This window comes from Geodermatophilus sp. SYSU D00814 (assembly GCF_054050055.1).
In genome coordinates this window covers 1-207,578 of record NZ_JBJGYP010000006.1, presented here as the reverse complement: position 1 = coordinate 207,578, position 207,578 = coordinate 1, and the positions used below count along the sequence as shown (strand labels likewise).

Below are 207,578 nucleotides of genomic sequence, written 5' to 3'. Positions count from 1 at the left end.
CCGGCGGGCCCTCGACGCGGAGGAGGGCCCGCCGGACCCGGGGTGATCACGGTGGGCTGCTCGCGACTGCGGGGAAGTCGTCGTCCCGGGCTCGGCGCAGGCGGCGAGTTCCCCGCAGTCGCCGTCGGCAGGTCAGGAGCGGGGCGGGAAGCAGCAGAACTCGTTGCCCTCGGGGTCGGCGAGCACGTCCCAGCCGATCTCGCCGGCGTCCTCGTCGGCCTCGTGGCCCGGGCGCTCGTCGGAGGCCCGCACCACCGTGGCACCGGCGGCCTGCAGCGCCGCGGAGTCGCCGACGACGTCGAGGTGCACCCGGTTCTCGACCACCTTCTCCTCGGGCACCGGGTTGAGCCAGATCATCGGACCGGCGCCGGCCGGGTCCTCGATGAGCACCGGCCAGTCGGGCTCGCGCGGCGTCCCGTCGGGCAGGGTGTCGCGGCGGACGTAGCCGATCGCGGCGCACCACCAGTCGGCCAGCGCCTGGTGGTCGCGGGCGTCGATGCAGAGGTCCTTGAAGCGGGCGGGTGCGTCGGCCACGGGTGCGGAGGGTAGGCCGACGCCGTGGCCGTGGTGATCGGGACGTCGGGGTGGCAGTACCGCGACTGGCGCGGCCGCTTCTACCCGCAGCACCTGCCGCAGCGGCTGTGGCTGGAGCACCACGCGCGGCACTTCGCCACCGTCGAGAGCAACGCCGCGTTCTACCGGCTGCCCGAGCGCGACACCTTCGCCGCCTGGCGCGAACGGACCCCGCCGGACTACCGCTGGGCGGTCAAGGCCAGCCGCTACCTCACCCACGTCAAGCGGCTGCGCGACCCCGAGGAACCGGTGGCCCGGCTCGTGCGGCACGCCGATGGCCTCGGGGACCGCCTCGACGTCGTCCTGCTGCAGCTGCCGCCCACGCTCAAGGCCGACGTCGGCCTGCTGCGCGACTGCCTCGCCTGCTTCCCGCCCGGCCTGCGCGTCGCCGTGGAGCCGCGGCACGCGACGTGGGAGACCGACGAGGTGCGGGCGCTGCTGGAGCGCTACGGCGCCGCGCTGTGCTGGGCCGACCGGGCCGAGCGGCCGGTGACACCGCTGTGGCGGACGACGACCTGGGGCTACCTGCGGCTGCACACCGGCGCCGAGGGCTGGGGCTACCCGCCGGCGGTCCTCGAGGAGTGGGCGCGGCGCCTGGCGGACACCTGGGCCGACGACGAGGACGTGTTCGTCTACCTCAACAACGACCCCGGCGGCGCCGCCGTCGTCGACGCCGTCGCGCTGGCCGGCGCCGTGCGGCGGGCCGGCCGCACGCCCACCCGGGTGCCGACGCCGGAGGAGGCGACCGGCGCGGCCTGGGCGGCGGCCTGATCAGCCGAGGACGTGCGGGTCCTCGCGGTGGTGGACGCCCAGCTGGTGCGCCGCCTGCTCGAGCGCGTCCTGCACGGCGAGGGTGTCGGCCAGCGGCATGACCGCGCTCTCACGGGACCCCTCCTGCACGCACCGGGTGACCTCGGCGAGCTCGTGGGAGTACCCGACCCCGTCCGGCGGGAGGGTGATCTCCTCGGGCTCGGCGCCGGTGCGGTGCAGCACGATGGTGGCCGGGTGGTGGAAGCGGGGGAGGACGTCGACCCACCCCTGCGTCCCGAACACGCGGGCCTGCCCGGGCGTCGGGTACCGCAGCGAGGTGGTCAGCGTGGCCGAGCGGCCGTCCGCCCAGCCGAGCAGCAGCGCCGCCTCGGCGTCGACCCCGGTGGGGTAGGTGGAGCCGACGGCGGTGACGGTGTCGGGCGCGCCCAGCAGCATCTGGGCGAAGGAGACGACGTAGACGCCGAGGTCGAGCAGCGCGCCGCCGCCGAGCTCGAGGGCGAACAACCGGTCGGCGGGGTCGTAGGCGCGGTCGACGCCGAGGTCGGCCTGCACCGACCGGACCTCGCCGATCGCGCCGTCGGCGACCAGCTCCCGCAGCCGGACGACGGCGGGCTGGAACCGCGTCCACATCGCCTCCATGACGAAGACGCCGCCGGCGCGCGCGGCCTCGACCACCTCCTGCGCGCCGGCCAGCGTCGCGGTGAACGCCTTCTCCACCAGCAGCGCCTTGCCCGCCTCGATGGCGGCCAGCGCGACCGCGTGGTGCTGCGGGTGCGGGGTGGCCAGGTACAGGACGTCGACGTCGGGGTCGGCGACGATGTCGGCGTAGGAGCCGTGGGCGCGCTCGAGCCCGTGCTGCTCGGCGAACGCCCGCGCCCGGTCGATCGAGCGGGAGGCGACGGCCACCGGCCGGGCTCCGGGCAGATGCGCGAAGTCGCCCATCACGCTCTGCGCGATGCGGCCCGGCCCGACGACGCCCCAGCGGATCTCGTCCACGGCGTCGACCGTAGTGGGCGGGCAGACTGGGCCCGTGGTCGTGCTGATCGACAGCCCCGTCTGGCCGTGGCGGGGGCGCCGGTGGTCGCACCTGGTCAGCGACGTCTCCCACGACGAGCTGCACGCCTTCGTCGCCGCCGAGCTCGGCATCCCGCGCCGGGCGTTCCAGGGCGACCACTACGACGTCCCCGAGGACCTCTACGACATCGCCGTCGCCGCGGGCGCGCAGCCCGTGGGCGCCCGGGAGCTGCTGGCCCGGCTGACCGCCGCCGGGCTGCGGGTCAGGAAGACCGCGCGCGCAGCAGGGCGAGCTCCGCGGTGAGGTTGGCCCGCGCCCGACCCTCCCAGGCCGCCGTCGCCGGCAGCCGGTAGAGCGCCGGAAGCGCGAGCAGCGACTCCAGCACGGCGATCCGCCCGGCGGTGAACACCTCGTCGGTCAGGTGGCCGTACTCGGCGCGCACGGCGGAGGCGTAGGCGGCGTAGGCCTCCGGGGGCGCGGCGAGGACGGCGAGGTCGGCGTCGCAGAGCACCGCCCCGTCGGCGTCGTCCGGCGCGGCGTCGTGCCCGGCGGTGAGCAGCACCAGCCGCACCACCTCCTCGACCCGCGCCGCGGGCACCAGCCCGCGCAGCCCCGCCCGTGCCCGCTCGGCACTGACCTGCTCGTTGTCACCGCGGCGGGGGTCGTAGACGACGTCGTGGTACCAGGCGGCCAGCGCCACGGCGGCGGGGTCGTCGGCGGCGGCGCCCAGCTCGGCCACCAGCCCGAGGACGGCGGCCAGGTGGTGCAGGTCGTGGTAGCGGCGGTGCGGCTCGCTCCACGCGGCGACGACGGCCGCCCACTCGGTGCGCGCGGTGGGGGAGTCGCCGGTCAGCGCCGCGAAGTCCTCGTAGCCGATCACGCGACCCCGCACCGCCGGACGGTGAGCAGCGCCAGCGCGCGGGCGACGGCGGCCACCTCGGCCACGGGCACCCGCTCGGCCGGGCCGTGCGCGAGGTGCAGGTCGCCGGGGCCCAGGTGCAGCGCGGGGACCCCGGCCGCGGCGTAGAGCCGCAGGTCGGTGCCGGCGGTCACGGCCCGCTCGGGCGGCCGGGCCCCACCGGTGTCGACGACGGCGTCGCGGACCTCACCGAGCAGCTCGTGCCCGGCCGGCAGCGACCCGCTGGCGAAGGCCCCGCCGGTCCAGGCCACCCGCACCGGGTGGCCGGCCAGCCACGGGTGCCCGGCGCAGAACGCGGCGAGGCGCTCCTCGAACGCCGCGCGGGCGGCCTCGACCGGCTCGCCCAGTCGCACGCCGTACCGGCCCTCGGCGACCAGCCGGTCGGGCACCGTCGAGGCCCAGTCCCCGGCGTGCACCGTGCCGATCGACAGCCCGAACGGGTACCGCTCGCCGGTGAAGCGCGGGTCGGCGTCGCGCTGCCGCTCCTCCTCGAGGGCCCGCAGCTCGGCGTGCACGGCGGCGAACAGCTCCACCGCGCTGACCCCGCGGTCGCGCATCGCCGCGTGGGCGGCGTGCCCGGTCACCTCCAGCCGGAAGGTCAGCGCCCCGGCCGCGGCGGTGACCACGGCGCCGTCGGTGGGCTCGGGGATGACGCAGGCGTCGCCGCGGTGGCCGCGGGCCAGCGTCGCCCACGCGCCCAGGCCGCCGTCCTCCTCGCCGACCACGCTGTGCAGCGCCACCGGCCGGCGCAGCCGCACGCCCGCGGCGCGCACCGCGGCCAGGGCCGCCAGCGCCGCCGCGAGGCCGCCCTTCATGTCGCAGGCCCCGCGCCCGTGCACCGCGCCGCCGGCCAGCCGGGGGACGAACGGGTCGCCGTCCCACAGCGCGCGGTCGCCGGTCGGGACGACGTCGGAGTGGCCGCACAGCACGAGCGCGGGGTCCTCCTCGACCCGCCCGGGCAGCGCGCCCACGACGCCCCACGCCTCCTCCCGGTCGACCTCCTGGCCGGGCGCGTCCGGGGCGGTCGCGGCCGCCGCCAGGTCGATCGCCCAGCGGTCGACGTCGCACCCCAGCCCGTCGAGCTCGGCGGCGACCAGGGCCTGCACCTCCGACTCGGCCGCCGAGCCGCCGACCGAGGGGACGGCGACCAGCCGGCACAGCAGGTCGACCGCGGCGGTCTCGTCGACGGCGTCGAGCACGGCGGCCTCGGTCGATGTCAGGTCGGCCACGGCTCCGGAGTCTGGCAGGCCGGGTTCCCGGCGATCGGGTGTGTCATCCCCGGGGAGAGGGGTACCGTCGGTTCTGTCCGGACCGGGCGATTCTGTGTCCCCGGGTGCCAATTGGATACCGCCGTCGCGGAACACCGCCCCGACCCCGGTCGGGGGCTGGAGCCGCGTCGTGCTTCTCGCCGCGAGGCGACCAGAGCCCGGTCCGGACCCTCCTCAGCCGCCCAGCACCCACCCGCACGGGTCGGCCAGCGCGTCCGCCGCCTCCGGCCCCCACGAGCCCGGCGCGTAGGGCTGCACCTGCGGCCGGGCGTCGAGCAGCGGCGAGACCGCCCGCCAGGCCTGCGCCAGGCCGGCGCTGGTGGTGAACAGCGACCGGTCGCCCACCAGCACGTCGTGGATGAGCGAGGCGTAGGCCGGCAGCGGCTCCCCGCCGGGCACCTCCCCGAGGTCCAGCGACGCCCCCGCGACGGCGAGGTCGAGGTCGGGGCCGGGGCGCTTGGCCACCAGCCCGAGGTCGAGGGAGCCGGCCCCCTTGAGCGACAGCGAGACGGTGTTGCCGCCCCCGGGCGTCGGCCCCACCGGCCCGTCCGGGCGCCGCATGACGAGGGTGACCCGCTGGTGGCTCTCGGCCAGCCGCTTGCCGGTGCGCAGCAGGAACGGCACCCCGCGCCAGCGGTCGGTGTCCACCTCCAGCCGCGCCGCGACGAAGGTGTCGGTGCGGCTGTCGTCGGCGACGTGGTCGAGGTCGCGGTAGCCGTCGAACTGCCCGAGGACGACGTCCTCGGGCGCCAGCGAGCGGAACGCCGTCAGCACCGTCTCGCGCGCCTCCTGCAGGTCGTCCGGCGCGAGCGAGGCCGGGGGCTCCATGGCCACCTCGGCGGCCACCTGGAACAGGTGGGTGACCAGCATGTCCAGCGTGGCGCCGGTGGCGTCGTAGAACTCCGCCCGGTCGGCGACGTCGAGGGTCTCGGGGACGTCGATCTGCACCTGGGCGACGTGCTCGCGGCTCCACACCGAGGAGAACAGCCCGTTGGCGAAGCGCAGCACGTGCAGGTCCTGGGTGCCCTCCTTGCCGAGGAAGTGGTCGATGCGGAACACCTGCTCCTCGTCGAGGACGGAGTGCACCAGCTCGTCGAGCTCGCGGAACCCCTCCGGTGAGGTGCCGTAGGGCTTCTCGTAGACGACGCGGGCGCCCTCGGCCAGCCCGTGGGTGTCCAGCGCGCGGGTGATCCCCTCGAACGCCCCGGGCGGGACGGCGAGGTAGTGCACCAGCTGGGCGTCCGCGCCGATCTCCTCGCGGGCCCGCCGGACCTCGTCGAGCAGCTGCCCGGGGTCCTCGGGGGTGTGCCCGCCGCCGGCGAAGCGCAGCCGGTCGAGCAGCCCGTCGGCCGGGTCGCCGTCGCCGTGCTCGGCCAGCGCGTGGCGGACCAGGTCGCGGAACTCGTCGTCGGACCGCTCGCCGCGGCCGCTGCCGATCAGCCGCCAGTCCGCGGGCAGCAGGCCGCGCCGCTGGAGCTGGTCGAACGAGGGCAGCACGAGGCGCGCGGCGAGGTCGCCGGTGGCGCCGAACAGGACGAAGACGGTGGGGGGCAGGTCGGCCATGTGCCCAGCCTCGCCGCCCGGCTCCCCAGGCGCGCGCCAGGTGCGTCTGAGGGGGCCTCAGACCCCGGGGACGGGCGAGGACTGCCCGGTCGCCCGATGCCCGGGGTGCCGCCTCAGGCCGACCGTGGTCGCCGTCCCCACCGGACGACCACACGAGGAGACCGTCGTGAACACCTACCCCAACCCCGGACTCGAGGCGGAGCTGGCCTACCGGCGCGAGGTGCTGCAGTCGATCGGGCACGGCACCCGGCGCGGCTCGCGGCGCGGTTCGTGGCTGCGCCGGCCCCGCTAGACGTGGCGGCGCCCGTCCTGTCGCCGGCGCGTGCCACGATCGGCGCCGTGCCGCGCTGGGACGAGCGACCCCTCGTCGGCCGGGCCGGTGAGCTGGCCGCCCTGGAGGCGGCCGTCGAGCGCGCGGTGACCGGCCGCGGCTCGGCCGTGCTCGTCGCCGGCGACGCCGGCGTCGGCAAGTCCCGCCTGCTCGACGAGCTCACCGCCCGGGCCACCGCGCGCGGCCTGCGGGTGCTCGTCGGGCACTGCGTCGACCTCGGCGAGGTCGGCCTCCCCTACCTGCCCTTCGTCGACCTGCTGCGGCCGGTCGCCGCCGAGCTCGGCGAGGACGCCGCGGGCCTGTTCGCCGCCCGGGTCGGGAGCCGGGAGCCCGACGCCGCCGACCTGCCCAGCCCGGTGCGCACCCTGCGCCCGCCGGTCGACGACGGCCGGCTGCAGCTGTTCGAGTCCGTCGCCGGCGCGCTGGCCGGGCTGGCGTCCGACGCGCCGGTGCTCGTCGTGCTCGAGGACCTGCACTGGGCCGACCGCTCCAGCCGCGACCTGCTGCGCTACCTGCTCGCCCGGCTCGGCGACGAGCCGGTCGCCGTCGTCGCCTCCTACCGCTCCGACGACCTGCACCGCCGGCACCCGCTGCGCCCGCTGCTGGCCGAGCTGGTGCGGCTGCCCGGCGTCGAGCGGCTCGACCTCACCCCGCTGCCCGACGCCGCGGTCGAGGAGCTGGTGCGCGGCCTGGCCGCCGGGGTGCCCGACCGCACCGTCGACGACGTCGTGGCCCGCGCCGAGGGCAACGCCTTCTACGCCGAGGAGCTGCTGGCCGCGGGCCTGGCGGGGGAGACCCTGCCGCTGGGCCTCACCGACGTGCTGCTGACCCGGGTCGAGCAGCTGGCACCCGGCGCGCAGCAGGTGCTGCGGGTGGCCGCGGTGGCCGGCCGGCGGGTGCGGCACGAGCTCGTCGCCGCCGTCGGCGGGCTGTCGGACGCCGAGCTGGAGCGGGCGCTGGCCGAGGCGGTGCACTCCCACCTGCTCGTCGTCGGTCCCGACGGCGCCTACCGCTTCCGGCACGCGCTGCTGCGCGAGGCCGTCCTCGCCGACCTGCTGCCCGGCGAGCGGGTCCGGCTGCACGCCGCCGTCGCCGCGCACCTGGCCGCCGTCCCCACCGCGGGCACCGCCGCCGAGCGGGCCCACCACCTGCGGGAGAGCAACGACCTGGCCGGCGCCCTGGCCGCGTCGCTGGAGGCCGCCGACGAGGCGCGCCGCGTCGGCGCCCCGGCCGAGCAGCTGCAGCACCTGGAGGCCGCGCTCGCGCTGTGGCCGGCGGTGCCCGGTGCCGCCGACCGCGCCGGGCGGGGCCAGGCCGAGCTGCTGCTGGAGACCTCGACCGCCGCCCGCCGCGGCGGGGAGCTGCACCGGGCCGTGGCGCTGCTGCGGGCCGCGCAGGACGTCCTCGGTCCCGACGGCGACCGCGAGCTGCGCGCCCGGGTGCACTACACGCTGGCGCAGGCGCTGGCCCGCATCGAGGACCAGGCCTCCGCGGTGCGCGAGACCACCGCGGCGATGGCCCTGGTCCCGGCCGCGCCGCCCTCGCCGGTGCGCACCTGGGCCGCGGCCACGCACGCGCGGGCCTGCTACGAGGTCGGCCGCCGCGCCGACGGCGACGCCGCCGCCGAGGAGGCCCTCGCCGCCGCCGACGCCCTCGGCCTCGACAGCGCCTGGGCCGACGTCGCGGTGACGCTGGCCCGCTCCCGCGGCGGGGACGGCCTGACCGCGCGGCTGGAGGAGGCGCTGGCGCGGGCCCGCCGCTCCGGCGACGCCGACGTCGAGATCCGGGTGCTGTTCAACCTGGCGATCGTCGCCTACGAGGCCGGGGCGGTGCGCGAGACGCTGCGCTGGAGCGACGAGGGGCTCACCCGGGCGCAGGTCCTGGGCGTCGAGTGGTCGTTCTACGCGGCCGAGCTGCGCCACCTCGGCGTCGTCTCGCGGTACGTGCTCGGCGACTGGGACGGCAGCCTGGCGCTGGCCGACCGGCTGGCCCGCGTGCCGGAGATGGCGGCGCACGTGCGGGCCGCGGGCCTGCTGGTGCAGGTCGGCCGCGGCGACCCGGCGGCGGCCGCGCGGATCGCCTGGGCGCGCGGCCTGGCCGGGCGGCTGGACGCCCACGTGCTGCTGCTCGTGGCCACCGCGGGCGCCGAGATCGACCTCGCCGCCTGGACCGGCGACCCGGCCACCGCGCTGGGCACCGCGCGCGGTGCCGCGGCCACCCTGACGGAGCTGTGGGGCGACGAGCGGCTCGCCGTCGTGCGGCTGGTGGCCACCGCGCTGGCCCCGGTCGCCGACGCCGCCGTCACCGCCCGGCGCACCGGTGACGCCGCGGCGCTGGCCGAGTGGACCGCGGCGGGGGAGTCGCTGGTGGTCCTGGGCCGCTCGGCGGTCGCCGACCACGCCCGCGCCGTCGGGCCGCACGGGGTCGAGGCCGAGGCCTGGGTGGCGCGGCTGGACGCCGAGGCCGCCCGGCTGGCCGGCGACGCCGCACCGGAGCTGTGGGCGGCCGCGGTGGAGGCGTTCGGCTACGGGCACGTCTACGAGCAGGCGCGCTCCCGGTGGCGGCTGGCCGAGGCGCTGGTGGCGAGCGGCGACCGCGACGCCGCCCTCGGGCCGCTGACGTCGGCCGCCGACACCGCGCGCTCGCTGGGTGCGCGGCCGCTGGCCGACGCCGCCGCCGCGCTCGCCCGCCGCGCCCGGCTGGAGCTGCCCGGCGCCGGTCGCGCCGTGGCTCCGGCGGCGGTGTTCACGCCGCGCGAGACCGAGGTGCTGGCGCTGCTCGCCCGGGGCCGCACCAACCGCCAGATCGGCGGCGAGCTCTACATCAGCGAGAAGACCGCCAGCGTGCACGTGAGCAACATCCTGGCCAAGCTCGGCGCCGGCAGCCGCACGGAGGCGGTCGCCGTCGCCGCGTCGAGGGGCCTGCTCCCCACCGGCTGAGGAGCCCGGGCGGTCAGTAGGTCTCGTCGGTGGTCGTCCGCCGCGCCGGCGCGCCCGGGGCGTAGGCGTCGGTCCGGGTGACGCGGCGGCGGCGCGGGCCCCACAGGGCCACCTCGAGCACGATGCCCAGCGCACCGGCGGCCATGAGGATCCAGCCGACGACCTGCAGGTCGATGCCGCTGACGTCCACGCGCAGCGCGAAGGTGAGGACGGCGCCCAGCGCGAGCAGCACGATGGCGGTTCCGAGACGCATGGCGGTTCCCTCCCTGCGGCGGGGCCACACCGTCGGGGCTCCCCGGGGTCCTCCCGCCGCGGCGCCCGGGTGCCCCGGCGCACCGGCGGTGAACCGGTCACGGGCCCGGGATGACCCGAACGGGTGGCACCGGCCGGCAGGCCGGGCACTTCCGCGGAAGTGCCCGGCCCCGGGCGGCCTCAGAGCATCGTGCGGAGCCGCTCCCGGCGGGCGCGCAGCACCTCGACCGACGCCGACGCCGACGGCGGGCCGGGCACGGACTTGCGCAGCTCGGTGTGCACCACCCCGTGCGGCCGCGACGTCTTCGCCGCCACCCGCGCGACCAGGCGGTTGACCTCGCGGCGCAGCTCGGCGGCGTCGCGCCACGAGCGGCCGGCGGCGTCGTCGGAGAGGTCCTCGTCGGGGTGGTCCTCCACGACCGGCAGCTCGCCGGTGTCCTCGTCGTGCACCCGCTGGGCGATCCGCAGCCGCAGCTCGTCGTCTCGCCGGGCCAGCAGCGACGCCGTCTGCTCGGCGGTGAGCAGGCCCGGGATGCCGAGGAACTCCTCGTCCTCGGGCGCGACCGCCACGCCGTCGGAACCGGTGTGCGCCGTCCCGCCGTGCAGCACGTGCGCGAAGCGGGCGTCGGCCTCCAGCGCCTCCCACTGCTTCAAGCCCACCGCCTCGCGCTCCTTGGGCGGCAGCGGGTCGAGGTCGAGCGCCTCGGGGTCGGCCGCCTTGGGCGGCGGCATGACGTGGTTGCGCTCCTTCTCCAGCGACGCCGCGAGCCCCAGCAGCGGCCGGACGGCGGGGAGGAACACCGTGGCGGTCTCGTGCGACGCCCGCGAGCGGACGACGCGGCCGACGGCCTGGGCGAAGAACAGCGGCGTCCGGTAGGAGGTCATCCACGCCAGGACGGCGGCGCGCGGCACGTCGACGCCCTCGGAGATCATCCGCACGCAGACGGCGATCCGCGCCGAGCCGGCGGCGAAGCGCTCGATCTTCTTCGACGCCTTGGGGTCGTCGGAGAGGATCAGCTCGGGCGCCTTGCCGGTGATGCGCTTGACGATGCGGGCGTAGGCGCGGGCGTCGTCCTGGTCGCTGGCCAGCACCAGCCCGGCGGCATCGGGCATGCCCCCGTGCTCGCGCAGGTGGGTGATCCGCTCGTCCATCGCGGCGATGACGTGCGGCACCCACTGCCCCTTGGGGTCCAGCGCGGTGCGCCAGGCGGCCATCTCCACCGAGCGGGTGCCGGCCTCCGACAGCGACGCGGCCACGACCTCCCCGGCGGAGTTCCGCCAGCGGGAGGTACCGGTGTAGGCGGCGAAGACGACCGGCCGGACGACGTCGTCGGCCAGCGCCTCCTTGTAGCCGTAGGTGTAGTCGGCGCGGCTGACCAGCCCGGCGCCGGCCTCCCCGGCGTCGCCCTCGAACCCGTCCTCCTCGTAGCGCACGAAGGGGATCCGTTCGTCGGCCTTGGTGCGGAACGGCGTCCCGGTGAGGCACAGCCGGCGCGCCGCGAAGCCGTAGGCCTCCTCGATCGCCTCGCCCCAGGACAGCCCGTCCCCGGCGTGGTGGACCTCGTCCAGGACCACCAGCGTCTTGACGGCGGTGGCGCGCGCGGCGTGCAGCATCGGCTTGCCCGCCACCTGTGCGTACGTGGTCACGTAGCCCTGCGTGCCGGCGCGCACCGGGCCGACGGCGTTGGTCAGGCCGGGGTCGAGCACGATGCCCATCCGGTCGGCCGCGTCGGCCCACTGCAGCCGCAGGTGGTCGGTGGGGCAGACGACGATCACGCGGGCGACCTCGCGCCGCTGCAGCAGCCGCGCGGCCAGCGTCAGGGCGAAGGTCGTCTTGCCCGCGCCCGGGGTCGCGGTCACGAGGAAGTCCTTGGGGGCGGCCTCCTCGTAGCGCTCGAGGGCGGCCTGCTGCCACGCCCGGAGCGGTCGGCTGGTCGTCTGCGGGGCGACCGCCCCGGCCCGTGCTGCACTCGCCATCTCGCGGCCCATCCTGCCTGCGGCGGCGGAGACACGCCCAACCGGCCGCCTCCCGCGCGCCTCCCGCGCGACGACGTATACGCGCCGGTCCGCACGCCGCTGACCTGCACGGACGCCGTCGGCCGCGGTCGGTGGGTGGCGTGTCTCACGTGGCGGGCGGACCGGTCCGTCGCACGCGACCGCGGGGGCCGGCGGGGGGGGGGGGGGGGGGGGGGCCGCGGGGGGGGGGGGGGGGGGGGGGGGGGGTGGGGTGGGTGGCGGGGGGGGGCGCGCGCGGCGCGGGGGGGGGGCGCGGGGGGGGGGGGCCGGGCGCCCCGGCCCCCGCCCCCCCCCCCCCCCCCCCCCCCCCCCCCCCCCCCCCCCCCCCCCCCCCCCCCCCCCGCGCCGGGACCGGTGTCAGGAGCGGGAGCGCCGGGTGAGGTCGGGCCGGACGACGGCGACGGCGACCGCGGTGACCACGACCAGGGCGACGGCTGCGGCGAGGACGGGCTGCCCGCCGGAGAGCAGGTCGTCGACGAGCCCGTCCTCGCCGCTGCTGCCGTTCCAGGAACCGTGCAGCACGGCGACGGCCAGGACGCTGCCCGCGGCCCCCCGCAGGAACACGCCGACCAGCAGCCGGAACACGAGCGCGGCGCCGAACACGATCCCCAGCCCGGTCGCCACCGACTCCACCGTGATCTCACCCCACAGGAGCAGCGGCAGGTGGATGGCGGCGAAGGCGACGGCGGTCAGCGCCGAGCCCGCGAGCAGGCCGTGCCGGCGCTCCAGGCGGGTCTGCACGAAGCCGGCCCAGACGGTCTCCTCCCACAGGTTGACCAGCACGACCGGGAGGAGCATCAGCGGCACGGCCTCCACGAGGACCGACACGGGGTCGGCCGTCAGCGAGCGGCCGAGCAGCAGACCGACGGCGACGGTGGCCACCGGCAGGGCGGCCAGGGCCGCGAGCCACCAGCCTCCGCCGAACCGCCAGCGGAACGTGCGGGCGAACAGCGCCCGGACGCCCGCCCGGCCCTCGGTGACCGACACGACCCACACGGCGGTGGGCAGCAGGACCAGCACGGTGGCGGCCAGGGCGAAGAGCTCCCCGGGCAGCGCCCCGCCCGGGATCACGCCGTGCTCGGCCAGCGCGGGGATCCCGAGCACGACCCAGCCGAGGGGCAGGGCGATCGCCAGGAACGCGCCGATCGGGTGCCGGGCCGCCCAGCTGCGGAAGCCGCGCGCCGGGGTGCCGGGAGGGGCCGCCTGACGGCGGCCGGTGCGGGTGTCGTCGAGAGCGGACACGTCAGGACCTGCCTCTGCTTCGGGGGGACGGGGGATCGGGGAGCGGGCGCACCCGGTGGACGCTCGCGGTCGGCAGCGCGGCGGTGTCCCGGGCGAGGACGACGTCGTCGCGGCTGCCGGCCGCCACCAGGCACAGGACCCGGTGCTCGGCGGGGACCAGCAGCCCGCTGCACCAGCGGATCGCCGTCCCGGCGGCGGCCAGGCGCCGGACGGCGTACCGCAGGGCGGAGTGCACCTGCGCGGCGTCGTCGGCCGCGCAGGTGGCGCAGAACTCGACGAGGAAGAGGTCCGCGTCCCCGGGGGGCGCCGACCTCCCCGTGCGCCGGGTGCCGTCCACGGCGGCCACCCTGTCCGGCCCCGCTGCGGGGGACATCGGGAGAACCCCGGGTGGCGGTACGGGAACGCCCCCTCTCCGGTACGGGCGTCGCTACGGTCCTGCGGCATGGCGGGGCACCGGCTCGACCGCAGCCGCGGGCTGCCGGCCGAGCGCAGCTCGTTCGTGGGGCGACGTGCCGAGCTGGCCGAGGTGCGGCGGCTGCTGTCCGGCGCCCGCCTGGTGACCCTCGTGGGCCCCGGCGGGGTCGGGAAGACCCGGCTGGCGGTCCGCGCGGGCACCGACCTGCGCCGGTCGTTCCCCGACGGCGTGACCCTGGCCGACCTCACCGCCGTCGCGGACCCGGCCCGGGTGGGGGAACAGGTGGCACGCGCCCTCGACGTGCGGGACGTGTCCGGCCGCTGGCTGCCCGCGACCGTGGCCGAGGTCGTCGGCGACCGCCAGGTGCTGCTCGTGCTGGACAACTGCGAGCACCTGCGGGACGCGTGCGCCGTGCTGGTGGACACCCTCCTCGCCGCCTGCCCGGGCCTGCGGGTGCTCGCGACCAGCCGGGTGCCGCTCGACGTCGACGGGGAGGCGGTGCTGTGGATCCCCCCGCTCGGCGTCCCGCCCCGGGACCGGCCGGGGGCCGCGACGCCGTCGGAGGCCGTGGCGCTCCTGGTCCAGCGGGCGACGGCGGCGGTGCCGGGGCTGGTCCTGGGCCCGGCCGACGACGCCGCCCTCGCCACCGTGTGCCGGCGCCTGGACGGCCTGCCGCTGGCGATCGAGCTGGCCGCCGTCCGGCTGCGGACGCTGACCCCGGCCGAGCTCGCCGGCCGCCTCGACGACCGGTTCGGCCTGCTGCGCCGGTCGGGGACCGCCGTCCCGGAGCGGCACCGCACGCTGCAGGCCACGATGGAGTGGAGCGCCGAGCTGCTCACCGAGGCCGACCGGGTGCTGTGGCGCCGGGCGGCGGTGTTCGCCGGCGACGTCTCCCTGGCGGCCGCCGAGGCGGTGTGCGCGGACGACGTGCTGCCGGCCGCCGCGGTGCTCGACGCGCTCGACCGGCTGGTGGCGGCGTCGCTGCTGGAGGCCGTGCCGGGGCCGGGCGGCCGCCGGTTCCGGATGCTCGAGACGGTCCGCGCCTACGGCCGGGAGCTGCTCGACGCCGCGGGCGAGGCGCCCGCGGTGCGGCTGCGGCACGCCGGCTGGTGCGCCCGGCTGGTCGCGGCGGCGTCGGCGGAGTTCGTGGAGCCGGGTCAGGTGGCCGCCTTCGACCGGCTCGACGCCGTGCACGCGGAGCTGGGCGCCGCGCTGGACGTGTACCTGGCCGAGGACGCGGTGCGGGGACTGGCGATGGCGGCCGACCTGTGGCTGTACTGGGCGGCGCGCGGCCACCTGGGGGAGGGGCGCCGCCGGCTGCAGGACCTCCTCGCCGCGTGCCCGCAGCCGTCCGGCACCCGGGCCCGGGGCATGGTTGCCGCCGGTTTCCTCGCGCTCGCCGCGACCGACCCCGCGGCGGCGCTCCCGCTGCTCACCCGGGCGCGGGAGCTCGGGGAGGCCTGCGGCGCGCCGTCCGTCGTCGCCTCGGCCACCCAGTACCTGGGCCAGGCGGCGCTGTTCGACGGCGACCTGGCCGCGGCCGACCGGCTGCTGCGCGAGGCGGCGGCGCGGCACGCCGCGGCCGACGGGCGGTACGAGGCCTTCTGCTGGGCCGACGTCGGGGTCGCCGCGCTGCTCGCCGGGCGCGACGCGGACGCCGCGGAGGCGTTCGCCCGCAGCCTCGCGCTCGCCGAGCGCGGCGACCCCTGGACCCGGTCGCACGCGCTGTGGGGACTGGGCCTGGTGCGGCTGGGTGCCGGGGAGGCGGAGGAGGCCACCGCGCTCGAGCGGTCCGCGCTCGGGCTGATGCGCGAGGTGGACGACCGCAGCGGGACGGCGCTGTGCATCGAGGCGCTGAGCTGGGCCGCCGCCGCCCGGGGGGCGTGGGAGCGCGCGGCGCGGCTCGGCGGCGCGGCCGAGGCCGTGTGGCGGTCCATCCCCGCCGACCTGCCCGCCCCGCTGACCCGGCGGCGCGAGGAGTGCACGACGGCGGCCCGCCGCGCGCTGGGCGACCGCCGCTGGGGAGCCCTGCACCGGGAGGGCGCCGCTCTGGACCGGACAGGCGCGGTGGCCCTGGCGCTCGACGAGCGGCCGGCGCCGTCCGTGACGCCGGCCGGTGCCGGACCCAGCCCGCTCACCGCACGGCAGCAGGAGGTGGCCCGGCTCGTGGCCGAGGGCCTGACCGACCGGCAGATCGCGGCCCGGCTGGTGATCTCACCGCGCACCGCCGAGTCCCACGTCGAGCAGATCCTGGCGCGGCTGGGCGTGCGGTCGCGGGCGGAGATCGCCGCCTGGACGGCGGCGCGCGCCGCCGTCGGCTGATCAGCCCCGGTCCTCGCCGTTCCGCACGAGGCGCAGGTGCGGGCCGGTGGGCACGTCGGCCCGCGGGTCGGGGACCTCGGGCAGCCCGGCGGCGCGCCGCACCCGGTTCTCGGGGACGTCGAGGGCGCGGGCGAGGTGGCCGGCCATCCACGGGCTGATCAGCGCCCAGCCGCGGGTGTGCGCGAGCCGCTCGAGCACCTCGGGGCCGACCGCCCCCCGCGCGCGGCGGGAGGCCTCGTACACGGACCCGCCCAGCTCCCACAGCCGTCGCCGGACGAGTGCCTGCAGGTCCCTCGTGGACATGGACGAACTGTATTTCAGGGAAGCCCGGGGAGCAGTCGGTCGAGCGGTGTCGAGCGGGTGTCCACGGTGAACTCACGAGGCTGCTAGTCCCGGAATCGCCACCTTCCTCCGCTCTGACCTGCGGCTTCACCTTGTCATCGTCGTCCATCGAACGTATGATCGAAGACGTGACGGAGGTCCTGGCGGTCGACGAGCCCGTGGTGGGCCGGGCGTCGGGGCCGCTAGGCGCGGTGCAGGCCGCCGACCGGGAGGTCTCCTGGCAGACGGCGTTGCGGGCGCGGGCGATCGCGGCGTTCGCGGAGACCCGGCCCGCCTCGGCCGACCGGCAGCCCGGTGAGGCGGGGGCCATGTCGGCGGAGCGGTGGGCGGCGCGGGCCGAGGTGCTGCGGCCGGTCAGCGAGTGGGCCGCGCACGAGCTGGCGATCGCGTTGAACGTGACCGCGCAGCGGGCGGAGGAGGAGTTGGCACGGTCGCTGACCCTGGTGCAGCGGCTGCCGGGGGCGCTCGATGCGCTGCAGGCCGGGGTGCTGCACGCCGGGCACCTGTGGTGCCTGCTCGAGCACGTCGCCCCGGTCGGCGATGACGCGCTGCGCGCCCGGATCGAGGCCGAGCTGCTGGGCTGGCTGGGCGGCCGGTCGGTGACCACCCCGGCGCAGCTGGGCGACAAGGTGCGCGGGGTGGTGCTCAAGCACGCCGCCCGGGACGCCGCCCGCCACCTGGCCCGCGCGCTGCGCCGGCGCGGGGTATCCGCCCGCCCGGACCGCACCGCCGGGATGAGTGTGGTGTCGGCGTTGCTGACCACCCCGGAGGCCGCCGCGCTGCTCGCGGCGCTGGGCGCCTGCGCCGACGCGCTGCCCGCCGATGGCCGCAGCCGCGGGCAGAAGATGGCCGACTGCCTGCTGGACCTGGTGCTGCGCCCCGGCGAGACCGGCGTGCCGCCGGTGCAGGTGGCGTTGAGCGTGGTCGCCCCCGTGGGCGCGCTGCTCGGCGGGGACCAGCCCTGCGAGATCGATGGACAGGTGGTGCCGGCCGAGGTGGTGCGTGCCCTACTGGCCGCCCTCACCGGTCACGCAACCGTGACGGCGACCGAAACCGCAGACGCGACCGAGCGCCATCCCGAGCCCGAGCCGGACGGCATGGCGCCTGACGACGCGGCGACGAGCGCACCGGAGCGAAACGAGCCGCAGCCGACCGACACCGAGCCAGCCGACACCGAGCCGACCGAGTCTGAGTCGACCGAGCCCGAGCCCGAGCCGGCCGACAGGGTGGGCACGTTCGCGGTGGTGTCCGAGGCGGAGGACTTCGCGCGCTGGGCGGAGGAGCTGGAACAGCGGGTGCTGGCCGGGGAGTTCGACGCCGAGCCGGCCCCCTGCTATCTCGACGAGGACGGGCCACCGCCCGAAATCTGGCCCGACGGCCCACCACCACTGGCGCCCCCAGGGCACCGCCCCGGCCCGGCCGTGCCCGACGGGTGGTGGGCGCGCCGACCGCGCCGTCGACGACGCCGGCACCGCCCTGCTCACCCTCGAGCGCGCTCTGGGGCACGCCCGCCGGACGGTGGCCACCGCGCAGCGCGCCGACGCCGCCGATGAGGCCACCGGGGCGAGCAGTGCCGCCGGCCGGGTCTCGGCCGCACCCGACGCACTCACCGCCCTCGCCGCCGCCACCCAGCAGTCCCGGCACGACCTGGCCGACCTGCTCGCCCGCACCGCCGGCGGCGGGCTGGCCGACCGGCCCCGCCTCGCCCTCACCCACACCCTCGGCGGCGCGCTGCTCGCCCTCACCGACCTGTCCGCCCTGCAGCAGGCCGCCCGCACCGGCACCGGCCTCACCGCACCCGGCGAGAGCCCCGGCTACCGGCCCGCCGCCGCCCTGGACCGGTTCGTGCGCGCCCGCGACCGCCGCTGCCGCTTCCCCGGCTGCCGCCGCCCCGTCCCCCGCCACGGCGAACTCGACCACCACACCCCCTGGCCCGCCGGCCCCACCGCCGCCGCCAACCTGGCCGGCTACTGCACCGGCCACCACCGCTCGACGGCCCCGTCCAGGGTCCCGCCCTGAGCTTGCGAAGGGCGGGGAGGACGGGGTCCTTCCTCAGGCACCGGGATGGACGCACCACATGGCCCCCGACGGCACCCTCACCGTCACCACCCCGTCCGGCCTCACCGCCACCACCGAACCACCGCCCTACTAGGGACGGGTCAGTCCCTCGAGGACGGTGAGGGCGCGGTCGGCCTCGTCCGCGGGGACGAACAGGTGGTCGTGGTGGTAGCCGGCCAGCACGTTGCAGCTGATCCCGGCGTCGGCCAGGGCGGTGCTCACCGCGGCGGTGAGACCCACCGCGGCGAGGTCGGAGTGCACCAGCAGCGTGATGCGGGCCGCCACGTGGTCGTAGGACAGCCCCACCCGGTCGGCCTCCTCGCGGGGCAGGACCAGGGTGAGCCCCTCGTCCTCCCGCACCGTGGCGACGGGGGTCAGCCCGCCGGGCACCTCGGAGCCCGGCACGGTCGTGAAGACGTACGTCCCGGGCGCACGCCGTGGCGCCATGCCGGACAGCAGACGGTCGAGGTCCCGTTCACCGGCCACGGGAGCATCCTGCAGGCATGACCGGACCCGAGTACGCCGGATTCCGCGAGCGAGCGGCCAAGGGCGACCGCGACGCCGTCGACGAGCTGATCGAGCTGGCCGGCGAGCAGGGCGACCTCGCCGAGCTCCGCCGGCTGGCCGACCTCGGCTACCGCGACGCCGCCGACGAGCTCGTGCAGCGGGCCAGCGAGCGGGGCGACCTGGCCGAGTTGCGCCGGCTGGCCGAGGAGGGCAACGCCGACGCCGCCGACGTCCTGCACGAGCTCACCGAGGAGTGAGGGCACCGCAGCCCCCGGTCCGGAGGGACCGGGGGCTGCAGGAGAGCGGCGCTAATCGGCGGGCTCGTCCACCCAGTCGGGGCCGTTGACCTCGCCCGGGCCGGCGAGGTCGGCGGCGTCGACGATCGTGTACGCGTAGCCCTGCTCGGCGAGGAACCGCTGCCGGTGGGCGGCGTACTCGGCGTCGAGGGTGTCGCGGCTGACCACCGTGTAGAAGTGCGCCTGCCGGCCGTCGGCCTTGGGGCGCAGCACCCGCCCGAGCCGCTGGGCCTCCTCCTGCCGCGACCCGAACGTCCCCGACACCTGGACGGCGACCGCGGCCTCGGGCAGGTCGATGGAGAAGTTGGCGACCTTCGACACGACGAGCGTGCGGATCTCCCCGGCGCGGAACGCGTCGAAGAGCTTCTCCCGCTCGCGGTTGGTGGTCGACCCCTGGATCACCGGGGCGTCCAGCGCCCGCCCGAGCTCCTCGAGCTGGTCGAGGTAGGCCCCGATCACCAGGGAGGGCTCCTCGGGGTGCCGCTCGAGCACCCGCCGGATCACCGGCAGCTTCGACGTCGCCGTGGCCGCTATCCGGTACCGCTCCTCGGGCTCGGCGACGGCGTAGGTCATCCGCTCCTCGTCGTCGAGCCCGACCCGCACCTCGATGCACTCGGCCGGGGCGATGTAGCCCTGCTGCTCGATGTCCTTCCAGGGCGCGTCGTAGCGCTTGGGCCCGATGAGGGAGAAGACGTCGTCCTCGCGGCCGTCCTCGCGCACCAGCGTCGCCGTCAGCCCCAGCCGGCGGCGGGACTGCAGATCGGCGGTGAGCCGGAAGATCGGCGCGGGCAGCAGGTGCACCTCGTCGTAGACGATCAGGCCCCAGTCCTGCGCGTCGAAGAGGTCCAGGTGCCGGTACTCGCCCTTCCGGCGGGTGGTCATCACCTGGTACGTGGCGATGGTGACCGGGCGGATCTCCTTGCGCTCGCCCGAGTACTCGCCGATCTCCTCCTCGGTCAGCGAGGTGCGCGCGATCAGCTCGCGCTTCCACTGCCGGCCGGAGACGGTGTTGGTGACCAGGATCAGCGTGGTCGCCTTGGCCTCGGCCATCGCCGCGGCCCCGACCAGCGTCTTGCCCGCGCCGCACGGCAGGACGACGACGCCCGAGCCGCCGGCCCAGAAGCCCTCGACCGCCTCGCGCTGGTAGTCGCGCAGGTGCCAGCCGTCCTGGGCCAGCTCGATCGGGTGCGCCTGCCCGTCGACGTAGCCGGCGAGGTCCTCGGCCGGCCAGCCCACCTTGAGCAGCGCCTGCTTGAGCCGGCCGCGCTCGGAGGGGTGCACGACGACGGTGTCGGGGTCGATCCGCGCCCCGATCATCGGCGCCACCCGCTTGGAGCGGACGACCTCCTCCAGCACGGCGCGGTCGGTGGTGGTGAGCACCAGGCCGTGGACGGGGTTGTTGACCAGCGTCAGCCGGCCGAACCGGTCCATGGTGTCGGCGACGTCGACAAGCAGCGCGTGCGGCACCGGGTAGCGCGAGTAGCGCACCAGCGCGTCGACGACCTGCTCGGCGTCGTGCCCGGCGGCGCGCGCGTTCCACAGCGCCAGCGGGGTGACCCGGTAGGTGTGGACGTGCTCGGGAGAGCGCTCGAGCTCGGCGAACGGCGCGATGGCCGCGCGGCAGTCGCGGGCCTGCGGGTGGTCGACCTCGAGCAGCAGGGTCTTGTCCGACTGGACGATGAGCGGTCCGTCGTTCACGTGATGGGGAGCCTCTCCTCGGCGGGCGTCTGACTGGTCAACCGTTGCCGGCGGCCGGTGCTTCCTCGTCGACCAGCGCCACCGAGGTGATCCGGTGCACCGCGAAGGTGCGGTTCTCGTGGCGGCGCTCGTCCCACCCCTGGAGGAAACCACCGGCCAGTGACACCGGCTGCACCACGCGCTGGCTGCCGCTGCCCTGGGCGTCGACGTAGCCCAGCCACACCGGCACGCCGTCGCGGATCGCGCGGGAGAGCACCTCCAGCGTGCCGGCGGTGGTGACGCCCGGGACCTGCCGCACCGGCGCGGCCGGCCGGGCGGCCAGCGCGGCATCGCCGGCCCGGATCTCCCGCACGGTGGCCGCGGCCTCCGCCTCGGTGAGCGGCCGGGCCACCGCCGACGGCGCCGGCCCGGGCCGGCGGCCGGCCGCACGGGGCCGCGCCGGCGGGCGGGTGAGCACCGCGCCGCCCGGGGACTCCCCGGCCGGGGCGTACCCGGCGTCCCGCAGCACGGTGAGCACCTCGTCGGCGCCCAGCCCGCTGACCAGCACCCCCGGTGCCAGCCGGCGCAGCTGGGCGCCTGCCGTCCGCCGGTCGCCGAGCACCTGGGACAGCAGCCCGTGGTCGTCGGAGCGCACGTAGCACTCGATCGAGCCGACCCGCAGCCGGCCGTGCTGCCGGGCCACGTCGTCGACCAGGTAGTCCAGCGCCTGCGGCACCGGCGTGCGGGAGGAGCGGGCGAAGAGGTCGTGCAGGTCGGTGGCCGACCACCCGGCGTCCAGCGCCCGCCGCACGGAGGACTCCGACACCCGGAACACCGTCGCCCCGCCCGAGGACTCGACGTCGGCGACCACCGACAGCGTGTCGGCCAGCGCGGCCACCAGCGGCCCGGGCGCGACGAGGGTGAGGTCGGGCTGGGCGAGCACGTGGTCGACCGGCTCGGGCAGCAGGCCCTGCACCCCGTCGGCGGCGCCCTCCTCGCCGCGGGCCAGCAGCCCCCGCCCGCCGGTGGACAGCACCCCGCCGACCAGCACGCCGAGCCGCGCGGCCTCGGTGAGCACGTCGGGCACCGGCGCGAGCCGGTCGGCGCGCCGCGGCGTCCGCCAGCGCAGCAGGGCGACGAGGTCGTCGGGCGCCAGGCCCGAGCCCGGCGGGAAGGCGGCCAGCGCGGCGAGCGCCGACCGGCGGATCGCCGGCGCGGTGTGCCGCACCAGGTCGGGGGACAGCGCGTTGACCGCCTTGCCCGCCACGTCGCGCTGCCCGACCAGCGAGGGCAGCCGCGGGCTGTCCAGCCACCCGGCGGCCAGCGCCGCCCACCGGTCGGCCAGCGGCTGCTCGCGCCACAGGTCGTAGCCGCGGGTGGGCAGCCACTCGTCGCGGTGCGGGCCGCCGACGTCGAGCAGGCCGGCGGCGAAGGCGAGCTCGAGCAGCCAGCCGGCGTCGGCCTCGGACACCGACAGCGCCTTCGCCAGCCGCTTGCGGTCGCGGACGGCGACCCCGCCGCTGCGCAGCAGCCCGGCGGGCTCGTCCTCGAGGACGGCCAGCAGCTCGCCCACCCGCCCGACCGCCTCCAGCGCGGCACCGGCCGCCTGCCGGTCGACGGCGGCGGGGTCGCGCTCGACCGCGGCCGGCCGCGGCTCCGGGCGGGAGGGGCCGTAGGGCCGGTCGCCGCGCAGCAGCAGCCCGATCTCCCGCGGCAGCTCGACGTTGAGCGCGTCGACGCGCGCCAGCAGCCCCGCCTGCAGCAGCCGCCGCGCGGGGGAGGCCGCGCCGCCACCGGTCTCGGGCAGGTGCCCCACCGGGCGGTCGCCGGCCAGCCGCTCGAGCACCTGGCGCTCGGCGGGGTCCAGCGCGCCGACGGCGGCGGGCAGGTCGGCCGGCAGGGTCACCCGCAGCTCGGCGGCGCGGCGGCCCAGCCCGGCGGGGTAGCGCACCGCCCGGCGCACGTGGTCGGGGGCGTGCAGGACGTCGTCGCCCCACAGCAGCGCCCGGGTGGTCAGCCGCTCGACGGCCGCCGCGACGACGTCCTCGGGCAGCCCGGGCAGCGAGGCGGCGACCTCGGCGGCCTCCACGCCGTCGGTGGGGGCGAGCAGCACGACGTCGAGCACCTGCAGCGTGGCGGCGTCGAGGTCGTCGAGGGCCCGGTCCACCGACACCGGCACCGCCAGCCGGCTGGCCAGGGCGATGACGTCCGACGGTGCGGGGCGGGCCACGTCGGGGCGCGCGGCCAGCAGCGCCGCGAGCTGGGCGTCGCTGCGGGTGCGCAGCCACGCCGACAGCGTGGCGGGACGGTCGGCAGGCATCCGGACCACGTTACGTCCCCGCGCGCGGGTGCCGCCCCCGGCGCCGGGCCTGCGAGCATGGGCGACGTGCAGCCGGCCGCCGACGACCCGCACACCCGCGCGGCGCTCGAGGGGTACCGCGCCGGCGCGCTGCGGTGGCTGGCCGGCGGGGTGATCGCCGTCGTCCTCGCGGTGCTCCTGGGGGCGGTCGCGGTCAGCGTGGCCGAGGACCGTGGCCGCCCGCTGCCCCTGGCCGGGCTGGTGGTCGTGGGCCTGGTGCTCGGCGGGCTGGTGGCCGCCGCCGCGGGCCTGGGCGCGCTGGCGCGGGCGCTGCGCTGGCGCCGGGCGCTGGCCGCCGTCCCGTGGCAGCGCGGGCTGCTGCGCATCGCCGGCCCGGCGATCGTGGCCTTCGAGCCGGAGGGCTACGACGAGTGGGACCCCGACGACGAGCCGGTGCGGCTGACCCTGGTGAGCACCTCGGTGTGGCGGACCCGCCAGGTGCAGGGCCTCGACGGCGGGGAGGTGCGGGCGGCCCCCGTGGGCAGCGGGCAGTGGGTGCTCACCGCGGAGGGACTGCCGACGCTCTACGGCGCCCGGACCGCCCGCCGGTCCCGCTGAACCCGTGTCGCGGCCGGGCGTCGTGCGGGTAGGAGGAGCGGCGCGAGAGGATGGCGCCGAACGCGCACCCGTGGGTGCGCCCGAGCACGGAGGCGAGATGGCCAAGCGCAAGGAGAAGCACGCCCACCTGGTCGAGCCGACCTGGGGTCAGTCGGAGGACGCCGGCCCTCCGGTGACCGAGTTCCTGGGTGAGATGGCCGGCCCGCTGTCGCCGTTCGGCGAGGACCACAGCTTCCCGCTGCCGCCAGACCGCATCCGCTACGCCCACCCCACCGACAAGCCCAACCGCGCCGGGGTGCAGCTGCCGGAGAACCGGCGCCGCTGACCCCTCCCGCGCCGCCGGCCGCCCGGCCGGCGGCGCGGGACGGACGCCGGTCAGGTGGGCTCGACGTCGACGACGAGCGCGCGGTGGTCCGACAGCGGCAGCCGCACCGCCTCGGCCGGGCCGGTGGCGGCCAGCCGGCCGCGGGCCAGCACGTGGTCGAGCTGCCGGGCCGGCACCTCCGCCGGGAAGGTCAGCGCCCTGGCGAGGGGCCGCAGGCCGCTGACGAGGGTGGCCTTGCGCGGCTCCATGTTGAGGTCGCCCAGCACGACCAGCGGCTCCCGCGTCCCCCGCAGTGAGCGCACCAGCCGGCGCAGCTGCACGGAGTTCCAGTACGGCACGAACGACAGGTGCGTGCAGGCGACGGTGAACTGGCCGTGCGGGCCGTCGAGGACGGCGGCCACCGCCACCCGCGGCTCCTCGCTGACCAGCATCGGCCGCCGCGCGCCGCGGAACCACACCGGCACCCGGCCCGGCAGCGCCGGCAGCCGCACCACCCGCCAGGACACCACCGGGTGGCGGGACAGCAGCGCGATCCCGTAGCTCGCCGAACCGGGCTGCTCGTCGCCGGTGGCCGCCATCCAGGTGCCGCCGGGGGTGCCCGCCAGCGCGGCGACGAACTGCGAGTCGACGGCGCCCATCGCCTCGGCGGCCACGGCGGTGAGGTCGGCGTTCAGGGAGCGCGGCTGGTCGCGGTCGACCTCCTGCAGCGCCAGGACGTCGGCGTCGAGCGTCTTGACGGCGGTGGCCAGCCGGTCGACGTCGACCCGGTCGTCCTCGGGTGTGCGGCCGTGCAGGATGTTGAAGGTGGCGATGCGCACGAGGAGTGCCATGCCCGGAGGCGGGTAGCTGCACGCGCGTGCAGCCCTCCGACCGCGACGAGATCCGTGACCTCCTCAAGCGCGTCGCCGTGGCGCTGAAGGAGGGCGGGGTGCCCTTCGCCCTGTGCGGCGGCTACGCCGCGTGGGTGCGCGGCGCCCCCGAGCCCGACCACGACGCCGACTTCCTGGTCACCGCCGAGGAGGCCGAGCGGGCGACCAAGGTGCTCGCCGACGCGGGCCTGCAGGTGGAGGACCCGGCCGAGGACTGGCTGACCAAGGTGGTCCAGGGCAACTCGTTCGTCGACGTCCTGTGGCGCACCTGCGGCCGGCCGGTGGAGGCCGACCTCATCGAGCGCGCCGAGGACCGTCCCGTGCTCTCGGTGCACATGCCGGTGCTGGCGGCCACCGACATCCTGACCACCAAGCTCATGGCCCTCGACGAGCACTACTGCGACTTCGCGCGGCTGCTGCCGGTGGCGCGGGCGCTGCGCGAGCAGGTCGACTGGGCCGAGGTCCGGCGCGAGGTCGCCGACAACGACTTCGCCGTCGTGTTCCTCGAGCTGCTCGGCCGCCTGGGCGTCGTCGACCGGGAGGTCGTCAGCGGCTGAGCACGCTCACCGCGGCGGCCACCGCCGCCGCGGCCACCGCCGCGGTGGCGAGCGCGACCGGGACCGGCGCCGCCGCCGGCCGCCGGTCCAGCTCCCGGGCCCGCCACGGCGCGAGCCCGGTGAGCACGCCCAGCCCGAGCACGGCGACGGCGGCGCCGAGCAGCAGCGGGGCGGTGGCGCCGGCGCGCAGCCCGTGGTGGCCCAGCAGCGCCGCGATGCCGAGCAGGCCGAGCCCGGTGCGCTGCCAGGACAGCCGCGTGCGCTCCGGCTGGGTCTCCCGGCCGCTCACCGCGCGGCGACCTCGACCGCGAGCAGGACGGCGACCAGCAGCAGCACCAGGACGACCGCGGTGACGAGGGCGACGGTGCCGCGGGCCGCCGGCAGCGGCCGGTCCTCGGCGATGGCGCGCTCGTTGCCCCGCCAGCGCGCGTAGCCGGTCAGCGCCGCACCCAGCCCCGTGCCCACCAGCGCCAGGCCGGCCGCGCCGCCGCCCCAGGAGGTGCCCAGCGAGGGGACGTAGGACGCCACCGCCACGCCCGCGGCGACCAGGGCCAGGCCGGTCCGCAGCCAGGCCAGCAGCGTGCGCTCGTTGGCGAGGGTGAAGCGGTAGTCCGGGTGGCCGGGGAGCCCGTCGGCGGGTGGCACCGGGCCAGGCTAGGCGCCGCGTGCGGCTAACCTGGGCCCAGCGGCGACCGCGCCGCCGTCCGCCGGCCTCCGGGCCGGGCCACCCCGCGAGCGACCGAGGGATCTCACCGTGCCCACCGGCAGAGTCAAGTGGTTCAACCCCGAGAAGGGGTTCGGCTTCCTCTCGCGCGAGGACGGGCCCGACGTCTTCGTGCACAAGGACGCCCTGCCCGCGGGCACCGCCGAGCTCAAGCCCGGCCAGCGGGTGGAGTTCGGCATCGTGGCCGGCCGCCGAGGGGACCAGGCGCTGCAGGTCCGGGTGCTCGACCCGCTGCCGTCGGTGGCGGCGAAGGTGGCGGAGTCACGCCGCAAGAAGCCCGACGAGCTGGTCCCGATCATCGAGGACCTCATCAAGCTGCTCGACGACGTCTCGAACTCGCTGCGCCGCGGCCGGCACCCCGACCGCGCCGAGTCGCGCAAGGTGGCCGCGGTGCTGCGCGCGGTCGCCGGCGACCTGGAGGCCTGACTAGGGCGACCTCGGCGCCTGACCCGCCGGGGTCGTCGGCGCCGGCTCCCCGAGGTCGCCGCCGGCGCGCAGGAAGCCGACCGGCCACGAGCCGGTGAGCAGGCACTCGCCGTGCCGGTCCTCGACGACGACGAGGTAGAACGCCGGCGGGACGACGTCGGAGCTGTCGACGTCGAACGCGGTGGTCCCGGCCTCGACGTCGACCTCGCCCAGCCGCTCCTGCAGCTGCTCGTCGAACACCTGCACCGACCAGCCGTTGGCGGCGACCTCCTCGGGCACCGTGAGGGTGATCGGGGTGTCGGGGGAGACCTCGACCACCGGCGGCGTGACGTCGTAGCGCTGCCCCTGGCCGGACGCGCAGTACTGGCTGGGCCGCGCGGTGACCTCCTGCGGGCCGGCGCTGACCGTGACCTCCGGCGGGGTGGCGGCGGCGGACGAGCCGCACGCGGCCAGCACGGCGGGGAGCGCACCGGCGAGCAGGACGGCGGTGGCGCGGGGGAGCGTCCTCACGGGCGGGGTGCCTCCGGCACGGTGGGGGCCCCGGGCGCGACGACGGCGCCGGGGACGGTGGGGGCGTCCGGGTCGACCGCGGTCCACCGGCGCCGCCGCGGGTTCCACAGCACCAGGCCGACGGCGAGGACGAGCAGCGACGCCGCGACGGTGAAGCCGAGCCAGCCGATCGGGGGCAGCGCGATCCCGACGGCGCCGCCGGCCACCCACGCCAGCTGCAGCACCGTCTCGGACCGGGCGAACGCCGACGCGCGCAGGCTCTCGGGCACCTCGCGCTGGATGATCGCGTCGAGGGCCACCTTGCCCAGGGCGTTGGCGACGGCGGAGACCCCGGCGACGAGGGCCGCGGTCGCCAGGCCGAAGAAGACCGCGGCCAGCACGGTGACCGCGGCGGCCGCGCCGGCCGACCAGACGACCACCCGGTCGGGGTCGGCGGCGTGCAGCCGGGACCCGATGCCGGTGCCCAGCACGCTGCCGGCGCCCGCGGCCCCGGCGATCGCGCCGAGCGCGAGCGTGGACTCCCAGCCGCCCTCGACGGTGGCCTGCACGAGGAACGCCGAGAAGATCGTGAGGAACCCGCCGAGCCCGCGCAGCGCCGCGTTGGCCCGCAAGGCCAGCACCACGTGCGGGTTGACCGGGCGCCGTCGCCGGCCGGCGACCGGCAGCTCGTCGGTGCTGAGCACGTCGGCGGGCTGCTCGCCGGTGGGGACGTCGACGTGGCGCGGCAGCCGCACGGCCAGCACACCGGTCACGGTGAAGACAGCGGCGGTGACCCACAGCAGCGGCGGGAAGCCGAACGCCCACGCGATGCCCGCGCCGAGGCCGCCGGCCACCCCGGCGGTGACCAGGCCGAACACCGACAGCCGGGCGTTGGCCGAGGTCAGCGACATCGCAGAGGGCAGCACCCGGGGGACGACGGCGGCGCGCAGCACGTTGTGCGCCTTGGACAGCACCAGCACGCCGAGCGCCGCCGGGTAGAGCCACCAGTCGTCGTGGTGGGCGGCCATGACCAGCGCCAGCACCGCCCGGCCGAACGAGGCCGCGCCCAGGGCCCACCGGCGCCCGCGCTGCAGCCGGTCGAGCAGCGGGCCGATCACGGGCGCGACCACGGCGAACGGCGCCATCGTGACCAGCAGGTAGAGGGCGACGTTCCAGCGCTGGGCGTCGGCGGCCGCGGCGAAGAACAGCGTGCCGGCCAGCGAGACGGCGATCATCGCGTCGCCGGCCATGTGCAGCGCGTTGACCCACAGCAGCTGGGTCAGCCCGCTCTCGCCGGCGCCGTCGGCGCGGCTGGCCGCCCGCACCCGGGCGACCCCGGCGCGGGTCAGCTCGCGGCTGCGGGCCACGGCGACGCGGGTGACGGTGACCCGCGGCGCGGCGGCGGGCTCCGGCCCCGGTGCGTGAGGAGGCACCGGGGGCAGCTCGTACGGAGGCGGCGCGGTGTACGGGGGCGGCGCGGTGTACGGGGGCGGCGCGGTGTACGGAGGCGGCGCCGCGGCCTGCGGCTGGGTCCCCGACCGGGGCAGGTCGAGCGGGGTGGTGTCCATGCGGTCGGCCGGATCCGGCGCGGACCGCCCGCGGCGCAGCGGACCCCGGCGGGACCCAGGCGGGCGCGAGGACGGCACGCCCCCATCGTGCCGCACCTCCCTGGCAGTCCGGGCGGGTGTGATCACCCCGACCGGCCGCTCGGTCGCGCGCCCGCCGTCTGGGACGATGGGCGGGTGCACCCCGAGACCGCCCCCGCGGGCAGCGACGTGCTGACCGCCGCCGTCGACGTGGCCCGCGCCGCGGCCGAGGAGACCGCTGGGGACCCCGGCCTGGTCGGCGAGCACCTCGGCGTCACGGCCGAGCCGCTGGGGACACCGGCCGAGGGCGTCGCGCCCGAGGCGCTCGGCGCCGTCCTCACCCACTCCTTCGCCACCCGCCAGCCCGGCTACGTCGGCTGGCACTGGGCGGTCACCCTGGCCGCCGTGCCGGGCGAGGACCGGGTCACCGTCGACGAGGTCGTCCTGCTGCCCGGCGACGCCGCGCTGCTCGCCCCGGCGTGGGTGCCGTGGCACGAGCGGCTGCGCCCCGGTGACCTGTCGGTCGGCGACGTGCTGCCGGCCACGGAGGACGACCCCCGGCTGGTGCCCTCCTACACCGCCGACGACGACGCCGCGGCCGACCCCGAGGCGCAGGCGGTGGCCACCGAGATCGGGCTGGGCCGCGAGCGGGTGATGTCGGCCGAGGGCCGTGGTGGCGCCGCCGCCCGCTGGCTGGCCGGTGACTTCGGCCCCCGCGCGCCCATGGCCCGGCAGGCCCCCGGCCCCTGCGCCACCTGCGGCTTCTTCCTGCCGCTGGCCGGGTCGCTGCGCACGCTGCTCGGCGCCTGCGGCAACGAGTACTCCCCGGCCGACGGCCGGGTCGTCGCCGTCGACTACGGCTGCGGCGCGCACAGCCAGGCCACCCTGCCGGCCGGCGAGCCCACCGAGGTCGTCACCTCGGCCCGCTACGACACCGCGGACTTCGACGTCCTGTAGCCCGGCCTCCGGCGCGGACCTCAGGCGCGGGAGCGGTCGATGAGCCGGGAGAGGACCACCGCGCTCTCGGTCCGCGCGACGGTGGGCAGCGCCCGCAGCCGGCGGACGGCGCGCTCGAGCTCGGCGGTGTCGCGCGCCTGCAGCCGCAGCACGGCGTCGGCGGTGCCGGAGATCGTCGTCGCCTGCACCACCTCGGGCACGTCCTCGAACTGGCGGCGCACCTCCTCGGGGTCGGGCGCGCCCTCGCAGTACACCCACACGTAGGCCTCGACGTCCCAGTCGAGGACGGCGGGGTCGAGCACGGCGGAGAACCCGCGGATGGCCCCGGTGCGCACCAGGCGGTCGACCCGGCGCTTGACGGCCGGCGCGCTCAGCGACACCTCCGCCCCGATCCGGCCGTAGGTCGTGCGGGCGTCCCGGAGCAGCCGCTGCACGATCGCCCTGTCCAGCTCGTCCACCGTGCTCCTCCGTTGCGTCCACCCTGCTGCAGACGCAACGGATCGTAGGGAGGACGCACCGTTTCGGGCTCCCGCCGGACGCCGCGTGTCCCTAGCGTCTCCCGCGCCCGCCACGGTGGCGGGGCGCGGAGGAGGAGTCGTGACACTGACGGGGTCGTGGGCGCCCGAGACGAGGGCCCCGCGGGGGAGCACCAGCCGGGCCGAGGAGGCCGTCCTCGACGCGCTCGACGTCACGGCGCTGCACCGCACGCTGGCCGACCTCCTGCGCGTGCCCAGCGTCACCGGCAGCGACGCGGAGTCCGAGCTGCTCGCCGCGCTGGCCGAGCGCACCGCGCGCGCCGGCATGGACGTCGACCACTGGCGGCTCGACGTCGACGAGCTCGCCGGGCGCCCCGGCTTCCCGGGCACGGAGGTCCCGCGGCGGGAGTCCTGGGGGCTGGTGGCCACGACCGGCGACGACGCGGGGCCGACCGTGGTGCTGCAGGGCCACGTCGACGTCGTCCCACCCGGGGACCTGCGGCGGTGGGCCGGGGACCCCTGGACGCCGCGGGTGTCGGGCCCGCGGCTGCACGGGCGCGGCGCCTGCGACATGAAGGCCGGCGTGGCCGCCAACCTCGCCGTCGCCGAGGCGGTGCTGGCCAGCGGCGTGCGGCTGCCCGGCCGGCTGGCCCTGCACCTGGTCGGCGGGGAGGAGGACGGCGGCCTGGGCGCCTTCGCGACGCTCGCCCGCGGCCACCGGGGGGACGCCTGCGTCATCACCGAGCCGACCAGCGGCACCCTCACCACCGCGGCCGGCGGTGCGCTGACCTTCCAGCTCGTCGTCCCGGGGGAGCCGGCGCACGGCAGCGCCCGCTGGGCCGGGCGCAGCGCCGTCGAGCACTTCGTCTTCGTCGACGCCGTGCTGCGCGAGCTCGAGGCCGAGCGCAACGCCGTCGTCGACCCGCTCATGGCCGAGTACCCGATCGCGCACACGCTCTCGATCGGCACCGTCGTCGCCGGGGACTGGGCGAGCACCGTGCCCGACTCGCTCACCGCCACCGGGCGGCTGGGCGTCCGCCTCGACGAGGACCCCGCGCAGGCGCGCGCCGCCGTCGAGGAGCGGCTGGCCGCCGCGTGCGCCGAGCACCCCTTCCTGCGCTCCCACCCGGTGGAGGTGACCTGGCCCGGCGGGCAGTTCGCGCCGGGGCGCACCCCGGCCGGGGCCCCGCTGCGGCAGGTCGTGACCGCCGCGCAGGAGGACCTGACCGGCACCGCGCCGCGCGAGCGGGGCGTGCCCTACGGCAGCGACCTGCGGCTCTACGCGGCCGAGGGCGTCCCGACGCTGCACTACGGCCCCGGCGACGTGGTGCACGCGCACTCCTACGACGAGCACGTCGACCTCACCGAGCTGACGGCGGTCACCCGGGTGCTCGCCGTGGCGACGGTGCGCCTGCTGCAGGCCGGCTGAGCGGGGGCTACCGGTCGTCGCCGGGGTCGCGCCGGCCGAGCTGGCCCTGCCAGCGCATGATCGCCAGGCCGACGAACGGGAGCACGATCCCGGCGACGCACGTCCAGGTCCACACCCGCGCCACCCGGTCGCCGAGCAGCAGCACGACCACCAGGGCGACCCCCCACAGCGCCGTGCCCGCGAGGACGACGCGGGCGGTGTCGACGCGCAGCGGGGGAGGGGCCGGCTTCAGCGGGCGGCCGGAGGCAGGGCGGGACACGACGCCGACCCTAGGCGGCGCCGCCCGGCCGGGAGCGCGCCCGCCGTGTGGCACGCTGTCGCCGCTCACCGCCCGGCAGCAGCAGTCCGCAGGAGCCCGCATGCCCGAGAAGTCCCGACGGTCCCGGAGCGCCGGCGCCACCGCCGCGCCTGCTGCGCGGGCCACCCCCGCCGCGAGCGCCCAGGCCACCGGTGACACCCCGGCCGACGTCGCAGCGGCCGGGACGCGGCCCCGCCGCAGCGCCGGTCCGCAGCTGCGGCCGCGCAACGGGGTGGACCGCTACTTCGGGATCAGCGCGCGGCGCAGCACGGTCGGCCGCGAGGTGCGCGGCGGGCTGACCACCTTCTTCACGATGGCCTACATCGTGGTGCTCAACCCGATCATCCTGTCGGGGGCCGACGTCACCGGCGCCACGCTGCCCTTCGGGGCGGTCGCGGCGGTCACCGCGCTGGTCGCCGGGGTGCTCACCGTGCTCATGGGCGTCGTCGGCCGCTACCCGTTCGCGGTGGCCACCGGCCTCGGCATCAACGCGATCGTCGCCGTCTTCGCCGCCACCCAGCTGTCCTGGCCGGAGATCATGGGCCTGGTCGTGCTCGAGGGCCTGCTCATCACCGTGCTGGTGCTCACCGGGTTCCGCCGGGCGGTGTTCGAGGCGATCCCGCCGCAGCTGAAGACCGCGATCGCCGTCGGCATCGGCTTCTTCCTCACCATCATCGGCCTGGCCGACGCCGGCGTGATCCGGCCGGGCTCGCCGCTGATCAGCTTCGGCATCGGCGGGCAGCTCGCGGGGTGGCCGCTGCTGGTCTTCGTCGTCGGCCTGCTCCTGACCGCCGTCCTGGTCGTCCGCCGGGTCCGGGGCGCGCTGCTCATCGGGATCGTCGTCACGACCGTGCTGGCGATCGTGGTCGAGGAGATCGCCGACGTCGGCCAGCGCGTCGGGGAGGAGAACCCGCGCGGCTGGGCGCTGCAGCTGCCGAGGTGGCCCGACGAGGTCGTCAGCGCGCCCGACCTGTCGATCGTCGGGGACTTCTCGCTGTTCGGCGGGTTCGAGCGGATCGGCGTCGTCGCCGCGCTGCTCATCGTCTTCTCGATCATGATCGCCGACTTCTTCGACACCGTCGGCACGGTCACCGCCGTCGGCGCCGAGGGCGGCCTGCTCGACGAGGACCGCAACCTGCCCGGCTCGCAGCCGGTGCTGCTCGTCGACTCGCTGGCCGCCGCGGCCGGCGGCGCGGCGAGCGTCTCGTCGAACACCACCTACGTCGAGTCCGCCTCCGGGGTGGCCGACGGCGCCCGCACGGGCCTGGCCAGCGTGGTCACCGGCGTGCTGTTCCTCGTGGCGATGTTCTTCACCCCGCTGGTGCAGATCGTCCCCTCCGAGGCGGCCGCCCCGGCCCTGGTGATCGTCGGGGCGCTGATGATCAGCCAGATCCGCACCCTCGAGTGGGACGACATGACCCTGGTCATCCCGGCCTTCCTCACCATCGCGCTCATGCCGTTCACCTACTCGATCACCAACGGCATCGGCGCCGGCGTCGTCACCTACGTCCTGCTGCGGGCGGTGACCGGCCGGGCCCGCGGGATCCACCCGCTCATGTGGGTGATCGCCGGGCTGTTCCTCGTCTACTTCGCCCTGGAGCCGCTCCAGCAACTGTTCTGAGCAGTGCTAAGGACCCCGGGTAGGGTGAGGGCCGTGACGAGGTCGACGCTGGACACCGCGGCGCTGGCCCACGACCTGCGGCTGGCCGTCATGCGGTTCTCCCGGCGGCTGCGCAACCAGCGGGTCGACACCTCCGTCACGCTCACCCACCTCGCCGCGCTGTCCACGCTCAAGCGGCACGGTCCGATGAGCCCGGGTGAGCTGGCCGCGCACGAGCGGGTGCAGCCGCCGTCGATGACCCGCGTCGTCGTCGCCCTGGAGGGGCGGGGGCTGGTCACCCGCACCCCGCACCCCACCGACGGGCGGCAGGTGGTCATCGGCCTCACCGACGCCGCCGAGGAGCTGCTCGGCGAGGAGGCCCGGGCCCGCGAGGCCTGGCTGTCGGGCCGGCTGCACTCGCTGACGCCGGAGAAGCGGGCCACCCTGCGCGAGGCCGCCGCGATCATGGAGGAGCTCGCCGGTGGGTGACGTCCACGGCTGCTGACCTGACCCCCGCGGGGCACGGCTCGTTCCGGTCCCTGCGGGTGCACAACTTCCGGCTCTACGCGTCGGCGAACCTGGTCAGCCTGACCGGGACCTGGATGCAGCGCATCGGCCAGGACTGGCTGGTGCTGCAGCTCTCCGGCGACAGCGGCGTGGCCCTGGGCGTGGTGACGGCGCTGCAGTTCGGGCCGACGCTGCTGCTGAGCCTCTACGGCGGGGTCCTGGCCGACCGCTACGACAAGCGCCGCGTGCTGGTGGTCACCCAGGCGCTGATGGGCCTGCTCGCGCTGGTGCTCGCCGCGCTCGTGGCCGCCGACGCGATCGCGCTGTGGCACGTGCTCGTGCTGGCCGCGGGCCTGGGCTCGGTGTCGGCGGTCGACGCCCCGGTGCGCCAGGCGTTCGTCCCGGAGATGGTCGGCCGCGACCTGCTGCCCAACGCCGTCGGGCTGAACTCGACCATCTTCAACGGCGCCCGGCTGGTCGGGCCCGCGCTCGCCGGCCTGCTCATCGGCGCCTCCGGCGGGGACACCGCGCCGGCGTTCGCCCTCAACGCCGCCACCTTCGCGTTCACCATCGGCGCGCTGCTGGCGATGCGGCCGGGTGAGTTGCGGCCGAGCGAGCCGGTGGCGCGCGGCCGTGGCCAGCTGCGGGAGGGCCTGGCCTACACCTGGGGCCGGGCCGACCTGCGCCTGGCGATGGTCCTGGCCTTCGTCATCGGGACCTTCGGCTTCAACTTCCAGGTGACGATCGCGCTCATGGCCCGCGAGGTGCTCGACCTCGGCGCCGAGGGGTTCGGCCTGCTGTCGACGCTGTTCGCCGTCGGCTCGCTGACCGGCGCGCTGCTGTCCACCCGCCGCAGCGCCCGCCCGCGGCAGCGCTTCCTGCTCGTCTCCGCGGTGGTCTTCGGCCTGCTCACCGTGGCCTGCGGGCTGGTGCCCGGCTCCTGGCCCTTCGCCGTCCTGCTGGTGCCCACCGGCGCGGCCGCCCTGGTGTTCAGCGTGGCCAACAACAGCTTCGTGCAGCTCGGCGCCGACCCGCAGATGAGGGGGCGGGTGATGGCGCTGTACTTCACCTGCTTCCTCGGCGGCACCCCGCTCGGCGCGCCGCTCATCGGCTGGGTGTCCGAGCACCTCGGCGCGCGCTGGGGGCTGGTCCTCGGCGGCGCGGTGGTCGCGCTCGCCGGGGCGGCGGCGGCGCTGGCGGTGGCCCGCGGGCGGCGGGTGCACGCGGCCCCGGCCCGGCGGGTGCCGGCCGCGACCTGAGCCGCGCCCCTGAGCTGCGTGCCCGCCTGCGACGTGGCGGGCGGGGCGGCGCCGTCGTACCGTCGCGGCCACCCCACGCGGCCACCGTCTCACCGGAGTGACGATGACCTCCGCCCTGCTCCAGCTCGCCGGCATCACCGCGATGCTCGTCGGCGCCTTCGCCCTGATGGGACTCGCCTTCCGCCTGTTCTCCGGGCAGTTCCTGTCCGACCTGCGGGCCCGCCGCCGGGCTCGGGAGGGCCACCTGCCCGTGACGCCGGTGCACCGACCGGTCGAGGCGGTCGTCGCCGACCTGCGCCGGCTGGCCCGCCAGCTCGAGGTGGTCCCGGCCGGGTCCCCGCAGGCGCGCCGGCTCGGGTTCCAGGCCGCCTACGACGACGTGCTGTGCGAGGCGGCCCGGCAGTTCGACGTCCCGACGACGCTCACCGGGTTGCCGCCGGGCTTCCCCCGCGACGTCGAGCGGCTGCGGGTGCAGACGGTGCTGTCCGACGCCGGCATGGTCGTGCGCTGAGCGGGCCGGCCCCGCTGCGGCTGTTCGTGGCGGTGACCCCGCCGCCGGAGGCCCGCGACTCCCTCGCCGCCGCCCTGGCGCCGCTGCGCGAGGCCCCCGGTGCCCCGCGCTGGGGCGACCCGGCCCGCTGGCACCTGACGCTGCTGTTCCTCGGCGCGGTGCCGCCCGGGCTGCTGCCCTCCCTCAGCGCGCGGGTGAGCGAGGCGGTCGCCCCCACCCCGCCGGCGGTGCTGCGGCTGGCCGGCGCCGGGCACTTCGGCTCCCGGCGCCGGCCGCAGGTGTGCTGGGCCGGCGTCGACGGCGACGTCGCCGTGCTCACCGCGCTCGCCGGCCGGCTGGCCGCCGCGGCGCGCGGGCTGGGGCTGCCGGTCGAGGACCGGCCCTTCCGCCCGCACCTCACCCTCGGCCGGTGGCACTCCCGCCGGCCCGCCGACGGCGACCTGCCCGACCGGCTGGCCGGCTACCGCGGGCCGGAGTGGCCGGTGCGCGAGGTGACGCTGGTCCGCAGCACCGGCGGTCGGCACGAGGTGCTGGAGGTCTGGTCGCTCGCCACGCGTCCTCGACCGGGGCCGGCTTGAGCCCGGGGGAGATGCGGTCGGGCTTGCGTCACGGCTGCGTCACCGTGGCGTCACCGCAGGCGTACGGAGTGTTGCGTCCGGCCCGGGCAGGTCCTTAGCGTCGTCCCACTCACAACACGTCACGGCCCCGGCCGCGAGAAGCGCGGAGCCGAGGCCGAGGACCCGCACGCCCGAGACGTCGGCGACCAGGCCGGTGCCGGACGGGGTGCGGCCACGGCGGGGGTGATCTCGTGTCCGGCTTGCGCACCAGGGTGGGGTCCGGGATCGCGGCGGTGCTGCTGGTCCTCGCCGGCTGCGGCGGTGGAGGGGACGGGGACACCCGGGCCGCACCCGCGTCCACGACGCCGGTCGAGCCGGCTCCCCCGGGCAGTCCGACCGGACCGTCGTCCGCGCCACCGACCGGACCGTCGAGCGCGCCGGGCTCCCCGGCACCCCCGGGAAGTGCGTCGCCGGAGGGGCCGGGCTCCCCGGCACCCGAGGCTCCGGAGCACCCTCCGTCGGAAACAGGTCCTCCGGCACCGCCACCCTCCGCGGACCCGTCGAGTGCGCCGGTCCCGTCGGCCTCCCCGCCGACCACAGGGAGCTACCCGCCGCCACCTCCTCCGCCTCCTCCTCCACCGCCTCCTCCTCCACCGTCTCCTCCTCCACCGTCGCCTCCTCCTCCTCCACCACCACCACCTCCTCCTGAGCCCCCACCCGAGCCGGAGGCGCCGCCGCCTCCGCCCGAGCAGCCGGGGCCGGAGGCCCCAGAGCCGCCGGCGGAGGAGAAGCCAGCGCCCAAGACGGTCGGACTGCCGATCGGGGGTTCCCAGGACGTGTCACCGACGGGAGCGACCTGTGTCGACGTCGCCTACCTGGGGGACGAGGAGATCCCGGAAGGCGTCCGACTGACGGTCACGGACCTGTTCTTCGATCCCGATGTCCTCGACGTGGCGGACTCCGAGTGCGCCGAGCCCGACTGTCTCTCTGACGGATTCGACTTCGCTGTCGCCGATCAGTGCACCGTCGCGGTGAAGGTCGAGGATCCGTTGCCCGAAGGCTTCGACCCGCAGAGCGACGGGACTGTCTCCCTCGGCTTCGTGGGCCAGTTGCTCTGTCCGGCCGACGTCTCCTGCGATGACCTCATCGCCGAACTGGACCAACAGCCCGACACGGTCACGCTCACTGTGCAGCCCGCTGGTGCCGGCGAGGACTAGTGACGTCCCCGCCTCCCGACCCGGCCGCGTCCCTCAACCGGCTCGGCCAGGTCGCGGGATCGGTCGCGCAGGTCGTCGCACCGCTCAGCGTCCTGACCGCGCTGCTGTTCTACTTCGGCTACGCCTCCTCGCGGGCGCGGTACCTGTACTTCGGGGTCGACGTCGACACGATCGGCCTGAGCACGCAGGACTACGTCATGCGCAGCCCCGAGCCGCTGCTGACCCCGCTGCTGGTCCTGGCGCTCCTCGCCGTCGTCGTCGCGGTCGTCCACGAGCGGGTGCACCGCCGGGTGCAGGCCGCCCTGGCGGACGCGGCGAGCACCGACCCGAAGGTGGCCGCGGACGGGCGGGACCGCCTGGACCGGGGGAGCCGAGCAGCGCGGGCCGTCGTCGCCGCGGGAGACGCCCTCGTGGTCGCCGGCGTGCTGCTGCTCCTCGCCTACCCGTTCTGGGGCGACTGGGTGTACTACACGCTCGTGACCCCGCTGGTCATGGCGGCCGGCGCCGGACTCGCCCTCTACGGCAGGCGGATCGCGCGGTCGCTGGGGTCGGGGCCGCAGCGGTCGGGGCTGGTGACCGTCGTCCTCTCCGTGCTCCTGGTGATCAGCGTGTTCTGGGCGACGGCGACCTTCGCGGAGTGGTCCGGCCGGGGTGCGGCCCGCGAGGCGGCGCGGCACCTCGACCGTCTCCCGGCCGTCATCCTCGACACCACCGAGCGGCTGCACCTGACCTCCCCCGGCGTCCGCGAGACGACGCTGGAGGCGAACGAGGGGCAGACGTACCGCTACCGCTACCGCGACCTGCGGCTGCTGATCCAGGGCGAGGACCGGGTGTTCCTGGTGCCCGAGACGTGGGACGCCAGCGACTCCACCCTGCTCGTGCTCCTGGACGACTCGGTGCGGCTGCAGTTCCGCTTCCTCAACGACCCCCCGTGAGCGAGGTCGGGTCGCCGGGGCCCGTCACCAGGCGTACTCCACCGGAGCGGCCCGGAACCCGGGGAAGACCTCGTCGAGCCGGTCGAGCTGGGCCTGCTCGAGGGAGACCTCCAGCGCCGAGAGCGAGCCCTCGAACTGCGCCATCGTGCGCGGCCCGACGATCGGCGCGGTGACGCCGTCCTGGTGCAGCAGCCAGGCCAGCCCGACGTCGGCCGGCGCCAGCCCCCACTCGCGGCAGGCGTCCTCGTAGGCCTGCAGGGCCGGGCGGTGCCGCTCGACGCGGGCGCGGTTGCGCTCCTGGTGCCGGCGGTCGCCCTCCTGCTCGCCCAGCACACCCGCCAGCAGTCCCTGGGCCAGCGGGCTCCACGAGATGACGCCGATGCCGTAGTGCCGGGCGGCGGGCAGCACCTCGAGCTCCACGTGCCGGGTGAGCAGGTTGTAGTGCGACTGCTCGCTGACCAGGCCGAGGAAGTGCCGGCGGGCGGCGGCCTCGTTGGCCGCGGCGAGCTGCCAGGCGGCGTGGTTGGAGGAGCCGACGTAGAGCACCTTGCCCTGGGCGACGAGCGTCTCGCAGGCCTGCCAGATCTCCTCCCACGGCGTGGCCAGGTCGACGTGGTGGAACTGGTAGAGGTCGATCCAGTCGGTCTGCATGCGGCGCAGCGAGGCCTCGCACGCGCGCACGACGTTGCGGGCGGACAGGAAGGTGTCGTTGGGCCAGTCGCTCATCGAGCCGTAGACCTTGGTGGCCAGCACGGTCCGCTCGCGGCGACCGTCGCCCTGCGCGAACCAGGTGCCGAGCACCTCCTCGGTGCGGCCCTTGCCGGCCTCGAAGCCGTAGACGTTGGCGGTGTCGAAGAAGTTGACGCCGGCGTCGTGCGCCCGGTCCATGACGGCGTGCGAGTCGGCCTCCTCCGTCCGCCAGCCGAAGTTCATCGTGCCGAGGCAGAGGCGCGAGACGGACAGGCCGCTGCGTCCGAGGTGTGTGTACTCCACGTCTTGCGACCCTGGCACCCTGGCGCCCGTGCCGCAGACCGACACCGCCCAGTCCGCCTTCGACCGGGCCACCGCCGTCACCCGCACCGAGGGCGGCGGGTACCGCGCCGAGCTGGACCCGGGGTGGGACGTCGGCAACGGCGTCCTCAACGGCGGGTACCTGCTCGCCGTCGTCGCCCGGGCGGCGCTGCTGGACAGCCCGCACCCGCACCCGGTGGCGTTGTCGGCGAGCTACCTGCGCGCCACCCCCGGCGGCCCGGCCGACCTCACCGTCACCCCCGGGCCGGCCGGGCGGACGCTGGCGCACCGGACCGTGCTGCTCAGCGGCGCGGCCGGGCCCTCGCTCGCCGTCCAGGTGACAACGGCGGCCCTGTCGGCCGACCCGGCCGACTACTCGGTCAACCCGGCGCCGCGGCCGCCCGCCCCCGACGCGTGCGTGTCGACCCGGACCGGCGGGGGCGGGCCGGTCGTGGGCCTCGCCCGGCAGCTGGACACCCGGCTGGACCCGGCGACGGCGGGCTGGCTCGCCGGCCGGCCCTCGGACACGCGGCTGCTGCGGGCCTGGATCCGGCTCGCCGACGGCCGCGACCCCGACCCGCTCGCGCTGCTGCTGTTCGCCGACGCGCTGCCGCCGACCGCGTTCGCCGTCGGCCGGCCGGGCTGGGCGCCGACCGTGCAGCTGCAGGTGCTGGTGCGCGCGCTGCCCGCGCCGGGCTGGTGCCTGGTCGAGTCCCGCTCCACCGAGGTGACCGGCGGGTGGTCGGACGAGGAGTGCCGCATCTGGGACTCCACCGGCCGGCTGGTCGCCCAGGCCCGGCAGCTCGCCCGCGTGGCTCGCTAGGGACTGTCCTCACGAACCGCGGACGCCCTCCCGAAGGCGAAGAAGACGGGAGCGAAGTACGTCGGCCGCGGCGTCGCGGCGTCCATCCGCGTCAAGGCGGACTCCCAGCGCCGGACGTCGTCCGCGGTGGCGAGCCCCTCGGCGACCAGTGCGTCGCGGGCCGCCCACGCCGGCGGTCGCACGCCCGGGGGTGGCCGGGCGATCGTGTAGCGGCCCTCGTGCAGCACGACGGTGAGACCGGCCCGGTCCAGCAGCCGGGCGAGGCGCAGGCCGGTCTGAAGGTCGTTGCCGCGACGCCGGTGCAGCTCCAGGTACGCGTCGTCCAGGCCCTCGAGGTCCGGGTCGCCGTCGAGGACCCGGAAGGCGGTGCCGTCGACGTCCACGAGGTAGACGCTGCCGCCCGGCCGTACCAGCTGCGCCAGGTGGTCGACGATGCGCTGCTCGTCGGGGCCGTTGTGCGCCAGGACGTGGCGCACCATCACGACGTCGACCGACCGTGGCGGGATGCCGGTGTCGGTCGCGCTGCCCGCCAGCAGCTCGACGTTGGCGGCGTTCGAGGCCGCGATGAGCCGCCGCGCCTGCGCGCGAGCCCCGTCCTCGCGCTCGACGGCGACGACGCGTCCGGCCGGCCCGACGACCCCGGCGAGGACGACGGAGACGGCGGCCGGGCCGCTGCCGACGTCGGCGACGACGGCCCCGGGGACGACACCGGCGCGCTCCCAGAGCTCGGCCTCGTCGCTGCGGGCACGCTCGGCCATGAAGCGGTAGCGCTCGACCTCCTCGTCGCTCACGGCGAGTGTGTAGTCGGTCATGGCGCCCCCTCGACCCCGGCAGGATGGCACGCCGACGGGCGGTGCAGGGGACGCTGCGGTGTCGCCGCTCAGTCCCGCCGGCCGGGGAGGGGGAGGTCGCCCGTCAGGTAGCGCTGCACGGTCGGGCCGACCGCGGCGACGACCTCCTCGCGGGACGCCGAGGCCAGCGGCTCCAGCTGGATCACGTAGCGCATCAGGACCAGCCCGGCGACCTGCGAGGCCACCAGCGCGCCGCGGGCCTCGCGCTCCTCGCGGGGCATGTCCAGCGAGCCGACCACCCGGCGGATGATCTTCGCCAGCACGAACTCGCGCAGCAGCCGCGCCGACCACTCGTGGTTGACCGCCGAGCGGACCAGCGCCAGCACCGCCGACCGGCCCGGGCCGTCCCAGACCCGCAGCACCATGCCCACGACGGCGGCACCGCGCTCCTCCGGCGGCGCGGCGAGCACCTCGGGCAGGAACTCCTCGGGGTCCGCCGGTGCCTGCACCGCCGCCAGGAACAGCGCGTCCTTCGTGCCGAAGTAGTGGTGCACGAGCGCCGGGTCGACCCCCGCGGCGGTGGCGATCCCCCGGATGGAGGCGCCGTCGTAGCCGCGCGCGGCGAAGGCGGTGCGGGCCGCGGCCAGCACCGCCTCCCGGGTGTCCGGGTTGCCCGGCCGCCGGCCGGTCGGTCGCCGTGCGGCGCTCAGGTGGTCCTCCTCCGCAGGGTGGCCGCCGCCAGCGCGAGGGCGAGGACGGCGGCGCCGGCCACGATGCCGACGTCCCGCCACATCGTGCCCGTCTCCACGGCCGACCGCCCGACCTCCTGCAGGGCCTCCACCGCGTAGGTCAGCGGCAGCACGTCGCTGATCGCCTGCAGCCAGCCGGGCATCTGCGCGCGGGGCACGAGCAGGCCGCAGAGGAAGAACTGCGGCAGCACGACCACCGGCATGAACTGCACGGCCTGGAACTCGCTGCGGGCGAAGGCGCTGGCCAGCAGGCCGAGGGCGACGCCGAGGACGGCGTTGGCGACGGCGATGAGCACCACCAGCACCGGCGAGCCGGCGATGTCGAGGTCGTAGAGGGTGGTGGCCACGGTGACCGTCACGACCGCCTGCACCGCCGCGGCCAGGCCGAACGCGGCGCCGTAGCCCAGCAGCAGGTCCAGCCGGGACAGCGGGGTGGTCAGCAGCCGCTCCAGCGTGCCCGAGGTGCGCTCGCGCAGCATCGCGATGCTGGTGACCAGGAACATCACCACGAACGGGAAGACGCCGAGCATCGTCAGCCCGACCCCGTCGAAGGGGGACAGCGGCAGGTCGGCCCACAGCAGGTACAGCAGGCCCAGCAGCAGGCTCGGCAGCAGCACCATCAGCGCGATCGTGCGGCGGTCGTGCCGCAGCTGCCGCAGCACCCGGGCGGTGGTCGCCGCGGTCAGCCGCGGGCTCACGAAGGCGGTCGGCGCGCTCATGCCGCCACCTCCTGCTGCGCCCGCACCAGGCGGAGGAAGGACTCCTCGAGGTCGTCGGTGCCCGACTCGGCCCGCAGCCGCGCGGGGGTGGAGTCGGCCAGCAGCCGGCCCTCCCGGAGCAGCAGCAGCCGGTCGCAGCGGCCGGCCTCGTCCATCACGTGGCTGGACACGACCAGCGTGGTGCCGGCCGCGGCGAGGGCGTGGAAGCGCTCCCACAGCTCCACCCGCAGCAGCGGGTCCAGCCCCACGGTGGGCTCGTCGAGGACCAGCAGCTCGGGCTCGCCGACCAGCGCGCAGGCGAGCGAGGCCCGGCCGCGCTGGCCGCCGGAGAGATCGGCGACCAGCTGCCCGGCGGCGTCGGCCAGCCCGACGGCGGCCAGCGCGTCGTCGGCGGCGCGGGCGCCGCGGCCGTAGAGCGCCGCGAAGTGGCGGGCGTTCTCCCGCACGGTGAGGTCGGGGTAGACGCTCGGCGCCTGGGTGACGTAGCCGACCCGGTGGCGCAGGCCGGGGGAGCCGGCGGGCTCACCGAGCACGGTGACCGTGCCCGAGCGCACCCGCTGCACGCCGACCAGGGCGCGCATCAGCGTCGTCTTCCCGCTGCCGCTGGGGCCGAGCAGGCCGGTCACCCGGCCCGCCGGGACGGCGCAGGACAGGTCGTGGAGCACCCTGCGGCGCCCGCGCTCCACGACGAGGTCGGTCACGGTGACGGCGTCGGTCATGTCGGCCTCCCGAGTGGCGAGAACTCAACGCCTGATGAACTCAACGCTAGATGAGTTCTGCGCTCGGCGTCAACGGCCGGCCGAACGGGGGAGGGGATCAGCCGCGGCGGCGGGAGACCGCGTCGGCCAGCGCGATGAGCGCGAGCGGGACGACGCACCACAGGCCCAGCACCCACCCGGCCCGGGCCACGCCGTCGCCGTCGAGGTAGGCCAGGCCGCGCAGCGCCCGCACGGCCACGCCGGGGGGCAGCACCGACGCCAGCGGCTCGAGCCAGCCCGGCAGGTACTCCGCGGGGAGGCTGCCGGTGCTCGTGGCCGCGCCGACCGTCAGCAGCACCGCGGTGGCCACGAAGGTGCCCATCCCTCCGAGCAGCCGCAGGGCGAGCGCGGCCGCCGCGCCGGAGGCCAGCGCCAGCAGGGCGACGATCCCGGCCACCGGCCAGAACCCGGCGGGCAGGGCGTCGAACGCCCGGACCGACAGCCAGGCGCCCAGCAGGCCCGCCGCGGCGGCGAACAGGACGGCGCTCGCCAGCCGCAGCCGCAGCCGCTGCTTCGGGGCGACCTGGTAGCTGGTGATGCCGAACAGGAAGCCGCCGAGGACCACGCCGAACGCGGTGTGGTCGATCGCACGGCCCCGCTGGTCGCCCGCGGCCAGCGGCGCGACGTCGGTGACCGGAGGCGGGGTCCCGGTGCGCTCGGCGACCACCGGGCCGAGGACCGCGGTGAGGTCCTGCGTCACCGGCTGGCCGTGCGCCCCGGCGACGAGCAACTGCGGGCCGGGCGGCCCGAGCACCAGCGCCGCGTGGACGTCGCCGGAGGTGACCGCGCGCTCGGCGGCGGCCGCGTCGGGCAGCTCCACCAGCCGCAGCGCCCCCGGCCGCGCCTCCTCCACCGCCGACCGCACCGCCGCGACGTCGGCCGACGGGCCGGCCACCCCCACCGGCAGGTGGTGCGGGCCCGCGGCGGGGAAGGCGGCCAGGTAGACGACGACCAGCAGCGTGCCGATGCCGACGGCCACCGCCGCCGGCAGGACGATGCCGCGCAGCCCCGCCTTCGCCGGGGAGCCGTCGGAGCGCTCCTCCTCGGCCCGCTGGTCGGTGGGTCCCGGCGGCGGGGCCAGCCCGGCGGGCACTCAGCGCCCGCCCAGCTCGGCGCCGAGCAGGTGCCCGGAGGTCCAGGCGCTCTCGACCTTCGACGGCGCCCGCCAGCCGTCGCCGCACGCGCCGACCCCGTCGACCAGGCCGAAGGGCTCCTCCCGGGGCGCCGACGGCCGGGCGAAGGTCCAGCGGTGCACGTGCGTCCAGGCCGGTGCGGCGTCGATGCCGAGCGCCCGGCACACCGCGGTGGTCACCTCGGGGGCGGCGCGGCCGGGGTCGTCCAGGTGCGCGGCGGCGGTGCCGGGCGTGGTGTGGGCGACGAGGACGGGGGCGCCGTCGCCGCGCCGGTCGCCGTCGTCGGCGATCCACTCGACGACGGGGTCGTCGCGGACGAACGCGCCGTGCAGGTCGGCCGGCCAGTGCCGCCGGTCGAACCCCAGGGCGACGGCGAGGGCGGGCTGCCAGGCGTGCGCGTCCTCCGCCCCGAGCAGCCGCCCGGCGAGGTCGGCCGGCAGCAGCCGGCGGGCCTGCGGGTCGGGCAGCGCCAGGACGACGGCGGGCGCCGGCTCGCCGTCGACCTGTGGCCCGGACGCCACCCGCTCGACGGCGTGCTCCGGCACGACGTCGAGGCCGGCGGCGAGGTCGGCGACCAGCGAGCGCAGCCCGCCCGGGGCGGCGTAGCGGACCGGGCCGCTGCGGGTCTCGCGGACCCCGTCGGGCCCGGCGACGGCGAAGGTGTCGGTCCACGGCCGGGCCAGGCCGCGGCGGACCCAGTCGGCGACGACGTCGGCGAACGGCGACCCGTCGGCGGCGGTCAGGTAGCTGGCGCCGGTGTCGGTGACCCGCCCGGACAGCGTCCGGGTCGCCATGCGTCCGCCGGGACGGCGCCCGCGGTCGAGGACGCGCACCGGCACCCCGGCCTCCGCGAGCGCGCGGGCACAGGCCACACCGGCGATGCCGGCTCCGACGACGACGATCCCGTTGGGCACCACTGGATCCTGCGGGCAGCGCGGCCCCGCCGCTCGGGGAGCACCGGCTCGGGGAGGATCGCGGCGTGCCCGAGCCGATCGCCGACCCCGCCGACCCGCGGGTGGCCGACTTCCGCGACCTGCACGCCGGCGACCGGCCGGCCGGGCGGGCGCGCGGCACCGGCCCGGTGATCGTCGAGGGCGTGCCCGCGGTGCAGCGGCTGCTCGCCTCGCCGTACCGGGTGCGGGCGGTGCTCGGCGTCCCCGGCCGGCTGGCCGCGCTCGACCTGCCCGAGGGCGTGCCGGCCTACGAGATGGACAAGTGGGCGCTGTCGGACCTCATCGGCTTCCGGCTCACCCGCGGCGTGCTCGCCTCGGCCGACCGGCGCCCGCCGGCCGACGTCGGCGCGCTGCTGGCCGGCCCCGACCCGGCCGCACCCCGGCGGCTGGCGGTGCTCGAGGCGCTCAACGACGCCGAGAACCTCGGCTCGATCGCCCGCTCGGCCGTGGCCCTCGGCGTCGACGGGCTGCTGCTCGACCCGCGCTGCGCCGACCCGCTCTACCGCCGGGCGGTGCGGGTGTCGATGGGCCACGTGCTCGCGCTGCCCTTCGCCGTGCTGCCCGGCTGGCCCGGGGACCTCGACCGGCTGCACGAGGCCGGTTACCTCACCGTGGCGCTCACCCCGGCGCCGGACGCCGTGGACCTCGGCGACGTGGACCCGCGGGCGCACCCGCGCACCGCGGTGCTGCTCGGCGCCGAGGGGCCGGGCCTGACGCCGGAGGCGCAGGCCGCGGCGCGGGTGCGGGCTCGCATCCCCATGCGGGCCGGCGTCGACTCCCTCGGCGTCGCCGCCGCGGCGGCCGTCGCGTTCGCCACGCTGCGGTGAGGTGCTGGAACGGCCCCCCTGCAGGGACCCGTCCCGAGCGGAGCGAGGGGCGGGGGGCAGGAGGGTCCGTCACCCGTTGCGCAGCGACCAGCGGGCGAGGATCGCCCGTGCCTCCTCGGCGCGGGAGGGGTCGCACATGACGTCGTAGCGGCTGGCGGTGATCTGCGAGGTGCTGGTGAAGTCGCGCCGGCCGCCGGTGGCCCCGTAGCCGACCGCGCCGAACAGCGCGCCGAACGCCAGTCCGATGAGCAGACCGGTGAGCACCGCGCTGAGCCAGCTCGTCCCGCTGGGGGCGAAGATGCCGAGCAGCAGGCCGACGAACAGCCCCCACCACGCACCGCCCGCGGCCCCGGCGCCGATCGCGCGGCCCCAGGTCAGCCGGCCGGTGACCCGCTCGACCATCCGCAGGTCCGAGCCGATGATTGTGACGTTCTCCACCGGGAACTTCTCGTCGGACAGGTGGTCGACCGCGGCCTGCGCCTGCTGGTAGGTGTCGTAGGACCCCACCTGGACCCCGCCCAGGGGCATCGACACGGACATCGACATGTGTGGCTCCACTCCCGCACTCGTTCGGTTGTGGACGACGTACCCGTGGCCCCCCGGACGGACACGTCGGTCCGGTGGCGCGAGCGTACTGCTCGGTGGCCGGCGCTCAGTGGTTGCGGCGGACCCCGAAGACGATGTCCTCCCAGGCCGGGACGCGGGCCCGCGGGTCCTCGTCCTCGCCGTCGGTCTCGCCGGTCCGCAGCACGACCGTGTCGTGCTCGGCGATCTCGTCGTCGGTGAGCTCGGCGGCGTCGGTGCGCCGCTCGGCCGGCGAGACGGCGGGGGGGTGCTCGGCGGGCGCGGGGCCGCGGTCGGCGGGCGCGGGCCGCTCCGGGGCGGGGCGCTCGGGGACGGCGGCCGCGCGGTGCACCGGCAGCACCGGGCGCTCGGCGGGCACCGGGCGCTCGGCGGGCACCCCGGGGACGACGCGGACCAGCCGGGTGCCCTCGGCGAAGTCGCGGGTGGCGGCGTCCAGCGGGGCGACCGTGCGGGCCGGGACGTCGTAGACCCAGTGCGTGGTGCCCTCCTTGGCGCCGGCACGCCAGGCGGCGGTGACCACCCAGGTGCCGTCGTCGGAGCGGGCGGCGTCCCAGCGGACGGCGTCGAGGTCGGCGCCGAGCAGCCTCAGCCGCTCGGCCATGAACTGCTGCAGCGGGGCGCCGGGGACGCCCTCCGACAGCCGCACCCGCGCCTCGCGGGCCTGCTCGGCCAGGCGGGCGCGCTCCTGCAGCACCGTGTGCGCGAAGCGCATGATCCGCTCGACCCGGGTGCCCGAGGCCGCCGCGACCTGCTCGGGGGTCTCCCCGGCGCGGATGCGGGCCTGGATCACCCGCGGCGAGAGCCCGCCGTCGACCTCCATCTGGCCCAGCCGGCGGGTGTCCCCGCGGGCCGCGGCGCGCACCCGGTCGTCGATCGCCAGCTCGAAGCGCTCGCCGTCGTCGGTCCCGTCGCCGCCGTCGAGGGCCAGCACCAGGTTCCGGCCGTCCTCGGACAGGCCCACGAGGCGCAGCGTGCGCACGGGAGACCTCCTCGGGCGGGCGGTGGGCGGGGGCCCCGGGTACACCGGAGCCACGGGCGAGGCTATCCGCGGACGAGCCCGCGCGCTGGCAGGCCACCCGGCGTGGCGGACCCCGGCACCCCGCTCGCCCCGGGCCGGGCACCGCGGCCGGTCCCCGTCGCGGCCCTAGACTCGGCGCTCATGCTGACCGGTCCCCGCGACGACGCCGGCCTCGTCCGCGACGAGACCCGCGACGACGCCGAGCCCAACGAGCGCTTCCTGCCCTCGCCGGTCGACGCCGGCCAGAAGCGGCTGCCGATCGACATGGACTACGTCGAGCGGGTGATGATGGAGCTGCTCACCATCCCCAGCCCGTCCGGGCGCACCGACCACGTCATGCAGCTCATCGGCGGCGAGCTGCGCGACCTCGGCCTGCACTTCGAGGTCACCCGCCGCGGCGCGCTGGTCGCCGAGCTGCCCAGCCAGACGCCCGGCGCCGACCGCACGGTGGTCGTGCACGCCGACACGATCGGCTGCATGGTCAGCCAGCTCAAGGACAACGGCCGGCTGGCGATCGTGCCGGTGGGGACGCACAGCGCCCGCTTCGCCGAGGGCGCCCGGGTGACGATCTTCAGCGACGACGTCTCCGGCGACTACTGGCACACCGGCACGATCCTGCCGATCAAGGCCAGCGGGCACCGCTACGGCGACGAGGTCGACGAGCAGGGCGTGGGCTGGGACCACGTGGAGGTCCGCGTCGACGAGGTGGTGCACAGCCGGGCCGACCTCGAGCGCCGCGGCATCCAGGTCGGCGACTTCGTGGCCATCGACGCCCAGCCGGTGATCACCTCCAGCGGGTTCGTCAACTCCCGCCACCTCGACGACAAGGCCGGCATCGCCGCCGCGCTCGGCGCGTTCAAGGCGATCCTCGACCACGGCGTCGAGGTGCCGGTCACCGCGCACCTGCTCGTGACCATCGCCGAGGAGGTGGGCCTGGGCGCCAGCCACGGCCTCGACGCCGACGTCGCCGAGCTGGTCTCGATCGACACGTCGGTGGTCGCGCCCGGGCAGTCGTCGTCCGAGCACTGCGTGAACGTCGCGATGCAGGACTCGACCGGCCCGTTCGACTACCACCTGACCCGCCACCTGATCGACCTGTGCCGGGTCCACGACGTGCCGCACCGCCGCGACGTCTACAAGTACTACCGCTCCGACGCCGCCTCGGCGCTGGAGGCCGGGGCCAACACCCGCGCCGCGCTCATCGGGTTCGGCATCGACGGCAGCCACGGCAACGAGCGCACCCACCTCGACGGCATCCGCGCCACCGCCGAGCTGGTCGCGCTCTACCTGCAGACCGACCTCACGTTCCGCAGCTGGGACCGCACGCCCACCGGCGACCTGCGCGACTTCCCGAGCACCGCGGTCCAGCCCGCGGACGGCGAGCAGGCCCGTTAGACGAAGGACCTCCCTGCCCCCCACCGCTCGCACGCTCGCGGCGGGCCCCTGCAGGGAGGCCGGTACTACGACCTCTCCACGACGTAGTCGATGCAGGCGGTCAGCGCGCTGACGTCGTCGGGGTCGACGGCGGGGAACATCCCCACGCGCAGCTGGTTGCGGCCGAGCTTGCGGTAGGGCTCGACGTCGACGACGCCGTTGGCCCGCAGCGTCGCGGCCAGGTCGGCGGCGTCGACCGACCCGTCGAAGTCGACGGTGCCCACGACCAGGCTGCGCTGGCCGGGCTCGGCGACGAACGGCGTCGCGTAGGGCGACCGCTCCGCCCAGCCGTAGAGCCGGTCCGAGGACTCCCGGCTGCGGGCGACGGCGCCGTCGAGCCCGCCGAGGCCGAGCATCCAGCGGACCTGGTCGGCCAGCAGGAACAGCGTGGCGATGGCCGGGGTGTTGTAGGTCTGGTCCTTCGTGGAGTTGTCGACGGCGATCGACAGGTCGAGGAACGCGGGGATCCACCGGCCCGACGCCTTGACCTCGGCGACGCGCTGCAGGGCGGCCGGGCTCATCAGCGCGATCCACAGCCCGCCGTCGGCGGCGAAGGACTTCTGCGGGGCGAAGTAGTAGGCGTCGGTCTGCGAGACGTCGACCGGCAGGCCGCCGGCGCCGCTGGTGGCGTCGACGAGCACCAGCGCGCCGTCGTCGACCCCGGCGGGACGGACCACCGGCGCCATGACGCCGGTGGAGGTCTCGTTGTGCGCCCACGCGTAGGCGTCGACCCCCGGCCGGGCCTCGGGCAGCGCCAGCGAGCCCGGCGCCGCCGTCACCACCACCGGCTCCGCGAGGAACGGCGCCTCCGCCACGCCGGAGGCGAACTTGGCCGAGAACTCGCCGTAGGTGCCGTGCGCACTGCGCTCGCGGATCAGGCCGAAGGTGGCGGCGTCCCAGAACGCGGTGCTGCCGCCGTTGCCGAGCACCACCTCGTAGCCGTCGGGCAGGCCGAACAGCTCGGTGAGCCCCTCCCGCACCTGCCGGACCAGCCCCCTGACCGGCGCCTGCCGGTGGGAGGTCCCCATGAGCGCCGCGCCGTCGGAGGCCAGCGCCTGCAGCGCCTCGGGGCGGACCTTCGACGGGCCGCAGCCGAACCGGCCGTCGGCGGGGAGCAGGTCAGCGGGGATCTGGAGGGTCACCGGGTCATCTTCCCCGCGGCCGCCCGGCGCCCGGGGGCGGGGGCGCACCGACGACGACGGCCCGGGTCCGCGCGGTGGCGGGCCCGGGCCGTCGTCAGGGGGTCATGCGGGGGCGGCCTCGTTGACGGCCTTCACCGTGATGGTGTCGAAGCCGTCGACCTCCTCGGGCTTGCGCGCGGCGGGCCCGACGTAGCGGGCCGACGGGCGCACGAGGCGGCCGGTCTGCTTCTGCTCGAGGATGTGCGCGCACCAGCCGGCGGTGCGGGCGCAGGTGAACATCGAGGTGAACATGTGGCTGGGCACCTCGGCGAAGTCGAGGACGATCGCCGCCCAGAACTCGACGTTGGTCTCGATCGGCCGGTCGGGACGGCGCTCGCGCAGCTCCTTGAGCGCGGCGTTCTCCAGCGCCAGCGCGGCCTCGAAGCGCGGGGCGCCGAGCTCCTTGGCGGCCTTCCGCAGGGTGCGCGCGCGGGGGTCCTCGGCCCGGTAGACCCGGTGCCCGAAGCCCATCAACCGCTCCTTGCGGTCGAGCAGGTCCTTGACGTACTTCTCCGCGTCGCCGGCCTGCTCGACACCGTCGAGCATGTGCAGCACCCGGGAGGGGGCGCCGCCGTGCAGCGGGCCGGACATCGCGCCGATCGCGCCGGACATCGCCGCGGCGACGTCGGCGCCGGTCGAGGCGATGACGCGCGCGGTGAAGGTGGAGGCGTTCATGCCGTGCTCGGCGGCCGACGTCCAGTAGGCGTCGACGGCGGCCACGTGGCGGGGGTCGGGCTCGCCGCGCCAGCGGACCATGAACCGCTCGACGATGGTGGAGGCCTCGTCGATGCGGCTCTGCGGCACCGCCGGGACGCCGATGCCGCGCGCGGACTGGGCGACGTAGGACAGCGCCATGACCGCGGCGCGGGCCAGCTGGTCGCGCGCCTCGTCGTCGCTGATGTCCAGCAGCGGGCGGTACCCCCAGAACGGGGCCAGCATCGCCAGCGCCGCCTGCACGTCGACGCGGACGTCGCCGCTGTGCACCGGGATCGGGAAGGGCTCGGCCGGGGGCAGCCCGGGGCCGAACTTGCCGTCGACCAGCAGCGCCCACACGTTGCCGAAGGTGATCTTGCCGACCAGGTCCTCGATGTTGACCCCGCGGTAGCGCAGGGACCCGCCGTCCTTGTCGGGCTCGGCGATCGTGGTCTCGAAGGCGATGACGCCCTCCAGGCCGGGTACGAAGTCGTCGGCCATCTCGCACGCCTCTCTGCTGCGGACCTCGTGCGCACCGGTCATGCCGCACGACTGAACCGCGACACTAGGCCCCGTCCACCCCCGCCCTCCACGGGGGGCTGCCGCCCAGCGGGAGCCGTCCGGAGCCCGCCCGGCGGGGCGGTGTCAGCATGGCGGAGTGGCCGACCTCTCCCGCATGCGCAGGGACTACGACCGCCCCGGACTGCGCGAGGAGGACCTCGCGCCGACCTGGGTCGAGCAGTTCGACCGCTGGTTCCGCGACGTCGTCGCCGCCGACGTCCCCGACCCCAACGCGGTCGTCGTCGCCACCGCCGACGCCGACGGTGCACCCGACGCGCGCATCGTGCTGCTCAAGGGCTACGACGAGGCCGGCTTCGTGTTCGGCACCAGCTACGCCTCGACCAAGGGCGCACAGCTGGCGGCCAACCCCCGGGCGGCGCTGGTCTTCCCGTGGCACGCGCTGCAGCGGCAGGTGCGGGTGAGCGGCCGGGTCGAGCGGATCGGCGAGGCCGCCTCCGACGACCTGTGGGACCCCCGCCCGCGCGAGGCGCAGCTGGCCGCCGTCGCCTCCGTGCAGTCCACCGTCGTCGACTCCCGGGATGAGCTCGAGGCGCGGGTGCGGCTGCTCGACGAGGAGACGACGACGGAGAAGCTGCCGCGGCCGCCGGTGTGGGGCGGCTACCGGGTGGTCCCCGAGCGGGTCGAGTTCTGGCAGGGCGGCCCGGGCCGGCTGCACGACCGGCTGCGGTTCGTGCGCGACGACGAGGAGGGCGGCGGCTGGGTGCTCCAGCGCCTCGCCCCGTGAAGGACCCCGCTGCCCCCCACGCCTCGCAGGCTCGGCGCGGGCCCCTGCAGCGGGGCCGACAGCGCCGGTCGTGGGCGATCGACACCACGCCGCTGCGCCACCCCGGCTACCGGCGGCTGTTCTGGGGCGTGGCGGCCACCATGCTCGGCCAGCAGATGACGCTGGTCGCCGTCCCGTACCAGGTCTACGCGCTCACCGGCTCCTCGCTGCTGGTCGGCGTCACCTCCGTCGTCGCGCTCGTGCCGCTCGTCGTCTTCGGGCTGCTCGGTGGCGCCATCGCCGACGCCATGGACCGCCGGCGGCTGATGCTGGTCACCGGGGCCGGCTCGGCGCTGACCAGCGCGCTGCTCGCGGTGCAGGCGCTGCTGCCCGGCGGCGGGAACCTGTGGCTGCTGTGGGCGCTGGTCGCGGCCGTCTCCGGCTTCACCGCGGTCAACCAGCCCACCCGCAGCGCGGTGATCCCCGCGCTGGTCGGCCCCGAGGGGGTCCCCGCGGCCAACGCGCTGGCGATGACGGTGCGCCAGGTCGGCGTCATCGCCGGGCCGCTGCTGGCCGGGGTGCTCATCGGCCTCGGCGACCTCTTCCTCGCCTACGCGGTCGACGCGCTGGGCTTCGCGGTCGCGGTCCTGCTGCTGCGCGGCCTGCCGCCGCTGCCCCCCGCGGGCGTCACCGGGCCGCTGCGCCTGGGCGCGGCGCTGCGCGGGGTGGGGGAGGGGTTCGCGTTCCTGCGCACCCAGCCGGTGCTGCTCATGACCTTCGTCGTCGACGTCGTCGCGATGCTCTTCGCCTGGCCGCAGGCGGTGTTCCCGGAGCTGTCGGAGGGCCGGTACGCGGGGTCGCCCAACGCGCTGGGCTGGCTGTTCGCCGGCGTCTCGATCGGCGCGCTGCTCATGGGCCTGACGTCGGGGTGGGTGTCGCGGGTCGACCGGCAGGGCGCGGTGGTGCTCGCCGCCATCGTCGTGTGGGGCGTGGCGATCGTCGGGTTCGGGCTGGCGCCGACCCTGTGGCTGGCCGTGCTGTGCCTGGCCGTCGCCGGAGCCGGGGACATGGTCAGCGCGGTGCTGCGCTCTTCGATGCTGCAGACGGCGGCACCCGACGACATGCGGGGCCGGATGCAGGGCGTGTTCCTCGTCGTCGTCGCGGGCGGCCCGCGGCTGGGCGACCTGCGCGCCGGGGCGGTGGCCAGCGCGGCCGGCGTCGGCGTGGCGATGGTGTCCGGCGGCGTCGTCGTGGTGGTGGCGATGGCCGTCGTCGCGCTGGTGGTGCCCTCGTTCCTGCACTTCCGGGCCTCGCGGGCGCTCGCTCAGCCGCCCGGCTGACCCTGCGGCCGAGTCCGCCGAGTGAGCAGTGGCGTTCGCCGCACCTGGTGTGTCGTCGCGCGTCGCCGGCCACGACTGCCCACTCGACCGGCGGCGGGTCAGCGGAGGGCGCCGCGCCTCACGCCAGCGCGCCGGCGACGACGCGAAGGTCCGCGACGAGCGTGTCGTAGGCCTTGGGCCGGTCCGCGTCCGGGACGCGCAGCACCGCCGAGGGGTGCGCGGTCGCGAGCATCCAGGTCTGGGCGGGGGCCTCCTCGTCGGCCTCGTCGTCGCCCTGCTCGGCCCGCGCGACGCCCGGCGGCGTCCACGGCATGAGCACCCCGCGGTCCTTGGTGATCCGGAACGACGGCGAGATCAGCGCCTTGGCCGCCGTCGCCCCCAGGCAGACGACGACCTCGGGCTTGAGCACCTCGAACTCCGCCTCCAGCCACGGCCGGCAGGCGCGGATGTGCTCGGCGCCCGGGGACTGGTGGATCCGCCGCTTGGGCGTCGGCGTGAACCGGAAGTGCTTGACCGCGTTGGTGACGTAGGCGTCGCGCCGCTCGATGCCGGCGTCGGCCAGGGCGCGGTCGAGCAGCCGGCCGGCCGGGCCGACGAACGGCTCACCCCTGCGGTCCTCCTGGTCGCCGGGCTGCTCGCCGACGAAGACGATGCGCGCGGTCTCCGGGCCCTCGCCGAACACCGTCTGGGTGGCCGGCTCCCACAGCTCGCACGCGCGGCAGCCGGCCGCCGCCGCGCGCAGCCCCTCCAGCCCGACGCCCGACGGTGGGGAGGCGGGGTGGTTCTCCTGGCTCATGGACCGATGACACCGCAGGTCCAGCCGCTGCGCGACGTGGATCACGATCCGGTCCCGCGTCGGGCCGCAACCCGTCGCCGGGCACCGATAGCGTCGGGCGTGCACGGGGCCGACGACGGGATGAGGAGCGGTGCTCGAGTTCGACGGGCTCCACAAGAGCTACGGGGACCACCACGTGCTGGAGGGCGTCGGCTTCACCGTCGCCCCCGGCTCGATGTTCGGCTTCTGCGGGTCCAACGGGGCCGGGAAGACGACGACGATGCGGATCGCCATGGGCCTGGCCCGCGCCGACGCCGGCGAGGTCCGCTGGCGCGGCCGGCCGCTGGACGAGAAGTCGCGCCGCCGCATCGGCTACATGCCGGAGGAGCGTGGGCTCTACCCGAAGATGCGGGTCGGCGAGCAGCTGGCCTACTTCGCCCGCCTGCACGGCCTCGACCCCGCCGCGGCCGCCCGCGCCGCCGAGGAGTGGGCCGGCCGGCTGGGCCTGGGCGAGCGCCGCCGGTCCCGGGTGGAGGAGCTGTCGCTGGGCAACCAGCAGCGGGTGCAGCTGGCCGCGGCGCTGGTCAGCCGGCCGGAGGTGCTGATCCTCGACGAGCCCTTCAGCGGGCTGGACCCGGTCGGCGTCGACGCGCTCGCCGACGCGCTGCTGGAGCAGTGCCGCGCGGGCGTGCCGGTGGTCTTCTCCAGCCACCAGCTCGACCTCGTCGAGCGGCTGTGCGACGCCGTCGGCATCCTCGCGCGCGGCCGCATGGTCGCCACCGGCACCGTCGAGGAGCTGCGCCGCCGGGAGGCCGGGCGGGTGCTGAGGGTCGTCGTCCCCGACGCCGCGCCGGGCTGGGCCACCGCCGTCCCCGGCGTCCACGTCGTCTCCGAGCAGGCCGGCGACACCCTGCTGGAGCTCGCCGAGGGCGCCGACGACCAGGCCGTGCTGGCCGCCGCACTCCGCACCGGCCGGGTCACCCACTTCGCCTGGCGGCAGGCCACCCTCGTGGAGCTCTTCCGCGAGGCGGTCGCCGACCCCGCGCAGCAGGCCGCCCGCCAGGAGGTCGCGGCGTGAGCGCGCCCCTGTCGAGCGGGCAGCTGGTCCGGCTGGTCGCCGCCCGCGAGGTCTCCACCCGGCTGCGCGACAAGACGTTCCTGGTCAGCTCCGCGGTGATGCTGCTGATCATCCTCGGCATCCTGGTCTTCCAGGCGGTGGTGAACTCCGGCAGCGACGAGAACCGCATCGGCGTCGTCGGCGACCCCGGCGCGCTCGGCCCGGCGCTGGTGGCGCAGGGAGAGCTGCTCGGCCGCGACGTCACCGTCGTCGGCCTCGACGACGACGCCGCGGCGCGCACCGCCGTCGAGGACGAGGACGTCGACGCCGCGGTGCTCGGCGCCACCGGCGGCGCCCCGGAGCTGCTGGTGCGCGAGTCCGACCCCACGGTCGAGGGGCTGGTGTCCGGGGCGGTCGGCGCGGTGGCCCTGCAGCGGGTGCTCACCGAGGCCGGCGTCGACCCGGGCGGGCTGCCGCAGCTGACGGTCACCGCGCTGGAGGAGTCCTCCGCGGCTGCGGGCCAGCGCACCGCCGTCGCCCTCGTCGGCGTCGTGCTGCTCTACAGCCTGATCGTCCTGTTCGGCCAGTTCGTCGCGCAGGGCGTGGTGGAGGAGAAGGCCAGCCGGGTGGTGGAGCTGCTGCTGGCCACGATGCGGCCCTGGCACTTGCTCGCCGGCAAGATCCTCGGCCTCGGCGCGCTCGGGCCGGCGCAGATCGCGCTGATCGCCGTCATCGGCGTCGGCGGCGCGCTGGCGTTCGACGTCGTCGACGTGCCCGGCGACCTGATCGGCACGGTCGGGTGGGTGCTGTTCTGGTTCGTCCTCGGCTACGCCCTGTTCGCCTCGCTGTTCGCCGTGGCCGCCTCGCTGGTCAGCCGGCAGGAGGACCTCGGCAGCGTGCTCACCCCAGCGACCCTGGTGCTCTTCGTCGGCTTCGTCGTGGCGATCCAGGCCGCCGGCGACCCGGACGGCACCGCGGCGGTGGTGACCTCCTTCGTGCCGGGTCTGTCGCCCATGGTCATGCCGGTGCGCCAGGCCGCCGGTGACGTGGCGGCGTGGGAGGTCGCGGTGGCCGTCGTCCTCATGCTGGTGGCGATCGCGCTGGTGGTCCGCCTCGGCGGGCGGGTGTACTCCGGCGCGCTGCTGCGGACCAGCGGCAAGACCAAGCTGAAGGAGGCCCTCCGGGCCGGCCGCGCCTGAGTCCGCCGGGCCCCGTCCGGGCAGGGGACACCCGCCCGGACGAGGCCCGGACACGTTGGGGTGACCTCACCCTCTGGGAGGGCGTGCGCCCAGGTCAGGGCCGACATCATCGGCGTCATGACGGAGGACCTGGACGCGCGCCTCTGGCGGCTGCAGGCCTCCGAGGACGCCGACGAGCTCATCGAGCTGGGCTGCGACCTCGCCGAGGCCGGCCGGCAGACCGACGCCGAGTGGTGCTTCCGCCGCGCGGCGGCCCTGGGCGACGTCACCGGCTACTACGACCTGGGCAACAGCCTCGCCGCGCAGGAGCGCTGGACCGAGGCCGTGGACGCCTACGAGGTGGCGCTGGCCGGCGGGGAGATCGACGCCTGGCGCAACCTCGGCCTGGTGCTCGAGCAGCTCGGCGACCTCGCCGGCGCCATGGACGCCTACCGGGGCGCGGCGGAGGCCGGCGACACCGAGGGCGGCCTGCAGCTGGCGTTCCTGCTGCGCGAGCAGGGGGAGCGCGAGCACGCGCTGACCGTGGCCCAGGAGCTCGCCGCCGCCGGCAACGAGGAGGCCGACGCCGTCGCCGCCTGCTGGCAGTGGTGCGCCACCCTCGACCCGGCGCTGGAGGACCGGCTGCGCGCCGGCGCCACCTACTTCCCGGCCGCACGCGCCGACCTGGCCGCGCTGCTGCTGCAGACCGGCCGCGCCGTCGAGGCCCGCTCGGTGCTCGAGCGCGGCGCCAAGCTCGGCGAGCAGGTCGCCTGGCTGCCGCTGGGCAACCTCTACCGCGAGGAGCTCGCCGACGACGAGGCGGCCGAGGAGGCCTACCGCGCCGGCATCCAGGCCGGGGACACCTACTGCCACCACAACCTGGGCGTGCTGCTGGCCGACCGCGGCGACCTCGCCGGCGCCGCCGAGGAGTTCCGGCGCGGCGCCGACGCCGGCGACCAGCTGGCCGCCGCCGCGCTGGCGCTGCTGCAGGACAGCTGACCCCACCGCCCCTCCCCGGGCACTTCCGCGGAAGTGCCCGCTGGATCCGGGCACTTCCGCGGAAGTGCACGCTGGATCCGTGCACTTCCGCGGCACTGCCCGCCGGCTACACCACCTGGCGGAGGCCGGCGAGCGGGCCCCGGTAGGGCTCCGCGGCCGGGCCCGACACCCCCGGCCGCACGGTGAACAGCCGCCCGGCGTCGGGCTCGTCCTCCTCGCCCCGAGCGGTGCTGACGACTAGCAGGTCACCCACGAACGCGCAGCTCGACGTGTGCGCCACGCCCACCTCGACGACGGCGAGCAGCTCCCCCTCGGGCGACCAGCGGCGCACCTGACCGCCGCCCCACATCGCGGTCCACAGGCAGCCCTCGTCGTCGACGGTCAGCCCGTCGGCGACGCCGTCGGGGCCACCGGTCTCCAGCAGCACCCGGCCGTCGCCGAAGGCCCCGTCGGCGAGGTCGTAGGCGAAGGCGTGCACCAGGCCGGGGCCGGAGTCGGTCAGGTAGACGGTGCGGCCGTCGGGTGACCAGCCCAGGCCGTTGGACACGGTCATGCTCTCGCGCACGGTGGTGACGGTGCCGTCGGTGTCGAGCCGGTAGAGGGCGCCGACGCCGGGCCGCTGGTCGAAGGCCATCGTCCCCGCGTAGAAGCGCCCGGCGGGGTCGCACTTGCCGTCGTTCATCCGGGTGCCGCCGTCGTCCTCCCCGCCGCCCTCGCCGGCCAGGTCGACCAGCACGCGCGCGGTGCCGTCCTCGGCGACGTGGGTGAACCCGCCCCCGGCGCCGGCCAGCCAGCCACCGGCCGCGGCGGGGACGACGACGCCGACGGTGTCACCGGCGTGCAGCGACCCGGTGTCGCGCACGTCGTCGCCGTCGACGGCGCCGCGGCGGACCGTGCCCGCCGAGATGTCGACCCACAGCAGCTCGCGGCGGGTGTCGTCCCAGGTCGGGCCCTCGCCGTGGTCGGCGGGCGCGGCGGAGGCGGGGGTGGCGCGCAGGGTCTCCACCCCCGCGCAGGTGCCCGGGACACGTGCCCGTCACACGGGCGGTCGATACTGCGGGCCATGTCGGAAGCAACCGTCGACGTCGCCGACCTCCGCCTGCCCGGGCGCGACCCGGAGGGCGGCGGCCGGGCCGATGACGCCCCGCTGCGCGAGGACATCCGGTTGCTGGGCCGCATCCTCGGCGAGGTCATCCGCGAGCAGTCCGGCGACGACGTGCTGGACCTGGTCGAGTCCACCCGCGTGCAGGCCTTCGCGGTGCGCCGCTCGGAGACCGACCGGGCCGACCTGGCGCACCGCCTGGGCGACCTCGACGTCCGCGCGGCCAACCACGTCATCCGCGCGTTCAGTCACTTCTCGCTGCTGGCCAACCTCGCCGAGGACCTGCACCACGAGCGCCGCCGTCGGCACCACCGCCGTGCCGGCTCCCCGCCGCAGCCGGGCAGCCTGGCGGCCACCTTCGCCCTCCTCGACCGCGCCGGCCTCGACCCCGACGCCGTCGCCCGCGAGCTGGCCGGCGCGCTGGTGGTCCCCGTGGTCACCGCCCACCCCACCGAGGTGCGCCGCACGACCATCTCCCAGGTGCAGCAGCAGGTCACCGAGCTGATCCGCCGCCGCGACCGGATGGCGCCCGGCGAGGTCGACGAGGCCGCCTGGTCGGCGGAGCTGGAACGCGCGGTCCTCACGCTCTGGCAGACGGCGCTGCTGCGGCTGTCGCGGCTGCGGCTGACCGACGAGATCGACGAGGCGCTGCGCTACTACGACCTGTCGCTGTTCCGGGTGGTGCCCGAGATCAACGCCGGCCTGCGCCGGGAGCTCGGCGCGCGCTGGCCCGGCAGCGGGCTGCCCACCCAGCCGGTGCTGCAGCCGGGCTCGTGGATCGGCGGTGACCGCGACGGCAACCCGTTCGTCACCGCCGAGGCGGTCCGGCGGGCCAGCACCCGGCACGCCGAGACGGCGCTGACCCACCACCTCGGCGAGCTGGTGGGGCTCTACCGCGAGCTGTCGATGTCCGACCGGCTGGTCACCCCGACGCCGGAGCTGTCCCACCTGGCCGAGGCCTCCCGTGACGACTCGCCGTTCCGCGCCGACGAGCCCTACCGCCGGGCGGTCAACGGCATCCACGCCCGGCTGGCCGCCACCGCGCGGCGGGTCCTCGGGCGGGTGCCGGGTGTCCCGCCGGTGGCCGACCTGGAGCCCTACGACGAGCCGGGCGAGCTGCTCGCCGACCTCGCCGTCGTCGACGCCTCGCTGCGCAGCCACGGCGCGGGGGCCCTGGCCGACGACCGGCTGGCCCGGCTGCGCGACGCCGTCGAGGTGTTCGGTTTCCACCTCGCCGGGCTGGACATGCGGCAGAACTCCGCCGTCCACGAGGAGGTCGTCGGCGAGCTGCTGGCCTGGGCCGGGGTCTGCCCCGACTACGCCGTCCTCGACGAGGCCGCGCGGGTGGAGCTGCTGGCCGGCGAGCTGCGGATGCGCCGGCCGCTGGTGCGGCCCGACGCGCAGCTGTCCGAGCTGGCCCGCGGGGAGCTCGACCTGCTGGTCGCCGCCGCCGAGCAGGTGGCGCTGCTGGGCCCCCGGGCCATCCCGAACTACGTGATCAGCATGTGCGAGTCGGTCAGCGACGTGCTCGAGGTCGCCGTCCTGCTCAAGGAGGTCGGGCTGCTCGACCCGGACGGGCCCGCGGGGCCGTCGTGCCCGGTGGGCATCTCGCCGCTGTTCGAGACCATCGCCGACCTGCAGGCCGCCGGCGAGACCATGACCGCCGTCCTCGCCCAGCCGCTGTACCGGGCGCTGGTGCGCAGCCGCGGCGACGCGCAGGAGGTCATGCTCGGCTACTCCGACAGCAACAAGGACGGCGGCTACCTCGCCGCCAACTGGGCGCTGTACCGGGCGGAGCTCGCGCTGGTGGAGGTGGCGCGGCGGGAGGGCGTGCGCCTGCGGCTGTTCCACGGCCGCGGGGGCACGGTCGGCCGCGGCGGCGGGCCGAGCTACGAGGCGATCCGCGCCCAGCCGCCGGGCGCGGTGGCCGGCGCGCTGCGGATCACCGAGCAGGGCGAGGTGATCGCGGCCAAGTACGGCGAGCCCGACCTCGCCCGGCGCAACCTCGAGGCGCTGGTCGCGGCCACGCTGGAGGCCACCCTGCTCGACGTCGAGGGGCTCGGCGACGACGCCGAGGACGCCTACGCGCTGCTCGACGACCTCGCCGCCCGCGCGCAGGCCGCCTACCGGGCGCTGGTGCACGAGACCCCGGGCTTCGTGGAGTGGTTCCGCGCCGCGACGCCGATCCGGGAGCTCGCCGAGCTCAACATCGGCAGCCGCCCGCCCTCGCGCAAGGCCGGTGACCGCATCGCCGACCTGCGCGCCATCCCCTGGGTGTTCAGCTGGTCGCAGGCGCGGATCATGCTGCCGGGCTGGTACGGCACGGGGACGGCCCTGGAGTCGTGGATCGACGGCGACCCGGCGCGCCTGGCCCGGCTGCAGGAGCTGCACCGGCGCTGGCCGTTCCTGCGCACCGTGCTGTCGAACATGGGGATGGTGCTGGCCAAGACCGACCTCGACCTCGCCGCCCGCTACGCCGGGCTGGTGCCCGACGAGGAGCTGCGGGCGCGGGTGTTCGACCAGATCACCGCCGAGCACGAGCGCACCTGCCGGGTGCTGCTGGCCGTCACCGGCGACGACCACCTGCTCGCCGACAACCCGTCGCTGGTGCGCTCGATCCGCAACCGCTTCCCCTACCTGGAGCCGCTGCACCACCTGCAGGTGGAGATGCTGCGCCGCCGCCGCACCGGCGACGACGACGAGCTGGTGCGCCGCAACATCCAGCTGACCATCAACGGGATCGCCACGGCGCTGCGCAACTCCGGTTAGGCAACTCCGGTCAGGGGGCGGTCACCGGCAGCCGGTGCCGGTCGAGCCAGGCGGCCAGCCGGTCGCCGTCCCAGGGGCGGCGGCGCCGGGCGGCGGCCAGCGCCAGCGCGCGCGGCAGCTCCAGCAGGGCCAGCGCGATGCCGACGGCGCCGGCCGGGTCGCCGTCGCGCAGGTGCCGGGCCACGGCCGTCGGCCGGCGGGCGAGGAAGGCCGCCGTCTCCCGGACCGGGCGGCGGGCGTGCTGCGGGACGAGCACCTGCGCCGTGCGGGCGTAGTGCCACTCGCGCAGCAGCCCGGCGCGGGGGCCGTCCTTGCCGTGCCGGAAGCGGGTGCCGGGGACGCGCAGCAGCAGGTGCCCGGCGGCGCGCAGCCGCAGGGAGGCGTCGCGGTCCTCGTTGTAGAAGAAGTAGAGCGGGTCGAAGCCGCCGGCGGCGAGGAACTCCTCGCGGCGGAGGAGCAGCGCGGTGCCGGGCAGATCGTCGGCGGCGAACGGCGGGCCGGGCGGGTGGTCCTCCTCGCCCGGACCCTCGACGGCCGGCGCCGCCCAGACCGCGGCCGGCTCGGCGTCGAGGACCTCGGCCAGCCGGTGCAGCATCCCCGGCTCGGGCTCGCCGTCGGAGTTGACCAGTGCCACGTAGCGGCCGCGGCAGGCGTCGACGGCGAGGTCCATGGCGCGGGCGAAGCCGAGGTTGCGCGGCGCGCGCAGCACCCGCCGGTCGGCGTCCGGGTAGCGCTCGCGCAGCAGGGCCCGCGCCGCGGCGGAGGTGCGCGGCGCGGGGTCGTTCTCCACCAGCAGCGCCCGGCCGCGCCAGCCCGGGCCGGTGGCCGCCGCGAGCGCCGCGTGGTGGCGGGCGAGCAGTTCGGGGGGCTCGCGGTGCACGAGGAGGACGACGTCGACGTCGTCGAGGCCGGTGCGCGCGGAGACGGTCACCGTGGCGCCCTACCCGCCCGGTCCCGGTGGCCTACCGTGCCGTCAGGGCGGACGGCGGGGGGACCGTGACGGAGACGATGTGGGTGGCGGCGTCGGGGGCGGACCTGCGCGCCGTGGCCCGGCTGCTGGGCGTCGGCCCGCCGGCGCTCGCCGCCGAGCTGCTCGACCCGGGCGCCCGGCTGCTCGTCGCCGACGACGCCGCGGCCCACCTGCGCCGCCGCTGGACCGACGAGGGCACCACCGAGGCCGTCGTCCTGCACCGCTCCACGCACGTCACCGGGCGCGCCGCGCTGCTCGCCGTCGCCTCCGCCTGGGGCTGCTCGAGCGTCCGCGACACCGGCACCGGCCGGGTGCTCGACGTCGAGCCGCCGCCGGAGGACGCGCCGCTCACCGAGCGCTTCGCGCACCTGGCCGCGCTGGCCGCCACCCGGGTGGAGATGGCGGTCGCCCTCGCCCGCGACACCGGGCGGGACCACCGCAAGGACGACGGCAGCTGGTCGATCGCCGCCGACGAGGCGGCGCACGCCGCGGCGGTGGAGGTGCTGGCCCCGCTCGGGGTGCCGGTGCTCTCCGAGGAGCGGGCCGACCCGTCGGTGCCCGAGGACCGGCCGTGGGTGGTGCTCGACCCGCTCGACGGCACCGGCAACTTCCGCGCCGGGCTGCCGCCGTGGGCGTTCTCCGCCGCGCTGGTCGACCGCGGGCAGGCGGTGGCCGGGCTGGTGGTCGACCTGTCCTCGGGCCGGCGCTGGTCGGGGACGGCAGGGGTGGGCGCCTGGCGCGACGGGGTGCCGGCGCACGTGCGCGAGGGCAGCACCGTCGTCGCGCCGTCGGGGCGGGTGGTGCGGGTCCCGGCGACGGCGGCGCGGGTGCGGGTCACCGGCTGCACCGCCGTCGACCTGTGCCTGGTCGCCGACGGGTCGGCCGGCGCCTGGCACGACCTCGACCGCAGCGGGACGCACGTGCACGACGTCGCCGGGGGACTGGCGGTGCTGGCCGGGGCCGGCGGGGTGGCGCTGACCCCGGACGGCGCGCCGCTGCGGCTGCGGCCGGACACCGAGACGCTGATCCGCTTCGCCGCCGCGGCCACCGACCGGGCCGCGCGCGACCTGATCGCCGCGGTCGGTTAGCGGGCGGCGGCGCGCACGGCCGACAGCAGCGACTCCCGCTCGTGCAGGGTGGTGCGCGCCCGGCCGCGGGTGGCGCCGAGGGCGACCTCGGCGGCGTCGATGGCCCGCCAGTCCTCCAGCAGCACCGGCTCGGCGCCGCGGGCCCGCAGCGTGTGCACCAGGTCGTCGCGGTCGCCGTGCGGGCCGATCACCCCGGCCTCGGCGTCGGCCAGCAGCGACGCGACCGTCTCCCGGGCATCGTGCTTGTTGGTGCCGACGACGCCGGTGGGCCCGCGCTTGATCCAGCCCGCCACGTACTCCCCGGCCGACGGGGCGCCGTCGCGCAGCACCCGGCCGTCCTCGTTGGGCACGGTGCCGCTGCGCTGGTCGACCGGCAGCCCGGGCAGGCCCTGCCCGCGGTAGCCGACCGAGCGCACCACCAGGTCGGCGGGCAGCACCTCGTACTCGCCGGTGCCCACGGCGCGGCCCTCGTCGTCGACCGTGGTGCGCTCGACCTCCACGCCGGTGACCCGGTCGGCGCCGAGCAGCCGCACCGGCCGGCGGTGGAAACGCAGGTGCAGCCGCACCCGGCCGGGCTCGGGCCGGTGCCCGGCCCACTCCCGCAGCACGGCGAGGTTGCGGGTGGCGTTGCGGTCGCCGGCGATGCGCTCCTCGGCGGCTGGGCTCAGCTCCAGGTCGGCGGGGTCGACCAGCACGGTGGCCTGCTCGAGGCCGTCGAGCTCGCGCAGCTCCATCGTGGTGAAGGAGGCCTGCGCCGGGCCGCGGCGACCGAGCACGGTGACCTCCTCGACCGGCGCCGCGGCCAGCGCGTCGAGGACGTGCTGCGGCATGTCGGTGGGCTCGAGCTCCTGCGGCGCGCGGGACAGCACCCGGGCGACGTCGAGGGCGACGTTGCCGACGCCGACGACGACGGCGCGGCGCACCCCCGCCAGCGAGGCCTCCACCCGCGCCCGGTCGGCGTCGGGGTGGCCGCAGTACCAGGCGACGAGGTCGGTGGCGGCGAGGCTGCCGGGCAGGTCCTCGCCGTCGATGGACAGCGGGCGGTCCAGCGCCGCGCCGTAGGTGTAGACGACGGCGTCGACGTGCGCGCGCAGGTCCTCGAGGGTGATGTCGGTGCCCACCTCGACGTTGCCCACGAACCGCACGCCGGGGTCGTCGAGCGCCCGGTGCAGGGTGTCGCGGATCGCGCGCATCTTCGGGTGGTCGGGGGCGATGCCGTGCCGGACCAGGCCGAAGGGGGTCGGCAGCCGGTCGAGCAGGTCGACGGTCACCGGGACCGGCGCGCGGCGGGTGAGGGCCTCGGCGGTGTAGATGCCGGCCGGGCCGGCGCCGATGACGGCCACCCGCAGCGGCCGGCCGTCTCCCGGATCAGTCTCGTCCGACACGACTGGGATCCTGGCCCGCCCGGGTAGTGGTCCGCCAGATCACCGTCGCCGAACCCGATCCGCGAGAGCAGGGGGGACCGCCCGTGTCCGTCGTCGTCGTCGCCACCATCAGCCCGAAGGCCGAGCACGCGGAGGAGGTCCGCCAGGCGGTGCTCGAGACGGTGCCGAGGGTGCACGAGGAGCCCGGGTGCGAGCGCTACTCGCTGCACGAGGGCCGCGACGGTGCCCTGGTGATGGTGGAGAAGTGGGAGAGCCCGGAGGCGCTGGCCGCCCACGGCAAGGCCGGCCCGCTCAGCGAGCTGTCGGGGCGGCTGGAGGGCAAGCTGACCGCCCCGCCGTCGGTGACCGTGCTCGACGCGCTGCCGGCCGGCGACCCGGCCAAGGGCGCCCTCTGACGTCACCTCCCGACGAGATCGGCGCTCTCGTGGCCATCGACGCCCGATGGCCACGAGACCGCCGATCTCGCGCCGCGCTCAGGCGGCCTGGCAGACGGGGCACCAGTAGAGGTTGCGGCCGACCATCTCCTCGGTGCGCACCTCGGTGCCGCAGGTGCGGCAGGGCAGGCCGGTGCGCCGGTAGACGTAGTGCGCGTCCTCCCGGCGCACCGCCCCCGACCGGCGGGAGCGGTCGGCCGGGAGGGTGGTCACGATCCGGCCCATCCGGACGCCGGCGCGCATGAGCACCACCAGGTCGTCCCACAGCGCCTGCCACTCCGGCGCGCCGACGTCGCGGCCCGGGCGGAACGGCGAGATCCGGTGCCGGAAGAGGATCTCGGCGCGGTAGACGTTGCCGACGCCGGCCAGCACCGACTGGTCCATCAGCAGCGCGCCGACCGCCGTCCGGCTGCGCGCCACCCTCGCGTGGGACAGCGGCCCGCCGCGGCGGGTGCGCAGCGGGTCGGGGCCCAGCCGGTCGAGGATCGCGTCGACCTCGGGCTGGGTGAGGACGTCGCAGGCCGTCGCGCCGCGCAGGTCGGTCCACGCGCCCTCGCCCTTGGGCCCGTCGGCGGTCCACCGCATCCGCAGCGCGCCGCGCGGGGACGGCGGGTCGCCGAGGCCGGTGGTGTAGGTGCCGTAGAGGCCCAGGTGCACGTGCAGGACGGGGCCGCCGAAGTCGGCGAACAGGTGCTTGCCGTAGCTGGTGACCTCCTCCAGCACGCGGCCGTCGAGCAGCGCGGCACCGGCGGCGAAGCGGCCCTGCGGGCTGGTCACGTGCACCGGCCGGCCGGCGAACAGCTCCGACTGCTCCCTCGCCAACCGGAACAGGGTGTGGCCCTCAGGCATCCCGCACCGCCTGGTACCGGGCCAGCGCCACCTGGCGCTCCTCGGCGTGGTCGACGACCGGCGCGGGGTAGCCCTCCGGAGGACCGCCGGGCATCGCCCACGGCTCGTGCACGTACCGGTCGGGGACGTCGCGCAGCTCGGGCACCCAGCGCCGCACGTAGGTGCCGTCGGGGTCGAACTGCTGGCCCTGCCGGGTCGGGTTGAACACCCGGTGGTACGGCGAGGGGTCGGTGCCGGTGCCGGCCACCCACTGCCAGCCGTGCTGGTTGCTGGCCAGGTCGCCGTCGACCAGGTGGTCGAGGAAGTAGCGCGCCCCGCGCCGCCAGTCGATGTGCAGGTCCTTGCACAGGAACGAGGCGACGACCATCCGCACCCGGTTGTGCACGTAGGCCTCACCGTGCAGCTGCCGCATCCCGGCGTCGACGATCGGGTAGCCGGTGCGGCCCTCCGCCCAGGCGGCGAAGTGCTCGTCGGCGACCGGGCCGGTGTCGTACTGCATCCGCCGCATGGCGGGGGTGAACGGCTCGCGCGCGGTCTCCGGGCGGTGCCACAGGACGTCGGCGTAGAAGTCGCGCCAGATCAGCTCGCCGACGAACTTGTCCACCGCCTCGGCGGAGTCCCCGCCGAGGGCCCGCGCCTCGGCGAGCAGCGTCCGGGGGTGGACGGTGCCGTACTTCAGGTGCGCCGAGAGCCGGCTGGTGCCGTCGGCGCCCGGGGTGTTGCGGCCGGTGGCGTAGCCGAGGAGGCGCTGGTCGCGGAAGAGCGCCCACGCGTCGAGGCCGGCCCGCTCGCCGGCCGGGGGGAGCACCGTGCCGCCGAGGTCCTGGGCCGGCGGCAGGTCCTCGGTGGGGACGCCGTCGGCCCAGGCGACGGCGTCGGGGCGGGCGGCGGGGGAGTGCACGCCGCGGGCGCGCCAGGCGCGGGCGAAGGGCGAGTAGACCTTGAACGGCGTGCCGTCGTCCTTGGTGAGCCGCCCCGGGGTGACGCCGTAGGGCGACCCGGTGCGCACCAGCGGGACCTCGCCGAGTGCCTCCTCGACGGCGGCGTCGCGGGCCCGGCCGTAGACGCCCGCGTCGGCGGAGACGTGCACGCTCACCGCCCCGGTCTCGCGGACGAGGTCGGGGAGCACGCGCACCGGGTCGCCGGAGCGGACGACCAGCGCCCCGCCGGTCTGCTCGCGCAGGTCGGCCAGGCAGCCGCGCAGGAACTCCCGGCGCGGGCGCCCCGAGGGCTCCCACAGCCGCGGGTCGACGACGAAGACCGGCACGACCGTGCCGCCGGCGCCGGCGGCGTCGACCGCGGCCAGCAGTGCCGGGTGGTCGCTGAGCCGGAGGTCGCGGCGGAACCAGAGCAGGGCGGTCGGCACCCGCCCCAGAATAGGTGGCCCGGTGCGACGCCGCAGGTCAGCGGCCGGTCAGTGGTCGGCGGTGGCCAGCCCGAACCGGGGCTTGTCCTCGTCGGCGACCAGGTCCAGCGTCTCCGGGTGCTGCTGGATGTAGTGGCGGACGAAGGAGCAGTAGGGGAGGACGGTCAGCCCCCGCTCGCGGACGGCGTCGAGGACGCCGGCGACCAGGACGGTGCCGAGCCCGCGGCCACCCATGGACGGGTCCACCTCGGTGTGCGGCAGGGCCATCGTGCCGTTCTCGACGTGGTAGCTGGCCAGTCCGACGACGCGCTCGCCGACCCGCACCTCGAACCGTCCCCGTTCCGGGACGTCGACCACCGTGGTCTCCATCGTGCTGTGCCACCTCCGCATCGCCCCGGCGCCGTTGCCGGGGTTCCGTCGTGCATCTGGAACGGTAACGCCTCGGAGCCCCGGAGGTTTCCCTTCGACGGGTGTGCCGCGCTCATCCGGGTGTCCCGTCGGCCGAGGTCACGGCGCGGCGCAGCGCCCGGCCGCGGGCCAGCGCCCGGTCGACCTCGGCCACCACGATCTCCACGACCCACCGCACCGGCCCGGCCGCCGCCAGCAGCGCCTCCGTGGGCAGGGCGCGCTCGGTGGCGAGGATGCCGAGCGTGCTCGCCACCGCGGCGAGCGCGGCGTCGTCGGGGGGCCAGGCGTGGTCGGGGCCGGCGGTCATCGCGCGCTCGTCGTCGCGGGTGCGGGCCGCGCGGTGGTCGACGTACCGCCGCGGCCACCGCCCCCTGCGGGTCCAGCTGCCCCGGCGCAGGTGCTCGGCGGCCAGATCGCGCTGGTCGACGCGGCCGCGGCGCAGGAGGTCGGCCAGGGACCCGGGGGACCCGACCGCCCGGTGAGCAACCGGTCGGCGGGCGGGAAGCCGGTCGGCCGGCCGTCGAGCGCCACGGCGTCCTCGGTCTCGGCGAGGCGGCCCCGGAGCGCCAGGTCGACCAGCAGCGTCCCGCGGACGGCGAGGGCGGTGACGAGGTCGTCGGTCAGCCGGCCGCGGTCGTCGAGGGCCAGGCAGGCCAGGCGCATCGACGTCGCCCCGTCCCAGTCCTCGTCCGCCACGTCGGGAGGATCCCGGTCAGGGGCGCGGGTCGGTGCGGGTCCAGCCGCGGTCGTCCCGGCGGGCGCCGAGCCCGGCGCGGCAGCGGCGGCAGACCGCCGCCACCTCCTCCGCGTGTCGGCCGGACTCGGGCTGGACGTCGGACCAGGCGACGTGCGGGAAGCGGGCGAGCCGCGACCGCGACAGCGACAGGCCGCAGACGGTCTCGTTGCGCCCCTGCTCCCAGGCGTGCACCTCGCCGGAGGGGTAGCGGACGCCGTCGTCGGGGTCGGTCCACCGGCCGGTGGCCGCGACCGCCGCGTTGCGCAGTGCCATACCGGGTCGGTACCCGCCGTAGGACCGCCGCCACGCGCTGTGGAGAAGCGCTCCGGAATGCACCGGGAAAATGACGTGCCGTCACGGAAATGGTCCTCGAACGGGGACCTTGGTCTCTGTTGACACGCGTGGGAGAAAAGCGGGGCCGGTGTCTTTCGAGAACGACGGGGAGAAGACGATGCGACGCACTTCCACGGTCGGTGTCCTGGCGGCTGTCGTCGTCGGACTCGGTGCCACTCCGGCACTGGCGGACGGTGGTCCCGACGGACACGAGGACGACGGGTTCGTCCCGGTCGAGGAGGTCATCCCGGACTACTACGCCCCCGTCTCGTTCCAGGCGTGCGACAGCACCGTCACGCTGGAGAGCGGGGACGTGCGGGAGGTCGAGGTGCGGGTGACCGAGAACCCGGACGGCACGACGAGGACGGAGTTCCGTGGCGCATGGACCGTCGACCTCACCCGCGCCGACGGTGCGGTGATCGACGAGCTGGACATCTCGGGGCCGGGTGTCGAGGTCTCCGGCCCGACCGGGGCGACGATCACCCTGGCCGGCCCGTCGGTGCTGTTCCCGATCGACGAGGTCCAGCAGGCCGCGTGGGACGCCGCGGGCCTGCCGGAGGGGGACCTCGCCTACTTCAAGAAGGGTGAGGCCGAGGTGCGGGTGACCGTGGACGCCGAGGGCGTGCCGGTGTCCGAGGAATGGGTCCGGCTGGACGCCCGGATCATCGACCTGTGCCGCTGGTTCGACCGGGGGAATGCGCGCGACCACGGTCGGGGTCCCGCGCATTCGGCGCGCGGGTGGTGATTCCCGCCCTTTCCTGACGGGCACTCCCGGCCCCGTTCCCGGGGCCGGGAGTGCCCCTTTCCCACGCCATTCGCGGCCGCGTCGTCAGGAGGACGGCGCCCGGCCGAGCCGCAGGAACCACACCGGTACGGCGAGCGCACCCAGGGCGGCCGGTGTCGCGCCGACCGCCACGACGGCCCGCCGCAGGAGGGACCCCCGCGGCAGCAGCAGGCCGGCGCCGGCCACGGCCCCGCCGGCGAGCACCGCGCCACCGCACACCTCGCCGAGCCGGGTGACCTCGTCCGGCAGCTCCCCGCGCCGGCCCCGGCTGCTCAGCAGGAGCCAGCCGGCCAGGCCCCCGAACGCGCCGAGCGCGACCGGCGCCTGCACGCGGAACGGCACGAGCCCGAGCACCAGCGCCGGTCCGGCGAGGGTGAGCACCCCGGTCGAGGTCAGCCCCAGCCGGCGGGTCCACCGGCCCGGGCTGACCGCCAGCACCGCCGGCACCATCAGCGCCGTGCCGACCGACCCGACGACGTCGTTGGCCGACCCGAGCGACACGGGCAGGACCCGGCGGCGTCCCGCCTCGACGGCGTAGAAGGCGACCAGGAGGACGTTCGCGGCCGTGCCGGTGAGCCCGGCCGCGCGTGCCCACGGACGCGCGCGGCTGAGGTCCACCGGCCGACGGTGGCAGCGGGCGTCGTCGCCCGTCCAGGGACGGAGATCCCCGTGGTGGCGCCCGCGGGCCGGTCTCCGGTTGACCCGGGGTCGGGCCGGTGCTCGGCTCGCGGCAGCACCGCGACGGGGGACTCCGGGACGGGAGGTCCGACCCATGACGACACCCACGACGCCACCGAGGACGCAGGCGATCCGGCTCGACATGACCGTGTCCCTCGACGGTCTCGTCGTCGGGCCGCAGGACGGTCCGCAGGAGCCGATGGGCGTCGGCGGGTTCCGGCTGTTCAACTGGCTCGACCACCGCCTCGACCCGGGGCCGGACGGTCAGGTGTTCGCCGAGGCGAACGCGACCCGCGCGGTGATCGCGGGCCGCCGCACCTACGAGCACGCCGGCCGGTGGGGCGGCGACCACCACGACGGCGTCCCGGTCCTCGTGCTCACCCACCACGTGCCGGAGGAGCCCCCGCCGGGCAGCGTGCGCTACGTCAGCGACGTCGCCACCTGTGCCGCGCAGGCCCGCGCCGCCGCCGGTGACGCCGACGTGCTGGTCCTGGGCGCCGGGGCCGGGCGAGCGCTGCTGCTGGCCGGTGAGCTCGACGAGATGGAGCTGCACGTCGTCCCCGTCCTCCTCGGCCAGGGACGGCGGCTGTTCGACCAGCTCCCCGCCGAGCGGACCGAGCTCGAGCTGACCCGGGTGCTGGACACGTCGGACACCGACCCCGGGCACCGGGTCCTGCACCTGCGCTACCGGGTCCGGCGGCCGGGAGCGGACCCGTGAGGACGTTGCACGTCGGGCTCCGGGTGGCCGATCCCGACCGGGCGGTCGCGTTCCACACCGCCGTCGGCTACGAGGTGGTCGGCCGGGTGCCGGACAGCCCGGCCGGGAGCGGGGCAGCGGCCTGAGCCACCTGGTCGTGCAGGTGGAGTCGATGGCCGGCACGGTCGCCGCGCTCCGGGCGAGGGGCATCGAGGTCGCCGAACCCCGGTCACCCGACGGGTCGGCGGACTTCCTCACCAGCTGGGTCACCGACCCCGACGGCAACCGGATCGAGCTGGTCCAGTGGCCCCCCGGTCACGCGGTCGGTCTCACCGCGGCCGACTGGGCCTGACGGCGGTCCCGGCCCGGACCGGCGCGATCAGCCGCGCACCTGCTCGAGCAGGCCCATGTCGTCGCGGCACGCCCAGTGCTCGACGACCACCCCGCCCGCGACGCGCCAGAGGTGGATGAAGCGCCACGCCACGCGACGACCCGACGGGGGCACGCCCGCGAGCAGCGGCATCGTCGAGGCCCGGTGGGTTCCGCGCAGGGTCAGGTGCTGCGCCACGACGTCGCCGTCGCCCACGAGGTGGTGCTGCTCGAGGGTGACCGGCCCGAGGTCGTGGTCGATGGTGCGCAGGATCTCGGTCAGCCCCTCGCGGCCCTGGGGACCGGCCGCGTGGTTGACCATGTCGACGGCGACGAGTTCGTCGAGCCAGCCGTCGTCCCCCGCCTGCTGGCGCCGCAGCATCTCCTCGACGACCGCCCGCGCCTCGTCCGTCCATGCCCGCGAGCGTGGCACCGCGGCCGCCGCTCCGGGCTCACACGAGGCGCCGCTCGTCCCCGTCGATCACGAGCGCCTGGGCGTTGGTCAGGCGCACGACGGTGTGCCCCTCGGCCGCGCACAGGTCCCCGGCCCGGCGGCAGCCGGCGCCGAACTCGGGGTCGTCGACGTGCGGTGCCACGACGACCGACGTCAGCCCCAGGCCGTCCCAGATCAGCTCCTCCGCCTCAGCGGGGTCGTCGAGCTCGTCGAAGTGCCGCAGGGTCGGGCCGGCGACCACGGCGGCGGCGCTGGCGCCCGCGTAGACCATGCCGTCCCGGACGCGCTCGGTGATCAGCGCGTCGGTGCCGGTGAGCCGCATCAGCGACCGGAGGTGGAACGGGTTGCCGCCGGTGAGCAGGAGGGCGTCGAACCGGCCGAGCAGCTCCCGCAGCCCCTGGTGGTCGTCCCGCCACCGGCGCAGGTCGACCAGGTCGAAGACGTACCCGTCGCGGCGCAGGCTCTCCCGCCCCTCCTCCAGCGTCTCCCGGTCGTCGTAGACGTCGTAGGCGTTCTCGACGTACCCGACCCGGATCTCCCCCAGGGGCTTGCCGACCAGGCCGGCGAGCGCCTGGTCGTGCGAGGGCGAGGGGCCCATCGACGACAGGAGGAGCTTCCCCCGCGCGACGGCGGTCACGACCGGAGGTCCTGCGGCCGCTGGACGGCGTGGCGCAGCAGGACGACGCCGTTGCCGAACCTCCGGGTCTCCACCAGCTCCAGGTCGGTCGGGGAGTCGGCCGTCCCGAACAGCCGCCGTCCGCGGCCGACGACGACCGGGGCGACGTAGAGCCGGTACTCGTCGACCAGGTCCAGCCGGCGGAAGGTCTCCACCAGGTCGGCCCCGCCCAGCGTCATGTCCCCTCCGGGCTGCTGCTTCAGTGCGCGGATCTCGTCGGGGTCGACCTCCGCCCGCAGCGAGGCGTTGGGGCCGACCTCCTGCAGCGTGCGGGAGAACACGATCTTCGGCACCGCCCGCCAGGTGCCGGCGAACTCGTGCATGACCGGCGGGAGGTCCGGGTCCTGGTCGGCGGTCGGCCAGACCGCCTCCATCAACTCGTAGGTGACCCGGCCCTCGATGAAGGCGCTCATGGTCGCGAGGTGCTCGTTGAAGTGCCGGTGCAGTTCCTCGTCGACGCGGTGCCAGCCCAGGTCGTGGTCGGGCCCCTCGAAGTACCCGTCCAGCGACAGCATCAGCTGCACGACGATCTTCCGCATGCGTCCTCCTGCTGCACGGCCCGCTCTGCGAGCTCGGACCGGCGGAGACGCGCGAACTCATCGGTCCCGCCGGACCTGCCGGCGGACCACGGCCACTGCTACCTTCCGGACGGCCGTGCGAGAGGCCGAGGAGGTGGTACCCGTGGACGCATCGACGTGGGTGCTCCCCTCCGGGGTCACGGTCGGGCGGTAGGTCGCCCGGGAGCGCCGTCCAGGAGCTCTCCCGAGAGGCACGACCGTGCACGTCACCGCAGAACGACACCTCGACGACGGTGTCCTCGAGCGCGACCTCACCCTCGGCGACGTCCCCGGCGTCCTGTGGACGCCCGGGTCCCCGACCGAGCCCGTCCCGCTGGTCCTGCTCGGCCACCCCGGCGGACTGCGGGCGGGGTACCCACGGCTGGTGGCCCGGGCCCGGCACTGCGTGGCCGCGGGCTTCGCCGCGGCCACCCTCGAGCTCCCCGGCTGCGGCGACCGGCCGCGCCTGGCCGACGCCGAGGAGGCCCGGGCCGACCTGCGGCGGGCACTGGCGGCCGGCGGGCCGGTCGACGACGGGATCGTCGACCGGCTCGTCCTGCCGCTGGTCGAGCAGGCGGTGCCGGAGTGGCGGGCGGCCCTCGACGCCCTCCTCCCGCTGCCCGGGATCGGCGGCCCGGTCGGGTACGCGGGAGGGGTGGTCGCCATCGGCGTCCGGCTGGCTGTGGTCGAGCCGCGCCTCGCGGCCGCGCTGCTGTTCGCCGGGAGCCGCGTGCCCCGCACCGTGTTCGAGGAGGCCCGGCACGTCACCGTCCCGGTGCTGGTCCTGCTGCAGTGGGACGACGAGGGCAACGACCGGCAGGAGGCGCTGGACCTGTTCGACGCCCTCGGCTCCGCGGAGAAGACGCTGCACGCCAACACCGGCGGGCACACCGGCGTCCCGCCGTTCGAGGGGGACGACGCGAACCGGTTCCTCGCCCGGCACCTGACCTGAGGTCGGCACGGTCCTCGCCGGGCGCGGTCCGCCGTCCCCCGTAGCTTCTCCGGGCATGACCACTCCCGGCGGTGAGCTGGCGTCCCTCACGTGGGAGGAGGTCAGGGAGCTCTTCCCCGGCACGGCGGACGTCGCCTACCTGGACTCGGCGGCCGTCGGCCTCGTCTCCTGCCGCGTGCGGGAGGCCATGACCGAGGTGCTGACGGCGCACGAGCGGTCCGGCATCGCGGCGGCGCCGGCCTGGCGCGAGCACGCCCGTGCCGTGCGCGCGTCCGTCGCGCGCCTCGTCGGTGGCCGGGCCGAGCAGGTCGCGTTCACCCAGAACACCAGCACGGGGCTCGCGACGGTCACCAACGGGATCGACTGGCGCGGCGGTGACAACGTCGTCCTCCCCGCCGGGGAGTTCCCCAGCAACTCCTACCCGTGGCTGCAGCTGCGGCGCCACGGGGTCGAGGTCCGGCAGGTGGCCACGGCCGACGGCCACGCCCGGGTGGAGGACCTGCTGGGCGCCGTCGACGGGCGGACCCGGGTGCTGGCCGTCAGCGCGGTGCAGTACTCCTCCGGTCACCGCTACGACCTCGGCCGCCTCGGGGCTGCCTGCCGGAGCGGCGACGCCCTGCTCGTGGTCGACGGCACGCAGGCCGTCGGGGCGCTCGCCGTCGACACCGCGGCCCTCGGGGTCGACGTGCTCGCCGTCAGCGCGCACAAGTGGCTGCTCGGGCCCTTCGGCATCGGCTTCGTGCACCTGTCCGGGCGGGCCGCGGACCGGCTGAGCCCCTCGACCGTCGGGTGGCTCAGCGTCGAGGACCCGTTCGCCTTCGACGCCGAGCCGCAGCTGGCCGCGGACGCCCGGCGCTTCGAGTCCGGCACCGAGAACAGCGCCGGCATCGCCGGCCTCGGCGCCACCGTCGACCTCCTGCACCGACTCGGCCGGCAGCGCGTCGAGGACCGCGTCCTCGACCGGGCCGAGCAGCTCGGGACCCTCCTCGAGGAGGCCGGGATGCGCGTGCACGTCGCCGCCGACCGGGAGCGGCGCTCGGGCATCGTCGTCGCGAGCAGCCCCGGCGGCGCGCACCGGGAGCTGCACGAGCGGCTGCTGGCCGACGGCGTGCGCTGCTCGCTGCGCGGGGACGGCCTGCGCTTCGCACCCCACGTCTTCACCAGCGACGCCGACCTGCACCGCGCCGCCGACACGCTCCGACGCCACCGGCGGTCCCCGGTCCGATGAGGGGCTCTCGCTGGTGCCCCCGGCAGGATTCGAACCTGCGACACACGGTTTAGGAAACCGATGCTCTATCCCCTGAGCTACGGGGGCTCGTCGGCAGGAGGCCGACCGGGGCGTGCGCGACGAGGCTACCGGGGCGACCGGACCCCGCCCGCGCAGCGTCCCCGGTGGCTACCGTCGGACCGTGATGCTCGCGGTGGTCGAGATCGTGGCGCTGCTGCTGGTGCTCGGGCTGCTGCTGTCCCGGCTCGGCGTGCTGTCGGCGGCACCGCGGGACGCGCGGCCGGTGCCGGTCCGGGCGGCCTGGGCGCCGGCGCACGAGGAGGTCGACGGCGAGACGCGGGTGCTGCTGCGGCGCTCCTACACCGGCGGCGACGGCCTGCCCGTGGTGCTGGAGGACCGCGTCCTCACCGCGTTCCCGGCCGACGACCCCGCCTGGGAGGCCCGCTTCACCGAGGCCATGGCTAGCGCCCGGTTCCGGTGCGGGTACCTGAACGCCGAGGAGGGGCGCTGACATCGGCCAGCAGGTCGGCGTCCGCCTGGTTCGCCGCCTCCTCGACCAGCCGCACGATCGTCCGCGGCCGGTCCGACTGCGGCGCGTGGCCGGCCCACAGCAGCGGGACGAACCGGGAGCCCGGGACCAGCGGCAGGTAGCGCACCGTCTGCCCCGAGGCGATCCAGTCGGCCGCGCCCTGGACGAGGGTGACCGGGCAGTCCACGCGGTCCAGGCCGCGCGGGACGTCGAGCAGCAGACCCCACAGCAGCGTCCGCCAGTAGTCGCGGGAGTCGGCGAAGCCCTCCCGCGCCCCGAGGGCCTCGTCGGGGGAGGTCGACCACGGCCGGGCCTTCAGCGGCGCCAGCAGCGCCGCCCGGCCGAGCGCCGAGCGCGACAGCGGGCCGACCAGCGGCGCGCCGGTCCGCATGACGACCCGCGCCAGCGCCATCCCGCTGCCCTGGTAGACCCGCTCCGGCGGCACGTTCAGGCCCGACGGCGCGATGGCGACCACCGACCGCGCGCGGCCGCGGCGGGCCAGCTCCAGCGCGACCCGGGCGCCCAGCGAGTTGCCCAGGACGTGCACCCCGGCGACGCCCTCGACGTCGAGGGTCCGCTCGACGGCGTCGGTGATCGCGGCGACGGTCGGGCGCTCCTGGAGGGCGGGTGACCGGCCCACCCCGGGCAGGTCGACGTCGATCACGTCGAAGCGGGCGGCGAGCAGCGGGAGCACGGCGGCGAAGTCGCGACGCGAGCTGCCCATGCCGTGCAGCAGCAGGAGGGGCTCGCCGGACCCGGCGCGGGAGAGGGACAGCACCCTTCCTGGGTACCCGGGACACCGCCGGGCCGGTCGGTGAACCGGGTCACGTCGGCGGCGAGGGGTCCGCGCCGAGGGCAGGATGACCGGCATGGGACAGGTCGTGGCCACCGCCGAACGCGTCGTCGCCGCCCCCGCCGAGCGGGTGCGCGCCGCCCTGGCCGACTACGCCGGCACCCGCCCGCGGGTGCTGCCCGAGCAGTTCAGCGACTACCGCGTCGAGGCCGGCGGGCAGGGCTCGGGCACCCGGGTGCACTGGCGGTTCGCCGCGACGTCGAAGCGGGTGCGTGAGCAGGAGGTCGAGGTCAGCGAGCCCGACGGCACCCTCGTCGAGCGCGACACCCGCTCGTCGATGGTGACCACCTGGACGGTCGCCCCGGCCGACGGCGGCCGCAGCACCGTGCGGGTGCGCACCACCTGGGACGGTGCGGGCGGCGTCGGCGGCTTCTTCGAGCGCACCTTCGCCCCGCGCGGCCTGCGCCGGGTCTACGACGACCTGCTCGGCCGGCTGGAGCGCGAGCTCACCTGACGGCGGCGGCACAGCGCGCCGTCGCGGTGGACGATGGTCCGGTGACCGCCGCCCTCCCCGCCGTCGAGCCGGCGGCCCTCGACGAGCTGGCCGGCCTGGTCGCCGACGGCGACGTCCTCGTCCTCTCCGGCGCCGGCCTGTCCACCGACTCCGGCATCCCCGACTACCGGGGCGCCAGCGGCTCACTGCGCCGGCACACGCCGATGACCTGGCAGACCTTCCGCCGCGACCCGCGCGGCCGGCACCGGTACTGGGCGCGCAGCTTCGTCGGCTGGCCGCAGATGGCCGCCGCCCGCCCCAACGCCGGGCACTCCGCGGTCGCCCGGCTGCAGCGCGCGGGCCTGCTCGGCGGCGTCGTCACCCAGAACGTCGACGGGCTGCACCAGGCGGCCGGCGCCCGCGACGTCGTCGAGCTGCACGGCGGCCTCGACCGCACCGTCTGCCTGGCCTGCGGCGACGTCGCCCCGCGCGCGGAGCTGCACCGCCGGCTGCGGGCCGCCAACCCGGCCTTCGGCCCGCGCGTCGACGAGGTGAACCCCGACGGCGACGCCGAGCTGCCCGACGACGTGCTCGACGGCTTCGTCATGGTCGACTGCCGCGCCTGCGGGGCCGGCCCGCTCAAGCCCGACGTCGTCTTCTTCGGCGAGACGGTGCCGCGCGACCGCGTGGAGGGCTGCTTCCGCCTGCTCGAGGAGTCCGCGAGCCTGCTCGTCCTCGGCTCCTCGCTGACGGTCATGAGCGGCTACCGGTTCGTGCTGCGCGCCGCCGAGCTCGGCATCCCGGTCGGCGTGGTCAACCTCGGGCCGACCCGCGGCGACGCGAAGGTCGACGTCAAGGTCGACGCCCCGCTCGGCGAGGTGCTGCCCGAGCTCGCCCGCCGCTGCGGGGCATGAGCCGCGAGGTCTCCCGCACCGACGACGGCCGCTGGGTCGTCGTCGACGGGCGGCGGTGGCGGACGGCCGACCCAGCGCTGCCCGACGACGTCCGCGCCCGGCTGCTGTCGTACCTGGGCGCCGCACGCGCGGCGGTGCGCACGGCGCCCGACGAGGCGGCCCGGCGCGCCGCCCGCGACCGGGTGCAGCTGGCCAAGACCGGCCTGGGGGAGCGGGGACCGGCCTGGTGGGACCAGGACGACGACGCCCGCCGCGCCCGCTGGGAGGCCGCGCTGCAGGCGCTCGGCGGTTGACCCCGCGCCGGCCCGGGCAGGAAGGCCCGCGATGCAGACCTTCCTGCCGGTGCCCGACTTCGTCGAGAGCGCCCGCCTGCTGGACTCGCCGCGGCTGGGCAAGCAGCGCGTGGAGACACTGCAGGTGCTGCGCGCCCTCGAGCTGCCCGACTACGGCTGGACCTCGCACCCGGTCGTGCACATGTGGCGAGGGCGCACCGCCGCGCTGGTCGTCTACGGGCTGGCGATGGTGCAGGTGTGGCGCGAGCGGGGGTTCGCCGACAGCACGCAGACGCTGATCGCCGAGTTCGCCCCCGACGTCGCCGGCGCCCCGCAGGAGGAGCTCGCCCGCGGCGGGCTGCTGCCCTCGTGGGTGGGCGACGAGACGCTGCACCGGTCGCACCGGTCGAACCTGCTGGCCAAGGACCCGGACTTCTACCGGCCGCTGTTCCAGCCGCTGTTCGGGTCCGAGCCCGACGACCTGCCCTACCTGTGGCCCGGTGCCGACGACGTCCCGCCCGCGCCCGCGCCCGAGGGCACGCGGGTGTGGGTCGTGCGGCCGCGGGCGCACAACGAGCTCGGCGCGTGCCTGGCCGCCGGCGTCGTCGGGCTGGGCACCCAGTCGGGGGTCGACGTCGACGCGACCGGGCTGTCGCAGGCCGAGCTGCGCGCGCTGGCCAAGGAGCTCTCGGGACGGCGGCCGAGCAAGGACCTGCGGCAGCTGTCGACCTTCCTCGACGAGATCCGCCCCGGCGACCCGGTGGCGCTGCCGATCGAGCACGGCGCCGGGCTGCTGGTGGGGGAGGTGCTCGGCGACTACCTGTTCGACGGCCGCGAGCTGCTGCCGCACCGCCGCCCGGCCCGCTGGGACCGCGTCGTCCCCCGTGCCGCCGCGCGCCCGCCCGCGACGCTGCAGGACCCGCGCGCGCTGTTCTCCGTCGTCGTCGACCCCGACGTGCTGCCGCCGTCGCTGGCCGGCACCACCTACCGGGAGCCCGCGCTGCCGCTGGTGTGACCCGCGGGGCGCCCGGTCACGCCCCCGGCAGCGGCACGTTCTGCAGGCGCACCTGCCCGCGGGCGACGAGCTTGCCGTCCTCGGCGCGGGTGATGAGCACCTGCCACAGCTGCAGGGTGCGGCCCTGCTGCACCGGCTCGGCGACGACGTCGACCCGGCCGGCGGTGACCGGCCGGAGGAAGTCGGTGCTGTTGTTCACGCCGACGGCGAACTGGCCCCGGTCGGCCACGGCGAGACTCGCGCCGATCGACGCCGCGGACTCGACCACCGCGCAGTGGACCCCGCCGTGCACCACGCCCCACGGCGTGTGGTGGTCGGGCCCGAGGTCGACGGTGCCGGCGACCCGGGTGCCGCTGGCCTCGGTGACGTCGAACCCGGTGGCGGCGACGAAGGCGCTGGCGGAGGCCCGGTCGACGGCGGGCAGGCCCTCGCTCACGCGTCCCACACCAGGCAGAAGGGGTGGCCGACCGGGTCGGCGTAGACGCGGAAGTCCCCGCCGCCGCCCGGCAGCCTCCGGGCACCGAGCGCGAGCACCCGCGGCTCGGCCTCGTCGACGTCGGCGACCTGCACGTCGAGGTGGAACTGCTGCGGGCGCGCCGGGTCGGGCCATGCGGGCGGGACCAGGCCGGGCGCCTGCTGGAACGCCAGCCGGTACCCCTTGCCGGTCACCACGACCCAGTCGTCGCCCGGGCCGCCCTTGCTCACCTCCATCCCGAGCAGGTCGGCGTAGAAGGTGGCGAGCGCGTGCGCGTCGGGCGCATCCAGGACGACGGAGTGCAACTGGCCGATCATGCGGTCCATCCTGGCCGCCGCCGGGCGGCGGCACCCACCGGGATCCGGCCGTCCGCCGCGACGTTCCGGCCGGGAGGCAGGATCGGGGCGTGACGACCCCGCTCCCTCCCGTGCTCGGCTCGCTGACCTGGGTGCCCGCCGCCGAGCGGCCCGACCTGCTCGGCGGGCCGGTGGCGGCCGCCCTGCCGTCGCTGCCCGGGCCGGTCTGGGTCGCGCCGGTCGACGACGACCTGGCCGACACCGCCGCGTTCACCGAGGCCTACGGCGTCCCGCTGGCCGCCTCGGCCAACTGCGTCGTCGTCGCCACGCGCCGGGCCGGGCAGACGGCGCTCGCCGCCTGCGTCGTGCTGGCCACCACCCGCGCCGACGTCAACGGCCTGGTGCGCCGGCACCTGGGTGCCCGCAAGGCGTCCTTCGCGCCGCAGGACGTGGCGGTGGCGGAGTCCGGCATGGCCTACGGCGGCATCACCCCGGTCGGGCTGCCGCCGTCGTGGCCGGTGCTGGTCGACGCCGCCGTTGCCGCCGCCGACCTCGTCGTCGTCGGCTCGGGCACCCGCGGCGCCAAGCTGGCGCTGCCCGGTGCCGCGCTCGCGGCGCTGCCGGCGGCCGAGGTCCTCCAGGACCTCGGCCTGCCCGTCGAGGAGCCGCCGCGGCCGGCCCCGCCGGCACCGGTCGACCGGGCGCCCGACGACGGCGACGTCGGCTGGGGGGAGCGGCCCGACGAGCGGGACCCCGACCGCCGCTGGCTGGAGGACCGGCCGCCGCACTGGGGCGTCGACTAGGTGTACCCGGCCAGGACGTTGGTGACGGCGGACTGGGCTTGAACGAAGGAGAACCTCCGAGTGGGGTGTGGCTTGTCGAAGGCCCAACACCTGCTCGGAGGTGCTCGTGTCCCACCGTAATGCCCGCACCACCGTGCACGGCCGGAAACTGATCGTCGAGCGGTGGGAGAACGGGTGGAAGAAGGCCCACATTGCCGCGGCGATGGGGATCTCCCGCAAGTGCGTGCGGACCTGGATCGGCCGCTTCCAGGCCGAGGGCGAAGCCGGGCTGGTCGACCGGTCCTCCCGCCCGCGCAGCAGCCCCCGGCGCATCCCAGCCGCCGTGGAAGACCGCATCGTCGAGCTGCGCCGCCAGCAGCGCCGCGGGCCGGCGCTCATCGGCGCCGAGCTGGGCGTGCCGGCCCGCACCGTCTTCCGGGTCCTGACCCGCCGCGGGCAGCCCCGGCTGGCCGCTCTGGATCCGATGACCGGAGAGGTCATCCGGGCCTCGAAGGTCACCGCGATCCGCTATGAGCGCTCGGCGCCCGGCGAGCTGGTGCACATGGACGTCAAGAAGCTGGCCCGCATCCCCGACGGTGGCGGCTGGCGCGCCCACGGCCGGGCCGCCGGCAGCACCAGCCGAGACCGGGCCAGCCGGGTCGGCTTCGACTACGTGCACTCACTCGTCGATGACCACTCCCGGCTGGCCTACTCCGAGATCCTCACCGACGAGAAGGGCGCCACCTGCGCGGGCTTTCTGGCCCGCGCCGCGGCCTACTTCGCCGCCCACGGCATCGACCGGATCGAGCGGGTGATGACCGACAGCGCCTGGGCCTACAAGTGGTCCCTGCGCGAGGTGATCGGCGCACTCGGCGCCCGGCAGAAGTTCACCCGCCCGCACTGCCCGTGGCAGAACGGCAAGGTCGAACGGCTCAACCGCACCCTGGCTACCGAGTGGGCCTACCGGCAGGCCTTCACCAGCAATGACCAGCGCGCCGCCGCCCTCGCGCCCTGGCTCGAGCACTACAACACTCGACGCCGCCACTCCGCACTCGGCGGTCTCCCGCCGATCAGCCGCCTGGCACCAACCTGATGGCCAGGTACAACTAGGGCGTGTTCTGCGGATCTTGGTCATCCCACCGGGGGTCGCCCGTGGTTCTGCCTCGTCGTGTCGGGGAGGGCGGCCCCGCCACCCCACGGTCAGGAGTGGTGGGGCCTGACCGCGGCACGCCCCCCGGGTGACTGCCGCGGCTGTTCAGGGGCCTGCGCAGGGAAGGCTAGTTGTCCGGCTGCCCTGTGGCGTGTCGCGCCGGTCGCCGTGGACCGGTGCGAACGAGGGGGAGTTCGCCGGTGAGGACCAGGTGCTCGGCGATGTCGCGGACCTTGACGTTCTGGCTCGTCGAGACAGTGCTCAGGGCTTCGAATGCCTGGTCTGGGGTCACCTTGTGGCGCTCGATGAGGATGCCCTTGGCCTGCTCGATGACCGCTCGGGATTCCAGTGCCCGTCGGAGGTGGTCGGCTGTCTCCCGGGCGCTGCGGTACGCCTGGACCGTTCCGGCGGCAACCGCGGCGTAGGGGGCGAACCCGGTGGCCACGGTCCGACTGGCCTCGTCGAAGGCGGCCGGCGTTCGGGCGTAGATGTTCAGCGATCCGGTGACCTGCTCCTCTCCGGCGAGGATCAGCGGAACGGCCAGCAGGCTGTGGACGCCCCGTTCGGTGATGTACCGCGCATGGTCCGGCCACCGATCGTCGACGCGCGTATCGCCGATCTCGACCGAGACGCCGTGGCGGGCGGTGTGCAGGCACGGCCCGTCCCCGCGGCCGTACTGGGCCTCGTCGAGGCCGAGGGCCAGCGGCCCGGTGTCGACGACGGTGCGCGGCTCGTCCTCGATCAGGAGCGTGACCGATGCCTCGGGGTTCCCGGGCATGACCCTCTTGGTGAGGTCGGCCATCGACTGCAGCAGGCTCTCCATGGACAGTTCCTGCACGGAGACCCGGCCCAGGTGCTCCAGCGCCTCGGCGGCTTCGATGGATCGTTGCTCGCTGCGGGCCACCGCGGGCCTCCGGTCTGATCGACACCGGGGGCGTCCTCGGCGGCGAGCCCCGAGGTGGGCTCCGCAAGTGCGCTACGCCGCCTGGGTGACGCAACATCGACGCCGGGCACTGAACTCGGCGCGTGAACGAGCCTGCGCGCTTTCCGAGTTCGCCGGTGTCAGTGCTTGTCACCGCGCGAAGACGGCGTTGAGCAACGTCTGTTCAGGGCCACGGCCACCTGGATCCGGCAGCAAGGTGTGCCGGATGTGCGTAGGTGCGTGCGTGGCGGGGCCCGTACGGATCCCCTGTACGGGTGAGACTCGGCGCCAGCGATGACTCCTGGCACCGACGGCCGTCCTTCCACCTGACGGCGAGGACCCGGCGTCGGCAGGCCGGCAAGGGCAACGAGAGGAATCCAGGTGACCGAGATCCAGCAGGACGTGGACGCGTGCGTCCATACCGAGCGCACCCGACTGCTCCACGTGCTCGAGGGGCTCGACGAGGAGCAGTGGGACACCCCCAGCCTGTGCGCAGGCTGGTCGGTGCGAGACCTCGTCGTGCACGTGCTCATGCCGTACGAGCTCTCGACGCCCCGATTCCTGCTGACGATGCTGCGCGCACGGTTTGACTTCGACCGCGCCGCCGACCGCTGGGCGACCACGGACACACGGACGCCGGCCGAGGTGGTCGCCGGCCTGCGGAAGACCGAGCGCCGCACCTTCAACGTGCCCGGCGCACCGGTCGAGGCGCCGCTGAGTCACCTGGTCATCCACGCCCAGGACGTCTACCGGCCGCTCGGGGTGCCATCCCCGACCGACCCGGAGAACGCCCGCGTCGCCCTCGAGCAGCTGACCGGCCCGCGCGCTCGTCGCTCGCTGCCGCCGGGCATCCTCGACGGGCTGGCGTTCTCGGCCACCGACACCGACTGGCACCACGGCGAGGGCGCCCAGGTCTCCGGACCGGCCACCGCGCTCCTCACCACCCTCTCCGGCCGAACCGCCGCCCTGCCCGAGCTCGCCGGTGCGGGCGTGGCAGATGTGCGAGCGCGCCTGTAGCCGCCGAGCGCGAGAGCGTCAACGCGCACCACGCCGCTCACATCGGGTAGCTGCACTCACGCACAGAGGGGCACACCCTGCTGCCGAACTCATGGCCACCTGACTTCCGGAGCCAGGGCGTCGGCAGAGACCCCTTCCTCTGCCGACCGGCGCGGGCGGTCCGAGCGCGCTCCCGCGCTGTATCCGCAAGACGCCGCTCGTTCGCTGCTCGCCGAGCCACACCAGCGGACCTCACCGTATCGGGCTCGCCCAGCGCTGACTGCGCGAGCACTCAGCAGTGGCGTCGTGGAGGGCAGCCGCGCGCGCGTGCGTCCTGATGCCCTCCCCTTCGCGCGAGACGGCACGGTCGATCGCGCACTGCCGCCGCTCGCCCCGCTCGTGCACCCAGCCAGTGCGCTCGGTGCGAGACACGGGTGGTGGGCTCACCGATGCCGCTTCAGGCGATCCTCCCGCGTCCAATCCGTCCCGAGATCCGCAGGACAGGTCCTAGTCGAAGGACCCCGTCCTCCCCACCCCTCGCTCGCTCGGGGCGGCGCCCTGCTGGGCGCGCAGCAGGTCGCGGATCTCGGCGAGCAGCTCCACCTCGGTGGGCGCCACCGGTCCGGCCTCCTCGCCGCGCCGCCGCCGCTCGGCGACCTTCTGCAGCGGCAGCACCACGACGAAGTAGACGACCGCCGCGGTGAGCAGGAACGTGACCACCTGGCTGATGAACCTGCCGTAGTCGAAGACCTGGCCGTTCACCTCGACCGTGCCCGCCACCTCGCCGCCGCCGGCGACCAGGCCGATCAGCGGGGTGAGGAACGAGTCGGTGAAGGCCGTCACCACCGCGGTGAAGGCGGCACCGATGACCACGGCGACGGCGAGCTCGACGACGTTGCCCCGCAGCAGGAAGTCCTTGAATCCCCTCAGCACGGGCCTCATCCACTCACGAGCAACCCCGGCCGGTCCAGCGCTCAGTCACGGCCGGCAGGCGGAGTGAGACTCAGCGTGAGGGTGGCCGTGGCGGCCGCCGCGGCCAGGGCCGACGCGGTGGCCTCGTCGACGGCCAGCACCAGCAGGCCGCCGTCGTCGGGTCCCGGGACCGCCAGGACGAGCGCGGCCCGCGCCACCACCCCGGCCTGCGCCGCGTCGGGGGCGGTGGCCAGCACGTCGACCCGGTCCCCGGGGGTGGCGAGCCCGGCCACGGCCAGGTCGGCCGGCCGCACCGGCACGGCCACCTGGCCGGCCGGCAGCAGCGCGGTCAGGCCCGGGCCGACCAGCCGGACGTCGGTGACGGGCTCACCGGCCCGCAGCGGTGCGGCGAGCACCCGCCCGGTGAGCGCACCGGGGTCGGCCGCCGTCCCGGCCGGGGCCGTGGGCAACTCGGTGACCGTGAGGGACGCGCCGGTCAGCACCGTGCCCGCCGGGAGGTCGGCGGCCGCGGTGACCACCGGGGTGCCCGGCGGTGGCTCCGCCGGGGGCACCGCCGGTGGGCGCAGGGCGAGCACGAGGGCACCGGTGACCAGCAGCGCGGCCAGACAGCGGCGCAGCAGGACGGCGGGGGAGCGGGGACGGCGCAGGCGCGGCACCGGCCCAGGCTGACCGCCCCGGACCGGCCGCGGGACGCGCGGGGAGTCCCTGTGGACGCGCTGCTCGGGTGTGGACGGCCGGCGTCAGCCGGCGGCGGCCTTGCTCCCGCTCCCGGAGGAGCCGCTCGAGGACGTCGAGGTGCTCGACGAGGAGGACGACTCCTTCGACGACGACGTCGAGGACGACGAGCCCGAGGACGAGTCGGAGGAGGCGGACGCCTTGGCGGTCTCGCCGGAGGTGGAGCCCGAGCGGCTGTCGGTGCGGTAGAAGCCCGAGCCCTTGAAGACCACGCCGATCGAGCCGTAGACCTTGCGCACGGGGACACCGCAGGTCGGGCACTCGGCCACCGGGGCGTCGGAGAAGGACTGCACCACCTCGAACTCGTGCTTGCCCTCGGGGTTGGTGCAGGCGTACTGGTACGTGGGCACGGGGCGGCACTCCTGGTCGAGCGGGGGTCGGACGGGGCCCGGTGCCGGCAGAAGTTGGCACTCGGGGCCTTCGACTGCCAATGATGCGCCACGCTGCGGCCCGGCGTCCACGTCTCCCGCCGGACGTCGTGTCGGGCGAGGTGAGCGCCACTGTCGTCCCCCGCTGGCAGGGTGCCGGGCGTCGCCGGTGCGGCGGCCCTACGGCGAGGAGGCGGGTCAGCATGCGGGACGTGGAGGTGCGCCGGCACGTGGCGGCACCGGTGGAGCGGGTGTGGGCGGTGGCCACCGACCTCGCGGGAGCGCCGCGGGTGGTCCGGGGCATCGACGCGGTGGAGGTGCTGACGCCGGGGGAGTTCGGCGTCGGGACGCGGTGGCGGGAGACCCGCACGATGCTGGGGCGCCCGGCCACCGAGGAGATGACCGTCACCGCGGTGGAGCCGCAGCGGTCCTACACGACCGAGGCGGTGCGGCCGGGGGTCCGGTACCTGTCGACGGTGGCGGTGACGCCGGCCGGCGACGGCGCCAGCGACCTGGCGATGACGTTCGGGGCCCGGCCGACGTCCACGCTGGCGCGGGTCCTCGGTGCGGTCACCGCACCGCTCGGCCGCCGCGCGGTGGCCCGGGCGCTGGAGGGGGACCTGGCCGACATCGCCGCCGCGGCCGAGCGGTCCTGACGGGCCGGTGCCCTGCCGCCCGCGTGCGGCGGACGGCCCTCGGTGACGGCACGCGGTCCGGCTCCCCGCCCGTGCGGCCGGAGCCCCGGCCCGACGGCGGGGCGAGGAGCATCGCCGCACCGGTCCGGGCGACCGTGGCCGTTGATCCGGGGGAGGCTCCGTGCACGTGTCGGTCTTCGAGTACCGCGTCCGCGGGATGGACCCGTCCGAGTGGGGCCGGGTCTGCGCGGAGGAACTGGCTCCTGTCTTCGCCGAGGTCCCCGGCCTGCGCAGCAAGATCTGGCTGCGCTCGGCCGACGGCGGCGCCGGCGGGGTCTACCTGTGGGAGGACGAGGCGGCCTACCGGGCGTTAGTGGCCAGCGACCTCGGTGCGGGGCTGGCGCGGCACCCGCACATCGAGGGGCTCACCGTGCGCGACTGGGCGGTCGACGAGGCCGCCACCGCGGTCACCGGGGGCGACCTGCAGCCCGCCTGAACGCAGGCGCCCTGCGGGCAGCGGCGCCCCGCCCTACCGTGCCCGCATGGCCGACCTCGCCCGCACCGCCCGCGTCGACGTCCTGGTCGAGGGCTACGCCCGGCTGCCGCACGTGGCCGGCACGGTCACCCTCGTCCGCGACGCCGGGCGGACGATCGTCGTCGACCCGGGGATGGTGGCCGACCGGGAGGAGATCCTCGGTCCCCTCCGCGAGCTCGGCGTCGCGCCCGGGGACGTGACCGACGTCGTCCTGAGCCACCACCACCTCGACCACACGCTCAACGTGGCGCTGTTCCCCGTGGTCCCGGTGCACGACTTCCAGTCGGTGATCGAGGGCGACGTCTTCACCCGGCGTCCGGCCGACGGGGTGCAGCTCACGCCCGCCGTCCGGCTGCTGGCCACGCCGGGGCACACGCCGCAGGACGTCACCACGCTGGTCGGCACGCCCGACGACGTCGTCGCGCTGACCCACCTGTGGTGGACCGGCGAGGGCCCGGCCGACGACCCCTACGCGCCCGACCGCGACCAGCTGCGCGCGCAGCGCGAGCGGGTGCTGGACCTGGCCACGCTCGTCGTCTGCGCGCACGGCGCGCCGTTCCGCCCGCAGGCGTCGACGCCGCGCTGACTCACCCCGGTAGCCGCGTGGCCCGGCGCAGCGCCGCCAGGCCCGCCGCCGTCCCCGGCCAGTGCCGGTCGACCGCGCCGGGCCCGGCCCGGCGGACCACCGAGCGCAGCACCACGGCGACGGCGACGGCGTCGTCGGCGAAGCCGATCACCGGGATGACGTCGGGCACGAGGTCGACCGGCAGCGCCAGGTAGCCCAGCAGCAGCCACAGCCGCACGCGGACCCCGCGGGGCAGGCTCCGGTCGGCGGCCAGCCGGCGGACCAGGCGGACGACGTCGGGCAGCAGCCGCAGCAGCTCCCGGGCCCGCAGCTCGTCGGGCCGGGCTCGCCACAGCGCCGCCACGAGCGCTCCCCAGCACAGCAGCAGACCGCCCGCGACGCCGGTCAGCGTCCACGCCCAGCCGGGCACCGCGCTCACCTCCCGGCACCGCGTCCCCGACCACCATCGTCGGCGGGGGATCAGGCGACGGCCAGCCGCCCGCCGACCTCCTGCCCGGCCTCCCCCTGCCCGGCGTCCTCGGCGTCCCGGGTGGACAGCACCGCGGCGGCCACCGAGCCCGCGGCGGCCTGCAGCTGCTCGGCGGTGTGCGTGGCCATGACCGACAGCCGCAGCACCCCCTTGCCCCGCGGGACGGCGGGGTAGCCGACCGCGTTGCAGTAGACGCCGGCCTCGTAGGCCGCCCGCCACGCCGCCACGGTCGCCTCGGGGCTGCCGGTCGGCACGGCGATCACCGCGCCGCTGCCGGGCAGCGGGGGCGTGCCGGCGGCGCTGAGCTCCACGCGCAACCGCCGGCCGTTCTCCTGCAGCCGCGTCCGGCGCTCGGGCTCGGCGCGCAGGATGCGCAGGGCGGCCAGGGCCGCACCGACGCCGGCCGGCTCGTTGGCGGCGCTGAACACGTAGGGGACGGCGCTCGCGCGGATGCCGTCGGCCACCCGGTGGCTGGTCAGGACCGCGCCGCCGACGCTGGCCAGCGACTTGCTGAACGCGATGGTGACCGCGTCGACCCGGTCCAGCGCGCCGGTGTGCTCGGCCGCGCCGCGCCCGCGCGCGCCGAGCACCCCCAGGCCGTGCGCCTCGTCGACGACCAGCCGGGCGCCGTACGCGTCGCACAGGTCGGCGATCGCGGCCAGCGGCGCGGTCTCGCCGGTCATCGAGTAGACGCCGTCGACGACCACCACGGCACCGGCCCGCGGATCGAGCCGCTCCAGCCGCCGCGCGAGGGACTCGACGCTGTTGTGCCGGAAGCGGATCGTCGTGCCGCGGCTGGCGGCCGCGCCGGCGTGCACGCTGGCGTGCGCGTGGGCGTCGACCAGCAGCGCGTCGCCGGGGCCGCAGGCGGTCGACAGCAGCGCCGTGTTCGCGTTGACGCCCGAGGAGGTCAGCACCGCGGCCTCGACGCCGTAGTGGTCGGCGAGCTCCTCCTCCAGCTGCAGGTGCAGCCGGGTGGTGCCGTTGAGGACCCGGCTGCCCGACGTGCTGGTGCCGTAGCGGCGGACCGCGTCGACCGCGGCCTCGACCACCCGCGGGTCCCCGGCCAGGCCGAGGTAGTTGTTGCTGCCCAGGTTCACCCGCGGCACGCCGTCGTCGTAGACGGTGACCGGCTCGGGCGCGCCCGCGGTCGGGACGCCGTGCGTGGCGGTGCCGGTGCGGGCGTGCTCGCGGAACATCGCGGCGAGCGGGTCGTGCAGCAGCGGGGCGAAGGCGTCGCGCCGGCCGCTCCCGTGGTCCCGGCCGGAGAGCGGGCCGGGGGTCGGGGCGTCGTGCACGGGGGCTCCGTTCGGTCGGGTGCCGGCAGGTCCGGCGGCGAGTCACCCTCACCGCCGTCGTCACTGTGCGTCAACGGTGGGTGTGCTCACAGTTCGACCGGGTGTCCCTCGTGCCCCCGTCAGGTGACCCCAGGTCGTCGATGACTCACCCTGCGTACCACCTCTCGGGTCGGTGACCTGCGCGGACGGGTGAGACGCGCCGGACAGGACCGGCGACCGCGCGGACGGCGCCCCGTCGCGTCCTCCCTCACCGTGCGGCGTCCTCCCGCACGTCCCACCGTGAGGGAGGACGTCCCACGATCAGGTCACCTGATCGTGCGCCGCCCCCGCAGGAGCCCGTCAGCGGCCGAGGTGGCGGTACCGGTGCAGCCGGCTGCGGTGCCGCTCGGCGTCCTCGCGGCCGAGCAGGCCGGCCAGCTCGTCGCCGAGCACCCGCCCGAGCCTGCGGCAGAACTCCACCGGCTCGTCGGCGGCGTCGGGCCGCTCGGGCACCACCCGGTCGACGATCCCCGCCCGCCACAGGTCGGTCGCCCGCACGCCCTGCCCGGCGGCCATCTCCGGCGCCCGGTCGACGGTGTGGTGCACGATCGCCGAGGCGCCCTCCGGCGGCAGCGGGCCCAGCCAGCCGTTGGCCGCCGCGAGCACCCGGTCGGCGGGCACCAGCGCCAGTGCGCCGCCGCCGGTGCCCTGGCCGAGCAGCACGGCCAGCGTCGGCGCCCGCAGCGTCACGAGGTCCTCGAGGCAGCGGGCGATCTCCGCGGCCAGCCCGCCCTCCTCGGCCTCCCGGGACAGCGCCGCGCCGGGGGTGTCGATGAGCGTGACCAGCGGCAGGTGCAGCTCGGCGGCCAGCCGCATGCCGCGCCGCGCCTCCCGCAGCGCGGCCGGGCCCAGCGGTGCCGACAGCGACTGCCCGCGCCGGTCCTGGCCGAGCACCACGCACGGCGCGCCGCCGAAGCGGGCCAGCGCCAGCAGCAGCCCGGGGTCCTTCTCGCCGGCGCCGGTGCCCGAGAGCCCGACGATGTCGGTGGCCGCCGTGCGCAGCAGCCGCCGTACCCCGGGCCGGTCGCGGCGCCGGGAGGCGGTGACGACGTCCCAGGCGGTGCGCCCGTCTGCACCGTCCACCCCGACCAGCCCCGCGTCGGTGCCGTCCTCGGGCGCGGGCCGCTCGGCGTCGCGGACGTCGAGGTGCCAGGTCCGCCGCGCCGAGAGCACCGACAGCGCGCGGTCGGCGAGGTCGGCGACGTCCTCGTGGGCGACGACGGCGTCGATGAGCCCGCGCCGGGCCAGGTGCTCGGCGGTCTGCACGCCCTCGGGGAACGGCTCGCCGTGCAGCGCCGCGTACACCCGCGGCCCGAGGAAGCCGATCGCGGCCCCCGGCTCGGCGATGGTCACGTGCCCGAGCGACCCCCACGAGGCGAGCACGCCGCCGAACGTCGGGTCGCGCAGGTACACCAGGTAGGGCAGGCCCGCGGCCTTGTGCCGGGCGATCGCGGCGGTGATGCCGATCATCTGCAGGAAGGCGACCGTGCCCTCCTGCATCCGCGTGCCGCCCGACACCGGCGCGGCCAGCAGCGGCAGTCCCTCGTCGGTGGCCCGCTCGACGGCGGCGACCAGCCGCTCGGCGGTGGCGACGCCGATGGAGCCGGCGAGGAAGCCGAACTCCCCGGCGACGACGGCCACCCGCCGCCCGCGCAGCCGGCCCTCCCCGGTGACGACGGCCTCGTCCTGCCGGGACCGCTCGGCGGCCGCGCGCAGCTCCGCGGCGTAGCCGGGGTCGACGTCGCGGGGGCCGATCGGCGTGTCCCAGCTCGTCCAGGACCCCGGGTCGAGGACGAGGTCGCGCAGCGCTCGGGCGTCGAGGCGCCCGCTCACGCCTCCGGCCCGGACAGCCAGGCGCGGACCGCCGCGTCCGAGCCGCCCAGCACCGGGGGCGCGGCGTGCTCGCGGCGGGTGGTCTCGGTCTCGCCGTCGGGGCCGGCGGCGAAGAACCGCAGCGGCGGGCCGGGCAGCTGCAGCCGGCCCAGGGTGGCGTGCTCGACGTCGACGAGCAGGCCCTGCGACAGGGTCTGGTCCCAGCCGTAGACCTCGTCGAGGGTGCGCACCTTGCCGGCCGGGACGCCGGCCTCGGCCAGCCGGGCGAGCAGCTCCTCCGGGCCGGTGTCGGCGAAGGTGCGCTCGAGCAGCTCGATCACCTGCTGCCGGTTGCCCACCCGCTCGTGGTTGGTCGCCATCCCCGGCGCCTCGGGGTCGAGGCCGAACTCGGCGCACAGCCGCCGCCACAGCCCCTCCGACCCGCAGGAGAGCTGCACGCTGCCGCCCTTGCAGTGGAACAGGCCGTACGGCGCGATCGAGGGGTGGTGGTTGCCCTGCGCGCGGCCCACCTGGCCCCCGACGGTCCACGCGGTCCCCTGGAAGGCGTGCACCCCGACGATCGCGGCCAGCAGCGAGGTGCGCACCACCTGGCCGCGGCCGGTCCGCTCCCGCTCCAGCAGCGCCGCCAGCACGCCGTAGGCGCCGTACATGCCGGCCAGCAGGTCACCGATCGGCACGCCGACCCGCTGCGGGTCGTCCGGACCCGACCCGGTCAGCGACATCAGCCCGCCCTCGCCCTGCGCGATCTGGTCGTACCCGGCGCGGCTGCCCTCGGGGCCGTCGTGGCCGAACCCGCTGATCGAGAGGGTGACCAGCCGCGGGTTGAGGCCGGCGAGCACGTCGGTGCCGAAGCCGAGGCGGGCCAGCGTGCCGGGGCGGAAGTTCTCCAGCAGCACGTCGGCGCGGCGCACCAGCTCGCGCAGCAGCTCCTTGTCGCCGTCGTCCTTCAGGTCGAGGGTGACCGACTCCTTGTTCCGGTTGGTCGACAGGAAGTACGTCGACTCCCGGTCGGCCCCCTCCGGCTGGACGAACGGCGGGCCCCAGCCCCGGGTGTCGTCCCCGCTGCCGGGGCTCTCGACCTTGATCACCCGCGCGCCGAGGTCGCCGAGCATCATGCCCGCGTGCGGCCCGGCCAGCGCGCGGGTCAGGTCGACGACGAGGATCCCGTCGAGTGGTCCGGTCATGTGTCCCTCTCCTGTCTCACAGCCAGCTCGGGACGACGACGAAGACCAGCCAGGCCAGCAGCGGCCCGACGGCGACGACGATCCCGGAGTAGGCCAGGATCTGCTTGTAGAAGCGGTCCCGGTCGACGTCCTGCGCGTTGGCCAGGACCAGCGCGCCGTTGGTGGAGAACGGGCTGACGTCCACGATGGTCGAGGCCACGGACAGGGCGACCACCACACCCACCGCGCCGATGTCCCCGGCCTGCAGGAACGGCACCGCGAGCAGGATGGCCACGCCGATGATGGCGGTCGACGACGCGAAGGCCGACACCACCCCGCCGATGTAGCAGAGCAGCAGCGCGATGAGCAGGGGCATGCCGAGCCCGATCACGGCCTCGCCGACGTAGTCGATGGTGCCGGCCTCCTGCAGGACGAAGACGAACGTCAGGACGCCGGCGATGAGCAGGACGGTGGACCAGCTGATCTGGGTGACCGCGCCCTTGTGCTCCTGCGCGGAGAACAGCGCCAGCACGACGGCGACGGTGATCGAGACGAACCCGATGTCGAGGTCGAAGGCGAGGGCCAGGACCGCGACGACGGCCAGCCCGACCAGGGTGAGCACCTGCTCGACGCCGACGGGCTGGGCGACCTCGGGGTGCACGTGCTCGTCGTCGTCCCCTCCGACGCCGGGGCCGGGGGCGGCGCCGTGCCCCCGGACGACGGTGCCGTGGGCGTGCTCGACGTGGGCCAGCGGCTCGGCGGCCACCTTCCGGCCGAGCAGCTGCCGGCCGCCCAGGACGAGGAACAGCACCAGCGCGATGGCCAGGTTGAAGAACAGCGCGCCGAGGAAGAGCGCGAGCGGGCTGCTCGGCAGGCCCTCGTCCTCGACGATCGTGTTGACCGTGACGCCGTAGACGCTGATCGGTGAGAAGCCGCCGCCCTGGGCGCCGTGGATGACCATCATGCCCATCAGCAGCGGGCTGATCCCGTGCCGCGCGGCGAAGGTCAGCGCGATCGGCGCGATGATCGCCACCGCGGCGGGGGAGAGCGCGCCGATCGCGGTGAGCAGCGCGGTGACGGCGAACATGATCCAGGGGATGGCCGCGACGTGGCCGCCGACCAGCCGCACCGCCCCGCGGACCAGCAGGTCGACGGTCCCGTTGTTCTGCGCGATGGCGAACAGGTACGTGACGCCGATCAGGGTCAGCACCAGCTCGGCGGGGAAGCCGCCGAGGATCTCCTCGGTGCTCAGCCCGACCGACAGCGTGCCCACGAGGAAGGCGGCGACGAAGGCCAGCGCCCCCATGTTGATGGGCAGGAACGTGGCGATGGCGAAGATGGCGACGAGCGCCAGGATCGAGACGATCTCCGGAGACACGGCGGGCTCCCCTCGACGGCGCCGACCGGCCCACCGTGTCACCTACCGGCGGGTATCTCCTGCCAGCCGCCGGAGGGGGTGACGACGGCGGTCACCGGGCGGTCGTGGGCCAGGGCCGGCAGCCGGTCGAGCAGCTCGTCGTCGAAGACCAGCGCCACCACCACCGCGCCCGGGCGCACGTGCTGCAGGGCCCGGTCGTACCAGCCCCCGCCGCGGCCGAGCCGGGTGCCGTCGCGGTCGACGGCCAGCGCCGGCACCACGACGACCTCCGCCGTCCCCACCGCCGTCGGCCCGAGGCGCGGGCCGGCCGGCTCCAGGATCCCGTAGCGGCCCGGCACCAGCCGGCCGGTGTCGACCGCCCAGCGCAGGTCGCTGCCCGACTCGGGCATGACCGGCAGCAGCACCCGGGCGCCGAGCTGGGTGAAGGCGGCCGGCAGCCGCCCGGACCCGGGCTCGGTGTCCTCCGGCACGAAGGCCGCGAGCACGCGCACCCGCGCGAGGCGCGCGAGCAGCGTGCTGGTCACCGCCGCGGCGGCCGTGGCGCGCGCTGCGGGGGTGCGGTGCCGGCGGCCGGCCAGGATCCGGTCCCGCAGGACGGACTTGGCCGCCTCCGCGTCGGACGGTGCGCTCACGGGGGGAGGCTAGAGCCGCGACCGCCCCCGAGGGGGCCGGTAGGAGATCGTCCGGCGCGTGGCCCCTGGTTAGGCTGCCGCGCATGTCGACCCCGCAGCGCCCGGCGCGCAAGGCCGTCATCCCCGTCGCCGGGATGGGCACCCGGTTCCTCCCCGCCACCAAGGCGGTGCCGAAGGAGCTGCTGCCGGTCGTCGACCGCCCGGCGCTGCAGTACATCGTCGAGGAGGCCGCCCGCGCCGGTCTGGCCGAGGTGCTCATGGTCACCGGCCGCAACAAGGCCGCGATCGAGGACTTCTTCGACCGCACCCCCGAGCTCGAGACGGCGCTGGAGAAGAAGGGCGACGCCGGCCGGCTGGCCGCCGTCCAGGAGTCCACCGACGTCGCGCAGGTCCACTTCGTCCGGCAGGGCGAGGCGCGCGGGCTGGGCCACGCGGTGCTGCAGGCCGCCGCCTTCGTCGGCGAGGAGCCCTTCGCCGTGCTGCTCGGCGACGACCTCATCGACGCCCGCGACCACCTGCTCGAGCAGATGCTCGCGGTGCAGGCCGAGCACGGCGGCTCGGTGATCGCGCTGCTCGACGTCGGCCGCGAGAACATCGACAAGTACGGCGCGGTGGCCATCCGGGAGGACACCCAGGAGGGTGTCGTGACCGTCACCGGCCTGGTGGAGAAGCCGCCGGTCGACGAGGCGCCCAGCAGCCTGGCCATCATCGGCCGCTACGTGCTCTCGCCGGAGGTCTTCGCCGTGCTGCGCGAGACCGCTCCCGGCCGCGGCGGGGAGATCCAGCTGACCGACGCGCTGGCCACGCTGGTCGAGCGCGGCGAGCCGCTGCACGGCGTGGTCTTCGACGGCCGCCGCTACGACACCGGCGACAAGCTCGACTACCTCAAGGCGGTCATCCGGCTGGCCGCCGAGCGGGAGGACCTCGGGCCGGCGCTGCGCTCCTGGCTGACCGAGTTCGTGGCCGACCTGCCCGCCGAGGGCGCGTCGCAGGCCTGAGCCGGTCCCCGCAGGGGGGACGATCGGGGGCGATGACCGAGAACGGCACGGGCCGGGGGCCCCGGGACACGACGGCGCTGGACCTCCGCAGCGGGGCCACCCTCGACCCGCCGACGTCCCCGGGGCTGCCGGCGCACGCCACCGCGCAGATCGACCGCGGTGCCGTGCCGCCGCCGCCCGCGCCCGCCGAGCCGGAGACGCCGGTGCTGCGGACGGTGGAGGCCCACCTCGACGAGATCCTCGCCGCGGTGCCCCAGCCCGAGCCGATCGAGCTCGCCGTCCTCGACGCCCAGGGCCTGCTCTGCGCCGAGGACGTGGTCAGCGCCCGCGCGCTGCCCGCCTTCGACCAGGCCGCCCTCGACGGCTACGCCGCCCGCGCCGAGGACGTCGCCGCCGCGACCCCTGACGCGCCGGTCGAGCTCGCCGTCGTCGGGGAGACCGTCGCCGGGGCCGCCACGCCCGCCGCGCTCGCCCCCGGGCTGGCGCAGAAGGTGAGCGCCGGCGCGATGCTGCCCACCGGCGCCGACGTCGTCGTCCCCGGGGTCTGGACCGACGGCGGCGTGGTGCGCGTGCAGGTGCACGCCGGCCCGGAGGCGGGCAGCTACGTCCGCCGCACGGGCGACGACGTCTCGCCCGGCACCGCCGCCGTCTCCGTGGGCACGCCCATCGGGCCGGCGCAGATCAGCCTGCTGGCCGCGGTGGGCCGCGACCGGGTGCAGGTGCGGCCGCGGCCGCGGGTCGCCGTGCTGTCCGCCGGCGGCGAGCTGGTCGACATCACCACCCAGCCGGCGCCCGGGCAGGTGGTCGACGTCAACAGCTACGCGCTGGCCGCCGCCGCCCGCGACGCCGGGGCCGCCGCCTACCGGTGGGGGATCCTGCCCACCGAGCGGCGCCGGCTGACCGAGGTGCTGGAGAGCCAGCTGCTGCGCAGCGACCTGGTGCTGATCGCCGGCACGTTCGCGAGCGAGGGCGACCTGGTGCAGGAGGTGCTCGCCGAGCTCGGCCCGATGCACTTCCGTCAGGTGACCATGCACCCCGGTGCCGTGCAGGGCTTCGGCCGGCTGGGCCGCGACGGCGTCCCGGTGATCTGCGTGCCCGGCGAGCCGGTCGCGGCGCTGGTGTCCTTCGAGGTCTTCGTCCGGCCGGCGATCCGCTCGATGCTCGGCAAGCGGCAGCTGTTCCGCCGCACCGTGCAGGCGATCTCCGCCGAGCGGCTGCTCTCGCCGCTGGGCTACCGGCAGTACCTGCACGGCCAGGTCATGCGCCACCCCGACGGCGGCTACGTCGTCGAGCCGCTCGGCGACGGCGACGAGGCGATGCTCGCCCGGATGGCGCGCGCCAACTGCCTGGTCGTCGTCGACGAGGACGTCACCGAGGTCGCCGAGGGCGGGCTGGTGACGGTCATGCCGCTGCTGCTGGGCGGCTGAGCTGGAACCGGCGCCCCACCCCGGCTGGCCGGCCCGGCTGGCCTACGGCCCGGTCGAGCTGGACCCGCTCGGGCGCGGCGACGCGGCGGAGTGGAGCCGGCTGCGGCTGGCCAACGAGTCGTGGCTGCGGCCGTGGGAGCCCACCGCGCCGGTGGCCTGGTCGGTCCGGCACACGCCGGCGGCCTACCGGGCGATGCGCCGCTCGCTGGCCCGCCGCGCCCGGGCGGGGACGTCGATGCCGTTCGCCGTCCGGGTCGAGGGCCGCCTGGCCGGGCAGGTGACCGTGGACAACATCGTCCGCGGCGCGCTGCGCTCGGGGTCGCTGGGCTACTGGATCGACCGCGCCGTCGCCGGGCGGGGGATGGCCTCGCTGGCCGTGGCGCTGGTGTGCGACCATGCGTTCGGCGCCGCCGGACTGCACCGGCTGCAGGCCGACATCCGGCCGGAGAACCGGCCCAGCCAGCGGCTGGTGGAGCGGCTCGGGTTCACCCGCGAGGGCCTGCTGCGCCGCTACCTCGACATCGACGGCGACTGGCGCGACCACTGGTCCTACGCGCTGCTGGCCGAGGACGTCCCCGGCGGGGTGCTCGGCCGCTGGCGGTCCGGGGCGCCCGGTCTACCACGCTGACGCTCGGTGACCGGTCGGCTCCATGTCGACACGCCGCCGTCCCCGCCACTCCCGTCCCACAACACTCCGGCGACACGCCCGCGCGCCTCCCTCTTCCTGGGGATCGACCTGCATAACCTGCCGCGGCAAGTGACTCGTGTGACGGGTGGTGTTCTCGATGGGGTCAGGCGTGCTGCTCGCCGCGCTGGTCGTGCTCTGGTTCGTCGTGCTGGTGCCCATGGTGGTGACCCGCGGTGACTCCTCGACGGCGCGCGCCGAGGTGACCCCCGGCCGGACGCTGCAGCGGCGCCGGGGGAGCGACCCGGTGCGCTCGGCGGCGACCGAGCGGGTGTCGGTGGACCGTGAGCTGCTGCGCAGCACCGGCGAGCTGCGGGTCGACGTGCACGCCGTCCGGCGCCGCACGCTGGCCGGCCTGGTGGCGCTCACGCTGCTGGCGCTGGTCGGGGCCCTGACGCTCACGCCGTGGTTGTGGGTGGCGCAGGGGCTGCTCGACGTCGCCGTCGTCGCCTACCTGGTGGTGCTGCGCGCCGCGGTGCGCCGCGAGCAGGCCGCCGCCCGCCGCGCGGCCCGGGCCGCGGCCCGCTCGGCCGCCCGCCCGGCTCCCGCGCCGCGCCGCGCACCGGAGGCGCGTCCCGCCCCGGCGCCGGTGGCCGAGGAGCCGGTGCACTCCACCGTCGGCCTGCCGCACCCGAGCCTGCCGCTCGCGCCGGTCCACCCGCTGCGCCCGGCGCGCGTGGTGGCCGCCCGCACCCCGGCGCCGGCCGGCTGGCAGGACAGCGCCGTCGTCGGCCTGGACGACGACGACATCGGGTTCGCCGAGATCGACTACTACCAGCCGCGGGTGGTCAACGGCTGACGCGGGGCCACCCCCTCCCACGGCACCGGGGCGGCGGCAGGTACTCTCGTCCTCCGTCAGGGGCTGTGGCGCAGTCCGGTAGCGCACCTCGTTCGCATCGAGGGGGTCAGGGGTTCGAATCCCCTCAGCTCCACCCTGAGACCGACGCCGTCGGGGCACCCGCCCCGGCGGCGTCGTCTCGTTCCCGGGCGGCCGTCGCTGGACGGCTTCGCCAGCGCGAGGTCCGCGACTTCGTCACACGTGCGCAGCCGGGCCGGCCGCCGGCGGTCCTAGCGTGACCGGCATGGCGGCGCAGCGGACCCCGGTCGCCTCCCTCGCGGAGGCCCAGCCGGTGGAGCTGCACCTCGACGGCGCCTGGCGGGCCGGCGCGCTGCTGGGGTGGCGGCACGACGCCGACGGCCGCTGCCGGGTGCGGGTCCGGGTCGAGCGGGTGGGCGTGCCGCGCGTGGTGTGGGCACCGCTGGAGCTGCTGCGGCTGCCCGCGCCGGCCGGGCCGCCCGACGTCGTGGTGCCGGTCCCGCGCGGGTCCCTGCCGCCGCCGCACCGGGCCGCCGCACCCGCCTCGCGCCCCCGCGGCGCGGGGGCCGCCGACGCCGGCCGGTGGACGCCGGGCCGGGCGGTGCCCGACGGGACCGGCGCGCCGCAGCGGCCGCAGACCTGGCGCGAGGACCACCCGTACCCCGAGCTGCTGCGCCGCCGCGACTACGAGCCGCAGCTGTGCCGGCTGCAGCTGGAGCTGCTCAAGCTGCAGCGGCAGGTCGAGGAGCACCGCCGGCGCGTGGCGATCGTGGTCGAGGGCCGCGACGCCGCGGGCACGAGCGGGTTCGTCCGCTGCGTCACCGAGCACCTCGACCCGCGCACCGTCCGGGTGGTCGCGGCGCCGGACCGGTCGCAGGGCCCGGTGCGGCTCTCGCTGGCCCACCTGCCGGCCGCCGGGGAGATCGTCCTGTTCGACCGGTCCTGGTTCGGCCGGCCCGCGGTGGAGGCGGGGACCGGGGACGCCCTCCCGGCGGCGGCCGCCGCGGAGCGCCTGCTCGTGGCCGGCGGCCTGCACCTGGTCAAGCTGTGGTTCGCCGTGTCCCGCGGCGAGCAGCGGACCCGCCTCGCGCTGCGCCGCGACCCGCCGGCGCTCACGGCCGGCGACCTCGCCGTCCTCGACCGCTGGGACGACCACACCCGGGCCGAGCAGGCGGTGCTCGCCACCACCTCGACGCCGTCCGCGCCGTGGACGGTGGTCCGGGCCAACGACCGGCGGCGCGCCCGCCTCGAGGCCGTGCGGCACGTGCTGTCCGTCCTCGACCACCCCGGCCGCCACGACGACGCCGTCGGCGGACCCGACCCGCTGGTCGTCGTGCCGGCCCTGCCCCGTGCCGTCCTCGCCCGTTCCTGAGGTGGTCGCGGCGGTGCTGGCCGCCGTGACCGACCGCGATCCCGGGCGGCTGCGCCCGCTGCTGCACCCGTACCTGCACTGGACCGGGCCCGACGGCGCGGTGACCCGCGGCCGGACCCGGGTGCTCGCCCTCCTCGCCGCCGCCCCGGACCCGGACCCTCCGGCGGCCGTGGAGCTGCGCGACGGCCAGGTCTACCGCTGGGTGTGCCGGCCGGGCGGCGTCAGTACCAGGACGGGAACCACATCCGGGTGAGCCACTCGGCGTGCGTCAGCGGCTGCCCGGTGAGCACCGGGTAGAAGAAGGCGAACGTGCCGGCCACCACCGCCACGTAGCCGCTGACCGCCGCCAGGCCGGCGGTGCGGCGCCACGGCGGGTCCGTCGCCCGGCCGAGGACGTCCTGCAGCACGAGGACGACGGCGAGCACGAAGAACGGCAGCACCGGCGCGGTGTAGAACACGAACATCGTGCGCTCGGGGTTGAGGAACCACGTGCCCCAGCCCGCGGCGACCATGACGGCGACCAGGACGGCGGCGGGGTCCCGGCGGGCGACGATGCGCCAGGCGGTCCACACCAGCGCCGGCGCGAACGCCAGCCAGAGGGTCGGCGTCCCGACCATGAGGACGTAGCGGACCACCTGCTCGCCGGCGGCGTCGGTGAGGCCCTGCGGGTTCCACAGCAGGATCGGCCGGCCGTTGACCAGCCAGGTCCAGGGCCCGGACTCCCACGGGTGCGGCGTGGACAGGCCGTTGTGGAACGTCCACCACTCCACGTGCATGTGCCACCACGAGCGCAGCGCGTCGGGGACCCACGGGAACGCCGTCTCCGGGTTGCGCTGCGCCCACCAGCGCCCCTGCGCGGTCTCGCCGAGGAACCACCCGGCGAAGCTGGCGACGTAGGTCAGCACCGGCACCGCGGCCAGCGCCCAGGTGGCGCCGGGCAGGCCGCGGCGCAGCGCCGTCGCCGTCGGGCGGGGGACGCCGGCCTCCCGCCAGGCCGCGCGGTCCCAGAACAGCGACAGCACGGCGGCGAAGGCGAGGAAGTACAGGCCGCTCCACTTGACCGCGCAGGCGCAGCCGAACAGCAGCCCGGCGGCGATCCGCCAGCCGCGGGGGCCGAGCCGGAAGCCGGTGGCCGGGACCGGCCGGTGCCGCCGAACCCGCTCGCGCACGCGGTCGCGGTCGACGACCAGGCAGGCGACGGCGGCGAGGACGAACACCTGCAGGAAGACGTCGAGCAGGCCGATCCGCGACAGCGTGAAGGCCAGGCCGTCGAGGGCCAGCAGCAGCCCCGCGACGACGCCCAGCAGCGTCGAGCCGGTGACCCGCCGGGCCAGCCGGACCAGCAGGACGACGGCGACCGCCCCGGCCACCGCGGACGGGAACCGCCAGCCCAGGCTGGTGTAGCCGAACACGGCCTCGCCGCCGGCGATCATCCACTTGCCCAGCGGCGGGTGGACGATGAACGTGTAGCCGCGGTTGTACTCGTGGCCCCAGGTCAGCAGGTCCCAGCCCTCGGGCGGGTAGTACGCCTCGTCGAAGAGCAGGGTATCGGGGTAGCTGATGCCGACCAGGCGGCTGACGAGCGTCAGCAGGCCCAGCCCGAGCGCGAGCAGCCAGGACAGCAGGCGGTCGCCGGGCAGCGGCGGGACGCGGTCGACCCGGGGGCGCGGGACCGGCCGACGCCGGGCCGCGCGGGGCCGGTCCTGCGGCGGCCCGGCGTCGGCGCGCTCGGGAGCCAGGACCGCCATGGCCGCCAGGGTAGGTGGACCGCCCGACGGGGCCAGCGTGACAGGCTCGACGGCGTGACCGGACGGCTCGTGCTCGGCGGCGCCCCCCTCGGCCAGCCCGGCGACGTCGGCCCGCGGCTGCGGCAGGTGATGGCCTCGGCCGACGTGCTGGCGGTGGAGGACACCCGGCGGCTGCACCGGCTGGCGGCCGACCTGGAGGTCACGGTGACCGGCCGGGTGGTCACCTTCCACGAGTCGGTGGAGCGTGCGCGGCTGCCCGGGCTGCTCGCGGCGCTGGCCGACGGCGCCACCGTGCTGCTGCTCACCGACGCGGGGATGCCCTCGGTGTCCGACCCCGGCTACACGCTGGTGCGCGCGGCGGTCGACGCCGGCATCGAGGTCACCTCGGTGCCCGGGCCGACGGCGGTGACGACGGCGCTGGCGGTGTCCGGCCTGCCGGTGGACCGGTTCTGCTTCGAGGGCTTCCTGCCGCGGAAGGCGGGGGAGCGCCGCGCTCGGCTGGCGGGGCTGGCCGACGAGCGCCGCACGATGGTCTTCTTCGAGTCCCCGCACCGGCTCGCCGACGCGCTGGCCGACGCCGCGGAGGCCCTCGGCGGGGACCGGGCGGCCGCGGTGTGCCGGGAGCTGACCAAGACGCACGAGGAGGTCCGCCGCGGGTCCCTGGCCGAGCTCGCCGCGTGGGCGGCCGACGGCGTGCGCGGGGAGATCACCGTCGTGGTGGCCGGCGCGGTGCCGCGGCCGGTGTCGCTCTCGCCCGCCGAGCTCGCCGCGCTGGTGGCGGAGGAGGAGGCCGCGGGCGCCGGTCGCAAGGACGCCATCCGCGCCGTGGTCGCCCGCACCGGCCTGCCGCGGCGGACCGTCTACGACGCCGTCGTCGCCGCGAAGCCCACCTGACCCGGCCGTGCCGCCCGGGCGGTGCGCGGCATAGGAAGCTATCCGCACGTTCTCACGCCCCGGACGTGCGGATAGCTTCCTATGCCGCGTCGATCGAGGCGGGGACGTCAGCTCACGCGGAGCTGAGCGGCCCGCATGCGGTAGACCTCGAGGACCCGCCGGCGGACGAGGTCCGGGTCCCGGCGAACGTCGGCGTAGGTGAACCGGAGGACCACCCACCCGTGTGCGGCCAGCGCCGTGTCCCGGGCCAGGTCCCTGCGCCGGTCTTCCGGAGACGTGTGGTGGCGGGCTCCGTCGAGCTCGACCGCCAGCTTGACCTCCGGCCACGCGCGGTCCAGCCGGAAGGTGCCTTCCGGCAACGACAGGCGGTACTGGCCGGTGCTGCGCGGTAGGGAGCGGTGACGGAAGACGCCGAGAACGCCCAGAGCCTCGAGTTCGCTCTCGCAGCCGTCGTGCACCAGGTCGATGGCCTGCGCCAGCGTCCTGTGGCCGCCGACGTTCGGGCGTTCGGCCAGTGCCCCGATCAGCCCCGCCGCGGTCACGAGGCGCCGGCGGGCCGCATCCAGTACCAGGGGGCGACGTTCGGCGGGAGGCAGGAGCGGCCACGAGTCGACCAGGGAGCGCGCCAGCTCGGTGACGGGTACTCCCCGCCGGACGACGCACTGCGGCGGCTCTGCACTGAAGCGGAGGCGCCGGTGGACGACGAGGTCCTGGCTGCCGGCTCGGCGGACGCTCTGGTCGACGGTCAGGTGCACGGGACGGCGGAGCTCCACCAGGCCCCACACCGCCAGCGCGGACGTGTGACTGACCGCCGCTCCCGGACCCGCGTGGCACAGGGCGGCGCGGAGGAGCAGGTCGTCGTCCAACCGGTGACCACGTGCGGCGTAGACGTGCGGGAAGACCCGTGTCAGCGTCCCACGCCCGATGAAGCCGTCCAGCACCGTCGCCGGCACGTGCGCGAGCAGTTCCCTACGACTCGCGACGCCTGCGCACTCGATGAGGACCTCGGTGATCCGCTCTCGCCACTGCACGCGGGGACCGTGCCGGAGCCGTGCCGGCCCCCGAGGCTGTTGCAGGGCGTCTGTGGACGGGACGCGCTCGTCCACAGGCGGTAGCGCCCCGGCGCGGCATTGGAAGCTATGCGCACGTCTGGGCCCCCGTGACGTGCGAATAGCTTCCAATGCCCGGTCAAGCGGCTACAGCCAGCCGTTGCGCTTGAAGCCGCGGTAGAGCAGCACGCAGGCAACCGCGATGACCGCCAGCACCAGGAAGTAGCCGTAGCGCCAGCGCAGCTCGGGGATGTACTCGAAGTTCATCCCGTAGATGCCGGCGATCGCGGTGGGGACGGCGATGATCCCGGCCCAGGCGGAGATCTTCCGCATGTCCTCGTTGTCGGCCATCGACGTGCGGGCCAGCGAGGCCTGCAGGATCGACGACAGCAGCTCGTCGAGCGCGCCGAGCTGGTCGCGCACCCGGATGGCGTGGTCCTGCACGTCGCGGAAGTAGGAGCGCATGGCGTCGGGGACGACGTCGACCGGCCGCTCGGCCAGCTTCGCCAGCGGCACCTCCAGCGGCGCCACCGCCCGGCGCAGCGACATCAGCTCGCGCTTGAGCTGGTAGAGCCGGCCGATGTCGTCGGTGCGGTGCGGGCTGAACACCGACGCCTCGAGCTCGTCGACGTCGTCCTGCATCGCGGCCACCACCTCGACGAAGGCGTCGACGACGAGGTCGGCCACCGCGTAGAGGACCGCGGCCGGGCCGAGGCACAGCAGGTCGCGCTGCTCCTCCATCCGGTGCCGCAGGTCGGCGAGGTCGCCGTGCTCGCCGTGCCGCACGGTGATCACGTAGTCGCGGCCGAGGAAGACCATCACCTCGCCGGTCCCGACCACCTCGCTGGTCGAGGTCAGCTCCTCGTGCTCCACGTAGGTCGCCGTCTTGAGCACCATGAACAGGTCGTCGTCGTAGCGCTCGAGCTTGGGGCGCTGGTGGGCGTAGACGGCGTCCTCCACCGCCAGCGGGTGCAGCCCGTAGCGCTCGGCGATCCGCCCCAGCTCGGCCTCGGTCGGCTCGAACAGCCCCAGCCAGACGAAGCCGCCTCGCTCGGCGGCGGTCGCCAGCGCCTCGCCCGGGTCCACCGGCGGCTGGCGGTGGCCGTCGACGTACACGGCGCAGTCGACGACCGCCGGCACACCCGCCGGCCGGGCGGCGCTCTCGCGCGGCGCCCCCATCGGCCGCGGCCGTGCCATGGGCAGCGGCGGCCCCAGCGGCCCCGGCGGCGGCCCCGGCGGTGGCCCCGGCGACGTCGCCGGACGTGGATCGGCCACGGGCGCACCTCCTCCAATCCGCCCGCGAGGGCGGGCGAGGGAAGCGTAGGCGTGCGAGCGCTCGCCCCCCGTGCCACGCTCCCCGGAGGACGGAACCGCACCGACCGCCGCACCAGCAGGGGGACGCCGTGGCCGACACCGCACGCCGGATCAAGTCCGTCGAGGACTCCATCCGCGACACCGAGGAACCCGAACACCGGCTGAAGAAGAACCTGTCGGGTCTCGACCTCGCCGTCTTCGGCGTCGGCGTCATCATCGGGACCGGGATCTTCGTGCTCACCGGCGAGGTCGCGAAGACCACCGCCGGGCCGGCCGTGGCGATCTCCTTCGTCATCGCCGGCGTCGTCTGCGCGCTCGCGGCGATCTGCTACGCGGAGTTCGCCTCGACGGTCCCGGTGGCGGGGTCGGCCTACACCTTCTCCTACGCCACCATGGGGGAGCTGGTGGCCTGGATCATCGGCTGGGACCTGGTGCTCGAGCTGGCCCTCGGCGCGGCGACGGTCTCGGTCGGCTGGTCGGGCTACCTCAACCAGCTGCTCGGCGACCTCGGCGTCGCGCTGCCGACCTCCATCGCGGGGGAGACGGCGACGGTCAACATCCCGGCGATCTTCATCGCGCTGCTGATGACCGCGGTGCTCGTGCTGGGGATCAAGCTGTCGTCGCGGGTGACCAGCGTGATCGTGGCGATCAAGGTCGCGATCGTCCTGCTGGTCATCGTGCTCGGCCTCTTCTACCTGACGGCGGACAACTACACGCCCTTCGTCCCGCCGGCCGAGCCCGCGGCCGAGGGGGAGGGCGGCTGGCACGCCCCGCTCATCCAGCTCCTGGGCTTCAGCCAGGGCACCTTCGGCTGGGGCGGGGTCATCGCCGGCGCGTCGATCGTGTTCTTCGCCTTCATCGGCTTCGACATCGTCGCCACCGCGGCCGAGGAGACGAGGAACCCGCGCAAGGACCTGCCGCGCGGCATCATCGGCTCGCTGGTGATCTGCACGCTGCTCTACGTCGCGGTCTCCCTCGTCGTCGTCGGCATGCAGCCCTACACCGAGCTGTCCACCGAGGCGCCGCTGGCCGAGGCCTTCAGCAGCGTGGGGCTCTCGTTCGTCTCCAGCGTCATCTCGCTGGGCGCCCTCGCCGGCCTGACGTCGGTCGTCATGATCCTCATGCTCGGCCAGTCGCGGGTGCTGTTCGCCATGAGCCGCGACCACCTGCTGCCGCCGGCGATGGCGACCGTCCACCCCCGCTACGGCACCCCGTACAAGATCAGCATCGGCACCGGGATCTTCGTCGCCCTGCTCGCCGGGTTCCTGCCGCTGGGCACGCTCGCCGAACTGGTCAACATCGGCACGCTGTTCGCCTTCGTGCTCGTCTCGATCGCCGTCATCGTGCTGCGGCGCACCCGGCCCGACCTGCACCGCGCCTTCCGCGTGCCGCTGGTGCCGTTCGTGCCGATCCTCTCGGCGCTGGCCTGCATCTACCTGATGCTCAACCTCCCGGCCGACACCTGGGTGCGCTTCGCCGTCTGGATGGCGCTGGGCTTCGTCATCTACTACGCCTACGGGCGCCGCCACAGCCGCCTGGCCGGCGCCGGGGGCGAGGCCGCCGCCGCGCGGGCCGCCGCCGACCGGGAGGCCCGCCGCAGCGTCCGCTGACCCGGAGGGGTGAGGCCGCTCCGCCCGGACTCCAGCGCGCGGGCGCGCGCGACGACCTGACCGGTGACCGACGTCCCCGGCCAGGAGCAGATCCGTGGCGACCAGCGTCCTCGACGCCCCCCTCCCGACCCGCGTGCCCGGGCACCCCGCCCGGTGGCCGGTGACGGTCCTGCTGCTGGCGGCCGTCTCCGTCCTGCAGGCCCTCGCCCTGCTCGCCGCGGGGCTCACCGGCCTCGACGGGCTGATGACGGCGACCCCGCGGCCCTCCGGGGTGCTCGTCGCCGCCGTCCTCGGCGGGCTGGCCGGCTGGATCGTGCTGTGCGCGGCCGGCGGGCTGGCCGTCCTCGACGGCTCCGGCCGGCGGCTCCCGGCCGGCGTCGCCGGCGCCGAGCTGCTGCTGGTCGCCGGGCTCACCGTCGCCGCCGGGACGACGTCCCTCGACCCGCCGACGACGCTGCCGCTGCCCGCGCTGGCGCTGCTGGCCCTCGCCGTCCCGGTGGGCAAGCTGCTGCTGGTGTCGGCGCCCACGACCGTGGCCTGGGCGGCCGCCGCCCCGCCGCGGGGCCGTCCCCGGCCGGCCCCGGTGGCCCACCCGCGGCTGCGGCTGGCGACCGCCGCCCTCGTCGGCGTGGCCCTCGGCGCCCTCGCCCTGACCACCCCGGTGGGCGGCGAGCCGCCGGCTCCGGCCGCCGTCTCCGGTCACTGACCGACCCGGCCGACCCGGCTCACTACGCTCGGCGGTGTGAGTGATCGGCACATCCTGACCGCGGTGGCCTGGCCCTACGCCAACGGCCCCCGGCACATCGGCCACGTCTCCGGCTTCGGCGTCCCCTCCGACGTCTTCAGCCGCTACCACCGGATGGCCGGTGACCGGGTCCTCATGGTCAGCGGCACCGACGAGCACGGGACCCCGATCACCGTCGCCGCCGACGCCGAGGGGGTGACGCCGCGCGAGATCGCCGACCGCAACAACCGGGTCATCGTCGGCGACCTGCAGGCGCTGGGCCTGTCCTACGACCTGTTCACCCGCACCACGACGGTCAACCACGCGCGGGTCAGCCAGGAGATCTTCCTCGGGCTGCTCAAGAACGGGTACGTCTTCCCGCAGACGACGCTGGGCGCCATCAGCCCGTCGACCGGCCGCACCCTGCCCGACCGCTACATCGAGGGCACCTGCCCCATCTGCGGCTACGACGGCGCCCGCGGCGACCAGTGCGACAACTGCGGCAACCAGCTCGACCCCACCGACCTGATCAACCCGGTCAGCCGGATCAACGGCGAGACGCCGCGCTTCGTCGAGAGCGAGCACTACTTCCTCGACCTGCCCGCCTTCACCCGGGCCCTCGGCGACTGGCTGGCCACCCGCGGCAGCTGGCGGCCCAACGTCCTCAACTTCAGCCGGAACCTGCTCGAGGACCTCAAGCCGCGCAGCTACACCCGCGACATCGACTGGGGCGTGCCGGTGCCGCTCGACGGCTGGCGCGACCGGCCCGACAAGCGCATCTACGTGTGGTTCGACGCCGTCGTCGGCTACCTGTCGGCGTCCATCGAGTGGGCCCGCCGCTCCGGCGACCCCGAGGCGTGGCGGCAGTGGTGGCAGACGCCGGACTCCGACGCCTACTACTTCATGGGCAAGGACAACATCGTCTTCCACGCCGAGATCTGGCCCGCGCAGCTGCTGGGCTACAACGGCGAGGGCGACCGCGGCGGCTCGCCGGGTCCGCTGGGCCGGCTCAACCTGCCCACCGAGGTGGTCTCCAGCGAGTTCCTCACCATGGAGGGCCGCAAGTTCTCCTCCTCGCGGCAGGTGGTCATCTACGTCCGCGACTTCCTCGCCCGCTACGACGCCGACGCGCTGCGCTACTTCATCGCCGTCGCCGGGCCCGAGACGCAGGACACCGACTTCACCTGGTCGGAGTTCAAGCGCCGCAACAACGACGAGCTGGTCGCCGGCTGGGGCAACCTGGTCAACCGCACCGTGTCGCTCGCGGCCAAGAACGTCGGCGCCGTCCCCACGCCGGGCGAGCTGACCGACGCCGACCGCGCGCTGCTGCAGGCGACCCAGGGTGCGTTCGCGCCGATCGGGGACCTGCTGGCCCGCAACCGGCAGAAGGCGGCGGCCACCGAGGCCATGCGGGTGGTCGGCGAGGCCAACAAGTACCTGTCCGACCAGGCGCCGTGGAAGCTCAAGGAGGACCCGGCCCGCCGCGACACCGTGCTGCACACGGCGCTGCAGGCGGTCAGCGACTGCAACGCGCTGCTCACCCCGTTCCTCCCGCACTCGGCGCAGAAGGTGCACGAGCTGCTCGGCGGGACCGGCGTGTGGTCTCCGGCGCCGCGCGTCGACGAGGTCACCGACCTCGACGACGGCTCGCCGTACCCGGTCATCACCGGCGACTACGACGCCGCGCAGGCGGTCTGGGCCTCCCGCCCGCTGTCCCCGGGGGTGCCGCTGAGCCCGCCCACGCCGGTGTTCAGGAAGCTCGACGAGTCGATCGTCGCCGACGAGCTGCGTCGGCTAGACGAGGGCGAGTGAGCCGCTCGGCGAGTGCCCGCGCCAACCGGCGGGGCGAGCCCCCGCCGTCCCCGGAGCCGCTGCCCGCGCCGGCCGTCGACAGCCACACCCACCTCGACATCGTGCTGTCCGGCTTCCGCAGCGACGAGCCCGTCGACGACGACGCCGTCGACGCGGAGGTCGCCGCCGCGGCCGCCGTCGGGGTGCCGCGGCTGGTGCAGGTCGGCGTCGACGTGCCCTCCTCGCGGTGGTCGGCGGGGCTCGCGGCGCGCCACGGCAACGTGCTCGCCGCCGTCGCCGTGCACCCCAACGAGGCCGGCACCGGAGCGGCGACCGACGACGCCCTCGCCGAGATCGACCGGCTCGCGGCGCTGCCCCGGGTGCGCGCGGTGGGGGAGACCGGCCTCGACCGGTACCGCACCGGACCGGAGGGCTGGGCGGCGCAGGAGGCGTCGTTCCGCGCCCACGTCCGGATCGCCAAGGAGCGCGGCGTCGCGCTGGTCGTCCACGATCGCGACGCCCACGAGGAGATCCTCCGCGTCCTGGACGACGAAGGGGCCCCCGAGCACACCGTCTTCCACTGCTTCTCCGGCGACGCGGCCTTCGCGCGGGCCTGCGTCGAGCGCGGCCACGTGCTGTCCTTCGCCGGCACGCTGACCTTCGGCAACGCCGGCTACCTGCGCGAGGCCGCGGCGCTGACGCCGCTGGAGCAGCTGCTCGTCGAGACCGACTCGCCGTTCCTCACGCCCGTCCCGCACCGCGGCCGGCCCAACGCCTCCCGGCTGGTGCCGCACACCGTCCGGGCTCTGGCCGAGGTCACCGGGGTGGAGCTCGCGCAGCTGTGCGACGCCCTGACCGCGAACGCCGAGCGGGTCTTCGGCAGCTGGTAGCACCGAGCGGACCGGTGCGGCCCCCGGGCGAGGCACACTGTCTGTGTGGGCCGCCTCATCGCCGTCGTCCTCTTCATCGCCGTCCTCGTGCCCGGCGTGCTGCTGGCGCGGGCGTGGGCGCTGGCCTCGGGCCGCCGCGCGGTCGCCTCGGCCGCCGTCGACTTCACCACCCCCACCCGCGAGGGCGTGGCCACCGTGCAGCGGCAGGCCCAGCACGGCCGCCGGGTGCGGCGGGTCGGCCTGCTCCTCGGGCTGGTCGCCGTCGTGGCCAGCGTCGTGGTGTTCGCCGAGGCGTCGGTCTTCCTGTGGCTGCCGGCCCTGGTCGCCGGCCTGCTCGCCGGCGTGGTGCTCGCCGAGGCCACCCGCCCGCGCCCGCGCTGGCGGCTGTCCGAGCCCGCGCGCCGGCCGCGCCGCAGCGAGCAGATCTCGCTGTGGCTGCTCTGGACGATGCGCGCCGTCGTCGTCGCCGAGATCGCCGTCGCGGTCTTCATGTGGCAGCGCGGGGAGCTGTCGGACCCGGTCGGCTGGACCGCCGTCGCCGTCCCGCTCGTCGCCTGGCTGCTCGCCGAGGTGGCGCTGCTGCGGGTGCTCCTCCGGCCGCTGCCGGCCGACGGCGCCGACGTCCCCGTCGACGAGGCGCTGCGCACCTGGACGGCCCACCTGGTGAGCGCGGCGACGAGCGTGCTGGCCCTGCTGCCGCTGGGCACGCTGCTGCTGGTCGGGGGCATCGACCTCGGCGACCGGGTGACCGAGCGCGTCGACCTGGTACCGGTCGCCCTGGTGGCCGGCGGGTTCGCGGGGCTCGCGGCCGGTCTCGCCGTGGCCGGCTTCCTGCTCACCTGGCTGCGGCCGGTGCAGATCAGCGAGCGCGCCCTCGCCGGCTGACCTCCCCGGTCGCCCGACCGGGTGGACCGCGGGTGAGCTCGCTCACCTGGTAGCCGCACCGAACACAGTCGTCACACACGTCACGGACGGCGCGCCCGTCACTGACCGTGTCGGCGCGGCGCCGTATCGACATCTCGGCCCGGTGGTTGACTCCGCACGCACCGAAGCCACCCGCACCGCGCTCGTTATCGTGTCGTGACCGACCTCCGGGATGGGGACCCACCCGGGCGGCTCCCACGGCCCCGGGGTCCCCCTGGCGCCGGCTGCCGCCTGCGCGTGGATCGCCGCTCCGGTCCCCCTCCCCGTGAGAGAACCGTGCCCCGAACGCTGAAGCTCGCCCTCTTCGCCCTGGTCCTGACCGGACTGGTGGGCGGCTCGCTCGCGTGGTTCGCCGCGCAGAAGTCGCTCACCCTCACCGTCGACGGGCAGGCCCGCGAGGTCCGCACGTACGCCGACACCGTGGGCGAGGTGCTGGCGGAGGAGGGTCTGGAGACGCAGTCGCACGACGTCGTCCTGCCCGCGGCCGACGCCGAGGTGGGCGACGGCGACACCGTGGTGGTCAACCGCGCCCGCCCGCTGCAGCTCACCGTCGACGGTGTCAGCAGCGAGGTCTACGTGACCGCGCTGTCGGTCGACGAGGCGCTCGAGCAGCTCGGCTACCGCTCCGAGGGGATGGTCCTGTCGGCCAGCCGCAGCGAGCGGCTCCCGCTCGACGGCATGTCGCTGTCGATCAGCACGCCCAAGGACGTCACCCTCGTCGTCGACGGCGCCACCCGCGTGGTCACCACCACCGCCGCCACCGCCGGTGACCTCCTGGCGGAGCAGGGCGTGACCCTCGGCGAGCACGACCGCACCAGCCTCTACCCGAGCCAGCCGCTGCTGGCCGCCATGCACCTGCAGGTCTTCCGCGTGCAGGTCACCGAGCAGGTCGTCACCACCCCCGTGCCGCACCGCACCGTCGAGACCGAGGACCCCGAGGCCCTCGAGGGCGAGGAGACGATCACGCAACGGGGCGTGGACGGCGAGCAGGCCACCACCTTCCGGGTCACCGTCGTCGACGGCGTGGAGACCGCCCGCGAGCAGCTGGCCACCAGCGTCACCGTCCCGCCGGTCGACGAGCTGGTCAGCGTCGGCACCAAGGAGCGCCCGGCGCCCTCGGGCGGGGTCCCGGCCACCGCCGACGGGCTCAACTGGGCGGCCCTGGCGCAGTGCGAGTCCGGCGGCCGGCCGAACGCGGTCAGCGCCACCGGCAAGTACCACGGTCTCTACCAGTTCTCGGTCGGCACGTGGCAGGCGGTCGGCGGCACCGGCCTGCCCTCGCAGGCCTCGCCCGAGGAGCAGACGATGCGCGCCCAGATGCTCTACGCCCGCTCCGGTGCCGGCCAGTGGCCGCACTGCGGGCCGCGGCTGTTCAGCTGAGGTCCACCCGCTGAGCACCCCCGAGCAGACCGACGGGCTGCTGGGCCCGGCCGCCATCCGCGACCTGGCCCAGCAGCTCGACCTGCGCCCGACCAAGACCCTCGGACAGAACTTCCTGCACGACGCCAACACCATCCGGCGGATCGTGCGGACCGCGGGGCTGCGGCCCGACGACGTCGTCCTCGAGGTCGGCCCCGGCCTCGGCTCGCTGACCCTCGGCCTGCTGCCCGCCGCCGCGGCCGTCACCGCCGTGGAGATCGACCCCCGGCTGGCCGCCCGGCTGCCGGCCACGGTGGCCGAGCGGAGGCCGGACCTGGCCGGCCGGCTGACCGTCGTCGAGGCCGACGCGCTCCGGCTCACCGACCTGCCGGGACCCCCTCCCACGGCGCTGGTGGCCAACCTGCCGTACAACGTGGCCGTGCCCGTGCTGCTGCACCTGCTGGAGCTGCTGCCCTCCCTGCGGCGCGCCCTGGTGCTCGTGCAGGCCGAGGTGGCCGAGCGGCTGGCCGCCCCGCCCGGCAGCCCCGCCTACGGCGTCCCGTCGGTGAAGGCCGCCTGGTACGGCACCGCCCGCCGCGCCGGCAACGTCGGCCGCCGCGTCTTCTGGCCCGAGCCCAACGTCGACTCCGGCCTGGTCGCCCTCGACCGGCACGACCCGCCGCCCGGCGACCGCGCCGCCACCTTCGCCGTCGTCGACGCCGCCTTCGGCATGCGCCGCAAGGGGCTGCGCGCCGCCCTCGCCGGCTGGGCGGGCAGCCCGGCCGCCGCCGAGGCGCGGCTGCGCGCGGCCGGCATCGACCCGGCCACCCGCGGCGAGCGGCTGTCGGTGGCCGACTTCGCCCGGCTGGCGGCGACCGCACCGTGAGGCGGTCGTCGTGAGCTGGTCGTCGTGAGCTGGTCATCGCCCGGCGGCGCCGGGCACAGCCGGGTCGACGGCGCGGTCACCGCCCACGCGCCGGCCAAGGTCAACGTCTCCCTCGCCGTCGGCCCGCTGCGCGACGACGGGTTCCACGACCTGCAGACGGTGTACCTGGCCGTGTCGCTGCTCGACACCGTCACCGTGCGCCGTGGCGAGGGGCTGTCGGTCGCGGTGAGCGGCGAGGGCACTGGTGGCCCCGACCCGGTGCCCACCGACCGGCGCAACCTCGTCTGGCAGGCCGCCGAGCTGCTCGCCGAGCACGCCGGCGTGGCCGCCGACGCCGCGATCGAGGTGCACAAGACGATCCCGGCCGCCGCGGGGCTCGCCGGCGGCAGCGCCGACGCCGCGGCCACCCTGGTCGCGCTCGACGCGCTGTGGGGGACCCACGCCACCCGCGGCGACCTCACCGGCCTGGCCGCCCGCCTCGGCAGCGACGTCCCCTTCAGCCTGGCCGGCGGGGTGGCGCTGGGCAGCGGCCGCGGCGAGCTGCTCACGCCCGTGCTGGCCCGCCGGCAGTGGCACTGGGTGCTCGGCATCGCCGACGGCGGCCTGTCCACCCCCGCCGTCTACGCCGAGCTCGACCGGCTGCGTGCCGCGGGCCGGGTGCCCGACGGGACGAGCGCGCCCCCGTCGGAGCCGGTGCTCGCCGCGCTGCGCAGCGGGCCGGCCCCCGCGCTGGCCGCCGCGCTGGCCAACGACCTGCAACCCGCGGCGCTCTCGCTGCGCCCGTCGCTGCGGCGTGCGCTGCGGGCGGCCACCGGCGCCGGCGCGGCGGCCGCGCTGGTCAGCGGCTCCGGGCCCACCGTGGCCGCCCTCGCCGACGACGAGGACGCCGCGCTGCGGATGGCCGCCGCCCTGGCGGGGGAGGGCGTGTTCCGCACCGTGCGGGTGGTGCACGGCCCGGTGCCGGGCGCGCGCCTGGTCGGCTGAGGGCCCTCAGGCCCGGCCGGGACCGGTCGTGCGCAGCGTGGGCGAGGGGTCGAGGCGGGACAGGCCGGAGAACGCGAGGTCCACCAGCCGCGCGGCGACCTCCTCCTTGGCGGGGGAGCGGTGCTCGAGCCACCACTGGCCGACCAGCGCCACCATGCCGACCAGCGCGGAGCTGTAGAGCCCGGCCAGCGCGGGGTCGTAGCCGCGGCCGGCGAACTGCCCGGCCAGGATGTGCTCGACCCGGCGGGCGAGCTCGCCGAGCAGCGAGGAGTAGGTGCCCGAGCCCGGCACGTCGCGGGAGAGCACCCGGAAGCCCTCGGTGTCGTCCTCGACGTAGTCCAGCAGCACCAGCGCCGCGCGCTCCAGCAGCGTCCGCGGCCCGCCCTCCTGCGCCAGGGCCGCGGTGAACCGGCTCAGCAGCTGCTGCATCTCCCGGTCGACGACGGCGGCGTAGAGACCCTCCTTGCCGCCGAAGTGCTCGTAGACGACGGGCTTGCTCACCTCCGCGCGGACCGCGAGCTCCTCGATCGACGTCGCGTCGTAGCCGCGCTCGGCGAACACGGCACGGCCGACCGCGACCAGCTGCTCCCGCCGCTGCGCGGCGCTCATCCGCACGCGTGGCCGGGGCACGCGGTCCCCGGGGGACACCGTTGTCCTGCCGGCCCGTCAGGCCGCGGCCGGCTCGGCCGCCTGCCGCTTGGCGGCCAGGCGCACCGGGTCCGGCCACTTCACCGAGTGTGCCCAGCCGAGCTTCTCGAAGACCCAGATGACGCGGGCGCTGATGTCGACCTGCCCGCGCAGCACGCCGTGCCGGGCGCAGGTGGGGTCGGCGTGGTGCAGGTTGTGCCAGGACTCCCCGGCGCTGAGGACGGCCAGCGGCCAGAAGTTGGTGGCGCGGTCGCGCGAGGCGAAGGGCCGGCTGCCCACCACGTGGCAGATCGAGTTGATCGACCAGGTGACGTGGTGCAGCAGGCCGGTGCGCACCAGGCCGGCCCAGAAGAAGGCGGTCCAGGCGCCCATCCAGCTCTGCGTCACCAGGCCGCCGATCACGGCCGGGAGGGCGAGGCTGAGGAACGCCCACAGGCTGAACAGCCGGCTGGTGATCCGCAGGCCGCGGTCCTTCAGCAGGTCGGGGGCGTAGCGGGCGGCGTTGGTCTGCCTCCGGTCGAACAGCCAGCCCAGGTGGGCGTGCCACATGCCCTTGAGCAGCGCCCGGGCGTCGGTGCCGTAGCGCCACGGCGAGTGCGGGTCGCCCTCGCGGTCGGAGAACGCGTGGTGCCGCCGGTGGTCGGCCACCCACTGCACCACCGGGCCCTGGACCGCCATGCACCCGACGACCGCCAGCGCGATGCGCAGCGGCCGCCTCGCCTTGAACGAGCCGTGGGTGAAGTACCGGTGGTAGCCCACCGTCACCCCGAGCAGCGGGACGAAGTAGAAGGCGGCGAACAGCGCGACGTCGAGCCAGGACAGCCCCCAGCCCCACACGACCGGGACGATGGCCGCCAGTGCGACGAAGGGGACGACGACGAAGACGTAGAGGACCAGCTGCTCGAGGTGGCCCTTCTCCTTGCCGTAGGCGTTCGCCGGGAGGCCGGCGTCGGGATCGGCGGGTCGGAAGGCCGTCGGCCGGGTCAGGGAGGGGGCGGACACGAGCGGGGAGCCTCCAGGAGTGGGGTCCGTCGCGGGTCGCGCGTCTGCTGCACGACCGGCGGCTGGGTGGTGCGTAACCTACGTCACCGTAGGGAGACGCGCCGCCCGGGCCCGGTCCGGGGAGGCGTGCCCGCCCCCGGCACGGCCCCTAGGCTCGGGCCGGCGGTGCCGTGCGGGGACGGTGCCGCGGTGGGGGATGGGGTAATCGGCAGCCCGCCGGCCTTTGGAGCCGGGAGGTCTCGGTTCGAGTCCGAGTCCCCCAGCAGCGTCCCCCTGCCGCCGTCCCCCCAGCCGCGTTCCGAGCAGCGCCGGTGCGTCCACCGGCGGCCCCACCCGTCGGAGGAGATCCGTGAGCCCCCAGCAGGCAGTTGCCGCCGTCGTCGTCCTGGCCGCCGGCCAGGGCACCCGGATGCGGTCGGCCACCCCGAAGGTCCTGCACGAGCTCGGCGGGCGCTCGATGCTCGGCCACGTGCTGGCCGCCGCCGCGCCGCTGGGCGCCGGCACCACGCTGGTGGTCGTCGGGTCCGGCCACGAGACCGTCGAGGAGCACCTGGCCGCCGTCGCGCCCGGCGCCCGGACGGTGCTGCAGGAGCAGCAGCTCGGGTCCGGGCACGCCGCCCGGGTGGCCGTGGACGCCGTCCCCGACCTGCAGGGGCCGGTCCTCGTCGTCAACGGCGACGCCCCGCTGCTCACCGCCGGCACGCTGGAGTCGCTGGTGGCGGCCCACACCGCGGCCGGCAGCGTCTTCACCGTCCTCACCGCGGAGGTCGACGACCCGACCGGGCTGGGCCGGATCGTGCGCGACGGGCGCGGCGCACCCCGGGCGATCGTCGAGGAGCGCGACGCCACCGCCGAGCAGCGGGCGCTGCGCGAGGTCAACGCGGGCGTGTACGTGGCCGACGCCGGCACGCTGCGGCGCGTGCTCGCCGGCCTGGCCACCGACAACGCGCAGGGGGAGCAGTACCTCACCGACGCCCTCGCCCCGCTGGTCGATGGCGGCGCGCCGGTCGCCGCGGTCCGCGCCGCGGACCCCACCGACGTGCTGGGCTGCAACGACCGCGTCGAGCTCGCCGCCCGCCGCCGCACGCTCAACGACCGGGTGCTCGACGCCCTGATGCGCGCCGGCGTCACCGTCGTCGACCCCGCCACCACCTGGGTCGACGTCACCGCCGACGTCGCGCCCGACGCCCTGCTCGAGCCCGGGGTGCAGCTGCGCGGGACGACGTCGGTGGCCGCCGGCGCCGTCGTGGGGCCCGACACCACGCTCACCGACTGCACCGTGGCGGAGGGGGCGCGCGTCGTCCGGTCGCACTGCGAGGGCGCCGTCGTCGGTCCCCGGGCCTCGGTCGGCCCGTTCAGCTACCTGCGGCCGGGCACCCGGCTGGCCGCGGGCACCAAGGTGGGCGCCTTCGTCGAGACCAAGAACGTGCAGGTGGGCGAGGGGTCGAAGGTGCCGCACCTGTCCTACGTCGGCGACGCGACCATCGGCCGCGGCGCCAACATCGGCGCGGCCACGGTGTTCGTCAACTACGACGGCGTGGCCAAGCACCACACGACGATCGGCGACGACGTGCGCGTCGGGTCCGACACGATGCTCGTGGCGCCGGTCACCGTGGGTGACGGCGCATACACGGCGGCGGGGTCGGTGATCACCCAGGACGTGCCCCCGGGCGCCATGGGTGTCGCGCGGGCGCGGCAGCGGAATGTGGCAGGCTGGGTGCAGCGGCGCCGTCCCGGGACAGCCGCCGCCCGGGCCGCCGCAGCGGCCGGACACGAAGGGGCCGAGGCGGCCGGCACCGGTGCCGACGCCGCCGAGTAGGGCAGGCCGGCCCGACCGATCCGACGACCAGGGGTAGACGAGCCGATGAGCGCGATCCGGCAGACCACCAGCAAGAGCCTGATGCTCTTCTCCGGCCGGGCGTACCCGGAGCTGACCGCCGAGATCGCCGGTCACCTCGGGGTCACGCCGACGCCGACGGCGTCCTACGAGTTCGCCAACGGTGAGCTGTTCGTGCGCTTCGAGGAGTCGGTGCGCGGCTGTGACGCCTTCATCGTCCAGAGCCACGCCGCGCCGATCAACACCTGGCTCATGGAGCAGCTGCTCATGGTCGACGCCGCCAAGCGCGCCTCGGCCAAGCGGATCACCGTCGTCGTCCCGTTCTTCCCCTACGCGCGGCAGGACAAGAAGCACCGCGGCCGCGAGCCCATCTCCGCCCGGCTGGTCGCCGACCTGTTCAAGACCGCCGGTGCCGACCGGCTGATGACCGTCGACCTGCACACCGCCCAGATCCAGGGCTTCTTCGACGGCCCGGTCGACCACCTCTTCGCCCTCGACCTGCTCGTCGACCACGTCAAGGAGCGCTGGGGCGACCGCGACACCACCGTCGTGTCGCCGGACTCCGGGCGGGTGCGGGTCTCCGAGCGCTGGAGCGACAAGCTCGGCGGGGTGCCGCTGGCCTTCATCCACAAGACCCGCGACCCGATGAAGCCCAACGAGGTCGTCGCCAACCGCGTCGTCGGTGAGGTCGAGGGCCGGGTCTGCATCCTGGTCGACGACATGATCGACACCGGCGGCACCATCGTGAAGGCCGCCGAGACGCTGTTCGACGCCGGCGCCGCCGACGTCATCGTCTGCGCCACGCACGGCGTGCTCTCCGGCGCGGCGGTCGACCGGCTGAAGAACAGCAGGGTCAGCGAGGTCATCGTCACCAACACGCTGCCCATCGAGCCGGAGCGCCAGTTCGACAAGCTGACCGTCCTGTCGATCGCGCCGCTGCTGGCGCGGGCGATCAAGGAGGTCTTCGAGGACGGCTCGGTCACCAGCCTCTTCGGCGGCGCCAGCTGAGCGGGCCGGTCAGCGCGTGAAGGCGCGCGGCAGGCAGGCGAGCTGACGCTCGTCGAGACCGCGGGAGGCCAGCTCCCGCTGGCGCTCGGTCACCCGGGGCACGGGCAGCGTGGTCATCGGCGTGCGCGAGGTGTACGTGAAGGTCACCGAGCAGCGGTCCCGGCGCACCGGGGGCATCGCCCGGTGGAAGACCGACCGGGTGTCGGCCACCACCGCCGTCCACGTCGGCCCCGTCGCCTGCCGCCACTCCTCCTCGGGCACGTGCCGCCGCATGCCGTCGTCGCTGACGAAGCCGGTGACGTAGCGCAGCTCCCGGGTCAGGCGCTCGGTGTGCCGGCGGGAGACGTACTCGAACGGCCCCCCGTCGAGGTCGACGTCGTTGAGCCACACCAGGATCTTGAACATCCGGTGGTCCTCCACGTCGCGGTGCCACTGGCGCACGCCGACCGGCCGCGCGGTCGCGTGCTCGCACCGGACGTCCGCGCCGTAGTAGCGGACCGGGAGGCCGAGGTGGGCCTCGGCGAGGTCGAGCAGCTCCCTCTCCAGCCCCCACTGCCAGACGCCGGGCGTGGCCAGCACGTCGTCGAGGGGCGGCCGGCTGGTGTCGGCGCCCGGGACCGCGTGCCGCGCCGTGTCGGCGGTCAGCGACTCCAGCCCCGCCCGCAGCTGCGCGGTGCCGGGCAGGCCCAGGCGGTCGAGGGTGGTGACGCACACGCCCTCCTCGCGGAGCGCGGTGAGGACGTCGGCGCGGCCGTCGGCGAGGACGGGGACGTGCGGCCGGTGCCGCTGCAGGCGCCGGCGGTACCGCCGCGCGGACAGCTCCCGGGCCGGGGCGACCCGTCCCAGCACCTCCCGCTTGACCCGGTTCCCGGCGCGGACGGCGACATCCAGCACGGCGTTCCTCCACGAGCGTGTCGGCCCTCCCGGCCGGAGGGCGCCTCCCAAGATCGCCGGGCACGCTAGCGAGGGCCGTCGGCGTGGCGCGACCCCCGTCGCCACCGTCAGGCGGACGTTCTCGTCCGGTCAGCGACGGGCGGTCCGCGACGGGCACCCCGGCCCGTCGCGTAGGATGGGCAGTCGCCCGGCGAGGGAGCGGCCCGTCCGACTCCGTGATCGACGTGCGTGTGCTCCGACCGAGGTGTGCCGCGCGCGGCCGCCGGCACACCGGCCGATCCACCTGAGGAGCACACCGTGGCTGACCACCGCCTCGTCGCCGAGGCCCGCACCGAGTTCGGCAAGGGCAGCGCCCGCCGGACCCGCCGCGCGGGCCGCATCCCCGCCGTCCTGTACGGGCACGGCCAGGACGTCGTCCACCTGTCGCTGCCGGCCCGCGAGTTCGCCGCGGTCCTGCGCAACGGCGGCGCCAACGCCCTGATCACCGTCGTCCTCGACGGCACCGAGCAGCTCGCGCTCACCAAGTCGGTGCAGCGCGACCCGCTGACCCGCGTGCACGAGCACGTCGACCTCCTCGTCGTCCGCCGCGGCGAGCGGGTCACCGTCGACGTCCCGGTGACCGTCGTGGGCGAGGCCGCCGCCGAGACCCTGGTCAGCGTCGAGCTGAACACCGTCTCGGTCGAGGCGCCCGCCACCGCCATCCCCGAGACCGTCGAGGTCGACGTCACCGGCCGCGAGGCCGGCAACGGCATCCACGCCGGCGAGCTGACCCTCCCCGGCGGGGCCACCGTGCTCACCGACGCCGAGGCCCTGGTCGTCAACGTCATGGCCGCCCCGACCGCCGAGCAGCTCGACGCCGAGATCGCCGAGGCCGAGGCCGAGGCCGGCATCGAGCGCGAGGAGTCCGCGCCGGCCGAGGAGAGCACCGGCCTGGGCGACGTCGTGCCCGAGCCGCAGGCCGAGGGCGGCGGCGAGTCGATCGAGTCGACCGAGAACAGCTGAGGTCCCCGCTGACCGAGAGCACGTCCCGCAGGGGCGCCGGCGCACCCGCCGGCGCCCCTGCGGCGTCCCCGCCCTCCGCGGGCCCCTTCCTCGTCGTGGGGCTGGGCAACCCCGGTCCCGGCTACGCCGGCAACCGGCACAACGTCGGGGCGGTGGTGCTCGACGAGCTCGCCGCCCGCGCCGGCGTGCGGCTGTCCCCGGGCAAGGGCAAGCGCGCCCGCACCCTGATCGGCGAGGGCCGGCTGGCCGGCCGCCGCGTCGTCCTCGCCCGGCCGACGACGTACATGAACGAGTCCGGCGGCCCGGTGCGCGGGCTGCTCGACTACCACTCCATCCCGGCGACCGACCTCGTCGTCGTGCACGACGAGCTCGACATCCCCTTCGCCGCGGTGCGGCTCAAGCGCGGCGGCGGCGAGGGCGGGCACAACGGCCTGCGCTCGATCAGCCGGTCCACCGGCACCCGGGAGTACCTGCGGGTGCGGGTCGGCATCGGCCGCCCGCCGGGCCGCCAGGACCCCGCCGACTTCGTCCTCCGGGACTTCTCCGCGACCGAGCGCAAGGAGCTCGACCTGCTGGTCGCCGAGGCCGCCGACGCCGCCGAGGAGCTGCTGGCCTCCGGCCTGGAGGCGGCCCAGAACGTCGTCCACCCGCGCACCTGAGGTCCGCGCCCGGTCTCCCCATCGGGTGAACGGTCACGCTCCGCATTGACCCGGACGTGACTCTCTGTGAACGTCCTCCGTGCGTTCGGGGGACGCGAGCCGGTAGAGGCGCCACGACGGCGCACCGTGCGTGACTGCCGCCCCCCGTGCACACGTGGAGTGACGAGGGGGAGACCGTGCTGCTGGACCACCGAGGATCCGGACCGGGGAGCACCACGCGGGCGCTGCCGGTCCCGCGGCCGGCGCCCGAGTTGCCCGGCGGCGGCCTGCGGGCCGTCCGGCGGCCACCCGTCCGCCGCTGGGTCGGCCGCTACTCCGCCTCACTGCACGTCCTCGACCTCGCCGCGGCCGCGCTGGCCACCGCCGCCGTGGTGCTGGCCGCGCCGGTGACCCCGGCCGCCGGCTCGCCGCTCGTCCTCACCGCGGGCGCGCTCGTGCTCGCCTGGCCCCTGCTGCTGCTGGCCACCGGCGCCCACGAGGAACGGGTGTTCGGCACCGGCAGCGACGAGTACCGGCGGGTCGGCCGGGCCGGCTTCCTGCTCCTGGCCCTGACCAGCGTCGCCGCCTTCGCCGGCGACCTCGGGCTCAGCCGCGGGCTCGTGCTGCCGGCGGTGCCGGCGCTCACCGTGCTCACCCTCGCCGGCCGCTACGCCGCCCGGTGCACACTGCGCCGGCTGCGCGCGAACGGTGCCTGCACCAAGCGGGTCGTCGTCGTCGGCCGTGGCGGGGCCGTCGTCGAGCTGGCCACCGCCGTGACCCGCGAGAACTACGCCGGCCTCGAGGTCGTCGGTGCCTGCGTCACCCCGGAGAGCCGCACCCGCGTCGCCGAGGTGCTCGGCGTCCCGGTCAGCGGCCTCGACGACGTCGCCGCGACCGCCGAGCGGCTGGGCGCCGACACCGTCGCGGTCACCTCGGCCAGCGAGACCGCCGCCGAGTACCTGCGCCGGCTGTCCTGGCAGCTGGAGGGCACCGGCATCGAGCTGCTCGTCGCGCCCGGCCTCATCGAGGTCGCCGGCCCGCGGCTGCACATCCGCCCGTTCGAGGGGCTGCCCCTGCTGTCGGTCGAGCAGCCGCGCTTCGGCGGCTGGGGCCGGCTGGTCAAGGGCGGCGTCGACCGCGCCGTCGCGGCCCTGGCGCTGGTCGTGCTGGCCCCGCTGCTGCTGGGGCTGGCGCTGGCCGTGCGGCTGGACAGCCCCGGGCCGGTGCTCTACCGCCAGGAGCGGGTCGGGGTGAACGGCCGCCGCTTCACGATGCTGAAGTTCCGCAGCATGGTGGTCGACGCCGACCGCCAGGTGGAGGCGCTGCAGGCGGAGAACATCTCCGACGGGCTGCTGTTCAAGATGCGGACCGACCCGCGGGTCACCCGCGTCGGCCGCTGGCTGCGCCGGCTGTCCCTCGACGAGCTGCCGCAGCTGCTCAACGTGCTCGGGGGCTCGATGTCCCTCGTCGGGCCGCGGCCGCCGCTGCCGCGCGAGGTCGCCCGCTACGACTCCTCGGTCAGCCGGCGGCTGCTGGTCCGCCCCGGCCTCACCGGCCTGTGGCAGATCTCCGGCCGCAGCGACCTGTCGTGGGAGGAGTCGGTCCGCCTCGACCTGCGCTACGTCGAGAACTGGTCGCTGGCCCTCGACACGCTGATCCTCGTCAAGACCTTCCGCGCGGTGCTCAGCCGCTCCGGCGCCTACTAGCCGCGCCGGCCTCCCCCTCCTCTCACCCCCAGCCCACCCCGGCGGGGGAGGAGGCGCGACCCCGCAGCTCCCTAGCGTCGATCCGCGCCCCGTGCGTGGAGCCGGCCGACCGCCGTGGCACCGACAGGAGGACGGACCGATGGACCGCTCGAGCACCGACCGCGTGAGCATCGCCCTCGTGGGCACCCGCGGGGTGCCGGCGCGCTACGGCGGCTTCGAGACCGCCGTCGAGGAGGTGGGCCGCCGGCTCGCCGACCGCGGCCACCGGGTCGTCGTCTACTGCCGCACTCCGCCCGGCGCGCAGGAGGAGCCCCCGGCCGAGCACCTCGGCATGGAACTGGTGCACCTGCCCGCCGCGCGCCGCCGGTCGCTGGAGACCCTCAGCCACACCGCCCTGTCGGTGCGCCACCTGCTCGCCCACCGCACCGACGCCGCCATCGTCTTCAACGCGGCCAACGCGCCGCTGCTGCCGGCCCTGCGCGCCGCCCGGATCCCCGTCGCCACCCACGTCGACGGCCTGGAGTGGCGGCGGGCCAAGTGGGGCCCGGTGGGGCGCCGGTACTACCGCGTCGCCGAGTCGCTGGCGGTCCGCTGGTCGGACGTGCTCATCGCCGACGCCGAGGGCATCGCGGAGTACTACCGCGAGGCCTTCGCCGCCCCGACGACGCTGCTCACCTACGGCGCCCCGCTCATCGCGCCCGGCGCGGACGAGCTGGCCCGGGTCGGCCTCGAGCCCGGCGGCTACCACCTGGTCGTGGCCCGGTTCGAGCCGGAGAACCACGTCGACGTCATCGTCGAGGGCTACGCCGCCAGCGGGGCCACCAAGCCGCTGGTCGTGGTCGGCTCGGCGCCCTACGCCGACGAGTACACCCGCCGGGTGCACGCGCTGGCCGACGAGCGGGTCCGCTTCCTCGGTGGCGTCTGGGACCAGGAGCTGCTCGACCAGCTCTACGCCCACTGCGCCACCTACCTGCACGGGCACTCCGTGGGCGGCACCAACCCCTCGCTGCTGCGCGCGATCGGCGCCGGCGCGGCGGTCACCGCCTTCGACGTCGACTTCAACCGCGAGGTGGTCCGCGACTCGGGCCGCTTCTTCCGCACGCCGCAGGACGTCGCCCGACAGCTGGCCGCCGTCGAGGCCGACCCCGAGGGCACCCGCCGGGCCGGCGAGCGCGCCCGCGTCCTCGCCCGGCGCTACGACTGGGACGAGGTCGCCGACGGCTACGAGCGGCTCGCCCGGCGCCTCGCCGCGCGCGACGTGCCCCGCCGGCGGCCCAGCGGCCGGCGCACCCCGACCGACGCGGACGCACCGGCCGGCCGGCCGGGCACCGCGACGCCGACCGCCGACGTGGTGCCGCTGCACCCGCCGGCGCGGTCACGGCACTGGGGACACGACGAGCACCTCCCGGCGGCCCAGCAGTGAGCCGGGGACGGCAGGAGGCGCTCCCGCGGGAGCGCGGAGGAGGGGGAACCGCAGTGTCGGAGAAGGAGCCGCGTCCGGCGGCGTCGTCGCCCAGGCGGCTGGTGCTCGCCCTGGCCGCGGTGGTGCTCGTCGCCGTCGTCGCCGGGGTGCTGCTGGTGCGCGGGGGCGGGACCGGGGACGGGGAGGACCCGGGCGGGTCCGCCGCCGCGCCGTCGTCGGCGACGACGGCGGCCGAGCCGTCGCTGGAGGCCACCGTCCCCGGGGCGGAGGCCAGCGCGCCCACCGAGGACGCGCAGCCCGTCGTCGACGAGCTGCCGCCCGGCCTGCCGCCGGTCCCGCTCGACCAGCCGGCCGACGCCGGGGACGGCGTCACCGCCACGGTCTCCTCGATCGAGGCCGTCGACGGCGTCGGCGCGGGCCGGGGCAACGTGTCCGGGCCGGCCCTGCGGGTGACCGTGCGCATCACCAACGGCACGCCCGAGGCGGTCGACCTCGGCGGCGTCGCGGTCGACCTGACCCACGGCGCCGACGCGGTGCCGGCGTCCCCGCTCGACGACCCGTCGCAGGCGCCGTTCGCGGGCTCGGTCGAGCCGGGGGCGACCGCGCAGGGGGTCTACGTGTTCCGCGTCCCGCCGGACGACCGCGACCCCGTCACGGTCTCCGTCGGCTACCGCGCCGGCGCACCCTTCATGGTCTTCACCGGCCCGGCCGCCTGAGGCCCCTCCGCCCGACGTCCGACCCGGGTCCCGGCTCCGGCCGGGGCCCTGGTCGACGTTCTCGCATCCATCACCCACGGTGATGAAGATCGGCTCCCGCCTGGCCGTTTCCTGCGCCGTTGTCGCCGTATCGGGGGATGGGGCCGTCTCATCGTCACGCTTAGTGTTCATCCGCCTGGCCCGAGGACGGCCATGCGCTCCACGCGAAACACGGGGGACCCACTCATGTCAGCACGCACGGCCGCCTCGCCGCGGGCACTCCTCGCCGGCCTCCTCGCGACCCTGCTCCTCGCCGGTGTCCTGGGCGGGTTGGTCCCCGGCACCGCCCGCGCGGACTGGGCGCCGCTGAACCCGGCCGCCCCCGCCACCCCGGCCACCGTGACGGCCGACGCGCTGCCCACCGTGCAGATCAACGGCGTCGTCTGGGCCCAGGCGGTCGTGGGCAACACCGTCTACGTCGGCGGTGACTTCACCCGGGCCCGCCCCGCCGGTGCCGCCCCGGGCACGTCGGAGACCCCCCGCAGCTACCTGCTGGCCTACGACATCCGCACCGGGGAGCTCATCTCCTCCTTCGCGCCGTCGCTCGACGGCCAGGTCCTGGCGATCACCGCCTCGCCCGACGGCTCGCGCATCTACGTCGGCGGCGACTTCGGCCGGGTCAACGGCCAGGTCCGCAGCCGGATCGCCGCCTTCAGCACCACCACCGGCCAGCTGGTGTCCGAGTTCCGGCCGGCCGTCTCCGGCCAGGTCATGGCCATCGCCGCGTCGAACTCGACGGTGTACTTCGGCGGCAGCGTGACCGCCGTGGGCTCGGTCGCCCGCACCCGCCTGGCCGCGGTGAGCGCCGCCACCGGCGCCCTGCTCACCTGGGCCCCGCAGCCGGGCCCCAACACCGGGACGAGCAACCACGTCATGGCGATGGTGCTCACCGGCGCCGACCAGCTGGTCGTCGCCGGCCGGTTCAACACCCTCAACGGCCAGGCGGCCACCGGCGTCGGTGCCCTGAACACCTCCACCGGCGCCACCCGGCCCTTCGCCGTCAACCAGCTGGTCACCAACAACGGGCCCAACGGGGCGATCAACAGCCTCACGGTCGCCAACGGCGTGGTCTACGGCACCGGCTACGACTACTTCGGCACGGGCAACCTCGAGGGCACCTTCGCCGCGCGGGCCGACGGCGGCACGCCGGTCTGGTTCGCCGACTGCCGCGGTGACCACTACTCCGTGCACGTGTCCGGCGGCGCCGTCTACACGGCCTCGCACGCCCACGACTGCGCCAACATCGGCGGCTTCCCCGAGCAGACGCCCGACCGCGTGCACATGTTCGGCAACGCGGTCTCCGTGGCGGCGACCGGGACGGTGCAGCGCATCAGCGAGCTGCGCAACAACACCCGGCTGGTCGGGCAGCCCGCCCCCTCCCTCCTCCCGTGGGACCCGGCCTTCCAGGCCGGCACCTTCACCGGCCAGTTCCAGGCCGGCTGGTCGGTCAGCGGCAACGGCGACTACGTCGTCTACGGCGGCGAGTTCCCCGTGGTGAACGGCGTCGGCCAGCAGGGCCTCGTCCGCTTCGCCGTCCCGGCCCTGGCGCCCAAGACGGTCGGCCCGGCCACCAGTCGGCCCTTCACGCTGACCCCCACCATGGTGCCCGGCGCCGTCCGGCTGAACTGGCCGTCGGTGACCGACCGCGACAACGAGAACCTGACCTACCGCGTGTACCGGGACACCGACACGTCCGCGCCGGTCTGCGAGGCGACCCGGCCGACGCGCTGGTGGGACCTGCCGACCTTCGGCTGCGTGGACACCGGCGCCGCGGCGGGCTCGCACCGCTGGCTGGTGACGGTCGGCGACCCCGCCGGCAACCGGCTCACCTCCTCCTGGGTCACGGCCACGGTGCCCGCCGCCAGCAGCGGCGCGAACCGCGCCTACGCCCGCGCGGTCGCGGCCGACGGCGCCCTAGACCACTGGTACCTCGGTGAGGCCTCCGGCAACATCGCCTACGACTACGCAGGGCCCCGCGACCTCACCGTCGGCGGCGGCGTGACCCGGCAGGCGGCCGGCGCCATCCAGGGCGACGCGAACACGGCGTCGGCCTTCAACGGCACCTCCTCGGGCTCGGCGTCCACCGGCACGGCCGTGCCGTCCCCGCAGGTCTTCAGCGTGGAGGCGTGGTTCCAGACCACCTCGACCGCCGGCGGCAAGATCATCGGGTTCGGTGACCGCACCAGCGGCCTGAGCGGCCTCTACGACCGGCAGGTCTACATGGACACGGCCGGCCGGGTGACCTTCGGCATCTGGAACGGCGCCCTGCAGCTGGTCACCAGCCCGACCGCCTACAACGACGGCCGCTGGCACCACGTGGTCGGCACCATGAGCCCCGCGGGCGTCTCCCTGTACGTCGACGGCGCCCTCGTCGGGACGAAGGCCGGCTCCTTCCGCGCCCAGCAGTTCACCGGCTACTGGCGGATCGGTGGGGACAACATGAACGGCTGGACCCCCGGCGGCGCCGCGTGGTTCAACGGCCGCATCGACGAGGTCGCCGTGTACCCCACCGCGCTCTCGCTGCAGCAGGTGTCCACCCACACCGCCCTCGGCCGCGGCCAGAACCAGGCCCCGACCGCGTCCTTCACCACCCAGGTCGCCGACCTCACCGCGCGGGTCGACGCCGCCGGCTCCACCGACCCCGAGGGCGTCCTCCGCTCCTACGCGTGGGACTTCGGCAACGGCGCCACCGCCACCGGGGTGACCGCGTCGCACACCTACGCGGCGCCGGGCACCTACACGGTGCGGCTGACCGTCACCGACGGTGGCGGCCTGACGGCCACGACCACCCGGACCGTCACCGTGACCGCGGCCCCGACCGGCCCCGGCTCCGTCGCGGCCGACTCCTTCGGCCGGGAGGTGGCCTCCGGCTGGGGGACCGCCGAGCGGGGCGGCGCCTGGACGACGACGGGTTCCGCGTCGGTGACCGGCGGTGCCGGCCGGCTCAGCGGCGCCCCGGGCCAGAGCACCTCGGCGGTGCTGCCGGCCGTCAACCGCACCGACGTGGCGGTGCAGGCGGCCCTGACGCTGCCCTCACTGGCCACCGGCGGCGGCACCTACGTCAGCCTGGTGACGCAGAAGGTCGGCCTCAACGACTACCGGGTCAAGCTGCGGTACCGCTCCGACGGGCAGGTCGAGGTCATGCTCGCCCGCACGGTGGCCGACACCGAGACCGTCCTCGGCGGCTACCAGCTGCCCGGCGGCTACGCCGCGGGCACCCCGCTGACGGTGCGGTTCGAGACCAGCGGCGGCGCGCCGACGACCCTCAAGGTCAAGGTGTGGCGGGCCGGCACGGCCGAGCCGACAGCCTGGGGCCTGACCCGGACCGACGACACCGCGACGCTGCAGCGCCCGGGCGCGCTCTCGCTGGAGACCTACGTCTCCGGCAGCGCGACGGCCGCCTCGGTGGTCCGCGTCGACGACCTGCGGGCCGAGCCGGCCGGCGCGGTGGTCGAGGTGCCCAACCAGGCGCCGGTGGCGGCGTTCACCGCGACCCCGACGCAGCTGACCGTGGCCGTGGACGGGTCGGGCTCGACCGACGACGCCGCGGTGACCGGGTACGCCTGGGACTTCGGTGACGGCGGCACCGCGACCGGGGCGTCCGCGTCGCACACCTACGCCGCGGCGGGCACCTACACGGTGCGGCTGACGGTGTCCGACGCCGCGGGCCTGACCGGGACCACCACCCGGTCGGTGACCGTCACCGCGCCGCCCACCGGCCCGCAGCCCGGTGCGCCGATCGCGGCCGACGCCTTCGGCCGCGAGGTCGCCTCCGGCTGGGGGACGGCCGAGGTCGGCGGGGCGTGGACCACGTCCGGCACGACGTCGGTGACCGGCGGTGCCGGCCAGCTCAGCGGCGCCCGCGGCCAGGGCACGACGGCGGTGCTGCCCGCGGTCAACCGGACCGACGTCGTCGTGCAGGCGACCGTGACGCTGCCGCAGCTCGCCACCGGCGGCGGCACCTACGTCAGCTTCGCCAACCGCCAGGTCGGGCTCACCGACTACCGGGTCAAGATGCGCTACCGCGCCGACGGCCAGGTCGAGGTCATGCTCGTCCGGATGGTCGACGACACGGAGACGATCCTGGGCGGCTACCTCCTGGCCGGCGGCTACAGCGCCGGCACCCCGCTCACGGTCCGCTTCGAGACCAGCGGCACGGGCACCACGACCGCCCAGGTCAAGGTGTGGCGGGCCGGCACGGCCGAGCCGACGGCCTGGGGCCTGACCCGGACCGACGACACCGCGGCCCTGCAGCGCCCGGGTGCGGTCGGGCTCGAGACCTACGTCTCCGGCAGCGCGACGGCCACCTCGGTGGTCCGCGTGGACGACCTGCGGGTCGACCCGGCCGGCACGACCAGCCCCTCGCCGACGCCGCAGAACCAGGCGCCGGTGGCGGCCTTCACCGCCACGCCCTCGGGCCTGACCGTGGCCGTCGACGGGTCGGGCTCCACCGACGACGCCGCGGTGACCGGGTACGCCTGGGACTTCGGGAACGGGGCGACCGCGACCGGGGCGTCCGCGTCGCACACCTACGCCGCGGCGGGCACCTACACGGTGCGGCTGACCGTGACCGACGCCGCGGGTCTGACCGGCACCACCACCCGGTCGGTGACCGTGACGGCCGCGCAGCCGCCGCAGAACCAGGCGCCGGTGGCGGCCTTCACCGCCACGCCCTCGGGCCTGACCGTGGCCGTCGACGGGTCGGGCTCGACCGACGACGCCGCGGTGACCGGGCACGCCTGGGACTTCGGTGACGGCGGCACCGCCACCGGGGCGACCGCGTCGCACACCTACGCCGCGGCGGGCACCTACACGGTGCGGCTGACCGTGACCGACGCCGCGGGCCTGACCGGGACCACCACCCGGTCGGTGACCGTCACCGCGCCGCCCACCGGCCCGCAGCCCGGCACGCCGCTGGCCGCCGACGCCTTCGAGCGCCAGGTCACCGGTGGGTGGGGCACGGCCGACACCGGCGGCCCGTGGGTCATCGGCGGCCCGGCGGCCAACGCCTCCGTCGCCGGCGGGCAGGGCCAGCTGCTGGTGCCGGCCGCGCAGTCGAACACGGCCGCCCTGACGCAGCTCTCCCGCCAGGACGTCGCGGTGCAGGTGGCGCTGACGCTGCCGCAGGCACCTACCGGGGGCGGCGTCTACGTCGGCCTGGCCACCCGCACGGTCGGCCTCACCGACTACCGGGCCAAGCTGCGGTTCCGTGCCGACGGCCAGGTCGAGGTCATGCTGGTCCGGACGGTGGACGACCAGGAGACGATCCTGGGCGGCTACCTGCTGCCCGGCGGCTACAAGCCCGGCACGTCGCTGACCGTCCGGTTCGAGAGCGCGGGCACCGGCACCACCACCCTGCGGGTCAAGGCGTGGGCCACCGGCACCGCCGAGCCGGCGGCCTGGGCGCTGGTCCGCACCGACGACGCCGCGGTGCTGCAGCGCGCCGGCACGGTCCTGCTCGACCAGTACGTGTCGGCTTCCGCCACCGCCCCCACCGCCGTCCGGTTCGACCAGCTCTGGGTCGGCGAGGCGGGCACGGCACCGGCCGCACCGTGACCGACACTGCCGTCGTGTCACCGGAGAACACCCTCCGCCTCCGGGCCGCCGCTCCCCGCGGCGGCCCGGAGGGGCTGGGCCTGGTCGTCGTCAACTACGGCTCCAGCGCGCTGCTGCGCCGGAACCTGGCGGCGGCGGGGCCGCTCGGCCCGCACGTGCGCGTCGTGGTGGTGGACAACCACAGCACCGACGCCGAGCGCGCCGCGGTCACCGCGCTGGCCGCCGAGCACGGCTGGGAGCTGGTGGCGCTCCCGGACAACCGCGGGTTCGGCGCGGCCACCAACGCCGGGTTCGCCCGGGCCCGCGAGCTCGGCTGCGCCACCTTCTGCTGCCTGAACCCCGACGCCTCGGTGACCCCCGCGGTGCTCGAGGAGCTGCGCGTGGCCAGCCTGGCCGACCCGCTCGCGGTCATCGCCCCGCGCATCGTCGACTCGGCCGGGACGACGGTCTTCGCCGGCTCGACGCTGGGCCTGCGGGACGGCCGCACCGGCGCGCCGCACAGCCCCACCCGCTCGCGCGGGCCGGTCGAGGACTGGCTGACCGGGGCCTGCCTGGTCGTGTCGGCGGAGATGGCCGACCGGCTCGGCGGTGGCTACGACGAGGGCTACTTCCTCTACTGGGAGGACGTCGACCTCAGCCACCGCGCGCTGGCCGCCGGCGGCTCGCTCGTCGTCCGCACCGACCTCGTCGCCGTCCACGACGAGGGCGGCACGCAGGGGGAGCGCCGGGGCGAGGCCAAGTCCGACCTCTACTACCGCTACAACTGCCGCAACCGCCTGGTGTTCGCGGCGCGCAACCTGTCCCGCCGGCAGCTGCTCGGCTGGCTGCTGCGCACGCCGCGGGTCAGCTGGGAGATCCTGCTGCGCGGCGGCCGCCGTCAGCTCGTGCACTCGCCCCGCCCGCTGGCCGCCGCGGTCCGGGGCAGCCTCGAGGGCGCGGCGATCGCCCTCGCCGCGCTGGTCCGCGGCCCCTCATCCCCGCCCGTCGGGGTGAGGCGCGCGCCGGCTCCCCGGTGATGGGATGCGGGGCGTGACCGCCACGACCCCGGTGACCTCGACCTCCGGCCTGCCCGACCCGGGCGGCGTGCGGGTCACCGTCGCCGTCCCGACGTTCCGGCGCCCGGACGAGCTGCGCGACCTGCTGCCGCGGCTGCTCGAGCACGTGGCCGAGGTGACCGCCGGCGGCCGGTACGCCGCGGAGGTGCTGGTCGTCGACAACGACCCCGCCGGGACCGGTGCCGCGCTCGCGGCGGCCGTCCCCGGCGTCCGCGCCGTCGTCGAGCCCCGGCCGGGCATCGCCGCGGTGCGCAACCGGGCGCTCGACGAGGCCGCCGGATCGCGGCTGCTCGCCTTCATCGACGACGACGAGCGGCCCTGCGAGCACTGGCTGGCCGCGCTGCTGACCACCTGGGAGGACTCCGGCGCCGCCGCGGTGTCGGGGCGGATCCTGGCCGAGTACCCCGGTCCGGTCGACCCCTGGATCCTCGCCGGCCGCTTCTTCGTCCGCCGCCGGATGCCCACGGGCACCGCGATCGACGTGGCTGCCACCGGTAACCTGCTCCTCGACCTCGACCAGGTCCGCGCCGCGGGTACCCGCTTCGAGTCGGCCCTGGGCCTGGCCGGCGGGGAGGACACGCTGTTCAGCCGCTCGCTGGCGCACGCGGGCGCCCGCATGGTCTGGTGCGACGAGTCGGCCGCGGTCGACCGCGTGCCGGCCGAGCGGACGACCCGCCGCTGGGTGCTCACCCGCGCCTGGAGCCACGGCAACGCCACGGTGCTGACCGAGCTGCGGCTCACCGCCGGCACCGCCGCCCGGCTCCGGATCCGCGCCCGCGGCCTGGTGCGCGGGCTGGTCCGGATCGGCGGCGGAGGGGCCCGCTGGGTCCTGGGCCGGGGGACCGGCTCGGCGACCCACCAGGCCCGCGGGGCCCGCGCGTTCTTCCGCGGCCTCGGCATGGCCGGCGGCGCGCTCGGCGTCGTCTACGAGGAGTACGCCCGCGACGGGCGCCGGTGGCGCCTGGGCCGGGTCGCCCCCCGGTGAGCGCCACCCTCCTGGCCGCGCGCGCCGCCCGGCGTCGCGCCCTGACGCTGGCGCGCCGGGCCGCCGGCCCCGTCGCCGGGTCGATCGTGTCGGTCCGGACGGCGGCGCCGTCGGTGGCGCTGACCTTCGACGACGGCCCGGAGCCCGGCGGCACCGACCGGGTGCTCGCCGCGCTGGCCGACGCCGGCGCCACCGCCACCTTCTTCGTGCTCCTGACCCGGGTGCGCCGGTACCGCTCGCTGTTCGACGAGGTCGTCGCGGCCGGCCACGAGGTGGCGCTGCACGGCGTCGACCACCGCCCGCTGCCCACGCTGCCGGCGCACGAGGTCGGGCCGCTGCTGCGCGCCGGCCGCGCCGAGCTCGAGGACGCCCTCGGCCGCGCCGTCCGCTGGCACCGCCCGCCCAACGGGCGGCAGACGCCGCGGACCTGGCGCGCGGTCACCGGCGCCGGACTGACCCCCGTGCTGTGGGGGCCGACCACCTGGGACTGGCGGGACGTGCCGCACGAGCGGCGCCTGGCGAAGGCCCGGGAGGGGCTGCACCGCGGGGCGGTCGTGCTCGCGCACGACGGCTTCGCCGGCCCCGAGGACGGCGCCGACGACGGCCCGGCGCCGGTGCTGGACAAGGGCCGGCTGGTCCGCGAGGTGCTCGACGGGTACGCGGCCGACGGGCTGCGCGCCCGGTCGCTGGGCGAGGTCCTGGCCGAGGGCGCCGCCGTCCGCGAGGCCCGCTTCGTCCGCTGAGGTCCCCCGGCCCCGCCGGTGTCTCAGCGGCGCAGGGCCGCCCGCGCCCGCCGGTAGGCGGCCACGTGGGCGCGCCCGGCGTCGTCCCACTCCCGCCGGGACAGGTCCGGCGCGGCCGCCGGGGGCTGCGCGCGCAGCCGGGCGAGCGTGCCGGTCAGGTGCGCGCCGGTCAGCGGCGGCGTGTAGGTGTGCACCCAGCCGGCCCCGACCTCCTCGGCCAGCCGGCGGTTGACCGCGTTGTCCGGCACGAGGACCGGGGTGTCGAGGGACAGCGCCGCCAGCGCCCCGCCGGAGTTGTGCATCTCGCGGTAGGGCAGCACCACGAGCTCGGCGCCGGTGATCTCACCGACCAGGTCGGCGTCGGGGACGAAGCCCAGGGACAGGCTGATCCGGGGGTCGGCCGCCGCGGCCTCCCGCAGCCGCTCGGCCAGCCCGTCGGACGTCGGCCGGCCGGCGATGCGCAGGCTCAGCTCCTCGTCGGTCGTCTCGCCGAAGGCCTCCACCAGCCGGTCGACGCCCTTGTAGCGGCGCACCTGCCCGACGAAGGCGAGCCGGCCGGGGCGGCGGTCCCGGCGCGGGTGTGCGGCGTACCAGTCGCGGTAGTGGCCGTGCACGATCGTCTCCACGGGCGTGCCGGCGTCGAGCTCGGTGCTGTCGTTGATCCGGATCCGCGACGCGGTGACCCGCTCGGCCCACCGCAGCAGCACCCGCTCGCGCCGGGAGATGCCCTCGGGCAGCTCGAGGTTGTGCACCGTGCGCACCAGCGGCACGCGGGTGACCCGGAGGCGGAGCAGGAGGAGCACGAACAGCGCCTGGCGGACGAGCTTCTTCAGCGGGCCGTTGCCGTCGACGAGGATCTCCGGCCAGTGGGCGTGGAAGGCGTCGTAGCGGGCGGTCAGGGCCCGCCGCCAGGAGAAGGTGAGCACCCGCGTGCCGGGCACGGCGGCCAGGGCGTCCCGCAGCATCACGACGTAGGGGTTCGTCGTCTCCCGCGGCTCGGGGAAGGACTGCAGGACGGTGAGGGGCCGGCGCTGCGCGGCGGCCGGGACGTCGGCGCTCATGGCCGCGGGATCCTCCTGGGTCGGGGAAGGGGCGGGCCGGGCCGCCGGCACGGCGGTCACCGCCGGACCATCGAGCGGCCGAACGCGAGCACGCCTGCGAGGTCGGCCCGCACGGTGCGGGAGACGGCGGCCGCCAGGGCGAGCACCGCGGCCCCGGCGAGGACGGCGAGCAGCAGGACCACGGTGGTGGGCAGCGCCCCGGCGGCCAGGGTGACCAGCCAGGCGGCGACCCCGGCGGGGACCGCGCAGCCGAGGACGCGCAGCGCCCCGCCCGCGAGCGTCCGCCCGGGGAAGTCGGTGATCCGCGAGAGCCACCACAGCGACAGCGGCCACTCCAGGCAGGCCGCCAGCGCGTAGCCCGCCGCCACGCCGACGACCCCCCAGGCGCTGCCGGCCAGCACGCAGGCCAGGCGCAGCACCGAGGTGCCCACGGTGTAGCGGAACAGCTGGGCGCCCAGGCCGCGGGACAGGTAGACCCACAGGCCGACGAAGGCCAGCGTCTGGGACGCCGCGGCCACGGCGAGCAGCGCGAGGATCGGCGCGACCCCGGACCAGCGCGGTCCCAGCAGCAGCTCCACCAGCGGCCCGGCGGCCCCGGCCACCACGCCCAGCGAGACGACGATCGGGACGCCGAGGGCCAGCTGCCCGCGGCGCAGGTACTCGTCGAAGCGCTCGCGGTCGTCCTGCAGCCGCGCCAGCACCGGCAGGGCGACGGTGGTGGCGGGGGAGCGCAGCTGGTTCAGCGGGGTCATCAGCAGCTGGAAGCCGCGGTTGTAGAGCCCGAGCGCGGCCGCGTCGAAGCGCAGGCCGACGGTGACCGTGTCGACGTTGTTGCCGGCGTAGTTGACCAGCTGGGTGCCCACCAGGTGCAGCCCCAGCGTCAGGAAGGGCCGCAGGCCGGGGGTGCGGCGCGGGCGGCCGGGCCACCAGCGCGCCGGGACGGCGACCAGGACCAGCAGGAGCGCGGACTGGACCAGCTGCTGGGCGACCAGCGCCCAGTACCCGGCCCCCAGCGCGGCCGCGGCGATCGCCACCGCCGCCGCGGTGGTCTGCGCGGCGACGTCGGCGGTCACCAGGGCCCCGAAGCGCATCTCGCGGGTCAGGGTCACCCGGTACTGGGTGGCCATCCCGTTGAGGACGAAGGTGGCCGACAGCGCACAGGCGATCCCGGTCAGCGCCGGGCGGTCGAACAGGCCGGCCAGCAGCCCGGAGCCGGCGACGACGACCAGGCACAGCAGCACGCCGATCGCGGTGTTGATCCAGAACAGCGCGTCGCGGGTGTCCTCGGACAGCTCCGGCGCGCGGATCGCCGCGGTGCTCAGGCCGAAGTCGCGGACGATCTCCCCGATGCCGACGACGACGAGCACGATGGCCAGCAGGCCGTAGTCCTCCGGCAGCAGCAGCCGCGCGAGCACCAGGATCGAGCCGAACTGCACCACGGTGCGCAGCGCCTGCCCGACCAGCGTGATGCCGGCGGCCCGCGCGGCGCGCGGCGCGGCCGGCGGGCGCGGGGTCTCCGTGGCGGTCACGGCCGGACCGCCCCGGCCGGCACGGCGAGCGGCACGGGGACGGCGTCGCGCGCCGCCGGACCCGCCGGGTCCGGGTCCCCGGCCCGGGGGGCGGCCGAGCCGAGCAGCACGAGCGCGACGAAGAGCACCGCCGTGGCGTTCCACTCCAGCAGGTCGAACGACATCACCATGCCGACGAGCAGGAGCGCGGCCGGGCGCACCTCGGGGACGCCGCGCAGCAGGCCGACGACGACCAGCGCCAGCAGCGCGGCGAGGCCCACCAGCCCCGCGAGGGCGAAGGTGGTCACGAGCTGGTTGTCGACGGCGAAGAAGCCGTCGAGCTGCAGCAGGCCGGAGGCGAACAGGTCGTCCAGCGACCCCGTCCCGCTGCCGAGGAGGGTCTGCTCCACCGGGCGGTCGAGCAGCCGCCCGGCGGCGTCCAGCGCGGCCAGCCGGTGCGTCAGCGACCCGGTGCCCTCGAGGCTGGCGACCACCGTGAGCCGGGTGTCGCGCAGGAGGAGCACCGCCCCGGCCAGGGCGAGCACGACCAGCACGCGGGCGGTGGCGCCGATCCGCAGCGCCCGCGGCGTGAGGACGGCGACCACGGCGGCGAGGCACAGCACCAGGGCGGCGCTGCGGCTGCCCGACATCGCCAGGCCGTAGCAGGCCGCCGCGCCGGCGAGCACCCGGACGGGCACCGGCCAGCGGGTGACCGAGGTCAGGCACAGCGCGGCCGCCAGGGCCATCAGCGTGCCGAACGGGATGGGGTGGGCCATCGTCCCGGTGGACCGGCCGTCCAGCGCCGGGACCAGGTCGTTGACCCCGAACGTCGTCCCCGGGGTGCCGAGGTACCCCCACGGTGCCGGCACGCCCAGGTGTGCACCGGCGAGGGCCACTGCGAGCTCGGCCAGCGCGAGCAGGACCAGGCCGCGGGCGAGCAGCCGCACGTCGGCGGGGCTGCAGTTCACCGCGAGCAGGCAGCAGCCGACGAGCAGCAGCGCCGTCGCCGTCCCGGCGACCAGCTCGTCGAGGGTGGCGTGGTGGAACGCGGAGACGGTGGCCACCAGCAGGAGCACCGTCAGGAGCGTCACCGGCGTGGTCCAGCGCAGCCGGCGCGCGTGCTGCCACAGGGCCGCGGCCACCGCGACCAGGAGCACCGCCAGCAGGGCCCAGGTGACCTTGCGCTCGGCGACCAGGGAGGGGACCGCGGTCCACGCCGTGACCACCGCGAGCAGGACCGTGCCCGGCCGGGTCAGCAGCGGGCCGTGCCGGTCCGCGCGGTCGGATCCACCCCGGCGCTCGTCGCCGTCCCCCGTCGTCACGCGGCCAGTCTGCGGCCGGATCCGCGCCGTCCCGGCGTCCTCCGGGCGCCTGCCACCCGGAAGTGGCAGGCCGCCCGGCGGCGGCCCCGGCCGCTCACCCACGGTGCCGGACGGGCGCCGCGTACGGCGGCCGGGCGGCCCGGGCACCCCGTTCGGGTCAGCCCCGGGCCGCGCGGGGTACGGGCACGGTCCCGTCTCGGTAACTTGCCGCTCGGATGGCAGCCGGCCACCCCACCGGGGCGCCGGCCGTCGCTGCCGAGCCCGTCCGATCGGTGCGTGCACGCACGGGGAGACTGATGAACCTGCACGAGTTCCTGCACATGCTGCGCCGCCGCTGGCGGTGGCTCGTCGCGGCCGCGCTGGCCGGCCTCGCCGTCGCCGGGGCCCTCTCCCTGACCACGCCGAGGTCCTACGAGGCCACCAGCAGCATCTTCTTCTCCCTGAGCTTCGGGGAGTCCGCCGACGACCTGGTGCAGGGCTCGGCGTTCGCGCAGAACCAGGTCGCCTCCTACGCGATGCTGGCCACCACGCCGGCCGTGCTCGACCCGGTCATCGACGACCTGGACCTCGACACCACCGCCCGCCGGCTGGCCGGCCGGGTCTCCACCGAGGTGGTGGCCGGGACGGTGGTCCTCGAGGTGCGCGTCACCGACACCTCCCCGGCGCGCGCGGCGGAGCTGACCAACGCCGTCACCGAGCAGCTCGTGGCGACCGTCGCCGACCTCGCGCCGGCCACCGCCGACGGCGACCCGACGGTGCGGGGCACCACGGTGTCCCCGGCGGTCGCGCCGACCGCGCCCAGCGCGCCCCGGACCACGCTGAACCTGCTGATCGGCCTGATCGCCGGGCTGGCCCTGGGCACCGCCGCCGGGCTGGCGCGCGACCTCACCGACACGCGGGTGCGCACCCCCGAGGACGTCGCCCGCGTCACCGACCTGCCGCTGCTGGGCGCGCTGGACACGCCGCCGGCGCGGGGCGGCCGCCGCGACCTCGTCGTCCTCACCGCGCCGCGCAGCCCCGCGGCCGAGGCCGTCCGCGCGCTGCGCACCGCCGTCCAGTTCTCGGCCCTGCCGGGCCGGCCGCTGTCGCTGCTGGTCACCTCGTCGCACTCCGGCGAGGGCAAGTCCACGGTGGCGGCCAACCTGGCCCTGGCCCTCGCCGACGCCGGCCTGCGCGTGGCGCTGGTCGACGCCGACCTGCGCCGGCCCTCCGTGGCCGACACCCTCGGCCTCGAGGGCGCGGCGGGCCTGACCACCGCGCTGATCGGCCAGGCCGACCTCGACGACGTCCTGCAGGAGTGGGGCAGCGTCGGGCTGTCGGTGCTGACCACCGGCCCGCTGCCGCCCAACCCGAGCGAGCTGCTGGCCTCGCCGGCGATGGCCGACGTCCTCGCCCGGCTCGAGCGGACCCACGACGTCGTGGTCGTCGACGGGGCACCCCTGCTGCCGGTCACCGACTCCGCGGTCCTGGCCCGGATCGTCTCCGGGACGATGGTCGTCGCCGACACCAGCCGGATCCGGCGCCCCGCGCTGGGCCAGTCCCTCGCGCTGCTGCGCCGGCTGGACGCCCGCGTGGTCGGCGTCGTGCTCACCCACGTCCGCCAGCGGGCGCGCGACACCTACGGCTACGAGGCGGTCGACGCGCCGGCCGAGCAGGTCGCGGACTCCTCGTGGCGGGCGCCGCTCACCCGCGGTCCGCGGTCCGCGCCCGACCCCGTGGGGACGGCACCGGCGGAGTCGCGCGGCGGGGCGCACGCCGAGCCGTCCGGCCGCTGGTGACGGTGCCGTCCACCCGGACGCACGACGAGGACGGTGGCCCCGCGGGGGTCACCGTCCTCGTCGTGTGCACCGCCAACGTCTGCCGGTCACCGGCGGCCGAGCGGCTGCTGGCCCGGCGCCTGGCCGGCTCCGGCGTCACGGTCACCAGCGCCGGCACCCGCGCCCGGGCCGGCGTGCCGGTGGACCCGCAGGTGGCCGAGCTGCTGGCGGCCGCCGGCGTGCCGGCGGAGGCCTCCGGCGCCCGGGAGCTGCGCCCGGCCGACGTCCGCCAGGCCGGGCTGGTCCTGGCGATGGCCCGCGAGCACCGGTCCGCCGTGGTCCAGCTGATCCCGGCTGCCCTGCGCCGCACGTTCCTGCTGACCGACGCGGCCGACGTCGCCGAGGCCGTGGCCGCGGCCGGCTGGCCGCAGGACGTGCCCGCGTCGGCGGCGGCCCGGCTGGCGGCGCTGCCCGGGCTCGCGGCCCGCCACCGGGTGCCCGGCGCGGCCCCCGAGGACGTGCCCGATCCGCACCGCCGTCCCCGGGAGGAGTACCTCCGGAGCCTCGCGGTGATCGAGGACGCCGTCGACCGGCTGGCCCGCGCGGTCGGCTGAGCGGGCCGCCTACGCGGCGGTGGGGAGGGTCCCGGCCGGACCGGGCAGGACGGCGGCGGCCAGCGCCCGGGTGAACGCCGCCATCGAGAACCGCGCGCGGGCGTCGGCCCGGCCGGCGGCGCCCAGCTCCTCGGCCAGCCGCGGGTCGGCCAGCAGCCGCAGCACCGCGTCGGCGAGCGCCCGCGGGTCGTCAGCGGGCACGAGCAGCCCCGTCTCGCCGTCCCGCAGCACCTCCGGCAGCCCGCCGATCCGCGTGGCGACGACCGGCCGCCCCAGCAGCAGGGCCTCGACCGCCACGAGCCCGAAGGACTCGACGCGGGAGGGCACGAGGACGACGTCGGCGGCGGCGACGTGCGGTGCGGGGTCCTGGAAGCCGGTGAAGACGGTGACGTCGCCGACGCCCTCGCGGACGGCGAGGTCGCGCAGGCCGTCCTCGACCGCCTCGTAGCCGGGGTAGCAGTCGCCGACGAGGGTGAGCGTGACGTCGTGGCCGGCCTCGCGGACCAGCGCGGTCGCCCGGACGGCGGTGTCCTGGCCCTTGATCGTCGACAGCCGGCCGACGACGACGAGGCTCCGCGGCCGCCCCGGGGCCCGCTGCACGGCGGGGGCCACCGGCTCGCGGACGCCGTTGTGCACCACCCGGGTGCGCCGGGCGGCCCGCGCGCCCAGCGAGGCGCGGATCCAGGCCGCGGTGTCGCCGCTGTTGGCGACCACCGTGTCGGCGGCGAGCAGGGGGGACAGCAGCAGCGCGGCGGCCGGCCGCGGCATCGGCATGCTCTCGTGCACGTGGCACACCACGCGGACACCGGCCAGCCGCCCGGCCAGCAGCCACTCGGGGGCGGTGACCGTGCTGACGTAGAGCACGTCGGCGCCCTGGGCGCGCAGCCAGGACGCCAGCGTCCCCACCGAGCGCAGGAAGCGGCCGGCGAAGGCGACGGCCCGGCGCGGGTCGCGCAGCTCGACCTTGCGCAGGACGGGGAAGTCCTCGACCCGGACCTCGTACCCGCGGGCCCGCACCGCCTCGACCAGCGGGCCGGAGGTGGACAGCACGGCCAGGACGTCGGGCCCGAGGGCGGCGAGGCTCTCGAGGAACATCCGGTCGCTGCCGTACAGGTCGGCGTGCGGGTGCACGGCCACGACGCGGCCGGTGCGGGGTCGTCCCACGGGGAGCTCCAGGTGTCGTCGGCCGGTGGCCGTCGCACCCGGCGACAGCGGCGTCCCGACCGTGTCGGTGCGGCGTGCGGACGCTAGTCCGGGGCGGCGGGCGGCCACCACGTCGCGTGACCCCTCCGGGGGAGGCATCCCGCGCCAGGAGCAGCGGGCCCCGCCCCTTCGGATGAGACCGGTCCAGCGGGACCCCGCCTGCGGGGCCGCGGGCGGCGAGACTCGGCGGGCCGGTCCGCACCCGTGGACCGCCCGATCCCCCGGAGGACCCGTGCTGCAGGACGACGTGGCGGTCGCGGACGCGCACACGCCGCCCGTGATCCCGACCCGCGCCCCGGTGCGGCCGGCTCCCGGCGAGACGCTGGCCCACACCGTCGCCCGCCTCGCCGGCGCCCAGAAGGGCGCGCACGGGGCCCCGGCCTACAGCCGCTTCGTCAACCGGCCGGCCGGACGGGTCCTGGCCGCGCTGGCCTTCCACCGCGGGCTCACCCCCGACGCGGTGACCGCCACGAGCGCCGTCGTCACCTTCTCCGCCATCGCGACCGTCGCGCTCGCGCCGCACTCGTGGTGGGTCGGCGTGCTCGTCGCGCTGGCCCTGGCCCTCGGCTACGCGCTGGACTCCGCCGACGGCCAGCTGGCCCGGCTGCGGGGCGGCGGCACGCCGGCGGGGGAGTGGCTGGACCACGTGGTCGACGCCGCCAAGACCGTGTGCATCCACCTCGCCGTCCTCGTCGGGCTCTTCCGCCAGGGCGAGGTCGGCGACGGCTGGCTGCTGGTGCCGGTCGGGTTCGCCGTCGCCGACGTCCTCTACTTCTCCGCGATGCTCCTCAACGACGCGCTGCGCGCCGCCCACGGCGCCCCGACCCGGGCGGCGCCGGCCGCCGGGCGGGCCGGCGTCCTCCGCTCGCTGGTGGTCCTCCCCACCGACTACGGGGTGCTCTGCCTGGTGTTCGTGCTGCTCGGCTCGGCCCCGGCCTTCCTCTCCGCCTACGGCCTGCTCGCGCTCTGCACCGCCGCGTTCGTGCTGGCCGGCCTGCCGCGCTGGCGGCGGGAGATGACCCGCCTGGGTGCCCGGTGACCGCGACGTCGTCCCAGGGGGCGCAGGCCGCGGAGGGCCGCGAGCGGCTGCGGGTCCCGCCGGTGCTCATGTACCACTCGATCAGCCCGTCGGCGCTGGCCGACCCGCACCGCGTGCGCGTGCACCCGCACCGGCTCGACCGCCACCTGCGGCTGCTGCGCCGGCTGGGCCTGCGCGGGGTGTCCCTCGCCGAGCTGGTCGCCGCCCACGACCGCGGCGCGGCCGCCGGGCTGGTGGGGCTGACCTTCGACGACGGCTACACCGACTTCCTCGAGCACGCCGCGCCGGTGCTCGCCCGCCACGGGATGACCGGCACGGTGTACGTGGTCGCCGGCCGGCTGGCCGGCCGCAACGAGTGGGACGACGGCCCCCGGCTGGACCTGCTCGACGCCGACGGCGTGCGCGCCGTGGCCGCCGCCGGGCACGAGGTCGGCAGCCACACGCTGCACCACGTCCACCTCCGCGGCGCCGACCCGGCCGTGCTCGCCGACGAGGTCGGCGGGAGCCGCCGCGTGCTGGAGGAGGTCCTGCAGGCGCCGGTGCCCGGCTTCGCCTACCCGTGGGGGGAGTTCGACGCGGCCGCGGCCGACGCGGCGCGCGCCGCGGGCTACGACCACGCCTGCGTCACGGGCGACTACCTGCCCGGTGACCGGTTCACGATCCCGCGGTTCTACGTGGCCCCCGGCGACGGTGCGCCGCAGCTGCTGGCCAAGCTCGCCCGGCACGCGTGGCGGATGCGCGGCGTGGAGGCCCCCGGGCCCGTCCGGTGAGCCGGCGGGCGGGCGTCCTCGCGGCGGTGACCCTGCTCCTCGGCGGGTGCGCCGCCGGTGCCCCGGACAGCGCACCCGGGGTGGTGGCGACCGCGTCCGGCCCGGCCGCGCCCGCGCCGGTGCCCGGCACGGCGGCCGGCGCGCTGCTCGACCCGGGGACGCACTCCCTGTCGGTGGCCGGCGAGGCCGCGGTCGTCCTGGTCCCGGAGCGGCCCAACGGCCGGCTGGTCGTCTACGCCCACGGGTACGGCGCCGACCTCGGCGCGCTCGCCGACGACGAGGCCTTCGGCGGCCTGGCCCAGGGCCTCGTCGCCGCGGGCTACGCGGTCGCCGCCTCCGACGCCGGCGGGGACGCCTGGGGCACCGCGGCCAGCGTCGACGCCCACGCCGCCCTGGCCGCCACGGCCCGGGAGCTGACCGGCGCCGGCGAGGTGTTCCTCGTGGCGGAGTCCATGGGCGGGCTGGCCGGGGCGCAGCTGGTCACCGGCCGGCGGATCGCGGGGCTGCGGGCCTACGCCGGCATCGCGCCGCTGTGCGACCTCGGCTCGGTGTACGACGCCTTCGCCGACTCGATCGACGCGGCGCACGGTGCGGACGTCGACGCGGCGCTGGCCTGGCTGTCCCCGGTGCGGCTGGACGCCGACGTGCCGGTGCGGCTGTGGGCGTCCGACGAGGACGCCGTCGTCGCCCGCGAGCGCAACGCCGACGCGTGCGCCGGCCAGGTGCTCGCCGACGGCGGGACCGCGCGGGTCGTGGCGGCCCGCGGTCAGCACGGCGACCCCTCGCTGTACGACCTCGACGGCGTGCTGGCCTTCTTCGCCGACCCCTGGGGCTGACCCCGCCGACGCTCACGCGGCGTCACCGTGTCCCCCGACCGGGTGCATCCGGGCAGGGGAGACCCGTCCGGGGGATGACGGAGAGTGACCTCCGCTGGTCGACTGCCCGGGACGTCGGACGAGGTCCTGGGGGAGACATGACCGTCATCGGGTACGCGCCTGGCGCGTACGACCTGTTCCACATCGGCCACCTCAACGTGCTGCGGCACGCCGCGGCGCACTGCGACCGGCTGGTGGCCGGGGTCGTCGCCGACGACGTGCTCCTGCAGACCAAGGGCCGGCTGCCGGTGGTCCCGCTGGCCGAGCGGATGGAGATCGTCCGCAACCTGCGCTTCGTCGACGACGTCCACGCCGAGGTCGTGCCGGACAAGCTCGAGGCGTGGCGGGCGGTGCGCTTCGACGTCCTGTTCAAGGGCGACGACTGGCGGGGGACCCCGAAGGGCGAGCGGCTCGAGCGGGACATGGCCACCGTCGGCGTCACGGTCCACTACTTCCCGTACACGATGCACACCTCGAGCACCGCACTGCGCCGGGCGCTGCAGGCGCTGGAGACCGCCGACCCGGCGAGCCGGACGGCGCCCGCACGCCCGCGCTGAGGCCGCAGGGGCTCCCGGACGCCCCGGAACGCACGCATACTGCGCCCGGCGCGCGGCGGCAGCACACCGGCCGCCGCCGGGAGGAGGCCGGGTGTACGCCAGCGTGCGCGACGTCCCCTCGGCGGGCGCGCCCCCGGGGCGGGCCCGCACCCGGGTCGGCGGCACGGTCCTCGCCCTGGGCGCCGTCAGCCTGCTCACCGACGTCTCCTCGGAGATGGTCGCCGCCGTCCTGCCCGTGTACCTCACGCTGACCCTCGGCCTCTCGCCGCTGGCGTTCGGCGTCGTCGACGGCGTCTACCAGGGGACGACGGTGCTCGTCCGGCTCGCGGCCGCCGCGGCGGCCGACCGGTGGCAGCGGCCCAAGGCGACGGCGGTGCTCGGCTACGGGCTCTCGGCGCTGTGCAAGCTCGGCCTGCTGCTCGCCTCGGGCGCCGCCGCGCTGAGCGCGGTGCTGGCCGTCGACCGCACCGGCAAGGGCCTGCGCACCGCGCCGCGGGACACCCTCATCGCCGACGCCGCGCCGGCCGGGGCGCTCGGGCAGGCGTTCGGCGTCCACCGCGCCATGGACACCACCGGCGCGCTGCTCGGGCCGCTGCTGGCCGTGGCGCTCCTGCTGTACCTCCCCGGCGACTACGACAGCCTGTTCCTCGTCAGCGCCGTGTTCGCGGTGCTCGGCCTGGGCGTGCTGGTCACCTTCGTCCCCGAGCGGCGCCGCGCCGCCGACCGCCCGCCGGTCCGCTGGCGCCAGGTCGCCGCGCTGGCCGGCCACCGGCCGGTGCGGCGGGTCGCGCTCACCGGCGCGGTGCTGGGCCTGCTCACCGTCAGCGACGGGTTCCTCTACCTGCTCGTCCGTGAGCGGGAGGCGGTCACCGCCGCGCTGTTCCCGCTGCTGTTCGTCGGCACCGCGGCGGTCTACCTGCTGCTCGCCGTCCCGCTGGGCCGGCTGACCGACCGGGTGGGTCGGGTGCCGGTCATCGTCGCCGGCCACGTCGCGCTGCTGGCCGCCTACGCCGCGCTGCTCCTGCTGCCCGCCGACGGGCTGCTGCTGGCCGGGGTCGTCGTCGCGGCCCTCGGCGTCTACTACGCCGCCACCGACGGCGTCCTCGCCGCGCTCGCCGCCGAACTCAGTCCCGACGACGTCCGGACCTCGGGGATCGCCCTCGTGCAGACGGCGGTGGCGGCCGGCCGGTCGGCGTCGGCGCTGCTGTTCGGCCTGCTGTGGACGCTGACCGGGCAGTGGACCGCGCTCGCCGGGTTCGCCGTCGCGCTCGTCGTCGCCCTCCCCGCGGCCCGGTGGGCGCTGCGCGACCTGCGGGTCGGTCCCCGTGCGTGACCGCCGCCGGCTGCTGGCCTTCGTCCTCGCCGCGGTGCTGGTCGTCGCCGGCACGGTCGCCTACCTGCTGGTCCAGCGGCAGGGGGACGAGGCGGCCGCGGCCGCCGCGGCGGCGGAGGAGGCCGGCCGCACCCGGCTGGCGGTCGAGGACGTGCAGCGGGTGCCGCACGTCGTCGTGCGCAACACCGAGCCCGGGCCCTCGTACGGCGAGGTCGCGCTGGTCCCCCTCGACGACCCCGACGGCCCGCGGGCGGTCGTCGACCTCGCCTGCGAGCGGGTCGCGGCCGCCCGGGGCGGCGCCGTCTGCCTGCAGTCGGTGACCGGGGTGGTCACCACCTACCGCGCCGTCTTCCTCGACGGGTCCTTCCGCGAGATCGGCACGGCCGACCTGCCGGGCGTCCCCAGCCGGGCCCGGGTCTCGGCCGACGCGAGCTACGCCGCGACGACGGTGTTCGTCACCGGGCACGCCTACACCGACGCGCAGTTCTCCACCGAGACCGTGGTGACCGACCTGACCGGCGGGACGCCGGAGTCGCTCGGGAACCTCGAGTCGTGGACGGCCACGGCCGCCGACGGGACGCCGGTGACCGCGGAGGACCGCAACTTCTGGGGTGTCACCTTCGTCGGGGACGGCCCGGACCTCTACGCCACCATGGGCACCGGCGGCGTCCGGTACCTGGTCCGGGGGGACGCCGGGACCCGCACGCTGACCGTCGTCGCCGAGGACGGCGCGTGCCCGTCGGTGTCGGCCGACGCGTCGACGATCGTCATGAAGGGGACCGACCCGGTCTCCCGCGCCCCGGTGCTGACCGTCTACGACGTGGGCACCGGCGAGCGGGCCCCGCTGGCCGAGGGCCGCGAGGTCGACGACCAGGTGGCCTGGTGGGGTGCGGACCGCGTCCTCTACGGCGTCGGGAGCGGCCTGTCCGGGTCCGGGGACTCCGACGTCTGGGCCACCGCCCCGACCGGCGACGGGCAGCCTGCCATCCTCGTCCCCCACGCCACCTCGCCGACCGTCGTCCTCCCCTGACGCGTCACCTCCTCGGGTGTCGTCACGGGACGTGACCACGGCAGCACCGCCGACCCGGGACCAAGGGCCTGAACAGCGCGATCGGCGCGCAAGGGGGTTGCGCTCGGTGACGGGCCTCTGGTTCGTTGGCGCCGCTCCAGCGCACGGTCGTGGGCCCCGGCCACCGGTCCCGGCGCGGAGAGCGGGGGCCGGCGCACGGCGTGCGCCCCCGCACACCTGAGCAGAGGGGGCGGCGGGTCGATGGTCCTCCGTGACGTCCGGGAGCCGCAGACGGCCGCGCTCGTGCCGGTCCCGCGGTCGGCCCCCACGGCGGAGGCACTCACGCCGGCCGCGGTGCCCGCTCCCGCGTGGGCGACGGCCTCCGACGGCCTCCGACGGCCGGCGCCGCGCTGGCTGCGGGCCTACCACGTCGCCGTCGTCGGCAGCGATCTCGTGGCCGGCGCCGTCGCCGGCTCGCTGGCCCAGGTCGTGCGGTTCGGCACGGAGGTCGTCCCCTCGACCTGGATGGTCATGGGGCTGTTCCCCGTGCTGTCGGTCGTGGTCGTCGCGCTCGCCGGCGGCCACCGCAGCGCCCACCTCGGGACCGGGACCGAGGAGTACCGGGCGGTCATCCGCGCCGGGGTCGGGTGCCTCGCCCTCGTCGCGCTGGCCTCGTACGCGCTGGCGCTCGAGCTGTCGCGGGGTCTGGTCGTGGTCGCGGTGCCCGCCGCCCTGCTGCTCACCGCGGTGGGGCGGCACGTGCTGCGGCGGTACGTGCACCGGCTGCGCGGCCACGGGCGGTGCCTGCGCACGGTCCTGGCCGTGGGCCGGACCAACGCCGTCGCCGACCTCGTCCGGCAGCTCGAGCGCGACCGGCACTGCGGGATGGTGGTCGTCTCCGCCTGCGTGCCCGAGCCCCCGGTGGGGACCACGCTGGCCGGCACCGACGTCCCGGTCGCCGGGGACCTGCGGGCGGCGGCGCGGCTGGCCCGGGAGCTCGACGTCGACGCCGTCGCGGTCACCAGCTCCAGCGAGACCGCCGCGGTCTACCTCCGTCGGCTGTCGTGGGAGCTGGAGGGCAGCGGCATCGAGCTGCTCGTCGCGCCCGGCCTGATGGAGGTCGCGGGCCCGCGCATGCACGTGCGGCCCTTCATCGGCCTGCCGCTGGTGCACGTCGAGGAGCCGGTCTTCACCGGCCCGAAGCGACTCGTCAAGGAGCTCATCGACCGGGTCGCCGCGGGCCTCGCCCTCGTCGTCCTGCTCCCGGTGCTCCTGGCGGTCGCGGTGGCCGTCCGGCTGGACAGCTCCGGCCCCGTCCTCTTCCGGCAGGTGCGGGTCGGCCGGCAGGGGCGCACCTTCTCGATGCTCAAGTTCCGCACGATGTGCGTCGACGCCGAGCAGCGGCGGGCCGAGCTGGCCGCGCGCAACCAGAACGGCGACGGGCCGCTGTTCAAGGTGGCCGACGACCCGCGGGTCACCCGCGTCGGGCGGGTGCTGCGGCGCTACTCCCTCGACGAGCTGCCCCAGCTGTGCAACGTCCTGACCGGCCGGATGTCGCTGGTCGGGCCCCGCCCGCCGCTGCCCGACGAGGTGGCCGTCTACGACGACTCGGTCGCCCGGCGACTGCTGGTCAAGCCGGGGCTGACCGGCCTGTGGCAGGTCTCGGGACGCAGCGACCTCACCTGGGACGAGGCCGTGCGGCTGGACCTCCGCTACGTGGAGAACTGGTCGCTCGCCCTGGACCTGCAGATCCTGTGGAAGACGTTCCACGCCGTCGTCCGGCCTCTAGGGGCGTACTGATGGACACCGTCCACGCCGTCCGGCGGCTCTGCGTCGTGCTCGTCGCCATGGCCCTGGCCACGATCGGACTGGTCACCGTTCCGCAGCGGGCGGTCGCGGCGGACCCCTGTGCCGCCCCGGTGACCAACCCGGTCGCCTGCGAGAACACGAAGCAGGGCAGCGCCGACTGGGTCGTCACACCCGACACCAGCATCGAGGGGTTCACGACCGACATCAGCGCCGACCTCGGGGATCGCGTCGACTTCAAGATCCGCACCGATTCGCGTGACTACCGGGTCGACGTCTACCGGCTGGGTTGGTACGGCGGTGCGGGCGGCCGCCTGATCACGTCCGTGCGTCCCAGCGTGGCGCTGCCGCAGCGCCAGCCCAACTGCCTCCGTGACGCGACCACCGGCATGGTGGACTGCGGCAACTGGGGGGTCTCGGCCAGCTGGACCGTGCCCAGCACCGCGGTCTCGGGCGTCTACGTCGCCGTCCTGCACCGCAACGACACCGGGGCGGAGAACCAGGTCACCTTCGTCGTCCGGAACGACGCCAGCCGCTCCGACGTCGTCTTCCAGACCTCGGACACCACCTGGGCGGCCTACAACGACTGGGGCGGCGCCAGCACCTACTACGGCGACGGCCCCGGGGGCGCCGGCCGGGCCTACTCGGTCAGCTACAACCGACCACTCGCCGCGGGCGAGTCCGCCGGGCAGGTGGCCTACGCCGAGTACCCGATGATCCGGTTCCTCGAGCGCAACGGTTACGACGTCTCCTACATCGCCGGGGTCGACACCGACCGCTCCGGCGGCCTGCTGACCAACCACCGGCTGTTCCTGTCGGTCGGTCACGACGAGTACTGGTCCGGTCCGCAGCGCGCCGCCGTCGAGCGGGCGAAGGCCGCCGGCGTCCACCTGGCCTTCTTCAGCGGCAACGAGATGTGGTGGCGGTTCCGCTGGGGCCCGTCGATCGACGGCTCGGCCACCGGCCACCGCTCACTGGTCGTCTACAAGTCCAGCCTCGACGGCGCGCAGACCGACCCCTCGGGTGACTGGACCGGCACGTGGCGCGACCCGCGCTTCCGCCAGCCGGGTGTCACGCCCGAGAACGCGCTGATCGGCCAGCAGTTCCGGGTCAACGGGAACGGAGCGGGCTCCCGCGCCGACTCCCTCAGCGTCCCGGCCGAGTACGGCAAGGCGCGACTGTGGCGCAACACCGCCGTCGCGAACCAGGCCTCCGGCGGCACCTACACCTTCGGCCCCGGGACGCTCGGCTACGAGTGGGACTCCGACGTCGACAACGGCTTCCGGCCCGCCGGGATCGCCCACCTGTCCAACACCGTGGTGGACGTCGCCGAGGCGGACGTCCTCCAGGACGACTACGGCGTCCGCTACGCCCCGGGCACGGCCACCCACAACCTGACGCTCTACCGCGACCAGGCCAGCGGTGCGCTGGTCTTCGGGGCAGGGACCGTCCAGTGGTCCTGGGGGCTGGACGACGAGCGCGCCGGCGGTGGTCCGGCCGTCGCCAACACCCCCATGCGGCAGGCCACGGTGAACCTCTTCGCCGACATGGGGGTCCAGCCCGCCACGCTGCAGAGCGGGCTGGTCGCCGCGACCGCGAGCACCGACACCAGCCCGCCGCGGGTGACCATCACCGCGCCCGGCGGCGACGGGGTCGTCGTCGGATCGGCGGTCACCATCCGCGGGACGGCGACCGACACGGGTGGTGTCGTCGCCGGCGTGGAGGTGTCGGTCGACGGCGGCACCACCTGGCACCCGGCGCAGGGCCGGGCTGAGTGGTCCTACACCTGGACGCCCACCGCCTCGGGACCGCTGGCCGTGCGCGCGCGCGCGGTGGACGACAGCGCACGCCTGTCCGCGCCGGTCAGCCTGGACACCTCGATCGGCCAGCGCACCTGCCCGTGCAGCATCTGGCCCGACTCGGCGGTGCCCGGCACCCCGGCGGCGGCCGACACCACGCCGATCGAGCTGGGGCTGCGGTGGCAGTCGCAGGTCGCCGGCTACGTCACCGGGATCCGCTTCTACAAGGGCGCGGGGAACAGCGGGACCCACACCGGCAGCCTCTGGACCAACGACGGTCGGCTCCTCGCCACCGGCACCTTCACCGGCGAGACGGCCACAGGCTGGCAGACACTGAGTCTCAAGACACCGGTAGCCGTCTCGGCCGGGACGACGTACGTCGTCTCCTACTTCGCACCCGCCGGGCACTACGCCGCCGACGCCGGGTACCTCACCGCGGCGGCCACCACGAACGAGCCGCTCACCGCCCTCCGCGACGGCACCGACGGGCCCAACGGTGTGTACCGCGTCGGCGGTCCGGGCTTCCCGACGAGCACCTACCAGGGCGCCAACTACTGGGTCGACGTGGTCTTCCAGAGCACTGCGCCGCCGGACACCACCGCACCGTCGGTGGCCCCCGGCAGCCCGCTCGACGGCAGCAGCAGCGTGCCGCAGTCGACGGCGATCACCGCGGTGTTCGACGAGCCGGTGGACGCGACCAGCATCCGCATCGGCGTCACCGGAGCCGGCGGCTCGGCCATCGCCGGTGCCACCAGCTACGACCCCGGCACGCGGACCGCCACCTTCCGGCCCGCGGAGCAGCTGGCGCCGGCGACCCGCTTCACGGTCACGGTCGCGGCCGCCCAGGACGCCGCGGGGAACCCCCTGGACTCGCCGGTCAGCTGGTCGTTCACCACAGCTCGGCCGCCTGCTGCGCCGGGCGTCTGCCCGTGCAGCGTCTGGGACGACACCGCCGTCCCGGCCGTGGTCAGCGTGGCCGACCCCGCAGCGGTCGAGCTCGGCATGCGCTTCCGCGCCGACACCGACGGGACCGTCACGGGCGTGCGCTTCTACAAGGGGCCGCAGAACACCGGGACGCACACCGGGACGCTGTGGTCGGCCGACGGCCGGCAACTCGCCCGCGCCACCTTCTCCGGCGAGTCGACGGCCGGCTGGCAGGAGGTCGCGTTCAACCAGCCCGTCCAGGTGACCGCCGGGACGACGTACGTGGTCTCGTACCACACCGACAGCGGCTACTACTCCGCCACGGCGAGAGGCCTGTCCGAGGCCGTGGTCCGCAGTCCCCTCACCGCCCTCGCCGACGGTGCGGACGGTCCCAACGGCGTCTACGTCTACGGCGCCAGCGCCTTCCCCACGCGCCCGGGCTCGGCCAACTACTGGGTGGACGTCGTCTTCCGGCCGGCTCCGGACACCCTGCCGCCGACGGTGACGAGGACGGCGCCCGGCGCCGGGGCCACCAGTGTGCCCGTCGATGCCGCCGTGTCCGCGGCGTTCAGCGAGCCGGTGGACCCGGCCTCGCTCACCGTCGCGGTGTCCTCCGCCGCCGGTGCGTCCGTCCCCGGGACCACGACCTACGACGCGGGGACCCGCACCGTCCGGTTCACGCCGGCCGCACCGCTGGCGGCTGCGACCGGCTACACCGCGACCGTGGCCGGCGTCCGCGACACCTCTGGCAACGCCATGGCCGGGCCGTGGACCTGGTCGTTCACCACCGCGGGTGTCGGGGCCTGCCCCTGCACGCTCTTCAGCGACGCCGTTCCCGGGAACCCGGCCACGGACGACGGCCGGTCGGTGGAGCTCGGCACCCGGCTGCGCTTCGACGTGGACGGCTGGGTGACCGGTGTCCGGTTCTACAAGGGGCCGGGCAACACCGGCACGCACACCGGCACCCTGTGGACCGCCGACGGTCAGCTCCTGGCCACGGGCACCTTCACGGCCGAGACGGCCTCGGGCTGGCAGCAGCTGACCTTCGCCAACCCCGTGCAGGTGACGCAGGGGACCACCTACGTCGCCTCCTACCACGCGCCCTCCGGGCACTACTCCGCCGACGTGGGCGCCTTCACCGACCGCGGTCGGGTCAACTCCCCGGTGCGCGGCCTGCGCGACGGCGAGGACGGCCCGAACGGGATCTACGCGTACGGGCCGGCCACCACCTTCCCGACGGGCACCTACCGGAGCTCGAACTACTGGGTCGACGCGGTCTTCGTGACCGAGCCGCCCACCGACACCACCCCGCCGACAGTGACGACGACCTCGCCCGGGGACGGCTGGTCCAGCGTCCCCGTCGACTCGCCGGTGCAGTTCGGCTTCGACGAGGCGATCCGGGCCGACACGGCGGTCGTCCGGGTCGCCACGACGCAGGGGACCGTGCTCGCCGGCACCGTGACCGGCTTCGGTGCGCGCACCGTCGTCTGGCGGCCCGCCGCCCCGCTGCCGCCGGGCACCGGGATCACCGCGACGGTCGAGGGGACGCGGGACCTGGCCGGCAACCCCATGGCCGGACCCGCCAGCACCTCCTTCACCACCGCGGCCGGGCAGTCCTCCGGCTGCCCCTGCACGCTGTTCCCGGAGAGCGCGGTGCCGACCGTGGCCGCCGACAGCGACGCGAGCCCGATCGAGCTGGGCGTGCGGTTCAGCGTCGACACACCCGGGTCGGTGACCGGGGTGCGGTTCTACAAGGGACCCGGCAACACCGGGACGCACACCGGCAGCCTGTGGGCGCCGGACGGGACCAGGCTGGCCACGGCGACCTTCGTCGGGGAGACCTCCGGCGGCTGGCAGCAGGTCCTCTTCGACACGCCCGTCCCGGTCTCGCCGGGAGTGGTCTACACCGCCAGCTACCACACCGACACCGGGCACTACAGCTACACGCGGGGTGCCTTCGAGTTCACCGGGGTCGACCGGGGTCCGCTGCACGCGCCGCGGGCGACCGCGACCGAGCCCAACGGCGTCTACGTCTACGGCGCCTCGGCCATGCCCACCCGCGGATCGAGCACCGACTACGGCGTCGACGTCGTGTTCGTCACCGATGGCAGCACCACCCCGCCACCGCCACCGGGTGCGGACACCACGCCGCCCCAGCCGGTGCGCACGGCGCCCGCCGACGGGACGACGGACGTGAGCACGACCGCGCCGGTCAGCGCCACGTTCTCCGAGCCGCTGGCCGCCTCCTCGGTCCGCTTCAGCCTGACCGGGCCGGCCGGGCCCGTCGCCGTCGTCGCCGGGCTGGACGCCGCGGGCACGACGGTGACCGCCACGCCGACCGCGGCACTGGCGGAGCAGACGACGTACACGGCGACCCTGGTGGTCGCCGACGCGGCCGGGAACACCGTCCCCGCACCGGTGACGTGGACGTTCACCACGGGCGCGGCGACCAGCCCGCCGACCCCGGGCAGCTGCCCGTGCACGTTGTTCGCCGACGACTCGGCACCCGCGGCGGTCGCCGACAGCGACGCGAGCCCGATCGAGCTGGGCGTGCGGTTCAGCGCCGACACCGCCGGCGTGGTCACCGGGGTGCGGTTCCACAAGGGAGCGGGCAACACCGGCACGCACACCGGCAGCCTGTGGGCACCCGACGGGACCAGGCTCGCGACGGCCACCTTCGTCGGGGAGGCCTCCGGCGGCTGGCAGCAGGTCCTCTTCGACACGCCCGTCCCGGTCTCGCCGGGAGTGGTCTACACCGCCAGCTACCACACCGACACCGGGCACTACAGCTACACGCGGGGTGCCTTCGAGTTCACCGGGGTCGACCGGGGTCCGCTGCACGCGCCGCGGGCGACCGCGACCGAGCCCAACGGCGTCTACGTCTACGGCGCCTCGGCCATGCCCACCCGCGGGTCGAGCACCGACTACGGCGTCGACGTCGTGTTCGTCCCGCAGGCTCCGCGGCTCACGGCAGCGGCCACCGGCGAGGCGACCCCGGCGCCGACCGGGCCGGCCACGACGTCCGAGCCGTCCCCGTCGACCACGACCGCCCCGTCGACGCCGTCGGAGCCGTCCCCGTCGACCACCACCGCGCCGCCGCCCTCGACAGCCGAGGCGCCGGGGAGCACGTCCGCACCGTCCACCACGGACCCGCAGACTCCCACCTCGCCGTCGACGTCGTCGCAGGCGCCGCCGACGACGACGTCCGAGGCGCCGGCGACGACGTCCGAGCCAGGGCCGACGACCACACCGCCGCCGACCACCACGACACCGCCCGGCACGACGCCGCCGCCGAGCACGACGGCACCGACGACCACACCGCCGCCGCCGACGACGACGGCACCGCCGAGCACGACGGCGCCGTCGCCCAGTGCCCCTGCCCCGCCACCCCCGACGACGGCCGCACCCGCGGAGCCGTTCTCGCTGTTCGGGGCCGGGGACACGCCACCGGCCGCGGCGGTGGGTGACACCGCCGCGACCGAGGTCGGCACGAGGTTCACCACCTCGGCCACCGGCTGGGTGACCGCGCTGCGCTTCGCCAAGGGCACGGGTGCGACCGGCACGCACGTCGGCAGCCTGTGGACCGCGGACGGGCAGCGGCTCGCCACGGTGCGCTTCACCGACGAGACGGCGTCGGGCTGGCAGACGGCCGTCCTCGCGCAACCGGTCGCCCTGCGCGCGGGCCAGGAGTACGTCGTCAGCTACACCGCCCCGCAGGGCCGGTGGTCGCAGACGCCGTCCTGGTTCACCGCCGACCGCAGCAGCGGACCGCTCACCACGCCGGCCGACCGGCAGGGTGCTCCCAACGGCGTCACCGGGCCGGCGGGCAGCTTCCCCACGGCCGCGGCCGGCGCTGCAGCGTTCTGGGTGGACGTCGTGGTCGCCACGACCGAGCCACGGGGCGCGGGCACCGACACCGCGGCGCCGTCGGTCACCGACACCGGGCCGGAGGGGAGCGCCCCGGTGACCGCGACGCCGAGCGCGGTGTTCAGCGAGGCGGTCCAGGACGTGCGGATGACCCTCACCGGACCCGACGGCTCGCCGGTGCCGGCGACGCTCACGTGGGATGCCAAGACCCTCGTCGCCCGGCTCGAGCCCGAGCAGCCGCTGACGGCGGGGACCACCTACACCGTCACCGTCGACGCCGCCCGTGACGCCGCCGGCAACGCCCTGGCCGGTCCCGTGACGTGGACCTTCGACAGTCGGTGAACCACGGGGCGCGGATCTGAAAGAGGCACGACGCGAGGCCACCCGAGACGGGTGGACGCACACCAGACTGGCCCGGCGCGACCGGTCGAGGACCACGGGGAGACGACAGTGACGACACCCATCGGCATCGCCGTGATCGGCGCGGGCTACTGGGGACCGAACCTGGTCCGCAACGCGCAGGCCACCCCTGCGCTCCGGCTCGAGTACCTCTGCGACCTCGACGTCGCCCGAGCCCGTGCCGTGCTGGGGGACTACAGCACAGTGCGGGTCACCGACGACCTCGACGCGGTGCTGTCCGACCCCGCCGTCGCCGCCGTCGCGGTGGCCACGCCGGCGGCCACCCACGCAGGCATCGCGATGGCGGCTCTCGCCGCCGGCAAGCACGTGCTGGTCGAGAAGCCGCTGGCGGCCAGCCTCGCCGACGGCGCGAAGATCGTGCGCACCGCTGAGGACGCGGGCCTGGTCCTCATGCTCGACCACACCTACTGCTACACGCCGGCGGTGTCCCACCTGCGCGAGCTGGTGCGCGGCGGCGAGCTCGGCGTCCTGCAGTACCTGGACTCGGTGCGGATCAACCTCGGCCTGGTGCAGGCCGACGTCGACGTCGTCTGGGACCTCGCGCCGCACGACCTGTCGATCCTCGACTCGCTGCTCCCCGACGGCGTCACGCCGGTGAGCGTGGCCGCGCACGGCGCCGACCCGCTCGGCTGCGGGCAGGTGTGCGTGGCCCACCTGTCGATCCAGCTCAGCTCGGGTGCGCTCGCGCACGTGCACGTCAACTGGCTGTCGCCGACGAAGGTCCGCACGACGATCGTCGGCGGCTCCCGGCGCACCGTCGTCTGGGACGACCTCAACCCGACCCAGCGCGTGGCGGTCTACGACCGCTCCATCGAGACCCGCGACCCCGCCGAGCTGGGCGTCGAGGCCCGCAACCAGACGCGGGTGTCCTACCGGATCGGGGACATGGTCGCCCCGGCACTCCCCGAGAGAGAGGCACTGCGCACGATGATGGGCGAGTTCGCCGCCGCGATCACCGAGGGGCGGCCACCGCTCACCGACGGCCGCTCCGGGCTGCGGGTGCTGGCGATGCTGGAGGCGGCGAGCGCCAGCCTGCGCGCCGGCGGCGTCGCGGTGCCGGTGGAGCAGGTCACCGCGGAGGTGGCCGCGTGAGCGCCGCCGTGGAGCTCTCCGGCAGCCGGGTGCTGGTCACCGGCGGCGCGGGCACGATCGGGTCGCACGTCGTCGACCAGCTCGTCGAAGCCGGGGCCGCGGAGGTCGTCGTCCTCGACAACCTCGTCCGCGGCCGGCTGGCCAACCTCGACCGGGCCCTGGAGCGCGGCGGCGACGTCGTCCGGGTGGTCGAGGGGGACATCCGCGACGTCGCGCTCGTCCACGAGCTGACCCGCGGGAAGGACCTGGTCTTCCACCTCGCCGCGCTGCGGATCACCCAGTGCGCCGAGCAGCCGCGGCTGGCGCTGGAGTCGCTGGTCGACGGCACCTTCACGGTGCTCGAGGCCGCCGCCGAGCACGGCGTGGCCAAGGTGGTCGCCTCGTCGTCGGCCTCGGTCTACGGCCTCGCGGAGGAGTTCCCGACCACCGAGCGGCACCACCCGTACAACAACGACACCTTCTACGGGGCGGCCAAGGCCTTCAACGAGGGCATGCTGCGCAGCTTCAAGGCCATGTACGACCTCGACTCGGTCGCGCTGCGCTACTTCAACGTCTACGGCCCGCGGATGGACGTGTACGGCGTCTACACCGAGGTGCTCATCCGCTGGATGGAGCGCATCGCCGCCGGCGAGCCGCCGCTGATCCTCGGGGACGGCCTGCAGACGATGGACTTCGTCCACGTCGAGGACATCGCCCGCGCCAACCTGCTGGCCGCGCGCGCCGACGTCACCGACACGGTCTTCAACATCGCCTCCGGCACCGAGACCAGCCTGCGCGAGCTCGCCGACCGGCTGCTCGCGGCGATGGCGTCGGACCTGGCGCCGGTGCACGGCGAGGCCCGCAAGGTCAACGCCGTCACCCGACGGCTGGCCGACGTGACCGCGGCCCGCGAGCAGCTCGGCTGGACCGCGCAGATCGGTCTCGACGAGGGCCTGCGGGGCCTGGTCGAGTGGTGGCGCGCCGAGTGCGCGCCGGCGCAGGAGACCCTGGCATGACACTGGTCGACCTGCCGGCGCTGCCCACCATCCCGGTGATGAAGCCGTGGCTGGGGGAGGAGGAGGCCGCGGCCGCCGCCGAGGCGGTGGCCTCGGGCTGGGTCGCGCAGGGGCCGCGGGTCAAGGCGTTCGAGGAGACCTTCGCCCGCCGGATCGGGGTCCCCGAGGCGGTCGCCGTCTCCAACTGCACGACCGGGCTGCACCTGGCGCTGCACCTGCTCGGCGTCGGGCCCGGCGACGAGGTCGTCGTCCCCTCGTTCTCCTTCATCGCCACCGCCAACGCCGCCCGCTACGTGGGCGCCCAGCCGGTCTTCGCCGATGTCGACGCGCTCACCGGCAACCTGACGCCCGCCACGGTCGAGGCGGTGCTCACCCCGCGCACCCGCGCCGTCGTGGTCGTGCACCAGGCCGGCGTCCCCGCCGACGTCCCCGCGCTGGAGGCGCTGCTCGCGCCCCGGGGGATCGCGGTGGTGGAGGACGCCGCCTGCGCCATCGGCAGCACCCTGCACGGCCGCCCGGTGGGCGCCGGGGCGCACCTGGCCGCCTTCTCCTTCCACCCCCGAAAGCTGGTGACCACCGGCGAGGGCGGCATGCTGACCACCACCGCGCCGGAGGTGGCCGCCCGCGCCCGCCGGCTGCGCGAGCACGGCATGAGCGTCAGCGCGGCCGACCGGCACGCCACCGGCCGGGTCGCGCCGGAGCAGTACCTCGAACCCGGCTTCAACTTCCGGATGACCGACGTGCAGGCCGCCATCGGGCAGGTGCAGCTGACCCGACTGGACGCGATGGTCGCCCGTCGCCGGGAGCTGGCCGCCCGCTACCGCGAGCTGCTCGCCGACCTGCCCGGCCTGCGGCTGGTGGCCGACCCGCCCTGGGGGACGACGAACTTCCAGTCCTGCTGGGTGCTGCTGCCCGAGGACGCGCCGGTCGGCCGGGACGCCGTCCTGGAGGGGATGAGCGCGGCCGGGATCTCCTGCCGCCGCGGCATCATGGCCGCCCACCTCGAGCCCGCCTACGCCGACCGGCCGCGGGTCAGCCTGCCGGTGACCGAGCGCCTCACCGCCGACAGCCTGGTCCTGCCGCTGTTCCACCAGATGACCGAGGCCGACCAGGACCGCGTGGTCGACGCCCTCCGCGCGGCACTGCGGTGAGCGCGACCGCGCGGCCGCTGGTCGTCCTCGGCTCGGGCGGTGCCGCCCGCGAGGTCGTCCAGCTGCTGCGCGCCTGCCCGGAGGCCGCCGGCGTCCCCGTCGCGGTCGCCGGGTTCCTCGACGACGACCCGGCGCGCGCGGGCGCGGCCGTCGACGGCGTCCCCGTGCTCGGGCCGACCGGCGAGGCCGCACAGCACGCGGCCCGCGGGGCGCTGCTGCTGGCCTGCGTCGGCAACCCGGGCGCCCCGGCCTCCCGGCAACGACTCGTCGACCGGCTCGGCCTGCCCGACGAGGTCTGGGCCACCGTGGTGCACCCGCTGGCGAGCGTCTCGCCGGACAGCACGGTCGGCGCCGGCTCGGTGCTGCACGCCGGCGTCGTCCTCACCGCCGCGGTGACCGTGGGCCGGCACGTCTACCTGATGCCGCACGTCGTGCTCACCCACGACGACGAGGTCGGCGACGCGGCCACCTCCGGCGCCGGCGTCCGGCTGGCCGGCGGCGTCTCGGTCGACGCCGCCGCCTACCTCGGCTCGGGCGCCCTCGTCCGCGAGCACCGGCGGATCGGAGCCGGCGCCGTCGTCGGCATGGGCAGCGTCGTCCTCCGTGACGTGCCGCCCGGTCAGACCTGGGCCGGCAACCCGGCCCGCCCGCTCGTCCCGTCCACCGCTGCCCTCCTGGAGGCCTCCCTGTGACGACCGTCGACCGACCCGTGACGACCCGTCCGGTCCCGCTGGTCGACCTCGGCATCCAGCGCGACCGCATCGCCGACGAGGTGGCCGAGGGGTTCGCGCGGGTGCTGGCCACGACCGCGTTCGTGCAGGGACCCGACGTGGGCGCCTTCGAGGAGGAGTTCGCCGCCTTCACCGGCCGGGCGCACTGCGTCGGCGTCGGCAACGGCACCGACGCGCTGGAGTTCGCGCTGCGCGCCGCGGGCGTCGGCGCGGGCGACCCCGTGGCGCTGCCGGCCAACACCTTCGTGGCGAGCGCGGAGGCGGTGCTGCGCGCCGGCGGCCGGCCGGTCCCGGTCGACGTCGACGATGAGCACCTGCTGCTCGACCCGGCGGCCCTCGAGGCGGTCGCGGGGGAGTGCCGCGCGGTGCTGCCCGTGCACCTGTTCGGCCAGATGGCCCCGATGGCGCAGATCCGGGAGGTCGCCGAGCGGTACGGGCTGGTGGTGGTCGAGGACGCCGCGCAGTCACAGGGCGCCACCCACCGCGGGGTGCCGATGGGCGGCTGGGGCACCGCGGCCGGCACGAGCTTCTACCCGGGCAAGAACCTCGGCGCCTACGGCGACGCGGGCGCGGTCACCACCGACGACCCCGGCGTCGCCCGCACCGTGCGGCTGCTCGCCAACCACGGCAGCGAGGTCAAGTACGAGCACCCCGTCCTGGGCTTCAACTCCCGCCTGGACACCCTGCAGGCTGTGGTGCTGCGGGCCAAGCTGCACCGGCTCGCCGGGTGGAACGCCGAGCGGGTGGCCGCCGCCGACCGCTACGCGGACCTGCTCGCCGGCGTCCCGAGCGTGCGGCTGCCGGCGGTGGCGCCGGGCAACGAGCACGTGTGGCACCTCTACGTCGTGCGGGTGGCCGCCCGCGACGCCGTGCTGGCCGACCTCAACGCGGCCGGGATCGGGGCCGGCGTGCACTACCCGGTGCCGGTGCACCTGACCGGCGCGCTGGCCCCGCTGGGTCACGGGCCGGGCGACTTCCCGGTCGCCGAGCGGGCGGCCGGCGAGATCCTCTCCCTGCCGCTGTTCCCGGGCATCACGCCCGCCCAGCAGGAGCGCGTCGCCGAGGTGCTCGCCGGGGCGGTGGTGCGGCATGGCTGAGCCGCCCGGCGTGCAGGTGCACCGGCTGGGGCTGTGCGAGAGCGACGACGTCGGCCCCGGCACCCGGATCTGGGCCTGGGCGCACGTGCTGCCCGGCGCCCGCGTCGGGGTCGACTGCAACGTGTGCGACCACGCCTACGTCGAGGGCGGCGCCCGCCTCGGCGACCGGGTGACCGTGAAGAACGGCGTCCTCGTCTTCGACGGCGTCGACATCGGCGATGACGTGTTCCTCGGCCCCGGCGTCGTGTTCACCAACGACCTGCGGCCCCGCGCCCACGTGAAGAAGGGCGCCGACGCGCTGCTGCCGACCGTGGTCGAGGACGGCGTCACGCTCGGCGCGGGCACCGTCGTCGTCTGCGGCACCCGCATCGGCCGGCACGCCTTCGCCGCCGCGGGGTCGGTCGTCACCCGTGACGTCCCGGCGCACGCCTTCGTCGCCGGCAACCCCGCGCGGCAGCGCGGCTGGGTCTGCGCCTGCGGCGAGCGGCTCGACGACCTGACCTGCGCCGCCTGCGGTGCGGCGTACGTGTGCCCAGGTCCCGGCGCGGGCCTCGAGCACGCTCCGATCCCGGCGGCATCGGACGCCTGATCATGGGCCTGCGCGTCAGCGAGGAGGCCTCGCTCTTCAATCGTGCGGGGCATGCCCTCGGCTGGAGCGTGGCGAGCACGGCGATCGGCAAGCTGAGCACCCTCGCGATCGGCATCGCACTCGCGCGCATCCTCGGTCCCGAGGAGTTCGGGACGTTCGCCGTCGCCCTCGTGGCGCTGCTGGCCGTCCTCAGCTTCAACGAGCTTGGTGTCAGCCTGGCGATCGTCCGCTGGCCGGGAGAGCCGGAGGACATCGCACCGACCGTCGCCACGCTGTCCGTGGGCTCGAGCCTCGTCACCTATGCCGGCTGCTGGTTCGCGGCACCGGCGTTCAGTGACCTCATGGGCCAGCCCGATGCGACCCCAACGGTCCGGCTGCTCTGCGTGTGCGTGCTCGTCAACGGCCTGGTGGCCGCTCCGGCAGCAGTCCTGCAACGCCAGTTCCGGCAGGACCGCAAGCTCGTCGCCGACCAGGTGACCACGTGGGTCGGCGCCCTCGTCTCGATCGGTTGTGCGCTGGCCGGTGCAGGGGCGATCAGCCTGGCCATCGGGCAGCTCACCGGCGCCGTCGCCGGTGGCGTGCTGCTCGCCGCGTTCGCGCCGTCGGCGCTGCGATTGGGGTTCGACCCCGGACGAGCCCGCGCGCTGCTCCGCTTCGGGCTGCCGCTGGCGGGGTCGAGCATCGTCGTCTTCGCTGTCGGCAACGTCGACCGACTGGTCGTCGGAGCCGTGCTCGGGCCGGTCCCGCTGGGTCTCTACGTCCTCGCGGTCAACCTGGCGAACTGGCCGGTCGCCGTCTTCTCCCAACCCGTCAGGGCAGTCGCTCCGGCCACGCTCGCCCGGCTGCAACACCGTCCCGACGTGATGCGCTCGACCTTCCTCGTGTTCGCGGGCCTGCTCACCGCCGTCACTGCGCCGGTGTGCGCGCTCCTGGGTGGAGCCGCCGAGCCGCTCGTGCGACTGGTCTACGGCACCGTGTGGGCCCCGGCGGCCGAGGCCCTGCCGTGGCTGGCCGCACTCGCCGTGCTGCGGGTGCTGTTCGAGTTGCACTACGACCACCTGGTCGTCCTGGCCCGAACCCGGGCGGTCTTCGCCGCCCAGGTCGTGTGGCTCGCTGCGCTGCTTCCGGCGACGGTCCTGGGTGCGCGGGCAGCCGGAGCGGAGGGAACCGCGGCTGCGTCCCTCCTCGTTGCGGCGCTGGTGGTCGCGCCCGTCTACCTCACCGCGGTGAGCCGGTCGGGGGTCGCTCCCGCCGCGGTCGGTCGGCGGGTCGCCCTGCCGGCCGGGGTCGCCGCCGTCGTGGGAGCGCTTGCGTGGCTCGTGTCCCGGACCGTCGACCCGGACATCGTGGCGCTGGCGACCGCCGCCGTACCGGCAGTCGCGGCGGTCGCGTTGCTGCTGTACCGGGCGCGGGACGACGTCCGGCGGCTCCGCAGTGACCTCGGACGCCAGGAGGTCGCCCCGTCGGTGCCGGCGGTCCCCTCGTCGACCGGGGCCGCGATCTCGACAGGAGGGATCCGCCCGTGAGGCCTCTGCGCGTCCTCGTGTACCCGCACACGATGGAGATCGGCGGCAGCCAGCTCAACGCGCTCGAGATCGCCGCGGCCGTTCGCGATCGCGGACACGAGGTGCTGCTCTACGCGCCCGACGGGGACCTGCTCTCCCACGCCCACGACCTGGGTCTCGAGCACGTACCGGCGGCCACCGCGCCGTTCCACCCCTCGCCCACGGTCACCGCCGACCTGGCGCGCCTGGTGCGCGACCGTGGGCTGGACGTCCTGCACGGTTACGAGTGGCCGCCGGCCCTCGAGGCATTCGCCGTGCGTGCCCTGCGACCGCACGTGGCCGCCGTGGCCACGGTGATGTCCATGGCCGTGCCGCCCTTCCTGCCCTCGTCCATGCCGCTCGTCGTCGGCACCCAGCGGCTGGCCGACCAGGCCCGCCGTGTGCGGCGTGGCCCGGTCCAGCTCCTCGAGCCACCGGTCGACACGCAGGCCAACCGGCCGGGGATCGCCGCGGCCGCGTTCCGCGCCGCGTACCCGGTCGACCCCGGTACCGCCCAGGTCGTCGTCGTGTCCCGGCTCGCACACGAGCTCAAGCTGGAGGGCATCCTCACGGCCGTCCGCGCGGTCGCGGCGCTGACCCGGCACCGGGCCATCCGCCTGGTCGTGGTGGGAGACGGTCCCGCGGCGCCCGAGGTGCAGCTTGCGGCGGAGGAGGCCAACCGAGAGGCGGGTCGCGTCGTCGTCCTGGTCACCGGCCAGCTCGATGATCCTCGCGGGGCGTACGACGCCGCCGACGTGTGCCTCGGGATGGGCGGGTCGGCGTTGCGTGCGCTGGCCTTCGCTCGACCGCTCGTCGTCCAGGGGGAGCGGGGCTTCTTCGAGCTGCTCACCCCCGAGACCGTCGGGTGCTTCCTGGAGCAGGGGTGGTACGGCGTGGGGAACCGGACCCCTGAGCGGGCGGCTGCCCACCTGACGGGGGTCCTCGCCTCGCTGCTCGACGACCGGCCGCTCCGTGAGCGACTCGGGGCCTACGGTCGGGAACTGGTCACAGAACGTTTTGGCCTGAGCCGGGCCGCCGATTCCCAGATCGAGCTCTATCTCCAGGCCGTCGAGGCCCGCGCCGGGAGGGGACGCACGGTGGCCGAGGGCGCGCGGTGCACCGCCTCGGTGCTCGGACACAAGGCACGGCGGCGGGTCCAGCGGCTGCGTGGGGACGTCGCCCGGGACGACTTCAATGCCAAGCCGGCCTGATCGGCGGTGGGGCGCCGTGGCGGTCTGCCGCGCTGAGCAACACGTCGGCACGCGCCGCCCAGCTGTTCTCGTGGGCCCAGCCGAGGCTGCGCTCCCGCCATCCGGTGGGCGGACCCGACACGGCCAGCGAGGCCGCCGCCGCTGCGAACTTCCGAGGTTCCGCGGCTGTGGTGACCAGTCCGTGGGGCAGCAACTCGAGCGCCGGCAGGGGACTGCTCACCACGGGCACACCGGCAGCGAGGTACTCCAGCGTCTTCAGCGGGATGCTCGCCTGGTTGAACGCCGTCAGACGGTAGGGCGTCAGTCCCACGTCCATGGCGGCGAGGTAGGTGGGGAGGCGTTCGACCGGCTGACGGCCCACCCACTGGACCTGGTCGCGTGCCATGAGGGCCGCGACTCGCGACGGCTCGAAGGAGGGGTCGATCGGCCCGACCAGCAGGAGCGACAGGTCGGCGTCGACCACTGCTTCCAGCAGGGCGAGGTCCAGTCGCGCCGAGAGCTGACCGACCACACCGACAACCGGGCGGGTCAAGCGGAGGTGCGCTGGCCGAGACGCCGCCGCCACCTGCCTGCGGACGCTGGGATCGCAGCCGTTGGGGAGCACCTGCACGTCGTGCCCCGCGGCGGACCAGCGCTGGGCGAGGACCGGCGAGATGGCCAACCGCACTCCGGCGCTGGCGAGTTGGCGGCGCTCCCACCGTGCGAGCAGCTCGCGGTCGATCCCCATGAGATCGGCCCCGGCGGCGAAGTCGTCGGTGGCGTAGTAGACACGTGTGCCGCCCAGACGTGGACGGGGTTGCGGGGTGGCAACCACCTCGGTCGTCGGGACCAGCCCCTCTCGCCGCATGGCGGACCGCGCTGCACGGCCGGCGCGCCAGGAGGACAGCCGCCACGTCATACGTCGGTTGGGCCATGGCGGGCCGGCGGTCCGGATGGTCACCAGCGAGGGCGAGCGGCGGGTGATCTTGACCGGTCGCAGCAGCCCGCGCAGGCCCTGTTCGCGCAACCAGTGCTGGAGCGGAACGGGCGGGTCGACCCACAGCACGGGACGGTGCCGGGAGACCGCCTGCGCGAGGAGACGGTCGGTCCCTGTGACCTCGTCCCAGCCCACGCCCGGATACCAGACGACGCGCCCGGACGGGATCACGGCTCGACGGAGGCGGCAGTGAGCGACATGGCGCTGCACAGTAACCGCGCGCACGAGGGGGAGCGGACGTGAGCACACCGCCGACTGGACGAACCGGGACAGGACTCGCCGAACCTGCATCGGCCGGTGAGACGCAGGCGCCCGCAGCACATCGGCGGCGTCGACGGGTCGTGTGGGTAGGCACCGCAGCGCTTCTGGTCGTGGTCTTGGCCGTCGTCCTGGCCGTCGTCCGGGACGGGACCGTGCAGGGCGGAACGGGCGCCGACGGGCCCACCCACGACACAGGCACCGGTTCCGGGGGCGATGCCGGCGGTGTCGTCCCGCCACGCGGCGACGTCGCGCTGCTCGCCCTCCCGCGGGTCCCGTGGGAGGGCGGCCCCGAGTACTGGTCTCGGTACCCAGCGGCCGTCGCGGCCGGCTGGACCGACCCCACGTTCTTCCCAGTCGTCGCCTGGCATGACGGCATCTCCTCCGACGAGGAGGTCCAGTACGACAAGGGGATCGGGATCAACACGTACATCGGCATGGACGCCGCGACGCCCTACAGCCTGTTCGCCGACAACGGCGTCTTCTGGATGGGCTCGCAGCTCAACGAGACGTTCCCTGAGGACGGCGCCAACTGGCCCGCCGCGTTCCTCGACGACGAGGTCGACGGCCGCTACACCCCCGAGGAGGGCCGAGCACACCTCGAGAAGCTGCGCGGGGATCTGCCCGGCGACCGGCCGGCCTACGCGAACTTCACGCAGAGCGTGATCAGCACCGACATGGCCCGTGACGACACCGAGGCCTACGTGAACGGCTACAGCGACATCGTCTCGGTGGACATGTACTGGTACACGATCCCGTTCTGCGACTTGCAGCCGTTCCGCGGCTCGGTCTACCTGGTGCCCGTACGGGAAGACACCTGCAGAACCGCGTCGAGCTACGGTGCGGTCGTCGACTCCCTCCGTCAGCTCGACGCCGCAGACGGTCGACTCCAGGCGATCTGGCAGTTCGTGGAGCTGCTCAACGGCGGGCCAGGAGGGGGCCCCTTCACCGCGAACATCCAATCCGGTCAGCTGCAGGGTGCGGTCATGAACTCGGTGATCCACGAAGCCAGGGGCATCGTGTGGTTCAACCAGTCCCTCAGTGGCCCCTGTCAGGGCGGCAACCTCATCCGCCTCTCCCAGGTGCAGGACGACTTCTGCGGCGCTGACCAGGTCGCGGCCGCCGCCGAGGTCAACAGCGTGGTGCGCCAGCTGGCACCGGTACTCAACACCCAGTCCTACGAATGGGACGCCGGCCCCGGACTGGACACCATGCTCAAGGCCCGGGACGGATCGGCCTACCTGTTCGCGATGATCGACGGCAGCGCCGGCCCCGGCGAGCGCACCCTGCAACTGCCGTCAGGTGTCGGCACGCAGGTCGAGGTCTTGTTCGAGGACAGGTCGCTGCCAGTCAGCAACGGCGTCTTCGTGGACACCTTCGCCGAGGAGTACACCTGGCACGTCTACCGCATCCCCCTGACGGGGGATCAACAGTGACCCGACTCGTCACCCACGTGCTGCTCACCCGCTTCAACCTCCCCTCCCGTGGGCACGAGAGCCTCGTCCGGGCTCAGGAGAACTGGTTGCGGGACCGGGTCGCGCTCTTCGAGCGGCACTGCCTCCCCTCGGTGCTCGGCCAGACCCGGCGCGACTTCCGCTGGCTGGTGTACTTCGACCCGGCCAGCCCTGACTGGCTGCTCGAGTGGATGCGCGACCACGAGCGGCGTGGTTCCTTCACTCCCCTCCTGCGCGAGGAGGTGCCTCACGCCGATCTGATGGCCGACATCGGTGCGGTGACCCGCGACCGATCGGGAGACCTGCTCACGACCAACCTCGACAACGACGACGGCCTGGCGCGGGACTTCGTCGCCCGCCTGCAGGACGCCGCGGTTCCCCCCGGACGTGCGGCGCTGTACGTCGGCGAGGGGCTCATCGTGAGAGGCGACCGCGTCTACCGCCGTCTGGACCGGTACAACGCCTTCTGTTCGGTACGCGAGACCTGGGACGACCCTGTGACCTGCTGGTCGGACTGGCACACCGGGCTGGTGGACCACATGCCTGCTGTCGTCCTCCGTGGTCACCCGGGCTGGCTGCAGGTCGTGCACGGAGGCAACGTCAGCAACCGCGTCCGCGGCCGCCGCACGCGGCCCTCGACACACACCGAGGCCTTCCCCGGACTGCCCGGGGGACTTCCCGATCCGGGGTGGGCCGCGCTCGCGGCAGACGTGCTCGTCGGTGGGCCAGGACGCGCGCTCCGGGAGGCCGGCCGAGCGGCGATCAAGACGGTGGTCCTAGCCGTCCTGGGGCGCGAGGCGCTCGACCGAGTCAAGTTCTTCGCGGCCACCGCCCGCAACCGGGTTCGCCGATCGAGGACGCCAGGACGATCGGGCGTGGCAGGGAAGAACCCGGTGACGGAGCCGGTCAGGGCCCGTATGTTGCCCGTCGACGGGGGCGCCGGGCGCCCTGGCGGTGGCTCCAGCGTCGCGGACCCGGTGTGAGGACGACGACAGGACGGCGGACGCCCATGAGCCGGACCGCGCTGCCCCGTACGGCGGCGCGTGGAGTGCCGGACGGCTCCGAGCCGGACGTCCCGCTCGACTGCGTCCTGGTCGTCGTCACCTACCGCAGTGCCCGGGACCTTCCGCGTCTACTGGACTCGGTCCCGGCGGCGCTGCGGGGCCTCCGGGCGGAGACCCTGGTGGTGGACAACGCTTCCGATGACGAAGTGGCGGGCGTCGTGGCAGGCCGACCGGCGACCCGTCTGCTCCCCGCCGGGGCGAACCTCGGCTACGCCGGAGCCATCAACCTCGCCCTGGAGCAGGTTCCCCCGGCGCGATGGGTGGCGGTCCTCAATCCGGACCTGACGCTCGCACCGGGGGCGCTCGCCCAGTTGGTGGCGTGTGGTGAGCGCACCGGCGCGGCGGCCGTGGTGCCCCGTCTCCTCGACGCCGATGGGCACCCGTCACCATCCCTGCGGCGGGAGCCGACGGTGCGCCGGGCGCTCGGCGAGGCGCTGCTCGGTGACATCCTGCCGAGCCGGCCGCCATGGTCCTCCGAACTCGTGCGGGACGCGGCGGCTTACCGAGTCGAGCACCCCATCGAGTGGGCCACCGGCGCGGTGGTCCTCCTCCGCACTTCAGCGGTGGCCCGGGTGGGGCGCTGGGATCCCCGGTTCTTCCTCTACTCCGAGGAGACCGACTACCTGCGCCGCATCCGGGCGGCGGGGTCTTCTGTCTGGTTCACACCTGCAGCTGTGGCGCGGCACCGTGGAGGCGGTTCCGGGCAATCCCCCGACCTCGCCGCGCTCCTGGTCGTCAACCGCGTGCGTTACGCCCGCAAGTGGCACGGCCGCCCCACAGCGGCGGCTGTCTGGGCGGTCTCTCTCCTGCACTGCACACTGCGGCTGGGGGACGCGGGTCACCGCCGGGCCCTCGCCGCACTCCTCTCCAGGAGAGTGCGACACGGTCTCCCGGGCGCCGAGCACGCGCCGGATCGAGCCACTGCCGTCAGGAGTTCTGCGTGAGCCGCGCGGTGACCGCAGGACCTGCCGGTCCGATCGGCGAGCCTCGGCGGACCGAGTCGCCGTCACGGACACTGCCGCGAGCCGACTCCCGCGCCGCTGGAGTGCCCGGACGGCGTACTGGCACAGCGGAGGCGCCCTGGTCGCCGGTCGAGGTCAGGGAACGGCAAGCCACGCTGTTGCTCGGCGCCTACGCCATCACGCTCTTCGTGTTCCCGTCCGACCTCGTGCTGCGGATCGTGGGCGGTCAGGGCTATGTGGCCGGGTTGATCGCGCTCATGCTCTTCGTGCTGTGGGTCGCCTCGACGCTGCTGGGTGCACACGACCCGCTGCAGGTCCGCCACCCCACGCGCGCGGCGGTCGCCTACTTCGTCCTCACCGGTCTGCTGTGCTGGGCTTTGACGCCGTTCCACGGTCTCAACGCCACGCAACAGCTGGCCGCAGATCGCTGGATCATGATGCTCGCCGGCACAGCGGGTGTCGTCCTCGTGGCTGCTGAGGGCCTCGGACGTCTGGCCAACCTGCTGACCGTCTTGCGGATGGCTGTCTACGGCGCCGCCTTCTGCGCCTTCGTCGCCGTACTCCAATGGGTCCTCACGATCGATCTCAGCGGCCCCATCCGCAACCTGCTGCCCGGCTTCACCGTCGACGGCACGCTGAGTGTCTGGCAGGCCCGCGGCGCCCTCCAGCGGGTCTTCGGCACAGCCATGCACCCCATCGAGCTCGGCGTCGTCTCCGGCATGATGCTGCCGCTGGCCCTGGTGCTGGCCGTCCACGACCGGCCCCGTGGTGCGGTCTCGCGGTGGCTCCCCGTCCTGCTGATCGGCCTGGCCATCCCCGCCTCGGTCTCCCGATCGGCGGTCCTGGCCGCACTGGTGGCATCGGTGGTGTTGGTGCTCTCCTTGCCGGCGCGACCGCGCGTCACCGCACTCGTCCTGCTGCCTGCGAGCGCCTTCGCGATCGGTATCGCGAGGCCGGGCTACCTCAGGACACTCGCGGAGTTCATCGGCGCCGGAAGCGCCGACACGTCGGTGTCCAGCCGGATCGAGGACTACCCGATGGTCGCGCGTCTGGTCGCCGAGCACCCCTGGGCCGGCCTCGGTGGTGGAACCTATCTCCCGGCAGACCTCCTGGCGGTGTTGGACAACCAGTACCTCAAGAGCGCGATCGAGCTGGGACTGATCGGGATGACGGGACTGATCATCTACTTCCTGGTCCCGGTGCTGACCGCGCTCGGCGCGCGCCTGCGTTCCCGGGACCCCGTCCTGCGGGCCGTCGCCGGCGCGCTGGCCGGCGCCGCGCTGGCCGGGGCCGTCTGCGCAGCGACCTTCGACGCCTTCGCGTTCAACATGTTCGTCGGAGTACAGGCGCTGGTGACCGGGTGCGCAGGGGCGTGCTGGGTGCTGTCCCGCCGGGAGCCGCATGGACCCGCATCCACTGTCCACGACGTGAACGGAGACTGACCGTGGACCTCTTCGCCATCCTGCGCTCGATCAGGAGACACTGGGTCATCACCGGCTTGGTGGTGGTGCTGACCGCTGCCGCCTGTGCCTGGCTGGTGCTCGTCATGCCCCGTGACTACGAGGCAAACGCCTCGTATGTCCTGGTCAACCCGGCACCACCGCCGACGGACGCGCAGATCGAGCGTGATCCGTCTCTGGCAGGTGTCAACCGCAACAACCCGTACCTGAGGTTCGCCAACGAGGGGACCGTCGGACAGGTCTTGTCGGCCCGGATGAGCGGCGGCACGGTTCGCGACGCCCTCGTCGGCCAAGGTGCGGACGCCGGATACACCATCGGTCCCTCCCCGACCTCGGGTCAGATCGTGGACATCGTCGGCACGGGGACCAGCGCTGCCGAGGCGGAACGGACCCTCGCACTCGTGAGCGAGCGCATGGAGGCCGAGTTGGCCGCACTGCAGCAGGTGTACGGCGCGGACCCCAGCGCGCTGATCACGCCACTACCGGTGGCAGAGCCGACCGGTGGACACGTCGTCGTGTCGGGCACCATCCGGTCGCTGGTGGGGGTCGTGGGGGCTGGTGTCATCCTGCTGTTCGCCGCGATCTCCATCGCAGAGGGGCGGGAGGCGCTCCGCCGAGAGGAGCGCCGCCCGAGCCGTCGAGCGACGGGCCGCCACGAGGCGCCGGAGGAGGACGCGGAGCGGGATGTCTCGGCTTCACGGTCCGTCCTGCTGCCGAGGTCGGAAGCCGGAGTGGCTGACTCTCGGCCGTCGCTGTTCCCGGCCGAGGCCCCGGGAGCAGCAGGTGCCGACCTCCGTGACCCTCATGGCTCGGACGACGGGCCCGGGGAGTCGATGCGTGAGCCGCAGCCGGCGGGGGCGCGCGTAGGGGAGTGACAACACGCCTCCTCCTACCCACATCTCCTCGTACCGATGTGGCCCGTCATGTCGTTGGTGGGTCTCAGGCGCTCGAGAGGACCTCTGCACGCTCGATCAAGGTCGAGGCGCGGGAGTCCCACGAGCAGTGGAGCACAGATCCCCGCAGCCGGGCTTGTGTCGACGGGCCGCCGTCGGCGAGCGTCCGGCGGACCGCGGCCACGAACTCTTCGGGCGTGCGGGCGATCCGCACCCGGTCCCGGTAGCCGGCCAGCTCGGCGAAGTCGGTGCTCACGACCGGCAGGCCGAGCGCCAGGTACTCCTTGAGCTTGATCGGGTTGGCGTGCGCGATCCAGCCGTTGTCCTGCCACGGCATGACGGCGACGTCGAAGGCGGACCCGTAGGCGGGGATCGACTCGTAGGGCCGGTGCCCCAGCCAGTGGACGTTGGGGTAGCGGTCGAAGCGGCCCATCGGGTGGTTGGCGTCCCCGATGAGCACCAGCGAGGCCTCGGGGACCTCGGCGGCCAGCCGCTCCAGCAGGTCGAAGTCGACGACGAAGTCGTCCAGCGCGCCGTAGAAGCCGATGCGTGGTCCGGCGAGCGCACGGATGTCGGCCGGCCACTCCTCGGGTGGGCGGCGACGGAAGTGCTCGACGTCCACGCCGTGGTCCAGGTAGTGGCCGCGCGGACCCGTGTGCGGCGCCTCCTCCGCCATCAGTGCGCGGCTGACGTAGAGGACGTGGTCGGCGTTTGCCAGGAGGTCGCTCTCCATGGCCTCGATGGAGCGGGTGTCGGCCTCCGGGAACGCCGAGTGCCGGTCGGACCGGTTGAACACCAGGGACCGGCGGCGCATCGGCCGGACGACGTCCCACGCGGTCGGCACCGTCACCACGACCACTGGCTCCCGGATCCCCAGCCACCACATGACCGCCCGCACCTGGACGCGGACGAACCGGGCGGCCCAGCGGCGAGCGCGGGCGGACCCGTAGAAGGGAAGGGGCAGGGGGGAGACGACGTGGAAGCCCGGCAGGTCCAGGAGCGGACGCCGCACCAGCCGGGCCACGCTGCGGAGCTTGCGGGCCAGCCGCCGGACGACGTGCGTGCTCACTCCCGGGCGCGGCATCCGCATGCCGATGCTGTTGACCACGAGGACCCGCCGGCTGCGGGCCACCGAGCGCATCAGCTGGAAGTCCGAGTGCGCCTGGTTGTGGTACCACCAGTCCTGCGCCGCGAAGCAGAGGTAGTCAGCACCGCCGGAGGCTGGCACCGCCTTCTCATTCCGCTTCACGCCCGGACCTCCTCGTGGCCGACGCCCGGAGTCCCGCCGGTCACCGGACGGGTCGCGAAGCCGAGCGCGGCCGCCCGGCTGAGCACGTCCAGGGCGAACGGCAGGTCCTCGACGAGGTAGCGCCGCGCCAGCCGCCGGGGCTCCAGAGCGAGGCGGTGGACCCACTCGGCGCCCATCCGCTGCACCACCCCGGGCGCCCGGCGGAACTGCCCGGCGGCGAAGGGGATGCCGGCGCCGCAGCCGAGCATCCAGGCCGCAGGCAGCAGCGGCCGCAGGTGGGCGATCAGCCGCTCCTGCTTCGGGAAGCCCAGTCCCACGAGGACGAGGTCGGGACGGGCGGTGACGATCCTGTCGACGACCGCCGCCACCCGCTCCTCGGATCGGTCGAAGCCGTAGGGCGGGGAGTCCGTGCCGGCCACCGAGAGACCGGGATGACGCCCGGCCAGTGCGGCGGCGGCTGCCTCGGGGACCCCCGGGTCACCCCCCACGAGGTAGATCGAGTGCCCGGCCGCGGCCGCTGCGCCCGCGAGGGTGTCGACCAGTGAGGCACCGGTGACGCGTTCCGGCAGCGGGTCCCCGGCCAGCCGGGAGGCCCAGACGAGCGGCATGCCGTCGGCGACCGCGATGGTCGCCCCGGAGACGAGCCGGGCCAGGTCGGCGTCCCGCGCGGTCGCGCGGAGGATGTCGACGTTGACGGTCACGATCCAGCCGCCCTCTCCGTCCGCCCAGCCGGCGACGACCCGCTGGGCCACGGCCGCCTCGGTGAGAGCGGCCAGTGGAGTGCCCGCCACTGAGACGGTGTGGCAGGCGCACGCGTCGGGGTCCGGGATCGGCGATCCGGTCCCGAGCGGGCTCCGGGGAGCGGGAAGAGGTTGAGCTGTGACGCTCGCCATGGCGCTGGATCGTGTCGATCGGCCCGCCGCCGTAGTTGATCCGTCGCCCTGTCCGGGTGTCCCTCACGCGTGTCCTGACGATCCGTGACGGCGGGGATCGGGCACGGAGGCGCCGGGCCCGTCCGTCCCGGTCGGGGCCTCACGGAGTGTCACCCGGTCCTCCGGTTTGGGAGTCCCGGCGAGGGGGCTGTCCGCGGACTAGCCTGGGAGGGCCCCGGCGCCGCACTCGGCGGCGCGCTCTGCGGGCCGTCGTCCCCAGGAGGAAGTCCCCGTGAGCCTGCGCGGCGTGCTCGACGTCGTCCTCAGCGATCCCGGCACGGCCCGCGTGGTCGCCGCCGCGGGGTCGGCCGAGCTCGCCGTCCCGGCCCCGCCGCCGGTGCAGCCGCTGGTCGCCGCCGCGCTGGCCGCGGCCGAGCCCGGCGCGGACGTGCCGGTCCTGCTCGTGACCACCGGCGAGCGCGACGCCGACGTCGCAGCCGACCTGCTGCGCTGCTTCCTGCCCGACCGCCGGGTGGAGACCTTCCCGGCGTGGGAGACGCTGCCGCACGAGCGGCTCTCCCCGCGGGCCGACACGGTCGGTCGCCGGTTGGCGGTGCTGCGCGACCTGACCGACCCCGGGCAGAACGGCCGGATCGACGTGCTGGTCGCCCCGGTCCGCAGTGTGCTGCAGCCGCTGGCCCCGGGCCTGGGCGACCTCGTGCCGGTCGAGCTGCGCCCCGGCGACACCGTCGAGCTCGACGACGTCGCCCGCGCCCTGGCCGACGCCGCCTACACCCGCGTGGAGCTGGTGGAGAAGCGCGGCGAGTTCGCCGTCCGCGGCGGCCTGCTCGACGTCTTCCCGCCCACCGAGCCGCACCCGGTCCGGGTGGAGTTCTGGGGCGACGAGGTCGACGAGCTGCGGTACTTCTCCGCCGCCGACCAGCGCTCCCTCGACGACCGGCCCGAGCGGCTGTGGGCCCCGCCGTGCCGCGAGCTGCTGCTCACCGACGCCGTCCGGGCGCGCGCCGCGGAGCTGGCCGCCGAGCACCCCGGCCTCGCGGAGGTCCTCGGCAAGCTCGCCGAGGGCATCGCCGTCGAGGGCATGGAGTCGCTCACGCCCGCGCTCGTCGAGGGCGACCTGCAGCTGCTCACCGACCTGGTGCCCGCCGGCACGCACGTGCTCGTCGCCGACCCCGAGCGGGTGCGCAGCCGCGCCGCCGACCTGGTCCGCACCGCCGAGGAGTTCCTCGCCGCGTCCTGGGCCACCGCCGCGGAGGCGGGGGAGGCCCCGCTGGACCTCGGCGCGTCGTCGTTCCGCACCCTCGAGGACGTCGAGGCCGCCGCCCGCTCCCGCGGCCTGCCGTGGTGGACCACCGGCGCCTTCACCCTCGGCGACGACGACGCCGCGCTGCAGGCCACCACCGTCGAGCGCTTCGCCGGCGACCTCGACCGCGCCGTCGGGACGCTGCGCGACTGGACCCGCGAGGGCTGGCGGGTCGTGCTGACCTTCGCCGGGCCCGGCCCGGCCCAGCGCGCGGCCGAGCAGCTCGGCGCCGCCGACCTCGGCGTGCGGCTGGTGCCCGGCCTCGAGTCCGCGCCCGAGGCGGGGCTGACCTCGATCACCCAGGGCAACCTGGAGTCCGGCTTCACCCTCCCCGGCGTGAAGCTGGCGCTGGTCACCGAGCACGACCTCACCGGCCAGCGCGGCACCACGATGCGCGACGCGCAGAAGATGCCCGCGCGCCGCCGCAACGCCGTCGACCTGGTGCAGCTGCAGCCCGGCGACCTCGTCGTGCACGAGCACCACGGCATCGGCCGCTACATCGAGATGGTCAGCCGCACCGTCAACGGCGGGCAGCGCGACTACCTCATCGTCGAGTACGCCCCGTCCAAGCGGAACCAGCCGCCGGACCGGCTGTTCGTGCCGACCGACGCCCTCGACCAGCTCACCCGCTACGTCGGCGGCGAGCAGCCGGCGCTGTCCAAGCTCGGCGGCGCCGACTGGCAGAAGACCAAGGGCCAGGCCCGCAAGGCGGTCAAGCAGATCGCCGCCGAGCTCATCCGCCTCTACTCCGCCCGCATGGCCACCAGGGGGCACGCCTTCGGCCCGGACAGCGTCTGGCAGCGGGAGCTCGAGGACGCCTTCCCGTTCCAGGAGACGCCCGACCAGCTCGGCGCCATCGACGAGGTCAAGCGGGACATGGAGAACCCGGTCCCGATGGACCGGGTCATCTGCGGCGACGTCGGCTACGGCAAGACCGAGATCGCCGTGCGCGCCGCGTTCAAGGCGGTGCAGGACGGCAAGCAGGTCGCCGTCCTCGTGCCGACGACGCTGCTGGCCAACCAGCACTTCAAGACCTTCTCCGAGCGGATGGCCCAGTTCCCGGTGACGGTGAAGGTGCTGTCCCGGTTCCAGTCCGACGCCGAGAGCGCCGAGACGCTGCGGCAGCTCGCCGCCGGCGAGGTCGACGTCCTGGTGGGCACCCACCGGCTGCTGCAGCAGACCACCCGGTTCAAGGACCTCGGGCTGGTCATCGTCGACGAGGAGCAGCGCTTCGGCGTCGAGCACAAGGAGTACCTCAAGACGATGCGGACGGCCGTCGACGTGCTGTCGATGTCGGCCACCCCCATCCCGCGCACGCTGGAGATGAGCCTGACCGGCATCCGCGAGATGTCGACGATCCTCACCCCGCCCGAGGAGCGGCACCCGGTGCTCACCTACGTGGGCGCCTGGGACGACAAGCAGATGGCCGCCGCGATCCGCCGCGAGCTGCTGCGCGACGGCCAGGTCTTCGTCATCCACAACCGGGTGCAGTCGATCGACAAGGCCGCGGCGAAGATCCGGCAGCTGGTGCCCGAGGCGCGGGTGGCCGTCGGCCACGGTCAGATGAAGGAGCACGAGCTCGAGCGCATCATGGTCGGCTTCTGGGAGAAGGAGTACGACGTCCTGGTCGCGACGACGATCGTCGAGTCCGGCCTGGACATCCCGAACGCCAACACCCTGGTCGTCGACCGTGCCGACACCTTCGGCCTCTCGCAGCTGCACCAGATCCGCGGCCGCGTGGGCCGCGGCCGCGAGCGGGCCTACGCCTACTTCACCTACGACCCCTCCCGGCCGCTGACCGAGACCTCGGTCGACCGGCTGACCACCATCGCGCACAACACCGACCTCGGCGCCGGCATGGCCGTGGCGATGAAGGACCTGGAGATCCGCGGCGCGGGCAACCTGCTCGGCGGGGAGCAGTCCGGGCACATCGCCGGCGTCGGCTTCGACCTGTACGTGCGGCTGGTCGGCGAGGCGGTGGCCGACTACCGCGCCCAGGTCACCGGCGAGCAGGCGCCCGCCGAGCCGGTCGAGGTCCGGGTGGACCTGCCGGTCGACGCGCACCTGCCGCACGACTACGTGCCCGGCGAGCGGCTGCGGATGGAGGCCTACCGCAAGGTCGCCTCGGTGCAGGACGACGACCAGGCGCAGGCCGTGCTCGACGAGCTGACCGACCGCTACGGCGCCCCGCCGGCCCCGGTGCTCAACCTGCTCGCGGTGGCCCGCTTCCGCGCGGCGATGCGGGCCCTCGGCGTCACCGAGGTGTCGCTGCAGGGCCGGGCCATCCGGGTCTCGCCGGTGTCCCTGCGCGAGTCCCAGCAGATGCGGCTGTCCCGCTTGGCCGACGGCGCCACCTACAAGTCCACCGTCTCGACGGTGTCGCTGAAGGTGCCGGTCGGCCCGGACCGGCGCACCCCGCTGCGCGACGTCGCGCTGCTCGAGCACCTGCACTCGCTGCTGAAGGCGGTGCTCGAGCAGCCGATCGCCGCCTGAGCTCAGTCGAGGGCGGCGGAGACCTCCGCTGCCAGCGTGCCGACGTGCCGGTCGCTGAGCATCCCGATCCGCTCGTCGTCGAGGTCGCCGTGGTAGCCGGGGACGTCGACCACCCGCAGCTCGCCGACCCTGCGCCGCCAGGCGCCCAGGGTCCGCGACGCCGCGGCGCGGGAGCCCGCGGCGAGGAAGTAGCGGACCGGGCCGTCGAAGCGGCCGGGCCGGTAGGCCTCGGACACCTCCTGCGTCCCGAGGAAGAACGCCAGCTCGGGGTCGGGGGCCGCGGCGGCGGCCACGGGTGCGGCGGGCCGGCGCCGGCCGGTCAGTCGGCGCAGCGCCCCCTGGAGCGCCGCCCGCAGCGTGGCCCGGCGGCCGGCCCAGCGGACCCGCTCGGACTCGAACCGGCTGAGCGCCGCCCGGGGCGGGCGGGCGTCGAGCAGACCCAGACAGCCGATCTCCTCCCCGGCCGCCCGGAGCCGGGTCGCGACGTCGTAGGCGACCAGGCCGCCGAAGGAGTAGCCGAGCAGCGTGTAGGGCCCCTCCGGCTGGGCGCCGCGCACCTGCTCCAGGGCGTCGGCGGCGACCTCCTCGATGGTGCGGTGCCGTCCCGTGGCGTCCCGCAGCGGCAGCCGCAGGCCCAGCACCGGCCGGGTGGTGGCGAGCCGGTCCACCAGCCCCGCGTACAGGTTCAGCTGACCCCAGGCGTCCGGGACGAGGAAGACCGGGCGGCCCTCCCCGGCCCGCAGCTCGGCCACCCCCGCGGGCGCGGCGGTGAGCGCGGCTGCCGCGGCCCGGGCTAGGCCGGCCGGCGTCGGGTCCTCCGCGAAGCGCTGCACCGGGACGTCGGCGTCGAGCTCCAGCCGCACCCGCCGCAGCAGGCTCAGCACCTGGCGGGAGGTGCCGCCGAGGTCGGACCAGTCGTCGTCGGGGGCGGCCGAGCGCACGCCGAGCACCTCGCACCAGATGCGCGCGACCCGGGCGTCGAGCCCGTCGTCCTCCTCCGGCGCAGCCGGGACGGCGGCGGCGGCGACCGCGCGGCGGATCTCGTCGAGGCAGCCGGGATTGCGCAGCGCGACGGCGTTGGCGATCGGGTCGCCGTTGACCGCGTCGCGGGCGGCGCGCTCGGAGCGCTTGCCGTTGTGGGTCAGCGGGAGCTCGCCCACCGCGACGACCAGCGAGGGCACGTGGGCGGCGGAGGCCTCCCGGCGCAGCGTGCGCCGGATCGTGCGGTCCAGCCCGCCGTCGAGCCGGGCGCCGGGCCGCAGCACCACGAGCAGCACCATCCGGGAGAGGCCGGGCCGGCCGTCGTCGCGCTGCTCGACGGCCATCGCGTCGGCGACCTCGGGCAGCTGCCGCAGCACCGTGTAGATCTCGCTGGGCCCGATGCGCAGCCCGTCGATGTTGAGGACGCCGTCGGAGCGCCCGTGCAGCCGTGAGGACCCGTCGGGGTCGAACTCGACGAGGTCGCCGTGGGTCCACATCCCCGGGTGGTCGGCGAAGTAGGCGGCGTGGAAGCGGCTGCCGTCGGGGTCGCGGAGGAACCCGACGGGACGGCTGGGGAAGGGCCGCCGGCAGACCAGCTCGCCGACCTGCCCGACGACCTCGGTGCCGTCCTCGTCGACGGCCGCGACGTCCATCCCGAGGCTGCGGGTCTGGCAGCGGCCCCGCCGGACCGGGACGTCGGGGGCGCCGAGCACGAAGCAGCCGATGATGTCGGTGCCCCCGGAGACCGACTGCACCGGCACCGGCCCGACGGCCTCGGCCACCCAGTCGAACTGCCAGTCGTGCAGGACGGCGCCCGTGGAGAGCACCGCCCGCAGTCCCGACAGGTCGAGGTCCTCCGCGGGCCGGTGACCGGCGTCCTGGCACAGCTGCAGGTAGGCCGGGCTGGTGCCGAACACCGTCACGCGGTGGTCGGCGGCGAGCCGCCACAGCGTCTCCGGGCCGGCGACGGGGCCGTCGTAGACGACGACCGAGGCGCCGGTGGCCAGGGCCGACAGCTGCCAGTTCCACATCATCCAGGCGGTGGTGGTGTGGAAGTACAGCGTGTCGCCGGGGCCGAGGTCGACGTGCAGCCGGTGCTCCTTGACGTGCTCGAGCACGGTGCCGCCGACCCCGTGCACCATCGCCTTGGGCGGGCCGGTGGTGCCCGAGGAGAACATCACGAACAGCGGCGTGTCGAAGGCGTGGCGCGGCCACCCGGTCGCGGGCTCGGCGTCAGCGGTGGCGTCGGCCAGCCGGTCCACCGGCAGGTCCAGCTCGGGCAGCGGCCGGTCGTCGAGCAGCAGCACCCGGCGCAGGGTCGGCAGGCCGGCGACGACCTCGCCCACCACGTCGTCGGGGACCGCCCGGCGGTCGAGGACGAGGAGGGCCGGCTCGACCTGCGCGAAGCGGCCGAGCAGGGACGCCGCGCCCATGTCCGGCGCGGCGGTGGAGACGGCGGCCCCGATCGCGGCCACGGCGAGGGCGACGACGGCCGTCTCGCCGGTGTTGGCCGCGATCAGCACGACCCGGTCGCCCTCGGCCAGCCCGAGCCGTCGCAGGGCGGTCACCGTCCGGGCGACGGCGTCGCGCAGCTCGCCGCGGGTCCAGCGCTCGGCCGGTCGGTCGGCGTGCACCGCGGTGAGCGCGGGGGCGTCGTCCCCGGCGTCGTCCAGCGGCCGCAGCAGCACCTCGGCGTAGTTCAGCCGCAGGTCGGGGAAGAAGCGGGCGGTCTCCACGTCGGTGCCGGTGAGGACGGTGTCGGCCGAGCCCGACCACGGCAGCTCCGACCAGTCCAGCAGCGTGCGCCAGAAGAGCTCGGGCTGCTCGACGGAGAACGCGTGGAGGGCGCCGGGCGCGTCCAGCGCGGTCCCGGTCACCTCCTCGCAGCGGGCCCGGAAGCGCGCGAGCTGGGGAACGGCGGGGGCGAGCGTCATCGGGGGGTCTCCTCGTCCGGGGCGGCCGCCAGGCTGGCCACCCACCCGTCGGGCACGGGCACGTCGTGCAGGGTCCAGCCGGCCACCGGTCCGCCGGTGCGCCCGACGCCGGTGACCACGGTGGCCGGGTCGTCGTGCAGGCCGGTCCCGCGGGCCTTGAGGACGGCCTCCTTGCGGGTCCAGGCGCGGGTCGCCGCGACCGGGCGGGCGTGCGGCGGCAGGAGGGCGATGGCCCGCAGCTCGGTGGGGTGCAGCCAGCCCTCCCCGGCCACGGCCGGCGTCCAGGGCGCCACGGGCTCCACGTCGACGCCGATCCGGCGGCCGCGGCCCACCGCGACCAGCCCCAGCGCGCCGGCGGCCGAGCAGCCGGCGTCCAGTCCCGTCGCCGCCGGCAGCTCCGGGCGGCCCGTGGCGGCCGTGGTCAGCGGCACCCGGCGGGGGTCGGTGCCCAGCTCGGCCGCCAGCACGGTCCGCAGCGCGGCGCGCAGCAGGACCCGGCGCCGGTGGACGGCCGGCGTCCCGCGCCGGGCGCGCGCCCGCTCCCCGGGGGCGAGCAGGGCCTCCGCGCGGGCCAGCTCCTCGTCGCCGGCCACCAGGGGCACGACGGTGACGGTCACGCCCGGCGCCACCGTGCACGCGGGCACGGGGGCGGGCGGCGGCATGCCGGCGATGCTCGCAGCGGCCGCGCCCGCGGCCATCACCCCTCGGGAGGACTCCACCCCGCCGGGTGGTCCGCCGCCTGCACCGGACCCCGCGCCGGGTGTGGCAGGCTCCGCTGGTGCGCACCCGTCGGCTGACCGCGTCGATCGCCGTCGGCCTGGCCGCTGTGGCCCTGGCCGGCTGCCGGACCTCGCCGTCGGTGGCCGCCTACGTCGGCGACGAGCAGGTGACCGTCGCCGAGCTGCAGGCGGCCGTCGACGAACGGCTCGCCGACCCGGCGATCGCCGAGGCCGTCGGCGGCCAGGGGACCGACTACACCCGCCAGGTGCTCACCCTGCTGGTGCGCGAGGAGGTCTACGCCGCGGCCGCCCGTCAGCACGACGTCGAGGTCACCGACGAGGAGCTCGACGCGTTCATCGAGCAGGCGCTGGCCGGCCAGGACGCCTCGGCGCTGTACGCGCAGGCCGCCGCGCAGGGCTACTCGGCCGAGGACGTCCGGGAGAGCGCCCGCCAGCAGCTGCTGCGCCGCGAGCTGGGGGCCGCCACCGGCGACGCCGGTGCGCTCGACGAGGCCGCGCTGCGGGCCCGCTACGAGCAGGAGCGTGCCGGCCTCGAGCAGCTGCAGCTCGGCTACTTCGTCGTCCCCGACCAGGCCACCGCCGACGCCGCCCTCGCCGAGCTGACCGCCGATCCCGCCTCCTACCCGGCGGTGGCGGCGCGGTTCCCCGGCGAGAACACGCTGCCGCAGCTGCAGCCGACCACCGCGAGCGAGGTCAGCGGGCCGCTGGCCGAGGGCATCGCCGCCGCGCCGGCCGGCACCGGCTTCACCCAGACCCTCCCGCAGGTGCCGGGCGTGGTCGTCGTCTTCGTGGGCGGCCGCACGACGCCGACCTTCGAGCAGGTCCGCCCGCAGCTGGAGAGCGAGGCCGCGACCGGGGTGGAGGAGGCCGGCGCCGCCGTGGTCCAGGAGGTCAGCGACGACCTGTCGACCAAGGTGAACCCGCGCTACGGCGTGCTCGAGGACGACGTGGTGCAGGAGGCCGACGGCGGCGTCGTGGACCTCCTCGAGGACACGACGGGGGACGCGACCGGCGCCTCGACCGGGGACCCGACCGCCCCGGCCGGGGGCTGAGGCGTGCCGCCGGTCGTCGTCACGGTCAGCCCCCGGCTGCCCGGGCTGCTCGGCCCGGCGGGCTGGGCGGCGCTGGACGGCCGGCGGGTCGCCGCGCTGCCCGGCGCGGCGGCCACCGCGGCGGTGCTGCGCACCGCCGGCCGGGAGGTCACCGACGTCGGTGACCCGGCCGAGCTGGACGGCGACGTCGCCGTGCTGGCCGGGCCGGGGGAGTCCGTGCCCGGCGCCGAGGTGGTCGAGGGCGCTCCCGAGCCGCCCGGCGCCCGGCTGCTCGACGTCGTCGCGGTGATGGACCGGCTGCGCTCACCGGGCGGGTGCCCCTGGGACGCCGAGCAGACCCACGCCTCGCTGCGCGGCTACCTGCTCGAGGAGGCGCACGAGGCCTACGACGCGATCGTCGACGACGACCCCGCGGCCATGCGCGAGGAGCTCGGCGACGTGCTCCTGCAGGTCGTGTTCCACGCGCGCGTCGCCGCCGAGGCCGGACCCGACCGGCGCTTCGACGTCGACGACGTCGCGGGCGACCTGGTGGACAAGCTCGTCCGCCGGCACCCGCACGTCTTCGGCGACGCCGGCCCCCGGGACGTGGCCGGCGTCGAGGCCGGCTGGGAGGAGATCAAGCAGGCGGAGAAGCAGCGGCGCTCGCCCACCGAGGGCGTCTCGCGCTCGCAGCCGGCCACCGCGTGGGGGACCGCGCTGGTGCGCCGGGCCGCGCGCGCCGGGTACCTCACGCCGGAGCCGGCCGACCTGGGCTCGGCCTCGCCGGAGGAGCTGGGCGAGCGGCTGCTCGCCGTCGTCGCGGCGGCCGCCGAGCGCGGCTGGGACGTCGAGGACGCCCTCCGGGAGGCGGTGCGCCGCTACGCCGGCGAGCTCGACGCCGAGGCCCGCCGCCGCGCGCGGGGCTGAGGTCCTGGCGCTCCCGTCCCGGGGAGCGCCACGATGGTCGCGGCACCGGCAGAGGACGGTGATCGCGATGGAGCCCGAGACCGTGCACTCCCCGCGCCGGGGAGAGGTCTTCACCAACCCCCGCACCGGGGAGCGCGCGGTGCTGCTCACCGACCCCGAGGGGCACCCCGACCGCACGCTGGTCGCCCACCTGTTCGTCCGGCCCGGCGGCCGGGTCGCGGCCCCGCACGTGCACCCGGGGTCCGCCGAGCGGTTCCGCGTGCTGGCCGGGCAGGTCGCCTTCCGCGTGGGCGGGGAGGACGCGGTGCTCGGCGCCGGCGAGTCGGCCGAGGTCCCCCCGGGCACCGAGCACGACTGGTGGCAGGTCGGCGACGAGGAGGCGCAGGTCCTCGTGGAGGTCGCCCCCGGCGACCGCTTCGTCCGGGTGGTGGCCACCACCTTCGGCCTGGCCCGCGACGGCCTCGTCGACGCCCGGGGGCTGCCCCACCTGCTGCAGGCGGCGGTGACGCTGCGCGCCTACCGCGACACGATCGTCTTCACCTCGCCGCCGCCGCGGGTGCAGCGCGTGCTGTTCGGCGCGCTCGCCCCGGTCGGCCGGCTGCTCGGCCGGCAGCCGGTCGACCCCGGGTACCTGTTCAGCAGGGAGCTCGCCGACGTCGACCCGGCGGCCCTGGCCCTGCTCGACGAGCGGGGCCGGCTGCGACGGGAGCCCGGCGACGCGTCGGACCCCACCACCGCACCCGGAACGGACGGGCGGGGCCGGTCCTAGCCGACCGGGAGCCGCTCGGCCGGCGCCGTGGTGACCCGGGGCGCGGTGAGCGCGGCCTTCAGCGCGCCCAGCACGCCGAGACCGGCGACCGCGGCGGCGCACCAGACGCCCCACCCGGGTGCGCGCGGGTCCCAGCCGGCGTCGGCGAGCCGGGCCACGACCGCGGCGGCCACGGCCAGGGCGACCCCCAGCGCCAGCACCCCGGACACCCGGTGGCCGCGCGCGGGACGGAACACCAGGAGCCCGAGGACGACGAGCACGGCGCCACCGACCGCCACGGTCGCCGGCTGCCACAGGCCGGTGCGCGCGAGCTCGGCGGCGCCCTCCCGGGCCGCGCCGACGGCGCGGACCACCAGGTCCAGGCCGGTGGTCGTCTCACCCCGGTCCCACGGCAGCCACACGCTCGCGCCGTCGGCCACGCCGGCCAGCAGCAGGAGCGCGCCGGCGACGAGGTCGGGGCGCCGCACGTAGACCAGTCCGGGGCCGACCGCCACCCCGGCCACCGCCGTGCCCCCCGGGGCCGGCTCGACGTCCTCGACGTCGTCCTCCGCGGTGTCCGGCGGGAACCCGAGGACGGTGGGCCCGGTCCCGGTGTCCGCCTCCCCGGGAGGTGGCGGAGGCGCGGCTCCCGCGCCGGGTCCGAGGGGGCGCTGCTGCTGGCGCTCGGTCATCGGGTCCTCCGACGGCGCAGACGTGGGGGAGACGTCCGCCACGTCGAGGTTAGCGCCGGATCGGTTCCGCCGCGGCCGCACCGTGATCGCTCCGTTACAGGAGTCCGGTGGCCACGCGCGGCGGGCGAGCGGCCCGGGCGCGGCTGGCTAGGCTGCACCCCGTGCCGAGCATCGACGCCGTAGGCGCGCGGGAGATCCTGGACTCGCGCGGGAACCCCACCGTGGAGGTCGAGGTCGCCCTCGACGACGGGACGATCGCCCGCGCGGCGGTCCCCAGCGGCGCCTCCACCGGCGCCTTCGAGGCGGTGGAGCTGCGCGACGGCGGTGAGCGCTACGGCGGCAAGGGCGTCACCCGCGCCGTCGACGGCGTGCTCGACGTCATCGGCCCGGAGCTCGTCGGCTACGAGGCCACCGAGCAGCGCCTGGTCGACCAGCGGCTGCTCGACCTCGACGGCACGCCGGACAAGTCCCGCCTCGGCGCCAACGCCATCCTCGGCGTGAGCCTCGCGGTGGCCCGCGCGGCCGCCGACTCCACCGGGCTGCCGCTGTTCCGCTACGTCGGCGGCCCCTCGGCGCACCTGCTGCCCGTGCCGATGATGAACATCCTCAACGGCGGCGCCCACGCCGACAGCAACGTCGACGTCCAGGAGTTCATGATCGCCCCGATCGGGGCGGCGACCTTCGCCGAGGCGCTGGCCACCGGCGCCGAGTGCTACCACGCGCTCAAGTCGGTGCTGAAGAAGGAGGGCCTGTCCACCGGCCTGGGTGACGAGGGCGGCTTCGCGCCCGACCTCGCCAGCAACCGCGCCGCCCTCGACCTCATCTCCCGCGCCGTCGAGCAGGCCGGGTACACCGTCGGTGAGGACGTCGTCTTCGCCCTCGACGTCGCCGCCACCGAGTTCCACTCCGAGGGCGCCTACGCCTTCGAGGGCCGGCAGCTCAGCTCCGCGGAGATGACCGAGTACTACACCGGCCTGGTCGACTCCTACCCGATCGTCTCCATCGAGGACCCGCTGTCGGAGGAGGACTGGGACGGCTGGATCGCCCTGACCGCCGCCCTCGGCGACCGCGTGCAGATCGTCGGCGACGACCTGTTCGTCACCAACCCCGCCCGCCTCGGCGACGGCATCGAGCGCGGGGCCGCCAACGCGCTGCTGGTCAAGGTCAACCAGATCGGCACCCTGACCGAGACCCTCGACGCGGTGGGCCTGGCGCACCGCAACGGCTACCGCTGCATGATGAGCCACCGCTCGGGGGAGACCGAGGACACCACGATCGCCGACCTCGCCGTCGCCACCGACTGCGGGCAGATCAAGACCGGCGCCCCGGCGCGCAGCGAGCGGGTGGCGAAGTACAACCAGCTGCTGCGCATCGAGGAGGAGCTCGACGACGCCGCGCGCTACGCCGGCGCGGCCGCCTTCCCGCGCCTGCGGGCCCGCTGACCCAGGTGAGCGCGGGCACCGGCCGGCGGCGTTCCACCGGCCGGCCGCTGTCGAACGCCGCGTCCCGGCCGGTGCCGGCCGGGACGCGCTCGGGCGCCGGGAGCCGTCCCGACGCCCGCCGCCCGGGCCGGCGCACGCCGCGGCAGGCGTCGCGTCCGGCGGTCGCCCGCCGTCCGCTGGTCACCGGTCGCGGCGTGCTGCTCGTCGGGCTGCTGCTGCTCCTGGCGCTCACCCTGGCCGGGCCGGTGCGGCAGTGGCTCGAGGGTCGCGCGGAGCTCGCCCGGCTGGCGGCGGAGAGCACCGCACACGACGAGCGCATCGCCGACCTCCAGGCGCAGCTGGCGCGCCAGTCCGACCCCGACTGGGCCGCCCGCGAGGCGCGCGAGCGGCTGGCCTACGTGCTGCCCGGCGACCGGCTCGTCGTCGTGGTCGACGGCGAGGCGGCCGAGGGCGACGCCGGCACGCTCCCCGACGCCCCCGACACCACCGCGCGGCCCTGGTACGAGGAGCTGCTCGGCTCGGTGGCCGGAGCGGACGGGGAGCCGGAGTGACCGCGCCGGGGGAGCGGGTGCGGGAGCCGATCACGCCCGAGGAGCGCGCGGTCGTCGGCCGCCAGCTCGGCCGGCCGCCGCGCGCGGTGCGGGCGGTGGCCCACCGCTGCCCGTGCGGGCAGCCCGACGTCGTGCAGACCTCGCCGCGGCTGGAGGACGGCACCCCGTTCCCGACGCTGTACTACCTGACCTGCCCGCGCGCCTCCGCGGCGGCCAGCCGGCTGGAGTCGGCCGGCCGGATGCGGGAGTGGCAGGCCGACCTCGGCACCGACCCCGGCCTGGCCGAGGCCTACCGTGCCGCGCACGAGGCCTACCTCGCCGAGCGCGACGCGCTCGGCGAGCTGCCCACCCGCAGCACCGCCGGCGGCATGCCCGACCGCGTCAAGTGCCTGCACGCGCTCGCCGCCCACGCGCTGGCGACGGGCCCGGGGGTCAACCCGGTCGGCGACCGCGCGGTGGCCGAGATGGGGGAGTGGTGGGCGCAGGGCCCCTGCGCGCTCCCCGGGGAGGAGAACCGGTGACGCGGGTCGCCGCCGTCGACTGCGGCACCAACTCCATCCGCCTGCTGGTCGCCGACGTGCCGCCCGAGGGGCCGCACACCGACCTGCTGCGGCGCATGGAGGTGGTCCGGCTCGGCCAGGGTGTCGACGCCACCGGCCGGCTCGCCCCCGAGGCGATCGAGCGCACCCGCCTGGTGCTCGCCGAGTACACCGCCCAGGCCCGCGACCTGGGCGCGACGGCGGTGCGGATGGTGGCCACCAGCGCCACCCGCGACGCGGCCAACCGGGCCGACTTCGAGGCGATGGTCCTGGCCACCCTCGGCCGCCTCCCCGACGTCGTCGCCGGCGACGAGGAGGCCCGGCTGTCCTTCCTCGGCGCCACCGCCTCCCTGGACGCCGCCGCGGCCGCGCACGGCGACCCGCCGCCGCGCCCGCCCTACCTGGTGGTCGACATCGGCGGGGGCTCGACGGAGTTCGTGCTCGGCGACGCCGGCGGGGTCCGCGCCGCGCGCTCGGTCGACGTCGGCTGCGTGCGGCTCACCGAACGGCACCTGCACGGCGACCCGCCCACCGCCGACGAGATCGGCCGCAGCGAGGCCGACATCCGCGCCGCGCTCGCCGACGTGGCCGACGCGGTGCCGGTGGCGGAGACGGCGACGCTGGTGGGCCTGGCGGGGTCGGTGACCACCGTGGCCGCGCTCGCGCTGGGGCTCCCGGCCTACGACGCCGCGGCCATCCACGGCTCGCGGATCCCGGTGTCGGCGGTCCGCTCGGTCACCGCCGGCCTGCTCACCGCCACCCGGGAGCGCCGGGCCGCCGAGCCGGTCATGCACCCGGGGCGCGTCGACGTCATCGGCGCCGGCGCGCTCGTGCTGCGGGTGGTCATGGACGCGTTCGCGCTCGACGAGGTCGTCGTCAGCGAGCACGACATCCTCGACGGCATCGCGCTCGGGCTGGCGCGCGGCTAGCGGTCTCAGCCGGCCTCGTTGACGCCGGGCGGGACCTTGCCGGTGAGGGACTGGTAGGCCGCGGCGGCGCCGCGGGCGGCCAGCAGCCGGCCGGCGGCGACCGCGAGCCCGGAGAACGCCGCCCAGGCCAGCGCGTCGGGCCAGGAGACGCCGGGCGCGGCGGGGTTCTTCGGCGGCGTCGTGCCGCGCACCCCGTACCAGGCCGCGTCGGTGAGCTTGCGGACGGCGATGCCGGACAGGGTGGCGGCACCGGTCCCGAGCAGCTTCCAGGTCAGCGGCGGCTTGGTCTTCCTGGCCATGCGGTGATCATGCCCTGCCACCCCGGCGGCCGCCCGTCACCGGCGCGGTCAGTCGCCCGCGCGGACCTGGCGGACGCGGTGCATGGCGCTGCGGGCCAGCTCCCGCGCGCGGCCGGTCAGCACCCGCCGGGCGAGGGCGAGGACGGCGGAGGTCGCGGCGGTCGCCGGGAAGTAGCCGCCCGACCCGAGCAGGCCCGGCCGGGCGAGCAGGACCCGCTCGGCGGTCACCGGGTCGGGGCGCCAGCGCAGCTTGTAGTCCTCGTCGCCCCGCAGGAAGGAGTACTCCGCCAGGCCCAGCCGGCCGGCCAGCTCGAGGGCGCCGCTGACGAGCAGCACCGAGGTGTCGGCGTGCTGGCGCAGCTCCGGGTCGATCCCGGCCAGGTAGTAGGCCAGCTGCCGGTGCCCGACGAGGTCGACCTCGGCGGCCACCAGCCGGCCGTCGAGCCGGTACTCCACCAGCACCGCCTGGCCGCGCCCGACCATCGGACCGAGGGCCTCGGTGAGGAAGGTGGCGAACCGCTCGGTGAGGTGCTCGGGGTTGCCCCGCCGGCCGGCCCACTGGGCCTCGTGCAGCCGGATCAGCTCGGGGACGGCGCCGGGGACGGCGTAGGGGGCGAGCTCGCTGCGCTCGACCCCCAGCTTGTCGATCTTGCGCAGCTTGCGGCGCAGCGTCCCCGCCGTCCGGGTGGGGATCCGCGCGAGGACCCCGGCCTGGGGCAGGACGGGCAGCTGCAGGTTCAGCGACGAGGGCGCGCGGCGGACCGGGCCGGGCCAGTGCCGGGTCCACTCCTGCGCGGTGGAGCCGGGCAGGACCTCGGGCAGGTCCACGACACGCCAGCCGGGGACCTGCAGCAGCGCGCCGGCCAGCCGGGTCCCGGCGTCGGGCACCCGCGGGTCGACCAGGACGTCCGTGGCGTCGCTCAGCGGGCCACCGAGGGGCGCGAGGGCCGCGACGGGACCGCGGCGCACGCGGTGCAGCGGAGCGGCGGCGACGAGCGTGTCGCCGTCCCACACCGTGACGACGGCGAGCTGCCCGTCGCGCACGTACGCGCGGGCCCAGGCGCTGACCCACGCGTGGCTCTGGAAGGCGGTCGCGGCCGGCGTCCGGCGCCACAGGTCGTCCCAGGCCGCGGCCAGGGCGTCGAGCTCCCGCTGCCGGGAGGCGACCTCCGTGCGCGGCCGGTCCGGGGAGGGCGGCACCGGCTCCGGTGCGACCGCGGGACCGATCCGGCGTGCACCCGCCGCTGTACTCACCCGTCGACACCTCTCGTCCGCCCCGCGCCGCCCGCCGTCCGGCCGGGTCGCTGACCGGTCCGAGCCTAGGGACGGCGAGCGGCGCCGCCGACCCCAGAAAGGGGGAGATCGGCCGCCGGGTGGTCCACTGGGACCGTGGCGGTCGACACCCAGGGGTTCCCGGTCACCCGCACCCCGGCCGGTGTCGTGCGCTCCGCCCGAGCGGCCCGGGACCTCGCCGTCCTCGACGCCCGCGTCTCGGGCTGCCGCGCGTGTCCCCGGCTGGTGGCCTGGCGCGAGGAGGTCGCCCGGGTCAAGCGGGCGTCCTTCCGCGACGAGGACTACTGGGGCCGCCCGGTGCCCGGCCTGGGCCCGGCCGACGCGCGGATCGCCGTCGTCGGGCTCGCGCCGGCCGCGCACGGGGGCAACCGGACCGGCCGGGTGTTCACCGGCGACCGCAGCGGCGACTGGATCTTCGCCGCGCTGTGGCGGGCGGGACTGGCCAACCAGCCGACGTCGACCCACGTCGGTGACGGCCTGGCGGTCACCGACGTCCGCATCGCCGCCGCCGTCCGCTGCGCCCCGCCGGACAACGCGCCCACGCCCGCCGAGCGCGACACCTGCTCACCGTGGCTGGCCCGCGAGCTGGCCCTGCTGCCGCGGCTGCGGGTCGCCGTCGTCCTGGGCGGCTTCGGCTGGACGGCGCTGTGGCCGGTGCTGGCCGCGGCCGGGTACGCGCTGCCCCGGCCGCGCCCGGCGTTCGCCCACGGTGCCGAGGTGACCGTCTCCGGGCCGCGGGGCGAGCTCACCGTGCTCGGCTGCTACCACGTCAGCCAGCAGAACACCTTCACCGGCCGGCTCACCGAGCCGATGCTCGACGCGGTGCTCGCCCGCGCCACCGAGCTCGCCGGCACCGGCGCCGAACGGGGGGAGGACGGGTCCGTCCACCCCTAGGCTGGGCGCATGGCGTCGTCCCGCCCGGCTGTCGCGTCCCGTCCGGTGGTCCTCGTCGTGGGAGGCGGCTACGTCGGCCTCTACACGGCCCTGCGGCTGCAGAAGCGGCTGTCGCGGGGTGAGGCGGAGGTCGTCGTCGTCGACCCGCAGCCGCACATGACCTACCAGCCCTTCCTGCCCGAGGCGGCGGCCGGCTCGGTGGAGCCGCGGCACGTGGTGGTCCCCCTGCGCCGCACGCTGCCGCGCTGCCGGGTGGTCACCGGCGCGGTGGTGTGGCTGTCCCACGCGCAGCGGCGGGCCCGCATCGCGCCCGCCGAGGGCGCCCCCTACGAGATCTCCTACGACGTCCTCGTCATGGCCGCGGGGTCGGTGGCCCGCACCCTGCCCATCCCGGGGCTGGCCGAGCACGGCATCGGCTTCAAGACCGTCGGCGAGGCCATCTACCTGCGCAACCACGTGCTGGCCCGGCTCGACGCCGCCGCCTCCACCGACGACCCCGCCGTGCGCACCCGCGCGCTCACCTTCACCTTCGTCGGCGGGGGCTACGCCGGCATCGAGGCCTTCGCCGAGCTCGAGGACATGGCCCGCTACGCCGTCGTCCACTACTACCCGCGGCTCTCACCGGGCGACATGCGCTGGGTGCTGGTCGAGGCCACCGGCCGGATCCTGCCCGAGGTCGACCTGGACATGGCCGCCTGGACGGTCCGGCAGCTCACCGCGCGCGGCATGGACGTGCGGCTGAACACCCGGCTGGAGGAGGTGTCCGACGACGGCGTGGTCCGGCTCAGCGACGGCGACTCCTTCGCCAGCGACACGCTGGTCTGGACCGCCGGCACCAAGCCCAACCCGCTGCTGGCGCAGACCGACCTGCCCCTCGACGAGCGGGGCCGGGTGCGCTGCGAGCCCACGCTGCAGGTCAGCGGGCTCGACGGCGCCTGGGCCGCCGGTGACCTCGCCGCGGTGCCCGACCTGACCAAGGACCAGCCCGGCGCCACCACCGCCCCCAACGCCCAGCACGCCGTCCGGCAGGCCAAGCGGCTGGCCGACAACGTCGTCGCGGTGCTGCGCGGCGGGCGGCCGCGACCCTACCGGCACGCCTACGCGGGGTCGGTGGCCAGCCTCGGCCTGCACGAGGGCGTGGCCCAGGTCTACGGCGTCAAGCTCAAGGGCTGGCCGGCGTGGTTCATGCACCGCAGCTACCACGTCAGCCGGGTGCCCACCTTCAACCGCAAGGCGCGGGTGGTCGCCGACTGGACGCTGGCCTCGGTCTTCCGCCGCGAGGTCATCGCGCTGGGCCAGCTGCAGGACCCGCGCCGGGAGTTCGTCACCGCGGCGGGTCTGAGCAGCGCCGGGCACCTGCCGGCTCCCTCCGCCGGCGACCGCGCGCAGGCCGGCTGACCACCCCGCGGGCCGGCCGACCTCTCGCGGGCCGGCGGCCCGCTCCCGCCCCCGTGGCCCAATCGGCAGAGGCAGGCCCCTTAAAAGGGTCGCAGTGTGGGTTCGAGTCCCACCGGGGGCACCGCGCGACGGACGATCTTCGGCCCAATACACGACGGACCGGAGAAAAGACAGGTCTTGACGCGCGCGGTGACCCATTTGACAGGGTGACCCCTCGTGAGCACCGGAGCTCACTCCGTACGCGAGGAGAAGTCGTCCATGACCCAGGTCCACCCGTCCCGCCGGTCACGGCTCGCCGTGGTCGGTAGCGCCGGCGTGCTCGCGCTGGCCGGGAGCGTGGTCGCTGCGCTGCCCGCCGGGGCTGCCGGCGGCTGCGAGACCCGCAACAACAACACCGTCGCCAAGCTGACCGAGTGCGTCACCCTCGAGGGCGTCACCGAGCACCTCGAGGCGTTCCAGGAGATCGCCACCGCCCACGACGGCAACCGCGCCTCGGGCACCGACGGCTACCTGGCCTCGGTCGAGTACGTGGAGCGGCGGCTGGACGCGGCCGGCTACGACGTCACGCGGCAGGCGTTCGACTTCCCGTTCTTCCAGCTGCACAGCAGCTCGTTCAGCCGGGTCACGCCCACGGCGACGGCGTACACGGTGGGCACCGACTACGCGCCGATGACCTACACCGGCGCCGGGACGGTGGACGACGGCGTCGTCACCCCGGTCGACCTCGCCGGCACGGGCCTCGGCAGCGGCTGCGAGGCCACCGACTTCACCGGTGTCGCCGCCGACACGGTCGCCCTCGTCCAGCGCGGCGGCTGCGCCTTCGCCATCAAGGCCCAGAACGCCGAGGCCGCCGGCGCCGACGCGGTCATCGTCTACAACAACACGGCGGGGCCGCTCAACGGCACCCTGGGTGCTCCTGGGATCACCATCCCGGTCATCGGCGTCCCCACGGCCCTGGGTCAGCAGCTCGCCGCTGCGGGCACGACCGTCGACATCGCCGTCGACGCGGACAGCGAGATCCGCGAGACCTACAACGTCATCGCCGAGCTGCCCGGCCGCACCTCGGACAACGTGGTGATGGCCGGTGCCCACCTCGACTCCGTGCTCGCGGGTCCGGGCATCAACGACAACGGCTCCGGCAGCGCGGCGATCCTCGAGGTCGCCGAGAACATCACCAAGCTCAAGCCGGAGAACACCATCCGGTTCGCCTGGTGGGGCGCCGAGGAGCTCGGCCTGCTCGGCTCCGAGCACTACGTGAGCACCCTGCCGCAGTCGGAGAAGGACCGGATCGGTCTGTACCTGAACTTCGACATGGTCGGCTCGCCGAACTTCGCCCGGTTCATCTACGACGGCGACCAGTCGGACTTCCCGGCGCCGGCGGGTGTCCCGGTCCCCGAGGGCTCGGACCAGATCGAGTACGTCCTCGAGGACTACTTCGAGGCCAACGAGCTGTGGTACGAGGGCACCGAGTTCAGCGGCCGCAGCGACTACCAGGCGTTCATCGAGGCCGACATCCCCTCCGGCGGCCTGTTCACCGGCGCCGAGGTCCTCAAGAAGGACTACCAGGTGCCGCTGTACGGCGGTACCGCGGGCGTGGCCTACGACCCGAACTACCACCAGGCCGGGGACACGATCGCCAACGTCGACCCGGAGGCGCTCGAGACGAACTCCGACGCCATCGCCTACTCGGTGCTGACCCTGGCCTACGACACGTCCCGGGTGAACGGCGTGTCCGGCCGGCCGGTGCCCGGCGGCACGCTCGAGGGTGACCCCGACAACCGCCGCTTCCGGGCGGAGAACCCCAACCCGGCGGGTGGCGGCGGACTCGACCACGACCACGACCACGACCTCGGGGAAGAGAGCTGACCCCGACGGACGAGGTCTGACCGCCTGAGTGCACGCAGCCGTGGCGCCGTCCCCACCCGGGGGCGGCGCCACGGTCGTCTCCACCCCCTCGGGTGAGCTCTCCCGGCGCGGAACGCGCAGGCCGCCTGCGGCGTTACAGCAACCGAGTGGGGTGCGCGGACAGCAGCCCACCGACCGACCAGTCACCTCGAGGAGATGACGATGCCCAGCCACAACCCCGTCTTCGGCCGGGGCTTCGCCAACGCCGCCTCCGGCGGCGGCCAGCAGGGCTACGGCGCTCCCGGCTACGGCCAGCAGTACGGGCAGCCGTACGGCCAGCAGGGCAACGCCGCTCCCGGCTACGGCCAGCCCCAGCCCTACGGCGCGCCGCAGGGCTACGGCCAGCCCTACGGCGACCAGCAGTACGGCGCCCCGGCGCCGGCTCCGTTCAGCCCGCCGGCCACGCGCTACATGACGATGGACGACGTCGTCCAGAAGACGGGCCTGTCGTTCCTGGTCACCGTCCTGGCCGCCGCCGCCGTCTGGGCGCTGCCCGGACAGGCCGCGTGGGGCATCGCCCTGCCGGCCGTGCTCGTGGCCTTCGTCCTGGGCCTGGTGATCAGCTTCAAGCAGATCGCCAACCCGGTGGCCACGCTGGCCTACGGCGCGCTCTACGGTGTCGCGCTCGGCGCCATCAGCGAGGCGTTCAACTCCATCTACCCCGGCATCGTCGTGCAGGCGCTCATCGGCACCTTCGGCGTCTTCGCCGGCATGCTGGTCGTCTACAAGACCGGCGCCATCCGGGTCACCCCCAAGCTGACCCGCTGGATCGTCGGCGCCCTGTTCGGCGTCCTGGCGCTCGTGCTGGTCAACCTGATCGCCAGCTTCTTCACCCCGGGCGGTCTGGGCCTGCGCGACGGCGGCCCGCTGGCCATCGTGTTCAGCCTCGTCGTGATCGGTGTGGCGGCCTTCTCGCTGCTGCTCGACTTCGACATGGCCGACCAGGCCATCCGCCGCGGCGCCCCGGCCAAGTTCGCCTGGTACATCGCCTTCGGCCTGCTGGTCACGGTCGTCTGGCTGTACCTGGAGATCCTGCGGCTGCTGTCCTACTTCCAGGACAACTAGCGCACCGCACGCCCGTGGCCCGGTCCCCTCACGGGGGCCGGGCCACTGGCTTCTTACGTGTGGGAACGGCCCCCTCGCAGGGTCCCGCGGCGAGCGTGCGAGTGGCGGGAGGCGAGGGGGCCCTTCGTCAAGACAGGCGCTCGAGCACCATCGCCATGCCCATGCCGCCACCGACGCACATGGTCTCCAGGCCCAGGGTCTTGTCCCTGGTCTGCAGGCCGTTGATCAGCGTGCCGGTGATGCGGGCGCCGGTCATGCCGAACGGGTGGCCGACGGCGATCGCGCCGCCGTGCACGTTGAGCTTGTCGATGTCGATGCCCAGGTCGCGGTAGCTCGGGATGACCTGCGCGGCGAAGGCCTCGTTGATCTCGACGAGGTCGATGTCGTCGATGGTCAGGCCGGCCCGCTGCAGGGCGAGCCGCGAGGCGTCGACCGGGCCGTAGCCCATGATCTCCGGCGACAGGCCGGTGACCGCGGTCGACACGACGCGCGCCAGCGGGGTCAGGCCGAGGTCGCGGGCCTTGGTGTCGCTCATGACCACCACCGCGGCGGCGCCGTCGTTGAGCGGGCAGGCGTTGCCTGCGGTCACCCGGCCGTCGGGGCGGAAGACCGGCTTGAGGCCGGCGATGCCCTCCAGGGTGGTGCCGGCGCGCGGGCCGTCGTCCTTGGTCACGACGGTGCCGTCAGGGGTGGTGACCGGGGTGATCTCCCGCTCCCAGAAACCCTCGGCGATCGCCTTCTCGGCCAGGTTCTGGCTGCGGACGGCGAACTCGTCCATGTCCTGCCGGGTCACGCCCTTGAGCAGTGCCAGGTTCTCGGCGGTCTGCCCCATGGCGACGTAGACGTCGGGGACGTCGCCGCTCTCGCGGGGGTCGGTCCAGGAGTCCGCGCCGCTCTCGGCGACCTTGGCCACCCGCGCCTCGGCGTCGGTGAAGGCCGGGTTCTTCGTGTCGGGCAGCGAGTCGCTGTTGCCCTTGACGAAGCGCGACACCATCTCGACGCCGGCCGAGACGAAGACGTCGCCCTCGCCGGCCTTGATCGCGTGCATGGCCATGCGGGTGCTCTGCAGCGACGAGGAGCAGTAGCGGGTGATCGTGGTGCCGGGCAGGTGGTCCATGCCGAGCAGCACGCTGACGACGCGGCCCATGTTGTAGCCCTGCTCGCCGCCGGGCAGGCCGCACCCCAGGATGAGGTCGTCGATGTCGTGCGGGTCGAGCGCGGGCACCTTGTCGAGCGCGGCGCGGACGATGGTGGCGGCCAGGTCGTCGGGCCGCAGGTCCTTGAGCGACCCCTTGAACGCGCGACCGATGGGTGAGCGTGCGGTCGCGACGATGACGGCTTCGGGCATGGGGTCCTCCGCGGTGAGGCGGGCTCCCGGCCGGGGGAGCACCGGGTGTCGGGTCACCCCGGAAACTACCCCTGGGTAGCCGCCGGACCCCGCTGCAGGGCCCCGGTCAGCCGACCGGGATCTCCACGGCCTCGCTGACCTGCTCCGGGGTCGGCAGGTCGCTGGGCCGGCGGCGCAGCAGCCGCGCCCAGGTGCCCCAGGGGCCGGCGGCCGAGCCGCGGACCTCGGTCGCGCGGACCTCGGTGCCGGGACGACCCGCGGCGCGGGCGGCGGCCCGGGCCACCGGGCGGACCGAGCTGCCGCGCAGCCGCCGCTGCTCGTCCCGGGCCGGCCACACGCCGACGGCGTCGGCGAGCGCGGGCAGCAGGACGGCGGCGGCCGAGGCGTAGCCCGCGGCGCTCGGGTGGAACTCGTCGACGCTGAACAGCGTGCGGTCCTGGGCGAAGGAGGGGCCGAGCACCGAGCCGAGGGACACCGTGCGACCGCCGGCCTCGACGACGGCGATGGTCTGCGCGGCGGCCAGCTGCCGGCTCCACCGCCGCGCCAGCAGCCGCAGCGGCTGGGCGATCGGCCGGATCGTGCCGAGGTCCGGGCAGGTGCCGACGACGACCTCCGCGCCGGCCTCCCGCAGCCGCCGCACCGACTGGGCGAGGTGGCGCACCGAGTCCGCCGGGCGGGTCCGGGTGGTGACGTCGTTGGCGCCGATCATGATGAGTGCGAGGTCGGGACGGGCGGCCAGCGCCTGCTCGACCTGCGGGTCCAGCTCGCAGGACTCCGCGCCCGACACCGCCACGCGGACCAGCCGCACGGGGCGCTCGGCCAGCTCGGCCAGCGCCGCGGCCAGCAGCACGCCCGGCGTCTCCTCGGCGCGCTCGGCGCCCAGGCCGACGGCGCTGGAGTCTCCGAGCACGGTGAACACCAGCGGCTTGGTGCGGCCGCGGCCCCGGCCGTAGACGCCGTTCCCCGAGGGCGGCGGCTGCTTCGACGTCCGCGCCTCCACGCGGCGCCGGGCCGAGCGGGCCTCCAGGCGCAGCAGCGCGAGCAGGGCGGCGCCGGCCAGGCCCACCCCGCCGCCTCCGTAGGCGGCGGCGGTCACCAGCCGTCGTGCCCTGCCCGCTCGAGTCACCGCCACCCCGATCGTCACGCCGTGCGACCACCTGTCCTGCAGGCTAGCGAGCCTCTACGGTCCCCTCCGTGTCCGAATCCCCCCTGCGGGTGGCTTCCGGAGGAACGTCGGGTGACCGGTCGCGGTTGATCGTCGACGTCCTGGTCGACGCCTTCTCCGACCTGATGGCCGCCGACGCCGACGCCTTCCGCACCAAGTTCCGCAAGATGGCCGCCGACCCGTTCGCGTTCTACCGGGGCAGCGCGTGCCTGTTCTACGCCGACATGGACGTCCTCGAGGACCGGTGGGCCGACGAGCGCACCAGCCGGGTGTGGATCCAGGGCGACCTGCACGCTGAGAACTTCGGCACCTACATGGACGGCGCCGGGCGGATCGTCTTCGACGTCAACGACTTCGACGAGGCCTACCTCGGCCACGTCACCTGGGACCTGCGCCGGTTCGCGGCCAGCTTCGCCCTCCTGGCCTGGCGCAAGGCCCTCGGTGACGACGTCATCTCCGAGCTGCTGCGCACCTACCTGACCGCCTACCTCGACCAGGTCGAGGCCTTCACCCGCTCCGACGACGACCGCACCTTCGCCCTCACCGCCGCCGACACCGAGGGCGCGGTCCGCGAGGCCATCCTCGAGACGACCACCCGCACCCGCGCCGCGCTGCTGGACCGGATGACCGTCGTCGAGGACTACCGGCGCCGCTTCGCCGACGGCGGCCGCGCGCGGCGGCTCGACGACGCCGAGCGCGACCGGGTGCTGGCAGCGCTGGACCGCTGGCGCACGACGGTGGTGCCGCCGGTGCGCCGCCGCGACGTGGCCTACGACGTCAAGGACGTCATCGGCACCGGCGGCTTCGGCATCGGCAGCGCCGGCCTGCCCGCCTACAACGTGCTGCTCGAGGGCTACGACCAGGCGCTGGAGAACGACGTCGTGCTGTCCCTCAAGCAGGGCAACGTCGCCGCTCCCAGCCGCATCGTCCGCGACCGGCGGATCGCCGAGTACTTCGAGCACCACGGGCACCGGACGGCGGTCAGCCAGCGGGCGCTGCAGTCCAACGCCTCGCAGTTCCTCGGCCACACCGAGATCGACGGCGTCGGCTTCGTCGTCCAGGAGCTCTCGCCCTACGAGAACGACCTGGACTGGGAGGACCTCACCGAGCCCGAGGAGATCGCGCCGGTCATGGCCCAGCTGGGCCGGGCGACCGCGAAGCTGCACTGCGTCGGGGACGCCGACAGCGACCACGCCCTCGTCGGCTTCCAGACGGAGGAGGCGATCACGGCGATGGTGGGGGACCGCCGCGAGGAGTTCCTCGACGAGCTGGTCGCCTTCGCCCACGCCTACGCCCGCCAGACGCAGGAGGACCACCGGCTCTTCGTCGACGCCTTCCGCGCCGGCGAGATCCCGGGGGTCAGCTCGAGCGGGTCCCACCCGGTCCGCCGCTGACCGGGAGGGAGGCGGCCAGCACGCCGGCGAGGTCGTCGGCCCGCCAGCGGTGGTCGCTGCCGGGGACCGTCGCGCGCTCCGCCGACGCCAGCGAGCGCACGATCGAGTCGGCGGCGTCGGCCATGAAGGGGAAGGTGGTCGTCCCGAGCAGGACCACGGCGTGGGCCCGCACCGGCGCCCACAGCCGTGCCCGCGGCGCCGACTGCGTCCAGGCCAGCGCCTCCGCATCGGCCTGCAGGGTCGGTGCCATCCGCTCGAACAGCGGCCACTGCGGCCCCGAGCGCATCTGCTCGAACCACGCCGGCGGCATGCCGTCGGTGTAGAGCCGCCAGATGCCCTCCCGGTCGCCGGCGGCCACGAGCGCACGGATCGCGGCGAGGTGCTCCGCGCCGTCGGAGGCCTCCTCCTCGCCGAGGGGGACCTCCCAGAGGAACAGCCGCTCGACGCCGGGCAGCTCGGCGGCCGCCGCCAGGGCGATCGCGCCGCCGGAGGAGCTGCCGTACAGCCACGCCCGACCGCCGACGACGGCGAGCAGCGCACGGATCGCCGCCACCTCACCCGCCAGCCCGAACGGCGGGTCGCCGGTGCTCTCGCCGCGGCCGGGACGGTCGTACACGACGACGTCGAAGCCGCGGGCGGCCAGCTCGGCCGACAGCTCCCGGGTGTCCGGGTCGACGGCGCGGAACTGGCCCGCGCCGCCGACGCAGACCAGCGGCTGCCCGGCACCCTCCCGGTCGTAGGCGATGCGGGTGCCGTCGGAGGTCTGCACGTAGTCGGTCATGCGGTGGTGACTCGCCCGGAGCGCAGGACTCAGCGCGCCCGCCGACCCCGGCGCGTGCGCAGATAGTCGGCCACGACGTACTCGCCGAGCCGGTCGGAGTCGGGGGTGAACACCCGGCCGCCGGCCCGGGCGGTGATGTCGTGGACGAAGTGCACCAGGCTCGGCTCCGGGTCGAGGGCGAAGACGTTGAGCGTCGCCCCCGACCGCGCCACCCGCTCCACCTCGGCGACGGTCCGGGCGATCGTCTCGGGCATCGGCGGCCAGCAGAAGTACGGCGTGCCGTCGTCCTCCAGGTGCGCGGTCGGCTCGCCGTCGGTGACCACCAGGACCACCGGTTCGGCGTCGCGGTGCCGGGCGAGGAAGCGCCGGGCCAGCATCAGCCCGTGCTGCAGGTTGGTGCCCTGCAGCGTGTCCACCGACAGCTCGGCCAGCGTCTCGGGCCGCAGCACCTGCGCGGTGGAGGAGAAGCCGATGATCTGGATGGCGTCCTGCGGGAACCGGGTGGTCACCAGGGAGTGCAGCGCCATCGCCGTCGACTTGGCCGCGCCCCACGTGCCGCGCAGCGCCATCGAGTAGGACAGGTCGACCAGCAGCGCCACGGCCGCGCCGGTGCGCCGCTCGGTCTCCACCACCTCGAAGTCCTCGACGGCGATCCGCACCCGCCGGTCCCCGCGCGTGCCCCCGGCGGTGCGCAGCACGGCGTTGCGGACGGTGCGGACGACGTCGAGGGGCTGCTCGTCGCCGAAGTGCCACTCCCGCGACGCGCCGGTCAGCTCCCCGGCGGCCCCGGCGTCGGCGACGTCGTGCTCGCCGCGGCCGGTGGCGTCGAGCTGGGCGAACACCCGCCGCAGCGCGGTGGCCCCCAGCCGGCGCACCGCCTTGGGGGAGAGCTCGAGCTTGCCGTCGGACCGGTTGAGGTAGCCCTGCCGCTCCAGCTCGCGCTCGAGCTGCCGCAGCGCGGCGAGGTCGGCGACGGCGTCGCGGCCCAGCGCCTGCTCCAGCAGCTCCTCGTCGACGTCGGCCAGCGAGGCGCCGGCGTAGCCCTGGGAGAGCTGGTTGGACAGGGCCTCGAGGTCGGCGAGCTCGGCGACGGCGCTGGTGGCGTCGCCCAGGCCCAGGGCCTGCTCGCCGTCGGGGACCTGCCCGCGCTGGCCCCACGGCAGGTCGGGACGGGCCTGGCGCAGCGCGTCCTGCAGGTGCGCCATCTCGCTGGCCAGCCCGAGGTCGGACATCGTCTGCGCCATCAGGTCGGCCAGCTCGGCCCGCTGCTCGGGGGACAGGCCGGCCATCATCCGCTCCTGCGCGGCGGCCCGGCGGGCGAGGGAGTCGATCAGCTCGTCCACCGACTGCGGGTCGTCGGGGAAGAACTGCCCGTGCCTGTCCATGAACTCGCGGAACCGCTCGTCGGTGTCCTCGCCGCGGTTGTGCGCGTCGATGAGCGAGGACAGGTCGGCGACCATGTCCCGCACCGCCTGCACGTCCTGCTCGGTGGCGTTCTCCAGCGCCTGCTTCATGTGCGCGAAGGAGCTGTCGAGCACCTCCCGCCGCAGCAGGTCCTGGATCTGCTGGTAGGCCTCGCGCGCCTCGGCGGAGCGGAACGGGTAGTCCTTGAGCGCCCGCACGGCGCCGGCGGTGTCCTCCGGCAGCGCGTCGAGCTCGGCCTCGGCCAGCCGCGCGGCGTCGTCGGGGTCGGGGAACAGCTCGCGCCGCTCGGCGTCCAGCGCCCGGTCGAGCAGCTCGCGCACCTCCTGCAGCGTGCCGTCCATCCGGCCGGCGGTGCGGGCCTGCCGCAGCCGCTCGCGGACCGACCGGCGCAGCTCGTCGAGGCCGCGGCGGCCGTCCATGCCGCGGCGCAGCAGCTCCCGCAGCGCCTCCCGCACGCCGCTGCCGCCGAGCACCGAGTCGCCGATCTCGTCGACGGCGCTGCCCAGGTCGTAGGGCGGGGCGAGCGGGTCGGGCCCGCCCCGCCAGCGGCCGTACCGGTACCCCCTGCCGGGGCGTGGGCGGACCACCGTCAGGCCCCGTACACCGTGCGGGTGCCGTCGGTGTCCTTGGCCAGCCGGCGGGTGAGGTAGAGGCCCTCGAGGGCGAACTCGACCGCGGCCGCGGCCTGCTCGGCGGACTGCTCGCCCTCGGGGACGCCGAGGCGGCCGAGCAGCTCGGCCAGCCGCGGGATGGTGCCGAGCTGGCCGAGCAGCGCCGCGCCGGGCACCAGCTCGCCGGACTCGACGGTCTCCCCGCCGGTGAAGTGCTCCTGCAGCCCGGTCAGGTCCAGCCCGCCGCAGCGGGCGCGGAAGGTCTGCGCGGTGGCCTGCCGCAGCAGGTGCTCCAGCACCTCCAGCTCCCGGTCGTCGTCGGGGTCGGCGCCGGAGTCGGCGAACTCGACCTTGCCGCGGCTGGCCGGGACGACGCTCGGCAGGTCGACCACGCGGGCGACCGGGCGGGTCTCCCCGGCGACGGCGGCCCGGCGGACGGCGGAGGCGGCGACGGTCTCCAGCCCGGCGATGGCGAACCGGGCGCTGACGCCGGAGCGCTGGTCGACGTGGCTGGACTCGCGGACCAGCCGGGTGAAGCGGGCGACGATCTCCAGCAGGTGCTCCGGGACGACGGGGGCGTCGAACGCGTCGTGTCCGCTCGGTGCGCCGAGCCCGCTGGTCTGCGCCTCCTGGCGCAGCAGCCGGATCTCGTCGCCGAGCTCGAGCGGGTAGTGGGTGCGCACCTCGGCGCCGAAGCGGTCCTTGAGCGGGGTGATGATCCGCCCGCGGTTGGTGTAGTCCTCGGGGTTGGCGCTGGCGACCAGCAGCAGGTCCAGCGGCAGCCGGACGCGGTAGCCGCGGATCTGGATGTCGCGCTCCTCGAGCACGTTGAGCAGCGCGACCTGGATGCGCTCGGCGAGGTCGGGCAGCTCGTTGACGCTGAAGATGCCCCGGTTGGTGCGGGGGACCAGGCCGTAGTGGACGGTCTCGGGGTCGCCCAGGGTGCGGCCCTCGGCGACCTTGATCGGGTCGACGTCGCCGATGAGGTCGCCGACGCTGGTGTCGGGGGTCGCCAGCTTCTCCCCGAACCGCTCGCTGCGGTGCAGCCAGGTCACCGGGGTGGCGTCGCCGTGCTCGGCGACCTGCCGGCGCCCCCAGACGCTGATCGGGTGCAGCGGGTGCTCGTTGAGCTCGCTCCCGGCCAACACGGGGGTCCACTCGTCGAGCAGGCCGACGAGGGTGCGGATGAGGCGGGTCTTGCCCTGGCCGCGCTCGCCGAGCAGGACGAGGTCGTGGCCGGCGATGAGGGCCCGCTCGACCTCGGGGACGACGGTGTCCTCGAAGCCGACGATGCCGGGCAGGGTGGGCTCACCGGCGCCGAGGCGGGTGAGCAGGTTGGCGCGGATCTCGGCCTTGACCGGCCGGAAGGCGGCTCCGGAGTCGCGGAGCTCGCCGAGGGTCGTGGGTGCGGGTGGGGTCTGCGCTGGTGCGACGTCCGTCACCTCAGCCACGGTACGACGCGCGGGGACGTTCGGGGAACGGCCGCAGCGGTCGGCCGCGGGCCGGGCCTGCGAGGATCCCGGGCGTGGGAGTCCCGGGTGTGGGTGTGCAGCTGGTCTCGGAGGACGCCGTCGACGCGGCGGCCGCCCTGCTCGACGGGGTGGCCCGGCGGACGCCGCTGGAGCACTCGCGGGCGCTGGCCGAGCGGGTGGGCGGCCCGGTGCACCTCAAGTGCGAGAACCTGCAGCACACCGGCTCGTTCAAGTTCCGCGGCGCCTACACCCGGCTGTCCCGCCTGACGCCGGAGGAGCGGGCGCGCGGCGTGGTCGCGGCCAGCGCCGGCAACCACGCCCAGGGCGTCGCGCTCGCCGCCCGGATGCTCGGCATCCGCGCGACGGTGTTCATGCCCGAGACCGCGCCGCTGCCCAAGGTGGCGGCCACGCGCGGCTACGGCGCCGACGCGCGGTTGAGCGGGGCGGACCTCACCGAGGCGCTGGCCGCGGCCGTCGCCCACGCGGAGGAGACCGGCGCGGTCTTCATCCACCCCTTCGAGCACCCCGACGTCATCGCCGGGCAGGGCACGGTGGGCCTGGAGGTCCTCGAGCAGTGCCCCGACGTCGCCACGGTCGTCGTCTGCACCGGGGGCGGCGGGCTGGTGTCCGGGGTGGCGGCGGCGGTGAAGGCACGCCGGCCGGGCGTGCGGGTGGTGGCCGTGCAGGCCGCCGCGGCTGCTGCGTTCCCCGGGTCGCTGGCCGCGGGGCGGCCCGTGGCGCTGTCCGGGATGGCCACGATGGCCGACGGCATCGCCGTCGGGTCGCCCGGGGACCTCACGTTCGCGCACGTGCGCGACCTGGTCGACGAGGTCCGCACGGTGACCGAGGAGGACATGTCCCAGGCGCTGCTGTTCTGCCTGGAGCGGGCCAAGCTCGTCGTCGAGCCGGCCGGGGTGGCGGCGGTGGCCGCGGTGCTGGCCGACCCGACGGCGTTCCGGCCGCCGGTGGTCGCGGTGGTCTCCGGCGGCAACATCGACCCGGTGCTGCTGCTCAAGGTCGTGCAGCACGGCATGGCCGCGGCCGGCCGCTACCTGCGGCTGCGGCTGCGGGTGCCCGACCGGCCCGGCTCGCTCGCGGCGGTGCTGTCGGTGCTGGCGGGGGTGGGGGCCAACGTGCTCGAGGTCGAGCACGAGCGGACCGCGACCCGCCTGGACCTCGGTCAGGTGGAGGTCTTCGTCGTCCTCGAGACCCGCGGCCCCGACCACGCGCGGTCCGTCGTCGGCGCGCTCGAGGAGGCCGGCTTCGCCGTCTCCGAGGGCTGACCGCTCAGTTCCGGGACGCCGGCACGTCACCTCCTGCGGGCCGTGCCGCGCGGCCGGGACGGGAGAGGGAACGTGGAGACGAACAGCAGACGAACGGGTGTTCGCGCCCGGCGAACAGGGCTCGGGAAGTGTCGGTGCTCACACCTAGTTTCGCCGGCATGAGCGACGCCATCCTCGTCGAGGGACTGCAGAAGAGATTCGGGTCCAACACGGCCCTGGCCGGGGTCGACCTCACGGTCCCCGAGGGCAGCGTCCTCGGCCTGCTGGGGCCCAACGGTGCGGGCAAGACCACCGTCGTCCGCATCCTGACCACGCTGCTGACGCCCGACGCCGGGAGGGCGGAGGTCGTCGGCGTCGACGTGCTGCGCGACCCCGCGCGGGTGCGCTCGGTCATCGGGCTGACCGGCCAGTACGCCGCGGTCGACGAGTACCTCACCGGGTTCGAGAACCTGGAGATGGTCGGCCGGCTGTACCGGCTCGGCAAGCGCGAGTCGCGGGCCCGGGCCGGTGAGCTGCTCGAGCGCTTCGACCTCACCGACGCGGCCGACCGCCCGGCGAAGACGTACTCCGGCGGCATGCGCCGGCGGCTGGACATCGCCGCCTCGCTCATCGCCCGCCCGCGGGTGCTCTTCCTCGACGAGCCCACCACCGGGCTCGACCCGCGCAGCCGGCTGGCGATGTGGGAGTTCATCGCCGACCTCGCCGGCGGCGGGACGACGATCCTGCTGACCACCCAGTACCTCGAGGAGGCCGACCGGCTGGCCGACCGGATGGTGGTCATCGACCGCGGCCGGGTCATCGCCCGCGGCACCGCCGACGAGCTCAAGGCGCAGGTCGGCGGTCAGCGGCTGGAGCTGACGGTGAGCTCGGCGGCCGAGCTCACCGACGCCACCCGGCTGCTGGGACCGCTCGCGGCCGGCGAGCCGCAGGCCGACGAGCAGACCCGCCGGCTGAGCGTGCCGGTGCGGGGCGGCACCGACGACCTCGCCGAGGCGCTGCGGCTGCTGGCCGGCGGCTCCGTGGAGGTCCTCGACGTCGGGCTGCGCCGGCCCGACCTCGACGACGTGTTCCTCACGCTGACCGGCCACGCGGCCGAGGACGGCACCGACGACCGGGAGCCCGCCGGGCGGGTCCCCGCCGAGACCGCAGGGAGTGCCCGGTGAGTGCGCTGTCCGTGGCCGTCGAGGACGGCCTGACCATCACCCGCCGCAACCTGGTCAAGGTCCGGCGGGTCCCCGAGCTGATCGTCTTCGCGACCCTGTCGCCGATCATGTTCGTGCTGCTGTTCCGCTACGTCTTCGGCAGCGCCATCCCCATCGAGGGCATCAGCTACGCGGAGTTCCTGCTGCCGGGGATCTTCGCCCAGACCATCGTCTTCGGCAGCACCATCACCGGGGCGAGCCTGGCGGAGGACCTGCAGAAGGGGCTCATCGACCGCTTCCGGTCGCTGCCGATGGCGCGCTCGGCGGTGCTCGTGGGCCGCACGGTCGCCGACCTCGGCCTCAACGCGCTGTCGATCGTCGTCATGGGGGTGACCGGGTTCATCGTGGGCTGGCGGATCCGCTCCTCCCTGGTCGAGGCGCTGGCCGGGTTCGCCCTGCTGCTGCTCTTCGCCTACGCGATGAGCTGGCTGATGGCCACCGTGGGGCTGCTGGTCCGCACCCCCGAGGTGGTGCAGCAGGCGAGCTTCATCGTGATCTTCCCGCTGACGTTCATCGCCAACACGTTCGTGCCGACCAACAACTTCCCGACGGTGCTCAAGGCGATCGCCGACTGGAACCCGGTGTCGGCGGTGGTGCAGGCCGCCCGGGAGCTGTTCGGCAACACCGCACCGGGGCTGGAGACCTCCGACGCGTGGTCGCTGCAGCACCCGGTGCTGTACACGCTCATCTGGTCGGCGCTGCTGCTGGCGGTGTTCGTCCCGACGTCGGTGCGCATCTACCGGCGGACCGCCAGCCGCTGAGGAAGGGCCCCGCTGCACCCCGCCACGCGCACCCTCGCGGCGGGTCCCTGCAGCGGGGCCGTTCCAGCACCTCACCCCCGCCGCTCATGGCGGAGGATGGGCGCCGATGAGCGCCGCGCCCGCCCCCGCCGTGTCCGCCGACAACCCGTTGCTGGCCCAGTCGCCGTTGCCCTACCGGCTCCCGCCCTTCGCCGACATCACGCTGGAGCACTGCCGGGAGGCGGTGCTGGCCGGGATGGCCGAGCAGCGGGCGGAGATCGACGCGGTCACCGCGTCGGACGAGCCGGCCGGCTTCGAGAACACGATCGTCGCCCTGGAGCGCTCCGGCGCCCTGCTGCGGCGGGCCGGCGCGGTGTTCGCCAACCTGGCGTCGTCGCTGTCGAGCCCGCGGCTGCGCGAGATCGAGCGCGAGCTCGCCCCGCTGGAGGCCGCGCACGCCGACGCCCTCCGCCTCGACCCGGTGCTCTTCGCCCGCGTCGACGCCGTCCACGGGGCCCGGCACGACGCCGGCCTGGACCCCGAGGCGGTGCGGCTGGTCGAGCGGCACCACCTCGACCGGGTGCTGGCCGGGGCCCGCCTCGACGACGCCGGCCGCGCCCGGCTGTCCGAGCTCAACCGGGAGCTGTCGGAGCTGTCCACGCGGTTCGGGCAGAACCTGCAGCTGGCCACCGAGGCCACCGCCGTCCGGGTCGCCGACGCCGCCGAGCTCGACGGGCTGAGCGAGGAGGAGGTCGCCGCCGCGGCCCGGGCCGCCGCCGACCGCGGCCTCGACGGGTACCTGCTCCCGCTGCTGCTGCCCACCGGCCAGCCGGTGCTGGCGAAGCTCCGCGACCGCGGGCTGCGCCGTCGGGTGTTCGAGGCGTCGGTGACCCGGGCGTCGGCGGGGGAGCACGACAACGGGCCGGTGGCCGCCCGCATCGCCCGGGTGCGCGCCGAGCGCGCGCGGCTGCTCGGTTTCGCCACCCACGCCGACCTGGTGCTGGCCGACCAGACCGCCGGCAGCACCGCTGCCGTCGACGCGGTGCTCGCCCCGATGGTCGGCCCGGCGCTGGCCAACGCGCGGGCCGAGGCGGAGGCGCTCGCCGAGGTCGCCGCCCGCGACGGGGTGAGCGAGCTCGCGCCCTGGGACTGGGCCTTCTACAGCGAGCGGGTGCGCGCCGAGCGGTACTCGGTCGACCGCGCGGCGCTGCGACCGTGGTTCGAGCTGGACCGGGTCCTCGTCGACGGCGTCTTCCGCGCCGCGGAGCTCCTCTACGGCTTCCGGTTCACGCCCCGCCCCGACCTCGCCGGCTACCACCCCGACGTCCGGGTCTGGGAGGTCACCGGCGCCGACGGCGAGCAGGTCGGGCTCTACCTCGGCGACTTCCTCGCCCGCGAGGGCAAGCGCGGCGGGGCGTGGATGAGCTCCTTCGTCACGCAGTCGCGGCTGCTGGGCACCCGGCCGGTCGTCGTGAACAACCTCAACGTGCCGCCGCCGCCCGCGGGCCGGCCCACGCTGCTGACCCTCGACGAGGTCGACACGCTGTTCCACGAGTTCGGCCACGCGCTGCACGGGCTGAGCTCGGCGGTCACCTACCCGCGGTTCGCCGGCACCGCGGTGCCCCGCGACTTCGTCGAGTTCCCCAGCCAGGTCAACGAGATGTGGGCGCTGTGGCCGGAGGTGCTCGCGCACTACGCGCGGCACGTCGACACCGGGGAGCCGCTGCCGGCCGCCGTCGTCGAGGCGATCGACGCCGCCCGACTGTGGGGCGAGGGCTTCGCGACGCTGGAGTACCTGGCGGCCACCCTGCTCGACCAGGCCTGGCACCGGATCACGCCGGAGACCGAGATCGGCGACCCGGCGGAGTTCGAGCGGCGGGCGCTGGAGGAGGCGGGCGTGGCGTTCGAGCTCGTGCCGCCGCGCTACCGGACGACCTACTTCCAGCACGTCTTCGCCGGTGGCTACGCGGCCGGCTACTACTCCTACATCTGGTCGGAGGTGCTCGACGCCGACACCGTGGAGTGGTTCCGGGAGAACGGCGGGCTGCGGCGCGAGAACGGCGACGTCTTCCGGGAGCGGCTGCTGTCCCGCGGCGGGTCGGTGGACCCGCTGGAGGCCTTCCGCGCCGTCCGCGGCCGCGACGCCGACCCGGGCCCGCTGCTGCGCCGCCGCGGCCTCGCCTGACGGGGCTCCGCGACGATCAGGTGACCTGATCGTGGGGCGTCCTCCCGCACGGTGCGCGGTGCGGGAGGACG

Annotated in this window: 196 protein-coding genes and 4 tRNA genes; 118 read left to right on the top strand and 82 right to left on the bottom strand. The window is 76.0% G+C overall.

What is annotated here, in order from left to right; all coding sequences use genetic code 11:
* Positions 1-132: 132 nt before the first annotated feature.
* Positions 133-534 carry a VOC family protein gene (locus ACI780_RS06785; protein WP_457001707.1) on the bottom strand — a complete coding sequence of 134 codons (402 nt, stop codon included), beginning with the start codon at positions 532-534 and terminating at the stop codon, positions 133-135.
* A gap of 24 nt (positions 535-558) precedes the next feature.
* On the opposite strand from ACI780_RS06785, the gene ACI780_RS06780 reads away from it, so the two are divergent.
* A complete protein-coding gene (locus ACI780_RS06780; RefSeq protein ID WP_457001705.1) occupies positions 559-1,344 on the top strand; it encodes a DUF72 domain-containing protein in 786 nt (261 codons plus the stop codon).
* On the opposite strand, the gene ACI780_RS06775 is transcribed toward ACI780_RS06780, so the two are convergent.
* Positions 1,345-2,340: a Gfo/Idh/MocA family protein gene (locus ACI780_RS06775; protein ID WP_457001703.1), complete on the bottom strand. Its 996-nt coding sequence runs from the start codon at positions 2,338-2,340 to the stop codon at positions 1,345-1,347.
* Between the two features lie 34 nt (positions 2,341-2,374).
* Between ACI780_RS06775 and ACI780_RS06770 the strand changes: the two genes are divergently transcribed.
* On the top strand, positions 2,375-2,662 hold the full coding sequence (locus ACI780_RS06770; protein ID WP_457001701.1) for a DUF4031 domain-containing protein: 288 nt from the start codon (positions 2,375-2,377) through the stop codon (positions 2,660-2,662).
* Here ACI780_RS06770 and ACI780_RS06765 read toward each other — a convergent pair.
* From ACI780_RS06765 to ACI780_RS06755, 3 genes are all read right to left on the bottom strand, one after another.
* A complete protein-coding gene (locus tag ACI780_RS06765) occupies positions 2,622-3,251 on the bottom strand; it encodes an HD domain-containing protein (RefSeq protein WP_457001699.1) in 630 nt (209 codons plus the stop codon). The two genes, ACI780_RS06770 and ACI780_RS06765, sit on opposite strands and share 41 nt — an antisense overlap.
* Entirely contained in the window at positions 3,236-4,507 is a 1,272-nt protein-coding gene (locus ACI780_RS06760; protein WP_457001697.1) for an ArgE/DapE family deacylase, read from the bottom strand. The genes ACI780_RS06765 and ACI780_RS06760 overlap by 16 nt, the downstream gene beginning before the upstream one ends.
* 213 nt (positions 4,508-4,720) lie before the next feature.
* The gene (locus tag ACI780_RS06755; RefSeq protein WP_456873094.1) at positions 4,721-6,109 is read right to left on the bottom strand and encodes a glucose-6-phosphate dehydrogenase; all 1,389 of its coding nucleotides are present in this window, start codon (positions 6,107-6,109) and stop codon (positions 4,721-4,723) included.
* Between the two features lie 166 nt (positions 6,110-6,275).
* Here ACI780_RS06755 and ACI780_RS06750 point away from each other — a divergent pair, with 166 nt between their 5' ends.
* Both ACI780_RS06750 and ACI780_RS06745 read left to right on the top strand, forming a co-directional pair.
* On the top strand, positions 6,276-6,401 hold the full coding sequence (locus ACI780_RS06750; RefSeq protein WP_456873095.1) for a hypothetical protein: 126 nt from the start codon (positions 6,276-6,278) through the stop codon (positions 6,399-6,401).
* 47 nt (positions 6,402-6,448) lie between these two features.
* Positions 6,449-9,379: a helix-turn-helix transcriptional regulator gene (locus ACI780_RS06745; RefSeq protein WP_457001694.1), complete on the top strand. Its 2,931-nt coding sequence runs from the start codon at positions 6,449-6,451 to the stop codon at positions 9,377-9,379.
* 13 nt (positions 9,380-9,392) lie between these two features.
* Here ACI780_RS06745 and ACI780_RS06740 read toward each other — a convergent pair whose 3' ends face one another.
* The 4 genes from ACI780_RS06740 to ACI780_RS06725 form a co-directional block, all read right to left on the bottom strand.
* A complete protein-coding gene (locus ACI780_RS06740; RefSeq protein ID WP_457001692.1) occupies positions 9,393-9,632 on the bottom strand; it encodes a DUF6458 family protein in 240 nt (79 codons plus the stop codon).
* 179 nt (positions 9,633-9,811) lie between these two features.
* Positions 9,812-11,608, bottom strand: coding sequence for a DEAD/DEAH box helicase (locus tag ACI780_RS06735; protein ID WP_457001690.1), 1,797 nt, complete (start codon positions 11,606-11,608; stop codon positions 9,812-9,814).
* A gap of 396 nt (positions 11,609-12,004) precedes the next feature.
* Positions 12,005-12,889: a CPBP family intramembrane glutamic endopeptidase gene (locus ACI780_RS06730; protein ID WP_457001687.1), complete on the bottom strand. Its 885-nt coding sequence runs from the start codon at positions 12,887-12,889 to the stop codon at positions 12,005-12,007.
* Between the two features lies 1 nt (position 12,890).
* On the bottom strand, positions 12,891-13,226 hold the full coding sequence (locus ACI780_RS06725; protein WP_456870152.1) for a hypothetical protein: 336 nt from the start codon (positions 13,224-13,226) through the stop codon (positions 12,891-12,893).
* A gap of 105 nt (positions 13,227-13,331) precedes the next feature.
* Here ACI780_RS06725 and ACI780_RS06720 point away from each other — a divergent pair, with 105 nt between their 5' ends.
* Positions 13,332-15,626: an ATP-binding protein gene (locus tag ACI780_RS06720; RefSeq protein WP_457001685.1), complete on the top strand. Its 2,295-nt coding sequence runs from the start codon at positions 13,332-13,334 to the stop codon at positions 15,624-15,626.
* Here ACI780_RS06720 and ACI780_RS06715 read toward each other — a convergent pair whose 3' ends face one another.
* Positions 15,627-15,929, bottom strand: coding sequence for a hypothetical protein (locus ACI780_RS06715; RefSeq protein WP_457001683.1), 303 nt, complete (start codon positions 15,927-15,929; stop codon positions 15,627-15,629).
* Between the two features lie 167 nt (positions 15,930-16,096).
* Here ACI780_RS06715 and ACI780_RS06710 point away from each other — a divergent pair, with 167 nt between their 5' ends.
* Positions 16,097-17,521, top strand: coding sequence for a DUF222 domain-containing protein (locus ACI780_RS06710; protein ID WP_457001681.1), 1,425 nt, complete (start codon positions 16,097-16,099; stop codon positions 17,519-17,521).
* Positions 17,487-17,987 (top strand): hypothetical protein, encoded by a 501-nt coding sequence (locus ACI780_RS06705; protein WP_457001679.1) that lies wholly within the window; start codon positions 17,487-17,489, stop codon positions 17,985-17,987. Before ACI780_RS06710 ends, ACI780_RS06705 begins: the two co-directional genes overlap by 35 nt.
* Positions 17,988-18,116: 129 nt before the next feature.
* Here the strand turns inward: ACI780_RS06705 and ACI780_RS06700 are convergent, their stop codons facing one another.
* Positions 18,117-18,512, bottom strand: a complete 396-nt coding sequence (locus tag ACI780_RS06700; protein ID WP_457001677.1) for an ACT domain-containing protein — start codon at positions 18,510-18,512, stop codon at positions 18,117-18,119.
* A gap of 17 nt (positions 18,513-18,529) precedes the next feature.
* Here ACI780_RS06700 and ACI780_RS06695 point away from each other — a divergent pair, with 17 nt between their 5' ends.
* Positions 18,530-18,790 (top strand): hypothetical protein, encoded by a 261-nt coding sequence (locus ACI780_RS06695; RefSeq protein ID WP_457001675.1) that lies wholly within the window; start codon positions 18,530-18,532, stop codon positions 18,788-18,790.
* 51 nt (positions 18,791-18,841) lie between these two features.
* Here the strand turns inward: ACI780_RS06695 and ACI780_RS06690 are convergent, their stop codons facing one another.
* Positions 18,842-20,527, bottom strand: coding sequence for a DNA repair helicase XPB (locus tag ACI780_RS06690; protein WP_456870146.1), 1,686 nt, complete (start codon positions 20,525-20,527; stop codon positions 18,842-18,844).
* A gap of 37 nt (positions 20,528-20,564) precedes the next feature.
* Entirely contained in the window at positions 20,565-22,826 is a 2,262-nt protein-coding gene (locus ACI780_RS06685) for a helicase-associated domain-containing protein (RefSeq protein WP_457001673.1), read from the bottom strand.
* A 57-nt stretch (positions 22,827-22,883) separates the two neighbouring features.
* Here ACI780_RS06685 and ACI780_RS06680 point away from each other — a divergent pair, with 57 nt between their 5' ends.
* Together ACI780_RS06680 and ACI780_RS06675 are read left to right on the top strand one after the other, a co-directional pair.
* Positions 22,884-23,423, top strand: a complete 540-nt coding sequence (locus tag ACI780_RS06680) for a hypothetical protein (protein WP_456870144.1) — start codon at positions 22,884-22,886, stop codon at positions 23,421-23,423.
* 97 nt (positions 23,424-23,520) lie between these two features.
* Entirely contained in the window at positions 23,521-23,748 is a 228-nt protein-coding gene (locus ACI780_RS06675; RefSeq protein WP_089405286.1) for a hypothetical protein, read from the top strand.
* A gap of 50 nt (positions 23,749-23,798) precedes the next feature.
* Here the strand turns inward: ACI780_RS06675 and ACI780_RS06670 are convergent, their stop codons facing one another.
* Positions 23,799-24,578, bottom strand: coding sequence for an endonuclease/exonuclease/phosphatase family protein (locus ACI780_RS06670; protein ID WP_456872893.1), 780 nt, complete (start codon positions 24,576-24,578; stop codon positions 23,799-23,801).
* Between the two features lie 26 nt (positions 24,579-24,604).
* Here ACI780_RS06670 and ACI780_RS06665 point away from each other — a divergent pair, with 26 nt between their 5' ends.
* The gene (locus ACI780_RS06665) at positions 24,605-25,174 is read left to right on the top strand and encodes a nucleotidyltransferase family protein (RefSeq protein ID WP_456872892.1); all 570 of its coding nucleotides are present in this window, start codon (positions 24,605-24,607) and stop codon (positions 25,172-25,174) included.
* On the opposite strand, the gene ACI780_RS06660 is transcribed toward ACI780_RS06665, so the two are convergent.
* Complete coding sequence (locus tag ACI780_RS06660; RefSeq protein WP_457001670.1) at positions 25,164-25,463, bottom strand: DUF202 domain-containing protein; 300 nt, start codon at positions 25,461-25,463, stop codon at positions 25,164-25,166. The genes ACI780_RS06665 and ACI780_RS06660 overlap by 11 nt on opposite strands.
* Entirely contained in the window at positions 25,460-25,819 is a 360-nt protein-coding gene (locus tag ACI780_RS06655; RefSeq protein WP_457001668.1) for a YidH family protein, read from the bottom strand. Before ACI780_RS06655 ends, ACI780_RS06660 begins: the two co-directional genes overlap by 4 nt.
* A gap of 109 nt (positions 25,820-25,928) precedes the next feature.
* Between ACI780_RS06655 and ACI780_RS06650 the strand changes: the two genes are divergently transcribed.
* Positions 25,929-26,324, top strand: a complete 396-nt coding sequence (locus ACI780_RS06650) for a cold-shock protein (RefSeq protein WP_456872889.1) — start codon at positions 25,929-25,931, stop codon at positions 26,322-26,324.
* Here the strand turns inward: ACI780_RS06650 and ACI780_RS06645 are convergent, their stop codons facing one another.
* Complete coding sequence (locus tag ACI780_RS06645; protein WP_456872888.1) at positions 26,325-26,834, bottom strand: DUF2771 family protein; 510 nt, start codon at positions 26,832-26,834, stop codon at positions 26,325-26,327. It lies immediately after the preceding gene.
* A complete protein-coding gene (locus ACI780_RS06640; RefSeq protein WP_457001665.1) occupies positions 26,831-28,381 on the bottom strand; it encodes an MFS transporter in 1,551 nt (516 codons plus the stop codon). The genes ACI780_RS06645 and ACI780_RS06640 overlap by 4 nt, the downstream gene beginning before the upstream one ends.
* A gap of 174 nt (positions 28,382-28,555) precedes the next feature.
* On the opposite strand from ACI780_RS06640, the gene ACI780_RS06635 reads away from it, so the two are divergent.
* Positions 28,556-29,356: a DUF3027 domain-containing protein gene (locus ACI780_RS06635; RefSeq protein ID WP_457001663.1), complete on the top strand. Its 801-nt coding sequence runs from the start codon at positions 28,556-28,558 to the stop codon at positions 29,354-29,356.
* Positions 29,357-29,376: 20 nt separating this feature from the next.
* Here ACI780_RS06635 and ACI780_RS06630 read toward each other — a convergent pair whose 3' ends face one another.
* Positions 29,377-29,814, bottom strand: coding sequence for an Lrp/AsnC family transcriptional regulator (locus tag ACI780_RS06630; protein ID WP_456872885.1), 438 nt, complete (start codon positions 29,812-29,814; stop codon positions 29,377-29,379).
* A 139-nt stretch (positions 29,815-29,953) separates the two neighbouring features.
* On the opposite strand from ACI780_RS06630, the gene ACI780_RS06625 reads away from it, so the two are divergent.
* The gene (locus ACI780_RS06625) at positions 29,954-31,261 is read left to right on the top strand and encodes an ArgE/DapE family deacylase (protein ID WP_457001660.1); all 1,308 of its coding nucleotides are present in this window, start codon (positions 29,954-29,956) and stop codon (positions 31,259-31,261) included.
* Positions 31,262-31,268: 7 nt separating this feature from the next.
* Here the strand turns inward: ACI780_RS06625 and ACI780_RS06620 are convergent, their stop codons facing one another.
* Positions 31,269-31,520 carry a DUF2530 domain-containing protein gene (locus tag ACI780_RS06620; RefSeq protein ID WP_456872883.1) on the bottom strand — a complete coding sequence of 84 codons (252 nt, stop codon included), beginning with the start codon at positions 31,518-31,520 and terminating at the stop codon, positions 31,269-31,271.
* Between the two features lie 100 nt (positions 31,521-31,620).
* Here ACI780_RS06620 and ACI780_RS06615 point away from each other — a divergent pair, with 100 nt between their 5' ends.
* The 7 genes from ACI780_RS06615 to ACI780_RS06585 all read left to right on the top strand — a co-directional run bounded on the left by ACI780_RS06615 (position 31,621) and on the right by ACI780_RS06585 (position 38,145).
* Entirely contained in the window at positions 31,621-33,180 is a 1,560-nt protein-coding gene (locus tag ACI780_RS06615) for an NCS2 family permease (RefSeq protein WP_457001658.1), read from the top strand.
* 33 nt (positions 33,181-33,213) lie between these two features.
* Positions 33,214-33,648: a MarR family winged helix-turn-helix transcriptional regulator gene (locus tag ACI780_RS06610; RefSeq protein WP_089405160.1), complete on the top strand. Its 435-nt coding sequence runs from the start codon at positions 33,214-33,216 to the stop codon at positions 33,646-33,648.
* On the top strand, positions 33,645-34,925 hold the full coding sequence (locus tag ACI780_RS06605) for an MFS transporter (RefSeq protein ID WP_457001655.1): 1,281 nt from the start codon (positions 33,645-33,647) through the stop codon (positions 34,923-34,925). The genes ACI780_RS06610 and ACI780_RS06605 overlap by 4 nt, the downstream gene beginning before the upstream one ends.
* 103 nt (positions 34,926-35,028) lie before the next feature.
* Positions 35,029-35,436 carry a hypothetical protein gene (locus ACI780_RS06600; protein ID WP_456872880.1) on the top strand — a complete coding sequence of 136 codons (408 nt, stop codon included), beginning with the start codon at positions 35,029-35,031 and terminating at the stop codon, positions 35,434-35,436.
* Positions 35,437-35,462: 26 nt separating this feature from the next.
* The gene (thpR, locus tag ACI780_RS06595) at positions 35,463-36,014 is read left to right on the top strand and encodes an RNA 2',3'-cyclic phosphodiesterase (protein WP_457001653.1); all 552 of its coding nucleotides are present in this window, start codon (positions 35,463-35,465) and stop codon (positions 36,012-36,014) included.
* 815 nt (positions 36,015-36,829) lie between these two features.
* Entirely contained in the window at positions 36,830-37,210 is a 381-nt protein-coding gene (locus tag ACI780_RS06590) for a hypothetical protein (protein ID WP_456872878.1), read from the top strand.
* On the top strand, positions 37,210-38,145 hold the full coding sequence (locus tag ACI780_RS06585; RefSeq protein WP_456872877.1) for a hypothetical protein: 936 nt from the start codon (positions 37,210-37,212) through the stop codon (positions 38,143-38,145). Before ACI780_RS06590 ends, ACI780_RS06585 begins: the two co-directional genes overlap by 1 nt.
* 24 nt (positions 38,146-38,169) lie before the next feature.
* Here ACI780_RS06585 and ACI780_RS06580 read toward each other — a convergent pair whose 3' ends face one another.
* Positions 38,170-39,138 carry an aldo/keto reductase gene (locus ACI780_RS06580; protein ID WP_457001650.1) on the bottom strand — a complete coding sequence of 323 codons (969 nt, stop codon included), beginning with the start codon at positions 39,136-39,138 and terminating at the stop codon, positions 38,170-38,172.
* Between the two features lie 28 nt (positions 39,139-39,166).
* On the opposite strand from ACI780_RS06580, the gene ACI780_RS06575 reads away from it, so the two are divergent.
* Positions 39,167-39,979, top strand: coding sequence for a thioesterase family protein (locus ACI780_RS06575; protein ID WP_457001648.1), 813 nt, complete (start codon positions 39,167-39,169; stop codon positions 39,977-39,979).
* On the opposite strand, the gene ACI780_RS06570 is transcribed toward ACI780_RS06575, so the two are convergent.
* The 6 genes from ACI780_RS06570 to ACI780_RS06545 all read right to left on the bottom strand — a co-directional run bounded on the left by ACI780_RS06570 (position 39,976) and on the right by ACI780_RS06545 (position 45,043).
* Complete coding sequence (locus ACI780_RS06570) at positions 39,976-40,791, bottom strand: methyltransferase domain-containing protein (RefSeq protein WP_457001646.1); 816 nt, start codon at positions 40,789-40,791, stop codon at positions 39,976-39,978. The genes ACI780_RS06575 and ACI780_RS06570 overlap by 4 nt on opposite strands.
* A 68-nt stretch (positions 40,792-40,859) precedes the next feature.
* Entirely contained in the window at positions 40,860-41,420 is a 561-nt protein-coding gene (locus ACI780_RS06565) for a TetR/AcrR family transcriptional regulator (protein ID WP_457001644.1), read from the bottom strand.
* A 56-nt stretch (positions 41,421-41,476) separates the two neighbouring features.
* On the bottom strand, positions 41,477-42,238 hold the full coding sequence (locus ACI780_RS06560) for an ABC transporter permease (RefSeq protein WP_456872872.1): 762 nt from the start codon (positions 42,236-42,238) through the stop codon (positions 41,477-41,479).
* Positions 42,235-42,957: an ABC transporter ATP-binding protein gene (locus ACI780_RS06555; RefSeq protein ID WP_457001642.1), complete on the bottom strand. Its 723-nt coding sequence runs from the start codon at positions 42,955-42,957 to the stop codon at positions 42,235-42,237. The genes ACI780_RS06560 and ACI780_RS06555 overlap by 4 nt, the downstream gene beginning before the upstream one ends.
* Before the next feature lie 97 nt (positions 42,958-43,054).
* The gene (locus ACI780_RS06550; RefSeq protein WP_457001640.1) at positions 43,055-44,089 is read right to left on the bottom strand and encodes a hypothetical protein; all 1,035 of its coding nucleotides are present in this window, start codon (positions 44,087-44,089) and stop codon (positions 43,055-43,057) included.
* Positions 44,090-45,043, bottom strand: a complete 954-nt coding sequence (locus tag ACI780_RS06545) for an NAD(P)/FAD-dependent oxidoreductase (RefSeq protein ID WP_457001638.1) — start codon at positions 45,041-45,043, stop codon at positions 44,090-44,092. It abuts the gene before it with no gap.
* Between the two features lie 65 nt (positions 45,044-45,108).
* Between ACI780_RS06545 and ACI780_RS06540 the strand changes: the two genes are divergently transcribed.
* The gene (locus ACI780_RS06540) at positions 45,109-45,909 is read left to right on the top strand and encodes a TrmH family RNA methyltransferase (protein ID WP_457001636.1); all 801 of its coding nucleotides are present in this window, start codon (positions 45,109-45,111) and stop codon (positions 45,907-45,909) included.
* A gap of 69 nt (positions 45,910-45,978) precedes the next feature.
* Here the strand turns inward: ACI780_RS06540 and ACI780_RS06535 are convergent, their stop codons facing one another.
* Positions 45,979-46,455: a general stress protein gene (locus tag ACI780_RS06535; protein WP_089405148.1), complete on the bottom strand. Its 477-nt coding sequence runs from the start codon at positions 46,453-46,455 to the stop codon at positions 45,979-45,981.
* A 106-nt stretch (positions 46,456-46,561) separates the two neighbouring features.
* On the bottom strand, positions 46,562-47,473 hold the full coding sequence (gene sepH, locus ACI780_RS06530) for a septation protein SepH (protein ID WP_457001633.1): 912 nt from the start codon (positions 47,471-47,473) through the stop codon (positions 46,562-46,564).
* Between the two features lie 180 nt (positions 47,474-47,653).
* Here sepH and ACI780_RS06525 point away from each other — a divergent pair, with 180 nt between their 5' ends.
* Positions 47,654-48,907: an osmoprotectant NAGGN system M42 family peptidase gene (locus ACI780_RS06525; RefSeq protein ID WP_457001631.1), complete on the top strand. Its 1,254-nt coding sequence runs from the start codon at positions 47,654-47,656 to the stop codon at positions 48,905-48,907.
* Between the two features lie 65 nt (positions 48,908-48,972).
* Here the strand turns inward: ACI780_RS06525 and serC are convergent, their stop codons facing one another.
* Both serC and ACI780_RS06515 read right to left on the bottom strand, forming a co-directional pair.
* Complete coding sequence (gene serC, locus ACI780_RS06520) at positions 48,973-50,088, bottom strand: phosphoserine transaminase (RefSeq protein ID WP_457001629.1); 1,116 nt, start codon at positions 50,086-50,088, stop codon at positions 48,973-48,975.
* Between the two features lie 102 nt (positions 50,089-50,190).
* Entirely contained in the window at positions 50,191-51,363 is a 1,173-nt protein-coding gene (locus ACI780_RS06515; RefSeq protein WP_457001627.1) for a citrate synthase 2, read from the bottom strand.
* Positions 51,364-51,478: 115 nt separating this feature from the next.
* On the opposite strand from ACI780_RS06515, the gene pdxH reads away from it, so the two are divergent.
* Positions 51,479-52,126 carry a pyridoxamine 5'-phosphate oxidase gene (pdxH, locus tag ACI780_RS06510; RefSeq protein WP_457001625.1) on the top strand — a complete coding sequence of 216 codons (648 nt, stop codon included), beginning with the start codon at positions 51,479-51,481 and terminating at the stop codon, positions 52,124-52,126.
* Entirely contained in the window at positions 52,123-53,445 is a 1,323-nt protein-coding gene (locus ACI780_RS06505) for an MFS transporter (protein WP_457001623.1), read from the top strand. Before pdxH ends, ACI780_RS06505 begins: the two co-directional genes overlap by 4 nt.
* A gap of 118 nt (positions 53,446-53,563) precedes the next feature.
* Here the strand turns inward: ACI780_RS06505 and ACI780_RS06500 are convergent, their stop codons facing one another.
* A complete protein-coding gene (locus ACI780_RS06500) occupies positions 53,564-54,241 on the bottom strand; it encodes a UdgX family uracil-DNA binding protein (protein WP_457001620.1) in 678 nt (225 codons plus the stop codon).
* 130 nt (positions 54,242-54,371) lie between these two features.
* Here ACI780_RS06500 and ACI780_RS06495 point away from each other — a divergent pair, with 130 nt between their 5' ends.
* From ACI780_RS06495 to ACI780_RS06485, 3 genes are all read left to right on the top strand, one after another.
* Complete coding sequence (locus ACI780_RS06495; RefSeq protein WP_457001618.1) at positions 54,372-55,298, top strand: ABC transporter ATP-binding protein; 927 nt, start codon at positions 54,372-54,374, stop codon at positions 55,296-55,298.
* Positions 55,295-56,476 (top strand): ABC transporter permease, encoded by a 1,182-nt coding sequence (locus ACI780_RS06490; protein ID WP_457001616.1) that lies wholly within the window; start codon positions 55,295-55,297, stop codon positions 56,474-56,476. The genes ACI780_RS06495 and ACI780_RS06490 overlap by 4 nt, the downstream gene beginning before the upstream one ends.
* Positions 56,477-56,593: 117 nt before the next feature.
* Positions 56,594-57,454 (top strand): tetratricopeptide repeat protein, encoded by an 861-nt coding sequence (locus ACI780_RS06485; RefSeq protein WP_456869617.1) that lies wholly within the window; start codon positions 56,594-56,596, stop codon positions 57,452-57,454.
* 106 nt (positions 57,455-57,560) lie between these two features.
* Here ACI780_RS06485 and ACI780_RS06480 read toward each other — a convergent pair whose 3' ends face one another.
* Positions 57,561-58,460 carry an SMP-30/gluconolactonase/LRE family protein gene (locus tag ACI780_RS06480; RefSeq protein WP_457001614.1) on the bottom strand — a complete coding sequence of 300 codons (900 nt, stop codon included), beginning with the start codon at positions 58,458-58,460 and terminating at the stop codon, positions 57,561-57,563.
* Positions 58,461-58,517: 57 nt separating this feature from the next.
* Between ACI780_RS06480 and ppc the strand changes: the two genes are divergently transcribed.
* On the top strand, positions 58,518-61,325 hold the full coding sequence (gene ppc / locus ACI780_RS06475) for a phosphoenolpyruvate carboxylase (protein ID WP_457001612.1): 2,808 nt from the start codon (positions 58,518-58,520) through the stop codon (positions 61,323-61,325).
* 10 nt (positions 61,326-61,335) lie between these two features.
* Here ppc and ACI780_RS06470 read toward each other — a convergent pair whose 3' ends face one another.
* Positions 61,336-62,256 carry a glycosyltransferase family 2 protein gene (locus ACI780_RS06470; protein ID WP_457001610.1) on the bottom strand — a complete coding sequence of 307 codons (921 nt, stop codon included), beginning with the start codon at positions 62,254-62,256 and terminating at the stop codon, positions 61,336-61,338.
* A 65-nt stretch (positions 62,257-62,321) separates the two neighbouring features.
* Between ACI780_RS06470 and ACI780_RS06465 the strand changes: the two genes are divergently transcribed.
* Positions 62,322-63,383, top strand: a complete 1,062-nt coding sequence (locus tag ACI780_RS06465) for an inositol monophosphatase family protein (protein ID WP_456869614.1) — start codon at positions 62,322-62,324, stop codon at positions 63,381-63,383.
* On the opposite strand, the gene ACI780_RS06460 is transcribed toward ACI780_RS06465, so the two are convergent.
* A complete protein-coding gene (locus tag ACI780_RS06460) occupies positions 63,380-64,768 on the bottom strand; it encodes an FAD-dependent oxidoreductase (protein WP_456869613.1) in 1,389 nt (462 codons plus the stop codon). The genes ACI780_RS06465 and ACI780_RS06460 overlap by 4 nt on opposite strands.
* 83 nt (positions 64,769-64,851) lie before the next feature.
* Here ACI780_RS06460 and ACI780_RS06455 point away from each other — a divergent pair, with 83 nt between their 5' ends.
* A complete protein-coding gene (locus ACI780_RS06455) occupies positions 64,852-65,163 on the top strand; it encodes a putative quinol monooxygenase (RefSeq protein WP_456869612.1) in 312 nt (103 codons plus the stop codon).
* Positions 65,164-65,241: 78 nt separating this feature from the next.
* Here the strand turns inward: ACI780_RS06455 and ACI780_RS06450 are convergent, their stop codons facing one another.
* The 6 genes from ACI780_RS06450 to ACI780_RS06425 form a co-directional block, all read right to left on the bottom strand.
* Positions 65,242-66,024 carry an Fpg/Nei family DNA glycosylase gene (locus ACI780_RS06450; protein ID WP_457001607.1) on the bottom strand — a complete coding sequence of 261 codons (783 nt, stop codon included), beginning with the start codon at positions 66,022-66,024 and terminating at the stop codon, positions 65,242-65,244.
* A 19-nt stretch (positions 66,025-66,043) separates the two neighbouring features.
* Positions 66,044-67,417 (bottom strand): cryptochrome/photolyase family protein, encoded by a 1,374-nt coding sequence (locus ACI780_RS06445; RefSeq protein ID WP_457001605.1) that lies wholly within the window; start codon positions 67,415-67,417, stop codon positions 66,044-66,046.
* 48 nt (positions 67,418-67,465) lie between these two features.
* Entirely contained in the window at positions 67,466-67,786 is a 321-nt protein-coding gene (locus ACI780_RS06440; RefSeq protein ID WP_456869609.1) for a GNAT family N-acetyltransferase, read from the bottom strand.
* A gap of 112 nt (positions 67,787-67,898) precedes the next feature.
* Positions 67,899-68,132: a hypothetical protein gene (locus ACI780_RS06435; protein WP_457001602.1), complete on the bottom strand. Its 234-nt coding sequence runs from the start codon at positions 68,130-68,132 to the stop codon at positions 67,899-67,901.
* Positions 68,129-68,521: a GPP34 family phosphoprotein gene (locus ACI780_RS06430; protein ID WP_457001600.1), complete on the bottom strand. Its 393-nt coding sequence runs from the start codon at positions 68,519-68,521 to the stop codon at positions 68,129-68,131. The genes ACI780_RS06435 and ACI780_RS06430 overlap by 4 nt, the downstream gene beginning before the upstream one ends.
* A gap of 16 nt (positions 68,522-68,537) precedes the next feature.
* Positions 68,538-68,834 carry a hypothetical protein gene (locus tag ACI780_RS06425; protein ID WP_456869607.1) on the bottom strand — a complete coding sequence of 99 codons (297 nt, stop codon included), beginning with the start codon at positions 68,832-68,834 and terminating at the stop codon, positions 68,538-68,540.
* Between the two features lie 178 nt (positions 68,835-69,012).
* On the opposite strand from ACI780_RS06425, the gene ACI780_RS06420 reads away from it, so the two are divergent.
* On the top strand, positions 69,013-69,639 hold the full coding sequence (locus ACI780_RS06420) for a hypothetical protein (protein ID WP_456869606.1): 627 nt from the start codon (positions 69,013-69,015) through the stop codon (positions 69,637-69,639).
* Between the two features lie 84 nt (positions 69,640-69,723).
* Here ACI780_RS06420 and ACI780_RS06415 read toward each other — a convergent pair whose 3' ends face one another.
* Positions 69,724-70,296 (bottom strand): hypothetical protein, encoded by a 573-nt coding sequence (locus tag ACI780_RS06415; protein WP_456869605.1) that lies wholly within the window; start codon positions 70,294-70,296, stop codon positions 69,724-69,726.
* 154 nt (positions 70,297-70,450) lie between these two features.
* Between ACI780_RS06415 and ACI780_RS06410 the strand changes: the two genes are divergently transcribed.
* The 3 genes from ACI780_RS06410 to ACI780_RS06400 are packed head-to-tail and all read left to right on the top strand — an operon-like array spanning position 70,451 to position 71,405.
* Entirely contained in the window at positions 70,451-71,074 is a 624-nt protein-coding gene (locus tag ACI780_RS06410; RefSeq protein ID WP_457001597.1) for a dihydrofolate reductase family protein, read from the top strand.
* The gene (locus tag ACI780_RS06405) at positions 71,071-71,199 is read left to right on the top strand and encodes a VOC family protein (protein WP_456869603.1); all 129 of its coding nucleotides are present in this window, start codon (positions 71,071-71,073) and stop codon (positions 71,197-71,199) included. The genes ACI780_RS06410 and ACI780_RS06405 overlap by 4 nt, the downstream gene beginning before the upstream one ends.
* 26 nt (positions 71,200-71,225) lie before the next feature.
* Positions 71,226-71,405, top strand: a complete 180-nt coding sequence (locus tag ACI780_RS06400) for a VOC family protein (protein WP_456869602.1) — start codon at positions 71,226-71,228, stop codon at positions 71,403-71,405.
* 27 nt (positions 71,406-71,432) lie between these two features.
* Here the strand turns inward: ACI780_RS06400 and ACI780_RS06395 are convergent, their stop codons facing one another.
* The 3 genes from ACI780_RS06395 to ACI780_RS06385 are packed head-to-tail and all read right to left on the bottom strand — an operon-like array spanning position 71,433 to position 73,091.
* Entirely contained in the window at positions 71,433-71,855 is a 423-nt protein-coding gene (locus tag ACI780_RS06395) for an ester cyclase (protein WP_457001594.1), read from the bottom strand.
* A gap of 19 nt (positions 71,856-71,874) precedes the next feature.
* On the bottom strand, positions 71,875-72,513 hold the full coding sequence (locus ACI780_RS06390; protein WP_457001591.1) for a Type 1 glutamine amidotransferase-like domain-containing protein: 639 nt from the start codon (positions 72,511-72,513) through the stop codon (positions 71,875-71,877).
* Entirely contained in the window at positions 72,510-73,091 is a 582-nt protein-coding gene (locus tag ACI780_RS06385; protein WP_457001589.1) for a dihydrofolate reductase family protein, read from the bottom strand. Before ACI780_RS06385 ends, ACI780_RS06390 begins: the two co-directional genes overlap by 4 nt.
* Before the next feature lie 238 nt (positions 73,092-73,329).
* Between ACI780_RS06385 and ACI780_RS06380 the strand changes: the two genes are divergently transcribed.
* Together ACI780_RS06380 and ACI780_RS06375 are read left to right on the top strand one after the other, a co-directional pair.
* Positions 73,330-74,061, top strand: coding sequence for a dienelactone hydrolase family protein (locus ACI780_RS06380; RefSeq protein ID WP_457001587.1), 732 nt, complete (start codon positions 73,330-73,332; stop codon positions 74,059-74,061).
* A gap of 55 nt (positions 74,062-74,116) precedes the next feature.
* A complete protein-coding gene (locus tag ACI780_RS06375; RefSeq protein ID WP_457001585.1) occupies positions 74,117-75,289 on the top strand; it encodes an aminotransferase class V-fold PLP-dependent enzyme in 1,173 nt (390 codons plus the stop codon).
* Between the two features lie 11 nt (positions 75,290-75,300).
* Here ACI780_RS06375 and ACI780_RS06370 read toward each other — a convergent pair.
* Positions 75,301-75,376: transfer RNA gene (locus ACI780_RS06370), tRNA-Arg, on the bottom strand.
* Positions 75,377-75,470: 94 nt separating this feature from the next.
* Here ACI780_RS06370 and ACI780_RS06365 point away from each other — a divergent pair.
* Positions 75,471-75,800, top strand: coding sequence for a hypothetical protein (locus tag ACI780_RS06365; RefSeq protein ID WP_457001583.1), 330 nt, complete (start codon positions 75,471-75,473; stop codon positions 75,798-75,800).
* Here ACI780_RS06365 and ACI780_RS06360 read toward each other — a convergent pair.
* Positions 75,751-76,596, bottom strand: a complete 846-nt coding sequence (locus ACI780_RS06360; RefSeq protein WP_457001581.1) for an alpha/beta fold hydrolase — start codon at positions 76,594-76,596, stop codon at positions 75,751-75,753. The genes ACI780_RS06365 and ACI780_RS06360 overlap by 50 nt on opposite strands.
* A 91-nt stretch (positions 76,597-76,687) precedes the next feature.
* On the opposite strand from ACI780_RS06360, the gene ACI780_RS06355 reads away from it, so the two are divergent.
* Genes ACI780_RS06355 through ACI780_RS06340 form a run of 4 tightly spaced genes read left to right on the top strand, consistent with a single transcriptional unit; the run spans position 76,688 to position 79,305 of the window.
* Entirely contained in the window at positions 76,688-77,125 is a 438-nt protein-coding gene (locus ACI780_RS06355; RefSeq protein ID WP_457001579.1) for an SRPBCC family protein, read from the top strand.
* 41 nt (positions 77,126-77,166) lie between these two features.
* A complete protein-coding gene (locus ACI780_RS06350) occupies positions 77,167-78,018 on the top strand; it encodes an NAD-dependent protein deacetylase (protein WP_457001577.1) in 852 nt (283 codons plus the stop codon).
* Positions 78,015-78,311: a biopolymer transporter Tol gene (locus ACI780_RS06345; RefSeq protein WP_457001575.1), complete on the top strand. Its 297-nt coding sequence runs from the start codon at positions 78,015-78,017 to the stop codon at positions 78,309-78,311. Before ACI780_RS06350 ends, ACI780_RS06345 begins: the two co-directional genes overlap by 4 nt.
* Before the next feature lie 31 nt (positions 78,312-78,342).
* Positions 78,343-79,305: an MSMEG_6728 family protein gene (locus ACI780_RS06340; protein WP_457001573.1), complete on the top strand. Its 963-nt coding sequence runs from the start codon at positions 78,343-78,345 to the stop codon at positions 79,303-79,305.
* 16 nt (positions 79,306-79,321) lie between these two features.
* On the opposite strand, the gene ACI780_RS06335 is transcribed toward ACI780_RS06340, so the two are convergent.
* Both ACI780_RS06335 and ACI780_RS06330 read right to left on the bottom strand, forming a co-directional pair.
* Complete coding sequence (locus tag ACI780_RS06335; protein WP_456869583.1) at positions 79,322-79,741, bottom strand: PaaI family thioesterase; 420 nt, start codon at positions 79,739-79,741, stop codon at positions 79,322-79,324.
* The gene (locus ACI780_RS06330) at positions 79,738-80,097 is read right to left on the bottom strand and encodes a VOC family protein (RefSeq protein ID WP_457001571.1); all 360 of its coding nucleotides are present in this window, start codon (positions 80,095-80,097) and stop codon (positions 79,738-79,740) included. Before ACI780_RS06330 ends, ACI780_RS06335 begins: the two co-directional genes overlap by 4 nt.
* 89 nt (positions 80,098-80,186) lie before the next feature.
* Between ACI780_RS06330 and ACI780_RS06325 the strand changes: the two genes are divergently transcribed.
* Positions 80,187-80,879 (top strand): YbaK/EbsC family protein, encoded by a 693-nt coding sequence (locus ACI780_RS06325; protein ID WP_457001569.1) that lies wholly within the window; start codon positions 80,187-80,189, stop codon positions 80,877-80,879.
* A 106-nt stretch (positions 80,880-80,985) separates the two neighbouring features.
* Positions 80,986-81,951 carry an IS481 family transposase gene (locus tag ACI780_RS06320; protein WP_457001567.1) on the top strand — a complete coding sequence of 322 codons (966 nt, stop codon included), beginning with the start codon at positions 80,986-80,988 and terminating at the stop codon, positions 81,949-81,951.
* A gap of 184 nt (positions 81,952-82,135) precedes the next feature.
* Here the strand turns inward: ACI780_RS06320 and ACI780_RS06315 are convergent, their stop codons facing one another.
* Positions 82,136-82,912 carry an ANTAR domain-containing protein gene (locus tag ACI780_RS06315; RefSeq protein ID WP_457001565.1) on the bottom strand — a complete coding sequence of 259 codons (777 nt, stop codon included), beginning with the start codon at positions 82,910-82,912 and terminating at the stop codon, positions 82,136-82,138.
* 399 nt (positions 82,913-83,311) lie between these two features.
* Here ACI780_RS06315 and ACI780_RS06310 point away from each other — a divergent pair, with 399 nt between their 5' ends.
* Entirely contained in the window at positions 83,312-83,947 is a 636-nt protein-coding gene (locus tag ACI780_RS06310; RefSeq protein ID WP_457001563.1) for a maleylpyruvate isomerase family mycothiol-dependent enzyme, read from the top strand.
* Between the two features lie 486 nt (positions 83,948-84,433).
* Here ACI780_RS06310 and mscL read toward each other — a convergent pair whose 3' ends face one another.
* The 3 genes from mscL to ACI780_RS06295 all read right to left on the bottom strand — a co-directional run bounded on the left by mscL (position 84,434) and on the right by ACI780_RS06295 (position 85,944).
* On the bottom strand, positions 84,434-84,868 hold the full coding sequence (gene mscL, locus ACI780_RS06305; protein ID WP_456869579.1) for a large conductance mechanosensitive channel protein MscL: 435 nt from the start codon (positions 84,866-84,868) through the stop codon (positions 84,434-84,436).
* Between the two features lie 32 nt (positions 84,869-84,900).
* Positions 84,901-85,515 carry a Flp pilus assembly protein CpaB gene (cpaB, locus tag ACI780_RS06300; protein WP_456869578.1) on the bottom strand — a complete coding sequence of 205 codons (615 nt, stop codon included), beginning with the start codon at positions 85,513-85,515 and terminating at the stop codon, positions 84,901-84,903.
* Between the two features lie 84 nt (positions 85,516-85,599).
* Complete coding sequence (locus tag ACI780_RS06295; RefSeq protein ID WP_456869577.1) at positions 85,600-85,944, bottom strand: FmdB family zinc ribbon protein; 345 nt, start codon at positions 85,942-85,944, stop codon at positions 85,600-85,602.
* Between the two features lie 221 nt (positions 85,945-86,165).
* Between ACI780_RS06295 and ACI780_RS06290 the strand changes: the two genes are divergently transcribed.
* The 3 genes from ACI780_RS06290 (at position 86,166) to ACI780_RS06280 (ending at position 87,718) form a co-directional block, all read left to right on the top strand.
* A complete protein-coding gene (locus tag ACI780_RS06290) occupies positions 86,166-86,618 on the top strand; it encodes an SRPBCC family protein (protein ID WP_457001560.1) in 453 nt (150 codons plus the stop codon).
* A 160-nt stretch (positions 86,619-86,778) separates the two neighbouring features.
* Entirely contained in the window at positions 86,779-87,093 is a 315-nt protein-coding gene (locus ACI780_RS06285; RefSeq protein ID WP_457001558.1) for a YdhR family protein, read from the top strand.
* Between the two features lie 46 nt (positions 87,094-87,139).
* The gene (locus tag ACI780_RS06280) at positions 87,140-87,718 is read left to right on the top strand and encodes an MBL fold metallo-hydrolase (RefSeq protein ID WP_456869574.1); all 579 of its coding nucleotides are present in this window, start codon (positions 87,140-87,142) and stop codon (positions 87,716-87,718) included.
* A gap of 1 nt (position 87,719) precedes the next feature.
* Here the strand turns inward: ACI780_RS06280 and ACI780_RS06275 are convergent, their stop codons facing one another.
* The 6 genes from ACI780_RS06275 to ACI780_RS06250 all read right to left on the bottom strand — a co-directional run bounded on the left by ACI780_RS06275 (position 87,720) and on the right by ACI780_RS06250 (position 94,530).
* On the bottom strand, positions 87,720-88,136 hold the full coding sequence (locus tag ACI780_RS06275; RefSeq protein ID WP_457001556.1) for a DUF1232 domain-containing protein: 417 nt from the start codon (positions 88,134-88,136) through the stop codon (positions 87,720-87,722).
* Between the two features lie 41 nt (positions 88,137-88,177).
* Positions 88,178-89,485 (bottom strand): aminotransferase class I/II-fold pyridoxal phosphate-dependent enzyme, encoded by a 1,308-nt coding sequence (locus tag ACI780_RS06270; RefSeq protein ID WP_457001554.1) that lies wholly within the window; start codon positions 89,483-89,485, stop codon positions 88,178-88,180.
* A gap of 339 nt (positions 89,486-89,824) precedes the next feature.
* On the bottom strand, positions 89,825-91,357 hold the full coding sequence (locus ACI780_RS06265) for a carboxyl transferase domain-containing protein (RefSeq protein WP_456869571.1): 1,533 nt from the start codon (positions 91,355-91,357) through the stop codon (positions 89,825-89,827).
* Positions 91,354-92,541 (bottom strand): CaiB/BaiF CoA transferase family protein, encoded by a 1,188-nt coding sequence (locus ACI780_RS06260; protein WP_456869570.1) that lies wholly within the window; start codon positions 92,539-92,541, stop codon positions 91,354-91,356. The genes ACI780_RS06265 and ACI780_RS06260 overlap by 4 nt, the downstream gene beginning before the upstream one ends.
* A 16-nt stretch (positions 92,542-92,557) precedes the next feature.
* Complete coding sequence (locus ACI780_RS06255) at positions 92,558-93,898, bottom strand: SLC13 family permease (RefSeq protein ID WP_457001551.1); 1,341 nt, start codon at positions 93,896-93,898, stop codon at positions 92,558-92,560.
* Between the two features lie 38 nt (positions 93,899-93,936).
* The gene (locus ACI780_RS06250; RefSeq protein ID WP_457001549.1) at positions 93,937-94,530 is read right to left on the bottom strand and encodes a 5-formyltetrahydrofolate cyclo-ligase; all 594 of its coding nucleotides are present in this window, start codon (positions 94,528-94,530) and stop codon (positions 93,937-93,939) included.
* A gap of 83 nt (positions 94,531-94,613) precedes the next feature.
* On the opposite strand from ACI780_RS06250, the gene galU reads away from it, so the two are divergent.
* The 7 genes from galU to ACI780_RS06215 all read left to right on the top strand — a co-directional run bounded on the left by galU (position 94,614) and on the right by ACI780_RS06215 (position 100,082).
* A complete protein-coding gene (galU, locus tag ACI780_RS06245) occupies positions 94,614-95,528 on the top strand; it encodes a UTP--glucose-1-phosphate uridylyltransferase GalU (protein ID WP_457001547.1) in 915 nt (304 codons plus the stop codon).
* 32 nt (positions 95,529-95,560) lie between these two features.
* Positions 95,561-96,955 carry a molybdotransferase-like divisome protein Glp gene (gene glp / locus ACI780_RS06240; RefSeq protein ID WP_457001545.1) on the top strand — a complete coding sequence of 465 codons (1,395 nt, stop codon included), beginning with the start codon at positions 95,561-95,563 and terminating at the stop codon, positions 96,953-96,955.
* A gap of 1 nt (position 96,956) precedes the next feature.
* Positions 96,957-97,583 carry a GNAT family N-acetyltransferase gene (locus ACI780_RS06235; protein WP_456869632.1) on the top strand — a complete coding sequence of 209 codons (627 nt, stop codon included), beginning with the start codon at positions 96,957-96,959 and terminating at the stop codon, positions 97,581-97,583.
* Between the two features lie 157 nt (positions 97,584-97,740).
* The gene (sepX, locus tag ACI780_RS06230) at positions 97,741-98,439 is read left to right on the top strand and encodes a divisome protein SepX/GlpR (RefSeq protein WP_457001543.1); all 699 of its coding nucleotides are present in this window, start codon (positions 97,741-97,743) and stop codon (positions 98,437-98,439) included.
* Between the two features lie 59 nt (positions 98,440-98,498).
* Positions 98,499-98,572: transfer RNA gene (locus tag ACI780_RS06225), tRNA-Ala, on the top strand.
* Between the two features lie 150 nt (positions 98,573-98,722).
* Positions 98,723-99,829: a polyphosphate kinase 2 family protein gene (locus ACI780_RS06220; protein ID WP_457001541.1), complete on the top strand. Its 1,107-nt coding sequence runs from the start codon at positions 98,723-98,725 to the stop codon at positions 99,827-99,829.
* A gap of 13 nt (positions 99,830-99,842) precedes the next feature.
* Positions 99,843-100,082 carry a hypothetical protein gene (locus ACI780_RS06215; protein ID WP_456869563.1) on the top strand — a complete coding sequence of 80 codons (240 nt, stop codon included), beginning with the start codon at positions 99,843-99,845 and terminating at the stop codon, positions 100,080-100,082.
* On the opposite strand, the gene ACI780_RS06210 is transcribed toward ACI780_RS06215, so the two are convergent.
* Positions 100,051-101,577 carry a dolichyl-phosphate-mannose--protein mannosyltransferase gene (locus ACI780_RS06210; protein WP_456869562.1) on the bottom strand — a complete coding sequence of 509 codons (1,527 nt, stop codon included), beginning with the start codon at positions 101,575-101,577 and terminating at the stop codon, positions 100,051-100,053. The two genes, ACI780_RS06215 and ACI780_RS06210, sit on opposite strands and share 32 nt — an antisense overlap.
* A 54-nt stretch (positions 101,578-101,631) precedes the next feature.
* On the opposite strand from ACI780_RS06210, the gene rsmI reads away from it, so the two are divergent.
* Positions 101,632-102,471 carry a 16S rRNA (cytidine(1402)-2'-O)-methyltransferase gene (gene rsmI, locus ACI780_RS06205; protein WP_456869561.1) on the top strand — a complete coding sequence of 280 codons (840 nt, stop codon included), beginning with the start codon at positions 101,632-101,634 and terminating at the stop codon, positions 102,469-102,471.
* 107 nt (positions 102,472-102,578) lie between these two features.
* Here rsmI and ACI780_RS06200 read toward each other — a convergent pair whose 3' ends face one another.
* Positions 102,579-103,577 carry a DUF559 domain-containing protein gene (locus ACI780_RS06200; RefSeq protein WP_457001538.1) on the bottom strand — a complete coding sequence of 333 codons (999 nt, stop codon included), beginning with the start codon at positions 103,575-103,577 and terminating at the stop codon, positions 102,579-102,581.
* 90 nt (positions 103,578-103,667) lie between these two features.
* Positions 103,668-104,795, bottom strand: coding sequence for a magnesium/cobalt transporter CorA (corA, locus tag ACI780_RS06195; RefSeq protein WP_457001536.1), 1,128 nt, complete (start codon positions 104,793-104,795; stop codon positions 103,668-103,670).
* Between the two features lie 128 nt (positions 104,796-104,923).
* Between corA and ACI780_RS06190 the strand changes: the two genes are divergently transcribed.
* The 8 genes from ACI780_RS06190 to ACI780_RS06155 all read left to right on the top strand — a co-directional run bounded on the left by ACI780_RS06190 (position 104,924) and on the right by ACI780_RS06155 (position 114,002).
* Entirely contained in the window at positions 104,924-106,444 is a 1,521-nt protein-coding gene (locus ACI780_RS06190) for an amino acid permease (protein WP_457001534.1), read from the top strand.
* 94 nt (positions 106,445-106,538) lie between these two features.
* Positions 106,539-107,150: a hypothetical protein gene (locus tag ACI780_RS06185; RefSeq protein ID WP_456869557.1), complete on the top strand. Its 612-nt coding sequence runs from the start codon at positions 106,539-106,541 to the stop codon at positions 107,148-107,150.
* A gap of 36 nt (positions 107,151-107,186) precedes the next feature.
* Positions 107,187-108,980 carry a methionine--tRNA ligase gene (gene metG / locus ACI780_RS06180; RefSeq protein WP_457001532.1) on the top strand — a complete coding sequence of 598 codons (1,794 nt, stop codon included), beginning with the start codon at positions 107,187-107,189 and terminating at the stop codon, positions 108,978-108,980.
* On the top strand, positions 108,977-109,849 hold the full coding sequence (locus ACI780_RS06175; RefSeq protein WP_457001530.1) for a TatD family hydrolase: 873 nt from the start codon (positions 108,977-108,979) through the stop codon (positions 109,847-109,849). The genes metG and ACI780_RS06175 overlap by 4 nt, the downstream gene beginning before the upstream one ends.
* Before the next feature lie 45 nt (positions 109,850-109,894).
* Positions 109,895-110,734 carry a hypothetical protein gene (locus ACI780_RS06170; RefSeq protein WP_456869554.1) on the top strand — a complete coding sequence of 280 codons (840 nt, stop codon included), beginning with the start codon at positions 109,895-109,897 and terminating at the stop codon, positions 110,732-110,734.
* Between the two features lie 315 nt (positions 110,735-111,049).
* A complete protein-coding gene (locus ACI780_RS06165; RefSeq protein WP_456869553.1) occupies positions 111,050-112,153 on the top strand; it encodes a ubiquitin-like domain-containing protein in 1,104 nt (367 codons plus the stop codon).
* Entirely contained in the window at positions 112,110-113,018 is a 909-nt protein-coding gene (gene rsmA, locus ACI780_RS06160) for a 16S rRNA (adenine(1518)-N(6)/adenine(1519)-N(6))-dimethyltransferase RsmA (protein WP_457001527.1), read from the top strand. The genes ACI780_RS06165 and rsmA overlap by 44 nt, the downstream gene beginning before the upstream one ends.
* Before the next feature lie 24 nt (positions 113,019-113,042).
* Positions 113,043-114,002 carry a 4-(cytidine 5'-diphospho)-2-C-methyl-D-erythritol kinase gene (locus ACI780_RS06155; protein ID WP_457001525.1) on the top strand — a complete coding sequence of 320 codons (960 nt, stop codon included), beginning with the start codon at positions 113,043-113,045 and terminating at the stop codon, positions 114,000-114,002.
* 6 nt (positions 114,003-114,008) lie between these two features.
* On the opposite strand, the gene ACI780_RS06150 is transcribed toward ACI780_RS06155, so the two are convergent.
* Together ACI780_RS06150 and ACI780_RS06145 are read right to left on the bottom strand one after the other, a co-directional pair.
* Positions 114,009-114,632, bottom strand: a complete 624-nt coding sequence (locus tag ACI780_RS06150) for a TetR/AcrR family transcriptional regulator (protein ID WP_457001523.1) — start codon at positions 114,630-114,632, stop codon at positions 114,009-114,011.
* A gap of 36 nt (positions 114,633-114,668) precedes the next feature.
* Complete coding sequence (locus ACI780_RS06145) at positions 114,669-115,652, bottom strand: acyl-CoA desaturase (RefSeq protein WP_456869549.1); 984 nt, start codon at positions 115,650-115,652, stop codon at positions 114,669-114,671.
* A gap of 190 nt (positions 115,653-115,842) precedes the next feature.
* Here ACI780_RS06145 and ACI780_RS06140 point away from each other — a divergent pair.
* The 3 genes from ACI780_RS06140 (at position 115,843) to ACI780_RS06130 (ending at position 118,497) form a co-directional block, all read left to right on the top strand.
* Positions 115,843-115,915, top strand: a tRNA-Gln gene (locus ACI780_RS06140).
* A gap of 86 nt (positions 115,916-116,001) precedes the next feature.
* Positions 116,002-117,471 carry a bifunctional UDP-N-acetylglucosamine diphosphorylase/glucosamine-1-phosphate N-acetyltransferase GlmU gene (gene glmU, locus ACI780_RS06135; protein WP_457001521.1) on the top strand — a complete coding sequence of 490 codons (1,470 nt, stop codon included), beginning with the start codon at positions 116,002-116,004 and terminating at the stop codon, positions 117,469-117,471.
* A gap of 45 nt (positions 117,472-117,516) precedes the next feature.
* Entirely contained in the window at positions 117,517-118,497 is a 981-nt protein-coding gene (locus ACI780_RS06130; protein ID WP_456869547.1) for a ribose-phosphate diphosphokinase, read from the top strand.
* A gap of 9 nt (positions 118,498-118,506) precedes the next feature.
* Here the strand turns inward: ACI780_RS06130 and ACI780_RS06125 are convergent, their stop codons facing one another.
* Positions 118,507-119,391, bottom strand: a complete 885-nt coding sequence (locus ACI780_RS06125) for a hypothetical protein (RefSeq protein ID WP_456869546.1) — start codon at positions 119,389-119,391, stop codon at positions 118,507-118,509.
* A 297-nt stretch (positions 119,392-119,688) separates the two neighbouring features.
* Here ACI780_RS06125 and ACI780_RS06120 point away from each other — a divergent pair, with 297 nt between their 5' ends.
* The 9 genes from ACI780_RS06120 (at position 119,689) to ACI780_RS06080 (ending at position 133,254) form a co-directional block, all read left to right on the top strand.
* Positions 119,689-120,393 carry a 50S ribosomal protein L25/general stress protein Ctc gene (locus ACI780_RS06120; protein WP_457001518.1) on the top strand — a complete coding sequence of 235 codons (705 nt, stop codon included), beginning with the start codon at positions 119,689-119,691 and terminating at the stop codon, positions 120,391-120,393.
* Between the two features lie 95 nt (positions 120,394-120,488).
* Positions 120,489-121,052, top strand: coding sequence for an aminoacyl-tRNA hydrolase (gene pth / locus ACI780_RS06115; RefSeq protein ID WP_456869544.1), 564 nt, complete (start codon positions 120,489-120,491; stop codon positions 121,050-121,052).
* A gap of 176 nt (positions 121,053-121,228) precedes the next feature.
* Positions 121,229-122,737 (top strand): sugar transferase, encoded by a 1,509-nt coding sequence (locus ACI780_RS06110; RefSeq protein WP_457001516.1) that lies wholly within the window; start codon positions 121,229-121,231, stop codon positions 122,735-122,737.
* Between the two features lie 139 nt (positions 122,738-122,876).
* Positions 122,877-124,160, top strand: coding sequence for a DUF1972 domain-containing protein (locus tag ACI780_RS06105; RefSeq protein ID WP_457001514.1), 1,284 nt, complete (start codon positions 122,877-122,879; stop codon positions 124,158-124,160).
* 53 nt (positions 124,161-124,213) lie between these two features.
* Entirely contained in the window at positions 124,214-124,876 is a 663-nt protein-coding gene (locus tag ACI780_RS06100; RefSeq protein ID WP_457001512.1) for a hypothetical protein, read from the top strand.
* A gap of 225 nt (positions 124,877-125,101) precedes the next feature.
* The gene (locus ACI780_RS06095) at positions 125,102-130,471 is read left to right on the top strand and encodes a PKD domain-containing protein (protein ID WP_457001510.1); all 5,370 of its coding nucleotides are present in this window, start codon (positions 125,102-125,104) and stop codon (positions 130,469-130,471) included.
* A complete protein-coding gene (locus tag ACI780_RS06090) occupies positions 130,468-131,487 on the top strand; it encodes a glycosyltransferase family 2 protein (protein ID WP_456869539.1) in 1,020 nt (339 codons plus the stop codon). Before ACI780_RS06095 ends, ACI780_RS06090 begins: the two co-directional genes overlap by 4 nt.
* A 13-nt stretch (positions 131,488-131,500) precedes the next feature.
* Positions 131,501-132,511, top strand: a complete 1,011-nt coding sequence (locus ACI780_RS06085) for a glycosyltransferase family 2 protein (protein WP_457001508.1) — start codon at positions 131,501-131,503, stop codon at positions 132,509-132,511.
* Positions 132,508-133,254: a polysaccharide deacetylase family protein gene (locus ACI780_RS06080; protein WP_457001506.1), complete on the top strand. Its 747-nt coding sequence runs from the start codon at positions 132,508-132,510 to the stop codon at positions 133,252-133,254. Before ACI780_RS06085 ends, ACI780_RS06080 begins: the two co-directional genes overlap by 4 nt.
* A 23-nt stretch (positions 133,255-133,277) precedes the next feature.
* Here ACI780_RS06080 and ACI780_RS06075 read toward each other — a convergent pair whose 3' ends face one another.
* The 3 genes from ACI780_RS06075 to ACI780_RS06065 are packed head-to-tail and all read right to left on the bottom strand — an operon-like array spanning position 133,278 to position 137,145.
* The gene (locus ACI780_RS06075) at positions 133,278-134,315 is read right to left on the bottom strand and encodes a glycosyltransferase (protein WP_457001504.1); all 1,038 of its coding nucleotides are present in this window, start codon (positions 134,313-134,315) and stop codon (positions 133,278-133,280) included.
* Between the two features lie 56 nt (positions 134,316-134,371).
* Positions 134,372-135,844: a lipopolysaccharide biosynthesis protein gene (locus ACI780_RS06070; RefSeq protein ID WP_457001502.1), complete on the bottom strand. Its 1,473-nt coding sequence runs from the start codon at positions 135,842-135,844 to the stop codon at positions 134,372-134,374.
* Positions 135,841-137,145: a hypothetical protein gene (locus ACI780_RS06065; protein ID WP_457001500.1), complete on the bottom strand. Its 1,305-nt coding sequence runs from the start codon at positions 137,143-137,145 to the stop codon at positions 135,841-135,843. Before ACI780_RS06065 ends, ACI780_RS06070 begins: the two co-directional genes overlap by 4 nt.
* Before the next feature lie 296 nt (positions 137,146-137,441).
* Here ACI780_RS06065 and ACI780_RS06060 point away from each other — a divergent pair, with 296 nt between their 5' ends.
* Positions 137,442-138,923 (top strand): polysaccharide biosynthesis tyrosine autokinase, encoded by a 1,482-nt coding sequence (locus ACI780_RS06060; protein WP_456869533.1) that lies wholly within the window; start codon positions 137,442-137,444, stop codon positions 138,921-138,923.
* Between the two features lie 62 nt (positions 138,924-138,985).
* Complete coding sequence (locus tag ACI780_RS06055; protein ID WP_457001498.1) at positions 138,986-139,516, top strand: arsenate reductase/protein-tyrosine-phosphatase family protein; 531 nt, start codon at positions 138,986-138,988, stop codon at positions 139,514-139,516.
* 9 nt (positions 139,517-139,525) lie between these two features.
* Here ACI780_RS06055 and ACI780_RS06050 read toward each other — a convergent pair whose 3' ends face one another.
* Positions 139,526-140,680, bottom strand: coding sequence for a glycosyltransferase family 4 protein (locus tag ACI780_RS06050; RefSeq protein ID WP_457001496.1), 1,155 nt, complete (start codon positions 140,678-140,680; stop codon positions 139,526-139,528).
* 271 nt (positions 140,681-140,951) lie between these two features.
* Here ACI780_RS06050 and ACI780_RS06045 point away from each other — a divergent pair, with 271 nt between their 5' ends.
* The 16 genes from ACI780_RS06045 (at position 140,952) to ACI780_RS05970 (ending at position 163,528) form a co-directional block, all read left to right on the top strand.
* Positions 140,952-141,758 carry a CDP-alcohol phosphatidyltransferase family protein gene (locus ACI780_RS06045; protein WP_457001494.1) on the top strand — a complete coding sequence of 269 codons (807 nt, stop codon included), beginning with the start codon at positions 140,952-140,954 and terminating at the stop codon, positions 141,756-141,758.
* Positions 141,755-142,528, top strand: coding sequence for a polysaccharide deacetylase family protein (locus ACI780_RS06040; protein WP_457001492.1), 774 nt, complete (start codon positions 141,755-141,757; stop codon positions 142,526-142,528). Before ACI780_RS06045 ends, ACI780_RS06040 begins: the two co-directional genes overlap by 4 nt.
* A gap of 26 nt (positions 142,529-142,554) precedes the next feature.
* A complete protein-coding gene (locus tag ACI780_RS06035) occupies positions 142,555-143,364 on the top strand; it encodes a hypothetical protein (RefSeq protein WP_457001490.1) in 810 nt (269 codons plus the stop codon).
* Between the two features lie 137 nt (positions 143,365-143,501).
* Positions 143,502-143,960 (top strand): adenylyltransferase/cytidyltransferase family protein, encoded by a 459-nt coding sequence (locus tag ACI780_RS06030; protein ID WP_456869527.1) that lies wholly within the window; start codon positions 143,502-143,504, stop codon positions 143,958-143,960.
* 91 nt (positions 143,961-144,051) lie between these two features.
* Positions 144,052-145,293 carry an MFS transporter gene (locus tag ACI780_RS06025; RefSeq protein ID WP_457001487.1) on the top strand — a complete coding sequence of 414 codons (1,242 nt, stop codon included), beginning with the start codon at positions 144,052-144,054 and terminating at the stop codon, positions 145,291-145,293.
* Positions 145,286-146,323 carry a hypothetical protein gene (locus ACI780_RS06020; RefSeq protein WP_457001485.1) on the top strand — a complete coding sequence of 346 codons (1,038 nt, stop codon included), beginning with the start codon at positions 145,286-145,288 and terminating at the stop codon, positions 146,321-146,323. Before ACI780_RS06025 ends, ACI780_RS06020 begins: the two co-directional genes overlap by 8 nt.
* A 240-nt stretch (positions 146,324-146,563) precedes the next feature.
* The gene (locus ACI780_RS06015; protein ID WP_457001483.1) at positions 146,564-148,102 is read left to right on the top strand and encodes a sugar transferase; all 1,539 of its coding nucleotides are present in this window, start codon (positions 146,564-146,566) and stop codon (positions 148,100-148,102) included.
* Positions 148,102-155,040 (top strand): DUF4082 domain-containing protein, encoded by a 6,939-nt coding sequence (locus tag ACI780_RS06010; RefSeq protein WP_457001481.1) that lies wholly within the window; start codon positions 148,102-148,104, stop codon positions 155,038-155,040. Before ACI780_RS06015 ends, ACI780_RS06010 begins: the two co-directional genes overlap by 1 nt.
* Positions 155,041-155,148: 108 nt before the next feature.
* Positions 155,149-156,210: a Gfo/Idh/MocA family protein gene (locus ACI780_RS06005; protein WP_457001479.1), complete on the top strand. Its 1,062-nt coding sequence runs from the start codon at positions 155,149-155,151 to the stop codon at positions 156,208-156,210.
* Positions 156,207-157,205: an NAD-dependent epimerase/dehydratase family protein gene (locus tag ACI780_RS06000; protein WP_457001477.1), complete on the top strand. Its 999-nt coding sequence runs from the start codon at positions 156,207-156,209 to the stop codon at positions 157,203-157,205. The genes ACI780_RS06005 and ACI780_RS06000 overlap by 4 nt, the downstream gene beginning before the upstream one ends.
* Positions 157,202-158,356, top strand: coding sequence for a DegT/DnrJ/EryC1/StrS family aminotransferase (locus ACI780_RS05995; protein ID WP_457001475.1), 1,155 nt, complete (start codon positions 157,202-157,204; stop codon positions 158,354-158,356). The genes ACI780_RS06000 and ACI780_RS05995 overlap by 4 nt, the downstream gene beginning before the upstream one ends.
* Entirely contained in the window at positions 158,353-159,048 is a 696-nt protein-coding gene (locus ACI780_RS05990) for a NeuD/PglB/VioB family sugar acetyltransferase (RefSeq protein ID WP_457001473.1), read from the top strand. The genes ACI780_RS05995 and ACI780_RS05990 overlap by 4 nt, the downstream gene beginning before the upstream one ends.
* A gap of 17 nt (positions 159,049-159,065) precedes the next feature.
* On the top strand, positions 159,066-160,184 hold the full coding sequence (locus tag ACI780_RS05985; RefSeq protein WP_457001471.1) for a DegT/DnrJ/EryC1/StrS family aminotransferase: 1,119 nt from the start codon (positions 159,066-159,068) through the stop codon (positions 160,182-160,184).
* Positions 160,177-160,773 carry an acyltransferase gene (locus ACI780_RS05980; RefSeq protein WP_457001469.1) on the top strand — a complete coding sequence of 199 codons (597 nt, stop codon included), beginning with the start codon at positions 160,177-160,179 and terminating at the stop codon, positions 160,771-160,773. Before ACI780_RS05985 ends, ACI780_RS05980 begins: the two co-directional genes overlap by 8 nt.
* A gap of 2 nt (positions 160,774-160,775) precedes the next feature.
* Positions 160,776-162,299, top strand: coding sequence for an oligosaccharide flippase family protein (locus ACI780_RS05975; RefSeq protein ID WP_457001467.1), 1,524 nt, complete (start codon positions 160,776-160,778; stop codon positions 162,297-162,299).
* Positions 162,296-163,528, top strand: a complete 1,233-nt coding sequence (locus tag ACI780_RS05970; RefSeq protein WP_457001465.1) for a glycosyltransferase family 4 protein — start codon at positions 162,296-162,298, stop codon at positions 163,526-163,528. The genes ACI780_RS05975 and ACI780_RS05970 overlap by 4 nt, the downstream gene beginning before the upstream one ends.
* On the opposite strand, the gene ACI780_RS05965 is transcribed toward ACI780_RS05970, so the two are convergent.
* Positions 163,509-164,675, bottom strand: a complete 1,167-nt coding sequence (locus tag ACI780_RS05965; protein ID WP_457001463.1) for a glycosyltransferase — start codon at positions 164,673-164,675, stop codon at positions 163,509-163,511. The two genes, ACI780_RS05970 and ACI780_RS05965, sit on opposite strands and share 20 nt — an antisense overlap.
* A gap of 206 nt (positions 164,676-164,881) precedes the next feature.
* Between ACI780_RS05965 and ACI780_RS05960 the strand changes: the two genes are divergently transcribed.
* From ACI780_RS05960 to ACI780_RS05940, 5 genes are read left to right on the top strand one after another with little or no spacing between them, the layout of a single operon-like run.
* Positions 164,882-166,198 carry a hypothetical protein gene (locus ACI780_RS05960; RefSeq protein WP_457001709.1) on the top strand — a complete coding sequence of 439 codons (1,317 nt, stop codon included), beginning with the start codon at positions 164,882-164,884 and terminating at the stop codon, positions 166,196-166,198.
* Positions 166,195-167,199, top strand: coding sequence for a glycosyltransferase (locus ACI780_RS05955; protein ID WP_457001461.1), 1,005 nt, complete (start codon positions 166,195-166,197; stop codon positions 167,197-167,199). The genes ACI780_RS05960 and ACI780_RS05955 overlap by 4 nt, the downstream gene beginning before the upstream one ends.
* A 26-nt stretch (positions 167,200-167,225) precedes the next feature.
* Positions 167,226-168,224, top strand: coding sequence for a glycosyltransferase family 2 protein (locus ACI780_RS05950; RefSeq protein ID WP_457001459.1), 999 nt, complete (start codon positions 167,226-167,228; stop codon positions 168,222-168,224).
* The gene (locus tag ACI780_RS05945; RefSeq protein ID WP_457001457.1) at positions 168,221-169,684 is read left to right on the top strand and encodes an O-antigen ligase family protein; all 1,464 of its coding nucleotides are present in this window, start codon (positions 168,221-168,223) and stop codon (positions 169,682-169,684) included. Before ACI780_RS05950 ends, ACI780_RS05945 begins: the two co-directional genes overlap by 4 nt.
* A 2-nt stretch (positions 169,685-169,686) precedes the next feature.
* On the top strand, positions 169,687-170,577 hold the full coding sequence (locus ACI780_RS05940; protein ID WP_457001455.1) for a hypothetical protein: 891 nt from the start codon (positions 169,687-169,689) through the stop codon (positions 170,575-170,577).
* A 64-nt stretch (positions 170,578-170,641) separates the two neighbouring features.
* Here the strand turns inward: ACI780_RS05940 and ACI780_RS05935 are convergent, their stop codons facing one another.
* Positions 170,642-171,844 (bottom strand): glycosyltransferase, encoded by a 1,203-nt coding sequence (locus ACI780_RS05935; RefSeq protein WP_457001453.1) that lies wholly within the window; start codon positions 171,842-171,844, stop codon positions 170,642-170,644.
* Positions 171,841-172,635 (bottom strand): WecB/TagA/CpsF family glycosyltransferase, encoded by a 795-nt coding sequence (locus ACI780_RS05930; protein ID WP_457001451.1) that lies wholly within the window; start codon positions 172,633-172,635, stop codon positions 171,841-171,843. Before ACI780_RS05930 ends, ACI780_RS05935 begins: the two co-directional genes overlap by 4 nt.
* 373 nt (positions 172,636-173,008) lie before the next feature.
* On the opposite strand from ACI780_RS05930, the gene mfd reads away from it, so the two are divergent.
* Positions 173,009-176,533, top strand: a complete 3,525-nt coding sequence (mfd, locus tag ACI780_RS05925; RefSeq protein ID WP_457001449.1) for a transcription-repair coupling factor — start codon at positions 173,009-173,011, stop codon at positions 176,531-176,533.
* A 2-nt stretch (positions 176,534-176,535) separates the two neighbouring features.
* Here mfd and ACI780_RS05920 read toward each other — a convergent pair whose 3' ends face one another.
* Together ACI780_RS05920 and ACI780_RS05915 are read right to left on the bottom strand one after the other, a co-directional pair.
* Positions 176,536-179,448, bottom strand: coding sequence for an acetoacetate--CoA ligase (locus ACI780_RS05920; protein ID WP_457001447.1), 2,913 nt, complete (start codon positions 179,446-179,448; stop codon positions 176,536-176,538).
* On the bottom strand, positions 179,445-180,065 hold the full coding sequence (locus tag ACI780_RS05915) for a 4'-phosphopantetheinyl transferase family protein (protein WP_456869503.1): 621 nt from the start codon (positions 180,063-180,065) through the stop codon (positions 179,445-179,447). The genes ACI780_RS05920 and ACI780_RS05915 overlap by 4 nt, the downstream gene beginning before the upstream one ends.
* Before the next feature lie 161 nt (positions 180,066-180,226).
* Between ACI780_RS05915 and ACI780_RS05910 the strand changes: the two genes are divergently transcribed.
* The 3 genes from ACI780_RS05910 (at position 180,227) to ACI780_RS05900 (ending at position 182,915) form a co-directional block, all read left to right on the top strand.
* On the top strand, positions 180,227-181,240 hold the full coding sequence (locus ACI780_RS05910; protein ID WP_457001444.1) for a SurA N-terminal domain-containing protein: 1,014 nt from the start codon (positions 180,227-180,229) through the stop codon (positions 181,238-181,240).
* A gap of 3 nt (positions 181,241-181,243) precedes the next feature.
* Complete coding sequence (locus ACI780_RS05905) at positions 181,244-182,146, top strand: MazG family protein (RefSeq protein ID WP_457001442.1); 903 nt, start codon at positions 181,244-181,246, stop codon at positions 182,144-182,146.
* 67 nt (positions 182,147-182,213) lie between these two features.
* Positions 182,214-182,915, top strand: coding sequence for a cupin domain-containing protein (locus ACI780_RS05900; RefSeq protein ID WP_457001440.1), 702 nt, complete (start codon positions 182,214-182,216; stop codon positions 182,913-182,915).
* On the opposite strand, the gene ACI780_RS05895 is transcribed toward ACI780_RS05900, so the two are convergent.
* The gene (locus ACI780_RS05895) at positions 182,912-183,586 is read right to left on the bottom strand and encodes a hypothetical protein (RefSeq protein ID WP_456869499.1); all 675 of its coding nucleotides are present in this window, start codon (positions 183,584-183,586) and stop codon (positions 182,912-182,914) included. The genes ACI780_RS05900 and ACI780_RS05895 overlap by 4 nt on opposite strands.
* 161 nt (positions 183,587-183,747) lie before the next feature.
* On the opposite strand from ACI780_RS05895, the gene eno reads away from it, so the two are divergent.
* Genes eno through ACI780_RS05875 form a run of 4 tightly spaced genes read left to right on the top strand, consistent with a single transcriptional unit; the run spans position 183,748 to position 187,047 of the window.
* Complete coding sequence (gene eno / locus ACI780_RS05890; RefSeq protein WP_456869498.1) at positions 183,748-185,028, top strand: phosphopyruvate hydratase; 1,281 nt, start codon at positions 183,748-183,750, stop codon at positions 185,026-185,028.
* A gap of 5 nt (positions 185,029-185,033) precedes the next feature.
* Entirely contained in the window at positions 185,034-185,579 is a 546-nt protein-coding gene (locus ACI780_RS05885) for an FtsB family cell division protein (RefSeq protein WP_457001437.1), read from the top strand.
* Entirely contained in the window at positions 185,576-186,100 is a 525-nt protein-coding gene (locus ACI780_RS05880) for a DUF501 domain-containing protein (RefSeq protein ID WP_457001435.1), read from the top strand. Before ACI780_RS05885 ends, ACI780_RS05880 begins: the two co-directional genes overlap by 4 nt.
* A complete protein-coding gene (locus ACI780_RS05875) occupies positions 186,097-187,047 on the top strand; it encodes a Ppx/GppA phosphatase family protein (protein WP_456869495.1) in 951 nt (316 codons plus the stop codon). Before ACI780_RS05880 ends, ACI780_RS05875 begins: the two co-directional genes overlap by 4 nt.
* 5 nt (positions 187,048-187,052) lie before the next feature.
* Here the strand turns inward: ACI780_RS05875 and ACI780_RS05870 are convergent, their stop codons facing one another.
* Entirely contained in the window at positions 187,053-187,346 is a 294-nt protein-coding gene (locus ACI780_RS05870; protein ID WP_456869494.1) for a DUF4235 domain-containing protein, read from the bottom strand.
* A gap of 48 nt (positions 187,347-187,394) precedes the next feature.
* Positions 187,395-188,546 carry a GNAT family N-acetyltransferase gene (locus tag ACI780_RS05865; RefSeq protein ID WP_457001432.1) on the bottom strand — a complete coding sequence of 384 codons (1,152 nt, stop codon included), beginning with the start codon at positions 188,544-188,546 and terminating at the stop codon, positions 187,395-187,397.
* Positions 188,547-188,735: 189 nt separating this feature from the next.
* On the opposite strand from ACI780_RS05865, the gene ACI780_RS05860 reads away from it, so the two are divergent.
* The 5 genes from ACI780_RS05860 (at position 188,736) to ACI780_RS05840 (ending at position 193,901) form a co-directional block, all read left to right on the top strand.
* Positions 188,736-189,533, top strand: coding sequence for a uracil-DNA glycosylase (locus tag ACI780_RS05860; RefSeq protein ID WP_456869492.1), 798 nt, complete (start codon positions 188,736-188,738; stop codon positions 189,531-189,533).
* 9 nt (positions 189,534-189,542) lie between these two features.
* The gene (locus ACI780_RS05855) at positions 189,543-190,931 is read left to right on the top strand and encodes an NAD(P)/FAD-dependent oxidoreductase (protein ID WP_456869491.1); all 1,389 of its coding nucleotides are present in this window, start codon (positions 189,543-189,545) and stop codon (positions 190,929-190,931) included.
* A gap of 47 nt (positions 190,932-190,978) precedes the next feature.
* A tRNA-Leu gene (locus ACI780_RS05850) sits at positions 190,979-191,052 on the top strand.
* Between the two features lie 137 nt (positions 191,053-191,189).
* Positions 191,190-192,797, top strand: coding sequence for a M28 family metallopeptidase (locus tag ACI780_RS05845; protein ID WP_457001429.1), 1,608 nt, complete (start codon positions 191,190-191,192; stop codon positions 192,795-192,797).
* 201 nt (positions 192,798-192,998) lie between these two features.
* Positions 192,999-193,901, top strand: coding sequence for a Bax inhibitor-1/YccA family protein (locus tag ACI780_RS05840; RefSeq protein WP_457001427.1), 903 nt, complete (start codon positions 192,999-193,001; stop codon positions 193,899-193,901).
* A gap of 127 nt (positions 193,902-194,028) precedes the next feature.
* Here ACI780_RS05840 and ACI780_RS05835 read toward each other — a convergent pair whose 3' ends face one another.
* Together ACI780_RS05835 and ACI780_RS05830 are read right to left on the bottom strand one after the other, a co-directional pair.
* The gene (locus tag ACI780_RS05835) at positions 194,029-195,249 is read right to left on the bottom strand and encodes an acetyl-CoA C-acetyltransferase (protein ID WP_457001425.1); all 1,221 of its coding nucleotides are present in this window, start codon (positions 195,247-195,249) and stop codon (positions 194,029-194,031) included.
* A gap of 106 nt (positions 195,250-195,355) precedes the next feature.
* Positions 195,356-196,345: an SGNH/GDSL hydrolase family protein gene (locus ACI780_RS05830; protein WP_456869487.1), complete on the bottom strand. Its 990-nt coding sequence runs from the start codon at positions 196,343-196,345 to the stop codon at positions 195,356-195,358.
* A gap of 98 nt (positions 196,346-196,443) precedes the next feature.
* Between ACI780_RS05830 and ACI780_RS05825 the strand changes: the two genes are divergently transcribed.
* Positions 196,444-197,808, top strand: coding sequence for a DUF2252 domain-containing protein (locus ACI780_RS05825; protein WP_457001422.1), 1,365 nt, complete (start codon positions 196,444-196,446; stop codon positions 197,806-197,808).
* Here ACI780_RS05825 and ACI780_RS05820 read toward each other — a convergent pair.
* From ACI780_RS05820 to ACI780_RS05810, 3 genes are read right to left on the bottom strand one after another with little or no spacing between them, the layout of a single operon-like run.
* A complete protein-coding gene (locus ACI780_RS05820) occupies positions 197,774-198,589 on the bottom strand; it encodes an alpha/beta fold hydrolase (protein ID WP_457001420.1) in 816 nt (271 codons plus the stop codon). The two genes, ACI780_RS05825 and ACI780_RS05820, sit on opposite strands and share 35 nt — an antisense overlap.
* 29 nt (positions 198,590-198,618) lie before the next feature.
* Positions 198,619-200,601 carry a VWA domain-containing protein gene (locus ACI780_RS05815; RefSeq protein WP_457001418.1) on the bottom strand — a complete coding sequence of 661 codons (1,983 nt, stop codon included), beginning with the start codon at positions 200,599-200,601 and terminating at the stop codon, positions 198,619-198,621.
* A 2-nt stretch (positions 200,602-200,603) separates the two neighbouring features.
* A complete protein-coding gene (locus tag ACI780_RS05810; RefSeq protein ID WP_456869483.1) occupies positions 200,604-202,067 on the bottom strand; it encodes a sigma 54-interacting transcriptional regulator in 1,464 nt (487 codons plus the stop codon).
* 83 nt (positions 202,068-202,150) lie between these two features.
* Between ACI780_RS05810 and ilvA the strand changes: the two genes are divergently transcribed.
* The 4 genes from ilvA (at position 202,151) to ACI780_RS05790 (ending at position 207,507) form a co-directional block, all read left to right on the top strand.
* Positions 202,151-203,380: a threonine ammonia-lyase gene (gene ilvA, locus ACI780_RS05805; RefSeq protein ID WP_457001416.1), complete on the top strand. Its 1,230-nt coding sequence runs from the start codon at positions 202,151-202,153 to the stop codon at positions 203,378-203,380.
* 158 nt (positions 203,381-203,538) lie between these two features.
* The gene (locus ACI780_RS05800; RefSeq protein WP_457001414.1) at positions 203,539-204,543 is read left to right on the top strand and encodes an ATP-binding cassette domain-containing protein; all 1,005 of its coding nucleotides are present in this window, start codon (positions 203,539-203,541) and stop codon (positions 204,541-204,543) included.
* On the top strand, positions 204,540-205,343 hold the full coding sequence (locus ACI780_RS05795; RefSeq protein ID WP_456869480.1) for an ABC transporter permease: 804 nt from the start codon (positions 204,540-204,542) through the stop codon (positions 205,341-205,343). The genes ACI780_RS05800 and ACI780_RS05795 overlap by 4 nt, the downstream gene beginning before the upstream one ends.
* Positions 205,344-205,449: 106 nt before the next feature.
* On the top strand, positions 205,450-207,507 hold the full coding sequence (locus ACI780_RS05790) for a M3 family metallopeptidase (RefSeq protein ID WP_457001411.1): 2,058 nt from the start codon (positions 205,450-205,452) through the stop codon (positions 207,505-207,507).
* The last annotated feature ends 71 nt before the right edge of the window (positions 207,508-207,578 follow it).

Bases quoted from the DNA above. Each gene is read 5' to 3' on its own strand.
- ACI780_RS06015 (WP_457001483.1), top strand. From the start codon at position 146,564: ATGGTCCTCCGTGACGTCCGGGAGCCGCAGACGGCCGCGCTCGTGCCG.
- ppc (WP_457001612.1), top strand. From the start codon at position 58,518: ATGTCGGAAGCAACCGTCGACGTCGCCGACCTCCGCCTGCCCGGGCGC.
- ACI780_RS06105 (WP_457001514.1), top strand. From the start codon at position 122,877: ATGGACCGCTCGAGCACCGACCGCGTGAGCATCGCCCTCGTGGGCACC.
- ACI780_RS06740 (WP_457001692.1), bottom strand. From the start codon at position 9,632: ATGCGTCTCGGAACCGCCATCGTGCTGCTCGCGCTGGGCGCCGTCCTC.
- ACI780_RS06735 (WP_457001690.1), bottom strand. From the start codon at position 11,608: ATGGCGAGTGCAGCACGGGCCGGGGCGGTCGCCCCGCAGACGACCAGC.
- ACI780_RS05845 (WP_457001429.1), top strand. From the start codon at position 191,190: ATGACCCAGGTCCACCCGTCCCGCCGGTCACGGCTCGCCGTGGTCGGT.
- ACI780_RS06400 (WP_456869602.1), top strand. From the start codon at position 71,226: ATGGCCGGCACGGTCGCCGCGCTCCGGGCGAGGGGCATCGAGGTCGCC.
- ACI780_RS05840 (WP_457001427.1), top strand. From the start codon at position 192,999: ATGCCCAGCCACAACCCCGTCTTCGGCCGGGGCTTCGCCAACGCCGCC.
- ACI780_RS06210 (WP_456869562.1), bottom strand. From the start codon at position 101,577: ATGGCGGTCCTGGCTCCCGAGCGCGCCGACGCCGGGCCGCCGCAGGAC.
- ACI780_RS06420 (WP_456869606.1), top strand. From the start codon at position 69,013: ATGCGACGCACTTCCACGGTCGGTGTCCTGGCGGCTGTCGTCGTCGGA.
- ACI780_RS06220 (WP_457001541.1), top strand. From the start codon at position 98,723: ATGGCGGCGCAGCGGACCCCGGTCGCCTCCCTCGCGGAGGCCCAGCCG.
- ACI780_RS06555 (WP_457001642.1), bottom strand. From the start codon at position 42,957: ATGACCGACGCCGTCACCGTGACCGACCTCGTCGTGGAGCGCGGGCGC.
- ACI780_RS05870 (WP_456869494.1), bottom strand. From the start codon at position 187,346: ATGGCCAGGAAGACCAAGCCGCCGCTGACCTGGAAGCTGCTCGGGACC.
- ACI780_RS06030 (WP_456869527.1), top strand. From the start codon at position 143,502: ATGACCGTCATCGGGTACGCGCCTGGCGCGTACGACCTGTTCCACATC.
- ACI780_RS06260 (WP_456869570.1), bottom strand. From the start codon at position 92,541: ATGACCGGACCACTCGACGGGATCCTCGTCGTCGACCTGACCCGCGCG.
- glp (WP_457001545.1), top strand. From the start codon at position 95,561: ATGACCGAGAACGGCACGGGCCGGGGGCCCCGGGACACGACGGCGCTG.
- ACI780_RS06525 (WP_457001631.1), top strand. From the start codon at position 47,654: ATGCTGACCGGTCCCCGCGACGACGCCGGCCTCGTCCGCGACGAGACC.
- ACI780_RS06500 (WP_457001620.1), bottom strand. From the start codon at position 54,241: ATGAGCCAGGAGAACCACCCCGCCTCCCCACCGTCGGGCGTCGGGCTG.
- ACI780_RS06375 (WP_457001585.1), top strand. From the start codon at position 74,117: ATGACCACTCCCGGCGGTGAGCTGGCGTCCCTCACGTGGGAGGAGGTC.
- ACI780_RS05820 (WP_457001420.1), bottom strand. From the start codon at position 198,589: ATGACCGACTACGTGCAGACCTCCGACGGCACCCGCATCGCCTACGAC.
- ACI780_RS05790 (WP_457001411.1), top strand. From the start codon at position 205,450: ATGAGCGCCGCGCCCGCCCCCGCCGTGTCCGCCGACAACCCGTTGCTG.
- ACI780_RS06095 (WP_457001510.1), top strand. From the start codon at position 125,102: ATGTCAGCACGCACGGCCGCCTCGCCGCGGGCACTCCTCGCCGGCCTC.
- ACI780_RS06485 (WP_456869617.1), top strand. From the start codon at position 56,594: ATGACGGAGGACCTGGACGCGCGCCTCTGGCGGCTGCAGGCCTCCGAG.
- ACI780_RS06680 (WP_456870144.1), top strand. From the start codon at position 22,884: ATGGGCGACGTGCAGCCGGCCGCCGACGACCCGCACACCCGCGCGGCG.
- ACI780_RS06440 (WP_456869609.1), bottom strand. From the start codon at position 67,786: ATGGAGACCACGGTGGTCGACGTCCCGGAACGGGGACGGTTCGAGGTG.
- sepX (WP_457001543.1), top strand. From the start codon at position 97,741: ATGGGGTCAGGCGTGCTGCTCGCCGCGCTGGTCGTGCTCTGGTTCGTC.
- ACI780_RS05835 (WP_457001425.1), bottom strand. From the start codon at position 195,249: ATGCCCGAAGCCGTCATCGTCGCGACCGCACGCTCACCCATCGGTCGC.
- ACI780_RS06615 (WP_457001658.1), top strand. From the start codon at position 31,621: ATGCCCGAGAAGTCCCGACGGTCCCGGAGCGCCGGCGCCACCGCCGCG.
- ACI780_RS06060 (WP_456869533.1), top strand. From the start codon at position 137,442: ATGAACCTGCACGAGTTCCTGCACATGCTGCGCCGCCGCTGGCGGTGG.
- mscL (WP_456869579.1), bottom strand. From the start codon at position 84,868: ATGAGGCCCGTGCTGAGGGGATTCAAGGACTTCCTGCTGCGGGGCAAC.
- ACI780_RS06330 (WP_457001571.1), bottom strand. From the start codon at position 80,097: ATGATCGGCCAGTTGCACTCCGTCGTCCTGGATGCGCCCGACGCGCAC.
- ACI780_RS06130 (WP_456869547.1), top strand. From the start codon at position 117,517: ATGAGCGCGATCCGGCAGACCACCAGCAAGAGCCTGATGCTCTTCTCC.
- ACI780_RS06560 (WP_456872872.1), bottom strand. From the start codon at position 42,238: ATGAGCGCGCCGACCGCCTTCGTGAGCCCGCGGCTGACCGCGGCGACC.
- ACI780_RS05980 (WP_457001469.1), top strand. From the start codon at position 160,177: ATGGCTGAGCCGCCCGGCGTGCAGGTGCACCGGCTGGGGCTGTGCGAG.
- ACI780_RS05950 (WP_457001459.1), top strand. From the start codon at position 167,226: ATGAGCCGGACCGCGCTGCCCCGTACGGCGGCGCGTGGAGTGCCGGAC.
- ACI780_RS06570 (WP_457001646.1), bottom strand. From the start codon at position 40,791: ATGACCGACTACACACTCGCCGTGAGCGACGAGGAGGTCGAGCGCTAC.
- ACI780_RS06435 (WP_457001602.1), bottom strand. From the start codon at position 68,132: ATGACCGCCGGCCCCGACCACGCCTGGCCCCCCGACGACGCCGCGCTC.
- ACI780_RS05855 (WP_456869491.1), top strand. From the start codon at position 189,543: ATGGCGTCGTCCCGCCCGGCTGTCGCGTCCCGTCCGGTGGTCCTCGTC.
- ACI780_RS06695 (WP_457001675.1), top strand. From the start codon at position 18,530: ATGACCGGACCCGAGTACGCCGGATTCCGCGAGCGAGCGGCCAAGGGC.
- ACI780_RS06640 (WP_457001665.1), bottom strand. From the start codon at position 28,381: ATGGACACCACCCCGCTCGACCTGCCCCGGTCGGGGACCCAGCCGCAG.
- ACI780_RS05995 (WP_457001475.1), top strand. From the start codon at position 157,202: ATGACACTGGTCGACCTGCCGGCGCTGCCCACCATCCCGGTGATGAAG.
- ACI780_RS05800 (WP_457001414.1), top strand. From the start codon at position 203,539: ATGAGCGACGCCATCCTCGTCGAGGGACTGCAGAAGAGATTCGGGTCC.
- ACI780_RS06535 (WP_089405148.1), bottom strand. From the start codon at position 46,455: ATGTCGATGTCCGTGTCGATGCCCCTGGGCGGGGTCCAGGTGGGGTCC.
- ACI780_RS06280 (WP_456869574.1), top strand. From the start codon at position 87,140: ATGGCCGACCTCGCCCGCACCGCCCGCGTCGACGTCCTGGTCGAGGGC.
- ACI780_RS06385 (WP_457001589.1), bottom strand. From the start codon at position 73,091: ATGCGGAAGATCGTCGTGCAGCTGATGCTGTCGCTGGACGGGTACTTC.
- ACI780_RS06715 (WP_457001683.1), bottom strand. From the start codon at position 15,929: ATGTCCACGAGGGACCTGCAGGCACTCGTCCGGCGACGGCTGTGGGAG.
- galU (WP_457001547.1), top strand. From the start codon at position 94,614: ATGTCGACCCCGCAGCGCCCGGCGCGCAAGGCCGTCATCCCCGTCGCC.
- ACI780_RS05975 (WP_457001467.1), top strand. From the start codon at position 160,776: ATGGGCCTGCGCGTCAGCGAGGAGGCCTCGCTCTTCAATCGTGCGGGG.
- ACI780_RS06075 (WP_457001504.1), bottom strand. From the start codon at position 134,315: ATGAGCGCCGACGTCCCGGCCGCCGCGCAGCGCCGGCCCCTCACCGTC.
- ACI780_RS06670 (WP_456872893.1), bottom strand. From the start codon at position 24,578: ATGGCACTCCTCGTGCGCATCGCCACCTTCAACATCCTGCACGGCCGC.
- ACI780_RS05900 (WP_457001440.1), top strand. From the start codon at position 182,214: ATGGAGCCCGAGACCGTGCACTCCCCGCGCCGGGGAGAGGTCTTCACC.
- ACI780_RS06755 (WP_456873094.1), bottom strand. From the start codon at position 6,109: ATGGCCGACCTGCCCCCCACCGTCTTCGTCCTGTTCGGCGCCACCGGC.
- ACI780_RS06410 (WP_457001597.1), top strand. From the start codon at position 70,451: ATGACGACACCCACGACGCCACCGAGGACGCAGGCGATCCGGCTCGAC.
- ACI780_RS06340 (WP_457001573.1), top strand. From the start codon at position 78,343: ATGCAGACCTTCCTGCCGGTGCCCGACTTCGTCGAGAGCGCCCGCCTG.
- ACI780_RS06010 (WP_457001481.1), top strand. From the start codon at position 148,102: ATGGACACCGTCCACGCCGTCCGGCGGCTCTGCGTCGTGCTCGTCGCC.
- ACI780_RS05920 (WP_457001447.1), bottom strand. From the start codon at position 179,448: ATGACGCTCGCCCCCGCCGTTCCCCAGCTCGCGCGCTTCCGGGCCCGC.
- ACI780_RS06355 (WP_457001579.1), top strand. From the start codon at position 76,688: ATGGGACAGGTCGTGGCCACCGCCGAACGCGTCGTCGCCGCCCCCGCC.
- ACI780_RS06425 (WP_456869607.1), bottom strand. From the start codon at position 68,834: ATGGCACTGCGCAACGCGGCGGTCGCGGCCACCGGCCGGTGGACCGAC.
- ACI780_RS06345 (WP_457001575.1), top strand. From the start codon at position 78,015: ATGAGCCGCGAGGTCTCCCGCACCGACGACGGCCGCTGGGTCGTCGTC.
- ACI780_RS06675 (WP_089405286.1), top strand. From the start codon at position 23,521: ATGGCCAAGCGCAAGGAGAAGCACGCCCACCTGGTCGAGCCGACCTGG.
- ACI780_RS06600 (WP_456872880.1), top strand. From the start codon at position 35,029: ATGACCTCCGCCCTGCTCCAGCTCGCCGGCATCACCGCGATGCTCGTC.
- ACI780_RS06720 (WP_457001685.1), top strand. From the start codon at position 13,332: ATGGCGGGGCACCGGCTCGACCGCAGCCGCGGGCTGCCGGCCGAGCGC.
- ACI780_RS06290 (WP_457001560.1), top strand. From the start codon at position 86,166: ATGCGGGACGTGGAGGTGCGCCGGCACGTGGCGGCACCGGTGGAGCGG.
- ACI780_RS06515 (WP_457001627.1), bottom strand. From the start codon at position 51,363: ATGACCGGTGCGCACGAGGTCCGCAGCAGAGAGGCGTGCGAGATGGCC.
- ACI780_RS06685 (WP_457001673.1), bottom strand. From the start codon at position 22,826: ATGCCTGCCGACCGTCCCGCCACGCTGTCGGCGTGGCTGCGCACCCGC.
- ACI780_RS05895 (WP_456869499.1), bottom strand. From the start codon at position 183,586: ATGACCGAGCGCCAGCAGCAGCGCCCCCTCGGACCCGGCGCGGGAGCC.